This is a genomic window from Agrobacterium sp. InxBP2 (genome assembly GCF_026191755.1).
Classification (GTDB): domain Bacteria; phylum Pseudomonadota; class Alphaproteobacteria; order Rhizobiales; family Rhizobiaceae; genus Agrobacterium; species Agrobacterium pusense.
Window position 1 is genome coordinate 283,105 of the sequence record NZ_JAINDY010000030.1, and the last position, 173,248, is coordinate 456,352.

The 173,248-nt window shown below is 58.6% G+C and carries 161 protein-coding genes, 5 tRNA genes and 1 riboswitch (1 of these 167 cut by a window edge); of the genes, 101 read left to right on the plus strand and 65 right to left on the minus strand.

Annotated features, from left to right (window positions below):
- The 10 genes from K7A42_RS16635 to trmB form a co-directional block, all read left to right on the plus strand.
- A protein-coding gene (locus K7A42_RS16635; RefSeq protein WP_004439602.1) for a Fur family transcriptional regulator crosses the window boundary here: on the plus strand, window positions 1-51 show its 3' end. 378 nt of this gene lie to the left of the window's left edge; the window shows 51 of its 429 coding nt (coding positions 379-429); its start codon lies off the left edge, out of view; its stop codon occupies window positions 49-51.
- Between the two features lie 30 nt (window positions 52-81).
- Window positions 82-879: a lysophospholipid acyltransferase family protein gene (locus K7A42_RS16640; protein ID WP_282455572.1), complete on the plus strand. Its 798-nt coding sequence runs from the start codon at window positions 82-84 to the stop codon at window positions 877-879.
- A 62-nt stretch (window positions 880-941) separates the two neighbouring features.
- On the plus strand, window positions 942-2,381 hold the full coding sequence (miaB, locus tag K7A42_RS16645) for a tRNA (N6-isopentenyl adenosine(37)-C2)-methylthiotransferase MiaB (protein ID WP_022555517.1): 1,440 nt from the start codon (window positions 942-944) through the stop codon (window positions 2,379-2,381).
- Window positions 2,382-2,421: 40 nt separating this feature from the next.
- Window positions 2,422-3,477 carry a PhoH family protein gene (locus K7A42_RS16650; RefSeq protein WP_004439610.1) on the plus strand — a complete coding sequence of 352 codons (1,056 nt, stop codon included), beginning with the start codon at window positions 2,422-2,424 and terminating at the stop codon, window positions 3,475-3,477.
- A gap of 10 nt (window positions 3,478-3,487) precedes the next feature.
- Complete coding sequence (ybeY, locus tag K7A42_RS16655) at window positions 3,488-3,994, plus strand: rRNA maturation RNase YbeY (RefSeq protein ID WP_006698908.1); 507 nt, start codon at window positions 3,488-3,490, stop codon at window positions 3,992-3,994.
- Window positions 3,995-4,009: 15 nt separating this feature from the next.
- Window positions 4,010-5,149, plus strand: a complete 1,140-nt coding sequence (locus K7A42_RS16660) for a hemolysin family protein (protein ID WP_004439615.1) — start codon at window positions 4,010-4,012, stop codon at window positions 5,147-5,149.
- 204 nt (window positions 5,150-5,353) lie between these two features.
- On the plus strand, window positions 5,354-6,943 hold the full coding sequence (lnt, locus tag K7A42_RS16665; RefSeq protein ID WP_282455573.1) for an apolipoprotein N-acyltransferase: 1,590 nt from the start codon (window positions 5,354-5,356) through the stop codon (window positions 6,941-6,943).
- Between the two features lie 132 nt (window positions 6,944-7,075).
- On the plus strand, window positions 7,076-7,495 hold the full coding sequence (locus K7A42_RS16670) for a helix-turn-helix domain-containing protein (protein ID WP_004439621.1): 420 nt from the start codon (window positions 7,076-7,078) through the stop codon (window positions 7,493-7,495).
- A 192-nt stretch (window positions 7,496-7,687) separates the two neighbouring features.
- Window positions 7,688-8,950: a methionine adenosyltransferase gene (gene metK, locus K7A42_RS16675; RefSeq protein ID WP_004439623.1), complete on the plus strand. Its 1,263-nt coding sequence runs from the start codon at window positions 7,688-7,690 to the stop codon at window positions 8,948-8,950.
- 170 nt (window positions 8,951-9,120) lie between these two features.
- Complete coding sequence (gene trmB, locus K7A42_RS16680; protein WP_282455574.1) at window positions 9,121-9,819, plus strand: tRNA (guanosine(46)-N7)-methyltransferase TrmB; 699 nt, start codon at window positions 9,121-9,123, stop codon at window positions 9,817-9,819.
- 63 nt (window positions 9,820-9,882) lie between these two features.
- On the opposite strand, the gene K7A42_RS16685 is transcribed toward trmB, so the two are convergent.
- Together K7A42_RS16685 and K7A42_RS16690 are read right to left on the minus strand one after the other, a co-directional pair.
- A complete protein-coding gene (locus tag K7A42_RS16685) occupies window positions 9,883-10,782 on the minus strand; it encodes a ribokinase (RefSeq protein ID WP_282455575.1) in 900 nt (299 codons plus the stop codon).
- Between the two features lie 54 nt (window positions 10,783-10,836).
- Window positions 10,837-12,030: a DNA recombination protein RmuC gene (locus K7A42_RS16690; protein WP_282455576.1), complete on the minus strand. Its 1,194-nt coding sequence runs from the start codon at window positions 12,028-12,030 to the stop codon at window positions 10,837-10,839.
- Window positions 12,031-12,179: 149 nt separating this feature from the next.
- On the opposite strand from K7A42_RS16690, the gene def reads away from it, so the two are divergent.
- Genes def through truA form a run of 3 tightly spaced genes read left to right on the plus strand, consistent with a single transcriptional unit; the run spans window position 12,180 to window position 14,473 of the window.
- On the plus strand, window positions 12,180-12,692 hold the full coding sequence (gene def, locus K7A42_RS16695; RefSeq protein ID WP_004439632.1) for a peptide deformylase: 513 nt from the start codon (window positions 12,180-12,182) through the stop codon (window positions 12,690-12,692).
- Between the two features lie 45 nt (window positions 12,693-12,737).
- Window positions 12,738-13,673: a methionyl-tRNA formyltransferase gene (gene fmt, locus K7A42_RS16700; protein WP_278067181.1), complete on the plus strand. Its 936-nt coding sequence runs from the start codon at window positions 12,738-12,740 to the stop codon at window positions 13,671-13,673.
- Entirely contained in the window at window positions 13,673-14,473 is an 801-nt protein-coding gene (gene truA / locus K7A42_RS16705; RefSeq protein ID WP_282455577.1) for a tRNA pseudouridine(38-40) synthase TruA, read from the plus strand. Before fmt ends, truA begins: the two co-directional genes overlap by 1 nt.
- A 12-nt stretch (window positions 14,474-14,485) precedes the next feature.
- Here the strand turns inward: truA and K7A42_RS16710 are convergent, their stop codons facing one another.
- The 3 genes from K7A42_RS16710 to dapD are packed head-to-tail and all read right to left on the minus strand — an operon-like array spanning window position 14,486 to window position 17,132.
- Window positions 14,486-15,082, minus strand: a complete 597-nt coding sequence (locus K7A42_RS16710; protein ID WP_004439642.1) for a hypothetical protein — start codon at window positions 15,080-15,082, stop codon at window positions 14,486-14,488.
- Entirely contained in the window at window positions 15,066-16,262 is a 1,197-nt protein-coding gene (gene dapE, locus K7A42_RS16715; RefSeq protein ID WP_004439645.1) for a succinyl-diaminopimelate desuccinylase, read from the minus strand. Before dapE ends, K7A42_RS16710 begins: the two co-directional genes overlap by 17 nt.
- 15 nt (window positions 16,263-16,277) lie before the next feature.
- Window positions 16,278-17,132, minus strand: a complete 855-nt coding sequence (gene dapD / locus K7A42_RS16720) for a 2,3,4,5-tetrahydropyridine-2,6-dicarboxylate N-succinyltransferase (protein ID WP_006698917.1) — start codon at window positions 17,130-17,132, stop codon at window positions 16,278-16,280.
- A 143-nt stretch (window positions 17,133-17,275) separates the two neighbouring features.
- Here dapD and K7A42_RS16725 point away from each other — a divergent pair, with 143 nt between their 5' ends.
- Entirely contained in the window at window positions 17,276-18,136 is an 861-nt protein-coding gene (locus K7A42_RS16725) for a TIGR00730 family Rossman fold protein (protein WP_004439649.1), read from the plus strand.
- A 166-nt stretch (window positions 18,137-18,302) separates the two neighbouring features.
- Window positions 18,303-20,636: a methyl-accepting chemotaxis protein gene (locus tag K7A42_RS16730; RefSeq protein WP_137068246.1), complete on the plus strand. Its 2,334-nt coding sequence runs from the start codon at window positions 18,303-18,305 to the stop codon at window positions 20,634-20,636.
- 69 nt (window positions 20,637-20,705) lie between these two features.
- Here K7A42_RS16730 and K7A42_RS16735 read toward each other — a convergent pair whose 3' ends face one another.
- Entirely contained in the window at window positions 20,706-21,650 is a 945-nt protein-coding gene (locus K7A42_RS16735) for a nucleoside hydrolase (protein ID WP_207588497.1), read from the minus strand.
- 203 nt (window positions 21,651-21,853) lie between these two features.
- Here K7A42_RS16735 and K7A42_RS16740 point away from each other — a divergent pair, with 203 nt between their 5' ends.
- Together K7A42_RS16740 and K7A42_RS16745 are read left to right on the plus strand one after the other, a co-directional pair.
- Window positions 21,854-22,279, plus strand: coding sequence for an Hsp20 family protein (locus tag K7A42_RS16740; RefSeq protein WP_006698921.1), 426 nt, complete (start codon window positions 21,854-21,856; stop codon window positions 22,277-22,279).
- A gap of 56 nt (window positions 22,280-22,335) precedes the next feature.
- Window positions 22,336-22,593 carry a DUF1150 family protein gene (locus K7A42_RS16745; RefSeq protein ID WP_003503706.1) on the plus strand — a complete coding sequence of 86 codons (258 nt, stop codon included), beginning with the start codon at window positions 22,336-22,338 and terminating at the stop codon, window positions 22,591-22,593.
- A gap of 41 nt (window positions 22,594-22,634) precedes the next feature.
- On the opposite strand, the gene K7A42_RS16750 is transcribed toward K7A42_RS16745, so the two are convergent.
- Window positions 22,635-23,231: an EF-hand domain-containing protein gene (locus K7A42_RS16750; RefSeq protein ID WP_045532928.1), complete on the minus strand. Its 597-nt coding sequence runs from the start codon at window positions 23,229-23,231 to the stop codon at window positions 22,635-22,637.
- A gap of 100 nt (window positions 23,232-23,331) precedes the next feature.
- Window positions 23,332-24,045 (minus strand): pyrimidine 5'-nucleotidase, encoded by a 714-nt coding sequence (locus K7A42_RS16755; RefSeq protein WP_004439667.1) that lies wholly within the window; start codon window positions 24,043-24,045, stop codon window positions 23,332-23,334.
- A gap of 106 nt (window positions 24,046-24,151) precedes the next feature.
- Here K7A42_RS16755 and K7A42_RS16760 point away from each other — a divergent pair, with 106 nt between their 5' ends.
- Window positions 24,152-25,069 carry a DMT family transporter gene (locus K7A42_RS16760; RefSeq protein WP_006698923.1) on the plus strand — a complete coding sequence of 306 codons (918 nt, stop codon included), beginning with the start codon at window positions 24,152-24,154 and terminating at the stop codon, window positions 25,067-25,069.
- Between the two features lie 46 nt (window positions 25,070-25,115).
- On the opposite strand, the gene argB is transcribed toward K7A42_RS16760, so the two are convergent.
- Window positions 25,116-26,000 carry an acetylglutamate kinase gene (gene argB, locus K7A42_RS16765; protein ID WP_004439672.1) on the minus strand — a complete coding sequence of 295 codons (885 nt, stop codon included), beginning with the start codon at window positions 25,998-26,000 and terminating at the stop codon, window positions 25,116-25,118.
- A gap of 266 nt (window positions 26,001-26,266) precedes the next feature.
- Here argB and K7A42_RS16770 point away from each other — a divergent pair, with 266 nt between their 5' ends.
- On the plus strand, window positions 26,267-26,644 hold the full coding sequence (locus K7A42_RS16770; RefSeq protein ID WP_045533198.1) for a hypothetical protein: 378 nt from the start codon (window positions 26,267-26,269) through the stop codon (window positions 26,642-26,644).
- Window positions 26,645-26,656: 12 nt separating this feature from the next.
- Here the strand turns inward: K7A42_RS16770 and yihA are convergent, their stop codons facing one another.
- The 4 genes from yihA to rpmH are packed head-to-tail and all read right to left on the minus strand — an operon-like array spanning window position 26,657 to window position 29,665.
- Complete coding sequence (gene yihA / locus K7A42_RS16775) at window positions 26,657-27,310, minus strand: ribosome biogenesis GTP-binding protein YihA/YsxC (protein WP_004439676.1); 654 nt, start codon at window positions 27,308-27,310, stop codon at window positions 26,657-26,659.
- On the minus strand, window positions 27,307-29,109 hold the full coding sequence (yidC, locus tag K7A42_RS16780; RefSeq protein ID WP_004439678.1) for a membrane protein insertase YidC: 1,803 nt from the start codon (window positions 29,107-29,109) through the stop codon (window positions 27,307-27,309). Before yidC ends, yihA begins: the two co-directional genes overlap by 4 nt.
- Window positions 29,109-29,492 (minus strand): ribonuclease P protein component, encoded by a 384-nt coding sequence (gene rnpA / locus K7A42_RS16785; protein WP_004439680.1) that lies wholly within the window; start codon window positions 29,490-29,492, stop codon window positions 29,109-29,111. The genes yidC and rnpA overlap by 1 nt, the downstream gene beginning before the upstream one ends.
- A 35-nt stretch (window positions 29,493-29,527) precedes the next feature.
- A complete protein-coding gene (gene rpmH, locus K7A42_RS16790; protein WP_003493611.1) occupies window positions 29,528-29,665 on the minus strand; it encodes a 50S ribosomal protein L34 in 138 nt (45 codons plus the stop codon).
- 351 nt (window positions 29,666-30,016) lie between these two features.
- Here rpmH and K7A42_RS16795 point away from each other — a divergent pair, with 351 nt between their 5' ends.
- The 17 genes from K7A42_RS16795 (at window position 30,017) to K7A42_RS16875 (ending at window position 49,610) form a co-directional block, all read left to right on the plus strand.
- Window positions 30,017-32,071, plus strand: coding sequence for a methyl-accepting chemotaxis protein (locus K7A42_RS16795; RefSeq protein WP_112555943.1), 2,055 nt, complete (start codon window positions 30,017-30,019; stop codon window positions 32,069-32,071).
- 244 nt (window positions 32,072-32,315) lie between these two features.
- Window positions 32,316-33,734, plus strand: coding sequence for an ATP-binding protein (locus tag K7A42_RS16800; RefSeq protein ID WP_006698926.1), 1,419 nt, complete (start codon window positions 32,316-32,318; stop codon window positions 33,732-33,734).
- Window positions 33,735-33,951: 217 nt separating this feature from the next.
- Window positions 33,952-34,028, plus strand: a tRNA-Arg gene (locus K7A42_RS16805).
- A 183-nt stretch (window positions 34,029-34,211) separates the two neighbouring features.
- Window positions 34,212-35,024: a class I SAM-dependent methyltransferase gene (locus tag K7A42_RS16810; RefSeq protein ID WP_282455578.1), complete on the plus strand. Its 813-nt coding sequence runs from the start codon at window positions 34,212-34,214 to the stop codon at window positions 35,022-35,024.
- A 199-nt stretch (window positions 35,025-35,223) separates the two neighbouring features.
- Window positions 35,224-36,369, plus strand: a complete 1,146-nt coding sequence (locus K7A42_RS16815; protein ID WP_072493935.1) for an ABC transporter ATP-binding protein — start codon at window positions 35,224-35,226, stop codon at window positions 36,367-36,369.
- A complete protein-coding gene (locus tag K7A42_RS16820; protein ID WP_035206712.1) occupies window positions 36,366-37,292 on the plus strand; it encodes a carbohydrate ABC transporter permease in 927 nt (308 codons plus the stop codon). The genes K7A42_RS16815 and K7A42_RS16820 overlap by 4 nt, the downstream gene beginning before the upstream one ends.
- Window positions 37,292-38,113, plus strand: a complete 822-nt coding sequence (locus tag K7A42_RS16825) for a carbohydrate ABC transporter permease (protein ID WP_004439691.1) — start codon at window positions 37,292-37,294, stop codon at window positions 38,111-38,113. Before K7A42_RS16820 ends, K7A42_RS16825 begins: the two co-directional genes overlap by 1 nt.
- A gap of 42 nt (window positions 38,114-38,155) precedes the next feature.
- Window positions 38,156-39,448 carry an ABC transporter substrate-binding protein gene (locus tag K7A42_RS16830; protein WP_004439693.1) on the plus strand — a complete coding sequence of 431 codons (1,293 nt, stop codon included), beginning with the start codon at window positions 38,156-38,158 and terminating at the stop codon, window positions 39,446-39,448.
- A 63-nt stretch (window positions 39,449-39,511) separates the two neighbouring features.
- Window positions 39,512-40,312, plus strand: a complete 801-nt coding sequence (locus K7A42_RS16835; RefSeq protein WP_022555545.1) for a phosphodiesterase — start codon at window positions 39,512-39,514, stop codon at window positions 40,310-40,312.
- Window positions 40,313-40,605: 293 nt separating this feature from the next.
- Window positions 40,606-42,102, plus strand: a complete 1,497-nt coding sequence (locus K7A42_RS16840) for an acetyl-CoA hydrolase/transferase family protein (protein ID WP_282455580.1) — start codon at window positions 40,606-40,608, stop codon at window positions 42,100-42,102.
- A gap of 187 nt (window positions 42,103-42,289) precedes the next feature.
- Window positions 42,290-43,612: an alpha/beta hydrolase gene (locus K7A42_RS16845; protein ID WP_006698933.1), complete on the plus strand. Its 1,323-nt coding sequence runs from the start codon at window positions 42,290-42,292 to the stop codon at window positions 43,610-43,612.
- 123 nt (window positions 43,613-43,735) lie between these two features.
- Window positions 43,736-44,773: a 4-hydroxyproline epimerase gene (locus tag K7A42_RS16850; protein WP_112766106.1), complete on the plus strand. Its 1,038-nt coding sequence runs from the start codon at window positions 43,736-43,738 to the stop codon at window positions 44,771-44,773.
- A gap of 112 nt (window positions 44,774-44,885) precedes the next feature.
- Window positions 44,886-45,923: a dihydroorotase gene (gene pyrC, locus K7A42_RS16855; RefSeq protein ID WP_112766107.1), complete on the plus strand. Its 1,038-nt coding sequence runs from the start codon at window positions 44,886-44,888 to the stop codon at window positions 45,921-45,923.
- Window positions 45,924-46,070: 147 nt separating this feature from the next.
- Window positions 46,071-46,769 carry an orotate phosphoribosyltransferase gene (locus K7A42_RS16860; RefSeq protein ID WP_004439706.1) on the plus strand — a complete coding sequence of 233 codons (699 nt, stop codon included), beginning with the start codon at window positions 46,071-46,073 and terminating at the stop codon, window positions 46,767-46,769.
- Window positions 46,770-46,867: 98 nt separating this feature from the next.
- Window positions 46,868-47,794: a carbohydrate kinase family protein gene (locus tag K7A42_RS16865; RefSeq protein ID WP_037089369.1), complete on the plus strand. Its 927-nt coding sequence runs from the start codon at window positions 46,868-46,870 to the stop codon at window positions 47,792-47,794.
- A gap of 125 nt (window positions 47,795-47,919) precedes the next feature.
- The gene (locus K7A42_RS16870; protein ID WP_282455581.1) at window positions 47,920-48,885 is read left to right on the plus strand and encodes an acetylxylan esterase; all 966 of its coding nucleotides are present in this window, start codon (window positions 47,920-47,922) and stop codon (window positions 48,883-48,885) included.
- On the plus strand, window positions 48,882-49,610 hold the full coding sequence (locus tag K7A42_RS16875; protein WP_282455582.1) for an esterase family protein: 729 nt from the start codon (window positions 48,882-48,884) through the stop codon (window positions 49,608-49,610). Before K7A42_RS16870 ends, K7A42_RS16875 begins: the two co-directional genes overlap by 4 nt.
- 16 nt (window positions 49,611-49,626) lie before the next feature.
- Here the strand turns inward: K7A42_RS16875 and K7A42_RS16880 are convergent, their stop codons facing one another.
- The 3 genes from K7A42_RS16880 to K7A42_RS16890 all read right to left on the minus strand — a co-directional run bounded on the left by K7A42_RS16880 (window position 49,627) and on the right by K7A42_RS16890 (window position 54,032).
- Window positions 49,627-50,496 (minus strand): ornithine carbamoyltransferase, encoded by an 870-nt coding sequence (locus K7A42_RS16880; protein WP_174150635.1) that lies wholly within the window; start codon window positions 50,494-50,496, stop codon window positions 49,627-49,629.
- Between the two features lie 87 nt (window positions 50,497-50,583).
- The gene (gene pgi / locus K7A42_RS16885) at window positions 50,584-52,209 is read right to left on the minus strand and encodes a glucose-6-phosphate isomerase (RefSeq protein WP_022555553.1); all 1,626 of its coding nucleotides are present in this window, start codon (window positions 52,207-52,209) and stop codon (window positions 50,584-50,586) included.
- Window positions 52,210-52,319: 110 nt separating this feature from the next.
- Complete coding sequence (locus K7A42_RS16890; protein ID WP_004439720.1) at window positions 52,320-54,032, minus strand: long-chain fatty acid--CoA ligase; 1,713 nt, start codon at window positions 54,030-54,032, stop codon at window positions 52,320-52,322.
- A 353-nt stretch (window positions 54,033-54,385) separates the two neighbouring features.
- On the opposite strand from K7A42_RS16890, the gene K7A42_RS16895 reads away from it, so the two are divergent.
- The 6 genes from K7A42_RS16895 (at window position 54,386) to K7A42_RS16920 (ending at window position 62,224) form a co-directional block, all read left to right on the plus strand.
- The gene (locus K7A42_RS16895; RefSeq protein ID WP_112766112.1) at window positions 54,386-55,432 is read left to right on the plus strand and encodes an ABC transporter ATP-binding protein; all 1,047 of its coding nucleotides are present in this window, start codon (window positions 54,386-54,388) and stop codon (window positions 55,430-55,432) included.
- 153 nt (window positions 55,433-55,585) lie between these two features.
- Window positions 55,586-56,602 carry a Fe(3+) ABC transporter substrate-binding protein gene (locus tag K7A42_RS16900; protein ID WP_004439728.1) on the plus strand — a complete coding sequence of 339 codons (1,017 nt, stop codon included), beginning with the start codon at window positions 55,586-55,588 and terminating at the stop codon, window positions 56,600-56,602.
- 72 nt (window positions 56,603-56,674) lie between these two features.
- On the plus strand, window positions 56,675-58,351 hold the full coding sequence (locus tag K7A42_RS16905; RefSeq protein WP_112766113.1) for an ABC transporter permease: 1,677 nt from the start codon (window positions 56,675-56,677) through the stop codon (window positions 58,349-58,351).
- Between the two features lie 158 nt (window positions 58,352-58,509).
- Entirely contained in the window at window positions 58,510-60,717 is a 2,208-nt protein-coding gene (locus K7A42_RS16910; RefSeq protein WP_282455630.1) for a TonB-dependent siderophore receptor, read from the plus strand.
- Window positions 60,718-60,826: 109 nt separating this feature from the next.
- Window positions 60,827-61,708 (plus strand): helix-turn-helix domain-containing protein, encoded by an 882-nt coding sequence (locus K7A42_RS16915; RefSeq protein ID WP_278067197.1) that lies wholly within the window; start codon window positions 60,827-60,829, stop codon window positions 61,706-61,708.
- A 123-nt stretch (window positions 61,709-61,831) separates the two neighbouring features.
- Window positions 61,832-62,224, plus strand: coding sequence for a PRC-barrel domain-containing protein (locus K7A42_RS16920; RefSeq protein ID WP_004439734.1), 393 nt, complete (start codon window positions 61,832-61,834; stop codon window positions 62,222-62,224).
- Window positions 62,225-62,323: 99 nt separating this feature from the next.
- Here the strand turns inward: K7A42_RS16920 and K7A42_RS16925 are convergent, their stop codons facing one another.
- The 4 genes from K7A42_RS16925 to K7A42_RS16940 all read right to left on the minus strand — a co-directional run bounded on the left by K7A42_RS16925 (window position 62,324) and on the right by K7A42_RS16940 (window position 64,324).
- Window positions 62,324-62,566: a DUF982 domain-containing protein gene (locus tag K7A42_RS16925; RefSeq protein WP_006698942.1), complete on the minus strand. Its 243-nt coding sequence runs from the start codon at window positions 62,564-62,566 to the stop codon at window positions 62,324-62,326.
- Between the two features lie 317 nt (window positions 62,567-62,883).
- The gene (locus K7A42_RS16930; RefSeq protein WP_004439740.1) at window positions 62,884-63,042 is read right to left on the minus strand and encodes a YqaE/Pmp3 family membrane protein; all 159 of its coding nucleotides are present in this window, start codon (window positions 63,040-63,042) and stop codon (window positions 62,884-62,886) included.
- 108 nt (window positions 63,043-63,150) lie between these two features.
- Window positions 63,151-63,226: transfer RNA gene (locus K7A42_RS16935), tRNA-Thr, on the minus strand.
- A 135-nt stretch (window positions 63,227-63,361) separates the two neighbouring features.
- Window positions 63,362-64,324, minus strand: a complete 963-nt coding sequence (locus tag K7A42_RS16940) for an NAD(P)H-dependent flavin oxidoreductase (RefSeq protein WP_278067198.1) — start codon at window positions 64,322-64,324, stop codon at window positions 63,362-63,364.
- Between the two features lie 253 nt (window positions 64,325-64,577).
- On the opposite strand from K7A42_RS16940, the gene K7A42_RS16945 reads away from it, so the two are divergent.
- Window positions 64,578-65,723, plus strand: coding sequence for a hypothetical protein (locus K7A42_RS16945; RefSeq protein WP_077986614.1), 1,146 nt, complete (start codon window positions 64,578-64,580; stop codon window positions 65,721-65,723).
- Between the two features lie 33 nt (window positions 65,724-65,756).
- On the opposite strand, the gene ppk2 is transcribed toward K7A42_RS16945, so the two are convergent.
- The gene (ppk2, locus tag K7A42_RS16950) at window positions 65,757-66,653 is read right to left on the minus strand and encodes a polyphosphate kinase 2 (protein WP_282455583.1); all 897 of its coding nucleotides are present in this window, start codon (window positions 66,651-66,653) and stop codon (window positions 65,757-65,759) included.
- 230 nt (window positions 66,654-66,883) lie between these two features.
- Between ppk2 and phoR the strand changes: the two genes are divergently transcribed.
- From phoR to phoB, 7 genes are all read left to right on the plus strand, one after another.
- Window positions 66,884-68,152 carry a phosphate regulon sensor histidine kinase PhoR gene (gene phoR, locus K7A42_RS16955; protein ID WP_282455584.1) on the plus strand — a complete coding sequence of 423 codons (1,269 nt, stop codon included), beginning with the start codon at window positions 66,884-66,886 and terminating at the stop codon, window positions 68,150-68,152.
- A gap of 194 nt (window positions 68,153-68,346) precedes the next feature.
- On the plus strand, window positions 68,347-69,381 hold the full coding sequence (locus tag K7A42_RS16960; RefSeq protein WP_004439763.1) for a substrate-binding domain-containing protein: 1,035 nt from the start codon (window positions 68,347-68,349) through the stop codon (window positions 69,379-69,381).
- Between the two features lie 272 nt (window positions 69,382-69,653).
- Window positions 69,654-71,138 carry a phosphate ABC transporter permease subunit PstC gene (gene pstC, locus K7A42_RS16965; RefSeq protein WP_282455585.1) on the plus strand — a complete coding sequence of 495 codons (1,485 nt, stop codon included), beginning with the start codon at window positions 69,654-69,656 and terminating at the stop codon, window positions 71,136-71,138.
- Window positions 71,135-72,454, plus strand: a complete 1,320-nt coding sequence (pstA, locus tag K7A42_RS16970) for a phosphate ABC transporter permease PstA (protein ID WP_282455586.1) — start codon at window positions 71,135-71,137, stop codon at window positions 72,452-72,454. Before pstC ends, pstA begins: the two co-directional genes overlap by 4 nt.
- Window positions 72,455-72,468: 14 nt before the next feature.
- Window positions 72,469-73,284, plus strand: a complete 816-nt coding sequence (pstB, locus tag K7A42_RS16975; protein WP_003519986.1) for a phosphate ABC transporter ATP-binding protein PstB — start codon at window positions 72,469-72,471, stop codon at window positions 73,282-73,284.
- Between the two features lie 95 nt (window positions 73,285-73,379).
- Entirely contained in the window at window positions 73,380-74,105 is a 726-nt protein-coding gene (gene phoU, locus K7A42_RS16980; protein ID WP_004439770.1) for a phosphate signaling complex protein PhoU, read from the plus strand.
- 30 nt (window positions 74,106-74,135) lie between these two features.
- Complete coding sequence (gene phoB, locus K7A42_RS16985) at window positions 74,136-74,819, plus strand: phosphate regulon transcriptional regulator PhoB (protein ID WP_003493692.1); 684 nt, start codon at window positions 74,136-74,138, stop codon at window positions 74,817-74,819.
- A gap of 289 nt (window positions 74,820-75,108) precedes the next feature.
- Here the strand turns inward: phoB and K7A42_RS16990 are convergent, their stop codons facing one another.
- Window positions 75,109-75,642: a GcrA family cell cycle regulator gene (locus K7A42_RS16990; protein WP_004439774.1), complete on the minus strand. Its 534-nt coding sequence runs from the start codon at window positions 75,640-75,642 to the stop codon at window positions 75,109-75,111.
- Window positions 75,643-76,072: 430 nt separating this feature from the next.
- On the opposite strand from K7A42_RS16990, the gene K7A42_RS16995 reads away from it, so the two are divergent.
- The 3 genes from K7A42_RS16995 to K7A42_RS17005 all read left to right on the plus strand — a co-directional run bounded on the left by K7A42_RS16995 (window position 76,073) and on the right by K7A42_RS17005 (window position 79,474).
- A complete protein-coding gene (locus K7A42_RS16995; RefSeq protein ID WP_004439775.1) occupies window positions 76,073-77,272 on the plus strand; it encodes an aspartate aminotransferase family protein in 1,200 nt (399 codons plus the stop codon).
- Between the two features lie 57 nt (window positions 77,273-77,329).
- Window positions 77,330-78,247 carry an ornithine carbamoyltransferase gene (argF, locus tag K7A42_RS17000; RefSeq protein ID WP_004439776.1) on the plus strand — a complete coding sequence of 306 codons (918 nt, stop codon included), beginning with the start codon at window positions 77,330-77,332 and terminating at the stop codon, window positions 78,245-78,247.
- Between the two features lie 237 nt (window positions 78,248-78,484).
- Window positions 78,485-79,474 (plus strand): Hsp33 family molecular chaperone, encoded by a 990-nt coding sequence (locus K7A42_RS17005; RefSeq protein WP_022555566.1) that lies wholly within the window; start codon window positions 78,485-78,487, stop codon window positions 79,472-79,474.
- A 45-nt stretch (window positions 79,475-79,519) separates the two neighbouring features.
- Here the strand turns inward: K7A42_RS17005 and apaG are convergent, their stop codons facing one another.
- Window positions 79,520-79,912 carry a Co2+/Mg2+ efflux protein ApaG gene (gene apaG, locus K7A42_RS17010; protein ID WP_006698948.1) on the minus strand — a complete coding sequence of 131 codons (393 nt, stop codon included), beginning with the start codon at window positions 79,910-79,912 and terminating at the stop codon, window positions 79,520-79,522.
- A 233-nt stretch (window positions 79,913-80,145) separates the two neighbouring features.
- Window positions 80,146-81,330, minus strand: a complete 1,185-nt coding sequence (locus tag K7A42_RS17015) for an O-succinylhomoserine sulfhydrylase (RefSeq protein WP_077986620.1) — start codon at window positions 81,328-81,330, stop codon at window positions 80,146-80,148.
- A 43-nt stretch (window positions 81,331-81,373) separates the two neighbouring features.
- A riboswitch (SAM riboswitch) is annotated at window positions 81,374-81,452 on the minus strand.
- Window positions 81,453-81,525: 73 nt separating this feature from the next.
- Here K7A42_RS17015 and K7A42_RS17020 point away from each other — a divergent pair.
- The 4 genes from K7A42_RS17020 to K7A42_RS17035 all read left to right on the plus strand — a co-directional run bounded on the left by K7A42_RS17020 (window position 81,526) and on the right by K7A42_RS17035 (window position 83,967).
- Entirely contained in the window at window positions 81,526-82,623 is a 1,098-nt protein-coding gene (locus K7A42_RS17020; RefSeq protein WP_045533194.1) for a 2'-deoxycytidine 5'-triphosphate deaminase, read from the plus strand.
- Between the two features lie 58 nt (window positions 82,624-82,681).
- A tRNA-Gly gene (locus tag K7A42_RS17025) sits at window positions 82,682-82,755 on the plus strand.
- 140 nt (window positions 82,756-82,895) lie between these two features.
- Window positions 82,896-83,621 carry an aquaporin Z gene (aqpZ, locus tag K7A42_RS17030; RefSeq protein ID WP_282455587.1) on the plus strand — a complete coding sequence of 242 codons (726 nt, stop codon included), beginning with the start codon at window positions 82,896-82,898 and terminating at the stop codon, window positions 83,619-83,621.
- A 52-nt stretch (window positions 83,622-83,673) separates the two neighbouring features.
- Window positions 83,674-83,967 carry a hypothetical protein gene (locus K7A42_RS17035; protein ID WP_004439782.1) on the plus strand — a complete coding sequence of 98 codons (294 nt, stop codon included), beginning with the start codon at window positions 83,674-83,676 and terminating at the stop codon, window positions 83,965-83,967.
- A 182-nt stretch (window positions 83,968-84,149) separates the two neighbouring features.
- Here the strand turns inward: K7A42_RS17035 and K7A42_RS17040 are convergent, their stop codons facing one another.
- Window positions 84,150-86,087 (minus strand): glycosyltransferase family 2 protein, encoded by a 1,938-nt coding sequence (locus K7A42_RS17040; protein ID WP_282455588.1) that lies wholly within the window; start codon window positions 86,085-86,087, stop codon window positions 84,150-84,152.
- A gap of 170 nt (window positions 86,088-86,257) precedes the next feature.
- Here K7A42_RS17040 and K7A42_RS17045 point away from each other — a divergent pair, with 170 nt between their 5' ends.
- On the plus strand, window positions 86,258-87,019 hold the full coding sequence (locus K7A42_RS17045) for a transporter substrate-binding domain-containing protein (RefSeq protein WP_034496325.1): 762 nt from the start codon (window positions 86,258-86,260) through the stop codon (window positions 87,017-87,019).
- Between the two features lie 42 nt (window positions 87,020-87,061).
- Here the strand turns inward: K7A42_RS17045 and uppX are convergent, their stop codons facing one another.
- Window positions 87,062-88,366 (minus strand): Wzx-type polysaccharide biosynthesis protein UppX, encoded by a 1,305-nt coding sequence (gene uppX, locus K7A42_RS17050; protein ID WP_045532874.1) that lies wholly within the window; start codon window positions 88,364-88,366, stop codon window positions 87,062-87,064.
- A 268-nt stretch (window positions 88,367-88,634) separates the two neighbouring features.
- Here uppX and uppY point away from each other — a divergent pair, with 268 nt between their 5' ends.
- Both uppY and K7A42_RS17060 read left to right on the plus strand, forming a co-directional pair.
- Window positions 88,635-89,933, plus strand: coding sequence for a Wzy-type polysaccharide biosynthesis protein UppY (gene uppY, locus K7A42_RS17055; RefSeq protein WP_035206756.1), 1,299 nt, complete (start codon window positions 88,635-88,637; stop codon window positions 89,931-89,933).
- Between the two features lie 26 nt (window positions 89,934-89,959).
- Window positions 89,960-90,712 carry a polysaccharide deacetylase family protein gene (locus K7A42_RS17060; protein WP_004439791.1) on the plus strand — a complete coding sequence of 251 codons (753 nt, stop codon included), beginning with the start codon at window positions 89,960-89,962 and terminating at the stop codon, window positions 90,710-90,712.
- 68 nt (window positions 90,713-90,780) lie between these two features.
- On the opposite strand, the gene K7A42_RS17065 is transcribed toward K7A42_RS17060, so the two are convergent.
- Entirely contained in the window at window positions 90,781-91,428 is a 648-nt protein-coding gene (locus K7A42_RS17065; protein WP_004439793.1) for a S24 family peptidase, read from the minus strand.
- Window positions 91,429-91,540: 112 nt separating this feature from the next.
- Complete coding sequence (locus tag K7A42_RS17070; protein ID WP_282455589.1) at window positions 91,541-92,191, minus strand: response regulator; 651 nt, start codon at window positions 92,189-92,191, stop codon at window positions 91,541-91,543.
- Between the two features lie 241 nt (window positions 92,192-92,432).
- On the opposite strand from K7A42_RS17070, the gene K7A42_RS17075 reads away from it, so the two are divergent.
- A complete protein-coding gene (locus tag K7A42_RS17075; protein WP_004439797.1) occupies window positions 92,433-92,786 on the plus strand; it encodes a DUF952 domain-containing protein in 354 nt (117 codons plus the stop codon).
- Complete coding sequence (locus tag K7A42_RS17080; protein ID WP_035206757.1) at window positions 92,786-93,877, plus strand: quinone-dependent dihydroorotate dehydrogenase; 1,092 nt, start codon at window positions 92,786-92,788, stop codon at window positions 93,875-93,877. The genes K7A42_RS17075 and K7A42_RS17080 overlap by 1 nt, the downstream gene beginning before the upstream one ends.
- 189 nt (window positions 93,878-94,066) lie before the next feature.
- Here the strand turns inward: K7A42_RS17080 and K7A42_RS17085 are convergent, their stop codons facing one another.
- On the minus strand, window positions 94,067-94,564 hold the full coding sequence (locus tag K7A42_RS17085) for a CAP domain-containing protein (protein ID WP_282455590.1): 498 nt from the start codon (window positions 94,562-94,564) through the stop codon (window positions 94,067-94,069).
- Between the two features lies 1 nt (window position 94,565).
- Window positions 94,566-94,832 carry a DUF6460 domain-containing protein gene (locus K7A42_RS17090; RefSeq protein WP_004439806.1) on the minus strand — a complete coding sequence of 89 codons (267 nt, stop codon included), beginning with the start codon at window positions 94,830-94,832 and terminating at the stop codon, window positions 94,566-94,568.
- A gap of 167 nt (window positions 94,833-94,999) precedes the next feature.
- Here K7A42_RS17090 and K7A42_RS17095 point away from each other — a divergent pair, with 167 nt between their 5' ends.
- From K7A42_RS17095 to K7A42_RS17105, 3 genes are all read left to right on the plus strand, one after another.
- Window positions 95,000-95,941 carry a class I SAM-dependent DNA methyltransferase gene (locus K7A42_RS17095; protein WP_282455591.1) on the plus strand — a complete coding sequence of 314 codons (942 nt, stop codon included), beginning with the start codon at window positions 95,000-95,002 and terminating at the stop codon, window positions 95,939-95,941.
- Between the two features lie 130 nt (window positions 95,942-96,071).
- Window positions 96,072-96,683 (plus strand): YitT family protein, encoded by a 612-nt coding sequence (locus tag K7A42_RS17100; protein ID WP_006698960.1) that lies wholly within the window; start codon window positions 96,072-96,074, stop codon window positions 96,681-96,683.
- Between the two features lie 71 nt (window positions 96,684-96,754).
- A complete protein-coding gene (locus K7A42_RS17105) occupies window positions 96,755-97,396 on the plus strand; it encodes a YitT family protein (RefSeq protein WP_004439810.1) in 642 nt (213 codons plus the stop codon).
- A 26-nt stretch (window positions 97,397-97,422) separates the two neighbouring features.
- On the opposite strand, the gene K7A42_RS17110 is transcribed toward K7A42_RS17105, so the two are convergent.
- Window positions 97,423-97,884, minus strand: coding sequence for a carboxymuconolactone decarboxylase family protein (locus K7A42_RS17110; protein WP_282455592.1), 462 nt, complete (start codon window positions 97,882-97,884; stop codon window positions 97,423-97,425).
- 106 nt (window positions 97,885-97,990) lie between these two features.
- Complete coding sequence (locus K7A42_RS17115; RefSeq protein ID WP_282455593.1) at window positions 97,991-98,494, minus strand: RrF2 family transcriptional regulator; 504 nt, start codon at window positions 98,492-98,494, stop codon at window positions 97,991-97,993.
- A 49-nt stretch (window positions 98,495-98,543) separates the two neighbouring features.
- Here K7A42_RS17115 and K7A42_RS17120 point away from each other — a divergent pair, with 49 nt between their 5' ends.
- Together K7A42_RS17120 and pdeM are read left to right on the plus strand one after the other, a co-directional pair.
- The gene (locus K7A42_RS17120; RefSeq protein ID WP_282455594.1) at window positions 98,544-101,135 is read left to right on the plus strand and encodes a ligase-associated DNA damage response DEXH box helicase; all 2,592 of its coding nucleotides are present in this window, start codon (window positions 98,544-98,546) and stop codon (window positions 101,133-101,135) included.
- A 46-nt stretch (window positions 101,136-101,181) separates the two neighbouring features.
- A complete protein-coding gene (pdeM, locus tag K7A42_RS17125; RefSeq protein WP_035206761.1) occupies window positions 101,182-101,910 on the plus strand; it encodes a ligase-associated DNA damage response endonuclease PdeM in 729 nt (242 codons plus the stop codon).
- Window positions 101,911-101,924: 14 nt separating this feature from the next.
- Here the strand turns inward: pdeM and K7A42_RS17130 are convergent, their stop codons facing one another.
- From K7A42_RS17130 to podJ, 4 genes are all read right to left on the minus strand, one after another.
- Window positions 101,925-102,362, minus strand: a complete 438-nt coding sequence (locus K7A42_RS17130) for a universal stress protein (RefSeq protein WP_006697645.1) — start codon at window positions 102,360-102,362, stop codon at window positions 101,925-101,927.
- Between the two features lie 157 nt (window positions 102,363-102,519).
- A complete protein-coding gene (locus tag K7A42_RS17135; RefSeq protein ID WP_004439826.1) occupies window positions 102,520-103,347 on the minus strand; it encodes a TIGR02186 family protein in 828 nt (275 codons plus the stop codon).
- The gene (locus tag K7A42_RS17140) at window positions 103,344-104,270 is read right to left on the minus strand and encodes a sulfite exporter TauE/SafE family protein (protein ID WP_004439829.1); all 927 of its coding nucleotides are present in this window, start codon (window positions 104,268-104,270) and stop codon (window positions 103,344-103,346) included. The genes K7A42_RS17135 and K7A42_RS17140 overlap by 4 nt, the downstream gene beginning before the upstream one ends.
- A 262-nt stretch (window positions 104,271-104,532) precedes the next feature.
- The gene (podJ, locus tag K7A42_RS17145) at window positions 104,533-108,276 is read right to left on the minus strand and encodes a cell division protein PodJ (protein WP_282455595.1); all 3,744 of its coding nucleotides are present in this window, start codon (window positions 108,274-108,276) and stop codon (window positions 104,533-104,535) included.
- 377 nt (window positions 108,277-108,653) lie between these two features.
- Here podJ and K7A42_RS17150 point away from each other — a divergent pair, with 377 nt between their 5' ends.
- The 6 genes from K7A42_RS17150 (at window position 108,654) to K7A42_RS17175 (ending at window position 116,505) form a co-directional block, all read left to right on the plus strand.
- Entirely contained in the window at window positions 108,654-110,450 is a 1,797-nt protein-coding gene (locus tag K7A42_RS17150) for an acyl-CoA dehydrogenase C-terminal domain-containing protein (protein ID WP_072493959.1), read from the plus strand.
- Between the two features lie 36 nt (window positions 110,451-110,486).
- Window positions 110,487-111,695 carry an acetyl-CoA C-acetyltransferase gene (locus tag K7A42_RS17155; protein ID WP_035206766.1) on the plus strand — a complete coding sequence of 403 codons (1,209 nt, stop codon included), beginning with the start codon at window positions 110,487-110,489 and terminating at the stop codon, window positions 111,693-111,695.
- Between the two features lie 138 nt (window positions 111,696-111,833).
- Window positions 111,834-114,050: a 3-hydroxyacyl-CoA dehydrogenase NAD-binding domain-containing protein gene (locus K7A42_RS17160; RefSeq protein WP_282455596.1), complete on the plus strand. Its 2,217-nt coding sequence runs from the start codon at window positions 111,834-111,836 to the stop codon at window positions 114,048-114,050.
- Window positions 114,051-114,205: 155 nt separating this feature from the next.
- Window positions 114,206-114,637, plus strand: a complete 432-nt coding sequence (locus K7A42_RS17165; RefSeq protein ID WP_045532852.1) for a hypothetical protein — start codon at window positions 114,206-114,208, stop codon at window positions 114,635-114,637.
- A gap of 283 nt (window positions 114,638-114,920) precedes the next feature.
- Window positions 114,921-114,996, plus strand: a tRNA-Phe gene (locus K7A42_RS17170).
- Window positions 114,997-115,260: 264 nt separating this feature from the next.
- A complete protein-coding gene (locus tag K7A42_RS17175) occupies window positions 115,261-116,505 on the plus strand; it encodes a tyrosine-type recombinase/integrase (RefSeq protein WP_282455597.1) in 1,245 nt (414 codons plus the stop codon).
- A gap of 10 nt (window positions 116,506-116,515) precedes the next feature.
- Here K7A42_RS17175 and K7A42_RS17180 read toward each other — a convergent pair whose 3' ends face one another.
- Entirely contained in the window at window positions 116,516-118,150 is a 1,635-nt protein-coding gene (locus tag K7A42_RS17180; protein WP_282455598.1) for a recombinase family protein, read from the minus strand.
- 219 nt (window positions 118,151-118,369) lie between these two features.
- Between K7A42_RS17180 and K7A42_RS17185 the strand changes: the two genes are divergently transcribed.
- From K7A42_RS17185 to K7A42_RS17205, 5 genes are all read left to right on the plus strand, one after another.
- Window positions 118,370-120,067, plus strand: coding sequence for a flagellin (locus K7A42_RS17185; RefSeq protein WP_282455631.1), 1,698 nt, complete (start codon window positions 118,370-118,372; stop codon window positions 120,065-120,067).
- Window positions 120,068-120,182: 115 nt separating this feature from the next.
- Window positions 120,183-120,824 (plus strand): hypothetical protein, encoded by a 642-nt coding sequence (locus K7A42_RS17190; RefSeq protein WP_282455599.1) that lies wholly within the window; start codon window positions 120,183-120,185, stop codon window positions 120,822-120,824.
- Between the two features lie 4 nt (window positions 120,825-120,828).
- The gene (locus K7A42_RS17195; RefSeq protein WP_282455600.1) at window positions 120,829-121,884 is read left to right on the plus strand and encodes a helix-turn-helix domain-containing protein; all 1,056 of its coding nucleotides are present in this window, start codon (window positions 120,829-120,831) and stop codon (window positions 121,882-121,884) included.
- A gap of 90 nt (window positions 121,885-121,974) precedes the next feature.
- Complete coding sequence (locus K7A42_RS17200; RefSeq protein WP_282455601.1) at window positions 121,975-122,421, plus strand: DUF6641 family protein; 447 nt, start codon at window positions 121,975-121,977, stop codon at window positions 122,419-122,421.
- Window positions 122,422-122,733: 312 nt separating this feature from the next.
- Window positions 122,734-123,504, plus strand: a complete 771-nt coding sequence (locus tag K7A42_RS17205; protein ID WP_282455602.1) for a DUF2958 domain-containing protein — start codon at window positions 122,734-122,736, stop codon at window positions 123,502-123,504.
- Here K7A42_RS17205 and K7A42_RS17210 read toward each other — a convergent pair.
- The 5 genes from K7A42_RS17210 to K7A42_RS17230 form a co-directional block, all read right to left on the minus strand.
- The gene (locus tag K7A42_RS17210) at window positions 123,489-123,791 is read right to left on the minus strand and encodes a hypothetical protein (RefSeq protein WP_282455603.1); all 303 of its coding nucleotides are present in this window, start codon (window positions 123,789-123,791) and stop codon (window positions 123,489-123,491) included. The genes K7A42_RS17205 and K7A42_RS17210 overlap by 16 nt on opposite strands.
- Before the next feature lie 82 nt (window positions 123,792-123,873).
- Entirely contained in the window at window positions 123,874-124,524 is a 651-nt protein-coding gene (locus tag K7A42_RS17215; RefSeq protein ID WP_282455604.1) for an AAA family ATPase, read from the minus strand.
- A 64-nt stretch (window positions 124,525-124,588) separates the two neighbouring features.
- Complete coding sequence (locus K7A42_RS17220; RefSeq protein ID WP_282455605.1) at window positions 124,589-125,428, minus strand: hypothetical protein; 840 nt, start codon at window positions 125,426-125,428, stop codon at window positions 124,589-124,591.
- A 55-nt stretch (window positions 125,429-125,483) separates the two neighbouring features.
- Window positions 125,484-126,527, minus strand: coding sequence for a hypothetical protein (locus K7A42_RS17225; protein ID WP_282455606.1), 1,044 nt, complete (start codon window positions 126,525-126,527; stop codon window positions 125,484-125,486).
- A gap of 372 nt (window positions 126,528-126,899) precedes the next feature.
- Window positions 126,900-127,373, minus strand: coding sequence for a hypothetical protein (locus K7A42_RS17230; protein WP_282455607.1), 474 nt, complete (start codon window positions 127,371-127,373; stop codon window positions 126,900-126,902).
- 120 nt (window positions 127,374-127,493) lie between these two features.
- On the opposite strand from K7A42_RS17230, the gene K7A42_RS17235 reads away from it, so the two are divergent.
- Window positions 127,494-127,913 (plus strand): hypothetical protein, encoded by a 420-nt coding sequence (locus tag K7A42_RS17235; protein ID WP_282455608.1) that lies wholly within the window; start codon window positions 127,494-127,496, stop codon window positions 127,911-127,913.
- A gap of 33 nt (window positions 127,914-127,946) precedes the next feature.
- Here K7A42_RS17235 and K7A42_RS17240 read toward each other — a convergent pair whose 3' ends face one another.
- Window positions 127,947-128,516: a tyrosine-type recombinase/integrase gene (locus K7A42_RS17240; RefSeq protein WP_282455609.1), complete on the minus strand. Its 570-nt coding sequence runs from the start codon at window positions 128,514-128,516 to the stop codon at window positions 127,947-127,949.
- A gap of 328 nt (window positions 128,517-128,844) precedes the next feature.
- Here K7A42_RS17240 and K7A42_RS17245 point away from each other — a divergent pair, with 328 nt between their 5' ends.
- The 4 genes from K7A42_RS17245 (at window position 128,845) to K7A42_RS17260 (ending at window position 133,662) form a co-directional block, all read left to right on the plus strand.
- Window positions 128,845-129,549 (plus strand): hypothetical protein, encoded by a 705-nt coding sequence (locus K7A42_RS17245; RefSeq protein WP_282455610.1) that lies wholly within the window; start codon window positions 128,845-128,847, stop codon window positions 129,547-129,549.
- Window positions 129,550-129,716: 167 nt separating this feature from the next.
- Window positions 129,717-131,090, plus strand: a complete 1,374-nt coding sequence (locus K7A42_RS17250) for a protein kinase domain-containing protein (RefSeq protein ID WP_282455611.1) — start codon at window positions 129,717-129,719, stop codon at window positions 131,088-131,090.
- 2 nt (window positions 131,091-131,092) lie between these two features.
- A complete protein-coding gene (locus tag K7A42_RS17255) occupies window positions 131,093-132,262 on the plus strand; it encodes an AAA family ATPase (RefSeq protein ID WP_282455612.1) in 1,170 nt (389 codons plus the stop codon).
- Complete coding sequence (locus tag K7A42_RS17260; RefSeq protein WP_282455613.1) at window positions 132,259-133,662, plus strand: hypothetical protein; 1,404 nt, start codon at window positions 132,259-132,261, stop codon at window positions 133,660-133,662. The genes K7A42_RS17255 and K7A42_RS17260 overlap by 4 nt, the downstream gene beginning before the upstream one ends.
- A 94-nt stretch (window positions 133,663-133,756) precedes the next feature.
- On the opposite strand, the gene K7A42_RS17265 is transcribed toward K7A42_RS17260, so the two are convergent.
- Entirely contained in the window at window positions 133,757-134,569 is an 813-nt protein-coding gene (locus tag K7A42_RS17265; RefSeq protein ID WP_282455614.1) for a putative phage abortive infection protein, read from the minus strand.
- An 859-nt stretch (window positions 134,570-135,428) separates the two neighbouring features.
- Here K7A42_RS17265 and K7A42_RS17270 point away from each other — a divergent pair.
- Window positions 135,429-136,019, plus strand: a complete 591-nt coding sequence (locus tag K7A42_RS17270) for an alpha-ketoglutarate-dependent dioxygenase AlkB (RefSeq protein ID WP_006697650.1) — start codon at window positions 135,429-135,431, stop codon at window positions 136,017-136,019.
- Window positions 136,020-136,023: 4 nt separating this feature from the next.
- On the opposite strand, the gene mnhG is transcribed toward K7A42_RS17270, so the two are convergent.
- From mnhG to K7A42_RS17310, 8 genes are all read right to left on the minus strand, one after another.
- Window positions 136,024-136,368 (minus strand): monovalent cation/H(+) antiporter subunit G, encoded by a 345-nt coding sequence (mnhG, locus tag K7A42_RS17275; RefSeq protein WP_004439848.1) that lies wholly within the window; start codon window positions 136,366-136,368, stop codon window positions 136,024-136,026.
- Entirely contained in the window at window positions 136,365-136,646 is a 282-nt protein-coding gene (locus tag K7A42_RS17280) for a K+/H+ antiporter subunit F (RefSeq protein ID WP_004439850.1), read from the minus strand. Before K7A42_RS17280 ends, mnhG begins: the two co-directional genes overlap by 4 nt.
- Window positions 136,643-137,131, minus strand: coding sequence for a Na+/H+ antiporter subunit E (locus tag K7A42_RS17285; protein WP_004439853.1), 489 nt, complete (start codon window positions 137,129-137,131; stop codon window positions 136,643-136,645). The genes K7A42_RS17280 and K7A42_RS17285 overlap by 4 nt, the downstream gene beginning before the upstream one ends.
- The gene (locus K7A42_RS17290) at window positions 137,128-138,774 is read right to left on the minus strand and encodes a monovalent cation/H+ antiporter subunit D (protein ID WP_282455615.1); all 1,647 of its coding nucleotides are present in this window, start codon (window positions 138,772-138,774) and stop codon (window positions 137,128-137,130) included. The genes K7A42_RS17285 and K7A42_RS17290 overlap by 4 nt, the downstream gene beginning before the upstream one ends.
- Entirely contained in the window at window positions 138,771-139,106 is a 336-nt protein-coding gene (locus K7A42_RS17295) for a Na+/H+ antiporter subunit C (RefSeq protein WP_003514993.1), read from the minus strand. The genes K7A42_RS17290 and K7A42_RS17295 overlap by 4 nt, the downstream gene beginning before the upstream one ends.
- The gene (locus K7A42_RS17300; protein WP_004439862.1) at window positions 139,106-142,024 is read right to left on the minus strand and encodes a monovalent cation/H+ antiporter subunit A; all 2,919 of its coding nucleotides are present in this window, start codon (window positions 142,022-142,024) and stop codon (window positions 139,106-139,108) included. Before K7A42_RS17300 ends, K7A42_RS17295 begins: the two co-directional genes overlap by 1 nt.
- 105 nt (window positions 142,025-142,129) lie before the next feature.
- Window positions 142,130-142,507, minus strand: a complete 378-nt coding sequence (locus tag K7A42_RS17305) for a hypothetical protein (RefSeq protein ID WP_037092349.1) — start codon at window positions 142,505-142,507, stop codon at window positions 142,130-142,132.
- Between the two features lie 79 nt (window positions 142,508-142,586).
- The gene (locus K7A42_RS17310; protein WP_161794457.1) at window positions 142,587-142,982 is read right to left on the minus strand and encodes a hypothetical protein; all 396 of its coding nucleotides are present in this window, start codon (window positions 142,980-142,982) and stop codon (window positions 142,587-142,589) included.
- 39 nt (window positions 142,983-143,021) lie between these two features.
- Between K7A42_RS17310 and K7A42_RS17315 the strand changes: the two genes are divergently transcribed.
- The 13 genes from K7A42_RS17315 to K7A42_RS17375 all read left to right on the plus strand — a co-directional run bounded on the left by K7A42_RS17315 (window position 143,022) and on the right by K7A42_RS17375 (window position 156,473).
- The gene (locus tag K7A42_RS17315) at window positions 143,022-144,617 is read left to right on the plus strand and encodes a globin-coupled sensor protein (protein ID WP_282455616.1); all 1,596 of its coding nucleotides are present in this window, start codon (window positions 143,022-143,024) and stop codon (window positions 144,615-144,617) included.
- Window positions 144,617-144,916 carry an STAS domain-containing protein gene (locus tag K7A42_RS17320; protein ID WP_004439868.1) on the plus strand — a complete coding sequence of 100 codons (300 nt, stop codon included), beginning with the start codon at window positions 144,617-144,619 and terminating at the stop codon, window positions 144,914-144,916. The genes K7A42_RS17315 and K7A42_RS17320 overlap by 1 nt, the downstream gene beginning before the upstream one ends.
- Window positions 144,913-145,278 carry a chemotaxis response regulator CheY1 gene (gene cheY1 / locus K7A42_RS17325; RefSeq protein ID WP_004439870.1) on the plus strand — a complete coding sequence of 122 codons (366 nt, stop codon included), beginning with the start codon at window positions 144,913-144,915 and terminating at the stop codon, window positions 145,276-145,278. Before K7A42_RS17320 ends, cheY1 begins: the two co-directional genes overlap by 4 nt.
- A gap of 16 nt (window positions 145,279-145,294) precedes the next feature.
- Window positions 145,295-147,556, plus strand: a complete 2,262-nt coding sequence (locus tag K7A42_RS17330) for a chemotaxis protein CheA (protein ID WP_035206775.1) — start codon at window positions 145,295-145,297, stop codon at window positions 147,554-147,556.
- Between the two features lie 13 nt (window positions 147,557-147,569).
- Window positions 147,570-148,478 carry a protein-glutamate O-methyltransferase CheR gene (gene cheR, locus K7A42_RS17335; RefSeq protein WP_045532841.1) on the plus strand — a complete coding sequence of 303 codons (909 nt, stop codon included), beginning with the start codon at window positions 147,570-147,572 and terminating at the stop codon, window positions 148,476-148,478.
- Window positions 148,475-149,530 (plus strand): protein-glutamate O-methylesterase CheB, encoded by a 1,056-nt coding sequence (gene cheB / locus K7A42_RS17340; RefSeq protein WP_004439876.1) that lies wholly within the window; start codon window positions 148,475-148,477, stop codon window positions 149,528-149,530. The genes cheR and cheB overlap by 4 nt, the downstream gene beginning before the upstream one ends.
- Complete coding sequence (gene cheY2, locus K7A42_RS17345) at window positions 149,530-149,919, plus strand: chemotaxis response regulator CheY2 (RefSeq protein WP_003503467.1); 390 nt, start codon at window positions 149,530-149,532, stop codon at window positions 149,917-149,919. Before cheB ends, cheY2 begins: the two co-directional genes overlap by 1 nt.
- Window positions 149,916-150,461, plus strand: coding sequence for a chemoreceptor glutamine deamidase CheD (gene cheD / locus K7A42_RS17350; protein WP_004439878.1), 546 nt, complete (start codon window positions 149,916-149,918; stop codon window positions 150,459-150,461). Before cheY2 ends, cheD begins: the two co-directional genes overlap by 4 nt.
- 13 nt (window positions 150,462-150,474) lie before the next feature.
- Entirely contained in the window at window positions 150,475-150,858 is a 384-nt protein-coding gene (cheT, locus tag K7A42_RS17355; protein WP_004439880.1) for a chemotaxis protein CheT, read from the plus strand.
- Between the two features lie 128 nt (window positions 150,859-150,986).
- Complete coding sequence (fliF, locus tag K7A42_RS17360) at window positions 150,987-152,669, plus strand: flagellar basal-body MS-ring/collar protein FliF (protein ID WP_004439882.1); 1,683 nt, start codon at window positions 150,987-150,989, stop codon at window positions 152,667-152,669.
- Between the two features lie 372 nt (window positions 152,670-153,041).
- On the plus strand, window positions 153,042-153,773 hold the full coding sequence (gene visN / locus K7A42_RS17365) for a transcriptional regulator VisN (RefSeq protein ID WP_004439885.1): 732 nt from the start codon (window positions 153,042-153,044) through the stop codon (window positions 153,771-153,773).
- A 53-nt stretch (window positions 153,774-153,826) separates the two neighbouring features.
- On the plus strand, window positions 153,827-154,528 hold the full coding sequence (gene visR / locus K7A42_RS17370; protein WP_034496317.1) for a transcriptional regulator VisR: 702 nt from the start codon (window positions 153,827-153,829) through the stop codon (window positions 154,526-154,528).
- 97 nt (window positions 154,529-154,625) lie between these two features.
- Window positions 154,626-156,473, plus strand: a complete 1,848-nt coding sequence (locus K7A42_RS17375; RefSeq protein WP_006697661.1) for a methyl-accepting chemotaxis protein — start codon at window positions 154,626-154,628, stop codon at window positions 156,471-156,473.
- A 54-nt stretch (window positions 156,474-156,527) separates the two neighbouring features.
- On the opposite strand, the gene K7A42_RS17380 is transcribed toward K7A42_RS17375, so the two are convergent.
- The gene (locus K7A42_RS17380; protein ID WP_137068285.1) at window positions 156,528-160,037 is read right to left on the minus strand and encodes a hybrid sensor histidine kinase/response regulator; all 3,510 of its coding nucleotides are present in this window, start codon (window positions 160,035-160,037) and stop codon (window positions 156,528-156,530) included.
- Window positions 160,038-160,254: 217 nt separating this feature from the next.
- On the opposite strand from K7A42_RS17380, the gene mscL reads away from it, so the two are divergent.
- The 3 genes from mscL (at window position 160,255) to galE (ending at window position 163,364) form a co-directional block, all read left to right on the plus strand.
- The gene (gene mscL, locus K7A42_RS17385) at window positions 160,255-160,683 is read left to right on the plus strand and encodes a large conductance mechanosensitive channel protein MscL (protein WP_004439896.1); all 429 of its coding nucleotides are present in this window, start codon (window positions 160,255-160,257) and stop codon (window positions 160,681-160,683) included.
- A gap of 148 nt (window positions 160,684-160,831) precedes the next feature.
- On the plus strand, window positions 160,832-161,998 hold the full coding sequence (locus K7A42_RS17390) for a pyridoxal phosphate-dependent aminotransferase (protein WP_006697663.1): 1,167 nt from the start codon (window positions 160,832-160,834) through the stop codon (window positions 161,996-161,998).
- 334 nt (window positions 161,999-162,332) lie between these two features.
- Window positions 162,333-163,364, plus strand: a complete 1,032-nt coding sequence (gene galE, locus K7A42_RS17395) for a UDP-glucose 4-epimerase GalE (RefSeq protein ID WP_004439901.1) — start codon at window positions 162,333-162,335, stop codon at window positions 163,362-163,364.
- A gap of 12 nt (window positions 163,365-163,376) precedes the next feature.
- On the opposite strand, the gene K7A42_RS17400 is transcribed toward galE, so the two are convergent.
- From K7A42_RS17400 to K7A42_RS17445, 10 genes are all read right to left on the minus strand, one after another.
- On the minus strand, window positions 163,377-164,213 hold the full coding sequence (locus K7A42_RS17400; protein ID WP_282455632.1) for a DUF6030 family protein: 837 nt from the start codon (window positions 164,211-164,213) through the stop codon (window positions 163,377-163,379).
- A gap of 139 nt (window positions 164,214-164,352) precedes the next feature.
- Window positions 164,353-164,580: a DNA gyrase inhibitor YacG gene (gene yacG, locus K7A42_RS17405; RefSeq protein WP_004439907.1), complete on the minus strand. Its 228-nt coding sequence runs from the start codon at window positions 164,578-164,580 to the stop codon at window positions 164,353-164,355.
- A 3-nt stretch (window positions 164,581-164,583) separates the two neighbouring features.
- A complete protein-coding gene (locus tag K7A42_RS17410) occupies window positions 164,584-165,207 on the minus strand; it encodes a Maf-like protein (protein WP_004439909.1) in 624 nt (207 codons plus the stop codon).
- 31 nt (window positions 165,208-165,238) lie between these two features.
- Window positions 165,239-165,457: a translation initiation factor IF-1 gene (infA, locus tag K7A42_RS17415; protein ID WP_003503453.1), complete on the minus strand. Its 219-nt coding sequence runs from the start codon at window positions 165,455-165,457 to the stop codon at window positions 165,239-165,241.
- A 144-nt stretch (window positions 165,458-165,601) separates the two neighbouring features.
- A complete protein-coding gene (locus K7A42_RS17420) occupies window positions 165,602-166,090 on the minus strand; it encodes a low molecular weight phosphatase family protein (protein WP_282455617.1) in 489 nt (162 codons plus the stop codon).
- Window positions 166,091-166,092: 2 nt separating this feature from the next.
- Window positions 166,093-166,566, minus strand: coding sequence for a UPF0262 family protein (locus K7A42_RS17425; RefSeq protein ID WP_004439916.1), 474 nt, complete (start codon window positions 166,564-166,566; stop codon window positions 166,093-166,095).
- Window positions 166,567-166,569: 3 nt separating this feature from the next.
- Window positions 166,570-167,868: a histidinol dehydrogenase gene (gene hisD, locus K7A42_RS17430; protein ID WP_282455618.1), complete on the minus strand. Its 1,299-nt coding sequence runs from the start codon at window positions 167,866-167,868 to the stop codon at window positions 166,570-166,572.
- Window positions 167,869-167,988: 120 nt separating this feature from the next.
- Window positions 167,989-168,429, minus strand: a complete 441-nt coding sequence (locus tag K7A42_RS17435; protein WP_004439923.1) for a DUF2948 family protein — start codon at window positions 168,427-168,429, stop codon at window positions 167,989-167,991.
- 114 nt (window positions 168,430-168,543) lie between these two features.
- Window positions 168,544-169,836: a UDP-N-acetylglucosamine 1-carboxyvinyltransferase gene (gene murA, locus K7A42_RS17440; RefSeq protein WP_004439925.1), complete on the minus strand. Its 1,293-nt coding sequence runs from the start codon at window positions 169,834-169,836 to the stop codon at window positions 168,544-168,546.
- Between the two features lie 102 nt (window positions 169,837-169,938).
- Window positions 169,939-170,205, minus strand: coding sequence for a hypothetical protein (locus K7A42_RS17445; protein ID WP_112555877.1), 267 nt, complete (start codon window positions 170,203-170,205; stop codon window positions 169,939-169,941).
- A 155-nt stretch (window positions 170,206-170,360) separates the two neighbouring features.
- Between K7A42_RS17445 and K7A42_RS17450 the strand changes: the two genes are divergently transcribed.
- Window positions 170,361-170,435: transfer RNA gene (locus K7A42_RS17450), tRNA-Thr, on the plus strand.
- A gap of 201 nt (window positions 170,436-170,636) precedes the next feature.
- On the opposite strand, the gene K7A42_RS17455 is transcribed toward K7A42_RS17450, so the two are convergent.
- Both K7A42_RS17455 and K7A42_RS17460 read right to left on the minus strand, forming a co-directional pair.
- Entirely contained in the window at window positions 170,637-171,974 is a 1,338-nt protein-coding gene (locus K7A42_RS17455; RefSeq protein ID WP_006697684.1) for a flagellin, read from the minus strand.
- Between the two features lie 257 nt (window positions 171,975-172,231).
- The coding region (locus K7A42_RS17460) for a flagellin (RefSeq protein ID WP_282455619.1) at window positions 172,232-173,248 on the minus strand (1,017 nt) is incomplete at its 5' end.

Here is a 173,248-nt window from a genome sequence, read left to right on the forward strand (position 1 = left end):
GATCACCGGCTGGAACTGTACGGCGTGCCATTGAAGCCTGGCGAACACTGAGACGCCGGTGAACAAGCGGGCGTTCCCATCATGATGTGGCTGCGGACAGCCTATATTGCGGTCGTACTCCTGATCGTCACGCTTGTTTTGCTGCCGCTTCAACTGCTGGGCCTTGCCTTCGACTGGCGGCTCCGCCGCCGCATTCCCCGCGTCTGGCATCGTATCGCCTGCCATGTTCTCGGCATACGCGTGCATGTCCACGGGGAAGTGGAGCGGGCAAAGCCGTTAATGCTCGCGGTCAATCACGCCTCATGGAAAGACATCCTCGTTTTGGGCAGCATTGCCGACGTGGTGTTCATCGCCAAGACCGAGGTGCGCGACTGGCCGGTTTTCGGCTGGCTCGCGCGGCTGCAGAAAAGCATCTTCGTTCAACGCGAGCAGAAACGCAGCACCGGCATGCAGGTGAGCGAGATCGCCAGCCGCATGGCCGATGGCGAGATCGTTGTCCTCTTTCCCGAAGGAACCACCTCGGACGGAAACCGCATGCTGGCCGTCAAATCCTCCCTCTTCGGTGCGGCGTCCACCGCCGCAGAACAGGTACCGGGCAAGCTTGTTTATGTCCAGCCGGTCGCCATCGCCTATACGCGGCTGCATGGCATGGCGATGGGGCGCTACCATCGCGTCATCGCCGCCTGGCCGGGCAGCATCACGCTCGTGCCGCATCTGCTCGGCATCATCAAAGCGGGCGCCATCGATGTCGACGTGACATTTGGTGAAAGCGTCCCGTTCCACAGCACCGACAACCGCAAGCGACTGGCGACCGATATCGCCGCCTCCATCCGCTCAATGCTGGCCTTCAGCCTGCGCGGCGGCTGGCGGAATTCGTGAGATCGTAGCTTTTCCGGCATTTTTCTGTTTAATCTGGCCGTGAAAAACACTAGATAGCCGCCATGACCCAGGAAACGCTTGGCCTTGACGCCCCACCCATGATCGCCCGCGAGGGTTCGAACAGCCAGCCCGCATCCATCGCGCGCGATGGGGCAAACAGCAGAAAGGTCTTCATCAAGACTTATGGCTGTCAGATGAACGTCTACGATTCCGTCCGCATGAGCGATGCGCTGGCGAAGGACGGTTATGTTCAGACGGAGGATATGGGCGAGGCGGACCTGGTTCTGCTGAATACCTGTCACATTCGAGAAAAGGCGGCGGAAAAGGTCTACTCCGCGCTTGGCCGCCTGCGGGACATGAAAAAGTCGCGCGAAGAGCAGGGTCGGGAATTCATGATCGGCGTTGCCGGCTGCGTGGCGCAGGCGGAAGGCGAGGAAATCCTTCGCCGGGCGCCCGCCGTGGATGTCGTCATCGGCCCGCAGACCTATCACCGCCTGCCGGAAGCACTGAAACGGGTACGTGGAGGCGAGCGCGTCATCGAGACCGAATACGCGGTTGAGGACAAGTTCGAACACCTGCCGGTTGCCGAGAAATCCACGCTGCGAACGCGCGGTGTTACGGCTTTTTTGACCGTGCAGGAAGGTTGCGACAAGTTCTGTACCTTCTGTGTCGTGCCCTATACGCGCGGTTCGGAGGTTTCCCGTCCCGTGCGCCAGATTGTTGATGAGGCGATGAAGCTTGTCGATGCCGGCGTGCGTGAGATCACGCTGCTCGGGCAGAACGTCAACGCCTGGCAGGGCGAAGGCCCGAAGGGCGAAAAATGGGGCCTTGCCGAACTGCTTTACCGGCTGGCGGAAATTCCGGGCCTTGCGAGGCTTCGCTACACCACCAGCCATCCGCGCGACATGGACGATCGCCTGATCGGCGCCCATCGCGACCTGCGCATCCTGATGCCCTATCTGCATCTGCCGGTTCAGTCCGGTTCGGATCGAATTCTGAAAGCGATGAACCGTCGTCATACGGGCGAGGAATATATCCAGCTTATTGAAAAAATCCGCGCCGCCCGCCCTGATATTGCCATGTCTGGAGACTTTATTGTCGGTTTCCCCGGCGAGACGGATCGCGATTTCGAAGATACGATGGCGATGGTCGAAACGGTGAAGTACGCGCAGGCCTTCTCGTTCAAATACTCCACCCGTCCCGGCACGCCGGGGGCCGACCTCACGGACCAGGTTGCAGAAGACGTGAAGGCCGAGCGGCTGGAAAGATTGCAGGCTCTCTTGCTGCGGCAACAGAAGGAATTTGCCGAATCGCTGGTCGGAAAGACCATGGATGTGCTGCTGGAAAAGCCCGGCCGCATGACTGAGCAGTTGATAGGTCGTTCTCCGTGGCTGCAATCCGTGAATCTTGATGCAAAGACTTTGAAAATCGGTGACATTGTTAATGTACGAATCACCGCAACGGGTCCAAACAGCTTGTTTGCCGAGGTGGCAGAGAGTTAGAGTGGGGAGCCGACACTGATTGGGACAGGAGCCTGACCGCTTGAACGCACACGAATTGGTATCAAATTCATCGCGCCAGCCACGCCAAGCCGCGACCGACGCCAATCACTTCGTCCTCACGTTCGAGAATAACAGGATAGCAGGAGAGCTATTCGGTCAGTTCGATCAGAACCTGAAGCTTCTGGAGCAGCGCCTCAATATCGACGCTCGTCCGCGTGGAAATTCAGTCGCCATCACCGGCGATGTGGTCTCCACCAATCAGGCCCGCCGCGCGCTTGATTTCCTTTACGAGCGTTTGCTGAAAGGTGGCGCCGTCGAGCTTTCTGATGTCGAGGGGGCGATCCGCATGGCCGTTGCAGCGGACGACCAGCTGACGCTGCCGACCATGGAGCGCAAGGCGAAGATTTCCATGGCGCAGATTTCAACGCGCAAGAAAACCATTTCGGCGCGGACGCCCACGCAGGACGTCTATATGCGCGCCTTGGAACAATCCGAACTCGTATTCGGTGTTGGCCCTGCCGGCACGGGCAAGACCTATCTGGCCGTGGCGCATGCCGCGCAGCTTCTGGAGCGTGGCGCGGTCGATCGCATCATCCTTTCGCGTCCCGCCGTTGAAGCGGGTGAGCGTCTGGGCTTCCTGCCTGGTGACATGAAGGAAAAGGTCGATCCCTATCTCCGCCCGCTTTATGACGCGCTTTATGACATGATGCCCGGAGACAAGGTGGAGCGCGCCATTCAGGCGGGCGTCATCGAAATTGCACCTCTGGCTTTCATGCGCGGCCGCACGCTTGCCAATGCCGCCGTCATTCTGGACGAAGCCCAGAATACGACGACGATGCAGATGAAAATGTTCCTGACGCGCCTCGGCGAAAACGGTCGCATGATTGTGACCGGCGACCCGAGCCAGGTGGACTTGCCGCGCGGCGTGAAGTCCGGCCTCGTGGAAGCCCTGCAGATCCTCACGGATGTGGAAGGCGTGTCCGTTGTGCGGTTCAAGGATGTGGACGTTGTCCGTCACCCGATGGTGGCGCGCATTGTTCGGGCCTATGAATCCCATACGGCTGTGCCGGATGAGAGCCTGCTGAAGGGCGACTGACGAAAAGATAATGACAGCTCTGGATATTCAAATCAGCGTCGAGGCCGAAGGCTGGTCCTCGGAAGAGGACCTGTCTGCCTTTGCGTCAAAGACGCTGGATGCGGCGGTCGATTTTCTGAAGCGGGAAGAGGATCAACCCTTCCCGAAAATGCCGGTCGAGCTCTCGCTGGTCTTCACCGACGATGAAAATATCCGGGAAATCAACGCCGAGTGGCGTGACAAGGACAAGGCGACCAACGTCTTGTCTTTCCCTGCTTTTCCGCTGGAACCGGGCGGAATGCCCGGCCCTATGCTGGGCGATATCGTCGTCGCGAGAGAAACGGTAGAGCGAGAGGCCCTTGAACTTGAGAAGAGTTTCGAGGATCATCTGACCCATCTTCTCGTTCATGGGTTCCTGCATTTGTTTGGTTATGACCACATGGACGAGGAAGAAGCGGAAGAAATGGAGTCGCTTGAGACTCGCATTTTGGCGGTGCTTGGCCTATCTGATCCCTATGCGGGTCAAGAACCGCTTTAAATATTGTCTGGAGCCATGAACGAACATTCTGCACGACCTGCCAATGAGGGCAGAGAAAACGGCGAGCAGTCCTCTTCGGAGGAGGGCAGTAGTCACTTACGTCAGGACTACAATGCCAAACCGAGATCGACCATCTGGTCGCGCATCGCGCGGTTGCTGAAACCGTCTCAGGGTGAGCGCCTGCGCGAGGATCTGACCGATGCGCTGATGGACGACACTGAAATAGGCGCCGCCTTTACGCCCGAAGAACGGGCGATGCTACACAACATCCTCCGTTTCCGTGAGATCAGGGTCGAAGATATCATGATCCCGCGGGTGGATATTGACGGTCTCGATCAGAATATGACGATCGGTGACGCGCTGATCCTGTTTGAGGAAACCGGACGTTCCCGCATGCCGGTTTATGAAGAGACGCTGGACGACCCCAAGGGGATGATCCATATCCGCGATCTGCTTGCCTATGTTGCCAAACAGGCTCGCAACAAGCGCCGGGTGGGATCGCGTGGCGTCGCTTACGGTGAAGTGAAGGCGCCGCGGTCGCCGCGGCCGAATTTCGATCTGGCGCGGGTCGATCTGGAAAAGACGGTTGCCGACGCCGGGCTGGTGCGCAAGATTCTTTTCGCGCCGCCGTCCATGTTGGCCTCCGATCTTCTGAAGACCATGCAGGCCCAGAGAACCCAGCTCGCCGTGGTGATCGATGAATATGGCGGTACCGACGGTCTTGTCAGCCATGAAGACATCGTCGAGATGGTGGTTGGGGACATCGACGACGAGCACGATAAGGACGAGGCGATGTTCTCGCGTCTTTCTGCCGATGTGCTCGTGGCGGATGCCCGCGCGGAACTCACCGAACTTGCCGAGGCTATCGGTCCGGAATTCGACGTGCGCGAACATCTGGAAGAAATCGATACGCTCGGTGGACTCATCTTCTTCGCGCTGGGCCGTATTCCCGCCAAGGGCGAGGTCGTTCGCGCAGTGCCTGGTTTCGAGTTTCAGATCCTCGATGCGGATACGAGGCGTATCAAGGGCGTTCGTATCGTACGCGATCACGGCTCCGAAGGGGAAGACGACCGCGCCCCCGGCGATGCCGGTGAGGTGATTGCATTGCCGCCGCCGGAGACGCGGTTGATCGCCCATCAGCAGAACGTGGACTGAAAGGGTAGACGGGTAGCCCCCGTCGATCCCGCCGTTTGATCTTCCGGATTCTGCGGGTTCGACTACCCGGGCATGAGATCCCGCTCCATCTGCCCTGCCTGATGTGGACGGCGAATCTTTTTTACTTTACGTCGAAACAAAGGGAAATTTCGCGGAATGGCTTGTCTGGAGCGGGTTTCCGGATGTGCATGATACGGAGATGGCATGGAGCGTCTTGCAGGCAGGGTGATGCTGGCCGGCGGCATGAGCCGCGCAGTGATGGCGATTGCTGCAGGCGCGGTCGGAGCGCTCGCCCTGCCTCCATTCGGTTTCTTCGCAGCGCTTTTCCTGTCTTTTACCCTGTTGGTCTGGCTGGTGGATGGCTGCACCGGCAAGCCGGGCGGCGGCCTCTTCAGCCGCATCCTTCCCGCTTTTGGTATGGGCTGGTGTTTCGGTCTCGGTTATTTCGTGGCTGGCCTGTGGTGGCTGGGCAACGCGCTTCTGCTTGAAGCGGATGAATTCGCCTGGGCGCTGCCGCTTGCCATCCTTGGGCTTCCGGCCTTTCTGGCGCTGTTTTACGGTTTCGCGGTTGCTGTGGCCAATCTTGTGTGGTCGAACGGTCTAGGTCGGATCGCCGCCCTTGCCGCCGCATTCGGATTTACGGAATGGCTGCGCAGTTTCCTGGCGACGGGCTTTCCGTGGAACGCCATAGGTTACGGCATCATGCCGATCCCGGTCATGATGCAGTCGGCGCATCTGATCGGTCTTTTCAGTGTGACCACGCTTGCCGTTTTCATCTTCGCGTCCCCCGCGCTCATCGCCACGAGAAAAGGCATGTGGCCCGGCCTTTCCCTGGCGGCGCTGCTGCTGGCCAGCCATGTGGGTTATGGCTTCTACCGCCTCCAGACACCCGCGGAGACACCGGCAGATGCGGTGACAGTCAGAATCGTCCAACCGTCCATCGATCAATCTCGGAAAATGCTGAATGATGACCGCGCCGAGATTTTCGGCGAGCATCTGCGGCTGACAGCCCTGCCTCCGGGCGAAGGCAAAAAGCGCCCCGACATCATCGTCTGGCCCGAAACCTCGGTGCCGTTCATCCTGACGCAAAATCCTGACGCGCTGGCCGAGATCGCAAAGACGCTGCAAGACGGGCAGGTGCTCTTCACCGGAGCCGTCAGGATGGAAGATGCGGGTGCTGGCAGGCCGCCGCGCTATTATAACTCGGTCTACGCCATCGACAGTCAGGGAGAAATCATCGGCGCGACGGACAAGGTCCATCTGACCCCCTTTGGAGAATATGTTCCTTTCGAGGGTATCCTGCGGGAGTTTGGCATTGATAATGTCATCGCCCTGCCCGGGGGCTTTTCAGCAGCCTCTTCGCGCACGCCCCTGACGCTTCCATCCGGAAAGACCTTTTATCCGCTGATCTGTTACGAGATCATTTTTCCCGGTGAGATGACTCCGGCTCTCGCTGGCTCGGCGGCGATCCTCAACGTGACGAATGACGGCTGGTTTGGTGATACGCCTGGGCCGTATCAGCACTTTCTTCAGGCTAGGGTGCGGGCGGTTGAGACGGGTGTGCCGGTGATTCGCGGTGCCAATACGGGTATCTCGGCGGTTATAGACCCTTATGGCCGCATTATTGCCGGATTGGATTACGGTCGGGTGGGCATTGTTGACGCCACTTTGAGTGGTGGGTCAAACGACGCATTTACTTACGACACACATCGGACGTATTTCTGGTTGATTTTTTCCGTGATGATGATCGCTGCGGTATTTCCTGCCTGGAGTTTTGCCCGGCGCCAGAATTGACCGGGAACTCCTGCAATTGCATAGTGAATACGTCAGTCGTAAAACAAGTTTAGCTGCTGTCGAAATACCGGCTCATTTCTTCGAATAGTAATGAAGCGAGATATCAACCCATCCGAGTGTCAGGACCGCATGATGACCGAAAATAAGAAAAAGCCTAACCCCATCGACATTCATGTCGGAAGCCGAATTCGTCTTCGCAGAACCATGCTCGGCATGAGCCAGGAAAAACTGGGTGAAAGTCTCGGAATTACCTTTCAGCAAATTCAGAAGTACGAAAAGGGCACGAACCGTGTTGGCGCCAGCCGCCTGCAGAATATCTCGGCGATCCTCAATGTACCGGTTTCCTTTTTTTTCGAAGACGCACCCGGCGATCAGGCTGGCGGCACATCCGGCATGGCGGAAGCCTCGAGCTCCAATTACGTCGTCGACTTCCTGTCTTCGGCGGAAGGTTTGCAGTTGAATCGCGCCTTCGTGAAGATCGCCGACCCAAAGGTCCGTCGCCGTCTGGTCGATCTCGTCAAGGCGCTCGCCGCCGAGGGCGATGCCGAGTAGGGCCTGGCCCCCTGCGGCGCAGAAAATTTCCGGCACGGGATGCCGGGCACTCAACGGTCCGCAGGGACCGTTTTTTTGTGCCAGATTAGAAAGGAATTCTCACATAAAGATATATTTATGTGGTTGTGTCCTTGTTTTTCGCGGCCGAAATGACTAACAAACTCGAAGACCGTTCTTTGAGGGGAATCCCGCATGCGTGCCAATTATCTGTTCACCAGCGAGTCCGTGGCCGAGGGTCATCCGGACAAGGTTTGTGATCGTATTTCCGATGAAATCGTGGATCTCATTTACCGTGAAGCGGCCAAGACGGGCGTGGACCCGTGGACCGTGCGCATCGCCTGCGAAACGCTTGCAACGACCAACCGCGTCGTGATTGCGGGTGAGGTTCGGGTTCCCGATACGCTGCTGAAGAAGGACAAGGACGGCAAGGTCCTCAAGGACGCAGCCGGCCATCCGGTTATCAATCCCTCGAAGTTCAAATCCGCCGCCCGCAAGGCTATCCGCGATATTGGCTACGAGCAGGATGGTTTCCACTGGAAGACCGCCAAGATCGACGTTCTCCTGCATCCGCAGTCGGCTGATATCGCGCAGGGTGTGGACAACGCTTCCGACAAGCAGGGCGACGAGGGTGCCGGCGACCAGGGCATCATGTTCGGTTACGCCTGCAAGGAAACGCCGGACCTCATGCCGGCGCCGATCTATTATTCCCACCGTATCCTGCAGCTGCTGGCCACCGCCCGTAAAAGCGGCGAAGGCGAGGCGGCGAAGCTCGGCCCCGACGCCAAGAGCCAGGTGACGGTTCGTTACGTCGACGGCAAGGCTTCCGAAGCCGTGTCCATCGTGCTGTCCACGCAGCATCTCGATGCAAGCTGGGATTCGAAAAAGGTTCGCGCCGTTGTCGAACCCTATATCCGCGAAGCTCTCGGTGATCTGAAGATCGCTGACGATTGCCAGTGGTATATCAACCCGACGGGCAAGTTCGTCATCGGTGGCCCTGATGGCGATGCCGGTCTGACCGGCCGTAAGATCATCGTCGACACCTATGGTGGTGCCGCCCCCCATGGCGGTGGCGCATTCTCTGGCAAGGACACGACCAAGGTCGACCGTTCCGCCGCCTATGCCGCGCGCTACCTTGCGAAGAACGTCGTGGCTGCCGGTCTTGCCGAGCGGTGCACCATTCAGATTTCCTATGCAATCGGCATTGCCCAGCCGCTGTCGATCTATGTCGATCTGCATGGCACCGGCAAGGTCAGCGAAGATCAGGTCGAGGCCGCGATCCGCAAGGTCATGGACCTTTCGCCATCGGGCATTCGCCGTCATCTCGATCTCAACAAGCCGATCTACGCCAAGACGTCTTCCTACGGCCACTTCGGCCGCAAGGCTGGCCGTGACGGCTCCTTCTCCTGGGAGAAGCTCGATCTGGTGAAGCCGCTCAAGGAAGCTTTGAGCGCTTAAGCATTTCCAGTAAAAGTGCGTAGCGGTTTTACGTCCGGAAAATGCGTCAACTGGATATCGCGCTTGTTATTTGGCGGCGATTGAGAGATACCGTCACCGAGTTTTGTAACCCGCACAGTGCCTCACGGGGTGCTGTGCGGGTTAAGTCTATTTGGTCTTGAGAGTATGAGATGACGGAAGAACGGCGTTCGCGCGCGACGGAAGCGTTTTTTGGCAGGCGCAAGGGCAAGCCCCTGCGCAATCAGCAGGTCGATACGATCGAAAATCTGCTGCCTTTGCTGAAAATCGATCTGGAAAGCGCGCCCCCGCAAAATCTCGCCGCGCTCTTTCCGGCAGATGTGCGATCGATCCGTCTGGAGATCGGTTTCGGCGGTGGCGAACATCTCGCCCACCGCGCGGTCGAAAATCCCGAGACGGGTTTCATCGGTGTCGAACCCTTCGTCAATTCCATGGCCAAACTGCTTGCCACGGTTCGCGAACGTGAACTGATGAATATCCGCCTTTACGACGATGATGCGACGCAGTTACTCGACTGGCTGCCTGAAGGATCGATCGATCACATCGATCTGCTTTATCCCGATCCCTGGCCGAAGAAGAAGCACTGGAAGCGGCGTTTCGTGTCAGACGTCAATCTCGCCCGTTTCCATCGTGTGTTGAAACCCGGCGGCAGGTTCTGCTTTGCGTCTGACATTGACACTTACGTCAACTGGACGCTGCAGCATTGCGCCCGGCACGGCGGCTTTGAATGGACGGCGACAAGCGCTGATGACTGGCGCACGCCCTATGCCAACTGGCCGGGCACGCGTTACGAGAACAAGGCGAAAAGAGAAGGCCGCAGCTCGGCCTATCTCACCTTCATCCGTCGCTAAAGCATTTCCAGTAAAAGTGCGCAGCGGTTTCACGTCTGGAAAATGCGCTAAAGGCAAGACCCCTTAAAGGGCCGCGTCAACTTCCGCTGCCTGCGGAATGGAAGGCTGCGCGCCGGCACGCGTGCAGGCGAGCGAGCCCGCAACCGCGGCGCGCTTCAGAGCCCTTTCGAAATCCATTCCCTGATCGAGGCTCGCGGCGAGATATCCGCAGAAGGTATCGCCCGCACCAACCGTATCGACCGGCTCGATCTTCAGGCCGGAAGCCCTGTAGAGCTTGCCATTACGAATGGCGATCACGCCATCCGCACCAAGCGTGACGATCAAAGTCTGGCCGGTCCTCTCGTGAAGGGCCTTGAGTTCATTTTCCCGCTCGTCGCTGGAGAGGCCATTCTTGCCGATCAGCAGCTCGAACTCGGTTTCATTGGCGATGACGATATCGGCAAGGCCGGCGAGACGCGGTCCGTCCGCGGTCAGCGGTGCTGTGTTAATGACGGTGGTGACGCGTTTCGCCTTTGCGGCCGTCAGTGCAGCTTCGATGGCGGGTGCCGGTATCTCGAACTGCAGCATGAGAATATCGCTTGCAGCCATTTCGGATATGGTCTTTGCCGCGTCGGATGCCGAGACCTCACCATTCGCAGCGGGAATGACCGAGATCATGTTCTCTCCGCCTTCACCGATCAGGATAACCGCCGTTCCAGTCGGGCCGGGCGCGGTTTTGACCAATGACAGATCGGTTCCCGCGTCGCGTAGCAAGGTCAGCGCTGGTGCGGCAAAGGTGTCATCACCCGCAGCGCCCGCCATCTTGACCGTGGCGCCCGCACGCCGTGCGGCCAGCGCCTGATTGGCGCCCTTGCCGCCGGCGGCCGTGGAGAATGTGTCGCCGGTCACGGTTTCACCGGGCTTGGGCAGACGTTTGGCGGTCGCGACGAGGTCCATGTTGATGGAGCCGAAAACAGTAATCATGGGGCGCTGGGTCCGTATGAAATTTAAGCAAGGCGGCGACTTTGCCCGAGACGATCACTCGTCGTCAACTACCCGCAATTTGGCCGCACCGGCTCGGTTTTCGGCAAAGCGCCGGGCCTGCTCGATTTCTCCGTGCGGCGCGTCCTTTTCCGTTGGTGAGAAATCGAGGCCCTCGATTTTCTGTCCGCGCGCCAGTACCTTGTCGGAGGAGATGAGCATCATGTCGACGTCCTTCTGCGCCAGGCCGAAATGGGCCTGCAGCTTGCGCGTCCGATCGTCCAGCCGCCGCACATCGTCCATGAGCAGCGCCACCTCACCCTGAATGAGATGCGCCTGTTCGCGCATGCGCTGGTCTTTGAGCACGGACTGGATGACCTGCACCGACAGCATCAGCAGCGATGGCGAAACGATGACCACCCGGGCGCGGTGGGCGCGCTGCACCAGATATTCGAAATGCTGGTGGATATCGGCGAAAATCGATTCCGACGGCACGAAGATGAAGGCGGTATCCTGTGTCTCGCCGCGAATGAGATATTTCTCGGCGACATCGCGAATATGCACCTCCATGTCCCGGCGGAACTGCTGCACGGCGGCACGTTTGGTTTCCGGCGTCTCGTCCGCCTTGATGGCGTTCCAGGCTTCCAGCGGAAACTTGGCATCGATGACGAGCGGCGGCGCATTGTTCGGCATCTTGATGGTGCAGTCCGGCCGGTAACCGTTCGAAAGTGTCGGCTGCAGCTGGAAGGAACCCGGCGGCAGGGCGTCGGCGATCAGCGTCTCCATGCGCGCCTGTCCGAAGGCGCCGCGTGTCTGCTTGTTGGAAAGTATCGCCTGAAGCCCGACCACGTCCTTGGCCAGATCCTGAATATTGCCCTGTGCGGCATCGATGACCGCCAGGCGCTCCTGAAGGCGGCTCAGATTTTCATGGGTAGACCGGGTCTGCTCGGTCAGCGTTTCGCCCAGCCGCTGCGACATGCCATCAAGACGCTGATTCAGCGTCTGGCTCATCTCCGTCTGACGCGTGCCGAGCGTTTCCGCCATGGCCGCGATCCGGCCATGCAGTTCGGACTGGGTTTTGAGCAGGTCGGAGATCTCGCCATCGGCCCCAGCTTTCTTCGACCGGTTCGCCGTCACAAGCCATGTAACGACAAGGCCGAAAATCGCGGCAGCGAGAAGCGCGCCGAAGCTGATATCGACTGGGCCGGCCCGCAGCGCGGGTTGAAGGAGAACGGAGAAGTCTATGTTCATGACTAAATCTAGCAGATTTCGATTGATTCGGAAGATCAAAACAAGAACGTTCCTGCGGCGGAAATGAGTCCGGCAGAACGGATGCCGCGAGCCGTTTTCATCGTCGTGTTTTTTATTTCCTCCGCGCGAGAGATACGTTATGGGAAGCCATGACCATCAAACCGCTTATCATTTTGCCCGATCCCGTGCTGCGCCAGCAATCGAAGCCCATCGAAAAGGTGGATGCCGAGGTGCTGCGTTTGGCGGACGACATGCTGGAAACGATGTATGATGCCCCCGGCATCGGCCTTGCCGCAATCCAGATCGGTGTGCCGCGCCGGTTGCTGGTGATCGATGTTGCGCGTGAAGGCGAAGAAAAGACCCCGATCGTCTTCATCAATCCGGAAATCCTCAAGGTTTCCGATGACATTTCCACCTATGAGGAAGGCTGTCTCTCGATTCCCGATTATTATGCCGAGGTGGAGCGCCCTGCGTCGCTCACGGTGCAATATGTCGGTCGCGACGGCAAGCAGCAGACGGTCGAGGCGGATGGTCTGCTGGCAACCTGCCTTCAGCATGAGATCGATCACCTGAATGGTGTTCTGTTCATCGACCATATCTCGCGGTTGAAGCGGGACATGGTCATCAAGAAATTCACGAAAGCAGCCCGCGCAAAAGTCTGATCCGTCGCACAGCTGACGGAGCGGAAGACAGGGCAGGGGGCAATCATGGCTCTTCGCATCATATTCATGGGCACGCCGGATTTTTCCGTTCCGACGTTGCGTGCACTGGTGGAAGCGGGCCACGAGATTGCTGCCGTCTATACCCAGCCACCGCGTCCAGGCGGCCGTCGCGGCCTTGATCTGCAGAAATCGCCGGTGCATCAGGCTGCGGAACTGCTGGGTTTACAGGTACTTACACCCTTGAATTTCAAGGCGGAGGAAGATCGCCAGCAGTTTCGGGATTTCAATGCCGATGTGGCTGTTGTCGTGGCTTATGGGCTGCTTTTGCCAGAGGCCATTCTCTCCGGCACACGGCTTGGCTGTTATAATGGTCACGCTTCGCTGCTGCCGCGCTGGCGCGGCGCGGCTCCCATCCAGCGGGCGATCATGGCGGGTGACACCGAAACCGGCATGATGGTCATGAAAATGGAAAAGGGTCTGGATACCGGCCCTGTTGCACTTACGGCAAAGGTCACGATCGGCGAGAACATGACGGCCGGCGAGCTGCATGACAGCCTGATGCTGACAGGCGCTCGGTTGATGCGTCAGGCGATGGACAAGCTGGAAGCAGATGACCTGCCCCTCGTCACACAGGCGGAAGAGGGTGTGCTCTACGCCGCAAAGATCGACAAGGGTGAAACCCGTATCGATTTTTCAAGGCCGGCGCAGGATGTGCATAATCATATTCGCGGCCTTTCGCCGTTTCCCGGCGCATGGCTGGAGATGGAGATCGGCGGCAAGCCCGAGCGCGTCAAGGTACTGGCGTCCGAGCTCGCCAGCGGAATGGGTGAGGCAGGCAGCGCACTGGATGATGTTCTCACCATTGCCTGCGGCAGCGGCGCCGTGCGGCTTACCCGTTTGCAGAAGGCGGGTGGCAAGCCGATGTCGGCGGCCGATTTCGTGCGCGGTACCCCGGTTCCGGCCACTACGAGGCTCGGCTGATGCCACGCTTCCGCATGACCGTCGAATATGACGGTACGCCCTATTATGGCTGGCAGAGACAGGAAAACGGCCCCTCGGTTCAGGGTGCGCTAGAGGCTGCGGTTCGGTCGCTGACCGGCGAGAGCGTTTCCATTCGCGGCGCCGGCCGCACCGATTCCGGCGTGCATGCCGTTGGGCAGGTTGTCCATGTCGATCTCTCGCGAGACTGGGAGCCCTACAAGCTACGCAATGCCATGAATGCGCATCTCGCCATGGCGGGTGAAGCGGTGGCCGTGCTCGATGCCGCCTCCGTGACTGAGGATTTCGACGCCCGTTTTTCCGCCCTTCGTCGGCACTATCTCTACCGCATCATCTGCCGCAAAGCCCGGCTGGCGCTGGAGCACAAGCGGGCTTGGTGGGTGTCGAAGGACCTCGATCACGAGCGCATGCATGAAGCCGCCCAGATGCTCGTCGGCCGGCATGATTTCACCACCTTCCGCTCCGTGCACTGCCAGGCGAACAGCCCCGTGCGCACGCTCGACCGGCTGGATGTGACGCGCGATGGCGATCTCATCGAGATACGCGCGACGGCGCAGAGCTTCCTTCATAACCAGATCCGCTCTTTCGCCGGCACGCTGAAACTGGCAGGCGAGGGCACGATGACGCCAGAGGACGTGCGTGCCGCACTGGAGGCACGCGATCGAAAAGCCTGTGGCCCGGTCGCACCACCGGACGGTCTTTATTTCATGCAGGTCGATTATCCCGACGTCATTCCGCCGCGCCGCCACCCCGAAGCCGAGGTGATGCAGGATGCGGATTGACGTCTAATTCTCTCAGGCCGGATAGACACCGAGAAAGCGCTGCAACGCTTCCGACAGAAGCATGCCGGGCACCAGTAGCGTCATGACGATGGCGGAGACGAGCAGCGACTGGTCGCGGATAAAAAACCGCACGATCCGTGAAAAGGCAAAGACCAGCGACAGAAGCAGCGCCAGCCACAAAATCGCGATCAGCCCCTGCAACGGTGGCAGGAAGAACGCAATCAGGATCAGAACGGCGTAGGCGTATGAGAAGGGCAGCGACAGCCAGTTCATGGTGGTGACGAGAGGCGTGAATTTTTCACGTGCGCCAAAGGCAAAGAGCAACATGCCGATCAAAAGCAGCGGCACGATCCAGCAAATGGCCTCCACCATCGCCAGGCGAAAGAAGAAGATGAACCCCGTTCCTGTTCCCGGCGGGTAGCTGGCGAGAAACGCTGCCCGCAGCCACAGCCAGGAAACCAGCATGGCGGGCAGGCACCAAAGGACGGAATAGAAGGACCGCCACATGCCGCGTTCGGTCAGGTCCAGATAACGTGCGCCATTATGGTCGCCGAGCAGCAACAGCCACAGGCCCGTCAGATAGAGCCTGACTTCACTTGCCGTCGGCATGGGCGAACCAGCGCTCGATAAAGGTTTCGTAAATGCGCGTCAGCGTCTCAAGATCGGCAATGGCTACCCGCTCATCGACCATGTGCATGGTCTGCCCGACAAGGCCGAACTCCACGACAGGGCAATAGTCCTTGATGAAGCGCGCATCCGACGTGCCGCCGGTGGTCGAAAGCTTTGGCTCCTTGCCGGTGACGGCTTCGACCGCGCCTGAGAGCGATGAGATGAGCGCATTGTTCCGGGTCAAAAAGACATGGGCCGGTCGGTCCGCCCAGACGATCTCGTACTTTACCGGTGTGCGGTCGGGGCGAAGCTCGCCGTCTGCCGCAGCGGCATCGAGGCGGCGGATGATTTCCGCCCGAAGGCTCTCCGCTGTCCATGTGTCGTTGAAACGGATGTTGAAGGAGGCGGTCGCCCGCGCCGGGATCACATTGGTGGCGGCGTTGCCGGTGTCGACGGTAGTTACTTCGAGATTGGAAGGCTGGAAATTATCCGTGCCGTGATCAAAGGGCGGATGCATCAGCGCATGCGTCAACTGCAGCAGACCGCGAATTGGGTTGTCGGCGAGATGCGGATAGGCGGCGTGGCCTTGCACGCCATGGACCGTGATGCGACCGGAGAGCGATCCCCGGCGGCCGATCTTGATCATGTCGCCCAGCTGGTCGGGATTGGTCGGTTCCCCGACGACACAGGCGTCCCACGTCTCGCCCTTTGCAGCAGCCCATTCCAGCAGCTTGGAAGTGCCGTTGATTGATGGGCCTTCCTCGTCACCGGTGATCAGGAAGGAGACGGAGCCCTGCGGCTTGCCGTGTTTTTCAATATGGCGGGCAATGGCGGCAACAAAACAGGCAATACCGCCCTTCATGTCCACCGCACCGCGACCGAACATTTCGCCACCGGCAATCTCTGCGGCAAAAGGCGGGTGACTCCACGCGGCCTCATCCCCAACGGGAACCACATCCGTATGGCCCGCAAACATCAGATGTGGCCCCTCGTTGCCGAGACGGGCATAGAGGTTCTCTACATCGGGTGTTCCCGCCTCGCTCGCCACCATTTTTTCCACCACAAAACCGAGCGGCGAAAGCAGGTTGTCGAGCAGAGTAAGCGCGCCGCCTTCCGCAGGCGTCACCGAAGGGCAACGGATGAGGGCGGCGAGATTGGCAACGGGATCGGTCGTGGTCATGGTATCAGCTTTATATCAGTCGCGCAGAAGCTCGTTGATGCCGGTCTTGGAGCGGGTCTTTTCATCGACGCGCTTGACGATCACGGCGCAATAGAGGCTGGGGCCCGGCTCGCCATTCGGGAACGGTTTGCCCGGCATGGTGCCGGCAACGACGACGGAATAGGGCGGGACTTCGCCATAGGTGATCTCGCCGGTGGCGCGATCAACGATCTTGGTCGATTTGCCGATGAAGACGCCCATGCCGAGAACAGCACCCTCGCGCACGATGCAGCCTTCCACGACTTCCGAACGCGCGCCGATGAAGCAATTGTCTTCGATGATGGTGGGCCCTGCCTGCAGCGGCTCCAGAACGCCGCCGATACCGACGCCGCCGGAGAGATGCACGTTCTTGCCGATCTGCGCGCAGGAGCCGACCGTTGCCCAGGTATCGACCATCGTGCCTTCATCGACATAGGCGCCGAGATTGACGAAGGAAGGCATCAGCACGACGTTCTTGGCCACGTAAGCCGAGCGGCGCACGACGGCGTTTGGCACCGCGCGGAAACCGGCGGCGCGGAACTGGTTTTCACCCCAGTTTTCAAACTTCGACGGAACCTTGTCCCACCAGGTGGCTTCGCCCGGACCACCGGTCACGATTTCCATGTCATTGAGACGGAAGGAGAGAAGCACGGCCTTTTTCAGCCACTGGTTCACCTTCCAGTTTCCATCCGCCTGCTTTTCAGCAACGCGTGCCTCGCCGCTGTCGAGAAGTTGAAGAGATGTGTCCACGGCGTCGCGAACCTCGCCCTTCGTCGATACATTCACGCTGTCGCGGTTGTCGAAGGCGGTTTCGATGATCGTTTCGAGGGAAGAGAGATCCGTGAGGCTCATGGAAAATTCCTTAAAGTCGCGTGTGTTCGTGGTCACGGCGGGTTCCGTGCCGCTGGAAGGCTTTGGCCATTTGATCTAAGGGAGTGTTGGAAAGGCGTCAATGCGATTTGGGTGATTTGGCGCCGCAGATGAAAGGCATGGAAATGACACGACTGAAAAACGGCAAATTGCGGCGCAAGGACGGGGTATGGGACCCGTTGAAGCGCAGCGCTGTGGACAAGCAGCAGGCCGAGGTCGTTGTCAAGACGCCGCAGTCGGACTCCCCGTCCTACCGGCTGGCCTATGTGGATACGGACTTTCTCTGCCGCGAGGAATTGCGACCCGTCAGGCTGCAGTTGGAACTTCTGAAGACGGAAATGGCGCTCACCGAACGCGGGATCAATTCCACCGTCGTCATGTTTGGCGGCGCCCGCATTCCCGAACCGGGAGGAGAGGCCTGGGCCGCGCGCAATGAAACGCAGAAGCGCAATCTCGAGCAGTCCTCGGTTTATTACGACGAAGCGCGCAAGTTCGCCCGCCTTTGCACCGACTACGGCGCGAAATCCGGTCACCTGGAATATGTGGTGGTCACCGGCGGCGGTCCCGGCGTCATGGAGGCGGGTAACCGGGGCGCCATGGATGCCGGCGGCCCTTCCATCGGCCTCAATATCGTCCTGCCGCACGAGCAGGCGCCCAACCCTTATGTAACGCCGGAACTGAGCTTCAATTTCCACTACTTCGCGATCCGGAAAATGCACTTCCTGATGCGGGCAAAGGCCGTGGTGGTTTTCCCCGGTGGTTTTGGCACGCTGGATGAGCTTTTTGAAGCCTTGACGCTGATCCAGACCAAGCGCATGGCCCCGATCCCTCTTATTCTTTTTGGAGAAAAGTTTTGGCGATCCGTCGTCAATTTTGAGTTTTTGGCGGATTTCGGCACCATCGCTCCCGAGGATATGAATCTCCTGCACTTTGCCGAAACGGCGGACGATGCCTGGAAGATCATCTCCGACTACTACGAACACTGAAGATGCACGGCGCGGCGAAGTATTATTAGGGCTTAATTAGCAATCATATTCTAACTTCGCCCTGTCGCGCTGCAGCGCACTGTCCCATGCGGACGGGCCTCCATGACGGAGATTGTCATCCGTTGACGTCAGCTCCTTCGGGTTGACGATTTCCATTGGGGCCTAAATGTTCAATCTCAAAGTGAAGTCGCTTGCGACCAAGCTGATCCTCGTAACCGGCTGTGCCATCACCACGGTTCTCGTTGCATCCAATTCTTTCCTCATCTCCCAGACCAGTGAGCGCGTGCACGCGTTGACCATGGATCAGGCCAATACGGAAGCCCGCGCCATCGCCAACGTCATCGCCGCCGATGTCGGTGAACTCGGCAGCGCTGCCCGCTCGATGGCTGGCGTCATCGGTCGGGCGCATCAGGCGAAGTCGATGGATCGCCCTGGCATCGTCAACATCCTCAAGGCCAATGTCGAGCAGAATACTTTTGCATTCGGCAGCTGGTTCTGCGAACAGCTCGGTCTTTTCGATGGTCAGACGACAGAGATCGCCAACAGGCTCGATCTCGGCACCAACGCGACCGGCGCCTTCGCACCTTACTGGTCCAAGACCCAGAAGGGCGATATCCAGTTCTCGACCTTCAAGAACGATTACGCAGCGGAGTGGTATGCGCTGGCCGCCAAGACCGGCAAGGGAGCGATTACCCAACCTTATCTCGCCGAAGGCACGGAAGTGCCGACCACCATGACCTCGCTTGCCTATCCCGTCATGTCGGATGGCAAGATGATCGGCGTGGCGGGTGTCGATATTTCGCTCGCGTCTCTCACCCAGAAACTGCAGGCTCTGCATCCTTTCGAGACCGGCCGTGTGACGCTCGTCTCCCAGGGTGGCCAGTGGCTGGTGCCGCCGACGCGCGAGCAGAACATGAAAGCCTATGACGGAGAGGGCGCAGCCACTGTCCAGACCGCGATCGCTTCGGGCAAGCAGGGCCTCATCGAAGACCTCGGCCTTGATACCGACGCGCCGTATAACCGTCTCGTTTATCCCTTCGCCGTTCCAGGGCTCAACGCAACCTGGGTCGTCCTTGTTGATATTCCCCATCAGGCTTTGAACGCTCCGGTTCAGGAGCAGACCTATCTGATGATCATCGGTGCGATCGTCATTCTTGCCGCCGTCATTGCAGCGCTTTATTTTGCAGTCCGTTATTTCGTTCGCAACCCGCTTGCATCGCTGGTTACCGACGTCAGGACGCTGAGCGACGGTCGCTACGATGTCCCCGTCTCCGGTCAAGACCGGCAGGATGAGACCGGTTCGGTTGCGACAGCGCTTGAAGGTTTCCGCGCCAAGCTTGCCGGCATCCGTGAGATGGAGGCCGAAGCCGACGCCCAGCGTGGTCACGCCGAGACGGAGCGCCAGCGCTCTGAATTCGAGCGCAATGAAAACAGCCGTATGCAGCAGCACATTGTCAGCGTTCTCGGTTCCGGCCTGAATGCCCTGTCGCAGGGCAATCTGACCTACCGCATTCAGGACGAGTTCCCGGGTGAGTATGCAAAGCTGCGCGAGGACTTCAACTCGGCGCTTGCCAGCCTCGAGGAAACGGTTTCAACCGTCAACGCAACCGTCGTCAGCATCGGCAATGGCACCGGTGAGATCACCCGCGCCGCCAGCGATCTCTCGCATCGCACGGAACAGCAGGCCGCCAGCCTTGAAGAAACTGCCGCTGCGCTTAACGAGCTGACCGCCCAGGTCAATTCCAGCGCCGAAAACGCCGCAGAGGCGGCCGGTGCCGTCAGCCATGCCTGTGAAGACGCCGGCAAGTCTGGCGAGGTCGTGCAGCAGGCCGTGAACTCCATGCAGGGCATTGCGCAATCTTCGGCGGAAATCTCTCGCATCATCGGCGTCATCGACGAGATCGCCTTCCAGACCAATCTTCTGGCGCTGAATGCCGGGGTGGAAGCGGCCCGCGCGGGTGATGCCGGCAAGGGCTTTGCCGTTGTCGCACAGGAAGTGCGCGAACTCGCGCAGCGCTCTGCAACTGCTGCCAAGGAGATCAAGGGTCTGATCAATACCTCGGCCACGCAGGTGGGCGAGGGTGTTCAGCTGGTCGGCAAGGCCGGCGACACGATGAAAAAGATCGCCGATCAGGTTCTGCAGATCAACCAGCTTATACGGCAGATTTCGGCCTCAGCCAGTGAGCAGGCGGTGGGCCTGAAGGAAATCAATTCCGCCGTTACGCAGATGGATCAGGTCACCCAGCAAAATGCGGCGATGGTGGAGGAAACCACTGCGGCCAGCGTGACGCTCAACAGCGAGGCCGAAACGCTCAAATCGCTTGTCGCCGGTTTCGTAGTTTCCGGCGGTCAGCCCAGCCAGCAATTGCGTGCCGCCGCTGCGGCCATGCGCGCTCCCGCTGCTGCTGCCCCGACGTCCGCCCGTCCAGCTGCGCCCCGCGCGCGTCCTAGAACCAGCGGCGCAAATGCGCTGGCTCAGGATGACTGGACGGAATTCTGATGCGGTTTTCCGTTTGAAATATAAAGGGCCGCTGGTATCGCCAGCGGCCTTTTTTATCATCAGCGTCTGTCAAAGACGCGCGAAACGCTCCGTCAGCAACTCGAAGAAACCATCCGCATCCACCTTCCGCATCACGCGGGCATTGGCGGGGCGATCCGTCACGCGCCACCAGTCCACCACGGTCATGCCCATGGTCAGTTCGGAATGGACCTCGATCTCGACATTGCATTCGCGGCCCTCAAACAGTTCGGGCTTGATGAGATAGGCAATAACGCTTGGGTCATGCAGCGGACCGCCATCCGAACCGTACTTCTCGATGTCGAACCGCTCGAAGAATTCCAGCATTTCCGCCATGGCGATCGCCGGCCTCGTGCCGATCTCCCGAATGCGATTGACGCGTGCCTTGGTCGTCAGCAACTGATGCGTGACATCGAGCGGCATCATGACGATGGGCATGCCGGAGCGGAAGACGATGTCGGCAGCCTGCGGATCCACATAGATGTTGAATTCCGCCGCGGGCGTGATGTTGCCGCCCTCGAAGAAGCCGCCGCCCATCATCACCAGTTCTTTGACGCGATCGGCGATCTCCGGCGCCTTCAGGAGCGCTAGCGCCACGTTGGTCAAGGCCCCGAGGGTGCAGAGGGTAACGGTGCCCTCAGGCTCCCGCATCACCGTCTCGATGATGAAGTCGACCGCGTGCTGCTTTTGTGCCTCCATGGTCGGTTCGTCGAGAACCGGGCCGTTGAGACCTGTACTGCCGTGAACATGTTCGGCGGTGATGGGCCTGCGCACCAGCGGCTTTTCGGCGCCCTCGTAAACGGGAATGTCGGTGCGACCGCACAATTCGCAGATGATGCGAATGTTACGGCTTGTCAGCTTCAGGGGAACATTGCCGGCAACTGCGCACAACCCCAGAATTTCGATGTCTTCCGGGCTGCCGAAAGCCAGCATGATCGCGGCTGCGTCGTCCTGTCCCGGATCGGTGTCGATAATGATTTTTCTGCGTTCTGCCATGTCTTGCCCGCCGTTGAGATGAGCGCTTTTTTCGAGCCGCGGGTGCTCACTTGTCAAGCCTCATTCCTGCCGCCGCTCACCGGTCGCTTTGACTTGCGCATCGCGGTTCGGCTTCCCATATTGCAGGGGCCGGTGCGATTGACCGGCGAGGTTGCCGGAAGCGGGGCCGCTAAACGTCGCTTGGTTGCAAGGACAGAACAGATATGAGCCGCATGACGCCATTCACCCACCCGCTTTTGCTGGGTTTCGATGCCATGGAAAAGACGCTGGAGCGCATGGCGAAGGCCAATGACGGCTATCCTCCCTACAATATTGAGCGCCTGCCCGGCAGCGATGACGTACCGGAACGCCTGCGCATCACCATTGCCGTGGCGGGGTTCTCCGAGGATGATCTCGACGTGACGACGGCTGATAATCAGCTCGTCATTCGCGGACGCCAGCAGGAACAGGAGAAGCGCGATTTTCTCTATCGAGGCATCGCGGCACGCCAGTTCCAGCGGGTCTTCGTGCTTGCCGATGGCATGCAAGTCAGGGAGGCGCGCCTGCGCAACGGCCTTCTTTCCATCGATCTGGTCCGGCCCGAAATTTCAAACGTGGTAAAGAAAATTAATATTTCCGTCTCAGAGTAGACCATGAACGCCGGAATCGGACATGAATCGCTCGGCGTGAAGAAGGAGGCTGAAATATGCTTTTGAAAGAAGCGCATGCGCGTCTCACCCAATCCCAGCTCGCCCATATCGGCGAAGGAGAAGTGGGATATATCCGCAAGATCCGAGCGGAAGACGTCAGCCGCTGTTTCCCGGAGGCGCCCGATCTCGATCCGCAATTGGACCTTTGGGCATTGTTCGGCGCGGACGGGACGCCAATTCTCCTGACAGACAATCGTTCGAGCACCTTCTTCAAGGCGGCGGAAGACGATCTTAAAACCGTCAGCCTGCATTAAGAAAAAGCCCGCCGGTTGAGCGGGCTTTCTGCTTTTTTGGCTTAGAGGAACGGCCGGTCCGGCATGTCGTCGATGGAGATGACGCCGTCTTTGTTCTTGTCCAGCCGTTCGAACATCTTTTCTCCGGCGGCGGCGAATTCGGCCTTGCTGACCTGGCCGTTCTCGTCAGTATCGGCCCAGCGGATCAGCGCGAAGCCGCCACCTTTACCGCCGTGCTTGCCCCAGCCCTGATGGCCGAAACGACCACCATGGTCACGCTCGGCACGCTTGCCCTCAGGCGCTTTGGCTTCATCCGCCTTGGCCTCTTCCCGCTCGGGGCGCGGGTGAGCGGCCCGGAAGGCCTCCATCTTTGCCTGACGATATTCGCGCATTTCCTTTGGCGTGATCGAGCCGTCCTTGTCCTTGTCGATCTCAGCGAACAGGGCATCCTGACGGGCGGTGAATTCCTCCTTGGAAATCTTGCCATCCTTGTTCGTGTCGGCCACCTTCAGCAGGTGAACGAAGGCAGCCTCCTGGCGGATCGGCATGCGATCCTTATGGCCTTTACCGGGTGCGGCGAAACTGGCCGTTGCGGCCGTGCTGAGCACAAGGGCTGCGCCAAGAGCAGACAGGGCGATTTTGCGTGTGGTCATCGTCATTACCTTTCTTTGGTGTCCCTGAAGAAAAGATAGTGACGTCCAGCAAGCCCCACCACTTAAACATCCGTAAGGTGCATGAAGCTTCGGTAATGTTCGCTACTCAGCGGGCGATGGTTTTTGTCAGGAACCCAGTCAGATCGTCGGTAACGTAGTCGATATGCTCATCCGTCACATCAGGGATTTCCCATCGTTCCATGATGACGCCCTCAAGATTTGACGGCACGAGTAGCACTGTCTTCATGCCCAGCGCTTTCGGGGCCGCGAGATTGCGCGGCAAATCCTCGAACATCGCAGCCTTTTTCGTATCGAGTTTTGCAAGTGCTGCAAACTTCTCGTAGGTTGCGCTGGCAGGTTTCGGCAAATAACCCGCGGCGACGATATCGAAAATATCCTCGAACTGATCGAGAATGCCGAGCGCTCCGGCGGCAGCCTGCGCATGCTTGACGCTGCCATTGGTGAGGATGAACTTCCGACCCGGCAAAGCCTTGATGGCCTCACCCAGTTCCGGATGCGGTTTCAGCGCCGAGTAGTCGATTGCATGGGCGCGTTCCAGAAACTCGTCCGGGCTGATGCCGTAATGGATCATCAGGCCCTGCAGCGTCGTGCCGTGGTCGTGATAATAACGCTTCTGCAAGGCGCGCGCTTCGTCGGGGTCGAGCTTCAGAAGCTCCGCCACATAGGCCGTCATGTTGCGGTCGATCTGGGAAAACAGATTGACGTGATGCGGATAGAGCGTGTTGTCGAGATCGAAGACCCATTCGCTGACATGGGCGAAATCGGCGGCGTCTGGCAGGTTTTTCGGCTTTGTGTCCATGGGCAGCTTTATGCCTGTTTCGAATGCTGAAGAAAATCGAAAAGAGGACGATTGATCAGAAATTCGGGCTTGGCTGCGGCCTCGCGCGCATGATACCGCCAAAGCCATGGAACTCTGGATAGGCATTACTTTCGCAAGCGCGTTTTTGCAGAACCTGCGCTCGACTTTGCAAAAACACCTCAAGGGCATGATGGGCACCACGGGTGCAACGTTTGTGCGCTTCGTGTTCGGCATGCCCTTCGCTCTCGCTTATCTTGCATTCCTGCATCTTGGGCTTGGCCGTCCGCTGCCGGTGCCGAACATGGCCTTCGCCGTGTGGGCAACGGTCGGGGCCATGGCGCAGATCGCCGCCACATTCCTTCTGGTGCACCTGTTCTCTTTCCGCAATTTCGCTGTCGGCACGGCCTACTCCCGCACGGAGCCGGCACAGGCGGCGCTGTTTGCTCTCATTTTCATAGGCGAGAGCGTCACGGGCGGTACATTGGCGGCGATAGCGATTTCGGTCGCCGGCGTCATGCTGATTTCCGTGGCGCGCACGGAAGTAACGCCCGCTTCCTTCATGACCTCGATCTTCAGCCGAACGGCGGGTATCGGCCTCGCCTCGGGTGCGTTCTTCGGACTGTCGTCTGTTGCCTATCGGTCGGCATCGCTGGCGTTAGCACCAAGCCTGCCTGCCCCGGATGCGATGATGCAGGCGGGCTTCACCCTCGTCATCGTCATCGTCATGCAGACGGTATCGATGTTCCTGTGGATCATCTGGCGGGAGAGGGAAGAACTGCGGCGCATCGTCAGGGTGTGGAAACCGTCGCTTGCGGTCGGTTTCGTGGGTGCCACGGCCTCGTTCGGCTGGTTCACGGCAATGACCCTGCAGCAGGCCGCCGTGGTGAAGGCACTGGCGCAGGTGGAGATGCTGTTCGCCTTCGCCTCGACGGTGCTTTTCTTCAAGGAGAAGATCAACCGGCTTGAACTGTCCGGCTGTCTGCTGATTGTGGTCGGTGTGCTGTCGCTTCTGGCATTCGGCTAATGCCTGATGTGGCGGACAGGTTTGCCGTCCGCCACCCTGAAGCACATCAGGGCACGATGAGCGTGCCGGCGCCTTCGGTGAAGATTTCCAGAAGGACGGAATGCGGCGTCTTGCCGTTGAGGATCACTACGCCCTGAACACCAGCCTTGATGGCGTCGATGCAGGTCTCGACCTTCGGGATCATGCCGCCGGAAATCGTGCCGTCCTTGATGAGGGCGCGTGCCTGCGAGACGGTGAGCTCCTTGATGAGTTCCTTGTTCTTGTCGAGAACGCCGGGAACGTCGGTGAGGAACAGCAGACGCGAAGCGTGAAGTGCACCCGCAATCGCGCCGGCGAAGGTATCGGCATTGATGTTGTATGTCGCGCCATCGCGGCCAGGGGCGACCGGTGCGATGACCGGAATCATTTCCGATTTAGCGAGCAGGTCGAGCAGTGTGCGGTCGACTTCCACGACTTCGCCGACGAAGCCGAGGTCGAGCACGCGCTCGATGTTGCTGTCGGGGTCGATCACGGTCTTTTTCGCCTTCTCGGCGAAGACCATGTTGCCATCCTTGCCGCACAGGCCGATGGCCCATTCGCCCGTCTGGTTTATGAGGGCGACGATTTCCTTGTTGATCGAGCCGGCCAGAACCATTTCAACGATCTCGACCGTCTTGGCGTCGGTGACGCGCAGGCCGCCCTCGAATTTTGACTCAATGCCCATCTTGCTCAGCATGGCGCCGATCTGCGGGCCGCCGCCATGCACGACGATGGGGTTGATTCCCGACTGCTTCAACAAGGCGATGTCTTCCGCGAATGCCTTGCCAAGCGTGGAATCGCCCATGGCGTGGCCGCCATATTTCACCACGATGGTCTTGTTCTCGTATTTCTGCATGAAAGGCAGAGCCTGTGCGAGCAGCCGCGCCTGAGTTTCGCTTTCGGAAGACGTCATCTAAAAACCTCGGTCTGTGGTTGCGGCCGTTGAAGCCTGTCACCGCTCTAAAGCAAGTCTTTGACGGATGAAATAACCTCCTTGCCTTATTGTGTCGGCCGCGGTCAAATTTCTTTTTTTTGCCTGTTCCGGCCCTGTAATGAGATTGACATAAAGGGCCAATGGGACCAGCCTTGCTGATGAAGGGGAGGGGTTAATTCAGGGTGATGGAGATGTCTCGCGCCGTGGAAATGGTGCACCTGAACGACCGAGGAGTGATTGAACACATGACGGCACCCGATCGAGACAAGCAAAGCGGTTTGCGGGACGAAGTGCTCGCCGGCGAATATGTGCTGGGTGCCCTGCCGCCGGAAAGCATGGCGGAGCTTGCCAAGCGCGTAAAACGCGACAGGCAGTTCGCGGCCATGGTCAGGCGCTGGCGTGACAATCTGGCGGAAACCGAATATCGCGAAAATGCGACCGTCGCTGCGTTGCTGGAGCGGGACCCCCGCCGATCCGGTCTGCCATTCAGGAGCCAGCCGTTGCGGAGTGGCAGCATGTTCGCAGCCATGCTCTCGGAGATATGGCATTCCGTGCGCTTCTGGCGCCTTCTGGCTTTGACGGCGATGCTCTGGACCGCCGTTCTGCTTTTCACCGTCGCCTGAGAGGCACGCCTCTCAAAGAGAGATCGTTCTGATGATCTCGGCCCGCAGGTTATCCAGCCCGACTGATTTTTCCGAGGATGTGGCGAGAACTTCCGGATAGGCGGCAGGGCGCTTGCGGATTTTCTCAAGCGTTTCGCCAATCAGCCGCGGCACGCCGGCATCCTTGATCTTGTCCGTCTTCGTCAGCACGATCTGGTAGGACACAGCCGCCTTGTCGAGGAGGGTCAGAACCTCCTCGTCATTCTTTTTCACGCCGTGGCGGGAATCGATCAGCACGTAGACGCGCTTCAGCGTCGCACGGCCGCGGAGGTAATCGAAGACGAGCTTCGTCCAGGCATCGACCTGATCCTTGGGGGCCTGCGCATAACCATAACCCGGCATGTCGACCAACGCCATCGGCGGAAGATCGCCCTCTGCACCGGAGTAACCATCGGGAACGAAATAATTCAGTTCCTGGGTGCGTCCCGGCGTGTTGGAGGTGCGGGCAAGCCCTTTGTGGCCCACCAGCGCATTGATGAGCGAGGACTTGCCGACATTCGAACGACCGGCGAAGGCAATTTCCGGCGGCCCTTCAGGCGGCAGGAATTTCATCGCGGGGACGCCGCGAATGAAAATCCAGGGTCGTCCGAATAGTGGCTTTTCGGTTGCCGCGCCGGTTTCACTCATTTCGATTGCACCGGCTTTCGCTTGAACAGCCCTTTGATGTTATCGAACAGCTCGATCTTGGCGCCCTGGCGCTTCATGATGACCGCCTGCTGGGTGATGGAGAGCGTATTGTTCCATGCCCAGTAGATGACCAGACCGGCCGGGAAGGAGGCCAGCATGAAGGTGAAGATCAGCGGCATCCAGTTGAAGATCATCGCTTGTGTCGGATCGGGCGGCGTCGGGTTCATGCGCATCTGCAGGAACATGGTGATGCCCATGACAAGCGGCCAGACACCGATCATCAGGAAGTGCGGCACATCGTAAGGCAGAAGGCCGAAGAGGTTGAACAGCGATGTCGGGTCCGGCGCGGAAAGGTCGTGGATCCAGCCGAAGAACGGCGCGTGCCGCATTTCGATGGTGACGTAGATGACCTTGTAGAGCGCGAAGAAGACCGGAATCTGCAGCAGCATCGGCCAGCAGCCGGCAACAGGATTGATCTTTTCTTCCTTGTAGAGCTGCATCATCGCCTGCTGCATGGCCATGCGGTCATCGCCATGCTTGGCCTTCAGCTCTTCCATCTTCGGCTGCACGCGCTTCATGTTCGCCATGGAAGCATATTGCTTGCTGGCGAGCGGGAAGAAGAGGGCCTTGACGACGATGGTGGTAAGCAGGATCGCTACGCCGAAGTTACCAAAATAACGGAAGAAGAAATCCATCATTTTGAACATCGGCTTGGTGATGAAGTAGAACCAGCCCCAGTCGATCAGAAGGTCGAACTTCGGAATTGCGTAGGTCGTCTCGTAACGGTCAACCAGCGGCACTTCCTTGGCGCCGGCGAAAACAAGGCTCTTCAGCTCGATTGACTGGCCGGGCTCGACCGTCATCGGGTCGCTCTTGAAATCTGCCTGATAGCTCGGCTGATTGCCGGTGATGTGCGAATAACGGGTTTCGAATGGCGTCGTCTGGGGCGGAACGATGGCCGCAGCCCAATACTTGTCAGTGATGCCGAGCCAGCCGCCGGTCGCCTTTGCAACCGTTACCGGTGCTTCTTCGACGTCCTTGTACTTTTCTTCCGTCAGGCTGCCATCTTTGCCCGAAACGCCGAGAAAACCTTCATGGATGACGAAGACCGGGGGAACTGCGGGCTTGTTGTTACGCGTCACGCGGCCATAGGTGGCGAAGGAGATGGCCGCCTGGCCGGGGTTCTCAACCTTGTCGGCGACCGAGATCATGTAATGCTCGTCGATCGAAACCGTACGGGAGAAAATCACACCCTTGGCATTGGTGTAGGTGAGGGTGACGGGCGTGTTTTCCGTCAGCTTGTCGCCGCTTGCGAGCGTCCAGACGGTGGTCGGACCGGGAACGCCGCCGACTTCCTGCGCTGCAACGTAACCGAGTTCGGTGAAGTAACCGTCCTTGGTGTCAGCGGGCGAGAACAGCGTGATGATCGGGCTCGAGTCATCGACGGTCTCATGGTAGTCCTTGAGCCGGATGTCGTCGAAGCGGGCGCCGGTGAGATTGATCGAGCCGGCGATGGCGTTGGTGTCGATGGCCACACGCTGGGTTCTTGCAATCGACTCTTCGCGGGTCGCCGTTGCGGCAGTCTGCGGTGAGGAGGCGGGCGGTGCGCCTTCAACGGCAGCACCTGGTGCGGCGCCCGGCGCCGGCTGCTGTTGCTGCGTGGTCTGCTGCTGCGCCTGGCGGGCCTCTTCGGCGCGGCGCTGCTGCTCGATACGCGGATTCATGTAAAGGAATTGCCAGGCGAGGACGATGACAACCGAAAGGGCTATCGCGATGAAGTAATTGCGGTTCTTTTCCATCATTCTTTCCTGGAGCGGGTCTCCTGGGACCGTTTCGGTTTCGCCGTTCCTTCAATGCGCTCGGCAAGGAGAGACTGAAGTTTCGGGAAGGCCGTATCAAGCACATCCCTGCGGGCGACAATCACATAGTCATGACCGGGCTTCATTGCGACCCCGGCAGAAAGCCTGACGGCTTCCTTCAGACGGCGGCGCATGCGATTTCGCTCGACCGCGTTGCCTTGTCTTTTTGTTACGGTGAAACCGACGCGAGGCTCGGTTTCCGGGGATTTCCGATCAAGCACTTCCAGAAGAAAGGTGCTTCCCCGCCGTTTTTCACCTGCCTGAACGGCAAGAAACTCCGACCGGTTTTTAAGCCGGCCGGGGCTTTTCTTAGTCTCGCTCATGTGCCCACGACTTTCATCGGGCCACAGATCGGCAATTAAGCCGACAGACGAGCGCGGCCGCGCGCACGGCGGGCTGCGAGAACCTTGCGGCCGCCGGCAGTAGCCATGCGGGCACGGAAACCATGACGACGCTTGCGAACAAGCTTGGACGGTTGGTAGGTACGCTTCGACATTTATTTAATACCGCGGTGTGCGGCCCTTCTTGAATTTGCAATTATTTGCAAGAGCGTTTCGTTTTTTGCACGGCTAAACCCGCCTGGGCGAGCTTTCAATGGCCGAGCGTGCGCGGCTTATAAGGGCATAGGCCAAGCAAAGTCAATTGCCGAAGGGGTTTTCGCCCTTCACCTTTTGCGGAAAACGCACCGCGATTTCTCTCGTCTACGGCCGATGAGGGCCGATTCCCATCCGCAATCGATAAAATCTGAAATTCTTTCTTAAGGCCGCATTGATAAATCTTGTGACGCGAAAAGTTATGCCAGCTTCCCATTTTCATAGCGCAGCTGGTTTTTGTTGGGGGAACGAAATTGAGAATTCGCGGTCGTATCAATCTACTTGTCGGGCTGATGAGCCTTGTTGCCTGTACCATCGGCGGGCTGTCCATCTATGCGATCAACGAATTCTGGGTTCGGTCGCACCATTTCGAGCAAGCGGCCGAACGGGCTTACAAGGGCGAGGCGCTCAACCGTCTGGTAACGGCAGTCGTCATGGAGGCGCGTGGCATCTATGCAGCGGCGGACATTGCTGCGGCCGCACCCTTTGCCGACGGCATGGTCAAGAACCTCGACGCCATGGACAAGCTCATTACCAGCTGGGCACCGCTCGTGCCGGCGGAACAGAAGGCTGGTTTCGACAAGCTTGCCGGCCGCTCGAAGGAATTCCGGACTTTCCGCCTGGAGACCGTCCGGCTGGCTAAGGAAAGCGGGCCGCAGGCGGCGAGCCAGCAGGGCAACAACGAAGCAAACCGTGCCAATCGCAAGGCCTATCAGGCGGAGATCGACAGTATCGTGAAAAACGACATTGCCGAGCTTGAAGTCGTCAAGGCGGGGGTCGACGCTTTCAGCACTGCCATATTCTGGGTAATTGTCGCGGTGACTGTCGCCGGCGTGGGGGCGGGGGCTGCTTTCGGCCTCTATATCGGAACGCGTCAACTGAGTGCGCCGATCCGCCGGGTATCCCAGGTCATGAGCGAGGTGGCCGACGGAAATCTGGATGCGGCAGTTCCCTACCTTGGGCGCAAGGACGAGATCGGCGAAATGGCCGCGGCCGTCGAGGTCTTCAAGACCAATGGCCGCGAAGTGCGCCGCATGAACGCTCAGGAATCCGCCATGCGGGCCAAGAGTGACGACCTGCAGGCCGGCATGGCCGTTGTCGTCGATGCCGCCGCCGCGGGGGATTTCAGCCGCCGTATCAACAAGGATTATGGCGACGACAACCTCAACCGTTTCGCAGCCACGATCAACGCCCTGCTCATCGGCGTGGACAATGGTGTCTCCGAGACCAGCCGCGTCATCGAAGGTCTGGCGCGGGGCGATCTGACGGAGAAGATGGATGGCGAGTTCCGCGGCGTGTTCGCCGAACTCCAGTCGAACGTCAACCAGACGCTGGCCAAGCTGCGGGAAACAATGCGCGAAGTGCGTAGCAGCACGGAGGGTATCAGCGGTAATGCCGGCGAATTGCGCTCGGCCGCCGATGATCTTTCCAGGCGAACGGAACAGCAGGCCGCGGCGCTCGAGGAAACATCCGCCGCTCTGGACGAGATCACTGCCGTCGTCCGAAATTCCACCGACCGCGCCCAGGAAGCCAGCGCCATGGTGGCTGAAACCAAGCAGAAGACCGAAGAATCCGCCAATGTCGTACGCGATGCCGTTTCGGCGATGGACCGTATAGAGCATGCGTCGCGGGAAATCAGCCAGATCATCAATGTTATTGATGAAATCGCCTTCCAGACCAATCTCCTTGCCCTGAATGCGGGCGTGGAAGCGGCCAGGGCCGGCGAGGCAGGCAAGGGTTTTGCAGTCGTCGCTCAGGAAGTGCGCGAGCTCGCACAGCGCTCGGCAACGGCGGCCAAGGACATCAAGGCGCTGATCACCAAGTCCGGTGAGGAAGTCGGGCGCGGGGTATCGCTGGTCCAGAGAACCGGCAGCGCTTTGAGTGAGATCGAAACGCGCGTCCTGGCGATCAACGAGCATATCCACTCCATAGCTACCGCGGCGAAGGAACAGTCCACAGGCCTGCACGAGGTGAATACGGCCATTAACCAGATGGATCAGGTTACACAGCGTAATGCCGCCATGGTGGAGGAAACCTCGGCCGCAACCCATAAGCTCAGCAGCGAGGCGGACCATCTTGTCACGCTGGTGACCCGCTTCAATGTCGGCGCGGATGGTGTTCAGCGGAACCTTCGCGCCGAGACCGTGTCGCGTCCGGCCCGCGCCGCGCAGCCCATGCGGCCCGTTGCAGTGTCAGACAGAACGACGGCGGTGGCTTCTCCGGCGCGCAAATTGATGAACAGCGTCAGCCGGGCACTCAGCGCTCAGCCAGCCGTAGCGCCGGCGCAGGGGGACTGGCAGGAATTCTGACGGGGTTACCTGATAACTAAGCCGCTTCTTGCTTCAGACGCCGCCTTGTGGCGGCGTTTGTTTTATTGCGATGAAAACCTTGCGTCGCAGCGCATTGGAAAAAAATCCGTTAGGTCCTATTATCGTTGGTGCATATAAACCGAGCCGTTCAACCGAAGCGGCGGCGCGCATACAGGATCAGGGCCCGGTGTTTTCTAAAGGCGTAGACAGCTTGGACCGCACGGAAGACAATCCGGCGCACGGCATGCCGGGATTGACTGCCGGTCTTTCCGGGCGGCTGCTGTTGCTCACGGTCATTTTTGTCATGATCGCGGAAGTGCTCATCTTCGTGCCTTCCGTCGCCAATATGCGCCTGTCCTGGTTGCGGGATCGTCTGAATACGGCTGCCGCGGCCGGCGCGGTGATTGACGGACTGCAGGCCGAATTGCCGCGAAGTGTGCAGAACGATACCCTGATGGCGACAGGGGCAAAACTGATAGCCCTGCGCAAGGACGGTACGTCGCGGCTGCTGGCGGCTGCGGAAACCCCGCCCGGCGTCGATGAGCAATATGATCTTTCCGATGTGTCGCAGGTGGCCGCAGTACGCGATGCCTTTTCCACCCTGCTGTTCGGCGGTAACCGCGTCATCCGCGTTTTCGATGTCGTTGGCGACAGCGACACCATCATCGAACTGGTGCTGGGCGAGAACAAGCTCAGGGCTGCCATGCTGGCCTATGCCCGCAATGTGTTCCTCATTTCCATCGTTCTGTCGCTGATCACCGCCGGCCTCATTTTCATCTCCATCAACCGCATCATGATACGGCCGATACGCCGGCTGACGCTCGGCATGCAGAATTTTTCGGAAGATCCTGGCAACCCAGAGCGGATTTTCGTGCCGGAGGAGGGAACGGACGAGCTGGCCGTTGCCGGGCGTCATCTCGCCGATATGCAGACGGAACTCCAGAAAACGCTGCGGCAACAGAAAAACCTCGTGGATCTCGGCCTCGCCGTCTCGAAGATAAACCACGACATGCGCAACATCCTCTCATCCGCGCAGTTGATGTCTGACCGTCTGGTGGATGCAAAGGACCCGATGGTGCGAAGCTTCGCGCCGAAACTGCTGCGTACCATCGACCGTGCCGTTGCCTATACCGGCGAAGTTCTGGCCTATGGCCAGGCGACGGAAGGTGCGCCGAAACGCAAGATGGTGCAGTTGAGCCTTCTGGTGCGGGACGTGCGCGATATCCTGGCGCTGGAGCCTGACAGCGGTATTGAATTCCGCGACAGCGTGCCCGCGGAGCTGACGGTGGATGCGGATTCGGAGCAGCTTTTCCGGGTAATCCACAATCTGTGTCGGAATGCCGTCCAGGCCCTGCAATCCGATGCCGCCAATGCCGCGCCGAGGTATCTTTCCATCTCGGGCCAGAGGGCCGGCAGCGTCGTCAGCATCGTGATCGACGATAACGGTCCGGGTATGCCGCGGAAGGCCAAGGAGAACCTGTTTTCCGCCTTCAGGGGATCGGCCCGTTCCGGCGGCACCGGGCTCGGCCTGGTCATCGCCCGCGAACTGGTGCTGGCCCACGGCGGCACCATCGCGCTTGTCGAGAAGCCGGGCCCCGGCACGCAGTTCCGCATCGAAATCGCCGATCGCGCCACCACGGTGCAGGCGGCCAGAACCGCCTGAAAGACCCCCACCCGGATAGTCCGGCGCAGCCTTCATACCCGCTGGATGATATGCGGCTCACGCGCTCTCGAAAACGCACGTTTAGGAATGTCGTTTATTTTCAATGCGATAATTGAATTGCTGCGGAAAAATGACAATTTCGAAGCAAAATCGCTTGCAATCGGAATGAGGACGTTTTAGAGGATCGCCACGCCACCGGGAACGACCGGAACGGCACGCACCCGTAGCTCAGCTGGATAGAGCACCAGACTACGAATCTGGGGGTCAGGAGTTCGAATCTCTTCGGGTGCGCCATTTCCTTTCTTAAAACAAGCATTGAAACACGCGATATTTCTAGCCTTGTATGCGGCTTGGATGAGCAAGTCCGTTCCGCCAGATTCCTCGGCCCCTCTGGCACGCGGCAGGACCGAACGAATTCCACACATCCCGAATATATGTTAAAATCATCCGATCGTCAGATGGCTCGGGGTGAAAGCCATGTTGGAAGCGGATAAGGTATTTGCGGGGTCGATTCCGGAAAATTACGACCGCTATATGGTGCCGTTGATTTTCGCACCTTTCGCCACTGATCTGGCGCGGCGGGCGGCGGCCTTGATGCCGGTTGATATTCTGGAGGTCGCTGCAGGAACCGGCGCCGTCACGCGCGAATTCACGTCCCGATTATTGCCTGCCGCCAGCTATGTGGTGACCGATCTCAATCAGCCTATGCTCGACTTTGCCGCGTCGCAGCAGGCACCGGATCACCGCATAAAATGGCAACAGGCCGATGCCCAGCTCCTGCCTTTTGCAAGCGCTGTCTTTGATCTTGTCTTCTGTCAGTTCGGCGCAATGTTCTTCGGTGATCGGCCGTCGGCCTATCGTGAGGCAAAGCGGGTGCTGAAGCCCGGCGGGCATTATTTATTCAATGTCTGGGATCGCATCGGGGAAAACCACTTCGCCGATGAAGTGACAAACGCGTTGGCGCGCCTGTTTCCCGATGATCCACCCCGCTTCCTGGCACGCACCCCGCATGGTTATCATGATGTGGCCGCGATCCGTCGCGAACTGGAGGATGCGGGGTTTTCCCGGGTGACGATTGAAACGGTGACGGCGCAAAGTCGGGCCGCTTCGCCCCGTGTTCCGGCGGTCGCTTATTGCCAGGGAACGGTTCTGCGCACGGAAATCGAGGCAAGGGCCCCCGGAACACTGGATGCTGCGACAGATTACGTCACCGCAGCCATTCAAGCCCGCCATGGCAGCGGTGAGGTTACCGGCAAAATTCAGGCGCATGTGATTCTCGCCGCCTTATAAGTCTGCGCCCCCAGCGATTTTCGGTTCACGGACAAGCGCGGAAATACCATCAATATTAGTGGTTTTGAGTAAAGGCCCATTCATCGCGGTTTCCGATTGTCCGAGATTTCCGGGCTTTCGCGTGTCATCGAACTTTCCTCAAACCTTCGTCATATTGTCATACAATATAAGCATATGCGCTTCAGAAAAGGAGCGCAGAATGACGCCACAATCACTTGAACTTTCGGGCATCGGCAAAGGCTTCGGCGCCGACGATGTTCTGAAAGAGATCGATCTTTCCATCCGCCCTGGAGAGTTTTTGTCCCTGGTGGGCATGTCGGGCTGTGGCAAGTCCACGCTGCTGCGCATCATAGCGGGGCTCGAAACGCCGGATCGCGGTTCGGTGTCCATCGGCGGACAGGATGTGACCGAGATCGATCCGAGCGACCGTAATCTCGCGATGGTGTTCCAGTCCTACGCCCTTTATCCGCATATGAGCGTGCGCCAGAACATCGCGACGCCGCTTAGGATGCGCCGTTTGCCCTTTGCCGCGCGGCTACCGCTGATCGGGCGGTTTGCGGCCCCGGCCGAAACGGTGAGAGAGATCGAAGCAGCCGTCGAGCAGGCGGCCGAGACGCTGCAGATCGCGCATCTGCTGGATCGCAAGCCGGCGCAGCTTTCCGGCGGCCAGCGTCAGCGTGTTGCGCTTGCCCGGGCACTGGTGCGTTCGCCGGCCGCCTTCCTCATGGACGAACCGCTCTCCAATCTTGATGCGAAGCTTCGCGCCCACATGCGCGAAGAGCTGGCCGGCCTGCACCGGCGGCTCGGCGCGACTTTCATCTATGTCACCCATGACCAGATCGAAGCCATGACGATGTCCGACCGTATCGCGTTGATGTCTGAAGGTCGTATCGAGCAGCTTGGCACGCCGGATGAACTCTACCGCAAGCCCGCCACGCTCACCGTCGCGCGCTTCATCGGGACGCCCTCCATCAATCTGCTGCCGGTCGAAATCGCCGCCAGCGGCAAGGTGACGGCTTTCGCCCGGGATCTTGGTCTCGAAGCCGCGGGCCGCGACGCCGGTCCCGCAACGCTTGGTCTTCGCGCAGAGGATCTGCGTCCCGGCGCGGAAGGTTTGGCCGTGCGCGTGGTCCGCAGCGAAACCCATGGCGCAGACCGCTTCGTGAGTTGCCGTCTTTTAAGTGATGAGACGGTGGCCATAACCCTGCGACAGGGTGCCGGCGAAACGCTTGGCGCTGATGCGGATGGCGTCATGACCCTCGGTTTTGTGCCGGAGCGCGCGCATCTTTTCGCCGCCGATGGTCTCCGCCGCAAGGTGACCGTTCGCGAGCAGGTGCCGGCATGACGGCGGTTGATTTTTCTGGCGCGGCGCGTGCCAGCGCTCGCCCGAGGCTTTCAAAGGCCGACCGGCGGATGATCCGGCGCGGCCTGATCTTTGCGGCACCCGCAAGCTTGCTGCTTCTGGCGATCTATATCGTGCCGATGCTCGTTCTCGCCGGTTTTTCCGTCACGGATTATCAGCTTGGCGCGCTGTCCACGCGCTTTGTGGGGCTGGGAAATTTCGTCAAGGCGTTTCAGGATCCGGTTTTCCTGCGTGCCTTGACGAATACGGCTATCTACGCTGCCATCGTCATTCCCTTCGGCGTGTTTCTGGCGCTCGGCGTAGCCTTGCTTGTCTATAATCGCAAGCGCAGCCGCGCCTTCTGGGAAGTAGCTTACTTCCTTCCGGTCACCGCAACGCTGGTGGCCATGGCGACCGTTTGGCAATTCCTGCTCCATCCATCGCTCGGCCCGGTGAATGCGGCGATCAAGTGGATGGGCTTCGAGCCCGTCGCTTTCCTCTCCAACCCCGTTCTCCTTATCCCTACCATGGCGCTGATGGGCGTCTGGCAGATACTCGGCTTCAACATGGTGCTGTTCCTTGCCGGTCTCACCGCCATTTCGAAGGATTTGCACGAGGCGGCGCGTCTCGATGGCGCGAAGAACCCGGTGGACCGCTTCCTGACGGTGACATGGCCGATGCTCGGACCGACGACCATGTTCGTTGTGGTCACCACCTCCATCTCGGCCTTCAAGGTGTTCGAGACGGTGGCAGTGCTGACCAAGGGCCGTTTCGGATCGGAGACGTTGCTGTTCGATCTCTATCTCGAAGGTTTTGAGTATTCCAACACCGGTTATGCCGCCGCGCTGACGGTGATCTTCCTCGCAATCGTACTGGTGCTTTCGATCGGCCAGACGCTGCATATGGACCGGAAGGTGCATTATTGATGGCCGCACTCCGCAAATATCTTCCGCATCTTGTGTTGGCGCTCGGCGCTTTCCTGATGCTCCTGCCGTTCTACTGGATGGTGCTGACGTCAATCCGTTCGCCGGCGGAAATATTCAACGTTTCGCTCTGGCCGATCCCGGAGAAATTCGACGCGGCCGATAATTACACCCGCGCAGCCGGGCAAGTGCCCATGGCACGCTTCATGCTCAATGGCGTCATCGTCTGCGTCGGTATTCTTGTCGTCCAGATACTGACATCTGTGCCGGCGGCCTACGCTCTGGCGAAACTGCGGTTCCCGGGCCGCAAGCTGCTTCTTGGCCTGGTCGTCGCCGCGCTCTGCGTTCCCATCCAGGCCCTTGCCCTGCCGCTTTTCGTCGGTCTGGCAAAGACGGAGCTGCTGAACACCTATTTCGCGATGATGATGCCCTTCTTTCTCTCCGTCTTCGCCATCTTCCTGTTCAATCAGTCCTTCCGCAGCTATCCGGATGAAATCATCGAAGCGGCACGCATGGACGGCTTCTCTGAAATGGAGATCTGCTGGGGGCTTGTGCTGCGTGGTTCGCTGCCTTCACTCGCCGCCTTCTCGGTCTTTTCGCTCGTCGCCCACTGGAACGACCTCTATTGGCCGATGATCGTTATCTCTGACACCAATCTCGCGCCACCGCCGCTTGGCATGATGTTTTTCGCCGATGTTGAATCCGGCGCAAATTACGGCGCGCTGATGGCGGGCGCGACACTGATTACCGCGCCGATGGTGCTGTGCTTCCTCCTGGCACGGCGGCATTTCATCGCCGGTATTACCATGACCGGCGTCAAGTGACGCCGTTCAGACTTCCTCCTCCCAACCTCTCTGGAGACTGACATGAAACTAAACCGACGCGCTGTGATGGGCGGTCTGGCCCTTGGCATGGCTTTTGCGGGCCTCGCTCAGCCGGTTTTCGCCAACGAAATCACGCTCAATGTTCTCTACAACCTGCCGGGCTTCACGAAATTCCATCAGCCGCTGGCCGATGAATTCATGAAGAAGAACCCGGACGTGAAGATAAACTTCCTCGCTCCGGCTGCCGGTTATAACGAAGGCCAGCAGCAGGTTCTGCGCTCTGCCGTTACCGGTAATCTGCCCGACGTTTATTTCTCGGGCTACAATCTGACGGCGGAACTGGTGCACACGCTCGCACCGCGCAACCAGATCACCGATCTCGGCCCGTTCATTCAGGCTGAAGGCGGTCAGGCTTTCCTCGACAAGAACTACAGCCCGAAGATGGCGGCACTCGGCCAGATCGACGGCAAGCAGTATGGTCTGCCGGTCAACGCTTCCTCGCCGATCATCTACATCAACTCGGACCTCGTCACCAAGGCCGGCGGCGACCCGGACAAGATGCCGACGACCTTTGCGGAGCTCATCGCTCTTGCCAAGAAGATCAAGGCTCTCGACCCCAAGTTTGCTGGCATGAGCTACGATATCAACGGCTGGCCGGATGACTGGCTGTGGCAGGCGCTCATCGTCGAACAGGGCGGCAAGCTCGTTGACGAGAAGACCAAGACCGTTGCCTTCGACAACGAGATCGGCCTCAACGCCCTGAAGATGACCCGCCAGTTCGTCACCGAAGGTGGCCAGAACCTGCTCGACTGGGACCAGTCCCGCCAGCAGTTCGGTGCAGGCCTCACCGGCTTCATCTTCTCGACGCCCGCTCACGTTCAGACGATCCAGGGTCTGGTTGGCGACCGCTTCAAGCTGAAGACGGCGACTTTCCCGCTGGACAACAAGGAAAAGGGCGGCGTTCCGACCGGCGGTAACTCTGCCGTTATCCTGACGCAGGACAAGGCCAAGCAGGATGCTGCCTGGAAATACCTGAAGTGGATCACCGGTCCGGAAGCGCAGAACACCATCGTTCGCATCACCGGTTACCTGCCGACCAACAAGCTGGCAACCGGCCCGGACTTCCTCGCTCCTTATTACGTCGAGAACCCGAATGTGAAAACCGCTTCGCTTCAGGCTGACCGTTCTCTGCCCTGGGCCGGTTACCCCGGCGGCGATTCCGTCCGCATCTGGCGCACCCAGCGCGATATCATCGGCACCGTCATGCGCGGTGAGGTGACGCCGGAAGCCGGTCTCAAGCAGATCGTCGAGCAGACCAACGCCCTGCTGAAATAATCAGCACCATCGAGAGGCTGCGGGAAATCCGTTCCCGCAGCCATTTTGCGCAGGAAGCCCCAAATGAAGATTATCCAGATCACCGATACCCATCTTCTGCTGCCCGGCGTCGCCATAAATGGCGTCGACCCGGAAAAGCAGCTGCGCGCGGCAATCGCCGATATCGTTGAAAAACACGCCGACGCCGATCTTCTTGTCATGACGGGCGATCTTTGTAATTACGGTGAGCCGGAAGCCTACGGGCTGCTCCGCGGCATCCTCGCGTCGGCCTCCATGTCGGTGCGGCTGATGCTCGGCAATCACGACCGCCGCCCGGAATTCGTGGCCGCCTTTCCCGAACAGCCGCGCGACGATAACGGTTACATCCAGTCCTTCATCGACACCGATTTTGGTCGTTTACTGTTTCTGGACAGCCATGAAGCCGATGTCATAGGCGGCATGTATGGTGAGGATCGTCTGGCATGGCTGGAGAGCGCGCTGGAAAGCGCGGGCGAGTTGCCCGTGACGGTTTTCATTCACCACCCGCCGATGGATTGTGGCATCCGCCATTTTGAACATATCGGCATGCACGATGACGGAGCTGTCATGCGCCGGCTCGCCGCTCACCCGGCCGGTGTGCGTCACATTATCTTTGGCCATATCCATGTGCCAATGGCAGGCACGACGGCCGAAGGCATCGCTTATAGTTCCGGTCAGGCCTGCGCGCATCGCTTTATCACCGATATCGACGTTGTCGATCCCCTGTGGACGGGCGGCAATCCCTGTTACCGGGTCATAAGCCTCGGTGCGTTCGGCCTGCGTGCCTATGATGTGGAAGTGGGGCAGGTCGTGCTTGGGCGGGCGCCTGTCTGCGAAGGCCCCTGACGAGATGCTTTTTCCTCACTGCGATGACGCGAAGTGGGCTCGTCACTCCTCGCCGATCACGGCGTAACGGAAGTCTCCTGCCGATCGCAGGGCCGGCATGGTGTGAGGGCCTGCCAGCCTGTCGCGACGATGCGTCACTTACTGTCGCTGAACGGGATTTGATACGCAGAAGTGATGGTTCCCTTCTTGCCCTTGATCTATGTCAGTTTGATCGATGAAACTGCACGCCATAGTCGCCGCGAGATGGGCGACCGAATGCCGTGCCATCGTGATTGCAGATCATGGAGAAGTGCATGCTTGAAAAGCGTATTCGCAACGCGTCCCTTTTGAACCGGATCGTCAGTGCCGAAGAGGCCGCCAGTCTCATTCGGGATGGCATGACTGTGGGCATGAGTGGCTTCACGCGTGCCGGCGAGGCCAAGGCGGTGCCGCTGGCGCTGGCGGAGCATGCCAAGCTGCATCCCATGAAAATCACCCTGATGACGGGGGCATCGCTGGGCAATGATCTCGACAAGACCATGGTCGAGGCGGGCATGCTGGCGCGTCGCATGCCGTTCCAGTCCGATCCGGCTTTGCGAAAGGCGATCAATGACGGCAAGGTCATGTTCATTGACCAGCATCTCTCCGAGACCGTCGAGCAATTGCGCGGCGGTCAGATTCACGGCGTCGATATCGCCATCGTTGAAGCCGTGGCGATCACGGCTGAAGGTGGCATCGTGCCCACCACCTCCGTTGGCAATTCCGCGAGTTTCGCCATCCTGGCCGATAAGGTGATCGTCGAGATCAACCTGTCCCAGCCCGAGGTGCTGGAGGGGCTGCACGACATCTTCATTCCCGCAAAACGTCCAACCCGCATGCCCATCCCGGTGGTGGCGACGGATAGCCGTGTCGGACTACCCTTCATTCCGGTGCCGCCGGAAAAGATCGCCGCTATTGTCCTGAGTGACAAGAGCGACAGCTTCTCGACAGTGCTGCCGCCGGATGATGAAACCAGGGCCATTGCCGGCCACCTCACTGAATTCCTGCTGAACGAGGTGCGTCAAGGCCGTATGACCCACGAACTTCAGCCGCTTCAGGCCGGCATCGGCACGATCGCCAATGCTGTGATGCACGGTTTCATTGATACGCCGTTTCACGATCTCAAAATGTATTCGGAGGTCCTGCAGGACTCCACATTCGAACTTTTCGATGCGGGCAAGCTGACTTTCGCGTCGGGTTCGTCGATCACCTTGTCCTCCGTCATGAACGAGCGGGTCATGCCGCGTCTGGCCGAATATAAAAGCAGGCTCATTCTGCGCCCGCAGGAGGTCAGCAATCATCCCGAAGTTATCCGTCGCCTCGGTATCATCGGCATCAACACGGCGCTGGAATTCGATATTTACGGAAACGTCAATTCGACCCATGTCGGGGGAACGCATATGATGAACGGCATCGGCGGCTCGGGGGATTTTGCCCGAAATGCCTATATGTCCATCTTTGTCACCAAGTCTATCGCCAAAGGCGGCGCCATATCGAGCGTCGTTCCCATGGTCAGCCATGTCGATCACACCGAACATGATGTCGATATCCTCGTGACCGAGACGGGCCTTGCCGACCTTCGTGGCCTTGCGCCTCGTGAACGCGCGGCGGTCATCATCGAGAACTGCGTGCATCCGGCCTATCGTGATGCGCTAACGGACTATTTCCAGCGGGCAGTCTCGCGGGGAGGGCACACGCCGCATCTCATGGAAGAAGCGCTTTCGTGGCATGGCGCCCTGCGTGAAAGGGGCACCATGCTGCCGCAGAAATAGCGGCGGATCAGGAATCCAGCCTGAGGTATCGGACGCGCCCACGCGAAATTGGGTCCGTTTGGACACACCGGGATGGAAATCATCCGCCACTTCGCTGTGGTTGCTGGCGCGTCAGTTCCGCCTCCGGTAGAAAATCCTCTCTCTCGGCAGCGACCCGGCTGCCTCAGGGTTGCAGGAGAGTGATGTAATGCCCATTCGCTTCGTCGCCATGATCGCGATTGTTGCCCTGCTTGCCGGTTGCGGCGGGCGGCCGATCGGAGTGATGACGCCAACGGGACAAACAGTGGCCGGTACGACGCCGGTGAATCTCCTTGTCGCGACGACACGCGCGCCGTCTGACAATCCTGCGGTTCTTTTCGGCGGCGAGCGGGGTACGGGGCTGAAGGTCGACGCGGTCACCGTCTCGATACCGCCAGACGCCAACCGCAAGGTCGGACAGGTGCAGTGGCCGAAGAAGCTGCCGCCCAATCCGCTGAAGGATTTCACTACCGTTGCGGTCGAGCCCATTCGCTCCGAAGCCGAGACGCGAAGCTGGATCGGCCGGCATATTGAAAAGGACCGCCGCGTGCTGGTCTTCGTGCATGGTTTCAACAACCGCTACGAGGAATCCGTCTATCGATTTGCCCAGATCGTCCATGATTCCAGAACCGATGTCGTGCCCGTCGTCTTCACCTGGCCGTCACGCGCCAGCATCTTCGACTATAATTACGACAAGGAAAGCACCAACTATTCCCGTGACGCGCTGGAAGAGATGCTGACGCGGCTGGCGAAAGACAAATCCATCCGTGAAGTCACGGTCATGGCGCATTCCATGGGCACCTGGCTTGCGGTGGAGGCGTTGCGGCAGATGGCCATCCGCAATGGCCGCGTCGATCCGAAGATCGGCAACGTCATTCTGGCAGCACCTGATCTCGACGTGGATGTCTTCAGCCGCCAGTTCGCAAGCCTCGGCAACACACCACCGAAATTCACGCTCTTCGTTTCGCAGGACGACCGCGCGCTCAGCCTGTCGCGCCGCATTTCCGGCAATGTTGACCGTCTTGGCCAGATCGATCCTTCCGTTGAGCCCTACAGCAGCCAGCTGGAAAAGGCCGGTATCACGGTTCTCGATTTGACGAAGCTGCAATCGGGCGACCGCCTGAACCACGGCAAGTTTGCCGAAAGCCCGGAGGTCGTGCGTCTGATCGGCGACCGCCTCATCGCGGGCCAGACCGTGACGGATTCCGATGTCGGCCTGGGCGAAGCCTTGGGCGCCGTCAGCATCGGTGCCGCGCAGACGGTGGGAACAGCAGCGAGCGTTGTGGTCAGCGCGCCAATTGCTGTGTTCGATCCCCGCACGCGGGAAAACTACGGCAGGCAGGTGGAGCGGCTTGGCCGCTCGGTGGAAAATACCGTGGGATCGGTGGGTGATACGGCCGGCTCCGTGGTGGACGATCAGGCGCTTCAGTCGTCAAGGATCAACTGCGATGCCGCTGCCAATCGAAACCGGGCGGAATGCCGCAATCGCTAAACTGCGATGCGTTAGGGGCAGCGGGAACGTAGGCGCTTTTTGTCACAGAGCGTCGCAGATTTGTATACAGCTTGTATTTTTATCTGTATGGTCGGTCGACAACCCTTTTCGGAGTAAGACCCCATGCGTTGGAAACGCACCCTTCAGCTTCTCGATGTTCATTGCGAAGGCGAAATCGGCCGTGTCGTCACCGGCGGCGCGCCGAAAATTCCCGGCAATACGGTGGCTGAACAGCTTCACTGGATGAATACCGACCCAAAGGGAGAGGCGCTTCGTCGCTTCCTGACGCTGGAGCCGCGCGGCACGCCCATGGGCTCGGTCAATCTGCTTCTGCCGCCGAAGCATCCGGATGCGCACGCCGCCTTCGTCATCCTTCAGCCGGACCAGGCGCATGCCAGCTCCGGATCGAATTCCATATGCGCGACGACTGCGCTTCTGGAAAGCGGCATGGTGGAGATGCACGAACCGGAAACCGTTATCATTCTGGAAACGGCGGCCGGTCTGGTGAAGGCAACGGCCACCTGCCGCGACGGGCGCTGCGAAAAGGTCAAGTTGACCATGGTGCCGTCTTTCGTGCATGCGCTTGATGTCAGCATCGACACACCCCAATGGGGCAAGGTGACGATGGACATCTCCTATGGCGGCATTTTTTATGCGCTGGTGGATGTGCGTCAGATTGGTCTAACGATCGAAAAAGCCAATGCCGCGAAGCTGGTCTCTGCGGGTATGATCCTGAAGGACCTGGTCAACCGCGAAATGACCGTTGTGCATCCCGAAATCCCCGCCATATCGGGCGTGGCCTATGTGATGTTCCGCGATGTGGACGCCGATGGCTCCATCCGCACCTGCACCACCATGTGGCCGGGCCGGGCGGATCGTTCGCCCTGCGGCACCGGTAATTCCGCCAATCTCGCCACGCTTTATGCGCGCGGCAAGGTGAAGGTGGGCGACGAGTATAAATCCCGCTCGATCATCGGTTCGGAATTCGATGTCGGCCTTTCCGCCGTCACCGAAGTTGCGGGCCGTCCGGCTGTCATTCCCACGATTGCCGGGCGCGGCTTTACCTTTGGTCTGCATCAGGTCGGCCTCGACCCATTCGACCCATTGGCCGATGGTTTTGCCATGACCGACGTTTGGGGTCCGGAAGCGGGCAACATCTAAAGCGCGCTTCAAAAAAATGACATTTACGGCTGCCTGATCATGTCGGGCGGCTGTTTTCCCGCGACAAAAGATGCTAAGCGGGCGCAATTCCATCATGCTCCGAGGTATCCCGATGAAGTCGCTCACCCTGCGCCGCCCTGATGACTGGCACCTGCATCTTCGTGATGGCGCCATGCTGGAAGGGGTGATCGGGGATACGAGCCGTCATTTCGCCCGCGCCATCATCATGCCGAACCTGGTGCCGCCGGTTGTCACCACCGCAGATGCCCGCGCCTATCGTGACCGCATCGTCAAGGCCATTCCCGCGGGCGACAGCTTTGAGCCCTTGATGACGCTCTATCTGACCGAGGACACGCAGGCCGACGACGTGGAAGAGGGCAAGAAAAGCGGCCTGATTACCGCTGTAAAGCTTTATCCCGCCGGTGCCACAACCAATTCCCACGGCGGTGTGCGCGATTTTAACAAGGCCATGCCTGTTCTGGAGCGCATGGCGAAGATCGGCCTGCCCCTCTGCGTGCATGGAGAAGTAACAACGCCGGAAGTTGATATTTTTGACCGCGAGAAGGTCTTCATCGAGACGGTTCTGGAACCGCTGCGCCAGCGCCTGCCGGAGCTCAAGGTGACGATGGAGCACATCACCACCCGCGATGGCGTTGACTATATCAAGTCTTCCAAGGCCAATCTGGCCGGCTCGATCACCACGCATCATCTCATCATCAACCGCAACGCCATTCTGGTTGGCGGCATCAAGCCACATTATTACTGTCTGCCCGTCGCCAAGCGTGAGGAGCACAGGCTTGCGCTGCGGGCTGCCGCGACCTCTGGCGATGCGCGCTTTTTCCTTGGCACGGATTCCGCTCCGCACGTGGACCCGCTGAAGGAATGCGCCTGCGGTTGCGCGGGCATTTACACGTCCATCAATACGATGAGCTGCCTTGCCCATGTCTTCGAGGACGAAAACACTCTCGACAAGCTGGAAGCTTTCGCTTCGCTCAGCGGCCCGGCCTGGTATGGTCTGGCGCCGAATGAGGAGACGATCACGCTGGTCAAGCGCGACGAGCCAGTGTCATTCCCCGCCAAGATCGAAACGGGCGCCGGGCCGGTGACCGTATTCGATCCGATGTTCCCGCTTCATTGGGATGTAAACTGATTTTATGACCGCCGGCACTGCCGGCGGTTTTGTTATGGTCCGCCGGCACCTCGGCTGGCGCACGAAATACCGAACAAAGACGCGTGCTTTCCGAACACCGATCCGGGTTTTCGGAGCGAGAAACCAAGGCCTAAAAGGAGAACGCCTATGAACCACTTCACATTCACCGATCGCGCCGTCGTTGCCGAACTGGTTGCGAAAATGTTGTGGGAAATCAAGGCGGTCCATTTTAATTCCGAAAGCCCATATACCTTCGCGTCAGGCATGAAGAGCCCTGTCTATATCGACATGCGCAAGCTCATCTCCTTCCCGCGCATTCGCTCCGCAGCCATGGATTTTGCGGCGGCGGCTGTCCTGCGCGAGGCCGGTTTCGAGAAGTTTGACTGTGTGGCCGGCGGCGAAACTGCGGGCATTCCCTTCGCCGCTTTCCTTGCCGAGCGCCTCGGCCTGCCGATGATCTATTGCCGAAAGAAGCCGAAAGGCCATGGCCGCAATGCCCAGATCGAAGGACATATGCCCGAGGGTGCCCGCGTTCTCGTCATCGAGGATCTGACGACCGCAGGTGGCTCGATGTTTACCTTTATCGACGCCATTCGTGCGGCGGGCGGCATCGTCGATCACGGCATCGCACTCTTCTATTACGGCATCTTCCAGGAGGCGGAAGCACGCTTTGCCAACGGCAATGTTAAGCTGCATTACCTGACGACCTGGCGCGATGTTCTGGCCGTTGCCCGGGCTGAAAAACTGTTCGATGAAAAGACCCTCTCCGAGGTTGAAGCCTTCCTCGATAACCCGCTGCCCTGGTCGGCAAAGCGCGGCGGTGTCAGCGAATTGCCGCAATCCTAATTTCGGATGCGGGTGGCCAGCTTGTGGCTGGCCTTCCGATCAATCTTCGTCTAAATCGATTTAAGTCCATTTGATTTGCTGTTTTGAGGAGGACCGTAATGATCCTGTGTTGTGGTGAAGCCCTGATCGACATGCTGCCCCGGCAGACAACGCTGGGAGAGGCGGGTTTTGCCCCTTATGCAGGCGGTGCGGTCTTCAACACGGCCATTGCGCTGGGACGTCTCGGCGTTCCCTCCGCTTTTTTCACCGGTCTTTCCGATGACATGATGGGCGATATCCTGCGGGAAACCCTGAGGGCGAGCCATGTCGATTTCAGCTATTGCGCCACTCTTTCGCGCCCCACCACCATCGCCTTCGTAAAGCTGGTCGACGGCCACGCGACCTATGCCTTCTATGACGAGAACACCGCCGGCCGGATGATTACCGAAGCCGAGCTTCCGGCGCTGGGCGCCGATTGCGAAGCGCTGCATTTCGGAGCCATCAGCCTCATCCCCGAACCCTGCGGCAGCACCTATGAAGCGCTGATGACGCGCGAGCAAGAAAGCCGTGTCATCTCGCTCGATCCCAATATCCGCCCCGGCTTCATCAAGGACAAGCAGTCGCATATGGCCCGCATCCGCCGCATGGCCGCCATGTCCGATATCGTTAAGTTCTCGGATGAGGACCTTGCCTGGTTCGGTCTTGAAGGCGATGAGGACACGCTTGCCCGCCACTGGCTCCACCATGGCGCAAAGCTGGTCGTCGTCACCCGCGGTGCGAAAGGTGCCGTTGGCTATACGACCGGCCTGAAGGTCGAAGTTGCTTCTGAACGCGTGGAGGTGGTGGACACCGTCGGTGCGGGCGACACCTTTGATGCCGGCATTCTTGCGTCGCTAAAAATGCAGGGCCTGCTGACCAAGGCGCAGGTGGCGTCACTGACGGAAGAGCAGATCAGAAAGGCGCTTGCGCTCGGTGCAAAGGCGGCGGCAGTCACCGTTTCGCGCGCTGGCGCCAATCCGCCTTTTGCGCACGAAATCGGCTTGTGATGGGTTAGGGTTGAACCATTTTGAAAAGATGGTTCAACACGCATCACGCCGCCAAAATCGTGAAAAACCGTTATTTCGGTATTATCAAGCTTGTGTCTGCTGTTTTTTCGAGAAACAAGCGTCGCATGAGTGTTTCAACAGCCCATCCCTTTGATTTCGACCCGACCTACGGCATGCAACGCGAACAGTTGCTTGCCATCACGCCCCCGGAAGCGCCACCCGGTTTCGATGACTTCTGGGAGAAGCGCTATCGCCGCGCGCTTGCCACTGATCCGCGCCCGGTGCTGCGCCGGAGCAAGCTGAGCGATCCCCGTTGGCAGGTCCTCGATCTGACCTACACCTCCACCGACGGTTTCCGTATCGGTGCATGGCTGCTGTTGCCGCGCGAAGGACAGGTCCGCCGCGGCCTGGTCGTCGGCCACGGTTATGGCGGGCGCGGCGAGCCTGATTTCGATGTGCCGGTGGAAGAGACAGCCGTGCTGTTTCCCTGCTTTCGTGGACTGTCGCTGAGTGCCTGTCCGCCGATTTCATCCGATCCGGCCCTTCACGTTCTCTATAATATCGAGCGGAAAGACGATTATATTATCGGAGGCTGTGTCGATGACCTTTGGATCGCGGTCTCGACGCTTCTCAGCCTTTATCCCTGGCTGGAAGGGCAGGTGGGTTATAGCGGCATCAGCTTCGGGGGTGGTATCGGCGCTCTTGCTATCCCTTATGATAAGCGTATCGACCGCGGCCATCTCGTTGTGCCGACCTTCGGCCACCGACCGTTCTGGCTGACGCTGCCAACACTCGGCAGCGCGGACGCCGTCCAGACCTATGCGAAGACGCACGCCCATGTTCTTGAAACGTTGCGCCTCTTCGATGCGGCCTGCGCGGCCGCCCGCATAAGCGTGCCCATGCTGATTGCGCCTGCGCTTTTTGATCCAGCTGTGGCGCCGCCCTGCCAGTTCGCGGTGGCCAACGCTTTGCCGCCGTCAAAATTTAATGAAATCTTCATCCTCGACGCCGGGCATTTCGATTACCCTGACAGCGCATCGCAAGATGCGGTCCATAAGGACAAGGTCAGACGGTTTTTCAAGGTGCCATGAAACGCGAATATCTCCGCTGGTATAATCACAGGCTCCATCGCGATATGGAACTCCTGATATTCGGTCATGCCGGCGCGAAAGTGCTGATGTTCCCGACACGCGACGGGCGCTTCTTCGAATATGAGGAGTTGGGCGTCGTCGAAAGTCTTTCCCACAAGTTGGAGGCCGGCCACCTCCAGCTTTATTGTATCGAGGGTCTGGCACGGGAAAGTTTCTACGCGGGCCACAACCATCCCGCCGACCGTCTCCGACGTCACGCCGCACTCGAGGCCTATATTCTGGGCGAAGTGCTGCCGCTGATGGCGGAGAAAAATCCGCATGATAGCACCATCGTGCAGGGCTGCAGCCTCGGTGCCTTTCAGGCCGCCAGCCTCGTCTTCCGTCACCCGCATCTCTTCACCAAGCTCGTCGCTTTTTCCGGCCGCTATGACCTGACGATGGAGGTGGAGTCTTTCGGTGATCTGTTCGACGGCTATTATGACGATGACGTCTATTTCCACATGCCGAGCCACTTTCTTCCCGGGTTAAACTGCCCATGGCGGCTCGATCACCTGCGCCGCATCGACATGGTCTTCACCATTGGCGATGCAGACCCCTTTCTGGACAACAATCACCACTTAAGCCGCGTGCTTTCAGGCAAGCAGGTGGGGCACCAGATGCATGTCTGGGAAGGCCGCGCGCATCGGGCGGGTGCGTGGCGCAAGATGGCGGCGCTTTATATTTGAGGCTGGAGCCCGCGCCTCAGGCGAGAAGAAATTCCATCAGGGCATTCTGGGCATGTAGAAGAAAAGCTTTTGCCGACCGGCTCTTACAGGCCGGATGGACCATTGCGTCCGCGGTCACCTCTTGGCCACGCGAGACTGGCGGACAGGGCAAAAAAATCACATCAGGCGGCATCCTGTCGAGAAGGGAGGCGGATATGCGATAATCGGCCAGATGATGATTGGCGTCGGACGGCCAGGAATCGGTAATGACCACATCCGCATCCAATAGCTCATCCATGTCCGTGCTTGCCCGGAAGTTCGGATTGATGAGCGCGGCATCCGTGACGTGCCATTGATCCGGGTAAACCTGCGTGACCTGAATGGGCAGGGAAATCGAGGCTTCGACCCAAGAGCGTAAAATATTGGCGTCCGGTGCTACACCGACGATTTTGAGGCCGGCTTTCTGGCCCCTCAGGCTTTTCACATAGGCTAAATCACCAAGCGTTTCACATGGATGATTGAATTTTGTCCGCGCGTTGATGACCGGTGCGCGCATGTCGGCTGCAAGTGCCCGGAGTGTCGAGAGTTCCTTCGTGCGGATAATCAAAAGATCGAACCAATTGTCGAGATAACCAGCCAGATCGGCAATCTCTTCTCGGCCGTTAAAGTTGATCGGAACGGTAACGCAGGTGCCGCCCATCGCCTGGATACCGAGATCAAAGGCGGCGGTATTGCGCCAGCCGGTGTCGTCAACGATCAGCCCTACACGTTTTCCCTTGAGCGTCTGTGGCATCGTGCCTTGTAACCAGTCCTCGGCCAGAGCGCACGCGCGGTCGATGATCGAGAAGATCGCGTCCGCACTCAGGTTGTGAAACTCCAGAAAGTCCCTGCCCGGCCGGAACGACATATGCACCTCCAAATGACATTCGATCAACGCTGCATTGAAAAAAGCCGGAAGTCGCCCTCCGGCTTTCGTAAATTGCAGTGCCTGGATTTACCCCGCCAGACCCGCCAGCGCCTTCACCAGGCCCTGCGTAGAGCTGTCATGGCCAGCGGCGCTTTCCTTTCCTTCGACGACCGGAAGCAGGCCGGTCGCCAGTTCCTTGCCAAGCTCCACGCCCCATTGGTCGAAGGAGTTGATGCGGAACAGCACGCCTTCAACGAAGACGCGATGTTCGTAAAGCGCGATCAGGCGGCCAAGCGCGAATGGCGTCAGCTTGTCGTAGACGAAGGTGATGGACGGACGATTGCCGGTGAAGACACGGTGCGGCGCAATGAAATCCGCATGTCTGTCATCCACGCCCTTGGAGGTGAGCTGGGCTTTTGCCTCAGCCAGCGTCCGCCCCTTCATCAGCGCTTCCGACTGCGCCAGGCAATTGGCGATGAGAAGCTGGTGCTGGTGGCGCAGTTCGGGCTCGAAACCGTTGGCTGCGATCATGAATTCCGCCGGGATGACGCTCGTGCCCTGGTGGATCAGCTGATAGAAGGCGTGCTGACCATTCGTGCCGGGCTCGCCCCAGACAACCGGGCCAGACTGGCCTTCGACCGGCGTGCCGTCGATGGTCACACCCTTGCCGTTCGATTCCATGTCCAGCTGCTGCAGATAAGCCGGGAAACGCGAGAGCCGCTGGTCATAGGGCAGGATCGCCCGCGTCGGGTAATTCAGTACGTTGCGGTGATAAAAACCGATCAGGCCGAGCAACATCGGCAGATTTTCACGGACCGGCGCCTCGCGGAAGTGGCGATCCATGGCGTGGGCGCCATCCAGGAACTTGCCGAAATTATCCGGCCCGATGGCGATCATCAGCGGCAGCCCGATGGCAGACCAGATCGAGTAACGGCCGCCAACCCAGTCCCAGAAACCGAAGATGCGGTCGCTTTCGATGCCGAAGGCGGTAACCTTGTCCAGCGCTGTGGAAACCGCGGCAAAGTGATGTTTGACGGCGTCTTCGCCCAGCTTTTCGGCGATGAAGCGGCGCGCCGTGGCGGCGTTCGTCATCGTCTCGATGGTGGTGAAGGTCTTCGACGCCACGATGAAGAGCGACGTCTCGGGGTCGATGAGCTTCAGCGTATCGGCAATATGCGCGCCATCAATGTTCGAGACGAAATGCGCCCGCGGGCCGTCATGGAAAGGTGCCAGTGCCAGCGTTGCCATGACCGGGCCGAGGTCGGAACCGCCAATGCCGATATTGATGACATCGGTAATCTTTTTACCGGTCGCGCCCTTCAGCGAACCGGAACGGATGGCATCGGCAAACTTGCCCATGGCAGACAGAACCGCGTTCACATCGGGCATCACGTCCTTGCCGTCAACGAGAACCGGCGTGTTGGCGCGATTGCGCAACGCGGTATGCAGGACGGCACGGTCTTCGGTGAAATTGATCGCCTTGCCGGAGAACATCTCCTCGCGCTTGGCCTCGACGCCGCCTTCTTGTGCAAGCTGTTCGAGAAGCGTGACGATCTCTTCATTCACGGCGCACTTGGAATAATCCATCAGCAGGTCATCGAACTTGGCGCTGAAACGGCTGAATCTCTTGTCATCGGCCGCAAAGGCGGCGCGAAGATCGGTTGCGGCTGTGCTGCTCGCCGTTGCTTTCAGTTTTTCGATGGTGGCCTGCATCTCGTGCTCCTCGGCTTCCGTGGAAGGATGAGGAAACTATTCTTTTTCAGGCGGCCAAATCAAGGCGGCTTCGATAAAAGAAAAGAGCCGGTCACCCGGCTCGATTTCGTTCAGTTCAGATTGCGCAATTCGCGCCGCAGGATCTTGCCGACATTCGATTTCGGCAGCTCGGTACGGAACTCGATGATCTTCGGCCGCTTGTAGTTTGTCAGGTTCTTGGCGCAGAATGCCTTGAGTTCCGCTTCCGTGAGCGACTGGTCCTTCTTGACCACAAAAAGCTTGACGGTTTCGCCGGAGTGCTCGTCCGGAACGCCGATGGCGGCGCATTCCAGGACGCCTGGATGGCTGGCGGCCACTTCCTCCACCTCGTTCGGATAGACGTTGAAACCGGAGACGAGGATCATGTCCTTCTTGCGGTCGACGATCTTGGTATAACCGCGTTCATCCATGAAGCCCATGTCGCCGGAACGGAAGAAGCCGTCTGATGTCATCGCCTTTGCCGTCTCGTCCGGCCGCTGCCAATAACCCGCCATCACCTGCGGCCCACGGATGCAGATTTCTCCGACCTCTCCGGTGGGGAGGCTGTTGCCGTCCTCGTCGCGAATATCGATTTCGGTGGAAGAGATCGGCAGGCCGATGGTTCCGCTGAACTCCGTGGAATCGAGGCGGTTGACGGTGGCAACCGGCGATGTCTCGGAGAGGCCGTAACCCTCCGCAATGGGGCAGCCGACGATGGAAAGCCAGCGTTCCGCGACAGGCCTTTGCACCGCCATGCCGCCGCCGAGAACCAGAATGAGCGACGACAGATCGAGCTTGCGGAAATCCTCGTTGTTCATCAGCGCGTTGAAAAGCGTATTGATGCCGGGGAAAATATGCGGCTGATAATGCGACAATTCTTTCACAAAACCGGGAATATCGCGCGGATTGGCAATCAGCAGATTGTGGCCGCCAAGCGCAATGCCCATCAGCGAATTCACCGTCAAGGCGAAGATGTGGCAGAGCGGCAGCGCGCAGATGAAGTTGAGAACTTCCGGGCGATCCTTTTGGCCGTTGAAGGCGGCGTCCAGCCACAGGCTGATCTGAAGCTTGTTGGCCAGAAGGTTGGCATGCGTGAGAACCGCACCCTTGGATACACCCGTCGTGCCCCCGGTATATTGCAGGAAAGCAATGTCCTGCGCCGTGAGGCTGACCGGCTTCAGCGAAAATCCCTGACCTTCCTTCAGCATCGCCTTGAAGCTGATGGAGCCGGGAATGGTATAGGCGGGCACCAGTTTCTTGACCTTGCGGACCACCAGATTGACGATATGTCCCTTGAGGCCGAGAAGATCGCCCATCGCCGCGACGACCACGTGCCGCACCGCGGTTTTCGGCACCGCCTGCTGCGCCACATGTGCAAAGTTCTCCAGCACGAAAAGCGCCTTCGCGCCGGAATCCTTCAGCTGATGTTCCAGCTCGCGCGGTGTGTAAAGCGGATTGACATTGACCACCACCATGCCTGCCCGCAGGATTCCATAAACCGCAACCGGATTTTGGAGGATGTTCGGCATCATCACGGCAACCCGGTCGCCCTTTTCCAGTCCTCTGGACTGCAGCCAGGCGGCGACGGCTCGGGTTTCAGCGTCCAGTTCCCGGTAGGTCAGCGACTTTCCCATGCTGGAAAAGGCCTTCCGGTCGGCAAACTGCACACAGCTCTTTTCGAGAAGATCGACGAGGGAGGCATTGGTCGATACGGGAATTTCGGAAGGAACGCCCGGCGGATAGGAAGACAGCCAGCGCTTCCCAATGACGGCGTTCTGCGGGTGTCCCAGGGACAATTCACTCATGCTGCTCCTCCCAGAGTCTCTTCGCGCCGCGCATTCTGTGGAACGCGTGAACAGCGCTTTCGGCTGCCTGATGTTCAAGAGGCTCCCGCACCTGCCGCATCTGCCGGCGTGAGGGAACCACTTGTGACGTCACCGGATCGACTGCTCCTCCCGCTCCCCGGTGACGAATGATAGACGCGTAATCCCTTGACGTCCATCTTATCGGCGAAACCTATTTAACTCTAACGTAAACGTCAATATTGCTGCCGCACATCTCGCCAACTCGTGATGGAAAATGCATTTTCCCGGTCTTTTTTGACTTTAATCCTGATTTGAGCGATCAACATAATTCGCAAAGCAGGGCAGGATTGGAAATGGCAGGCAGCGCAGCGCTAGAACTGAAATCGGTGGGCAAGAAATTCGGTGATACGGATGTATTGTCCGACATCGATCTGTCCGTCGAAAGCGGTGAGATCATTTGTCTTGTAGGGCGCTCCGGCTGCGGAAAATCAACCTTGCTGCGTATCATCGCAGGCGTGGAGACACCCGATAAAGGCAGCGTTTCCCTGAACGGCGCTGTCGTGGCCGGGTCTGGAGTTTTCATCGAGCCCGAAAAGCGCAATATCGGTTTCGTATTTCAGGATTATGCGCTCTTCCCGCATCTTACCGTCGAGCAGAACGTCATGTTCGGCCTCCGCTCGCTGCCGAAAGCGCAGGCCCGGGCGCGCACTGCCGAGATGATCGAACACGTGCATCTCAAGGAACTTGCGAAACGTTATCCGCATACGCTGTCGGGCGGTGAGCAGCAGCGCGTCGCGCTTGCCCGTGCACTCGCCCCGCAGCCTGGGCTTCTGCTGATGGACGAGCCCTTTTCCAATCTGGACAGGGGATTGCGTGACGATGTGCGCGAAGAGACGCTCGGTCTTCTACGCCAGCTGGGCACGACGGCAATCATGGTTACCCACGATCCCGAAGAAGCGCTTTCGGCGGGCGATCGCGTGGTTCTGATGCAGCGCGGACGGATCGTGCAAAGCGGCACGGGTTATGAAATCCACGACAATCCCAAGACCCGCTATGCCGCTGATTTTTTCTGCGCCTTCAACAAGATTGAAGGACGGGTAAGGCAGGGTCGCGTGGAAACGCCGCTTGGCCTGCTGGGGGATGCCTCCGATCTGCCCGATGGCCTCCCGGCGGTTGCCTATGTTCGGCCCAATGCGATTTCGATTATCGAAGACGCCGCGAAAGAAGGTATTGCTGGCGAAATATCGAGCCGGGTCTTCCTGGGGGAGATCGAACAGCTCGGCATCGCCGTGCCCGGATTACCAGCTGATCTTCGCGTCAGAACAATGCAGCGTACAGCCGCCAAGACGCGGGCGATACGCTTCGGAATTGATCCGAAGGGTGTGCTGATATTTACCTGAAGTTGAATGAGCGCATTTGCATGTTCGTTTTCTGCCCGTTTTCAACTCTTGGTGATCAAAAGGCGGCGGAAAATGGCGAAATAAAACTTGATTTGTATCATCATGTATGATGTCTGCTCCCCCTATTGCCGTTATCGGAGAGGGAGACAAAACATGAAGAAATTTACCGGGTTCGCCCTGCTTGCCAGCACGGTTGCCTTTGCAGCCGGCGCAGCCAATGCCGCTGAACTCAATATCTATACCACCCGCGAGCCGGGCCTCATTCAGCCCCTCCTGGACTCCTTCACCGCTTCGAGCGGCGTGAAGGTCAATACCGTGTTTTTGAAGGACGGCCTTGCGGAGCGTGTTCTGAGCGAAGGCGCGAGTTCGCCGGCTGACGTTCTGATGACGGTGGACGCCGGCAATCTTGTCGATCTCGCTGAAAAGGGCGTAACGCAGGCGGTCGAATCCGAGACCCTGAGCAAGGCCATCCCCGCTGAACTGCGCGATGCCAAGGGTCACTGGTTCGCGCTTTCCATGCGAGCCCGCGTTCTGTATGCAGCTAAGGACCTCGATCTCGCTTCCTTCAATTATGAAGATCTCGCTGATGCGAAGTGGAAGGGCAAGGTCTGCATTCGCGCCGGACAGCATCCCTACAATACGGCGCTGTTTGCGGACTACATCGCCCATTATGGCGCTGAAGACACCGAGAAGTGGCTTGCCGGAGTCAAGGAAAACCTCGCCCGCAAGGCAGGTGGCGGTGACCGCGATGTCGCCAAGGACATCCTCGGCGGCATTTGCGATATCGGTATCGCCAACTCCTATTATGTCGGCCTGATGCGCTCGGGCAAGGGCGGCGAGGAGCAGGTGAAGTGGGGCGACGCCATCAAGGTGGTTCTGCCGACCTTCAAGAATGGCGGCACGCAGGTCAATATCAGCGGCGCAGCCGTGGCGAAGAATGCGCCGAACAAGGCGGAAGCTGTCAAGCTTCTGGAATATCTCGTTTCCGACGAAGCCCAGAAGATCTATGCCGAGGCCAACTACGAATATCCGGTCAAGCAGGGCGCGGCTCTCAACGAGATCGTCGCTTCGTTCGGCACGCTGAAGATCGATAACAAGCCGCTGACGGAAATCGTATCGCATCGCAAGCAGGCGAGCGAGCTGGTCGACAAGGTCGGTTTCGACAAGTAAAGGCCAATCAGCGATAACATGTGAAAGGCGTTCGCAATTGCGGGCGCCTTTCCGCGTATTTTCCAGAAGCACATGAACCCAGACGCCACCCAGCCATTGTCACCTCGTGCCCGAGCCAGATTTTCATCCTCCTTCTGGTGGCTGTGCCTTTCAGTGCTGGCGGTTTGCGGCGCCATGGTTCCGGTTCTGGCGCTTGTCTCGCAGGCGTTGCAGGGTTCTGATGGCCTTTGGTCGCATCTGGGCTCAACCGTGCTCTGGACGGCGCTTCCGGATACGGCGATCCTTCTTGCCGGTGTCGGGCTGCTGGCAGGTATCCTCGGAACCTGTGCCGCTTGGCTGGTCACCGCCTATGATTTTCCCGGCCGCAAAATATTGGAATGGGCGCTGCTGCTGCCGCTGGCCATGCCCACCTATATCGTCGCTTACGCCTATCTGGATATTCTGCATCCCATCGGGCCTGTGCAGGGCGCGATCCGCTGGCTGCTCGGCTATTCCAGCCCGCGTGAATTCCGTCTTCCGGACATAAGGTCCATGACCGGATGCATCGTCCTTCTCGGCTTCGTGCTGTTTCCCTATGTCTATATTCCCGTGCGTGCCATGTTCCTCACGCAGGCAGGCAACCTGCTGGAAGCGGCGCGCACGCTCGGAGTCTCCAGACGTGCGGCTTTCTTCAAGGTAGCGGTGCCGCTGGCGCGCCCGGCGATTGCGGTCGGCGTCAGCCTTGCCTTGATGGAAGCGCTGAACGATATCGGCGCGTCCGAATTTCTTGGCGTCCGCACACTCACCGTCTCCGTCTACACCACCTGGGTCACGAAATCCGACCTGCCGGGTGCGGCGCAGATTGCGCTTTCCATGCTGTTCATCGTTGTCGCCCTCGTGGCGCTTGAGCGCTGGGCGCGACGCAAGCAGCGCTACGCGGTCTCTGCGCAGAAAAGCAGGCAACTGGAGCCGCTGCGGCTCAATGGCCTGAAGGGTTGGGCCGCTTTCTTGTTGGGCAGCTTGCCGGTCCTGATCGGTTTTATGGCGCCAGCCAGCTATCTCGTCACAGAGGCATGGAAACGGTTTCGTTTCAACGGATTGTCCCCCCGTTTTGCCGATGAGGCCCTGAACACCATCGTCTTTGCCGGGGTGGCGACGGTGATCACCCTCATCCTCGGCCTTGTCGTCGCTTACGCCATGCGCCTTGCGCCGGGCCGCCTGTCGCTCTGGTCCTATCGTCTTTCGACGGTGGGATATGCCGCCCCCGGAACGGTCATCGCCATCGGCGTCCTGATCGCGCTCGGCGGCTTTGACCGCTTTGTCGACGCGACCATGCGCGACTGGTTCGGCATATCGACAGGCCTCATCTTCATCGGCAGTGGCGCCGCGCTGATCTACGCCTATTCCGCACGTTTCCTTACCATTGCCGCCGGTGGGGTGGATGCTGGCCTCAGCCGCATCCCGCAGTCCTTCGATCACGCCTCGCGAACGCTCGGGCGATCCGCAACGCAGACATTCCGACACGTCCATCTTCCGCTTTCCAAGGCCTCACTTGCGGCTGCGGCACTGCTGATCTTCGTGGATTGCGTCAAGGAGCTTCCCGCTACGCTCCTGTTGCGGCCGCTCAATTTCGAAACCTTTGCCACCCATCTTTATGGCGAAGCGGCGCGTGGCACCTACGAGGAGGCGGCCATCGCAGCGCTGGCAATCGTCGTCATCGGCATGCTTCCGGTCATGCAACTTGCAAGGATCGGCCGGCGCAAGAACTGACATCGAAGCTCCGCCGGATAAATTGCGGGCGAAAAATTGTGCAAGAGGCCAATAAGCTTCAAATCCACCCAGAAAACGACAAGCATCGGGCCTTAATCCTGTGTAAATACTCAGCTTAATTGAGGTGCTGCGACCCTTGGGATATCAATATGGTCGCGATGTTTTCGGGGCATATCTTGAAAAATTTGCATGGGATGTTTTTGCGCCATCTGGCTTTGGGAACGGCTGCCGTAGTTTTGCTGGCGCCTGCGATGGTGCACGCGCAGGACACAACCGTCCTTCAGCAGATTACCGTTGACGGGCAGGGCGCGGAAAATGCAACCGGTCCCGTCCGGGGCTACGTCGCGAAGAAAAGCGCGACGGGTTCAAAAACCGAGACGGAAACCAGAGATATTCCGCAATCCGTATCGGTCGTCGGCCGCCAGGAAATGAACGACCGCGGCGCGGTGACGAAGATCGACGAGGTGCTGCGGTATACCCCAGGCGTGACGGCGGAGCCCTTTGGCACGGATCCGGATACGGACTGGTTTTATATTCGCGGTTTTCAGGCCACCCAGACTGGGGTGTTTTTGGATGGGCTGAACCTGTTCAGTTACGGTTTCGGCGGTTTCCAGATGGATGCCTATGGTCTGGAGCGGGTTGAAGTCCTGAAGGGGCCTGCGTCGGTGCTCTACGGCGGCGCCAATCCCGGTGGCATCGTTGAGATGATCCGCAAGCGCACCCAGGAGGAACCCGTTCGCGAAACGGAAATCGGCATCAATAATTTCGGCAACGCTTTCTTCGGTTTCGATCTCGGCGACAAGGTGGATGATGAGGGCGTATGGAAATACCGCGTCACCGGCAAGGTCTCGGGCGGCGACAACTATACGAATTACTCCGAGGATTTGCGCGGCTTCATCATGCCGCAAGTCACTTTCGAGCCGGATGCGCAGACAAGCGCCACGCTCTATGGGTATTTTTCGGCGCTTGACCAGGTGCATGTGGGCAACGGTTTCCTGCCTTATGTCGGCACCGTGGCCGACGCGCCCTTCGGCAAGCTCAACCGTGAAGCCTTTTATGGTGAGCCGGGCCTTGATAACGGCCGCGTCTATCAATCGATGGTGGGCTACGAGGTCAGCCATGAATTCGACAATGGCTGGAAGATCAGTCAGAACGCCCGCTATGGGCATCTGTACAAGCACGAGACCGGGCCCTATCCCGGCGGCTGGGCAAATGCCGATGCCAACGGCCAGCCGAGACTCGATCCGATCACCAAGGACTATATGCTGACCCGCTTCGGTTACGACGGCGTGTCGAAGGTCGATAGCTTCGGTGTGGATAACCGAGTGGAAGGCCAGTTCGATACCGGCGATGTCAGCCATTCACTGCTCTTTGGTCTGGACTATAAATATTACCGGCTGGATCAGGTGCAGGCCTGCTGCGGGTCGAATGCGATCGGCGCGCTCAATCCGGTTTACGGTTCGGCGCAGGGAACGAATTTCGTTTATGCCGATAACATCGTGACCCAACAGCAGATCGGCATTTATGCGCAGGACCAGCTGCGGTTCGGAGATGGCTGGCTTGTGACGCTGAATGGCCGTTACGACTATGTCGATACGGAGCTGAACAACAGATTGCCGACGGGCCTGTCCCGCCGCTCCAGTGACGACGCGCTGAGCGGCCGCGCCGGCCTTGCCTACGAATTCGACAATGGCCTGACGCCCTACGTCTCCGCCGCCACCTTCTTTAATCCGCTTATCGATACGCTTGCAGACGGCACACCCGCCGTGCCGGAAGAAGGCCACCAGTTCGAAGCCGGCATCAAATACGAGCCGACGTTCTTCGATGGCAGCATCACCGCCTCGGTCTTCAAACTGGTCAAGGATAATGCTATCGTGTCGTATACGGCGGGTGGGGTGACCACCAGCGGCCAGTTCGGACAGGTCGAATCCACCGGCTTCGAGCTGGAGGCCAAAGCCAATCTCAATGAAAACTGGAAGGCACTCGCCTCCTATTCCTACACCGATATCGACATTACCCGCGATGCCAATCCAAATCTCATTGGCAAATCGCCATGGATCGTGCCCGCCCATACCGCTTCGCTGTGGCTGGACTATGCTTTCACCACGGATACACTTGACGGACTGAGCATCGGCGGTGGTGTGCGGTATCAGGGCAAATCCTGGGCGGATGCGGCGAATACATTGCGCGTTCCTGACGCCGCTGTTTTCGATGCCGCGGTCCGTTACCAGAAGGACGACTGGACCGCATCCATCAACGTCGCCAATGTCTTCGACAAGGAATACGTCAAGGGCTGCGCCGGTGTCTCCGTCTGCGGCTGGGGTGACAGCCGAACCATCACCTTCAAGCTTTCCAAGAAGTGGTAAGGCCTGGTCAAAGGCCGCAGTTGCGGGAAAATTGGTTTGCCACTATAAACATGAATAAACTTATCATGTTATAGTGGCGCCATGGCGCGCCCTGCGGGATCGAGAAGCCATGGCTTTCCGCGTGCGGATGGAAAATGAGATCGACGGTTTTGCCGTTATAGGCGGCCCGCGCTCAAGGGTCTGGAACGGCATCGTTGCCGATCTCTGGGACGTGCGTTGTGCACCGAAAGCAGGTGGACGTTATGTCGGCAAGGACCCGCGTTTTGTTTTTCTGCTGGAGATGGATGGAAAGGATGATGGCAGGTTCGTCATGAACGGCTGCCGCCGCGACAAGTATATTGCCTCCGAGGTGAACCGTATTTCCTTCGTGCCTGCCGATCTGGATGTGCATGCGGAGTTGAGCAACGTTTCCTTCCTCCGCCACCTCGATCTGCACTTCGACGCTGGACTGCTGGGGGCTCGGTTGGTGCAGGGTTTCGATCCGCACGGTTTGCTCGACCCGCATCTGATGTTCGAGGATGAGCGCCTGCTGGCGCTGGCGCGGTTGATCGCAGCCGAATGCGACAATCCCGATCCGCTGCACGATCTCTATGGCGAGAGCCTCGTGCTGGCGCTGCTGACGGATTTTCTGAAAGTGAGGCGGGAGCCGGTCAAAAAGCGCAGCAAGCTCGCCGCCTGGCAATTGAGGGCGGCGACGGATTATATTCGCGAACATTGCCTTCGGTCGATCCGGCTTGAGGAACTTGCGGAACTTACAAACCTGTCGCAATCCCATTTCAGCCATGCCTTCAAGGCCTCCACCGGCGTCCCGCCGCACCAGTGGCAGATGCAGGCGCGTATTGATCGGGTCAAGGATCTGATGATGCGAACCGAGATGGGGCTTACCGACATCGCCATCGCAGCCGGATTTTCCGATCAGGCGCACTTCTCCCGCGTCTTTCGAAAGATGGTCGGGGTGTCCCCCTCGGTCTGGCAGAGGAGCCGCCAGTAGCTGCCCTTTGTTCCGTTCTTTCTCCAAAAAATTCCCTGACGGCATCCGAAACGCACCGGAACGATTTCTCCGGCGACGGGTTTACAGACGTGACCCATTGCGGAAATCAAGGAGGAAACTATCATGTTGCATCAGGAACCCCGCGCCGGCCAGGACCCCTATGTGAAGGACACGCCCAGCCTCATCGCCAGCGACAAGGTGGAGGGCACCCGCGTTTACGGCGCCGACGGCAAGCATATCGGCTCGATCCAGCGCATCATTCTTGAGAAGCGCGGCGGCCGCGTGGCCTATGCGGTATTGAGCTTCGGCGGTTTTCTCGGCATTGGCGACGATTATTATCCGTTGCCATGGGAAAAGCTGCATTACGACGAAGAGCTCGACGGCTACCGCATCGACCTGACAAAGGAACAGATCGAAAATGCCCCGCATTTCGCCAATCTCGATGATGACGAATTGCTGAACGCAAGGGATCGTAAGGTCTACGACTATTACGGCGTCGCCCCTTACTGGATGTAAGGCGAATAATCTTGCCAACGGGCATTGTGGCGTTTTCAGCTGATTTTCAGCCGGAAACGCCTGACAAAAACGGCTCCTGAAGGAGCCGTTTTTTCTGCATTAATGTGGGTTCTTCTGCATGTCGGAAACCGCATCTGTGAAGCACTTACGCGCTTCCTCCGGCGATTTTCGCCCGTCAAGTGCAGCGCGGCACGCACTTCTGGCTCTCACGAAACTCAATCCGCGCCGATTTGGCCAGCCTTCGGTCAACAATGTCAGTGCTTCGAATGGGCCGGCGACGACACTCTTGCCGTTCGCATCCAGATTGACCTCAACAGGCTCTGTCCATCTCTCGTTCTTCATCGTGCACCTCCCAGAGCAACGCGATCCCGAAACAAACCCGACAGCGGAGCAACCCATGAACGCTGTCCTGTGTCACTACCGCCTAGGATAAGCGCAAGCAATGGAATTGACAACGGTGATCAGCGGAAGCCGAAAAACGAAAGGATCGCCAGGACGATAACGACGAGGCCGACGATGTAGATGATCTGGTTCATGATTTTCTCCTTGTCTATGTCATCACCATAACGTGAAGGAGAAGATGCGGTTCCAGAAGCACATGATAATTTAATCACGTGCTAAAAAATTGCGGACATTCCATCGTCACGCGATGCGGAACGTCACCTCCGCACGATCACCCAGATCGCGTGTATGATGCCGGGCACATAACCGCACAGCGTCAGAAGAATGTTGAGCCAGAAGTGCAGCCCCAGTCCGACCTGGAGAAATACACCAACCGGCGGCAGGATGATGGCGATGAGAATACGAATGACGTCCACGATGACAGGCTTTCCGGTTGACTGTTGACCAGCCGGAGAACGTGTGTGGGGCGGTTTGGTTTCACTTAAGCACGGACGTGCTTTTTGGGATGGATTTTTGTTTGAAAATGGTGCCGCTTACGTGACTCGAACACGTGACCCCATCATTACGAATGATGTGCTCTACCGACTGAGCTAAAGCGGCCCGGTTGTGATCCGTCTGTCACGGATCAGCTTCATGGCGGGCTGATACAGGCAATGCCGACGGATTTCAAGCCTTGAATGCGTGGCTTTTGAAATTTCCGCAAAAAGCTTTGCCTGTCCAAGGTTTAAGGGCGTATCAGGCTCCGGCGCAGATGCGGCCCCTCGCAACCTCGTATTCCTGGACCAGCCGATCAACCAGAGCCGCTACCGGCTCCACCGCCTTGACCGCGCCAATACCCTGGCCCGCGCCCCATATGTCCTTCCAGGCTTTTGCGCCGCCGGAAGCCGATTCGAAATCCATCTTTGAGGGATCCGCTTCCGGCAGCTTGTCGGGGTCGAGGCCGGAGGCGACGATCGAACTTTTCAGATAATTGCCGTGAACACCGGTGAAATAGTTCGAATAGACGATGTCTTTGGCATGCGCATCGACGATTGCCTGCTTGTAGGCGTCGGAGGCGCGGGCCTCCCGCGTGGCGATGAAAGGGGAGCCGATATAGGCCATGTCCGCGCCCATCGCCTGTGCCGCGAGGATGGAGCCGCCATTGGCAATGGCGCCGGCAAGCAGCAGCGGGCCATCGAACCACTCGCGGATTTCCTGCACGAGGGCGAAGGGAGAAAGTGTGCCCGCATGGCCGCCGGCGCCCGTCGCGACGGCGATCAGCCCATCCGCGCCCTTGCGGATGGCCGACCTTGCATGGCGATCGTTGATGACATCGTGCAGGACGATGCCGCCATAGGAATGCACGGCCGCATTGACTTCCGGCACGGCACCGAGCGAGGAAATAACCACCGGGACCTTATATTTCACGCAAAGGCCGAGATCATGTTCCAGTCGCCGGTTGGACATATGCACGATCTGATTGACCGCGAAAGGCGCGGCCGGACGATCCGGGTTGGCCCGGTTGTGCGCGTCAAGCTCTTCGGTGATCATCGCCAGCCACTCATCGAGCTGGCTTTCCGGCCGCGCATTCAGCGCCGGGAAAGCGCCGATGACGCCCGCCTTGCATTGCGCCAGCGTCAGTTGCGGGTGCGAAATGATGAATAATGGTGACGCTATGACCGGAAGACGCAGATTGTCTTTCAGCACGGACGGTAGCATGGCTCCTCCCCCAGATTACGTTTACGCGCACGTAAGTCATTATCGCGTTCGGTGTTGGATTGGAAGCGAAAACAGTACCGCGAGGCGTCGCCGGACCTGCGTTCGTAGCGCCACAATAGATCGATTTTCCCCAAGACAATCCGGTCTTTATCACAAACGATGCTTGCGGAGGGGCGGCATAGCCGTTACCGAATCGTGAACCCATGGCGCAGCGCCGCATATTTTGCAAAGCGCATTAGAACAAGGATCGGTCGTGAGCGGACTGGAAACGGCAATCAGAAATGCTCTGGAAAAATCGGACAGATCGAACGCCGAAGTTCGTGCACGTATTTATCAATCGTCCCGTCAGGCACTGGAAGCGGGCCTGCGCAAGCAGGGCATCGACGACCCGCAGATTGTTGCCCAGCAGCGCCAGCGGCTTGAAAGCCTGATCCACCTCATCGAGAACGAGGAACGCAACCGGCTTCTGGACAGGGTGGAGCAGCAATTGCGGCCGCCCGTGCAGGAAAGCGCGGCGCAGGATGATGGTTCCGTCGATCCCGTTTCGCAGCCGCCCCATCGGGATGAAGTGTCTGTCGAGCCGGAACTGCGCGGTGAAACGCGCGATGCGCGACCCGGTGCCGCCACGGCTCCGGAATCCCCCCGACCAGGCCGGCGCGGCGGAAAACCATCGAGAAGAGGTTCCAGCGCGGCTGACGCATCGCTTGCCTTCCGCCCCGAAGGTGCTGTTGGTCGCCGCAAGCGCCGCGGGCTTTTTGCCCGGCTTTTCATCTATGTCACGCTTCTGGCCTTTGTCGGTTTCGGCGCCTGGTGGGCCTATTCCTCGGGCGTCCTGCTCTCTCCGGAACAGCGGGATACCAGCGTGCCCAATCCGCCGGCGCAGGTGCAGGCAGAGGACTTTAATGGCGCCGAACCCGCCCCGAGCCTATCGGCCGGGCGTGGCTTTTCGGACGACTGGGTCGAGGTTTTTAATGCCGAGCGCGGTAATTCCGGAGTTTCGGCAGGTCCACGCGCCAATGTCGAAAATATCGCAACGCCCGCCGGCAAGGCAATTCGGGTGACGTCGAGAAGCGTGGCGCAGGATGGCGCCGTCAGCATCGAGGTTCCAGTCGAAGTGATGCGGGATATGGCCGGGAAATCCTCGACCATATCCATTACCCTGCAATCCTCCAGTGACCGGCAGACACAGGTGTCCGTCGCATGCGATTTCGCTACCTTGGGCGATTGTTCGCGCCACCGCTTTACGGCCACGGCCGAGCGCGCCGACATGCTGCTGAACGCGACATTCGAGCGTTCGCTGGCCCCCAACGCGCCGGGCAGGATTTTCATCAACAGCGATATCGATGGCAGCGGCCGCCCGGTCAACCTTTATTCCGTGCGCATCCTGCCGGGTCAGTAAAAGGGTACGAGCAGCCGCCAAAGGCGGCTCTCCTCATGTCTCTTCGGCTTTTCCGAGAAAATTCGGGCCCGCCCCCAATATCTTATTGTCGATCTCGCCGATCGCCTTCTTGTCCTTGCCTTCATAGTCCAGCGAATTGAGAATGTGGCGGATGAGATTGACCCGGGCCCGGCGCTTGTCATTGGCGCGTACCACCGTCCAGGGCGCGACATCGGTATGGGTCTTTTCCAGCATCTCGTCGCGCTTTTGCGTGTAGTCGTCCCACTTCGTCAGCGCGGCTATGTCCATGTCCGAAAGTTTCCAGCACTTCAGCGGGCTATGGCGGCGATCGTGGAAACGGTCGATCTGCGTTTCCCGTCCGATATCGAGCCAGAACTTGAAAAAGTGGATGTCCTCATGGGCGAGCATCTTTTCCAGGCGCGGCGTTTCCTTGAGGAAGCGCTTATGTTCCTCGGGGGTGCAGAAACCCATCACCGGTTCCACTCCGGCCCGATTGTACCAGGAGCGATCGAACAGAACCAGTTCGCCTGCCGTGGGAAAATGCGAGATATAGCGCTGGAAATACCATTGCCCACGCTCGGTTTCCGTTGGCTTGGTCAGCGCCACGACGCGGGCATAGCGTGGGTTGAGATAAGACCGGATCGCGAAGATGGCGCCGCCCTTGCCGGCCGCATCGCGGCCCTCGAAAACTGCCATGACCCGCTTGCCTGTGGCCTGGAGCCAAAACTGGACCTTCACGAGCTCGATCTGCAGCGCCTCCAGCGCGGCGTCGTATTCCTCGCGCTTCATTTTCTTGTCATAGGGAAAATTGCCGGCCGAGAGCTTGTTCTCCTCCACCCAGTCGGGAAGAACCGGATCGTCGATGTCAAAGCTGCGCAGCTTTCCGCCAACGGTAATCTCAACTGTCCGCTTCTTCGTTTCATCGGCCATGGTTTCCTCCGGCTGTTGTTGTGTAAAGGCAACTCGCCGCCAATGAGTTCACATCGCCCGGCAGAATTCAAGCGAAAGAGGATTGCTTGAGAAAGCTGTGGCGGTGTGACGATTGCAGCGTGGAATTTGCACATATACGCTGTGGAAAATATGCGGTGATGAATCTCTGTCATGAAGCTGGCCTATGAGATTTCGATGCGCTGTCGAGCGAGAGTGGAAAGCAGGCTGAAATGGCAGTCATGGAAGGCGATGGTGGATTAAGGCTTTTGGCAAAGAAGCTTGGCCGGAACTGGCTGCCCGTGCTCGTCGTCAGCATGCTCGCCATCGTGGCAGTTTCCGAGTTGCACACGCCCTATATGCCGGCCGTCCTCTGGCTCTGCGCGGTCATCGCCATTCTGGCCGTTCGCGAAAAACCGGCCTTTTCCGAAAAGGCCAAAAATGCGGCCGGACAGGTGGATGAGCCTGATGTTCCAGCTGAAAATGTCATTTCCGGCGTCAGGGCAGGTCTTGCCGTGCTGGATACGCCCGTTTTCATTCTCGATAAGAATGCCAGCGTGCTGTTTCAGAACGGCGCGGCCGAACGGGCGTTTGGTCAGCTTCCCGCCGGGGCGCATATTTCCGCAAGGCTGCGCTCGCCGGGCCTGCTGGATGTCATTCGCGAAACTATCACCACCGGGGAGCCCAATCAGGTCGAACATTCCGAGCGTTTCCCCTCAGAACGGGTCTTCATCGTCCGTATCGCCCGTGCGGATATGGGCGAGGGGGCGGGCCCGCTTTTCTACATCCTGTCATTCCGCGATGTCTCGGAACTTCGCCGCATCGACCGCATGCGCAGCGATTTCGTCGCCAATGCCAGCCATGAACTGCGCACTCCACTGGCTTCCCTGCGCGGTTTCATCGAAACCATGCAGGGGCCGGCGCGCAACGATCCCAAGGCGCAGGAGCGTTTCCTCGCCATCATGCTCGATCAGGCAACCCGCATGAGCAGGCTCGTGGATGACCTCATGTCCCTTTCGAGGCTGGAGCTGCGCGCCAATATCGCGCCGGATCAGAAGGTCGATCTCGTTCCCGTCATAGGCCATGTGCGCGATACGCTTCTGCCGCTTGCCAACGAACTCGATGTCGATATCACCCTGCATCTGCCCGATGGTCCTGCGGAGGTGCAGGGAGATCGCGACGAACTGGTGCAGGTATTCCAGAACCTCGTGGAAAATGCATGCAAGTACGGCCAGGAAGGCAAGATTGTTGATGTCTGGCTGCGGGCTGAGCCCGGCAAACCGGTAGAGGTGAGCGTCGTCGACCGGGGGCCGGGCATACCGGCCGAACATGTGCCGCGGCTGACGGAACGGTTTTATCGCGTCAGCGTCGCCGACAGCCGCTCCAAAAAGGGAACGGGGCTTGGTCTTGCCATCGTCAAGCACATTCTCACCCGCCACCGCGCTCGGCTCATCATTAAATCTGAACTGGGCAGCGGCACGGATTTTACCGTCAGATTCTGACATGAACACCCGTACATACAAAATATCACGTAAATTTGCATTTTAAATCAATTATTTAGCTTGTCACAAATCTTTCATCGAAGTGACATAAAAGGATGGGGCTACGGTGGTTAAGAAGAGGTCGCCGAGCGCATGCTAAGAGCGAGTGCCGCTATCGGCTGCGTCCACAAACAAGCCCACGACGGGAGAGACAAATGAACTTCGTTAAATTTTCCGCAGCAGCTCTGGTGGCTTCTGTCGCCTTCGCTGGCGCCGCCGCTGCTCGCGACCAGATCCAGGTTGCCGGTTCCTCCACGGTTCTGCCTTATGCCAAGATCGTTGCCGAGACTTTTGCCGAAACCTTCCCGAACTTCAAGGCTCCGGTCGTCGAGTCGGGCGGCACGGGTGGTGGTCTGAAGGCGTTCTGCTCGGGCGTGGGCGAAGGCACCATCGACGTCGCCAACGCATCGCGCAAGATCAAGAGCGACGAACTGGCCGCCTGTAAGGCTGCTGGCGTTACCGACGTTCAGGAAGTGAAGATCGGTTACGACGGTATCGTCTTCGCAATGGATTCTTCCAACAAGGACATCAAGCTTGAGCCGAAGGACCTTTACCTCGCTCTCGCCGCTGAAATCGTCAAGGACGGCAAGCTCGTTGCCAACCCCTATAAGAAGTGGTCGGAAATCAACAAGGAACTGCCGGATGTAGCGATCGCCGCTTACATCCCGGGTTCCAAGCACGGCACCCGCGAAGTCTTCGAAGAGAAGATCATGGCTGACGGCTGCAAGGAAGCCAAGGCGACCGACGTCATCAAGACGCTGATCACCGACGCCAAGCAGGCTGCTGCCAAGTGCGTAGCAGTCCGTAAGGACGGCGCTGCAGTCGACATCGACGGCGACTACACCGAGACGCTCGCTCGCATCGACGCCAACAAGACCGGCCTCGGCGTCTTCGGCCTCGCTTTCTATGAAAACAACGCCGACCGCCTGAAGGTCGCAACCGTTTCGGGCGTCGTTCCGTCCACTGAAACCGTTGCCAGCGGCAAGTACCCGGTTTCCCGCCCGCTGTTCTTCTACGTGAAGAAGGCTCACCTGGGCGTTATCCCGGGCCTTAAGGAATATGTCGAGTTCTTCGTTTCCGACGAAATGATCGGCCCGGATTCCCCGCTCGCAAATTACGGCCTGGTTGCCGCTCCGGACGCAGAGCGCGAAGAAATCCGTGCCAAGTTCTCGGCCGGTTCCACGATGTAATGAAGAAGGAGGGGTGCGGCCTGCCGCGCCCCTCATACCATCCGGTGCCTCTCCGCTTGGGCGAATGTCTTCGGTTGACAGTTCCTATTCATCGTCGTCCACATGATTGTCTATGGATTACAGATGGATAGGATGTATCAACCTTGACGCTTGCCGGACTTTGATACAGTCACTTGGCAGGCATTCCGGGATGGTCCAGCGGTCTCGTTTTGATGACTTTTTGATTTGCCCTATATCGCACCGTGCTCCTGCGGCACGCCGAGGGAACTCTAATGAACACATCGATCCTTTTGCTGATACTGGCGCTGATCGGCATCGGCAGTTATCTGCTCGGCAGCCGCCGTGCCGTTGCCCTGTCTGGTGGGCGTCCTTCCAGCATGCATTCCCGAGCCGGTTATCACGGTTCATACGCGGTCGTCTGGGCGGTACTGCCCGCGGCGTTCATTCTCAGCGTCTGGCTGATTATCAGCCCGCTCATCGTGACGTCAGCGGTCCGCGGCGATTTCCCGGAAGACATCCGGGCGCAATCCGAGGCGCAGCAGAGCCTGACCTACGGCATGGTAACCTCCATCGCCCGCGGCCTTCAGCGGCTGACACCGGAAGAAACGGCGCAGGTCGATGCGGACACAAGCGCGGTGAGGCCTCTGCTTGCATCCAAGGGCGTGGCGATTGCCGGTGATCCGGAACGGTTCATGGTTGACGCCGCCCAAACGCTGAACACCATGACCGCCACGAGCCGTCTTGCGATGATCGCTGTCGTGCTGCTGGCCGCGCTTGGCGGCGCCACCTATGCGCTGCGGGCGATTGCACCGCGCTTCCGGGCACGCAACAAGGTCGAAAAGGTCATTCTCGGCGCTCTTCTTGTCGCATCTTCCATCGCTATCCTGACAACGATCGGCATCGTTCTGTCGATGCTGACGGAAGCGATCCAGTTCTTCAACATGGTTCCGGCTCACCAGTTCTTCTTCGGCACGGTGTGGGATCCGCGTTTTGCGGCTGCCGGTGCGACCGATTCATCGGGACAGTTCGGCCTGATCCCGCTGCTTGCCGGCACACTTTATATCGGCTTCGTCGCCATGCTGGTTGCCGTTCCCGTCGGACTGTTTTCGGCGATCTATATGTCGGAATATGCTTCACCCCGCCTGCGCTCGGTGGCAAAACCGCTGCTCGAGGTGCTCGCCGGCATCCCCACCATCGTCTACGGCTTTTTCGCGCTGACGACGGTCGGTCCTTTCCTCAGAGACATTTCTGCGCAGATCAACGGGCTGGCGACGGGTAACTACGCCAACTTCGTCCAGGCGCAGAGTGTCATCACCGCCGGCTTCGTCATGGGTATCATGTTGATCCCCTATGTGTCGTCGCTGTCGGATGACATCATCACCGCCGTGCCGCGTTCGCTGCGCGATGGTTCGCTCGGACTTGGCGCCACGCGCTCCGAAACCATCAAGAGGGTCATTCTTCCGGCTGCTCTTCCCGGCATCGTCGGCGCCGTGCTGATGACGGCGTCGCGCGCCATCGGCGAAACCATGATCGTGGTTCTGGCGGCAGGTGTCGCTGCCCGACTGCAGCTTAATCCCTTCGAGCCCATGACCACGGTGACGGTCAAGATCGTCAGCCAGTTGACGGGCGACCTTGAATTCACCTCACCGCAGACGCTGGTTGCCTTTGCGCTTGGCATCACGCTTTTCGCCATCACGCTTTGCCTGAATATCTACGCGCTTTACATCGTGCGCAAATACCGGGAGCAATATGAATGACCGACATCGCCTCTCCCGCAGCTAGTGCGAACGCCGTCAAGGCGACGCGTCGTGATATCGGCATCAAGCGCCGTTATGCCGCCGAACGCCGTTTCCGTGCTTATGGCATGGCAGCGATTTCCTTCGGCCTCATCTTTCTCTTCCTTCTGCTTTTCTCGGTTGTCTCCAAGGGTTACACCGCGTTCCAGCAGACGATGATCACCGTTCCGGTCGAGTTCTCCGAACAGATCATCGATCCCAAGAACGAGCGTGCCACCAATCCGGCCAAGCTTATGACGGCCAATTATCCCGTTCTTGCCCGTGATGCGGTTGCCAAGGTTCTGGGCGTCGCGCCAACGGACCGCACCGGTCTTCGCGCCGTCAACCTTCTGATCTCCGATAGCGTACGTACGCAGCTTCGCGATATCGTCGTTGCCGACCCCGCCGTTATCGGCACCACCCGCACGGTGACGCTGCTGGCCTCGGGCGACGTCGACAGCGCCTTCAAGGGCCAGGTCGATCTGACGGCGGATGAAGCCAATCGCCGTATCTCGAACCAGCAGCTCGGCTGGATGAACCAGCTCGCCGAAAGCGGGCAGCTTGGCAAGCATTTCAATACCGGCATCTTCATCAACGGCGCCTCGAGCCGTCCGGAAGCGGCGGGTGTCGGCGTGGCGCTGATCGGCTCCTTCTACATGATGCTGATCGTGCTGGTGCTGTCGCTGCCGATCGGTGTTGCAGCTTCGATCTACCTTGAGGAGTTTGCTCCGAAGAACCGTCTGACTGATCTCATCGAGGTAAACATCAACAATCTCGCGGCTGTTCCCTCGATCGTTTATGGTCTGCTCGGCCTCTCCGTCTTCATCAACTTCATGGGCTTTCCGCGCTCGGCCTCGCTGGTCGGCGGCCTCGTCCTGACGCTGATGACCCTGCCGACGATCATCATTGCGACCCGCGCTGCCCTGAAAGCCGTGCCGCCGTCAATCCGCGCCGCCGCCCTGGGCCTCGGCGCTTCCAAGATGCAGACGATCTTCCACCACGTGCTGCCGCTCGCCATGCCCGGCATCCTCACCGGCACCATCATCGGCCTCGCCCACGCGCTGGGCGAAACTGCGCCGCTGCTGCTGATCGGCATGGTGGCATTCGTAGCAAATTACCCGACAACGCCGATGGACCCGTCCACGGCCCTGCCGGTGCAGATTTACATGTGGGCGAATGAAGCGGAGCGCGCCTTTGTTGAAAGGACTTCAGGCGCTATCATCATCCTGCTTTTGTTCCTCATCGTCATGAATGTTGGCGCAATCCTGTTGCGTCGCCGCTTCGAACGGCGCTGGTAAAGGGAGATTGAGCAATGAACATGTTGTCGGAAGCAGCAGTTGAAAAGGCGCTGGACAAGAAAATGAATGAAGTCTCATACAAGATGATCGGCAAGGACGTTTCGGTTTATTACGGCGAAAAGCGCGCGCTTTACGACGTGAACCTCAACGTTCGCGAAAATACGGTGACCGCTCTTATCGGCCCGTCCGGCTGCGGTAAATCCACCTTCCTGCGTACCCTGAACCGTATGAACGACACGATCGACGGTTGCCGGGTCACGGGCAAGATCACGCTCGACACCGACGATATCTATGATCAGGCGATTGACGTCGTGGAGTTGCGCGCCCGCGTAGGCATGGTGTTCCAGAAGCCAAACCCTTTTCCGAAGTCGATCTACGAAAACATTTCCTACGGTCCACGCATTCACGGTCTCGCCCGCAACAAGGCGGATATGGACCAGATCGTTGAGCAGAGCCTTCAGAAGGCGGGTCTCTGGAACGAGGTTAAGGATCGCCTGCACGAATCCGGCACCGGTCTTTCCGGCGGTCAGCAGCAGCGCCTGTGCATTGCACGCGCCGTTGCCGTCAGCCCGGAAGTGATCCTGATGGACGAGCCCTGCTCGGCGCTGGATCCGATCGCCACTGCCAAGGTCGAGGAACTGATCCACGAACTGCGCACCAATTACACGATTGTTATCGTCACGCACTCCATGCAGCAGGCGGCACGTGTTTCCCAGCGTACGGCCATGTTCCATCTCGGTCACCTTGTCGAGGAAAATGAAACCGACAAGATGTTCACCAATCCGGATGACCAGCGCACGCAGGATTACATCATGGGCCGCTTCGGCTGATCGCGGCCGGCGCTTTATCGCAACCCAACAAGACTGGTGCCGCTGCGGGCCCGCTTCGGGCGGTCGCATGCAAGGCCAAGCCGGAGGAATAGACCGTGAACCAGACAACGACCCATTCGCATATCCTGTCTGCTTATGATGACGAACTGAAGTTCCTGACGCGACGCATCGCCGAGATGGGCGGTCTCGCCGAGCAGATGTGTGCTGACGCCGTGCGTGCGCTCGTCAATTCCGACGCCGCGCTTGCCCAGAAGGTCATTTCCGATGACGCTATCCTCGATCATTCCGAGCGGGAGATCGGCGACAAGGCCATCGTCACCATCGCCAAGCGCCAGCCGATGGCGGCAGACCTTCGCGAGATCATCGGCACGCTGCGTATTGCAGCGGACCTCGAACGCGTTGGCGACCTCGGCAAGAATACTGCCAAGCGTGTTATCGCAGTGGCCGGAACGGGCGTGCCGCGCAAACTCGCCCGCGGCATAGAGCACCTGTCGGAGCTGGCGCTGGTACAGCTCAAAGAAGTCCTTGACGTCTATTCGACACGTTCCGCCGAAAAGGCCAATGCCATTCGCGAGCGCGACGAGGAAATCGACGCCATGTATACCTCGCTCTTCCGCGAGCTTCTGACCTACATGATGGAAGATCCGCGTAACATCACCACCTGCACGCATCTTCTGTTCTGCGCCAAGAATATCGAGCGCATCGGTGACCATGCCACCAACATCGCCGAGACGATCTATTACATGACCACCGGCAGCCAGCCGGAAGGCGAGCGTCCGAAGGACGACAGTTCCAACACGCTCGGTTCGGTGACCGAGTAACAGACAAGCAGCGGCTTGCGGAGTTAGCATATGGTGCCCAAGATTGCAGTTGTGGAAGATGAGGAAGCGCTGAGCGTCCTGCTTCGTTACAATCTCGAGGCTGAGGGATATGACGTCGACACCATACCCCGTGGAGACGAGGCAGAGATCAGGCTGCAGGAACGTATTCCGGATCTGCTCATCCTGGATTGGATGCTTCCCGGCGTTTCCGGTATCGAGCTGTGCCGTAGGCTCAGGATGCGGCCGGAAACCGAGCGCCTTCCCATCATCATGCTGACGGCGCGCGGCGAGGAAAGCGAACGGGTTCGCGGCCTCGCCACCGGCGCGGACGATTATGTGGTCAAGCCGTTTTCCACGCCGGAACTGATGGCCCGCGTCAAGGCCATGCTGCGCCGGGCCCGTCCGGAGGTTCTGTCTTCGGTGCTGAAGTGCGGCGATATCGAGCTGGATCGCGAGACGCATCGCGTTCACCGCAAAAGCCGCGAGGTGCGTCTCGGTCCGACGGAGTTCCGCCTGCTGGAATTCCTGATGACCTCTCCGGGCCGCGTGTTCTCCCGTTCGCAATTGCTGGACGGCGTCTGGGGTCACGATATCTATGTGGATGAGCGGACGGTTGACGTGCATGTCGGACGTCTGCGCAAGGCGCTCAATTTTTCCCATATGCAGGATGTCATCCGCACCGTGCGCGGTGCCGGATATTCGATGGAAGCCTGATCGGAACCGAACTGAGGGTTCCCCTCAGCATGACGTTCCGCCAAAATAAAAAGGCCCGAAACCGGTCTGGTGTCGGGCCTTTTTATTTTGAACCTTCCGCAAGCACGATAATTTCATCTCTTTGACGAGCGGTTGAGAGTCCACCGAAATTCGATTGAGGGGCGAAACCCGACGACGATGAATAAGCCTTGATGTTCTGCTGTCGCTGTCCGGGAAGCGCGGTATTTTGTCACAAAAAAACGGGCCCGAAGGCCCGTAGTTTTTGAGTGTCAAATGTGTGCCGCAACACTCAAGCCTTGCGGCGCTCGCTGACCGGTTGGTAGGCGAGTTTCGCATGGAATTTGCAATAAGGTGACGATTCCAGCGCTTCACAGCCGCAGAAATGGAAATCGTCTTTCAGGGGGTCGCCGACCGGCCACTTGCAGGTGCGCTCCGTCAGTTCCGTCAGCGTCAGCCGGCGGGAGATCGGAGTAACGACGTTTCTGGACGGAACGTAATCGAGAATTTCAGCGGTTTCGATGCCGACCTCTTCCTGAAGAGCGGTCGCCGCGTTGGAGCGGGTCAGGATCCGAGCAGGTGCAGCGTTGACGCGGCCAGCGAAATTCGCCGTGCGCGGGGCAGGTGCAGCAGTCCGCTTGGGCGCAGAACGCGCCGACGTCACCGGGCCGCCAGCCTTGACGCGTCCGGGCAGATTAAGACGATGGACCTTGCCGATCACGGCATTGCGGCTGACGCCGCCCAGCTGAGCTGCTATCTGGCTGGCGCTCAGTCCTTCGGCCCACAATTTCTTGAGTTTCTCGACCCGCTCGTCTGTCCAGTTCATGCCGCTTCTCCGCTTTTCGCGTGTATTTCGACAGAATCCTTCTCCGTCTCGCGGGCATGCCGCGAGCGTGGTTTCTGCCTGATTTTTGGTGACTAGTTCCGCCGCAATGCAGTCTAGTAATTAGCGATTAACCTAGTGCCACGCAGACTCCGTGGCAAGAGTCGCGGGAATCATCTCGAATCGATTTTCCGGTTTTCCCCAACTTGCTGGCGAGTTGAGTCAGAAAGGCAACACCTTGGGCCTTGCGACCTGCCACCTACTAGGGCTTGAGAAGCCTAGGAAATACGGACTTTTGTTGACATCGGCAAGCGAAGTGACAATAGTGCCCCTGCCGCCGCGAGGCGGCATTTTTGATTTTCAGGCGAGGGATAACCCTCGAAGCCTATTGACAACCGTCTGACAGCGCATCCGCGCAAGGAGTGATACAGCCATGGCCGAAGCCGCCGCGCCATTGTTCGATACATTTGCAAGAGCCCCCCTCCGCTTCGAGCGAGGCGAGGGCGTCTGGCTGTACACGGAAAGCGGCGAGCGATATCTCGATTTTGCGGCCGGCGTTGCCGTCAATTCGCTGGGCCATGCCCACCCGCATCTTGTCGACGCGATCAAGACGCAGGCCGAAAAGGTCTGGCATGTCTCGAACCTTTATGAAGTTCCGGGCCAGGAAAAGCTTGCCAAGCGCCTGACGGAGGAAACGTTCGCAGACAAGGTCTTCTTCACCAACTCCGGCGCGGAAGCACTGGAATGTGCAATCAAGACCGCGCGTCGTTATCATTATTCCAAGGGCCACCCGGAAAAGTTCCGGATTATCACCTTCGAAGGCGCCTTCCATGGTCGTACGCTTGCAACGATCGCAGCCGGCGGCCAGCAGAAATATCTCGAAGGTTTCGGTCCCAAGGTCGAAGGCTTTGACCAGGTACCTTTCGGTGATGTCGATGCGCTGAAAGCCGCCATCACGGCCGAGACGGCAGCGCTTCTGATCGAGCCCATTCAGGGTGAGGGCGGTATTCGCGCACCCAGCAAGGAATTCCTGCAGTTACTGCGGTCGCTTTGCGACGAACACGGTCTGCTGCTGATTTTCGATGAGGTGCAGACGGGCGTTGGCCGCACGGGTAAGCTCTTTGCCTATGAACACACTGGTGTCGCCCCTGATATCATGGCGGTTGCCAAGGGCATCGGCGGTGGTTTTCCGCTGGGCGCATGCCTTGCAACGGCTGACGCCGCTTCCGGCATGACGGCAGGCGTGCATGGCACCACCTATGGCGGCAATCCGCTGGCCATGGCAGTCGGTAATGCCGTGCTTGATGTCGTCCTCTCTGACGGCTTTCTGGAAAAGGTTCGTGATGTCGCGCTGGTTTTCCGCCAGGGCCTTGCTTCGCTGAAGGACCGTTATCCTGACGTTATCGAGGAAATCCGTGGCGAAGGCCTGCTTCTCGGCATCAAGGCCAAGGTGCCGTCGGGCGAGCTCTTGCAGGCCATGCGCGCCGAGCATCTGCTGGGCGTACCAGCGGGCGATAATGTCATTCGTCTCCTGCCGCCGCTCGTCACCACGGCGGAGGAAGCCCGTGAGGGGCTGGCACGCGTGGAAGCGGCCGCCGCTTCTCTCACAGCGAAACAGGCAAAAATCGCCTGAGGAAACACTCAAGGGCGGGCCTCTTTCCTGGGGCTCCCAAGCATGGGACAGTTTGAAATGGCTTCACCTAAACATTTTCTCGACCTGTCGGCCGTCAGCTCGCAGGACCTGCGGGTAATTCTCGACGATGCCCGCGAACGCAAGGCGGCCACCAAGGCCGGAACGGCGGAAAAGCCGCTTGCCGGCAAGATGCTGGCCATGATCTTCGAAAAGCCATCCACGCGAACCCGCGTCTCTTTCGATGTGGGGATGCGTCAGCTTGGCGGCGAGACGCTTTTCCTCTCTGGCACGGAAATGCAGCTCGGCCGCGCGGAAACGATCGGTGATACGGCAAAGGTGCTGTCGCGTTACGTTGACGCCATCATGATCCGCACGACAGATCATTCGCGCCTGCTCGAGCTTGCCGAACATGCGACAGTGCCTGTCATCAACGCCCTGACGGATGACACGCATCCATGCCAGATCATGGCTGACATCATGACTTTCGAAGAACATCGCGGTCCGGTCAAAGGCAAGACGATTGCGTGGACAGGGGACGGCAATAATGTCCTGCATTCTTTCGTGGAGGGCTCGGCCCGTTTCGGCTACCGCATGACGATGGCAGTGCCGATGGGCTCCGAACCGCATGACAAGTTCCTGAACTGGGCCCGCAACAATGGCGGCGAGATAATGTTGTGCCACGATGCCGACAAGGCGGTGGCGGGCGCCGATTGCGTCGTCACCGATACCTGGGTCTCCATGAATCAGGAACACAAGGCGCGCGGCCACAACATCTTCCAGCCCTATCAGGTCAATGAAGCCCTGATGGCCAAGGCGGAAAAAGACGCGCTGTTCATGCATTGCCTGCCGGCTCACCGCGGCGAAGAGGTGACGGATGCGGTGATCGACGGCCCGCAATCGGTGGTCTTCGACGAGGCGGAAAACCGCCTCCACGCGCAGAAATCCATCATCGCCTGGTGCATGGGCGTCATCTGAAAATATCACCCGTTTGATCAACGTCGGTCGGGTGCTTGAACTTCTCGGCAGCGATTACCATCTGTTGGACTTCGAAGAGGCTCGTCGGTTTTCTGGCGGGCCATCGTCACGATTTGCACGTTTTTCCCCGGAAGCGGTTTCTCTTCCCGGGTCTCTGTGCGACAAGCGGAAAAAGCACATTTCGAAAGCCGGACTTTTGGACGGTAGCGGCGCCACGGCTGCGCCAGGGAGTATGACATGGCAGATGTAACGGTTGAACTGGACGATCTCGATTTTGCTGGCGACGACAAGGTCGTGCCCTTTCAGGTCGAAGGTCTGGATGTGCGCGGCCGCGCCGTGCAGGTGGGTCCGCTGCTGAATGCCATTCTCGAGCGCCACGATTACCCGGCTGCGGTCGCCCGCCTGCTGGCGGAAGCGACCGTTCTGACGGCGTTGATCGGCACATCGCTCAAATTTTCCGGCAAGCTGACGGTACAGACCAAGGGCGACGGTCCGGTGGACCTGCTGGTGGCGGATTTCACCGCGCCGGAAAGCATGCGCGCTTATGCCCGTTTTGATGAGGAGCGGCTGGCGGAGGCGCTCGCGGCAGGGGCGACTTCGCCGGAACAATTGTTGGGCAACGGTATTCTGGCCTTCACGATCGATCAGGGCGTGGGCATGCAGCCCTATCAGGGCATCGTGCCACTCGATGGCTCGTCGCTGGAAGACATTGCCGGGGTTTATTTCCGTCAGTCGGAGCAGCTTCCAACCCGTGTGCGCCTCGGTGTGGCCGAATTCTTCGATCGCGACGGGGAAGGCAAGCCGCGTCATGGCTGGCGTGCGGGCGGCGTTATCGCCCAGTTCCTGCCGCAGGCGCCGGAGCGGCTGCGTATGCGTGACCTGCACGGCGGCGATGGCGATGAAGGCGGTCACGATGTGCAGGAGGACGATGCCTGGACGGAAGCCGTGACGCTTTTGAACACCGTGGATACGGACGAACTGACGGATCCGCAGGTGCCGGTGGAACGACTCCTCTTCAGGCTGTTCCATGAAAGCGGCGTGCGCATCTATGATCCGCAGTCCATTTTCGATCGCTGCAGCTGCTCGCGGGATAAGATCAAGGGCGTGCTCTCGGGTTTTACCGCCGAAGAGATCAAGGCAAGCGAGGAAGACGGCGCGATTGCCGTGACCTGTGAGTTCTGCTCGACCACTTATCGCTACGATGTCAGCGAATTTGAAAACGCCTGAATAAGGGCCGCGCCTGTAAAGGCGCGGTTTTTCATGGCCTGCGGGTCAGTTCAAGACCCGCATCAGCCCCGGAGAATCCAGCGAAAAAGCGGGTATGGTGACGTTGAACACTTCTCCGCTTTCCGTTTCCATCTCGTAATGTCCGAACATAAGGCCGGACGGCGTGTCCAACGGGCAGCCGGAGGAATATTCGTAGGTGTCGCCGGGCTTGAGATGCGGTTGTTCTCCCACGACACCCGGTCCGTAGACTTCGTCGACCTGACCGTTCTGGTCAGTGATATGCCAATAGCGATTGACGAGAGTAACGGGAACATCCGAGTTATTCGCGATCACGACCTTGTAGCCCCAGACGTAGCGGTCGTCATCCGGGTCGGATTGTTCTTCGAGATAATACGGATCAACCGTCACCTCGATATCCCTTGTCAGAGCACGATACATACGCGCCACACCTCGATATTTTCCCTGCCCGCTTATCCTACACTATAGGCTCTGGCTATCGTCAAGAAAATGAATGACTTGAGGGGCAGGAGCTGTCTCCCGTTGCGCTGTTTTTTACCGTTAGGGATAACGGAAAAGGTAAATAATGGTTGCCTGATACTGGCTTTCGAGGCCATCAAACGCGACATGGCCCGGCGTTCCGGCCGGGCCATGTCGATTATTGAATATGAATGTCAGGCCGAAACGGCTGCCAGACCCTTTGCCAGATCTTCCAGCAGATCGTCCGTATCCTCGATGCCGCAGGAGAGGCGCAAAGTGCCGCCGGAGATACCGAGTTCCGCCCGTGCCTCGTCTGTGAGGTTCTTGTGCGTCGTGGTGCCGGGATGGGTGATGAGGCTCTTGGCGTCGCCCAGATTGTTGGAAATCTTCACGATCTCAAGCGCGTTCTGCAGCTTGAAGGCCGCTTCCTTGCCGCCCTTCAATTCGAAAGCCACCAGCGTCGAACCACCGGACATCTGCCGTGCAATGATGTCGGCCTGCGGGTGATCGGCGCGCCCGGGATAGATGACCTTGGCGACCTTGCCGCTATCGGCAAGGAAGTCCGCGATCTTCGAGGCATTGGCCGTCTGCTGCTTCACGCGCAGCGGCAGCGTCTCGATGCCCTTCAGAAGCGTCCAGGCATTGAACGGCGACATGGCCGGGCCGGTGTGGCGGAAATAATCCTGCAGCTCTTCCTCAATCCATTTCTTGTCGGAAAGGATCACGCCGCCGAGGCAGCGACCCTGGCCGTCAATATGTTTGGTGGCCGAATAAACGACGATATGGGCGCCGAGTGCGAGCGGCTTCTGGAAAAGCGGTGTGGCGAAGACATTGTCAACGACCACTTTCGCACCGATCTGGTTGGCAAGCTTCGCTACGCCGGCGATATCCACCACTTCGAGTGTCGGATTGGTCGGGCTTTCGAGGAAAAACAGCTTGGTGTTTGGCTGGATTGCCTTTTCCCAGTTGCCGAGATCACGTCCGTCGATCAGCGTGCATTCGATGCCATATTTCGGCGCGAGCGTTTCAACCACCCAGCGGCAGGAGCCGAAGAGGGCACGGGCGGCAACGATATGGTCGCCGGCGCGCAGCTGACACATGATGGCGGCGGTGACGGCGGCCATGCCCGAAGCAAGTGCGCGGGCGTCTTCAGCGCCTTCCAGCAGGCACATGCGCTTTTCGAACATGTCATTGGTCGGGCTGGCGTATCGGGCGTAGATAAAGCCGTCGGTTTCACCCTTGAAGCGCGCTTCGGCTGCTTCAGAGTTTTCGTAGACGAAACCCTGGGTCAGATAAATCGCTTCCGACGTTTCACCGTAAGGGGAGCGTAGCGTACCGCCGTGAACGAGCTGGGTTGCCGGGCGCCATTTATTGCTCATGTGATCACCTTCAAAACAAAAAAACCGGCCGCAAAAGCAGACCGGTTCCTAGCACCCGGTCTTTTTAGCCACTTGTTTAACGTGGCTGCAAGCCGACCGGCCAAATCACCACGGGATAAGCTTGCCATACTGCCGTTACCGGCTTGCGTCAATGCTTTCCTTTTGGTTTTGTCGCCGTAAAAAGGAATGACGACCATGATGAGAACCACGGGCATTTTGGCGGATGGCGCAATCCGCGCGCTGTTTGCAGGCGGCAAGCTGAAAAGCGAGGCCGATCTCGATGTCGATCAGGTGCAGCCCGCCAGCCTCGACCTCAGGCTTGGCTCCAGGGCCTATCGTGTTCGCGCAAGTTTCATGCCCGGCCCCGGAACCAAGGTCATCGACAAGCTCAATCGTCTCAGCCTGCACGAGGTGGATCTCAGCCAGGGCGCGGTGCTGGAAACCGGCTGTGTCTATATCGTTCCGCTGATGGAAAGCCTTGCGCTGCCGGCGGACATGTCGGCCTCGGCCAATCCTAAGAGTTCGACCGGTCGCCTCGATATCTTCACCCGCGTCATGACCGACAATGCGCAGGAATTCGACAAGATACCGGCGGGATACACGGGTCCGCTCTATCTGGAAATCAGCCCGCGCACCTTCCCCGTTGTGGTTCGCCGTGGCTCGCGCCTGTCGCAGATCCGTTTCCGCATTGGCCATTCGCTGCTGAATGAAAGCGAGCTTCTGAAACTGCACGAGACGGAAACGCTGGTCGCCAGCGAAAGCCCGAACGTGACGGGCGGTGGTATCGCACTCTCGATCGACCTCAAGGGATTTGGCGAAAACGGGCTGATCGGTTATCGCGGCAAACACCATACGGCGGTGGTGGATGTCGACAAGAAGGCCCAGCACGATGTTCTCGATTTCTGGGAACCGCTCTATGCGCGCGGCCGCGCCGAACTGATCCTCGACCCGGACGAGTTCTATATTCTCGTTTCGCGCGAAGCCGTCCACGTGCCGCCGCTTTATGCGGCCGAAATGACGCCCTTCGATCCGCTGGTAGGCGAATTCCGTGTGCACTATGCCGGTTTCTTTGACCCCGGCTTCGGCCACGCGCAGGCGGGGGGCACCGGCAGCCGCGCCGTGCTGGAAGTGCGCAGCCACGAGGTGCCCTTTATCCTCGAGCATGGCCAGATCGTCGGCCGGTTGGTTTATGAGCATATGCTGCAGAAACCGGAAGGCCTTTATGGCACCGGTCTCGGCTCCAACTATCAGGCGCAGGGGCTGAAGCTCTCCAAGCACTTTCGCGCCGCATAATGAGCTGCGGCGGGCGCTTGACACCCGCCGCGAACTATCCGATGTCTTGTTTGTGGGTGCGGGTGTAGCTCAATGGTAGAGCAGCAGCTTCCCAAGCTGAATACGAGGGTTCGATTCCCTTCACCCGCTCCAGTCTCCCCTTGATCCCCTCGCCAAAAATATTGGCCCCTGTCTGCTGCCACGTCGGTGGCCGCGGGACTATGTGATTTTGCTTGACTACGATTAAATTGCACGTAATAGTTGATCCAGTCGTAACATGATGGGGAAATGTTATGAGTCGCAAACTTCTTTCTGAATTTTTGGGAACCTTCTGGCTGGTCTTTGGTGGCTGTGGCAGCGCGGTTTTTGCTGCTGCTTTTCCTGAACTCGGCATTGGCTTCCTGGGTGTCGCGTTCGCCTTCGGCCTGACGGTGCTGACCATGGCCTACGCGGTTGGCGGTATTTCCGGCGGGCATTTCAATCCAGCTGTTTCGGTCGGCCTGTCCGTTGCCGGTAAATTTCCGGCAGCAAACCTACTGCCCTATATCGTTGCGCAGGTCTTGGGGGCGGTCGTTGCCGCGGCGGCTCTTTACGTGATCGTCACCGGCAAGGCGGGGGCTGACATTGGCGGTTTTGCTGCCAATGGCTATGGGGAGCATTCGCCGGGGGGATATTCGCTCCTGTCGGCGTTGCTGATCGAGGTTATTCTGACGGCGTTTTTCCTGATCATCATTCTGGGGTCGACGCATGGCAGGGTGCCGGTCGGTTTCGCGCCGATCGCCATCGGTCTTGCACTTACTCTCATTCATCTGATCTCCATTCCGGTCACCAACACGTCGGTCAACCCGGCCCGCTCCACGGGGCAGGCCCTGTTTGTCGGTGGATGGGCTCTGCAGCAGCTGTGGCTGTTCTGGCTTGCCCCGATCGTCGGTGCGGCGATTGGCGCTGTAATCTGGAAAATTTTCGGTGAGGAAGAGAAGGTCGGCCATGCCGGCTCCATCCAGCCCGCACAGACGTGATTAGGAGGCTTTGTTTTTCCGAATGGTCGGGAAAACAAGTGAGGAGGATGACATGGATCTTGCTTCGATATTGGCCCAGATCATCGGCGGTGCGGCTGGTGGGACAGCCGGTGGAAAGATACTGAAGGACTCTGACCTTGGCGCGCTCGGCAACCTGATTGCCGGCGCCATTGGCGGTATTGGCGGTGGAACCGTGCTCGGATCGCTGCTTGGGGCGGCGGGAGACGCGGCGGCTGGCGGTGTGGATATCGGCGTCCTTGCTGGCCAGCTCGTTGGCGGCGGTGTCGGCGGTTTGATCGTCCAGGTCATCGTCGGCCTGATCAAGAACAAGCTTGTTGCACGATAATCGCCCGCGCTTGAAATGAAACGGGACGTCTGCCGGACGAAGCGCTCCGGCAGACGTCGATTATATGCGCATCGGTGGGCGAGTTGCGTAAGGCCGGCTTCGGTTTTGCAAATCGCGACGATATCGGCAGAAAATAGAAGCCGCCTTCTGCGATCAGGTAAAGGATCGAAGCGGCAACCGTTTCAGGTAGTGTTGCTAACGCTTGGTACGTGAGGCGTCTTGTTCCAGACGAAAGGCTTGGTTTTTAACTCAAGCACGGCACGCCAGGCCGCCAGAGACAATATCAGCCAATAAAGCGGAATTGCCAGCCAGCGTTTTCCCACCTGCCTCCTCTCGTAATCGATCATCCTGTTCCTGCCCATCAGCACGAATATGGCGTAACTGCCGGCGATGTTCAGCGTATCGGTAAGAAACAGAACGCCCTGCCACGAAAACAGCATGTCTGCACCGCTGTCCCCGATAGCCGTGGCCATCCACGCCACGGAAACGAAGAGCAGGGGATGAGCCATCGACGACACCAGCATGCCGCCGATCAACAGTTGGAAGACGATATAGGAGAGCCATCCCATGCGGCGCGCCGTCGCAACAGGCGCGCGGGTCATCACCAGCCAGCTCTGCAGCCAACCCTTGTACCAGCGCGCCCGCTGGTTGAGCCACACGGGAAGCGTGGTGGGCGCATCCTCCAGCGTCTGACGGTATATGACGCCGCATCGATAGCCGAGTTGGTGCAGCCTGAGACCAATATCGGCATCCTCAGTCACATTGTAAGGATCCCAGGCGCCGACGCGACGCAATACGGCGGTGCGGAAATGGTTGGACGTGCCGCCAAGCGGCAGCGGTAGCCGGTGCGCCGCAAGCACGGGCAACATTGAACGGAACAGACCGGCATATTCCAGGGCGAAACAGGCACTGATCCAGGAAGAGCGCGCATTGCTGATGATAAGCGGCGCCTGCAGGCAGGCCACCTTCTCCGGCTGATCGCGGAAGGTCGCATAGGCTTCGCGCAATTGCAGGGGATGTGGCCGATCTTCCGCGTCATAGATGGCAACGAACGCCCCACGCGCGCCGGAGAGCGCATAGGTAAGCGCCTTGGGCTTGGTCCTCGGCAGGGAAGGCGGCACTCTCACGATCTCAATATGCTGTCCGGGATTTAATCTAAGGATGGCGTCGATTGTGGCCCCGTCATCTGCCTCGCAGACGAGCTTGATATCCAGTCGGGATTTCGGCCAGTCGAGCCGCTCCAGCGCGCCGATGAGCTGGCTGACGATGGCGTCCTCACGATAGAGCGCCACCAGAATGGTATAGACCGGCAGATTTCCGTCGGGTTCGAGCGCAGCTGCGGTCGTCGTGTCTTTCTCTCCTGAAGTCTGCATCAGCACAAACAGCCTGAACAGCAGTGTGAAGAAATAAAGCATCGTCAGGGCGACGTGGATGACGGCCATGGCCGTCTGCGTGTGAAACAGCAGCGAGAGCGTAAGCAGGGTGACGACGATACCGCTATAAAAGCCCTGATGACCTTGAAGCGTGATCCTGGCAGAGTACTGCGGCGCGGTGTTGAAGAGTTGCTGGCGAGCCTCACGACAGCGGCGTGTTTCACCCGCCTTCCAGATCGCATCGCGCATGGCATGCGGCGTCGTCACCACGAGTTCGTCCAGAAGATGCGGATGTCGATCCAGCAGGCTTTTCAGTAATTCCATCCGCGCCAGCTCGGGCACGATCAGAAGTGCTGGTTTACCGTTCGCAGGCGTCAGCCGTAGCAAGCGCGGCTCGGCTAGCTGTGTATCGAGACGATGGACATCTGCGACCCGGTCCGGATCGATCTCCGCGACAAAGGGTAACCGCAAAAACCTCGCGAAAGCGCCAAAATAGGCATCCGTCGCGACAAGGCCGCCGGCCAGCAGTTCCGCTTCCAGCGTCGAGCCGTTTTCTAGCGCCAGCCGTTCGCACTCGCTGATATACGGCTTGCCAAATCCCAGCGCCCGAAGGAAGCGCATGTGTCCGGCTTCACCCCGATCAGGAACCGTCTGGGGTGGATTATCGCCTATGCGGGAAAATACAATTTTTCGCCCGGCAGGCGTCGTGCGAAACGATTCTCGTGTATAGTGTCGCAAATAATCCATGCACTGCCGCCACCGTCATGGTAACGCCCCACTTCCTGCTGCGGATAGTATAGATGAGAATGACGATTGTAACGCGAAATATAATTCTTGTTTTTACTTTAGTGTTCGCTTTGCAAGTTGTCGGTATTTTCGAAAAGCCTCATGCGGAGGGCCTGTCGGATGGGAACCGCATGCCAGTGCTTTTCGACGCTCAGGAGCGGTTTCCCGGTGGCGACCTTTCCTCCGTCCCCCGCATCAGGTTTTTGATGTCGGTGGATTTTCCGCCCTTCAATTTTACCGATCAGGAAGGCCGGCTTGCGGGTTTCCATGTCGATCTCGTCCGCGAGGTGTGCGCGCAGCTCAAGGTGGAGAGCAAATGTCAGGTACAGGCCTTACCCTTTGACGAGCTGGAGGCGGCTCTGGAGATGGGAGAGGGCGAAGCGGTGATTTCCGGTCTCGCCGTCACGGCCGAGCTGCGCAAGAGCTTCACCTTTTCGCGCCCCTATCTTCTGTTGCCGGCCCGGCTGGCTGTCAACAAGGCGACGAAATTTGCCGGCTCCGGCGCCGACGCACTGTCCGGCAAGAAAGTGGGCGTGGTGACCGGTTCCCGGCACGAACAGATGCTCAAGGCATTTTTTCCCAAGGCGGCGGTTGAGGGTTTTGACGGCTACGAACCCATGTACGGTGCTCTGAAGGCCGGTAAGGTCGACGCCATCTTTGCCGATGCCCTGCGCTTACCGTTCTGGGTTTCAGGAAGCGCATCCGAAGACTGCTGCGCTCTTTTTGGGGGGCCTTATATGTCGGACAGGTTCCTCGGCGAGGGCCTTTCCATCATGACGGTCGATCCGGATAATGTGCTGGTGCCGGCCTTCGATCAGGCGCTTGCCGCTCTTTCCCGCAACGGCCGGCTCGAAGAGATCTATCGTCGTTATTTTCCCTACGGGCTCTATTAGGAGAGACCCGGACCGACTCGATTCAACTGAATGAGGCGCGCTCTATTTAACCGCAGCGAAAGCCTCTTCGCTCCGCCGCAGCCGTAGAAGCGCCACCCACACAGCTGCCGCTATGGCGGTTTCGACGATGAAATAGCTGCCGATCGTTCCCGAAATGCTGAAAGACCAGGTGAAGAAGGCAACGACGACGGAGCCTATGAGATTGCCGCTGTTCCATATCTTGGCGCGGATATCCTGGCGCCCGGAGGCGCCCAGCGCCTCCAGCGCGGTAGCCGCCACGGCCATCGGCAGTACGGCCCAGCAAAGCACGCGGGTGATGGTGGGAAGCGAAACATATTCGTCGCCAAATAAAAGCGGCAGGAAGGGCGCGATGATGAAGATTGCCAGCGCACTGCCGGTCGCGATGAACAGCGCCGCTTTCAGCACATTATAGGCGCGTTCGATGGTTTTGCTGATACCCTGCAGCGCTGCAGAGGCGGATCCGGGATAGATGAGCCGGTTCAGAGCCTCGACGGAAAGATAGGAGCTGTCGAGAATCCGCCGGGCGATGGAATAGCTGCCCAGTACCTCCGCACTGGCGATGGCTCCAAGGACGAGAATATCGGCATTGCCGCGTACCGCCTTGAACAGGAACTGGGTGGAAAACAGGATGCCGATGCGAATTTCCTCCCGGACGATCCGAAAGACCGGTCGGCCGAGCCTTCCTATTGCCTTGACGGAAATCACGGCTGCAATCGTGTGGGCGGCGAGGTTCCAGAGTGCCCAGGCCTCGACCGTTTCCACCTTGAAGACGAGGCAGGCAACCACGGCGGCAATGGTGCGGGCGATGGCAAACATCACCTCCAGCTTGTTGGCCGAGGCAAAGTCGGAATGGGCGATGAAGCTTTGCGTGGAAAGCGAAATAACCTTCAGGAGAACGAGGTTGGTGAACAGGATCAGGAAAGTGGTGATCAGCGTGTGCAGCAACGTTTCCGACGTCGGGAAAAACACCGGGATCGTCACCATGCCGATGAGCGTCAGGACCACACCCGTCGCCGCGCTGAGGAGATAACTGTGGCCAAGCATGACGGGGAACATGCCGCGATCCTGCGCCACGCGACGAATGAGCGATTCCTGTGAGCCGATACCGCAAATCTGAACGCCCAGATTGGTCACGGCCGTGATCGAGGCGTAAAGCGCGAATTGTTCGACACCCAGATGGCGGGCTAGCAGCGCGAAGGTCAAGAGCTGGGCGGCGCTGGACATCAGCAGCGCGCCTCCGGATGCCATATAGGCCAATCCAAGTCTGACAAGATGGCCGAGCCGCGGCGTGTTCAACGACACCTCATTCTCCGTTTTTTCCGGCATTGCCGGGCGAATTCAAAAGGACTGTCCTTTTTAAAGTCTTACGAACTGAAAGGGCGGCAACCGGGCGGTATTCGACACCGACGACCTGAATGAATGACAGTTTCTCCTGTCTTAGCCCTGTTGAGGTAAGAGAGGGTTAAAGCAATTACACAATAATGATGATAATGACTGTTTATGGTTATTAGGACATCGCCCGGTTCAGAAGGGTTTCGTTGTTCGTTGCAGGGCAGGTCCATGATCCGATTTTCCGTTCCCGAAGCAGGCTACCATGCCGCGTTTTGCTGATACGCGGTCCATTTCTGCGGAAAACAGCAGTGCCATGTCCCTGTCAGGCGGCCGTCGCGACGCGATTTTTTTTGTCGCCACGATGCTTTACATCTGGATTTCTGTCGCGCCCTTTGAAAATCTTGCGGCGCCGCCCGTGCCGCGCGCCGCCGCCAATCAGCTGACCGGTCTGGTGATCGCGCTGATCCTCGGTGTCTTCGCACTGCGCCATCGTCTGACGGGGCTTTTGCTGAGGCCCCGCTTGCCAATCCTGCTGCTCTTTTCCTGGCTCGCGCTTTGTTCGGTCCTTGGTGCGGAGCCCGGCACGTCGTTGCAGCGCCTGATTTTCACGGCGCTCCTGTGTTTTATCACCAGCGTGCTGGTCGTCATGCCGCGCGACAGGCGGCAATTCGACCGGATGATGGCCGTTTTCGCCATTCTCCTGCTGGCGCTTTGTTATCTCGGGGTTATCTTCCTGAGTTCGCGCGCAATCCATCAGCCTTACGATCTCGATGAGAAGGCGCTTGCAGGCGATTGGCGCGGAATATTCAATCATAAGAACGCCGCCGCGCCGGCAATGATCATTCTTTTCATGGTGGGCCTTTATCTGCGCAATGCCTGGTCCACGCTGGGCGGAATAGCGATCACGCTGCTGGCCGGCTTTTTTCTCTGGAAGACCAACGGGAAAACTGCAGCGATGCTTTTGCCCGTCACCATCGCCCTGGTCTGGGTCATGGAGCGGCATGCCGGGCGGACATTGCTGATGATCGGTGGCCTTCTGGCGTTTCTCAATATCGTTGCAATCGGCTCCACCTATTTCCCGAGCATACAGAGCCTCGTCGAAAGCCTGGGCATCGATTCCACGTTCACCGGACGGACGGATATATGGCGCCTGTCTTTCGACACCTTTGCGCAATCGCCGATCTTCGGGCAGGGATTTCAGGCCTTTTGGACAAGCGACCGGCTTCTGTCACAGGCCGATATTGCCGAGACTTGGGCGGTCACGGCCTTTCACGCGCATAATGGCTATGTCGAGAGCCTTTTGAATGGCGGACTGCCCGCCTTCGTCCTCACTCTCATATGGCTCGTGATCATCCCCGCAAATGATTTCCGAACAGCGGTGGACAGAGGCACGGATCCCGGCCTGACGCGGCTTTTTGGGCGAATTTGGGTATATGCGCTGCTTTCTTCCTGTCTTGAGAGTAATTTCTTTACCGGAACCGGGCCTATCTGGTCTTCTCTTCTTATTGCGATCTATTGTTTGAGACATCAGGCTTACGACATACTGGAACAGGGACAGTAATTTGCACGGCGGGCCGGGGGGCTAGTATGACGCAGAAAATCGGAACGATCGCAGACCGGGTCAATAACCGGCTCGTGCGGTATTTCCCTGGACCGACGGCGCGGATCGAGACATCCGAACCGATTGTCTCCTTCACATTCGACGATGTTCCGGCGAGCGCCTGGACCAGCGGTGCCCGCATTCTGGAAAACGAGAATGTTCGCGGGACCTTTTATATTTCCGGGGTCTTCATCGACAGGCATGACGAACCGCAGGACATGATTTCCGCTAGGGGCTGTTCGGAACTGGCTACGGCCGGTCATGAGCTCGCCTGCCATACCTATTCCCATCGCAAACTCTCAAGCTTTTCACGGCGAGGGCTGGAAGAGGATCTCGATCGTAATGAAAAGGTGCTGGCCTCGTTCGATGAGAACGGGCACAGGCGGAATTTCTCCACCCCCTTCGGCATGGCTTCGCCACTCATGCAGCCCATGCTGCGGCGCAGGTTCAGGACCGCCCGCGGGATCATGCCCGGCATCAACCGCGGCAGCATCGATCCGCATAATCTTGCTGCCGTCGAATTGCGGCCCGATCCGAACTATCTCGATGCCGCTGATCGCTGGCTTGACGACGTCCTGCAAAACGGCGGCTGGCTCGTCATTTTTACCCATGATGTGTCGTCTGCGCCAAGCTTTTACGGTTGCCCGGAAGACAGGTTTCAGGGTTTCGTGCGTAAGGCGGCATCCGGTGGCGCAAAAGTCATGACGGTTGACGCGGCCGTGACGGCACTCGGCCTCTAAGGCACGGCACAGTGCTGCGCGCTTTTAGCCGTCGCGGTGAAAGCGATTATGACGTGTAGGCTATCGGCCTACTGGCTGGCCCATATGATGCGGGCGATCCATTCCACATCGGCCATCTCGAAGCTCCGATTGGGATGCTCAGGATTGAGCGAAAGAAGTTCGATGCTCTTGGGGCTTTGCCGCGCCAGCACCTTGGCCATCACTTCACCGTCACGGCTCTTCAACACAACGCGGTCGCCGCGCCGTACCTGCGCGCCAGGCTCCACGATGAGGATGTCGCCGTCGCGGTAAAGCGGCATCATGCTCTCTCCCTGCACTTCCAGCGCGTAGACTCCCTGTTTGCGTTCGGGAGACGAGGGAAACTCAACCACGTCCCAGCCCTGACCTGCCGGAAAGCCGCCGTCGTCAAAAAAACCGCCGGAACCGGCCTGAGCGAAACCGAGCAGGGGGATGGCACTTTCCGCACCGGCAGGTCGCGTCTGCGCCTTTCCGAAAGCATAACCGAAAAACTGATCCACGCTCGCTCCCGTTGCTTCGAGCACCTTGGAAACGGACTCCGTCGAGGGCCAGCGTTTGCGGCCGTCCGGCCCGAAACGCTTCGACTTATTGAATGAAGTAGGGTCGAGACCGGCACGCTTCGCCAATGCCGAAGGCGTCAGCTGATGGCGTTCGGCAAGCGTATCGATGGCGCTCCAGATCGTCTCATGTGAAAGCATGGTAGAAAGCCCGCAAACGGAGCCGATAGCGGAAAAGCTCCTGTCGTTAACACCTCGAAATCTAGACCATATCCGGTCCGGAGTAAAGGAAGGAAAGGAATAAAATCCTTGCTTACGCCACAAGAGCCGATGTGTTGATCTTGGCGAGCTGGATGACCGCCTGCGTGCGGCTGTCCACCTTGAGCTTCAACAGGATCGCGGAGACATGTGCCTTGATCGTCGCCTCCGAGACATTGAGTTCATAGGCGATCTGCTTGTTCAGCAGGCCTTCTGCCAGCATGCCGAGAACACGGCTCTGCTGCGGCGTCAGCGTTCGCAGCCTGCCGATGAGATCGGCGACATCCGGATCGTGCTCCGTTTCGCCGTGATGGCCGGCCGGTACCCACAGGTCGCCTTCCAGAACCGCGCGGATGCCATCACGGATGTCATCGATGCCGGAGGATTTTGAAATGAAACCGGAAGCGCCGAGTTCGATTGAGCGGCGGACGGTCGTCGCGTCATCCGTCGCCGATACGATGACGATCGGCAGGCTGGAAAACTCTGCGCGTAGCGCCATGAGGCCCGAAAACCCGCTGACCCCTGGCATGGCAAGGTCAAGCAGCATCAGATCCGCATCGTTACGGGCTGCGGCTGCGCGTCTGGCAGCCTCGAAATCACCGGCTTCAACGATGGTCTGGTGTCCGTCGAGGCCGGATACGGCCTGTTTCAGGGCACCGCGAAAAAGTGGATGATCATCTGCAATGATAATGACAAGTTCCGACATTCTGGCCCCCTCCCAAGGGCATTATGCGGTTCTTTTCCAGTTATTGACTCACTCCCTTTGCCGGTGGTCGAAACACGCCCGGCTCCTCCGCCAAAGGTTGCGCCAATCGGTTCCTCTTTACAAGGAAAAGCTTGTGGACAGGCGGTCTTTCAGGCTTTCAGCAATAAAAATACCGTGGAAACTGTGGACAATCCCCTAGCTTTACGGCAAACCGCGATGGTTGGAAAGCCTTGGAGAGCGCATGCAGGAAACGCCCGCGATCATCTATAAAATCGTGCCGGAGACGTTGTGGAACGAGGCCAGGGCAAAGGGTGTCTTCGACGGCGCCGCCATCGACCTGACCGATGGCTTCATCCATTTTTCCACGGCCAGGCAGGTGGCGGAAACAGCCGCGCGGCATTTTTCCGGCCAGGCCGATCTGCTGCTGATCGCAGTCGACGGCGCGGCCCTCGGCGACAAGCTGGTCTATGAACCCTCAAGAGGCGGCGATCTTTTCCCTCACCTTTATGGGCCTCTTCCCTTGACCGCCGTGCTCTGGGAGACGCCGCTTGCACTCGATCACGACGGCCAGCACCAGTTTCCGGAGATTTTGTGATGAGCGGATTATTTTCCTCGATCGGCCGCAAGGGCCTGTTCCTGGTCGATCCGGAAAAGGCCCATGGGCTGTCCATTGCGGCCCTGAAAAGCGGCTTCCTGCCCACCTGCATGGTGCCGCACGATCCGCGACTGCAGCAGACCGTGGCGGGCCTTGTCTTCCCCAATCCGCTCGGCATGGCGGCGGGTTACGACAAGAATGCGGAAGTACCGGGACCGCTTCTGAAGCTCGGTTTCGGCTTCACTGAAATCGGCACCGTCACGCCGCGGGCGCAGGCCGGCAATCCGAAGCCGCGTATCTTTCGCCTTGTGGAAGATGAGGGCGTCATCAATCGCCTCGGTTTCAACAATGAAGGCCATGCCGCTGCGCTGGAGCGTCTGAAGCAGGCGCATCTGCGTGGCATTGTCGGCGTCAATATCGGCGCCAACAAGGACAGTGAAGACCGTATCGCCGATTATGTGCAGGGCATCGAGGCGTTTTATTCGGTCGCATCCTATTTCACCGTCAATATTTCGTCCCCCAACACACCTGGTCTCCGCGACCTGCAGGCGCGCGAAAGCCTTGCCGCCCTTCTCTCGGCCGTGCTGGAACGCCGCAAGGCGGAAGCTGAACGTTTCGGCAGACGCATCCCCGTCTTCCTCAAGATCGCTCCCGATCTGACCGAAGAGGGACTGGACGACGTTGCTGAAGAAGCGCTTGCCCATGATCTGGACGGCCTGATCGTTTCCAATACCACCCTCTCACGCGACGGCCTGCGAGCCAGCCCGCACAAGGGTGAGGCGGGTGGCCTTTCCGGCAAGCCTCTCTTCGAACTCTCCACCACGGTTCTGGCCAAGGTGCGCCGTCGCGTCGGCGTCAATTTGCCGATCATCGGTGTCGGCGGCGTTTCGTCCCCGGAAACGGCCTTGGAAAAGGTAAGGGCAGGTGCGGATCTGGTACAGCTGTACTCCTGCATGGTCTATGAAGGCCCCGGTCTGCCATCTGCCATCGTCAAGGGCCTGTCGAAGCTGGTTGCCCGTGAGGGCGTGGAATCGATCCGTGATCTGCGCGACAGCGCGGTTGACCGCTGGGCGGATCGTAAGCTGGGCTGACAGCGAGCCTGAAAGGTCGAGGCAGCGCTTCCTCAGGGGCTCTCCCTCCTCATCCCTGTGCTTGTCACAGGGATCCAGCCAGCCCAAGTCCTTGGGCTGGAAGAACTCTCTCCGCCGCGCAGGCGCGTCGGCTGGATTCCTGTAACAAGCACAGAAATGAGGGAAGAGGGTGGTTCCCACCGCTTTACCTCAGGCGCAGAGCACCATGGCCCAATAGGGCCTGTTGCGGCTAGTGGCATCGTAGGCGACCCCCACGCCGAGGCCGTTATAAGGCCCAAGCATGTTTTCCAGGTGGTGTTTGGAGCCGATCCAGGCCTTCACCACCCGCTCCACGCTATCCTGACCGGCGGCCACATTCTCCGCCGCAGGAAGCGGCACATTCCCCTCCTTCATTCGGATCAGGAAACTGTCGGTCAGTCCGATCAGATGCGCCATCTTCTGCGCCTTGACCATGCGTCCGGCCTGATAGGCGGCGGCGCTGCTGGCTGCACCATTGATGGAAAGCGGCGAAAGTCCTTTCGAGCGTCGCAGGTCGTTGACCATTGGAAGCGCCGCTGCGGTCTCATCGCGGGTGCCTGAAGGTACGCCCTTGTTGGTTGGAACGGAAACGCAGGCTGAAAGAACCGAACCGGCGGAAAGCAGCACGAAACCGCGCCGTGTAAGCGTCTGGAGAGAAGTGTCGGTCATGTCAGCGGCGATAGCTCAGAAGGCGCAGGATGATGAAGACGGGAATGACGATCGTGGCGCCCAGGATCAGATAGTCGCCGATCGCCCCCAGCGCATGGAAACCGCTGCGCCACAGGTCGACGACGAAGTCGCGCGCGCCGTAAATGATGTTCCACGGCGTCAAGCCGAAGATCGCCATCAGAAAGCCGACGAGCAGTGAAACCACGAGCAGCTTCACCACCGTTCGGGCCACTGTGTCGCCCAGCAATTTGTTGACCTCACCGGCCATCAGCAAGTCTCCTGTTTTGTCCTGACATATGAAACGGACCACATCGATGCAAGTTTTTGCGCACTATATCGCGCATATCAGCAAATTCCACGAGTGCGCCATGAAATAGGACTTGAGTTTTTTTATGGCTTGAGAAATGACAGCGCGCATCTTCTCAGGAATCTTGAATGGCCCCAAACCAGTTTTCTTCCGGTGACGTCATTGCCGACCGCCGGGCGGACTATGCCCGCATGTTGGCGGAGGGCGGTGATTATCCCGCCGCCGCCGAACTCATGGAACAGGCGCTGGAACTAGCGCCACGGTGGACGGCGGGCTGGTTTCGCTTCGGGGAATATCACGAAAAGGCGGGGGAAACGGAAAAGGCCGTGGCGGCTTACGAAAAGGTCGCCGAGATGGATGAGGAAGGGCTGTTTGCAGCCGAACTGAAGCTCGCGGTTCTCGGCGCCGCAGAAACACCGGAACAGCCGCCGAGCCGTTATGTGGAAGGGCTGTTCGACGATTATGCCGATCGTTTCGAAACTTCGCTGGTCGAAAAGCTCGATTACAGCGTGCCGCAGAAACTGGCCGAACTGATCGAGAAGGCGGCGGATGGCGGGGTGTTCGACACTGTCGTCGACATCGGCTGCGGCACGGGACTCCTCGGCGTTGAAATCAGAGCCTTCGCAAAACGGCTGGAAGGTTTCGATATTTCACAGAACATGCTTGCCAAGGCGGAGGAAAAAGATCTCTACGATCACCTCGGCCAGGCCGATCTTTCCCTCGAAGCGGAAACTTCGGGGCTCTTCACCACGACCCTGGCGCCGAAGCGCGCCAATCTCGTCGCCGCCGCCGATGTAATGATGTATCTCGGCAGTCTCGAAACCGTCATGCCCCTCGTTTCCGCCCTGTTGGCGCCCTCCGGCTTCTTTGCCTTTTCGGTTGAGGATGCGGCAGGGGAGGATGGTTTCGTTCTGCGGGAATCCCTTCGTTACGCCCATTCGAAAACCTATGTCAGCGGTCTTCTGGAACGGGCGGGTTTTGATCTCATGGAAATTCGCAAGACCACCATTCGCAAGGATGCCGGAAAACCCCTTTCCGGCATTCTTTTTCTTGCCCGGGCCAAGGTCTGAACATCTCATTTCTTTCCATTTTCTCGATAGGTCAGCCTTCCTTACGTATCCATCTTGATCGGGTTCGTTTTGCAGTGCAAAATATGAAAGAAACCGAGGGCAAAGCTTGAGAACGAGAAGCGTTTACGGCATGTGGAGTTCCGATCCGGCCAGACACGCGCCGGTGGAAGACGTGCAGGGCATCGTCACCGGCGCCATTGTCTCGGCGCTCGGCTTTTATCTGCTGAACAAGGTCGGCCTTTTGACGGGCGGGACCGCCGGTGTCGCCTTTCTCCTGCATTATGCCTTCGGCATCAGCTTCGGGCTGCTGTTCTTCCTCGTCAATCTGCCATTCTATTACCTGTCCTTCCGTCGGCTCGGCCTTGCCTTTTCCTTCAAGACATTCATCGCCATCGGCCTTGTTTCGGTGCTGACGGAAGTGGAAGCGCGCTGGATGGTGATCGACAGCATCAATCCGCTGTGGGCGGCGCTGCTCGGCGGTCTGCTGCTGGGTTACGGATTGCTGGCGCTTTATCGCCACCGCGCCAGCCTTGGCGGCATCGGCATTCTGGCCATCTATATTCAGGATCGCTTTGGCATCCGCGCCGGCCTGATCCAGCTCGCCTTCGATGCCTTCGTCATGCTCTGTGCTTTCCTCGTCATCGATCCGGTCACGGTTGTCTATTCGATCGTCGGCGCCTTTGTCCTCAACATGTTTCTGGCCATCAATCACCGTTCGGACAGATATATCGTCGTGCGCTGAGCGAGGGTGGTTGAAATCTCCCGCACTTCAGCGCAATAGCTCGGCAGGGCTTGGTATTCAGGGGACAAGGCATGGACGATACGAGCGCGCGCAGGCGTCTTAATCTTTGGGCCTCCGCGCCGGATCGTCATTCGCTGCTGGAAGACGCGCAGGGCGTTCTTGCGGGCAGCATGCTGGTATCGCTCGGCGTCACGCTGTTTTCCGCAGCCGGTCTTTTGACGGGTGGCACGGTTGGTCTGGCGTTCCTCGTGCATTACGGCACCGACCTCAGCTTCGGTACGGTCTTCTTCCTCGTCAATCTGCCGTTTTATTATCTCGCCTTCCGCCGCCTCGGCCTCGCCTTCACGGTCAAGACCTTCTGCGCCATCGCTCTGACAGCGCTGCTGTCGGAATATATGCCCGGCTTTTTCGCCTTTCAGAGCATCAATCCGGTTGCCGCAGCACTTTTCGGCGGATTGACGGTTGCGGCGGGCATGCTGGCGCTGTTTCGTCATCGCACCAGCCTCGGCGGTTTCGGCATTCTGGCACTTTATCTGCAGGATCGTTTCGGCTGGCGCGCCGGCCTCGTGCAGCTCGCCTTTGACGGCATGGTGCTGGCCTGCTCATTCTTCGTTGCCACACCCTTTGTCATTATCTGCTCCGTTCTCGGAGCACTGGTTATGAACCTCACGCTTGCTATCAATCACAGGAACGACCGCTACATTGCCATGTAGCGGCCGCCGGTCGCGGGTTTGCGAGGTCAGGCCGCCTTCGCAGCCGCATCAACCGGATGCTGCGAGCGGAAACCGACGGCAATACGGTTCCAGGTGTTGATGGCGCCGATGGCCACCGTAATCTTCACGATTTCCTCATCGGAGAAATGCGCTTTCAGCGTTTCGAAGGCATCGTCCGGAGCCCCGGTCTCAGCAATCTTCGTCACCGCATCCACCCAGCCGAGCAATGCGCGTTCCTGCTGTGTATAAACGGGAGATTCCCGCCACACGCTCATCAGGTTGATCCATTGTTCGGAAAGCCCGTCATGGCGGCTTTCCTTTACATGCATATCCACGCAGAAGGCACAGCCATTGATGATCGAGGCACGCAGCTTGATGAGGTGAACGAAACAGCGTTCAAGTCCGCTGCCCTGAACGTAATTTTCAAGCGCCATGACGGCCTTGAAGGCTTCGGGGGATGCTTTGGCATAGTTGATACGGGTTTTCATGGGTCTCTCCGTTGGTTGGGTCAGTTTGAAGTCATGCGTCATCAGTCCGGAAAGCGACGAAGCCCTCCAGCATAGATCGGTTTTCTTCGGAGCCTGTTTTCCAGTCTCAGCGCGCTGCTTTCTTGCGCTCGTTCAACTCCAGGAAGGCACAGCCACGCGCAGCAATTCCACCATCGTCAGTGGCGGCAAGATCGCCCCGAATATCGGCAATGGTGGTTTTGGCGAGTTCGGCCCTATAGACCTTCTCTGCCTTCAACATCGCTGCATTGATACCACAGGGCTTGGTGAAATACCGGCCCGGCAATGGGTTTGGACCGCGTTGCCGGATTTCCGCGCAACGGAAAGCCGGCTGCGGCCCTTCAACGGCCAGAACGATGTCCAGCAGGGTGATCTTGTCAGTCGGTCGCGCCAGACGATAGCCGCCCTTCGGCCCCGGCACCGTGGCAACTATTCCCGCGCTGGACAATGATTGCAGGTGCTTCAGAAGATAGCTGGTGGAAACGCCGTGGAATTCCGCGAGTGCGGCCGCGGACAACACGCCGCCTTCGGAAAGGCCCGCCAGCATTCCCACGCTGTGAATGGCCTGTTCAACGCCGTCCCCGAGTTTCATCGGTCTTTTCCATGTCTTGTTGTTGCGCTATCATGGATATTATTTATCCATGATTCTGTTTTCCTGTCAAGCGGCCCTGTTCCGCCCTTCTTTTTCTCAGGTTTTTCACTACGTTAAAGGCGTGAAACACACCGAGTCCCCCATTTCCGGCATAGATGTCGGCACCTTGCCCCTTTCATTCCAGAAATGGTTTGTCGAAAAAGGGTGGTCTCCGCGCGCCCATCAGCTGGAGCTTATGGCGCGGGCACGGGGCGGCGAGAACATGTTGCTGATCGCGCCCACCGGTGCTGGCAAGACGTTGGGCGGCTTCATGGCCTCGCTCACCGATCTGACAGAGCGGGGCAAGATACCGTCTGGCTCCGGCTTTGTCGGCGTGCACACCCTCTACATCTCACCGCTGAAGGCGCTTGCAGTCGATATCGAGCGTAATCTCACCAAGCCCGTTTCCGAAATGGGTCTGCCGATTGTCATCGAAACCCGCACCGGCGATACGCCCCAGGCGAAACGCCAGCGCCAGAAGGTGCGCCCGCCGGATATCCTGCTGACCACACCGGAACAGGTCTCGCTGCTGCTCGCCAACAAGGAGGCCGAGCGCTTTTTCCGTGACCTGAAATATGTGGTGCTGGATGAGCTGCATTCGCTCGTCACCTCCAAACGCGGCCATCTGCTGTCGCTGGCGCTCGCCCGCGTGCGCCGGCATGCGCCCGATGTCCGTTTCATCGGCCTTTCGGCCACGGTGGCGGAGCCGATGGATTTGCGCCGTTATCTTGCACCGCAGGGGCAGGGGAAGCCGCCCGCCGGCTTGATAACCGTCGAAGGCGGTGCAAAGCCGGATATTTCCATCTTGCACACGGAAGAACGCATCCCATGGTCCGGCCATTCAGCGCGTTATGCCGGAAAGGACTTATACGAAGCGTTGAAGCAGCATCAGACGACGCTGGTGTTTGTCAACACACGCTCGCAGGCGGAAAGGGTCTTTCAGGAGCTCTGGACGATCAATGACGACAATTTGCCGATTGCACTGCATCACGGCTCGCTGGATGCCGGGCAGCGCCGCAGGGTGGAAGCGGCCATGGCGGAAAACAGGTTACGTGCCGTTGTTGCCACCTCCACCCTCGATCTCGGCATAGACTGGGGTGACGTTGACCTTGTCGTGCATGTCGGCGCGCCGAAGGGCGCAAGCCGCCTCGCTCAGCGTATCGGCCGTGCCAACCACCGCATGGATGAGCCGTCAAAGGCGATCCTCGTTCCCGCCAACCGCTTCGAGGTGATGGAATGCCGGGCAGCGCTGGATGCCAACTATATCGGCGCGCAGGATACGCCGCCGATCGCCGAAGGCGCGCTTGATGTTCTCGCCCAGCACGTACTCGGCATGGCCTGTGCCGAGCCTTTCGATGCGGATGAACTTTATCGCGAAGTCACCAGCGCCTCGCCCTATGCCGACCTGCCGCGTGCCACCTTCGATCGGGTGGTGGATTTTACTGCCACCGGCGGCTACGCGCTGCGCACCTATGAACGTTATGCCCGCATCCGCCAGATGAAGGACGGTCGCTGGCGCGTGTCCAATCCGGCGGTAGCGCAGCAATATCGCCTCAACCTCGGCACCATCGTCGAGGCGGCGGAACTCAATGTCCGCATGGTCAAGCGCAATGCCAAGGGCACGGTCGGTCGCGGTGGCATGTCGCTCGGCAAGGTCGAGGAATATTTCCTAGAGCAGCTGGTGCAGGGCGATACTTTTCTCTTTGCCGGCAAGGTGCTGCGGTTCGAGGGCATCAGGGAGAATGAATGCCTGGTCTCACAGGCCTTTTCCATGGATCCGAAGATACCCTCCTATGCCGGTGGCAAATTTCCGCTTTCCACCTACCTGGCAGATCAAGTGCGCTCCATGCTGGCAGACCCGACACGGTGGCATGCCCTGCCAGATCAGGTTCGCGACTGGCTGGCAATCCAGAAGGAGAAGTCGATCATTCCCAAGCGCGACGAGCTATTGGTGGAGACCTTCCCCTTCCGTAAGCGCTTCTTCATGGTCATGTATCCCTTTGAGGGACGGCTGGCGCATCAGACACTCGGCATGCTTCTGACGCGGCGGCTGGAGCGGGCCGGGGCAAAACCGATGGGTTTCGTCGCCACCGATTATTCGCTGGCCATCTGGGCCATGGAGGATATCGGCATGCGGCTGAAGTCTCGCCGCCTGTCGCTGGCCGACCTTCTCGATGAGGACATGCTTGGCGACGATCTGGAAGCATGGCTTGACGAATCCTTCATGCTGAAACGCACCTTCCGCAATTGCGCAGTCATTTCCGGGCTGATCGAACGCCGCCATCCCGGCAAGGAAAAGACCGGCCGGCAGGTCACGGTGTCCGCCGATCTTATTTATGACGTTCTTCGCAGCCATGAGCCGGATCATATCCTGCTGGAAGCGACGCGACGCGATGCCGCAGCAGGACTTTTGGATATTGGCCGTCTTGGCGATATGCTGAAGCGAATCAAGGGACACACCACGCATCGCGCGCTGGAGCACGTCTCGCCCCTCGCCGTTCCGGTCATGCTGGAAATCGGCCGGGAGACGGTGGCGGGCGAAGCGATGGACGATGTGCTGGCGGAAGCTGCTGATGAGCTGATCGCCGAGGCCATGTCCTGAAATATGCCCATGTGCTGAAGTATGCATTGAAGGAACAACGATAAAAGTGCTGAGCCGGCTGACATTGAGCGACAGGTTTTCCAACGGCTTCGAATGCCTGGGCAGCGAGACCGCCATCAACGGCGTTTCCGCCTGGTGCGACCCTTTGGGTGGGCTCTACCTGCCCGACCTGTCGCTGCTCGTCGTTTCCGACCTGCATCTGGAAAAGGGTGCGGCTTTTGCAAGGCGTGGACGCATGCTGCCGCCCTACGACACCATCGCCACCCTCAAGATACTGTCTTCCCTCATCAGCCGCTACGATCCGAAGATCGTCGTCAGCCTCGGCGACAATTTTCATGATCGCGTCGGCTCCCAGCACCTGCCGCTGCCGTTGCGCGAACTCATCCGCGAGATGGCCCGCGGTCGCGAATGGATATGGATCAACGGCAACCACGACCCCGATGGCACGGTCGATCTGCCGGGTTCTTCGGTGGATGAGATGTTTTACGGCAATCTCGTTTTCCGCCACGAGCCTAAGCCGGGCGATGCGGCCGGTGAAATCGCCGGTCACCTGCACCCCTCCGCCACTGTGCGACGCCGCGAGAAGACGGTGCGGCGGCCCTGTTTCGCCACCGATGGTTCGCGTCTGTTGATGCCGGCATTCGGGGTGTTGAGCGGCGGGCTGGATTTACGCCACAAGGCAATGCGCGGCCTGTTCGATCATGCCGCTCTCGTCGCGCATCTGATGGGGAGAGATCGCATCTACTCGGTGCGGTTTTCCAGTCTGCTCGGCTGAGATTTTAGCGCAGCCTATTGGCGGTAGACCAATACCGGTATCTTCGAATTCTTCAGCACCTTGGCGGTGACACTGCCGAGCAGCATCTCAACGAAACTCCTGCGCCGGTGCGAGGCCATGGCGATGAGGTCGCAGCCGGTCTTGTCGGCTATTTCAATGATCGCCTCGTCCGGCCGCCCCGCCCGCGCCAGCAGGGCCTCGCAATCCAGCCCCATGGCGGTGGCATGCGCCTGCGTATCGCGAAGCAGATGCTCCGCCTCTTCGCAACGGTGGAATTCCTCTTCGGCAATGGCGGCAATGTCCTCGACATCGCTGGCAATCACATGAAAGGGTTCCGATACCGTCACCACGGTCACCTTTGCGCCTGCCTCCTTGGCGAGAGCGAACCCTTGGTCGATTGCGATCTGCGCCAGCGGCGAACCATCGGTGGGAATGAGAATGTGCTTGAACATGACATTTCTCCTTTTCATCCCCGTTACAACCGCACTTGCCGCCATCAGCTGCGTGCGTTTGTAACGCCTTGAATTTTACAGCAAACCCCGGAAGGAAGCGAATGCTATCTTTGCCCGTGCGGGTGGCAGACGCTCTCTTTTGCGCGATTGAAAACGCTCAGTCCTTGCGGAAGATGATGCTGGCGCCCCAGCCGGTGACGACGGCGAGCAGAACGCAAAGCGCGCCGTAAGCAAGCGGCGTCTGATGCGCGGCATCGGTGATCGCCTGTTCCATGCCGGTCTTGACGACGCGCAGTTTTAATTCACGCTGGGCGATGAATTTGCCGCTCTTGAAGAGATAGGCGCGTGCCGTGTGCACCCCGTTTGGGACGTTGGCGGGCAGGCGCAAGGTCGCCCAAAACAGGCCCGTGCGTTCCAGCCGCACCCCTGTCGTATCATTGCGGTAGATGCCGCTCGAAAGCTTGAGCCGACGATAGGCCTCCTGAAAATCGAAGACATTGTCGGGCACGCCCGAAAAGACAGCGCTTTTGAGCGATAGATGGTCGACGCCGAGCCCCATGGCGCGCAGCGTTCCGGGGGAGGCGACATCGCTGATATTGCGGGTGCTGGCCATGGAGTAGGATTCCGGCAGCGGCGTGAAGGTGATGGCGCTGGTATTGATCCAGATGCCTGCCACACGCTCCTTCTTGCGCACGGTCATGTAGTCGCTCGGTCCCTCCAGCGTCACCACGATGTCATATTGCCCGATGGCCAGCAGCAGCTGGTCGGTATTGTTGAGCGCCCCGAAGAGCGTGAAATCCGCCCCGCGAAAATCCGAGGCTATCGGAATTTCCGTCGTCGAAGCGCCGATTTCGATGTTTTCCTGCAGGGGGCGCTGCTGCGGACCCGGCGGCAGCGCAAGCGGCGGCGTCTGGGCGGAAGCAGTTTGCCCGAAGGCAAGACAGGAGAGCAGGGCAAGGGCGGCAAGCAACAAATGGCGGGTCAATAACCTAACCCCCCGACGGCGACCGAAAACAGATCTTCCGGCCGAACCACCAGCGATACCGCAAGGCGAAGGGCGACGGCGAGGACAAGAAGCGCCAGCAGCGCACGCAGCTGTTCGCCGCGCAGTTTCTGGCCGACGCGTACACCATATTGCGCGCCGATGACGCCAGCCACCATCAGGATGAAAGCCAGCACCACATCGACGGAGTAGTTGGTCGCTGCCTGTACGACGGTCGTGTATGCGGTGACGAAAATGATCTGGAACAGTGAGGTGCCGACAACCACACTGGTGGGAATGCGTAACAGATAGATCATCGCCGGCACCATGATGAAACCGCCGCCCACACCCATGATAGAGGTGAGTATGCCGATGCCGAAACCGAGCGTGACGACTGGAATGATGCTGAGATAGATCTTCGATTTCTTGAACCGCATTTTCAGCGGCAGGCGGTGTACCCAGTTGTGGTGTCCCGGCCGGCGCAGCGTCACCGTCTCGTTGCGGGCGGCACGTCTCAGCGCCGAGATGCTTTCTTTCAGCATCAACCCGCCAACGGTGCCAAGCAGGATGACGTAGAGCAGCGAAACGATGAGGTCGAGCTGGCCGATGCTGCGAAGGAACGAGAATATCCACACGCCGACTGTGGCGCCCAGGAGGCCGCCGACGAGCAGAACGCTGCCGAGCTTGACGTCGAGGGTTCCACGCCGGAAATGGGTGATCGAGCCTGAAACGGAGGAGGCCACCACCTGGTTGGCGCCCGTCGCCACGGCCACGACTGGCGGAATATTGTAGAAAATCAGCAGCGGGGTGATCAGAAAGCCACCGCCGACACCGAACATGCCGGACAAAAAACCGACGGCCGCGCCCATGCCGAGAATGATGAAAATATTCACCGACAGTTCTGCGATCGGCAGATAGACAGTCACGGCTCGGACCTCGGGCAAATGGTTCCGGGCGGCATGGCTTGTCCGGTCAGGGGGCCTTGCCGCGATTTACACTTTCTGTCTGAAAAGACCGGGCATGCCCAGCCTTCATCCGTCATGCCCGCGAGGGCCTAACCTGTCAACATTCAACGGTAAATACGTTGATAATTTGGAAAGATAGAGGTCTGGCGAAGGCAGCCGCCCACATTCCTGTCAGGCGTTGCAAAAAAGCGGCCGGGGGGCCGCTTTTTGGGTTTCAGAACCATTATTTATTGCGGGCGAGAAGCGCTGTCACCAGTTCGTTGGTAATGCGCCCGTCCGGGGTCTGGCCCACGGATTTCTGAAAGTCCTTGATGGCCGTCACGGTGTTCTTGCCGAGCTTGCCGTCCGGCTGCCCGGCATCGAAGCCGTTCTTGTTGAGGATCGCCTGAATGTTGCGGATCGCCTTTTCCATGTCCACGGAGGCGGTTTTCACGCCTTCCTTGCCAGCCCACTCTTCCGGCGGGTTGACGTTGTTGGCATCTTCCGAAAGCGGCTTGACCTTCCACGCCTCCACCTTGGCCTTGGCGCTCTGGAGCTGCTGCGGGTTCAAGGCCCCCGCCACTTCGTCGCGCTTCTGGGCGGCATCGGCATCGCCATCCTTGGCGGCAATGGCGAACCACTTGTAAGATTCCTCGATGTCCTGCTTAACCCCGCTGCCGCGGGCATAAAGAATGGCGAGGTTGAACTGGCTGTCGCGGACGCCGAGTTCGGAGGCCTTGATGAACCACTGCGCGGCGGCAGCAAAATCCGGCTGGCCAGCCGCGTCGGAAGCGAGCAGGACGGCGAGATTGTGCATGGCCCCCGCATTGCCCTGTTCGGCGGCCAGCGTGTAATAGCGCTTCGCTTCCGGAAGGTTGCGTTCGACGCCGTTCGCCTTCTCGTAGAGATTGGCGAGACGATATTGCGCGGGCGCAAGACCGCGATCGGCAGCCAGCTTGTACCACTTCGCGGCTTCGGCACGGTCGGCGGCAACGCCGCGACCGTCGGTGTAGCGGGCTGCGATTTCGAAAAGCGCCTGCGTGTCGCCCTTGGCGGCGGCTTCAGCAAGTGATGCGGGCTCTATCCCGGCGGGAACGACGATGGCGCCGTCGGCGGGAGCGGCCGTGACGACGGCCTCAGCCGGTTTCGGCGGTTCCGCCTGCGCGACGGTGCCGGATTTTGCGGGATCCACGGCGGGAACATCGGCGACCGGCGGCTCCTCGGGTAGCGGCGCACCGCCAATGGTCCGGTGGTCAATGGTATTCTGTGCCGGAGCGGAGTTCTCGATGCTGTCGGCCGGGGCTGCCTGCTCGGATCCGATCGCGAGGTCAGACGGTATGGTGACGGCCTTGTCGCCGGTTTCGGGAAGGGCGGAAACCGGTGCATTGTCCATCTTCTGTTCAATCACCGGCGCCGGGGCTTCCGTGCCGCTGATCAGTGTCTTGACGAGGGGCATGGCCATCATCGCCAGAAGGATCGCGCCGATACCGAGCAGCAGCGGCCGGCGATAACGCGAAAGAGCCGAAGTTTCGGTCTTTCTTTTCTTTTTGCCGGTTTCAAGCTTTTCCGGCGCTGTTTCCATCGCGGCGGCCTGCGCGGCACGGCGGGCGGCGGCGATAAAGTCCGTCCGTCCTTCCGCGTCCACGGCCTTGCCGGTGGCGGCCACCTGGCTGGCGCGCACGCGTTCCAGGATTTTCTTGATATCAGGCGCGCCCGAACCGGGCTCCAGGAGTTCGTTCTCCTGACCGGCTGGCAGAACGTCGATCGGATCAAGCGACGGGGCAGGCTCAACCTGGGTGCGGGCGGAAGAGGCCGATACGGGTTCTTCCTTGGTCTTTGCGGGCTTCGCCGTGCTTGTTTTGAAGCGCTTCGTCAGCCCGGCGAGCAGGCTCGTTTTCTCTGCTTTTGCGGGCTTGACGGCAGCGGGCGGCACGATGGCGGTCGCGTCGTTGTCGCTGACATCCTCGAGAATGGCCTGCTCTTCGGCTATATAGCCCTCTTCCGGGAATATGGCGGCCGGCATCGCGACGTCGTCGCGGCCTGCGGCAACAGCCTGCTGTGCAACGTGACGGGTGGGCTCTTCGCGGTAGGACGTTCCGTTGTCGAGATTATCCAGGCGGCCGGCAATCTGCACCAGCGTTTCGTGCAGTGCTTCGAAGGTGCGGTGCGTGCGCTCTTCGGTGTTGCGGCTCAGCGCTTCAAGGTTGCGCAAATCGGCCGCGAGATCGGTCAGCATCGACATGTCGGCGATGTTCGCGCCGGCCGAGAGGTTGTTGCGGGTATAGGCGTCGAGAACGGCCTCGGCTGCCTGCCGGGCCGCTTCGATGATATATTCGTCGTTCGAAGCCATATAGTCTTCGATCGCCGCCATGCGCGCATCGAGTTCAGGCGACATGCCTGCGGCCTGCATCTGTACCGGCTGGCTGATCAGCGTCGAGAGATGGGCGATCTGGTTTTCAAGGCTCGCCAGCGCATGGCTGTCAGCGGGGGCGGCATGGGCGGTCTCATCCAGTCGCGCGGCGATAGTGCCAAGCCGCTCTTCCAGGCGCGAAAAGGCGCTTTCACTGAGGCCCGATGCCAGCTGCGGCTGGCTATAGCGATAATCGAGCTCCTCGATCTGCCGAGAGAGCGTGTCGAGCCGTTCGGCCAGACCCTCATTCACGGTGCCGTGGTCGAGCGCATCGATCTTGCGGGAAATGTCGCTGAGGAAAGACGTCAGCTCCGCCTGTTGCGAAGGGCGCTGCGACCGTTCCAGAAGCAGTGAAAGCTGGTCCAGTCGCTCATGCAGTTGCGCTGCATCGCGCGTGGTGCTCAGCTCATCGATCTTGCCGGCCAGCGCTTCAAGGCGCGCGGTAAGATCAAGGGAGGGTTCCGGTTTTGCAGCGGCGAGGCGGTTGATATCACCGAGCTGTTCGGCGAGGCCGTTCAGGCGGTTTTCCAGTCGCTGGGCGAGCGCATTGTCGGTTGCCTGCGCATTGGCGCGTGTGCCGGTCGCCGCAATGGCGCGGCTGATTTCGTCCAGCCGCTGATCGAGACCGGAAAACTGTTCGCTAAAGACCGCTTCATTCGGCTGCATGTGCTTGCCGAGCTGCTCGACCGCGCTGGCGATCGCGATCAGCTTCTCCTCGAGCACGCGAACGGCCGGATTGTTGCTCATGCCGCCGAGCTGCGTCTTGATGTCATCGAGACGATAGGCGAGGGAGACGATTTCATCCTGAAGGGCGCCGGCATCGAAACCACGCAGCGTGTCTTCCACAGTGTTCCAGCGGCTTTCGATCCGATGGACGCTGTCTTCGCGTGCGAGCTGGTCAATGGTGAGGCGTAGGTCCTCGAATTCGTTGCGCAGCGCATAGACATCCGGAGATGCCAGATTGCCGAGCTGGTCGATGCTTCCGGCAAGCCGTGCGATGTCATCGCGCAGATCGCCGATGAATTGCTGGTCTTCCGCCGCGGCGCGGATATTGCGGATTTCCGCGCGCAGTCCCTGCGCTTCCCGCGCAACGCCCTCGGCAATATCGTGCTTCAATTCGTGGCGGAGGTTGACGAGTGCCTGCGCGATTTCCTGCAGGGCCGCGTCATTGCGTGGCTCCTGATAGGGCGGGATGGCGCGTGCGCGTGGTGCGGCCTGAGGAGCCGGCTGGGGCTCCCTCTGCCGATATTCCGGCGCGAGCGGCCGTGTTATCGTGCGTTCCGGGCGGGCGGCAGGTTCCTGCGGGCGCTGGAAGCTGGCCTCCAGCAGACGCTGGCGCTGGCGTATTTCGTTGACGGGATCAAGTTGCGGTGGCGTCACGCTTGTGCGTGGCTCGCGTGGTGCGGCATAGGTTTCGCTCTTTGTTTCCGGCGGGGCGCCAGCGGCCCGCTGGTCGCGCGGAAACTTCTGGCTCATCAACCCTTCGATGCGGGCTTCAAGGCCTTCAATGGTGCGATTGAGAGCATCAAGCGACGACCTGTCGCTTGGCTGTTGGGTTTTCGATCGCAATCCGTTCATCTTTTCGCTCGCTTCGCTTCCGCCCGCCGTGCCCGGTTATCTGTCGCGACGTTGCCTGTTTGGACACGCCGTCGCCGCAACATGCAGCAATTCTAGAGCCGGTATTTGCCCCCGTGGAGGAAAATGCGCCGATGAACGAAGCAGTTACCTCCATCGGGAGAATTCACGAAACGTGGTAAAGAAGTGGTTAACCAAGGTCGGAATTTTTTAACTTTTGCGGTGCAGGCCGAGCTCCGCGGTGGTGCGGAGGCCAATTACGCAAAAAGGGATAGCGATAACCCCATGGAATTTATTTGACGTTTACGCGCACGTCAAATATTGTCACGTCATATCGGCCGGATTATCTCCGGCGCCCACGATGCGGAGGAACATCGGTAATGCCTGTTTACAAGGCCCCAGTTAAGGACACGCTTTTTATCCTGAATGACGTTCTCGGCCTGGAGCGGTATAACAACCTGCCCGGCTTCGAGGATGCGACGCCCGACATGATCGAGGCAATCACCGGCGAAGCGGCAAAGCTTGCCGAGGAACGGCTTTTCCCACTCAATCTTTCCGGGGACCAGCAGGGTTGCAAGCGCGCCGATGACGGTTCTGTCTCCGTGCCCGATGGTTTCAAGGAAGCCTATGACGCCTATTGCGAAGGCGGCTGGATCGGCCTTGCCGTTCCCCAGGAATTTGGCGGGCAGGGCCTGCCCTATACGCTGCATGCGGCGATCGGCGAATATATGTCTTCCGCCAACCTGTCCTTGATGATGTATCCCGGCCTGACACAGGGCGCTATTGCCGCCATCCTCGTGCATGGCACGCAGGAACAGAAGCAAACCTATCTGCCGAATATGGTTGAAGGTACCTGGTCCGGCACCATGAACCTCACCGAACCCCATTGCGGCACCGATCTCGGTCTCCTGCGCACCAAGGCGGTGCCGCAGGGAGATGGCACTTACAAGATTTCCGGCCAGAAGATCTTCATCTCGGCTGGTGAACATTCCATGACCGATAATATCGTCCATCTGGTGCTCGCCCGCATCGAGGGCGCACCTGAAGGCACGAAGGGTATTTCGCTTTTCATCGTGCCGAAATTCCTGGTCAGCCAAGACGGCACGCCCGGTGAGCGCAACGGCGTCACCTGTGGTGCGATCGAGCACAAGATGGGTATTCACGGCAACGCCACCTGCGTCATGAATTACGATGATGCGACGGGTTATCTGCTCGGTGCGGAAAACAAGGGCCTTTCGGCCATGTTCGTGATGATGAACGAGGCGCGCCTCGGCGTCGGCCTGCAGGGGCTTTCCGTGGGCGAAATCGCCTATCAGAATGCGGTGGAATATGCCCGTGAGCGCATTCAGGGTCGCTCTCTGTCCGGTGCCAAGTTCCCGGACAAGAAGGCCGATCCGATCATCGTGCACCCGGATATCCGCCGCACGCTGATGACCATCAAGGCCTATAACGAGGCTGGCCGCGCTTTCCTTTTGTGGACAGCGCTGCAATCGGACATCGCCCACCGCTCGACCGATGAGAAGGAGCGGCAGGCGGCAGACGACCTGCTCGGTCTCGTCACGCCGATCCTCAAGGGTGTTCTGACTGACAAGGGCTTCGACCACGCCGTGATGGCGCAGCAGGTGTTTGGCGGTCATGGCTACATCGAAGAACATGGTATGAGCCAATATGTCCGCGATGCGCGCATCACCATGATCTATGAGGGTGCGAACGGTATCCAGGCGCTCGATCTGGTCGGCCGCAAGCTCGGCATGAATGGCGGCCGCGCCGTCATGGCGCTGTTCAAGGAAATCGGCGATTTCTGCGAGGAAAACCGCGGCGATGAAAAGCTCAGCCTCTACACCAAGGGTTTGAAGAAGGGCTTGAACGATCTTCAGGCCGCAACCATGTGGTTCATGCAGAACGCCATGGCAAAGCCCGACAATGCCGGTGCCGGCTCGACCGACTACATGCATCTCTTCGGCATCGTGGTGCTGGGTTACATGCAGGCGCGCATGGCGAAAGCCGCCAGCGAAGCGCTTGCGGCAGGCAGCGCCTCGGATGAGGATTACCTCAAGACCAAGCTTGTCACGGCGAAGTTTTACATGGAGCGCATCATGCCGGAAACGGCGCTGCGCAAGGCCCGCATCGAAACCGGTGCGGACACCATGATGGAACTGGCCGCGGAAGCATTCTGAGACATCTGGCGTTTCTGACGCCACAGGGAGAGAGTTATGACCGACGTATTTATCTACGACCATGTCCGCACCCCGCGCGGACGCGGCAAGAAGGATGGCAGCCTGCATGAGGTGCCATCCGTTCGCCTTGCCGCCAAGACGCTGGAAGCCATCCGCGACCGCAACGGGCTTGATACCTCTGCTGTCGATGACATCATCATGGGCTGCGTCGATCCTGTCATGGATGCCGGTGCGGTGATCCCGAAAGCCGCCGCCTTCGAGGCCGGTTATTCCAACAAGGCGCCGGGCATGCAGATCTCGCGCTTCTGCGCCTCGGGTCTGGACGCCATCAACTTCGCGGCCGGCAAGGTGAAGGCCGGGTCTGACGATATCGTCATCGCCGGCGGCGTGGAAAGCATGTCGCGCGTCGGTATGGGCATGTCGGGCGGCGCCTGGTACATGGACCCCTCGGTCAACTTTCCGGCCTTCTTCATGCCGCAGGGCGTGTCGGCCGATCTGATCGCCACGAAATACGGCTTCTCCCGGGACGATGTCGACGCCTATGCCGTCGAAAGCCAGAAGCGCGCCGCGCAAGCCTGGGAAAAGGGCTATTTCAACAAATCGGTCATTCCGGTGAAAGACCAGAACGGCCTGACGATCCTTGATCGCGACGAGCACATGCGCCCCGGCACGGACATGCAGGCGCTGGCCTCGCTCAACCCGTCCTTCCAGATGCCTGGTGAAATGGGCGGCTTCGAAGCTGTCGGCATCATGGCGCATCCGGAAGTGGAGCGGATTAACTACGTACATCACGCCGGCAACTCATCCGGCATCGTTGATGGTGCTGCCGCCGTGCTAGTTGGTTCGAAAGCGGGCGGCGAGGCAATGGGCGTGAAGCCGCGTGCCCGTATCAAGGCTTTCGCCAATATCGGCTCCGACCCGGCGCTGATGCTGACCGGCCCGGTTGACGTAACCGAAAAGCTGCTGAAAAAGACCGGCATGTCGCTTGCCGATATCGATCTCTTCGAACTCAACGAAGCCTTCGCCGCCGTGGTCCTGCGCTACATGCAGGCTTTCGACATTGATCACGACCGGATGAACGTCAATGGCGGCGCAATCGCCATGGGTCATCCGCTGGGTGCAACCGGCGCGATGATCCTCGGGACGGTGCTGGATGAGCTGGAACGGCGCGATCTGAACACCGCGCTCGTCACGCTTTGCATCGGTGCAGGCATGGGTACAGCAACCGTCATCGAGCGGGTTTAAGGCAGCGGCTACGGCCCGCTTCCGTCATCCTCGGGCTTGACCCGAGGATCTATCCCTGGTGCTTGGATCCTCGGGTCAAGCCCGAGGATGACGAGGAAAGCGAAGCGGCCATTACGATTCAGGGAAGAGGAATCCCAAATGAGCACTTACACCAATTTCACCATCGAGACGGACGCAGACGGCATTGCCCTCGTCACCTGGGACATGCCGGAAAAGTCCATGAACGTCTTCACGTCAGAGGTGATGGACGAGCTGAACGCCATTCTCGACGCCACCGTCGCCGATAGCGCCGTCAAGGGCGTCGTCTTCACGTCGGGCAAAAGTACCTTTTCCGGCGGCGCCGATCTGTCGATGATCAAGTCGATGTTCTCCTTCTACAATGACGAGAAGACGAAGAACCCGGATCAGGCGGCAGCAAAGCTGTTCGAGCTGGTGGGCCGCATGACCGGCCTGTTCCGCAAGATCGAGACCAACGGCAAGCCCTGGGTCTCCGCCATCAACGGCACCTGCATGGGGGGCGCTTTCGAACTGTCACTCGCCTGCCACGGCCGCGTGGCCTCCAGCGCCAAGAACCTCAAGATCGCACTGCCGGAAGTCAAGGTCGGCATCTTCCCGGGCGCTGGCGGCACCCAGCGCGTCTCGCGCCTGACCGATGCACAATCTGCCTTGCAGATGATGACGACAGGCCAGTCGCTGACCGGCGCACGCGCCAAGGCCATGGGGCTGGTGCACCAGGTAGTCGAGCCGGATCAGCTGGTCGCAACTGCAAAGCAGATGATCAAGGACGGCCTGAAGCCGGTAGCACCCTGGGATGAGAAGGGCTTCAAGGCCCCCGGCGGCGGCATCTGGACGCCTGCGGCTGCCCAGCTGTGGCCCGCCGCTCCGGCGATCCTGCGCCGCGAAAGCGCCGGCAACTATCCGGCCGCACTCGCCATCCTCAAATGCGTTTATGAAGGGCTGCAATTGCCTTTCGATACGGCGCTGAAGGTGGAGCAGCGTTATTTCACCGAAATCCTTCGCTCGAAGGAAGCCTTCGGCATGATCCGCTCGCTGTTCATTTCCATGCAGGAGCTGGGCAAGGGCGCGCGCCGTCCGGCCGGCCAGCCGAAGACGGAGTTCAAAAAGGTTGGCGTCGTCGGCGCGGGCTTCATGGGGGCGGCGGTCGCTTACGTCACCGCCGCAGCGGGTATTCCCGTCACGCTGGTGGATCGCGATCAGGAAGCCGCAGACAAGGGCAAGGGCCATTGCGAGGAAAGCGTCAAGGCCGCCATCGGCAAGGGTAGGCTGACGCAGGATGAAGGCAAGGCCTTGCTTGATCTCGTCACTCCCACGGCGGATTACACTGCATTGTCTGATGTCGATCTCGTTATCGAGGCCGTCTTTGAAGACCGCGACGTGAAGAAAGCCGTCATCGAAGCCGTGGAAGCCGTTTTGCCCGAAGGCGCAATCTTTGCCTCCAACACGTCCACCTTGCCAATCACGGGGCTGGCAAAGAACTCCAGGCGTCCGACCGATTTCATCGGCATCCACTTCTTCTCGCCGGTCGAGAAGATGATGCTGACGGAAGTTATATTGGGCAAGGAAACCGGCGATAAGGCGCTTGCCGTCGCGCTGGATTATGTGGCCAAGATCAAGAAGACCCCGATCGTCGTCAACGATACGCGCGGCTTCTTCGTCAATCGCTGCGTGCTGCGTTACATGGCCGAAAGCTACGACATGCTGATCGAAGGCGTGCCGCCCGCAATGATCGAAAATGCCGCGAAATTCGCCGGCATGCCGGTGGGCCCGCTGGCGTTGAACGACGAAGTGGCCATCGATCTTTCCTACAAGATCCTGAAAGCCACCGTCGCCGATCTCGGCGAAAAGGCGGTCGATCCGCGCCATATGGAGTTGGTGAAGAAGCTGGTGGAAGGCGAGGGCCGCTTTGGCCGTAAGAACGCCAAGGGCTTTTACGACTACCCGCCAAAGCCCGCCAAGAAGTCCCTCTGGCCTGGCCTGAAGGACCTCTATCCGCAGCAGAAGCCTGAAGACGTGGATATGGAGGTGCTGAAGCAGCGCTTCCTCGTCACCGTGGCGCTGGAAGCCGCCCGCACGGTGGAAGAAGGCATCGTCACCGATCCGCGTGAGGCGGATGTCGGTTCCATCCTCGGTTTCGGCTTCGCGCCCTATACCGGAGGCGCGCTGTCCTACATTGACGGCATGGGCGTGAAGAGCTTCGTGGCGCTCGCCGAAAAGCTCAGCGAGACATACGGACCGCGCTTCCAGCCAACGCCGCTGCTGAAGGATATGGCCGCCAAGGGCGAGACCTTCTACGGTCGCTTCGATCCCTATGCCAGCGCCGCGAAGGCGGCCTGAGGCTCCAGCGAGATGATTGAACAGGCCCTTCGGGGCCTGTTTTATTATGCCTGTCTACCCGCTTTCCATGCATCCTTTGCTGGGCTGAGGCGTTGAAAAGTCTGACCGGGCAAAAGCGCCCGCCGCCGCAATTCAGCACGCCTCAGGAGACAGCGATGAAAGCACCACTGCGATCCCACGGTTTCGATAAGCCATCAGACCTGGACGACGAGTTGGCCGAACTGGACGAAGAGGCGGAAGCTGTAGCTGCCGAAGAGACGGTGGAAAAAACCGCAGCCAGGAGGACACCTGCCGCCAATACCATCGACCCGGCGCTGCGTGCCGAACTGGACGAGCTTCGCCAACAGGTCGAAAAGATCCGGCGCGATGTCAAGCGGCTTGAGGCGGCCGAGATGTCCCGCCACAGGCCCGCACAGCCCCACCATGAGCGCGACCGCGAGAACTCCCGCCTGATGACGGTCGTGCGCTCCGTAGCCGTCACCTCGCTTGCAAGCCGCATCTTTGCGTCTTCGCCCGTCATGGCGGCGCTGGTAGCCGTGGTGCCTTTCGCGCTTGGTTTCGCAGCACGGCGCCGCGAAGGGGCATAGCCCCACCTGCCATGCTGCGCCCGCCACCGGCCGGGATAGGTCCCTCGCAAACATGACGCGGGCAAATGCGCTCTGGCATCAGGGGGCCACACAATGAGTTTTCCTGCGTGAACCGGCCTTCGCCCTGCGCTCTTTCCAGCCATCCACAGGCGCCGTGAAAAAACTGTCAAAAAACTTCGGAAGGGCGCTTGCCATGTTCGAACAAGATGTTATAACCCCGCTCACTTTCGGGGCGCAAACGACCCCGACCGCGAAAAGCGAAGGTTCTTCAAGGACCTGAAGTGCCCGGATAGCTCAGTTGGTAGAGCAGCGGATTGAAAATCCGCGTGTCGGTGGTTCAAATCCGCCTCCGGGCACCATTAACTTGCTGAAAATGCTAAGTTTTTGGAAAGCTCTTTGATCCCGCTTGTGTTGGAAATACGCTAGCGCATGTCTAGCACAGCCCGCAAAATTGCTCTTTTCCCTCAAGGCCCGCCGTGTCCGCTACGGTTGCAGGTTAGCGCAGCTTTAACGCAGGCGTGCTAGCAACGTAACTGATTTCGGAGAGCATCATGTTACAGCGTGCGAAGCAGCCCACACAGCCCTTTACCCTCTTTCAGCGTCCCGGCGGCTCCATATGGTCGGTGCGGTTTTCCGCTGGTGGCAAGCAGGTCAGGAAAAGCCTCGAAACCGACAACTACGACGAGGCGCATCATCGAGCCTACCAGATATGGAGCGAGGCAAACTACCGGGTGAAGAATGGCTTCACCGCTGTCGTTCGCCCCTTCGGGGAAGTGGCCGAGGAATTTATCAAGCTCGTGATTGCGGAAAGCGAACGCAACGACCGCAGCGAATACCACCCGCGCGATTGGCCACCTGTCATTCGTCGTTACCTTGTCGGCTTTTTCGGCAACAAGCCCATCGACACGATCCGCGAGCCGGATATTGAACGCTATATGGAATGGCGGCGCAATTATTGGGTCACTGGTCCTGGCAAGGATATCGAATTCATTCGCTATGAGCGCAAGGACAAAATCCTGCGCCGCTCAGCACGCCATGAAGTACCTTCGATCAGCCGTCAGCGGGGTGAGCTAACCATTGTGCGGGCTCTGTTTCAGCAAGCTGTAAAGTGGGGTTATTGCGGCAAGCTCGATATTCCTGACGTCAAGGTTCGCAAGCGCGTCGATAACAGCCGACCGAGCTTCACGCCGGAGGAATTCGAAACCCTCATCAGCACAAGTCTGCAACGCATCTATCCTGACCATAGCGGGCAGGGAAAAGTGATCCGCGGGAAAGACGGCAGGGTGTGGCGGCAGTTCCGCCAGAACATGCACGTCATTTCCGACAGGCTGAAACTCCATGCGCATATTGAAATCGCGTCCGGTGCGGGAATGCGACCCACAGAGCTTAAAAATCTTGATTGGGGCCACGTCGTCGGCTTTCGCGCTGCACGCAAAGCAAAGCTTGAAGATCAAGACGTTCGCTTTCAGGTTCAAGGCAAAGGCAAACATGGTGCTGTTGTGCCACAACTCTCAGTCATCCCATGGCTTCATACGCTGTGGGACGCTTTCGAGCGTGAAGTCGGGCGAGAACCGAATGATGCCGATCCGGTCTTCTCCGATCAGAGTGGCGAGCGCATACAGAGCTTCAAGAAAGGATTTGCAGAGTTGCTGAAGGTTTGCAACTTACAGACTGACTTTCGCGGCGTTGCCCGGACCACCTATTCATTGCGGCACTATTACATCTCAGAGATGATTGCTCGCGGCGTCGATGTCTACGATATCGCACGGAACACCCGCACTTCCATTGCGATGATCGATAAGCACTATGGTCAGGTCAGCACCGAGCGGCGCAAGGATCAGTTGAGGCCGGATCACAAGGAATGGTAAGTGCCAATAGTTACGCCGCGAAAGCATGGAACCGCCCATTAATCAGGCCATCTTGAAGCCTGTACGCGGATATTCCATTCGCGACGATGACGATTGCCGAATGGCTGCCGCTATCGAAGCTGATTTCCGTGATAAGTTCCCTTATCGCGGCATGAGCTTCCGAGCGTAGGCCATAGCGAGTTGCTTCGTCGGCTTGCTCCCACGCGGTTCGCAGTTGGCCGATGCGATCGCAGGTCTGTGCAGGATCATTATGCCGAACTGTAAGCCGGTGTCGTTCCTGCTGTTGGTACTGAAGCTCGGCTTCGATTGCCTGCCGTTCCTGCTGTCTTTGCCGTAACAGATCGATAATGCTGTCCATTGGCTGATTGTCATCTTCCAGCGCCATCGCAAGCCGTTGCTCCTTCCGGCGCAGCTCGTCAAGTTGCAGCGTCAGCGCCGCGATGGTTTCGTTGATGCCGGTGATGGCCTCATTCGTCATTGTCGTTGCTATGGCTTCGGCAAGGTTGAGTTCGTGGACGTGATCGAGAATTGCAGTCTCGAACGGTTCGTATCGGAAATGCCGATTGCCTTCGGTGCAGCGATGGCCGCGTACATAGTTGCTGCACACGAGATAGCGCCCGTTCTCGTTACCTTTCACGCGGCTGAGCTTCATCGTCATCGGTCCGCCGCAATGGGAGCAATGGCAAAGCCCGGTGAAAAGATTGGCGAAGATATCGCCTTTACGTCCCGGTCTGGCCGAATTATTTCGGATCGCCTGCACGCGCACGAACAAATCCTTGTCGATGGCCGCGGGGAAATAGTTCTCAATTGCATCGCCATCTGGCACTCGCCTGCCGTCCTCCATGCGGTGTGGCTGAAATATGCCGATGACATCGCGCCGAATAAGAAGTGCCTTGATGATGCTCTGATACCAGCCGTCCTTGCTTTTGAAGGCTGGAACGCCGTCCGCATTGAGCCTGCGCGCAATCACCGTCACGCCGAGGCCACGAGCCGCCATCTCGTAGATGGCCCTTACCGTCTCGGCGTGATGGTTCAGCGTGAACGTGTAGCGGTTGGCGCCGATACGCTCGGCATCTATCCATGCGGGCGTCAGTCCCGTGATCTGGCCTTTGCCTTCGCGGGCATTCTCGCGCTTCTTTCTGTTGGCGGCTCTAACACGTTCGCTCTTCGTCTGGCTTTCCTCATGGCCTCGCGACATCACCGCAAGCCCGATGATGAGTTTGGTCCAATCCCCGTTGAGGATATCGCGGCTGTAAATCTGCCGGTCGTCGCCAAGTGTCGCAATCGTAATGCCCGCATTAATGATCGCCATGAACAGCGTCAGCGCATCCGGTACTGCCTCCCGCGATAGCCGGTCTAGACTTTCGATTAGCAGATAGCTGCCCTTGGGGATCTCACCACTTTCTACCATGGACAGAAATCGACCGAGTGCACCGGTCTTAAAGTTCTTGCCCTTCCACGCGCTGATGCCGATGTCGCGCAGGCTGTCGTCCAGAAGCAGAGAGTGTTCGTCTGCAAAGGCTTTCGACCGCTCAAGCTGCCGACGTAAGCTATCACCGCGAAGCTGCTTGTGGGTGCTCATACGCACATAAGAATAAGCCCGAACCGGACCCGATAAATGATTGCTTGGGGAATGCTCCTGCATGGCGTCTCCTTCGCTTGCGACCGCTAACACCAGAGGCGTTGAGGTTCGAGCGGGGGATGCCGGGTGCAAACGGTTGTAGCAGCGTAAGGCTGTGGCTTGCGGGCGTGAGTTGCAAAAGCGCGGCGCAAATCACCGCTGGATTCATTGAGATTACTGCGATCTTTACAGTTAACAAGGCGTTAATTTTTGCCGAGCGCAAAGGTATTTGCTGGGACGCTGGTGCGGCTTGCGGACACGACAGGTCCGAGGCCGACATTGACCAGCATCCTGACGAATGGTTCCGCGATGGCAGCTCTGCAAACGCTGCGGATGATCGGCTCAAACATGGCCGACACGCAGCGGCAGGTGAGTTCGGGGCTTCGCGTGCAAACGGCTTCCGACAATGCCGCATACTGGTCGATCTCCACGACGATGCGCTCCGACAATATGGCAGTGTCTGCCGTAGCCGATGCGCTTGGGTTGGGTGCGGCGAAGGCCGATGTCGCCTATGCGGGTCTCGACAGTACTATAGACGTTCTCAGCGAGTTCCGTGCAAAGCTTGTCGCGGCAAAAGAGACCGGCGTGGACAAGTCGAAAATTCAAAAGGAGCTTGACCAGTTCAAGGGGCAATTCGTCTCCATCGCTACATCGGCCAGCTTCAATGGGGTCAACTGGCTCAACACGGACGCACCGGAAGACCTGTGGGAGTTGTCGTCGCTGCCAACGAGCATCACGTCGTCTTTCATCCGATCGGCCGATGGCTCCGTGCGTGTTGGTACAACGGATATCGATCTCGCCGACATCAGCCTATTTAATGTGGGCGGTGGTGGTTCGCTTCAAAAAGATATTCGTTCGCTCGGGGATATCGGCGGGTTCAGGGGCAGCAATGCCACCACCTATGGCGATCCTGGCTTTCAGGACTTCGACTTTACCGGTGCTTTCACGTTGTCGGGAACCGACACCATCAGTTTCGATCTGTTGGTGGATGGCAACAACGGTTACACCATCTCCATCGACGCAAACACGATCAATTCCGCTCTCTCGAAATCAGACGGAACCGTTTCCAACGACGCTGAGTTTGCCGACGTGCTGCGATACGCCTTCGGCACGGTCAACGATGTGGCGCGGATCATCTTGCGTTTCAACGGCGTGCGCATCCAGAGTGTCGAAGCGACCGGTTCACCCAATTCCAGCATCGAGATTTCCGGGGTGACATCAAACTTCGGATCGGGAAGTTTCGGGGCTGGACTGGAAAATGGCGCAACATCGGAACTTGCCGACGATTACCCGCAATGGAGCTTCGGCTTCACCTCACCCTTCACGGTCTACCGCGATGTCGAATTCAGCTTCGACATTCAGGTGGGTAGCGATCCGACCACAACTATTACTGTCACGCGGGACATGGTAGATACGGCGCTCGGCACGTCCGACGGGAAAATCGGTTCCGCTGCCGATATGGCAACGCTGCTCAATTACGCGCTTGTCGGCAAGGGGCTCGACGTGACGGCGAACGGTTCATCCATCGTCTTCGATATCGACAAGACCCTTTATCCCGATGCCGGTCGGCGGGCATTCATCCAGATCGGGAACGTCGCCGACAACATCGGCCCTGCGCCGGATTTCGATATTCTCGACGTGGATATCACCGATCCCGTCAATGACCTCGACAACTACCTTTCCGGCGTCGATACGATGCTGCAAAAGGTCATTTCCGGCGCATCAACGCTCGGCGCGGTCAAGACGCGGATCGACATGCAGCAGGATTTTGCGCAGACCCTTATCGATAGCGTCGAAAAGGGTATTGGCCGTCTGGTCGATGCCAACATGGACGAAGCCTCAACCCGGCTCAAGGCACTGCAAACGCAGGAGCAGCTTGCCATCCAATCCTTGCAGATCGCGAATAGCAATGCCGAAAATATGATGACATTATTCCGATGATCACCACATGCGCTCATTGCGGATTATCTCAAAATCCTTGCATCCCCCTGATTATCTATTGACGGCGATAATTTTTTCGAGCACAAATGAGGTCGAAAAAATTATCGAGGCTCACATGGTCGCTACCCATCTTTACGTCAACGAAATTGAAATCAACACGCGCCTTTCGGCATTTGATGTAACCCGCGAAGAGTTGATCAATGTCGTCAGGGAAGTTGTTGGTGCTCGAGCAGACGCCGTCGATGATGATCCGATAACCGCCGCTGGTTTGTTTGCCTACATTCATGGCACCCGCAATGCTCGCGCGCTTTTTCGCTCCAAAGGCTGGCGGCATGAGCGCAAGGAGAACATCGAAGCGGTTCGGCACTTTGAGCGCAACCTCAAGGTAATCTATCAAAGCGTCGACGTGGCGTGCGACGAAAAACATGTTCCGCAGGCAATTTCCGGGAAAGGCAGCGGGGCAGAGCGGGCGATTGATCAGGCTCAGGGGAGCCTTTTCGCAGACGGCGAGCTTGACGCGGTGACGTTCCAGCCTGTAACGGCTCCCCCGTCCGGTGTTTGGTTTTTCTGCGTGTCCGTCAATGGTGAAGATGTGCGTGCAGAACTTTCAAAGGCTGCTGGGGTTTCGAACGGAAACTTCCGGCAGTTTGAAGAACGTATTTTCATCATCCGCAAGGGTGAATGGGAAAATGTTCGCGTGAAGGGAGACATTGAACCGGACGGTACTGAGTTCGAACCCGTAGTCCGCCGCAAGTAGGAAAATGTTCAATTTTACAAGGTTGGAACTTGCTAGACAGAGAAGGCGAGTGACAGCGAAGGCGTTGGCAGAGTTGGCTAGCATCGCGCCTGTCACCTTGTCTCGTATTGTCAATGCTCAGCAAACTCCTGACGACAGCACCGTAGATGCGTTAGCGAGGGCCTTGAAATACCCTCGTGATTTCTTCTTTCTCGATGACGTGAACCCTATTGATGTTCAGGCTGCCAGTTTTCGGAGCCTGACGTCAATGAGTGCGAGGGAGCGGGATGCTGCGCTTTCGGCAGGTGTGTTGGCGTTTGCCGTACTGGAATGGGTTAAGCAAAGATACGATTTGCCGCCCATTGATCTCATCGATCTCAGCCATGAGCGAGACCCCAGTAAAGCTGCACGTCTTCTAAGGCAGCACTGGGCGATCGGTGAAAAGCCAATCAGCAATATGATCAAGTTGCTTGAGACGAAAGGCATCAGGGTTTTTTCGCTCGCTGAAGAAACAAAAAAAGTTGATGCGTTTTCCTGCTGGCGGGACAACGAGGCCTTCGTGTTCTTGAACACATTCAAATCGGCAGAACGAAGCCGTTTTGACGCGGCCCATGAACTTGGACACCTCGTAATGCATAAGCATGGAGGCCCACAGGGGCGTGAGGCTGAAAATGAGGCGAACGCCTTTGCGTCAGCCTTTCTCATGCCTCATGACGATCTGGTGTCTCATATTCCCTACGTGAGCAGTGTCGAACAGATAATAAAGGCTAAGAAGCGTTGGGGTGTTGCAGCGGTTGCTCTTGCTTATCGGCTCAACAAGTTGGGGCGGTTGACAGAGTGGCAGTACGTACAAATCAATCGCCGCTATCGTTCAACTGAGCCAGATGGCTTACCCCATGAAAAGTCTGCTGTATGGGAGATGGTGCTCAAGGATCTCTGGAAACAAGGCGTATCGAAAAATCATATCGCGCGTGATCTTTTCATACCGCCAGAGGAAATTGAGGATTTGTTGTTCGGCCTAACTGTTGATCCATCACCGCCGTTGCGAAACGAGAGCAAGGAGCGATTGCGCTTACTTTAACCACGCGCCGTTCGCGAACTCTTCGCTCGCCCTTTTGGCAGACGGCTGTATCCGGGAAGCGCGTTCAACGGTTTCGGAAAGGATCACAGCATGTCTCACCTCAAGGCTCTCAAGCTTACCTCCGCGGTCCCGGTTCGCGCGACCGTCGATCCGGTGCAGCGGGCACGGGAAAAGATGATTGCGGCGCTGGCCGAGCAGAAGCAGATGGCCGAGGCGAAGATCGCCGGGCAGGCGTTCACGCCGACGCATATCGTGCGCAAGAAGAATGCTGAAGGTGTTCGTGTCGAGGTCGAAGCTCCCAAGCGCGTGCGTCAGGGCTGGTTCACCGATGGCAACGGCAAGGTATTCTTCGCGATCCGCTATGCCGGCAAGCCCATCGAATTCGCCAAGGACAAGAACGCCATCGAGGCCGGGGAGCTTTCGGCACTGCCGAAGGTCATCGATACGCTGGTCGAGGCAGTGCGTGCTGGTGAGCTTGACGCACAGTTGGCTGCTGCCGCCGCCGAGCGCGGCCAGATGTTGCGCAAGCCGAAATAAACTGCGCACATTTCGCGGGAGATGCATCCGAAGGCCATGGGATCATTCATGATCCCATGGCCTTCGTGCGTTCCGGCGGGGCCCAAACGTTGTCAAAGAGCGCCACGGACGCGCGTCTGGGTCTCCGCGCTGTCGCAATGCATATTTGTCCTCCGCCGCGTTCTCTGACGCCCCTGTGCGTCTGCGCGATGCGCGTTGCCGCCGGATGTAACACCGGCGCGCGTCCCGCCAACACCCTGACCGGCAGCATTCTTCACTCGACCTTTGTGCCATCTGGAACTTTGTTCCCGCCGAGACCGAAGCGGGGACCGAATGCACAGCCAGCAACATGACGGAGATACCGACAATCGCGAATGGATCGAGCAAGCGCAAATCGATCTCGCCATGTTGTTCGCGACGGACCTGCATGTGGGGTCCGAACGGCTCTACAAGATCAAGCGCAAGGGCACGTCGCTGAACCTGCTTTACGAAGTCGACGGCGAACTGCACCAGCGCAACTATCTGTCGGCGCTCTCATGGCGGGCAATTCTGCTTTTTGCGCTGACCGAAGGGAAGTCCGTAACCGTTCATGAGATGGATCAGCCCGGCCGATATCGGCGGCTGTTCCCGAAAACCCTGCTGCGCCGCCTTGCGTGGCATGCCAGGCCGAACGCAAATTTCCTGCCGTTCGCTCGCCTCTACGATCCAAACGGGAAGGCCGTCATGCTGCTGACCCGGAGCCGCTTTTGTGGCCATGCCGTCGATGCGCTCCACAATCTCACTGATGGCTTGCCTATGTTTCAACCCCTTTGGGTTTCCGACATCATAGCGTTGCGGCCCATGCTCGGCATCGAGCTTGTCCGCGACGAAGCATTCATGGCAACGCTGCCGATCAGCGCGTATCTGGAAGCTGCCGCGATGACGGACCGGATTGTTGAGGAGCCAGAGCTGTCCGCGCTATCGCTTACCGGCAATGTGCCTCGGCTCGTAGCCCCACCGTCATCGAAGGCAGTCCGCAGTATCTACGATCAGGCGTGCCGGGAAAACCCGGCACTGGTAAAGCTGCGAGATTGCTCAATATACGGGGACTACTCCTTCGGCTGACCGGCGATATAGGCGGCGTATTCGAGCCGATAGTTATCGAGCACGCTGTCGTCTTCATCGTGCATGTAGGCATCATGCGGACCGATATTTCCGGCCTTAGCAGCCGCGTAGATCGGATTTTTCTCAAACCATTCATCCGGCACGGTCTGATCTAGTCGCATCTGCAGAACGACCATCCGGCACCGGATCGCATTGATTTCGTGCCGAATGGGCTCATACAGATCTGGCATTCGGGTCTGGTAGCCGTGGATAGCCTTGTCGGCCTCATAGAGAGCATCGCTCAACATAGGGTAAATTCCTCAATTTCTGAATTTTTGTCGTGTTACACGACGTTTAAGAAGGGAGCCGGCTGTTCCGGCTCCCAATCGGTCAGAGCGCGATCAACCGCTCCAGCCGCTTGTAAAACTCGCGGTAACTCACGGTGCCGTCACGCGATGTATTCGTACGAAGGATCGCGAGAATGAGCGCGCGATCGTATCTCCGGCCCTCCGTGTCGAGAATAGTCATGGCGAAGTCCAGCAGCGCCTCCGGTGTCGGTTGCGGCACCTGCATCCGATGGCACCGATCCTGTACCGGCGCTGGTACGCGGTTGACGTGATTGGTGGTGAGAATGAACTGCACGCGCATTCCGGGCTTGCCCTGATACGCGGGCAGCAGATGCTTGAGCGCATCCATGGCATCACCGCTTAGCCGGTCACATTCATCAATGATGACCGCCGTAAAGTTGTCGTTGTTCGCCTTGTACATTTCGCAGAACGTTTTGGCCGCGCGGATTTTGTTGATGCCGGTGTCAAGGCCCGCATCAATGGTCATCTGCGCGTTCGCAGGAACGAAGCCAGCGCAAAGTGCCGGAGGCAGCAATTCCGCAAGCTGCGTCTTGCCGGTTCCGGGCGGGCCGAACAGCAGCAAGGGCATTTCCGTCTTTCCTTCCGCATACATGCGGATGAGGTCAGCAAGAGGCTGATAATGGGTCCGATAATCGGCGAGCGTCTTCGGCCCGTACTTTTGTGCGAGGTTCATGATATTCTCCATATTGTCTGGGAAAGGCGCTGGCAGCCACATCAGGCAGCTACCAGCGGTTCGACTATTCGGCGTTCGTTGCTTCGCGCGCGGCTTGGATCGCCGCTTCAAGCTCGGCTTCCTTGCGGTCGATGATGTCGGACAGGATCAGCGAGTTCGCGTCGGCTTGTTCGCGATCGAGCTCGCGGCCCAATGTGACTAGCAGGGGGCGAACCGCAGATTGCGCGTTCGTGACGAACGTCACTTTGTACGCGCCTGTCGCGGTGGGCTCGACCAGCATCGCCAGTACACTGCCCATGGGCATTTCCGCCGGGAAAAAACTGGCGTCGAGTTCAACGCCGCCGTGGCCCTGCGCAAGGAAATCCTTGGCCCGCTGTTCGGGCTTTGCATCGTCCTCCTGCGGCACTTCCTCAGAAACCCGAAGCGACGGATTCGAAGCTGCAATCGTGCTTGCCTGAGCATTGGACGCGTTGGTCGTGCCGTTCGAGCTGTTGGGCGAATTGTTCGTCCGCTGACCACCAGTACGGATTGCTTCGATGCCGTTGCTGGCGGCAATCCACTTTGCGACGACAGCAGCAGACGTCAGCTTAGCTTCTTCTGCCTTCTTGAGAACGGCCGCATATGCGCTCACCTTCTGTCGGGTGATGTCCGAGAAGACAATATAGAGGACGAGCGAATAGACGTGCGTGTTGTTCTTGACCTCGATGCCACGGTCCTTGCATGCCTGCTTCAGGACATTCTTGTCCGTCGCATCGGCAAGTACCTTGCACTCGCCAAGCACCAGATAAAGTGCTGAGTTTGCCTTGGCGAACAATGCGGCGGCGGCGGCGCGCTGCTTGATCAGCTGGTCGAGAGACTGATTGACCGCCTGCGGAACGGACACTGTATTTGCGTTATTAGCCATTCGATTTCTCCTTGTTGGCCGTTTGTGAACGAGGAGAAATCTACGGCTGGCTACCCTAAATAGCCCCCGCGTAGAAACGCTGAAAATTATTGAAAATCAAATCCTTAGAATGTGGCGAAAACTTCGTCGCGGCACGCTTCGCCTTTTCGAAGAGCCCATAGTGGCGCATGGCCTTGATGGCGAGGTCATCGTTCGGGACATAATCGTCCGTGCCGCTTGTACGATGCTCGGCGCTGGCAATTGCTGCAGCCAATTCGGCATAGAACGATGACGAAATGCGGCTGCTGTTCGATGCAAAAAGATCAGGGAACCGATACCGCTGGCTCAGTTCGTCTATCGTTGGGTCACTTGAATAGTTCGGGATCGATTTACCGAGATGGACGATCAGATCGTCCATGACTTCACAGGCCTTGAAAATATGCCGAACGCGCCAGTGTTTCCGACCGCGCATCACGCCTTGTATGTTCTTTTTCACGTCGGACCTCGGCCTCTTCGTATCCGGCGGATTTGCGGCCACGATCTCCATTCGATTGACGTGATTGTTCCGGTGCTGGACCGGATTTAGGCTCTTGTTGAAGGCAATGGTTTCGTGACCGACGTTGGGGTTCGCCTTGAAGCTAAATCCGGGATCGACAAGCTGAATTATCCGCCGCTCACGAGCCGTATAGCCGTCTTCAAACAGCATTTCGGCACCTCGCTGGTGGAGCATCCGAAGCCGGATATTCTCCTCTTCGGACAATGTGCCCGTTCCCTTTCTGCGTTCCTCACCTAAGTCCCGCAGCCTCGCCATATCGAAGTCGTCGTATTCCAGGCGGTACAGTAGGATCTCGGTTATTTCCCGCCGTTTCTCGGCCGCTCGGTCGGTCGCATCAATCTTCGCCGGATCAGCTTTGAAAAGGCCGGGGTAGAATTTATCCGGGTCACCCAAGCCGAACTGTATCTGATGAATTGGATCGATCCGCGAGTGGAACTCGATCTCCTGCTGCAAAGCGTCAAAAGGCGGGTCAATACGAAAACGGTCCCGGTATGCGCGAAGGGTTTTTATCTTGTCCGTCAGAACGTCTTCTTTTGTGTCGCCTGCGGCCTTGATCTTGTTCATGACATGCTCCGAGTTCGCGGCAGGATGGACGCGAACCTCTAAAGAAATATCCAACGATGTCGTGTTACACGACGTTTCGCTGGCCGATAGCAATGCAATCTGCGTGTAGATGGGGGTATTGGAAAATTCGATCCGGACGGACCAATGGTGGGGATTTTTTGATAACCTTGATACTTGAGTATCTGTCGTCTTCGACAGTGTGAATGCCAATGTGCATTCATTTCGAGGAGTTCTTTGGTTCTCTTGAACCTTATTATCTGCTGGTAGAATTCAATTACCGCTCTGTAGGGAAAGCGGTCCTTGAGAAGTCAGCCATATCGCGTGGGGCTGCTCGATACTCAGCGATGCCAAGCTGTCACAGCATGCGATAGGTTAGTTGGAGATTTCCTTCATGAAATCCCGGGTGAAGGCGATCTGATCCGGGTTAAAGCCGTAACGGGTCATTTCCTTGGTGCAGTAGCTGGCAACACCTGCGCAGTCATAGACCTCTTGCAGATCGTATTTGCCGTCGCGGCAGACACGATGCCATTGCATTTTTGTCAGCGCCTCAAATTCATCAAGCGACATTTTCGGCACCCGCAATAGTCCGTGAGCATGAATGTTGCTGCCGACATGTTCGATGAAGAATATGCCATCGGTACGTTGCTCTGGCAGATGGCGAGCGAATTTCTTGCCCAGTATGGCGCGGTCGACACGCCCGCAGAGCCGTCCAAGCTTCTCCTTCATCGTCGCAAGGTGTGGTTCAGTCGGATCGGTCAGCGTGACATAGAAATTCGGCTCGAAGGTTTTCGCGAAGTCGACCCATGCCTGCTGAAGTTTTCTGCTCTCCGTGTAAATGAATTCCATATGTTTCTCCTGCTGCTCCACTAGCAGCACCATTCTTATAAATATTTCAGTTATTTAGCGGTCAGCAGCAGAACCCCGCATCAAATGGGTCGGAACCGCGCGTCTTGAAGGAGGGCAACAATGGGCAGCGATATCGAACTTTTGGAAGCGGTCTGCGAACGAATGCAGCAGGTCGGGCTTGTGCAGAGCAAGGCCGAGTTCTCCACGCGGATGCTCGGCAAGGGTCCAAGCTATTTGACATCGATGAGCGCCCGAGACCGGCAAGTGCCGGAAGAGGTCATGATGTTCCTGATCGGGCAGGTGACGGCAGACATAGAGGCCGACGATGTGGCAATCTTCATCCTATCCGAACAATGCAACCAGCGCTGCCGTGATCAGGATCACCGCAACGACCTGCTCGGCTGGATCGCGCACCACCGGGCATTGCCGATGGATGACACGAGCAAGGTATATGCGGAGCCGAAAAGCACCGTGACGGCTTCCTCAATTCGGCAGAAGCTCACCGGCTGGCTGTCACGCCGCCGCGTGGCAATGCCGTGACCGTTGAACTTGTCGTGTTTCACGACAACTCGGCTACAGCAAATCGACGGCAGCTTTCATCATCTCGTCGCGCACGTCGATATAGCGTTGGGTGGTCGTCAGGTTCCGGTGGCCGGCCAGCGTCATGATGACCTTCGGGCTGACACCGGAATGTGCGAGCCGGGTGATAAACCAGCGGCGACCGCTATGTGAGGTCGCCCCGTCGAGGCCGGCACTCTTATATAATTGCCCCATCAACTGGCAGAGTGTGTTTGCGGAAAACGCCGTCCGCTTCTGTGTCAGCAGCAGAGGTGCACCAGCCTCGCGCTCTTCGGACCATTCGTTTCTGTGCCTTTCGATCTCCCGGCGCAGTTTGTCGTTCAGGAACACGATACGCGCATGCCCACCCTTGGTGATTTCCGCGCTCAAGCGCAATTGCTCGCGCACCCTGCCCTCGCTGTCGATCACGTCGTGCACGGTCAGGGCTGCGATTTCACCCACACGCAATCCCGCGAATTGCGAGAGCATCAGCGCCAGCCGGTTGCGCCCTGCGTGTTTCATCTGCGCCACCACGGCCAGCAGCCGCTTGAATTCAACATCGGTCAGTACGCGTGCTTGCTTCACCAGAACCTCACGAAAGGTAGGACTTCCATGCCGTTGGTTATGTTACCGATGATCGAAAAGGGCGAGCGTCCCTTGCACGCGAAAAATTGCTCTGCGGGTGCAATGCATTAGGGCCTGTCCGGGCCGAAATCTAAGAAAATGTGCATTTTATGATGTTCCGTTCGAGCCGCTCTGCATAGATGGATATGAGCGAGAGTAAGATCGACGGTAGGTCCGACATTATCGAAAGTGACTGGAAAATCATTCATTCACTGGCTGCTATCCGGTAATATGTGGATTATCGAATGAACGGTGATAATATAATTGACTTCAAACAAAAGCGGTATTCATGTTGATTGCGTTATCTCCCGAGGTTTTTATGTCAGTTTTAGATATTCCACTGCGAAAAATCCTTCAGCTGTTCTATGCGCCGCAGACGTTGCGGATATCGATATTGAAAGAGGATATTCGGCTCGACCGTAAAAAGGCGGAAGGTGGCAATAGAAGTCAGGGCGGTGACTTCTATCTGCCTTTCTGGTCCGATGTGAAAAGGCACCTTGCAGGCGACGGTGATCTTTCGGAGCTTACAGCTGATCGTATACGCTCAAATAGAAACTTCACACGCTTATACCCGCTCTTGAAAGATGGAGTTATCGAGTTGATCGGCGCTAAACTGCGATGGTCAAATGAGCCTGTCGAAATAGTACCAAAGAGCATCCATGGGTATCTGCACTTTGAAGACGTCTCCGGTACTGTTCGAATACGTGATGCCCTGAACGCACGTGTTAGGGGGGAGTATACTCGTGTCGTCTATCCGTACTTCAGCGAGGAGCCGTCACTTTCCGAAGAGGGTGGCCGTCTAGGATTGTGGGCGATGCGGCAGGCTTTGTCCCAAGTTGACCCTGATGATGTGCGCATCATTGATATCCTTCGTAGAACGTTCTTCTCTCCACAAACAACTCCTTTGAAAGGTGATGAGGAAATCGTATTTCGAGAGAAATATGTATCGCTGGTCACTGAATGGGAGAATTTGAAGCTAGAGAGCAAACCTTAGCTCTTGCGAATATGGGGCTTTCGGTTCCTGGCGCCTTGCTTTGTCCTGATGTCGGACGATAGTAGACATCTAGCCTAACTTGGCTCTTTGGGTGGGGCACATGCGTCGAGCTATTGCCTTAGCTCGGAATTCTACTATTAATTGCACACAGATACATCACCTTGCGCATGGCAGTTATTATTTTGGAAGAAAAAGAAAATTTAGAAATTGCCGGTCGTTGGTGCATGATGAAGGGGCCAGGCTGGGAACTGCTGGATACAGCAGGACGAGGAGGCACCGCTCCGGTGTTTACTGTCAAGTCACCAGGTGGCCTTTTTGCGCTGAAGCTGCTCGACAGAGATTTCTCTGCCGGTGATCTTGGCATTGAGACTGAGAAACGGATCGCGAAGCAAGTCGAAAAAATTGGCGATCACGACTGCTCATATCTTGTGAAAGTTTACGAGGGCGGGCGGTTTGAGGATCGTCTGTATATTCTAATGAATAAGGCTGAGGGTCGTGAGCTTGCTGGCTGCTTATCACTAGTGCCTCGAAACAAAATAGCAGCAATAGTTGATCAGGTTGCTCAGGCTTGCATTTTTCTGCGTGAGAAAGGGCTTTGCCACCGCGACGTCAAATCTGCCAACATATTCGTTTCCAGCGACTACTCTCACGCCACGTTGCTTGATGTCTCGGTAGCCCGAGAAATTCATGACCCTATGGGGCTCGGTACTGATCATGGCAATCAGTTACCTGTTGTCGCTACATCCCGCTATTCGCCTCCTGAGTACTTATTCCGACTTTTGCCTGCAAGCCCCGAATTATGGCACGCTGTAGATATCTATCAGCTTGGAGGATTGATACACGACCTAGTCATGAGGTCGGAGATGTTCGAAGCTGAATATCAGGCATCCAGTACCAATCGCTACCGTTTCGCTTGGGTCGTGGCTACGCAAACTCCGGCAATTTCAAGTGAAGACGTTGAGCCCAGCCTACTCTTACTGGGACGGAGAGCCCTCGATAAAGATTGGAAGCGCAGATCGGCACTGACATTAGAGGATTTTCAGAGCAGCCGTGAAAATAGAAGGAAAATCGGCCTCGCGGCGATAGGTTTTATGCCGAAGCGTGCAGCAGCGGAAAGCATGATAGAGCAGCCAGCCCAATTGAGGCAGCAGGTCCTTGGCTATGCTCAAAGCCTTGATGAACAAATTAGAGCCCATCAACGCGACTTAGGCATCATCTCAGTTCACCGGATATCTGCTGGGCAAAGGGAGCATGAGCAGGTGCTTGATTTTGAGTGGGACTTGCCAGCAGGTGGGGAAAGCGAGTTCCAGCATTTGCACCTTCGATACAAAATTGTACCCGTCGAACTACCCGACGGTTGGGCAGTGGCCGTCAATGCAAGCTTAGTTGGTGAAATGGGTTGCTCCAAGCGAGTTGTTGAGCTTGATCTTCCTGAAATTGCTTTTGGAGAAAATACTGCAGACCTGTTGTACAGCACGTGTGTTGGGGCGGTTGGCGACTTAGCTGGAATGCTTGTGAGCGCAGACATCGAAGGGGAGTAGAAATGTCGTTGTGGTGGGCGAAACGAGAGCAACTCGATCCAGATCAAGTTCGCTTGATTGAGAGTTTGGGATTGGAGGGGAATTACTTTGTGCTGGGCCCACCCGGGTCGGGGAAAACAAACGTTCTGCTACGTCGCGCTCAATTCGTTCGTATGCAGGGAAAACCCAATATACAGGTTCTCACATTTACTCGGGCCTTGGCTGAGTTCCTGAGGACCGGATGCCTCGACGCAAACGGAGCGGAAATATTTCCTCCTTCCCTTGTGAATACGCTCGAAAGTTGGGTGAGAGACATCTATCGGAGCGAAAAGGTCGATATCCCCGATCACAGGGACTTCGCTGAACGAAAACTGCTTCTTGCACGGGGGGCCTTGGATTTGGTTACGCGTATCCGACGACCGAAATTGGATGTTTTGTTTGTTGACGAAGTACAAGATTTGATCCCCGAAGAAGTCGAGCTTCTGGCCGCAAGAGCAGATAAGCTCTTCTTCGTTGGCGATGACCGCCAGAAAATTTATGAAGGCGCTGATGGGTTACAAACCGTCCGATCTCTCACTCCGGCACCAGAAGAACAAAGCTTGTCGTTTCATTACAGACTTGCTCCTGAAATCTGCTCGATGGCAGATCGCATATTGAGTACCGGCACAGGCCGAACCCTTTCAGAGACGTGTCACTATGATGGGCCTCGCCCGGCTCGTATCTTGCCACATCAAAATGATCGATCCGGGCTCGTAGCTCAATTGATGCAGACTTTAAAAACACAACTTCGAGCCTACGGAGATCGGATATCAGAAGGCGATCGGTTAGGTGTGGTGGTGCCGCGGCGAGACGACCGAGACGAGATTGCAAACTCTTTAGAGGCTGATCCTGACCTCCAAGGGCGCTGGCAGATTGTCAGATCCCGGACGGGTGACGCATCGGACCGAGACTATAATCCGGCTCTGGATGCTGATCGCCCAATTTTAATTATGACGGAGCAGGCTTGCAAAGGTCTTGAATTCAGGGCGCTTCATTGGATGTTTGTTGATGATCTTGCTCATCACCGAACTGACGAGCGCTATTACACCATCGTGACGCGTGCTAAGACGAGCCTCGATATTTATCACATCGGAGCGTTGCCGAGCCAGATCGCTCGTTCCTATGCCCCTCCGGCGAGGAGCCTATGGTCATGAGTATGGATGAAATACTTTTTTTGGTGGCGCAAGAAAGCCAAGTCAATGATATTGTAACGGGCGTTTATTCCGGCTCATCGCAACCTTGGTCCTACTATCAGTATTCGAAGATAGGACGCGACGAAGTCGGCGTTGTGGCCAAAGCGAGCCGTCATTCTGACCATATACAGCCCCTAGTTTTTGTGGTGCCAGACGAGGCTCAGAAGCGGCTTTTCACAAGATTTGCCAGCTTACGGAGCGAATTTTCGCCCTTGACCTCTTGGGGCCACATCGTAAATCGGCGCCTGTTTGAGCACCTAGAAGAAACTAAGCGGGTTCCATCTTTTTCCAACCTAGTTGCTAGCTGGAGTGGGCTGGTCGTCGCAGAAGCTGTTTTGTTGGCTGGGCGCTCGCCAGATAAGCTGAAAATCGCAAGTTGCTTTGCAACTGCCACATTTGCGGTTGCTCGTGCTGTTGCTCTTTGGCCTAGTTTGTCGGTAGCTGACATTCGGGAAAAATATTACGATTGCAATCGCCTTATCCGCGGCGGGGCGACGCCAAATTTGCAGGTAACAAAACGCCTTGAACCTATATGGATGTCCCTTCTAGAGGCTGGCGAAGGTGCGGCCTATCCATCCAGCAAAACTACCAGCGCAATCCTGGCGCTTCAACAAGCGAGAGAAAATCGATCGGAAAGTGAGCATCTTGCTCTTCATGAAGTGTTGAGCGCCTGGCCGGAATTTAGCTTTTTAAAAGAGCTTGACACGCTCGGACCCGAAGACCGTGTTCATCTGTTCGACCATCTTATGAACGAGTTGAGATCAAGCCGGAAGGTAGGGGAACGTCAAGAGCTTCTCGCATTCGCGGCGGCTTATGTCACAACCATCGCAGCCGGCGGCACACCGAGTTTAGGTCTCGCCGAGCAAGTTGCTAACGACTGGCCTGAGGTATTGGCTTGGGCCTATGTTATTGGCGGCGTCGGCGAGCGCGTACTATGGACGTCTAGCTTTGTTGGGCTCGGCCGCCTGATTTGGCGGGAACTTTCGCGGCCTCTTTATCTTGATGAGCCGCCCACATGTGATTTCGCTTTTGACGAAGCAATGTACCTCGTTGATCGTCAACTTTCAGACCCCCTCGTTCACTTGAAGGTTAAGCAGCAGCGGCTCCTTTCGGTTGCCCTTTATCCTGGGGTCAACATTTCTGTTCCGTTGCCAGATGCCGTTGAGCAGACGTCGAATCCGAATAGAGCGAACACTCCTCCAAGAGCGTCGCGCGAATTGGATCAGCTAGTTAATGCTCTTTGGCCCTTGATTGAAGATAGGCTTAGCGAGGAGGGCTACACCAGCGCCGTTCGATCTGGACGTGCAGGCGCCTCCTCTCGAAAAAAGGCGGGTCAAGCTCGACTGCCACTCGACAAATGAGCGCAAGGAAATGATCCATTGCCGAAGCTGAAAGCCACGAGATCGTGTCACGAACCTCTGTAGATTTCAGCCAGGGGGCGTTTGGGGCGGCTATTTACTGTGGCGTTGGGGCTTCATCCCTTCCTTCGAAAGTGGATGCTGGATAATAGGCGACAAGAATATCTCTGCCAAATGTTGCCGGGAGATATTTTGCTATCCGGAATTCAATAAGTAGCTTTTGAAAGCTCCCTGAAACGGCTGCGAGGCCGTTATAGCAGCAAAGAGCAACTTCATGACTTGTCAATTGGCTCCGCAGCAAATTGCCAAAACGATGTTTTTCATCAGGCGTGAGCTTTGTGTCAGTCTTGATCCTGATAAGGATGGTGTAAAGTAAACGGTAATATGGCGCAAAGGTACTCTCGTATCGGTTGTGAACGCACCGAAGATAAATGTCTGCAACCGATCCGGCGGTGAGTTGTTCCCTTCTCGAAAGGCTGCTTGTTACCCAATAATTTATTTCGAATTGGGCTCGCTTGAATGCTTCGGTACCCGTTACCCGATCGCGGTGATTAGGCTCTATTTCGAGAGGACGTCCTTCGTAATTATCGCTGTAACGAAATTCTACGTCGTCCCGCGCTTCTCGAAGGAGCCTCAGCAACTCGTAAAACGTGCGTTCAAACCGCTGCAAATGCTGGTCGGTGGCTGCGTCGTCGATCTGCTTCTGCTGTTGCCGTAAAGTATAAAGTACGGCTACAAATGCGAAAGCTGAGAAAAGAGCATTAAGTGCACCGAATGCGTCGCCCCACTGTCCAAATACATCTGACTTCCAAGCAATGCCGACTAGCGGTGCAATATAAGGCAGCATCGCCCAAGCGAACCAAACGGTTAGAGCAGTGGCGCCAACCCCGATCACCAACGATTTTTTCATCTAAATCCCGATCTTCCGAAAATTCTATATCGCCTCGAATGCGCTAAGTTTAAATCTGCCCGCTCAATTTATGTAGCGCAAAATAGATCAAGCTGGCAGCATCGCCATAACATCCAGATCAACAGATCACTCTACAACTGGGATTAGGACGTGATCAATAAGCGCCGTGCGGGCGGTGAAGGTTGGCATAGCCCTATGAACGAGGTGCTGGTAAAATTAGAAGAGTATAGCGCGACTAAGAATTAGCGCAGTTTTAGCGCGTTCAACTTTGAGGTAAAATAAATCAAATGCTTATGATGTAATATTCCAATTGAAAATCCGCGTGTCGGTGGTTCAAATCCGCCTCCGGGCACCATTAAATCTCCAGACTGATAAATTTATATAGGTGCGTGTTCGGACCGATCCGACCTAATCTTATGGGATTCAACGATAGCCATAATGGCAATAAGCATTTGCCTCGTGGGCGGGTAGGCGAAACTCCTCGTTAAGATGTTTTTTGGGTGAGTGTATTTCGTCCGCTAACATTATCCCAAAAATATCAGATGCTTGGCAGATTCTTAACCCCTGCTTAATGGATTTTTTGCCCAGCTTGGCGATTTGCCATTCCCGTGACCGTTCGGCGTGAAATGCTCGTGACAACAAAATTGATCGCCGTTTTCTTGGGAGTGCCGCAGCCCATCTTTTGAGCTCCGGCAAAGTTGCAATTGTGGTTTTGCTAGACCGGTTGCGTACCCGTTTCAGTTTTCCGACTATCCGGGATACGCACACATAAAACGAAAGATGACGGCACCTCTGCGCTAGATGAGAATGACGAGGTTGTAACATACGTTTTTCATCGTAAAGGGAGGCCAGCCCGCAAATGGATCATACTGTAATTCCATCTTCTTTACCGCCCGGCGTCATATATTTCGGTGACTTCCTTTCGCCGCAAGAGGAAGCTGCCACCGCAACCATATTGGATGCCGGTGGGTGGAGCACGGAACTGAAGCGTCGTGTGCAGCATTTCGGTTATCGGTATGACTATAAAGCCCGCGCAGTTGCGCCGGATGCCTATCTCGGGCCTTTGCCGCCATGGCTGGGCGTGTTCGCCAGAAGATTAGTGAGGAACGGCCACTGCGAGAACTTGCCTGATCAGGTTATCGCGAACGAATACTTTCCAGGGCAGGGGATCAGCGCGCATGTCGATTGTGTCCCCTGTTTCGACGATACAATCGTGTCGATAAGCCTTCTATCCGCTTGCGAGATGGTTTTCCGCGATTTGCGCGGATCCGGCACATGTGGCGTTGTGCTTCAGCCCCGCTCAGGTGTCCTGCTCATGGACTCCGGGCGTTATCATTGGACTCACGAAATTCCGGCTCGCAAATCGGATATTGTGAACGGGGTGAAGACCGTTCGAAGCAGGAGGATTTCCCTGACTTTTCGTAAAGTCATTGCTTCAACGCACACCTAAGCAATCACAAATGCTCCCGGTTATCAGAATTCTGCTCCGCCCGGTCCCGATAAAGTGCAGCGCGGCCGAGAAGCATCAGGGAAACCGGCGTCGTCACCGTCATGAAAATGCCGATGAAGATTTCGTGGAAAGCGAAGCGGCCGCCGGAGACGGAGAAATAGATGATGGAGGCCATGACGATGCCGCCGGTCCCCCAGCTGGTGCCGAGTGTGGGCGCATGCAGGCGTTCATAAAAGCTGTTGAGCTTGGCAAAGCCGATAGTGCCGATCAGCGTCAGGGAGGCGCCGAGGAGGACGAAGAAAGCCACGGCGATGGCGGCCCAGAGCGGAAATTCTGCGGCGTTGCTCATTCTATGACCTCCCCGCGCATCAGGAATTTGGAAAGGGCGACGGTTGACACGAAGCCCAGGATGGCGATCAGCAGCGATGCCTCGAAATAGATGTCGTTGCCGGTGCGTAGGCCGAAGGTCAGCAGCAGCAGCATGGCGTTGACATAGAGCGTATCCATGCCGAGCACCCGGTCCTGCGCGCGCGGGCCAATGGCGATGCGATAGACCGAAATCGTCATGGCAATGGCCAGCATCAGCTGCGCCAGCGAAAAGGACCAGAAAAGGATAATCGAACTCATTCGAATATCTCCATCAGCAGTTTTTCATATCGGTTCTTGATGAGGCTTATCCACGCGGCCTCGTCCACGTCGTCGAGGACGTGGAGCAGGAGCGTGCCCTGACTGGAATTATATTCAAGCCAGGCGCTTCCCGGCGTCGAGGTGAGGATTGTCGCCAGAACGGCCAGCGCCATGGGATCGCGTATATCGAGCGGCACGGCCAGAAAACCCGATTTGCGGTCCCTTTCGCGCCTGAACAGAATGATCTTCGCGACCGAGAGATTGGACCTGACGATATCGTAAAGCACGATAAGGATCAGCTGCACCAGCCGATGCCAGTTGCGGATGCGGGGTTTTGCCGGCCTCAGCGACGCCATCGCCCAGGAAGCGATGAGCGCCACCGCAGTTCCGAGCAGCAGATGCCCCGGCGAGAAACTGTTGATCGTCATCCAGAAGAAGATCAGGGAAACGGTCAGTAGCGGGTAGGGCAGGACACGGTTCATCATGGCTCTGCCTCCGGATTGCCGCCCGCCCGTGGCGCGGAAATGACGCCCTGGATATAGCTCGCGGGCAGATCGAGGATGCGCGCTGTTTCCTGCATGTAACGCATCACCGGCCCCGCCTGAACGGTCATGGCGAGTGTCAGGCCGAGAAGCAGCATGATGGGTGCGATTTCGATGACGAGCACGCGCGGCACGGTGCCTTCGATGGAGGCCCAGAAAGTACGGATGCCGGCACGGGTCATCGAGATCAGTGAAGCGAAGCCGGAAAAGACGATCAGGAAGACGATCCACCATGACAGGGTGGAGATGCTGTCATTGGCGCCGAGACCGGACGGATTGAGAATGGCCGATAGCATCGAGAATTTGGCAATGAAGCCGGAAAGCGGCGGCAGGCCGGCGAGCAGGATGCCGCAGGCGGCAAAGCATGCGCCCAGCACGGCCATGGTGGCAGGCATGGTCACGCCGATTTCCTCTTCCTCGTCTTCTTCCTCGCCTTCGCCATAAGCCTCCATGGTTACGGCAAGAACGTTTGCGCCCGCATCCTGCCCGCGCTCGACAAGTTCGATGAGCATGAAGAAGGCACTGATGGTGAGGGTGGAGCTGACAAGGTAATAAAGTGCGCCGGCGGCCACCGTGGGATTGCCGGTACCCATGGCTGCAAGCAGCGTTCCCGATGAGACCAGAACCGAAAAGCCGGCAAGCCGTCCCAGCGCCTGCGACGCCAGAACCCCGATGGCACCGAAGATAATGGTGGCGATGCCGCCGACCAGCAGCGCATCGTGGCCGAAACCGGCCGATTCCCCGGCCGTCTGCCCGAACAGCAGGAAGGAGAGGCGGGCAATGACATAAATGCCGACCTTGCTCATGATCGCGAATAGCCCGCCGACCGGTGCAGATGCCGCACCATAGGCCGAGGGCAGCCAGAAATTCAGCGGCCACATGCCGGCCTTGACCAGAAACGCGATGCCGAGGATGGCCGAGCCGGTTTCCAGCAGCATGCGCTGGTCGGGGTTCAGCCCCTCGATCCGGTGGGCGAGATCACCCATGTTCAGCGTGCCCGTCACCCCATAGATCAGACTGACGCCAATCAGGAAAAACAAGGCGGCAACGAGGTTGATGGCGATATAGTGCAGCCCCGCCTTGACGCGTTGCTGGCCGGAGCCATGCAGCAGCAGCCCGTAAGATGCCGCCAGCATCACTTCGAAGAATACGAAGAGGTTGAAGAGGTCGCCGGTCAGGAACGCGCCGTTGACGCCCATCAGCATCATCTGGAACAGCGAATGGAAATGGGCGCCCGCCTTGTGCCATTTCGCCATCGAATAGATGGGCGAGGGAATGGCGAGCAATGCGGTCAACAGGACCATCAGGCCCGACAGGCGGTCGGCGACGAGCACGATGCCGAAGGGTGCCGGCCAGTTGCCGAGCAGATAGACGCCGCTCGAAACCACAGCAGCGATCTCGGTATTAACGGTTGAGTTCACCTCGCGAAACAGCAGAATCGCAACCACCAGCAGCAGCACCGTGGAGGTGAAGCTGATCGCGGCTTTGGCCACACGCTGGCGCTCGTCAAAGAACAGCAGCAGCGCGGCGGTAATGAGCGGCAGCAGGATGGGTGCGATGACGATGTGGAAGGGGAACGACATCATTTCGACTCCCTCCCGTCCACATGGTCAGTGCCGGTGAGGCCGCGCGCTGCGAGCAGCACGACGAGGAAAAGCGCTGTCGTGGCAAAGCCGATCACGATTGCGGTCAGCACCAGCGCCTGCGGCACCGGGTCGGCAAGCGTCGAACTGTCGACGCCGTTCACCAGCACCGGGGGTGCGTTGGTCTTGATGCCGCCGACGCCGAAGATGAACAGGTTCACGGCATAGGACAAAAGCGAAAGCCCGACGATGACCTGATAGGTGCGCGGGCGCAGGATGAGCCATACGCCGGAGCCAGTCATGATGCCGATGCCGATTGAAAGAATGAGTTCCATTACACGTCCTCCGCTTTTGCGGCGTCAGGCGTGCGAACGCGGTAGTTGCGCAACGATTGGTGTGCCAGTGCTATCAGGATAAGAACGGTGGAGCCGACGACCAGCGAAAAGACGCCGAGATCGAACAGCAGGGCGGAAGCCGTCGGCATTTTGCCGATATAGGGTATCTCCGTATACTGGAAATAAGAGGTCAGGAACGGGTAGCCGAAGTACCACGAGCCGATACCCGTCGCCGCCGCCATCAAGAGGCCAAAGCCCATCCAGCGCAGCGGCAGGATGCGGATGCGGTCCTCGGCCCAGCGCGCCCCGCCGGCGAGATATTGCAGAAGGAAGGCGATCGCCATGGTGATACCGGCCGCAAAACCACCGCCCGGCATATCGTGGCCGCGCATGAAGAGGAAAATGGAAAAGGTGATGATGACGGGGAACATCCACTGCATCACGATGGATGGCACGTAGAGATAATCGCGAACGGTATCGCCCTTGCTGCGATCCGGGCGCTCCGCATCGAAGGCGTTCTGCATCTGCTGCTGTTCCGGAAGTCCGATGCTTTCATGGGCGGGACGGAAACGGCGAAGCAGCGCGAAGACGGTGAGCGCCACGATGGCCAGAACCGCGATTTCGCCGAAGGTGTCGAAGCCACGGAAATCGACCAGGATGACGTTGACCACATTGGTGCCGCCGCCTTCGCTGTAAGCGCGTTCGAGGAAATAGGTCGCAATGGCATTCGGCACTGGCAGCGTCATCACCGCATAGGCGATGACGGACATTCCAATGCCGCTGGCGGCTGCCAGCAGAAAGTCGCGGGCACGGCGAAGCTGCGCCGGCAACTCATCGCTGCTGTCCACTTTTTCGAAGCGTTTCGGCAACCACCTGAGGCCGAGCAGGATGAGAACGGTGGTGACGATTTCCACCAAAAGCTGGGTAATCGCCAGATCCGGTGCGGAAAGCCAGATGAAGGTGAGGCAGGTGACGAGCCCCGAAACGCCAAGCATGACAAGGGCTGCGAGGCGATGATATTTCGCCTGCCAGGCAGCACCCATGGCCGCAATCATACCGATCAGCCACAGAATGGCGAAGATCGGATCGAAGGTTGTTACCCGCGGCAGCGACAGGGAGAATTCCGAAAGGAAGAGCGGCGAGAAACCGGCAAGAAGCGCCACGAGGATAAGAAGCCTCAGCTGCGGCTGCAGGCGCCGGGTGCCGAGCGTGCTTTCCAGCCACCGCGCCCACTTCCAGGACACGGTGACGAGAATGCGCTCGAAGATGCGCTGACCCCGCAAATGCCGGAAGATCGGCGGACCGTCATCGCAGCGCGAGAAATAACCGCCGAGCAGGACGTAGATCGTTACCCCGCCGATCAGCGCCGCGATACTCATGATCAGCGGCAGATTGAAACCGTGCCAGATCGACAGGCTGTAGACGGGTGTCTGTGCGCCGAGAACGGAAAGCACGGCCGTATGCAGGAACGGGCCGATGGAAAGGCTCGGAACGATGCCGACGATCAGGCAGGCGAAGACGAGGAATTCGATCGGAAACCGCATCCAGCGCGGCGGCTCGTGCGGATTGGGGTTTGGCAGATCGACTGGCTTGGGGCCGAAGAACACCGTGTGAATGAAGCGCAGCGAATAGGCGACGGCAAATGCGCCGGATAATGTTGCCACATAGGGCAGCGCCCGGTCGAGAAGCGAGTCGGCATGGGTTTCGACGGCCTCGGCAAAGAACATTTCCTTGGAGAGGAACCCGTTGAACAGAGGAACCCCGGCCATGGCCGCACTTGCCGCCATGGCGAGTGTCGCCGTTGCCGGCATATAGGTATAGAGCCCGCTCAGCCGCCGCATGTCACGTGTTCCGGTCTCATGGTCGATGATGCCGGCCGCCATGAAGAGCGAGGCCTTGAAGGTGGCATGGTTGACCATGTGAAAGATGGCCGCCACCGCAGCGAGCGGGCTGCCAAGGCTTAACAGCGTGGTGATGAGCCCGAGATGGCTGATGGTGGAATAGGCCAGCAATCCCTTCAGATCCTGCTGGAACATGGCAAAGTAGGCACCGAGCAGCAGAGTTATGACGCCGGCCGCGCCGACCAGCCAGAACCATTCCGGCGTGCCCGCAAGCACCGGCCAGAACCTTGCCAGCAGGAAAACACCCGCTTTCACCATGGTAGCCGAGTGGAGATAGGCGGAAACGGGTGTTGGTGCCGCCATGGCATTGGGCAGCCAGAAGTGAAAGGGAAACTGCGCGCTCTTTGTCAGAGCGCCGCCGAGAATAAGAATGAGCGCAGGCACATAAAGCGGATGCGCGCGAATGGCGGCGCCGGCCTCGATGATCCTGTCGAGATCGTAGCTGCCGGCCATGTGACCGAGGATCAGCAGACCCGCCAGCAAGCTGAAGCCACCAATCCCCGTCACTGTCAGCGCCATGCGAGCGCCGTCGCGGGCGCCGGCATTCTGGTGCCAGTAGCCGATCAGGAGGAATGAGAAGATGCTCGTCATTTCCCAGAAGATGGACAGCAGAATGACGTTGCCGGATAGAACGACGCCGAGCATCGAACCCATGAAGGCGAGAAGAAAGGCGAAGAAGCGCGGTATGGGGTCTTCAGTCGACATGTAGTAGCGGGCGTAAAGCACCACCAGCAGGCCGATGCCGGTAATCAGCATCGAGAAGATCCAGGCAAATCCGTCGAGCCGCAGTGTGAAGTTCAAACCGAGCTGCGGCAGCCATTCCACATCGTATTTAAGAACGGCGCCCCCGCTGACGCTGGTATAAAGGAAAATACTGCTGACCAGCCCGAAAAGGGCAACTGCCCCTGCAACGGAAGCGGGAGCTGCAGCAGCACCCTCGCGCGGCATGAACGCCGTCAGGAGTGCGCCGACGAAGGGCAATGCGACAATAAAAGGAAGAATGGTTGCAAGTGTCATATGCGGCGGCGGTTTTCTCTCTGGAATGGGAGCTTGCGGCGGATTTCCGACGACTCCAATCCCTCAGGATTCCAATGAATCCAATGATGATGACCGCCGGAATGACTAGTACATAAGATGCGGAGGCGCGCGTGGTACCACGCTGGCAAAGTCTCGGGACGCTTGTGGCGCGACGGCAACAGCAACGAGCCGCGCCTTTGCCTCAAGGTCAACACTGACGGCGGTTAAGGAAAACGCGTCCTGACCAATACCCGGGGCCGCATTGCCTGACCGGCAACCGACATCACCGCCGTTGTCGCAATCCTTGTCGCGAAGCGAAAGGGAGCGGCCAAGATCGACGGTCTGCATGCGTTCGAGGCGGCTGGTCTTGGAAAGCGGCTTGATACCCGAAGGCGCCTGGAAGCCGATCATGAGAAGAAGGCTGGCGACCACGAGACCGATCAGCACTTGCGGATGGCGCCTTGAACTGCGGCCTTTCTCCATCCATTGCAAGTTGGCATCTCCTTGATCGAAAACGTCTCTTTAAAGCATCACCGCTGCGCGAATATCCCGTTGATTTGTTTTAGGGGAAGCCACCCGCGCTTGTCCAGCACACAGGCCGGAAAAACCGCCCGAAGCGCTCGATTCCTTTTTGTTTTTGCTCATTTGCGGCAAAGTCGGGGCAGGGGCCGTTAAAAGACTTTACAAATTTTACCGTTTGACCCGCAACGCCGCGTTTCTTAACTTTCAAGCAAGGAATTAACCATAAAGATTGGTGGTATTTCCACGGCGGAATGGGGTCTCTCCCCTTCCAGGCATGACGCCGCACTGCCGTACCGGTGCCGATCCGGTATTTCGTTTCTTGGTTCAAGAAGGTCTGGCAAGCGTCGATGCCGCATCGTCCGCGATGGGTGTGTTCGTTCAAAAATCCCCTCAGGGTGCTGGCGTTCTGAACCTTGGCAAATTGGCCGGGTTTCACCGGCCGTCATGTTGTTGGGGACGTCGGTTGGGGCAGGACTTGCCATCAGATCAAGCGCGCAGATCGGCAGGCGGAAGCCTGGCGGGGCGGTTGCGTTTTGCCGGCCTCGATGAGACGCAATCCGACTTCCTGCGCAGCTATCGTGGCATGCTGGAGCCTTACGTCAAGGCCGGCCTGCGCGATGTGATGACCCGTTTCCAGTCCATGCCGGACTGTTCCCCGTCCTTCGACAGCGAAAACCAGCTCGAACGCCTGCACGATCTGCAATCGTCGCACTGGAGCGTTTTGACGGATGCACGTTTCGATGCGCTCTATGCCGAGCGGGTGAAGGTGCTTTCCGACAATGCCAGCCGCATGGGTCTCGATCCGCGCTGGCAAATCGCCAGCCACGCCGTCGTTCTGGAGCACCTCGTTGGTGGACTGGTGGCGGAACACGCGCCCCGATCCATCCTGCCGGGTAGCCGCAAGAAGAGCCGTGAGCTCGCCGAAGCGGTAAAGAATGTCGTCCGCCTTGTGATGGTCGATACCGAGATAGCGGTCTCGCTGCGCTTTAATGAACTACGCCTGCGTCATGGCCGCGAACTTCAGGAACAACGCGACAATGACCGGGCTGAAGCGGCAAACCTCTTCGGCGTCGCGTTGAAAGCTTTTGCGGCAGGCGATTTGCACGCACGGATAGACGGTGACGTTCCAGACGCCTATCGGGATGTCGCGACAACATTCAACACGGCCCTTGAAACCATAGGCGCGTCGTTGACGGCGGCCCATAACAGCGTCGGCGAGGCCGAGGCCTTGAGCGGACGTTTTGCCGATATCGGCCGTTCCATTGCCGAGCGTTCACGCCAGCAGGCCGAAGCCCTTGCCGAAACCTCGCATGCGATTCAGGCCCTGATCGGGAACGTTGCCGAAAACGGCGCTCGCATTGCGGCGACGGAAAAGGCGGTTTCGAGCGCCCGCGACGCGGCGGTCGAAAGCGGCCGTGCGATCGGCGAGGCGATCGACGCCATGTCGGACATCGAACAATCCGCCGAACAGATCGGCAGGATCATCGGCACGATTGACGAGATCGCTTTTCAGACCAACCTTCTCGCGCTCAATGCCGGCATCGAGGCGGCGCGTGCGGGTGAAAGCGGTCGTGGGTTCGCTGTCGTCGCGCAGGAAGTCCGGGCGCTCGCCCAGCGGTCTGCAGATGCCGCAAGGGAGATCAAGAGCCTTGTCGGAACCACGAAGACCCAGGTCGAGGGCGGCGTCCGCATGGTCAACCGCACACAGGACGCGATCGGCGGCGTCGTCCGGCAGGTCTCGGGCATCAACGAGATGATCGCTGAAGTCTCGCGGCTTACGGCCGAGCAGGCCGGTGAACTGCAGTCTGTTGCCACCGATATTGGCGGGCAGCAACGGCAGGCGGACCGCAATGCCGTCGATATCAGCGCGAGCGCCTCCGAGGCCGACACACTTCAAACCGTCATTCTGGAACTCGGCCGCACCGTGCGCGAATTTCGTATTGCCCGCCAGGAACATTTCGCTGCCGCCACCGGTGCGGATCGGCAGCAATCATCATTTATGGCCCGTGAGGATAGCCGAACGGATTACCGCCAGGATTACCAACAATTCAGACGTCAGGGAGTCATGTAATGGCAGCCAGAAAAGCAGCTGAGGCGACGCTGAAACTGTCACCGGTGCTGGACCTCAACGAAGCATCGGCCCTGCACGGCAAGCTGATGACGTTGCGGGGAGCACCGCTGTCGGTGGATGCGTCAGAGGTGGAACGTATCGGCGCCCTTTGTGCGCAGGTCCTCATGGCCGGCGCCAAATCCTGGGAAGAGGACGGCAAACGCTTCGGCTTTGCCAGCGTGTCCGATGCATTCGACAAGACCATGAAACTGATAGGCGTCGATATCGATCATTTGCTCCTGAAGGAGATGCAAAAGTGAAGAAAAAAGTTCTTACCGTGGATGATTCCCGGACGATCAGGAACATGCTCCTGGTCACGCTCAACAATGCCGGTTTCGAAACCATTCAGGCCGAAGACGGCGTCGAGGGCCTCGAAGTGCTCGAGCAGAGCAACCCCGACGTCATCGTGACTGACATCAACATGCCCCGTCTCGACGGTTTCGGTTTCATAGAGGGTGTTCGTCGCAACGAAAAGTACCGGGCGATCCCTATCCTCGTTCTGACGACCGAAAGCGATGCAGAGAAGAAGAACCGCGCCCGCCAGGCCGGTGCGACGGGCTGGATCGTCAAGCCGTTCGACCCTGCCAAACTCATCGATGCCATTGAGCGCGTAACCGCCTGATACGGGACATTTCACGATGGATATGAACGAAATCAAGGAAATCTTTTTCCAGGAATGCGAGGAGCAGCTCGCCGAACTGGAATCGGGGCTTCTTAAATTGAATGACGGCGACCGTGATCCGGAAACCGTCAACGCCGTTTTCCGTGCCGTTCATTCTATCAAGGGCGGGGCAGGTGCCTTCGGTCTCGATGATCTCGTGGCCTTTGCGCACGTCTTTGAAACGACCCTCGACTGCGTGCGTTCCAACAAGCTGGAACCGACGCAGGATGTTCTCAAAGTCATGCTGCGCTCTGCCGACGTGCTGGCAGACCTCACCAATGCCGCAAGAGACGGTGGCAGCGTCGATGAAAGCCGCACCCGTGGCCTCGTGAAGGAACTGGAGGCGCTGGCAAACGGCGAAGCCGTTCCGGCATCCGCGCCCGCTCCCGTCGCAGTAAAGGCACCGGAACCCGTGAAGGCCAAACCGACGGATGAGAGCGGCTTCGAGCCGATCCCCTTCTCCTTCACGGACTTTGCCGACGAAACCACGCCGCTGATGGAAGCGCCATCCTTCCAGATCACCTTCAAGCCGCATGCATCGCTTTATTCAAAGGGCAACGAGGCGGCACTTCTGCTGCGCGATCTTTCCCGCATTGGGGAGATGAGCATCAATTGCGACATGTCCGAGCTGCCTTCGCTCGACAAACTCGATCCTGAAGCATCCTATCTCTCCTGGACGGTTTCGATCACGACCGACAAGGGTGAAGAAGGTATCCGCAGCGTCTTCGAATTTGCCGAATGGGATTGCGATCTCGAAATCACGCCAGTTCTTTCGGAGGCCGCTGCCGACGAGGAAGAACTCCCGATGATCCCCGTGCCGTTCGACCTCTCGGCGCTTGATAGCGGCGCGGAAGAGCAGCCCGTTGTTGAAGTCGCCACGGCGGAAGCGTCTTATGTTGCAGCAGCTGTCGAAACGGCCGTCGCAACGACGCAGATCGCCCAGAGCGTCAATGCCGCCATCGAAAAGCGTGAAGCTGCGGCAGCACCTGCCGCAGCGCAGGCAAACGCCAATGCCGCTGCCAATGCAAGTGCCGGCCAGACCATCCGCGTCGATCTCGACCGTGTCGATCGCCTGATCAATCTCGTCGGCGAGCTCGTCATCAATCAGGCGATGCTGTCGCAGAGCGTCATCGAAAACGATGCGAGCGGTACGTCAGCCGTCAATATGGGTCTCGACGAGCTGCAGCAGCTGACGCGCGAAATCCAGGACAGCGTCATGGCGATCCGTGCGCAGCCGGTAAAACCGGTGTTCCAGCGCATGTCGCGTATCGTTCGCGAAGTCGCCGACATGATCGGCAAGCAGATCCGTCTTGTCACCGAAGGTGAGAACACCGAAGTCGACAAGACGGTCATCGACAAGCTGGCCGAACCGCTGACGCATATGATCCGCAATGCCGTTGATCATGGCATCGAAACGCCCGAAAAGCGCGAAGCCGCTGGAAAAAACCCGGAAGGCACTATCAAGCTTTCGGCCAAACACCGCTCCGGCCGCATCCTTATCGAGCTTCAGGACGACGGTGCCGGCATCAATCGCGAGCGCGTGCGCCAGAAGGCGATCGACAACGATCTCATCGCTGCCGATGCGAACCTGACGGATGAAGAGATCGACAATCTCATCTTCGCCCCCGGCTTCTCGACCGCCGACAAGATTTCCGACATTTCCGGCCGCGGTGTGGGCATGGACGTGGTCAAGCGCTCCATTCAGGCGCTCGGCGGTCGCATCAACATCTCCTCGCGCCCCGGCCAAGGCTCCACCTTCACCATGAGCCTGCCGCTGACGCTTGCCGTTCTCGACGGCATGGTGGTGACGGTTGCCGGCCAGACACTGGTGGTGCCGTTGACCGCGATCGTGGAAACCCTGCAGCCGGAAGCGAAGAACATTCACTCCTTCGGTGCGAACCAGCGGCTGATCTCCATCCGCAACTCCTTCTGCCCGCTGGTGGATGTCGGCCGCGTGCTGAATTTCCGCCCGACGCAGGCCGATCCGGTCGAAGGCGTCGCTCTTTTGGTGGAATCGGAAGGCGGCGGCCAGCGTGCCCTGATGGTCGATGCGATCCAGGGTCAGCGCCAGGTTGTCATCAAGTCGTTGGAGGCCAACTATACCCATGTTCCGGGCATTGCCGCCGCAACGATTCTCGGCGACGGGCGCGTCGCTCTCATTCTGGATGTCGATGCCATCGTCAGCGCCTCGCGCGGACAGCCCTTGAAGCAGGAAATGTCGCTCGCGGCGGCGGGTTGAAAGCGGATCATTCATGGCAGCACTTAATTTCAACGACCAGCGCCAGTCTCCGGATGACGTTCTTGCCAGCGGTGAATACCCGCTGACGAGACGTGACCTCTCGGAAATCGCGGCGATGATCTATGCCGATGCGGGCATCTATCTCAACGACACCAAGGCGTCGCTGGTTTACTCCCGCCTGTCGAAACACATCCGCAATCTCGGCCTTTCGGGCTTTCGTGAATATTGCGTTCTGGTGTCATCTCCAGATGGCGCGCAGGCGCGGCGCGAAATGCTGTCGCACCTGACCACGAATTTCACCCGCTTCTTCCGCGAAAACCATCATTTCGAACATTTGCGTGATGAGGTACTTCCTGGCCTCGTTGCAAGGGCTAAGAGCGGCGGGCGTGTTCGCATCTGGTCCGCCGCTTGCTCCGACGGACAGGAGCCCTATTCCATAGCGCTCACCGTGCTCGCCATGTTTCCGAATGCAGCCGATTACGACTTCAAAATCCTGGCAACGGATATCGACCCGAAAATATTGGCGCAGGCCCGTGCCGGGGTCTATGACGATAATGCGCTCGAAACCGTGTCTCCCGCCATGCGCAAGCAATGGTTCACGGAAGTGGATGCTGGCGGCCGCCGCAAGTTCCAGATCGACGACAAGGTCAAGCGCCTCATCACCTTCAATGAATTGAACCTGATGACGCAATGGCCCTTCAAGGGCAATTTCGACGTCATCTTCTGCCGCAACGTCGTCATCTATTTCGACGAGCCGACGCAGATGCGCATCTGGTCGCGTTTTGCAGGCCTGCTGCCGGAAGGTGGTCATCTTTATATCGGTCATTCCGAACGTGTCTCCGGTGACGCCAAGAACCTGTTCGATAATACGGGTATCACCACCTATCGCTACATCGGTCACGCTTCGGGGAGGAAGGCATGAGCGCACTCGCACGGGTACTCGTCGTCGATGATAGTCCGACCATGCGCGGCCTGATTTCGGCTGTTCTCAAGGCCGATCCGGAGGTCGAGGTCGTCGGGCAGGCCGGCAACGCCATGGAAGCGCGTGCAGCCATCAAGCAGCTCAATCCCGATGTCGTGACACTCGACATCGAGATGCCGGAAATGAACGGGCTGGAGTTTCTCGAAAAGATCATGCGCCTGCGGCCCATGCCGGTCATCATGGTCTCGTCGCTGACACATCGCGGGGCGGACGCCTCGCTCGCGGCACTCGAAATCGGCGCCTTCGACTGTGTCGGCAAGCCGGCACCAGGCGATGCGCGCCCCTTCGGCGATCTGGCTGACAAGGTGAAGGCTGCCGCGCGCTCCCAACACGCTGCTTACCGTGCGGCGCGGCCGGAAGCCGCAGCCGCGCCGCAGCCGGTTCCGGTCAGCGAATATCGGGCGGGGCGCAAGGTCGTGGCCATCGGTTCGTCCACGGGGGGTGTCGAAGCGTTGATCGCGGTGCTGCAGAAATTCCCGGCCAATTGCCCGCCGACCGTAATTACCCAGCATATGCCGCCCACCTTCACGAAGAGCTTCGCAGAACGGCTGAACCGCATCTGCGCTCCCGTGGTGGAAGAGGCGACGGATGGCGCCCGCCTGCAGACCGGCAAGATCTACCTCGCGCCGGGCGGCGAGCGTCACCTGCAGATCGCCAATCGTTCGGCGCCCTGCTGCCGGCTCGTGGAGCGCGATCCCGTCAACGGCCATCGGCCCTCCGTCGATGTGTTGTTCGATTCTGTAGCCGAACTTGCCGGACGCAACGCCGTTGGCGTCATCCTGACCGGCATGGGGCGCGATGGTGCCGCTGGACTTCTGAAAATGCGCCATGCCGGTGCGCGTACCGTCGGCCAGAACGAAAAAACCTGTGTCGTCTATGGTATGCCCCGTGTGGCCTACGAGTTAGGCGCGGTTGAACAGCAATTGCCGCTGGGCTCCATCGGCGAAGAAATCCTCAAACTAACCACTGCCCGCAAAGAAGGTGCTGACTAATGTCTCTCGCAGAAAAGATCAAAGTTCTGATCGTTGACGATCAGGTGACCAGCCGGCTGCTCCTCAGCGATGCGCTGACACAGCTCGGCTTCAAGCAGATCACCGCCGCAGGTGACGGCGAGCAGGGAATGAAGATCATGGAGCAGCAGCCCCATCATCTCGTCATCTCCGATTTCAACATGCCGAAGATGGATGGCCTCGGTTTCCTGCACGCCGTGCGGGCCAATCCGACCACCAAGAAGGCCGCCTTCATCATTCTCACCGCGCAGGGCGACCGCGCGCTGGTGCAGAAGGCTGCCCAGCTCGGCGCCAACAACGTGCTGGCCAAGCCCTTCACCATCGACAAGATGCGTGCTGCCATCGAAGCGGTTTTCGGATCGCTGAAATGATTGAAGCTGCAGCCAAGCGCGTACATATCATTCAGGGCGAGTATAAGGTCGTCAGCGATCCCGATGTGGTGCTGACGACGATACTCGGTTCGTGCGTGGCTGCCTGTCTGAGAGACCCCGTTTCCGGCGTTGGAGGAATGAACCACTTCCTGCTGCCGGGAACCGGTAGCGTGACCGGCGGAGATGCGACGCGTTATGGCGTGCATCTCATGGAACTTCTGATCAACGGCCTGCTGAAGCAGGGCGCCCGTCGTGACCGGCTGGAGGCCAAGATTTTCGGCGGCGCGAAGACGATCGCCAGCTTCTCCAATGTCGGTGAGCAGAATGCCATATTCGCCATGAAGTTTCTCAAGGATGAAGGCATTCCAGTCATAAGCTCCTCCACGGGCGGCGAACATGGCCGCAAGATCGAATTCTGGCCGGTCTCGGGCCGCGCCCGCCAGCATCCGCTCAGCGGCGCGGAAACACAGAAGACGGTGGCCATGGAAACGCGTCCGGTGCCGGCGCCCAAACCCGTCGCCAACGATATCGAATTTTTCTAGTACGGAGTTTCCAATGCAGCTTGCAGAGCACACCGCCACCACTCCGTTCGAAGAAGCCCTGCCGGATGTTCTGATGCGTGTGGTATCGGAACTGCACGATGTCGCCTATCTCATCGAGCGCATCGAGCCGCAATTGCTTGAAGTGACCAGCGGCCAATTGTCGAGCGAAGGCGTCAAGCTGCTGCAGGGCATCGACCTTGCGGTCCAGAAGACGCGTGGTCTGGCCGAGTTCATAGACACCATCACCGGCTCCATCCCGGGTGACTGGATCGTGGATGTCTCCACCGCGCTCAGCCTCGTCAAGCTTGCTGAAATGCAGAAGGCGCTCGGCGCGGCCTTCCGCCACGGCCATTCCCAGCCGCTCGACAAGGCCTCTGGCGACTTCGACCTCTTCTAGCGCTGTTTCCAGCGGCGCCTGCCTCTTCGCAGAATGCGGAGAAAGGTAACGCTCGCGCAAGCTTCGCACCCTATTGTCATCACGGGGCCAAAAGGTCTCGGACTCTATGAATGACGGTGCGGAACAGAATGAATCTGTTAAATCAAATCCCTCAGGTCTTGAAGAATGTCGCGGCGCTGGGGCAGACGCGGCTGCTGATGTTGGGCGGCGTGGGCGTTGTGTCCATGGCCATTATCCTCGCTGCAGCGCTTTATGTGAACCGTCCCGCTTACGAGACCCTTTATGTGGGGCTTGAAAAGAGCGACCTCAACAAGATCAGCATTGCGCTCGCCGAGTCGGGTCTGGACTTTCAGGTGGGGACCGATGGTTCCAGCCTTCAGGTCCCGGTCGGGCTTACCAGCAAGGCGCGGCTGCTTCTGGCTGAACGTGGCCTGCCCGACAGCGCCAATGCCGGTTATGAACTTTTCGACAATGTCGGTTCTCTCGGCCTGACCTCCTTCATGCAGGAAGTGACGCGCGTTCGCGCCCTTGAGGGTGAGATCGGCCGCTCCATCCAGCAGATCGATGGCATCGCAGCCGCACGCGTGCATATCGTCATGCCCGACGTCGGCAATTTCCGCCGCGGCGAACAGAAGCCCACCGCATCTGTCATGATCCGTGCGAGCGCCTCCGCCGGCCGCAAGGCCTCCGCTTCCATTCGTCACCTCGTTGCCTCGGCCGTTCCCGGCCTTGAAGTCGATGATGTGACCCTGCTCGATTCCACGGGCCAGCTTCTGGCGTCCGGTGACGACGTCACCAATGCCGCCATGAACCGTTCGCTGACGCTGGCGCAGAACGTTCAGCAGGAAATCGAGACCAATATCGACAAGGCGCTGGCGCCTTTCCTCGGCATGGACAATTTCCGCTCGAGCGTGACGGCGCAGCTCAATACCGACAGCCGCCAGATTCAGGAAACCGTCTACGATCCGGAATCGCGTGTCGAACGGTCGGTGCGGACCGTGAAAGAAGACCAGAAGTCGCAGGAAACGCAGCCCGACACGGCCGCGACGGTGGAGCAGAATGTTCCGCAGGCCGCACCTCAGGGCGGCGGCAGCACGCCGCAATCGTCGGACGAATCGGCGAAGAAAGAAGAACAGACCAACTACGAGATCAACTCGAAGACGGTCGCCACGGTGAAAAACGGCTATACGGTCGAAAAGATTTCCGTCGCGGTGGTCGTCAACAAGGGGCGTATCGCAAAGATGGTCGGTGAACCCGCCGATCAGGCCAAGATCGACGCCTACCTCGCCGAAATGCAGAAGATCGTCACCTCCGCCGCCGGCATTTCGTCCGACCGTGGCGATATGGTCACCCTGACTGCAATGGATTTCCTCGAAACCCAATTGCTTGATGAGGCCGCCAGCGGACCGGGTGTCATGGAAGTGCTGAGCCGCAATTCCGCTGGCATTATCAATTCCCTCGCCTTTGTCGCCGTCGCCTTCCTTGTCGTCTGGCTCGGTGTACGCCCGCTGGTCCGCACGGTTACCGGCAACGGCGCGGCCGCAGGCCAGCTCAGCCAGGAAGCCGCCGGTCTCGAACTGCCGGACTTCTCTCCGGGCATGGATGCGGGCGCGGGCGGCCTCATGGAAGGGTTCGGGGCGGATTTCGGCTTCGACAGCACCGACGATCTTCTGGCGGGCGGCGATGGCGAAGGCACCTTCAACCGCCGGGTACGCGAAGGGCCCGAACGCAGGCTCTCTCGCATGGTGGAAATCAGCGAGGAAAGAGCCGCCAAGATTCTGCGCAAGTGGGCAGTGGAAAAAGCAGCATAATATCGAAAAGGCCGGAGTTTTACCCGGCCTTTTTTCCGTTTTTGGGCTTTTCGCTATCCTTGGCGGACGCATCGTGGCAATCTCGTTTTAGGACAGTGTTTACAAAAAATTCAGCAACGATACAGTTTGCTGGGAATTGGCTGAGAATGCCGTTTATGGATTGAACAGCTTTTCAGTATGTTTTTTTAGCAATAGACGAACGGTGAAATACGTGGAAAGGCTGGTGTCAGGTAATGGCAAATCCCAGTCCGTTCCATAAAATGAAATGATTCGGTCTCCGGGGGCTTGCCGTCCCATTTTGGTAAGCTTCTCGAATGGAATGATTCCATCCCGAGGTATAATCTCCCACTGGGAGCAAGAGGGCGTAGGCGATTGAAAGTCGATGTTGATATCCGCAGGCTGTCTGCCAAGCCTATGGAGGGCATGGGTAAGCCCCTGCCGCGTGATCAGCTTGCCAAGAACGTCGCAGCCACGGCTGCTGCCGGTAACGTTGCAGGCGCGCTTGATTTGCTCGTGACTTACGCTGGCGCCTCGCACTACCTACTGGCGCGGGATGACCTTCTCGAAGAAACCGGGCTTAAATTCATCGTCACATCCGATTGGCCTTTCGATCTGGTGCGCCGGTTGGGCGTCGAGCTTGCCAATAGCCAGAACCGTTCGAGCGAAATGGAAAAATGCCTTTCGCTTCTGCAGCCGCGGCTGCTATTGCTTCCAGAGGACGTTTCGGTTCCCTATGGCATAGACCGGCAGTATTCTGCGCTCTCTTTCTGCGTGGGGCGCATTCGCCTTTCTCTCCTGCTGCTGTTCCCCGAGGAAGCGGTTCCGTCGCCGGAACGCCTGCGTGAAATCGCGCTTCTGACGGGCTATTGCGTCAGTTTCGGCATTGCCAGCGAGGCAAAAGCCGTGCGCGATATCGACCTCACCGAGCGCGAGCTGGAGTGCCTTTTCTGGATCGCGGAAGGCAAGACGAGTGACGAAATTGCGATGATCCTTGGCATTTCACGCAATACGATCAATAATTACATCACAAGCGTGATGCGTAAAACTGCGACAAAAACCCGCTCGGAGGCAATTGCCTATGCCGTGCGCAACAACCTCGTATAATGGTCGGACGGATGGTACAGACGAAAGACAATGAGGGTACTGGTCAAACGGGCATGTTTTACCGCAGCCCTGTCGTGACGAGCCGGTCGGATCTGTTTCCGAAGCTTGTCGCCATGCAGAAGCTGGTCGGCGCGCGCAATTTCGTGGTGACGAAGGCGGCCGCTTCCGGTTTCCCTAACAAGAAGAAGCTGACCTGCGAGCTGGAAAACTGGGGCATGAATGCCGCGGAGCAGAGCACGCAGTTCATTCGCGCTGTCGGCGATATTCTTCTCGATCACATCGAGACGTCGCTTCTGCCGGTCATCTGGCGCAACAAGAATGCCGGCGGTTTTGCTGATCTCCCCGACGTGCCTGCGCTTCTGCGCCGGATCGAGAACGATACGTTGCCCTATGCGGGTCTGGCGCTACCGGTGCGCCTCGGCACCATCGGTAACGGCTATATCGTCTTCTGCGGCACCAATCTCGTTCTCGATAATGAAGTGGTGATCGAACAGCACATCAAGTGCTGCGAGATCATGGTCGATATGCTGGCGCTGGACGAGCGCAAGGCGGCGCCCTCGGAAGCGTTGAGCGAGAGGGAAATCGCCTGCCTGCAACTGGCGGGCGATGGCCGTATCAGCGAAGAAATCGCGGTCAAGCTCGGGCTGTCGGTACACACCGTCAACGCCTATCTTGGTTCGGCGACGATCAAGCTTGATTCCGTCAACCGTATCCAGGCGATCGCGAAAGCCATCCGGCTCGGCTACATCCATTAACGGCGGGCGGGTCTACCGCCCCCTTCGCCGGCACTTCGCGTTTTTTTAACAGTTGCCCATTAGAACTTTTATAAGTTTGGCTTTGGGGAACTGTTTCATGCACAACCGGCTCTTTAAGTCCGTTGCTGGCAAGGTCGTGGCTTTGACGATCGGCCTGATCGCGCTCAGCGTGGCGGCGGTTGGTTTTTCGACTTACATTCGCTTGAAGGACAATATCATCACCACCGCGCTGCGTGACACGCACAGCGCAATGCGCAGCATGGCGATCCTTTACGAACTGAAAGTTGGCGGTGTTGCCCTCGAATTGGTGGATGGCGACCTCAAGAGCGTGGGCCGCGCCAGCATCGGAACGATGCGCGATAATGATCTCGTCGACCGCACCGCAGCCGGAAACGGTGGCATCTCCACTGTTTTTGAAGCCAGAGGCGGCGAATTCATTCGCATGACCACCAATCTGAAGAACGAAAAGGGCGAGAGAGCAGCAGGAACCAAGCTTGCGACCGATCATCCCGCTTTCGAAAAAGTCTCCAAGGGTGAATCCTATTTTGGCACCGCGACGCTGTTCGGCACCAGCTACATGACGGGTTATATGCCCGTTACGAACAAAACCGGCGCAACCGTCGGCATTCTGTTCGTGGGTGTTCCCATGGATGTCTACGATGCGCAGATATACAGCCTGCGCGACATGATGCTGATCTGTGGCGGGCTCGCCATGCTTGGCGTCGGCTTGCTCGCCTATTTCGTCATCAAGCGTACGCTTCAGCCCCTGGGCAAGCTGACCGATGCAGTGAAGTCCCTTTCGGACGGCAATCTCGATACACCGATCCCCTATGCCACCAACACCAATGAGTTTGGCAACATTGCCCGCGCTTTGGTGATTTTCCGCGAAAATGCACTTGAGAAACTGGCGATTGAGGGCAAGAGCGCCGAGGAACGTGCTGCGGCCGAGTCCGAACGTTACCGCAATGACGCCGAGAAACGGGAGCTGGACGGCCAGATCGAATTCGCGGTCGACGAGATTGCGTCCGGTCTCGGCAGGCTATCGCGTGGCGATCTCAGCCGTACGATTGATACGCCCTTCTCAGGTCGCCTCGACCGGCTGCGCACGGACTTCAACAGTTCCCTGCTCAACCTGCGGGATGCGCTGGGTCAGATCCGGGAGCGCACGCTCATCATTCAGCACAGCGGTATCGAAATCGAGCAATCTTCGGTCGATCTGTCGAAGCGGACCGAAAACCAAGCCGCCTCGCTGGAGGAGACCGCTGCCGCTGTCGAGGAAATCACCGCCACCGTCAAGTCATCGGCTGAAAGGGCGCGCGAGGCCAATGAGGCCGTTCGCATTACCAAGCAGAGCGCCGACAGCTCCGGTTCGGTCGTCAGCAATGCCGTCGACGCCATGGGCCGCATTGAAGACGCCTCGCGCAAGATCGAACAGATCATCGAGGTCATTGACGACATTGCTTTTCAGACCAACCTTCTGGCGCTCAATGCCGGTATCGAGGCCGCACGTGCTGGTGAGGCCGGCAAGGGCTTCGCCGTCGTGGCGCAGGAAGTGCGCGAGCTTGCACAGCGCTCCGCCGACGCAGCCCGCGAGATCAAGCAGCTCATCAACCAGTCGACGCATGAGGTCAGTTCCGGGTCGAAGCTGGTGCAGGAGGCGGGCACGGTTCTTTCCGCCATCAGCCAGCAGATCGTTACCGTCAGCCAGCATGTCGAAACCATTGCGACGGCAACGCAGGATCAGTCTTCCGCACTTCACAACGTCAACAGTTCCGTCAACCAGATGGACCAGATGACCCAGCAGAACGCAGCGCTTGCCGAACAGTCAAGCGCGGCCAGCATGATACTGTCCGGTGAAGTAAAAGCGCTTCTCGAACTCGTGCAGCGGTTCCAGATGGAGCAGGGTTCGGCGACAGGCCGAGACCGGTACAATCAAGCGGCCTGATACGCCGGTTTTTGAAGATAGATACCGCTCCCGGATCGCAAGGTCCGGGAGTTTTTACTCGGCCGCTGCCCGCACGGTACTGGATATCTGGTTGATATAGGCGCGCAGCGCCGCCGGTTTCACCGGTTTGTGCTGGACGGCAATTCCGTATTTTTCGGCATCGCTGCGCACTTCCGGGCTACGATCTGCCGTTACCAGCAGAGCCGGGATCGTTTTGCCATAAAATGTCCTGATGAGGCGGATGGCGCTGATGCCATCGCCATCATCAAGATGATAATCAGCGACGATGACGTCGGGTGCTGCGGTCAGAGAAAGAAACGGTTCTTCCAGCGCCGCCACGGATCCCGCTGGTAAAACGTCGCAGCCCCATCCCGTCAGCAACAGCGTCATGCCCTCAAGGATTTTCGGCTCGTTGTCGATGCACAGCACCCGCACGCCCTGGAGGCGATCGCTGGCAGCAGGATTGGCGATGGGGCCGCCCGACTTCGCGGGTGCGACACGATCTTCCTCACGCGTGAGGTGAATACGGAAGGTCGTGCCCTTGCCCGGCGTGGAAATCAGTTGAACCGGATGGTGCAGCATGCGCGACAACCGGTCGACGATGGAAAGACCAAGGCCGAGCCCCGAGGCCGTTTTTGCACCTTCGTCCAGCCGGGCGAATTCCTTGAAGACCGTGCGGAATTTGGAGGCGGGTATGCCGATGCCGGAATCCGTCACCTGAATGACCACTTCGCCGCCCCGGCGGCGCGCGCCGACAACCACTTTGCCCTTCAACGTGTATTTGATGGCGTTGGAAACCAGGTTCTGTATCAGACGCCGCAGGAGGTTGGGATCAGACCGTACCGTCAGCGAAGTCGGCATGACCACGAGGTCGAGGTTCTTCTCCTGCGCCATCGGCGCAAAATCGGTCTCGATCCGCTTCAGCAAGTCGTTCAGCGGAACGGATGTCATGCGCGCCTTCATCGAGCCGGTGTCCAGACGGGAAATATCGAGCACCGCGCCAAGGATGGTCTCGACCGATTCCAGCGCTGAGTCGATATTCTGCACGAGTTCGCTTTCTCCCGATTCTCCGAGCCGTTCGACCAGCGAGGATGAATAGAGACGGGCGGCATTCAGTGGCTGGAGAATATCGTGGCCGGCGGCGGCGAAAAACCGCGTCTTGCCGATGTTCGCTTCGTCGGCTGCCGCTCTCGCCTCAGCCAGCGCGCGGTTGACGCGGGTCAGTTCGGCGGTCCGCTCCACCACGCGCTGTTCCAGCGTTTCATTCGCCTGTTTCAGCGCCTGATCGCTTGCCACCCTCTGGGTAATGTCGGTGAAGGTTGCGACAATGCCCTTGTCCGGCATCGTGTTGGAGCGCACCTCGATGATGCGTTCGCCGCCCGCCAGCACCAGAGGGAATGGCAGGTCCATGGTCAGAAAGCTGGTGATCAACTGTTCCGTATCACCGGCCGGCATGTCGCCTCGTTCCTGCAGCATGGAGACGATGTCGGTTAGTGGTACGCCCACCTGGCCGAACTGCTCGGGCAGGTCCAGAAGAGTGCGAAAGCGCCGGTTCCAGATCGTCAGCTGCTGGGAGCTATCGAAAACGGCGATACCCTGGTCCATCTGCGCCAGCGCCGTCTGCAACATGTCCTGATTATACTGCAGCGCTTCGCTTGCCTGGTCGAGCAGCCACGCCGTGTCTGCGCTGGTGTCTTCCGCCTTCTGCAGAATGATCGAGAGCACCAGGCGGGCGGAGGAAGAGCCGATGGCGCTGCCGAGTAACTGTTCGGAGAAGTGGATCAGCGCCATGTCCGCCGGCTGGTCGTCATTCAGCTTTCTGCCGGCCGTTTTTTCATAGGTGGCCAATGAACGGAGCATGCGCTCTTCGCCGAGATAGCGGGCGATCGCGCTTTTCAGATCGCCGACGCTGACACGGGTTTTCCAGCCGCGGGTGGCGAATTGCGATTTTGAATGACGCTTGACGAAGATGCCGGACTGAATGCGTTCTACCGGTCTTGGATTGCGCGAAAGCGAGCCGAGTACAAACGCCATGCTGTTGACGAGAAGACTGAGAATGACTGCATTCACGAATGGATCGGCTTCAGGCCCGTTGAACACGGTGCTGCCGGAAAACAGGAAACCGAGAATATTCGCCGCAACCTCGGAATTGTCAGGCCCGCCGAAGCTCGGCAGGAAAAGCAGATAGGCCCAGACGAAGAAGCCGGAACTCAACCCCGCGATTGCGCCGCGCGCATTGGCCCGCCGCCAGAAGAGGCCGCCGAAAAGGGCAGGGGCCATCTGGGCAATTGCAGCGAAGGCCAGCAGGCCGATGGAGGCGAGACCCGTGGCGCTGTCGGCGGCGCGATAATAACCATAACCCAGCAGCATAACGGCAAAGATCGCCGTTCTGCGGATGTTGAGCAGGGTCTTGGCGAAGTTGTCCCGGTGCGGTGAGCGATTCAACAGCTTCTGTCGCAGGAAGATCGGCATGACAATGTCATTGGAAATCATGATCGACAGCGCGACCGACGCGACGATCACCATCGCGGTCGCGGCCGAAAAACCGCCGATGAAGGTGATCAGGGACACGACCGGCATCTGATGGTTGAGCGGTAATTGCAGCACGTAGAGATCGGCGTCGCCATTGGCGCCGAGCGTCAGAATGCCGGCAAGAGCGATCGGCAGTACGAAGATGTTGATGGCGATGAGATAGAGCGGTAGCAGGAACCCCGCCATGCGCAACTCTTCTGGCGTCCGGTTTTCCACGACTGTGACATGGAACTGACGCGGCAGCAGGATGATGGCGAAGCCGGAAAGCAGGGTCATGACGATCCAGCGGCTGACGGGCGTGTGATAGGAGATGGCCTGCATCGCCTGTTCATTGGCGGAGGCGAGCTGCCATAGATGCACGGGACCATCGAAGAGCACGAAGAGCACATAGAAGCCGACGGTGCACATGGCGACGAGCTTGACCAGCGATTCCATCGAGATCGCCAGTATGAGCCCGTCCTGATGTTCGGTTGCATCCGTGTGGCGGGTGCCGAACATGACGGCGAAGCCCGCCATGACAATGGTGACAACAAGCGGCAGATCGAGGAAATAGAGGTTGCCGCTGCCGATGCCGTAATCACCGGGGTCGACCATCGTCGCCACCGAGCTGGAAACCGCTTTCAGCTGCAGCGCGATATAGGGAATGGCGCCGACGAGCGCGATGATGGCGACAATCATCGCCACGGTGGAATTCTTGCCATAACGGGCGGCAATGAAGTCTGCAACCGAGGTCAGTTTTTCCGTTTTGGCAAGCTCAACGATGCGTCGGATGATTGGCATGCCAAGGGTGAAGGCAAGGATAGGCCCGGTATAGATGCCAAGAAATTCCAGTCCCTTGTCGGCTGCAAGCCCAACACCACCGAAATAGGTCCAGGAGGTGCAATAGATCGCAAGGCTGAGCGCATAGACGAACGGACGCCCCTTTTTCGGCGCGTTTCTCTTACGGCTCTTCCTGTCCCCGTAGCTCGCAACAGCAAAGAGCAGCAGGATATAGGCGAAAGCCGAACCGAATATGATCCACCCAGGAAGCACGCATCCTCCCATGCAAGAGTTTCCTGATATCAAGCATAGGCGAAATCCGCGCCATTGAGAATGAGCGCGGTCTGATCATAAAGTTCAAGATCAGCGCGCAAAAAACCCGATAAATGCAATCTTGACGAATTCCAAAAGTGTAAGGGAATCTGTATGGTTGAAGGTGTAGGGACAGTCACATAGCTTCAGCTCGCAAAGCACGAGAGGGACAATCTGAATGCTTAACGAATTTAAAACCTTCATTGCCCGCGGCAATGTCATGGACCTTGCCGTGGGTGTTATTATCGGTGCCGCTTTCAGCAAGATCGTCGACTCGGTCGTCAACGATCTTATCATGCCTATCGTCGGCGCAATCTTCGGCGGGTTCGACTTCTCGAACTACTTCCTGCCACTGAGCTCTAACGTCAATGCCACCTCGCTCGCCGCAGCCCGCGAGCAGGGCGCAGTTTTCGCTTACGGTAACTTTCTGACCGTTCTCATCAACTTCCTCATCCTCGCCTGGATCATTTTCTTGATGGTGAAGGGCGTCAATAAGCTTCGCGATTCCGTCGAACGCAAGAAGGTCGAGGAAAAGCCGGCAGCTGCCCCGCCGCCGGAGGACGTGAGGCTGCTTACCGAAATTCGCGATCTGCTGAAGACGCGCTGAGCCAGATATATCTGGTTTAACCGCCGGCCCATGCGGCCGGCGATCTCCTGCCGGGATGATCCATAAAGAAAATCCATGGCCGCCTCACGGATTATCATGCACATGGCGGGTGCGATGCGATAAGAAGGCACCAAACGGAGTGTCTTTAATGTCCATTTTGAACAGTCTGAGTGCACGCTCTCTGGCGGCTCCCGAGAGCGGTATTGTCGAAGTCGTGAATTATGCCCGGGGGCGGGACAACCTCCTGCCGCTGTGGGTTGGCGAAGGTGATCTGCCAAGCCCCGACTTCATCAATCAGGCCGCCATCGATGGTCTGAACAATGGCGAGACCTTCTATACCTGGCAGCGCGGTATTCCAGAACTGCGCCAGGCGCTGAGCCGTTATTACGAACGCCATTTCGCGGCATCGCTGCCGCCGGAGCATTTTTATGCGACCGGTTCAGGTATGCAGGCGATTGTGCTTGCCGTTCAGGCATTGACGTCACCGGGCGACGAGATGGTGTATCTTTCACCCACATGGCCGAATATCGTTGCCGCCATCGGTGTGGCAGGGGCGAAGGCGGTTCCGGTCGGCATCGATTTTCGTGATGGCCGCTGGGATCTCGATATCGACAGGCTGGAAAGCGCGATTACCCGCAAGACGAAGGCGCTTTTCATCAATACGCCTTCCAACCCGACTGGATGGACAGCGACGGCAGACAATCTCCGTGATGTTCTGGCGCTTGCCCGCAAACATGATCTTTGGATCGTCGCCGACGAGATTTATGCGCTTTATCATTATTCCGGCAGCCGTGCGCCGTCCTTCCTCGATGTGATGGAGCCGGACGACAAGATCGTCTTCGCCAATTCCTTCTCGAAGAACTGGTCGATGACCGGCTGGCGGGTCGGCTGGCTTGTCGCTCCGCCAGTCATCGGCCAGGTGATCGAAAACCTTATCCAATATTCCACGTCAGGCGTGGCGCAATTCATGCAGCGCGGCGCGGTCGCGGCCCTCGACAAGGGCGATGGTTTCATTCGCGAGAATTACGAGCGCGCTTTGACCTCACGCGATATTCTCTGTGACGCCTTGATTGCAACGAACCGTGTCGAAACTCTGAAACCGGATGGCGCTCTTTATGCCTTCCTCAAGATCGATGGAGTGACGGACAGCCGCGCAACCGCGATTGATATCGTCGATAAGACCGGCGTCGGCCTTGCGCCCGGAACTGCCTTCGGCCCAGGGGGAGAATTGTTCCTCCGCGCCTGCTTCCTGCGCAACCCCAGGCAGATAGAAGACGCGGCCGACAGGCTGGCCTCTTACATCCTTAGTCGGTAAGCCTCGCTCGCCGGCATCTCTGCCCTTTCGCGGCGCCTACATAGCATCGGCACGCCTCTGTCCGGCTCGCCTTTGGGCATCACGCCGAAGCGCGAAAATTACAACCCCACGGCGTAGCCATCGACGTGCGGGTTTTTTTGTGCTAATGCGCCCTCGTTCCGTCTATGAGAACATTTTCATACAATAAATAAAATGCCTTGCATCGCACTAACCAATCGTAAGCCACCTTTTCACAGAGGCGGAGGATTGGTTGGGTATTCGCTGTGCAAGTAATCAATGATGAAGAATTATTGGCTTTGATGAGCTCAAGAAAAGCAAACAGGGAAGTAGTGTCATGGCTGTTCTGGTCACGGGTGGGGCCGGTTATATAGGAAGCCACATGGTGTGGGCTTTGCTCGATGCCGGGGAAGAAGTCGTCGTTGTCGATCGGCTTTCGACCGGATCGCGCTGGGCCGTCGCGCCAGCGGCGCGTTTTTATCTCGGCGATGCGGCGGATCCCGCGTTGCTCGACCAGATTTTCGAAGAAAATCAGATCGAGACCATTTTCCATTTCGCCGGCTCCGTCAGCGTTCCCGAATCCATCAGCCGGCCGCTCGAATATTACGAAAACAACACCGGCACCACCCGCGCGCTTGTCGCTGCCGCGGTGCGGAATGATATCCGCAATTTCATCTTCTCCTCCACAGCCGCTGTGTATGGAAACCAGCCTTTCGAAGGCCCGGTGCCGGAAACGGCGGTCCTCAGCCCCGAAAATCCCTACGGTCTGTCGAAACTCGCTTCTGAAATCATGCTGCGCGATGTCGTGCGCGCACATGACTTCAACTACGTGGCGTTGCGTTACTTCAATGTGGCCGGAGCCGACCCCCAGGGTCGCGCCGGACCTTCGCCAACAGGCGTCGCTAATCTCATAAAGGTGGCATGCGAAGCTGCAACCGGGCGCCGGGATCACGTGGAGGTTTACGGGACGGATTATCCTACAGCCGATGGCACCGGCGTTCGCGACTATATCCATGTCAGCGACCTCATCGAAGCGCACATGCTGGCCATGGCCCATTTGCGCGCCGGCGGCGGCACAAGAACGCTCAACTGCGGTTATGGCGTCGGTTATTCGGTGCTTGACGTCCTGCATGCCGTGCAGCGGGAATCCGGACATGATTTTCCGGTCATCCACTGTCCGCGCCGGGCCGGCGACATCGCCACCATGGTGGCGGATTCGGGACGCATCCAGTCGGAATTTGGTTGGCGTCCGCGCTTCAACGATCTTTCGACCATCGTCCGCACCGCGTTGCAATGGGAGGCCAAGCGCCAGGCCCAGAAAAACGAGATGATTCCTCCAATACGGCGTAAACTGGCGGCGATAGGATGAACCGGCTGCGCATCACCTTGCCCTGTTTTTCTTGACGGAACGATAGTCAGTCGGGCGGTCTGACGCGCTGGCGGGGCGAAGCCATCGATCACGATCGAAGAAGCTGCGTGTCAGCTTCAGTCCGGCCGAAGTTTCGGTCGCGAGCAAAATCACATTCACGCTGTGCGGCGCGGTGGGTTCCGGCTTCACGGAGGCCGAAATGCCGAAGTGTCGCGCCTGATACGGTTGCATCTTCTGCGCCGGTTCAAGCACCGAGCCAATATCTCTCCAACGGGTCTGCTCGATAATCATGGCAAGTGCTGCCGCAAGCTTCGCGTTGACAGCGCGTCCGGCCGATGTCTGCGGCGCAACTGCCTTCAGCCTGACGGACCGGATTTCCCCGGAAACCTCACCGCGGATTTCCAGGAAAAGCGATGCCGCGTCAGCCGGGTCCGCCGTCGTTGCCTCGCCCAGATCGGCCATACATTCGAAGCTGCGGTTATTCACCGGACTAGGGTGCCAGCCTCGCGGGCTGGTGAAGCCTTCGGCCGTGAACCGGTCGCAAAGGTCTTTGCCGGAGATGATGAAATCGCGGGCGAAAGACGCTCTGGCGCCATTGCGCTCGAATTTCAGCAGGTGAGATGGCAGATAAATGGTTCTCGCGGCAGGCTTCTGCCGTTTGACGGGTTTTGCCCTGGCAGATGGTACGGCGGAAAGAGGAGCGGGCGCCAGATTGAGATAGGTGAGCAGGCTTCTCAGATGCTTTTTGTCATTGGCGAGCAGAACCGTGGCCGATATGGCGAAACAGACGACGAGCACCGCAACAAGCAGCGCGCGGAGACTGACTCTCTTTTGCGGGCCTGCGTCCATCATGGGACCTTGTTGGCTGTCTGTTATAGGCATCAGCCGGTTTGGAGCGAATTATCGGACCATTGGCGGTCCGGCGAATATCAATTGCGAGTAAAAGTTCTAAAATATCTGGTTCCGCCGGAATGTCCGGCGGATGTCCTCAGTCGGAGGAATTCTTGTCACCATCCCGTCCGCCGGCGCTGCTCTCATCATCCGCTACGGGAATGGCGTAGGAACCGTTCAGCCAGCGGGCCAGATCGAGCGAGCGGCAGCGATCCGAGCAGAACGGGTAGTCTTCCCGCGTCGATGGTCGGCCGCATTCCGGGCACGGTTGGGATTTGCGGAGCGGCGTAACGTTTCCAGCGCCTTCGGTGGAGGATTTTGCCACAGCCTATCCCTCCAGCCAGCCAGACGTCACCTCGAACCCTTCACCGGCAAGAAGCGACATGGTCTCATAGAGCGGCAGACCGACGACATTGGTGTAAGAGCCCGTCAATTTCTGCACGAACGCGCCGGCGATGCCCTGAATGCCATAAGCGCCCGCTTTGCCGCGCCATTGCCCGGAGGCGATATAGGCATCTATCTCACGGGTCGACAGGCGTTTGAAGCGTACCTTGGTCTCCGCCACTTTCTGCCGGATCTTGCCGCCCGGGGTTACGAGGCAGATGCCGGTATAGACCCAATGGCTGCGTCCGGAAAGAAGATGCAGGGCCGCTGAAGCCTCTTCCGTATATTCGGCCTTGCCCACGATACGTCGACCGACAGCAACGACCGTGTCGGACCCCAGGACATAGGCGTCCTTCCAGGCCTGCTCGTTTTTCAGCGCCGCCTGCGCCGCTTCCGCTTTCTGCAAGGAAAGACGGCGGCAGAGCGTTCGCGGATGCTCGAGCTTGACGGGCGTCTCGTCAATATCCATCGGCATCAGGCGAGCCGGCTCAATGCCGATCTGATGCAGCAGCTCCAGACGCCGCGGCGATCCAGAAGCCAGAACAAGCTTTTGTTTTGAATTCGTCATTGCGCTGCCGGGCGTAGGATGCGGAAACGGATTACTTGAAGCGATAGGTGATGCGGCCCTTGGTCAGGTCGTAAGGCGTCATTTCGACCAGAACCTTGTCGCCTGCGAGAACGCGGATGCGGTTCTTGCGCATGCGGCCCGCCGTATGGGCGATGATTTCATGGTCGTTCTCAAGCTTCACGCGGAATGTTGCGTTCGGCAGCAATTCGGTTACGATGCCCGGGAATTCAAGGACTTCTTCTTTTGTCATGTAAGGGTTTTCTTCCTGTTGATAGTGCCGGACCGTGTCCTGTCCGGGAAAATTGCGCGGAAACTACACAATCCCGGCACATTTGTGAACCTCTAAAGCATCGGCTTGAAAATCGCGATCGATTTTAACAGGCCGAGGCAGTTTTCAGTCTTTTGAAAGCGTATCCGCCACCGGCTGTTGCCGCTTCGGCAGGCGTTCGGCAATCAGTTTTGCAAGATGGTCCCGCACCTCACGATAGGCGTCGAGTATTTGCTCCCGAGTGCCAGTGACCACCGTCGGATCCATGGTGGGCCAATAGACCACATGGAGAGAGTTCGAGCGCGTCAGTTCCAGTGCGGCGTGATGAGCTTCTGGTGTTAATGTAATGATCAGATCGAAAAAATCATCCTCGATCTCTTCCAGAGTACGCGGTTTGTGCTTGCCGAGCGAAAAACCCTGCTCCTCCAGCACCGCATCCACGAAGGGGTCGCGCTCGCCCGCCCGCACACCTGCCGACTGGATGTAGATGCCGGGCGCGACCAATCGTTTGGCGATCACCTCGGCCATGGGGGAGCGGATGGAATTCATGCCGCACATGAACAGAACCGATTTCGGCGCTCGTCCCTCGTTTGGCGCTGCGGCAGGATCGCTCATCTCTAACCCCGCCAATAAAGCACACAGACAAGGGTGAAGAGCCGGCGCGCCGTATCGAAATCCACCTTTATCTTACCGGAAAGCCGGTCCATCAGTGTCTGCGAGCCGTCATTGTGAATACCGCGCCTGCCCATGTCGATCGCCTCGATCTGGCTCGGCGTAGACGAGCGGATCGCCTCGTAATAGCTTTCGCAGATCAGGAAATAATCCTTGATGATGCGGCGGAACGGCGTCAGCGACAGGATATGGGTGGAGACATCCCTGTCGTCCTCGGTCTTGATGGAGAAAACCAGTTTGGAATCGACGAGCGATATATAAAGCCGGTACGGCCCGCCGTCATGTCCGGCAGGCTCAAAGGTATTTTCTTCGATCAGGTCGAAAATAGCGACGGCGCGTTCATGCTCCACGTCGGGCGTGGACCGGCCGATGCTGTCGTCCAGTACCACGTCGCAGAGCCGGAAGTCGCCTGACGCCATCGTTTAACTTTCCGGGTTGAGGCGGATGGACACGGAGCGCGCATGCGCGTCCAGCCCCTCGGAACGGGCAAGGGTGATGGCTGCCGGCGCAAGCTGGCGCAGCTGCTCGGCACCAAGGCGCAGGATGGACGTGCGCTTGACGAAATCCAGCACCGAAAGGCCTGAGGAGAAACGGGCCGAGCGCGCTGTCGGCAGAACATGGTTGGAACCGCCCACATAATCGCCGATCACTTCGGGGGTATGACGCCCGACAAAAATCGCCCCGGCATTGCGGATGTGGGCCATTAGCGCATCCGGGTCATCGGTGGCAAGTTCCAGGTGTTCGGCGGCGATCCGATTGGCCAACGGAATGGCATCGGTGAGCTTTTCGACCAGAATGATCGCGCCGAAATCCGCCCAGCTCGCCGCTGCTGTTTCGGAACGCGAGAGACGCTTCAGCTGCCGCTCGACGGCTGCTCCCACCGCCTTGCCGAGCTCGGCATCATCGGTGATCAGGATGGATTGCGCACCACGATCATGCTCCGCCTGCGCCAGAAGATCGGCAGCAAGCCAGTCGGGGTCGTTATCCCTGTCGGCGATGACAAGCACTTCGGAAGGGCCGGCGATCATGTCGATGCCGACAGTGCCGAAGACCTGACGCTTGGCAGCCGCCACATAAGCATTGCCCGGGCCGACGATCTTGGCGACCGACGCGATGGTTTCAGTGCCATAAGCCAGTGCCGCCACGGCCTGCGCGCCACCGATGCGATAGATTTCCTCGACGCCCGCAATACGCGCGGCAGCCAGAACGGCCGGATTGACCGCGCCGCCATTCGCGGGCACGACCATGACGATGCGCTCCACACCGGCAACCTTGGCGGGCACGGCATTCATCAGCACTGAGCTTGGATAGCTGGCCGTGCCGCCTGGCACATAAAGGCCCACGGCCTCGATTGCGGTCCAGCGCGAGCCGAGGCCGACGCCGATATCGTCCTCGTAGATATCGTCCTTCGGCATCTGTCGCGCATGGTGTTTTTCGATACGCCGGGCTGCGAGTTCAAGCGCTTCGATCACGCTCGTGTCGACGGTGGCAATCGCCGCATCGATTTCATCAGTCGTTACCCGCATCGGCACCGCGGCAAAATCGATGCCGTCGAATTTCCGGGAATAATGGGCAAGGGCCGCATCGCCGCGATGTCGGACATCATTGATGATGTCGCGAACGGTCGCATTGACGTCTTCGGAAACTTCTCTCTTGGTTGTCAGGAAGGCAGCGAATTTCTGTTCGAAATCAGCCGATGCCTGCTCCAGCCAGATTGCCACGCCATTACCCTTTCATTGTCCCCACGGGGTGCACGACTTACCGCAGAACGATTGCGGCTCTGGTATGTGGCATAAATCGAAACGGGACGGAAAGGCAACCGTCCCGACAGTCCGGAAAGCTTATTCGCTGTCGGGATGATGCGGTTTGGTGGCGGTTTCCCACGCACCGCTCACATCAGTCAACTGCGCCTCGATGCATTCGACATCAAGCGCGATGGTGCCGCCGCCGGAAAGGGCCAGTTCCACAAGGCCATCCGGGCCTTCGCCATTCGGTGTGAAACGTATCGCCAGAAGCGAAAGAACCTGCTCCCTGTCGGCCAGGTTGATGGACTGCGAACGAACGGCGGAGACACGCTTCAGGAAAACAACTGTGCGGCAGCGTTCCGGCGGCAGGTGCTTTTTATCGGCGCTTTCCCAGACAAAACGGTTGGCGGAAAAGGTGAACTGGCCGTGTTTCGGCTCGAAGGCAACATCCTTCAGCTTGAAGACACTGTCCTGCATATGGGTCGAGATGACGGAGAGATCTTCAGTATCCAGCGCGAGCAATTTCAGGCCGCTCATCTTTTTCTTCCTTCTTGTGCGGTGCGGACCGCTATTTCCATGACTTACAATGGAAATAGGCAGTCCCGGCCCGCTGTGCAACGGGTAGAAAACGGATGAGCGGCGATGAATGGATCAATCGCTGACGCGCTCGACCAACGCGCCGCAGCGGGTGAGCTTTTCCTCGAGGCGTTCGAAGCCGCGGTCTAGATGATAGACGCGCGACACCATGGTCTCGCCCTCGGCCACGAGGCCGGCAATGACCAGCGACACGGAAGCGCGCAGATCGGTCGCCATCACAGGCGCACCCTTGAGGCGGGAAACGCCTTCGATGCGGGCCATCTGACCGGAAAGCGAAATCTTCGCACCGAGCCGGGCAAGCTCCTGCACATGCATGAAGCGGTTTTCGAAGATCGTTTCCGTAATGTGGGAAACGCCCTGGGAACGGGTCATCAGCGCCATGAACTGCGCCTGCAGGTCTGTCGGGAAGCCCGGGAACGGTTCAGTGACGACATCGACCGGCTGAATGCCATTGCCGTTGCGCACCACGCGCAGGCCGGTTTCCGTCTCGCTGATCGTGGCGCCTGCGAGCCGGAGCGTATCGAGTGCATTGTCGAGCAGCGATGCGCGCGTGCCTTCCAGCACCACATCACCGCCGGTCATCGCCACTGCCATGGCGTAGGTGCCGGTTTCAATACGGTCGGGCAAAACCCGGTGGCGCGCGCCGGAAAGCGAGGTGACGCCTTCGATGGTGATGGTGGAGGTGCCGGCGCCTTCGATCTTCGCGCCCATTGCGATCAGGCAGTGCGCCAGATCGACAACCTCGGGCTCGCGGGCGGCGTTGTGGATGACGGTTGTGCCGCGGGCAAGGCTTGCAGCCATCAGCATCACATGCGTCGCGCCAACCGAAACCTTGGGGAAGGTATAGACCGCGCCGATGAGGCCGCCCTTGGGGGCCGAGGCATTGATGTAGCCGCCATCGATCTCCATCGTCGCGCCGAGCGCCTGCAGGCCCTCGATGAACAGGTCAACGGGACGCGTGCCGATGGCGCAGCCGCCAGGCAGGGAGACGCGGGCGCGGCCCTCACGCGCCAGAAGCGGGCCGATGACCCAGAAGCTTGCACGCATCTTGGAGACCAGCTCGTACGGAGCGGTGGTATCGACAATGGTGCGGCAGGTGAAATGCACGGTACGGGAATAAGCTTCGCCCTGACTTTCGCGGCGGCCATTCACGGAAATATCCACGCCGTGATTGCCGAGGATACGGATCAGCTGCTCCACGTCAGCCAGATGCGGAACGTTTTCGAGCGTCAGCGTATCGCTGGTCAGCAGCGATGCGATCATCAGCGGCAAGGCGGCGTTTTTGGCGCCGGAGATGGGGATGATGCCGTTGAGCTTGTTGCCACCCGTAATTCTGATGCGATCCATGCGTCCCTACGGGCCTGTGCCCGCCTTTCTTTATCGTGCCTTGCGGAAAGGCGCGTCCTTAGACGAATTTCCGCGGCGTTTCAATTTTATGCTGTGAATTCTCTATGAGGATGATTCGTCCGTTTTTGCGGCAGGCAGGCCAATGGTGTCGTCTGCGTCGCCGGCACGGCGCGCGCGAACCTGTTGTTTGCGCTTCAAAAGATTTTCGCGAAGTTTCTTCGCGGCACGCGCCTTCCGTTCCGCTTCGCGCTGGCGCGCCTTTTCGCCGGGCCCCGCCTGCGGCTTGCCGCTGGCCGCCGTGTCGGATGCGCCCGTGGAAAAGTCCCCGCAGAACGCTGTCTTCACCTGTTTGTCGTGATGTTCGGTCATAGATTCAGCAATATCTGAAAAATGCTGTTTTCAACAGGGGGGGCGCTTTTTTGCGCCGCTTGATGAAGAATATCGTTTTGCGACTTGCGCTCGTCAAAAACCTGTGGCAATAGGCCGCCACGCTTGATGCTGAAGCGATCGCTTCGGCACCGGATGCTGCTATAGCTCAGGGGTAGAGCACTCCCTTGGTAAGGGAGAGGCCGAGAGTTCAAATCTCTCTAGCAGCACCATTTTACCTCGACAATTCAAGAAGTTGCGCGCTTACTCAAGCCCTACACCCTGCATGTTGCTCACCGCATTCCGGAGTGTTGCCGCTTCGTAAAAGCTTGGCAAACGGGAAAACCGCGCCCCTTGCGAAGCGCGGTTTCCACATCCGAATATTCTGTTGCTGCCAGAGCGGGACGAAACCGCCCGTAGCCAACGGGCGCCGCTTACTGACGGAATAGCGACAGGATATTTTCGGAACTGGTATTGGCGATGGAGAGCGACTGGATCGCCAGCTGCTGCTGCGTCTGGAGAGCCTTGAGCTTGGTGGATTCCTCGTTCATGTCCGCATCGACGAGGCGGCCGATGCCCTTGTCGATGGAGTCTGTCAGCTTGGAAACGAAGTCTTCCTGCAGATCGAGGCGCATCTTGATCGAGCCGAGATCGGCGCTTGCGCTGATGAGCGATTCCAGCTGGGTGTTGACGAACTGGATCATGTTATCGAGACCTTCGTTTTCGGTCAGCGGCTGTCCCTTTGAATTGGTCAGGCCGGCCAGGTCCTTCGTGATGTCGAGGTCGATCAGCGAGTAGTCGAGCTTCTGCGCCATCTGCGAATCCGCTGCGGCGGTTTCCAGATAAATATTGTTGCCGGACGTTCCGCCGGTGCCGATCGCGGTTACCGTGGTGCCGGCAGGTGTCGGCGCCGTGTTGTTGGCCTTCACGTAAAGCGCTTCGCCGGCGGCGTTTTCACCGATCTTGAAGTAGGTGCCGTTGTTTCGTGCAGTGGTGGCGGCAGCGACTGTAACGAGGCCGGTTGCCGGGTCTGCGGCGGAAACCGTGGTTGTCGTGCCCGAGGGGAAACCGAGAAGCTGCGCTTCGGTAAACACCTTTGCGGTATAGGGTGTGGTTGTGGGGACACCTGCGGGCGTCGTTGTCGTGATCTCGAAATCGCGAAGAGCGCCGGTATCGGAGTAATAGGCGGCGCTGTCGAGAATGCCGTTTTTCGTCGCGCCGGTGGTCGTATCGAAAAGCGCGGTCTTGTTGTCGACCTGGATGTTGATGGTCTTGACGGCGACATTGCCTGCACCGTCACGGATGAAGGAGCCGACGACCTGCTTGGTGATGGGCGTCAGATTGCCGGAGGCGTCGCTGATCTTGCCCTTCAGCCAGTTTTCACCGGAGAAGGAGGCGGATTCGCCAATGCTCTTCAACTGGTCCTGAAGCTGGCGGATTTCTTCCTGGATCTTGGCCTTGTCAACGCCTGCTTCGCGGGCGGCAACCAGCTTCTTGCTGATTTCCTTGACGACATCGACGGTGGTTTCCATGGCGGAATAGGCGGTATCAACCTTTGCGGCGCCGAGGCCGAGAGCGTCCTGTACGGCGGAGAGGGCGCCATTATCAGAACGCATGGTGGTCGCGATCGACCAGTAGGCGGCATTGTCGGATGCGGTCTTGACGCGCATGCCGGAGGAAACGCGCGACTGGGTTTCTTCCATGTTGCTGCCGATGGCGCGAAGAGTCTGGAGGGCGGCCATGGCCGCAACGTTGGTCAAAATGCTGGTCATAATGATTTGCCCCTTGATTGGCTGAAATGAAAAGGGACATTCCGGATTGCCGCCGGGAACGATCGAGCGGCTTGATGCCTGTTAACCTCTTTTTCGTCTTGGTTAACCAATCGTTTCGATGACCAGTTTTTAGGGCGCGAATGGTTAACAAAGCCTAAACCTGTATTAATAAAATTAGGAAATAATAATTTCTATTAACGATAACGAAAAACCGCGCCCTTTCGGGCGCGGTTCGCATTTGACGATCGGTGTCGGAATTAACGGAAGAGCGAGAGAATGCTCTGGGAGTCGTTGTTGGCGATCGACAGGGCCTGAACAGCGAGCTGCTGCTGGGTCTGAAGGGCCTTCAGCTTGGTGGATTCTTCGTTCATTTCCGCGTCGACGAGGCGGCCGATGCCCTTGTCGAGCGAGTCAGTCAGCTTGTTGACGAAGTGTTCCTGCAGTTCGATGCGCATCTTGACCGAGCCGAGGTCGGCGGCGGCGGATGTCATGCTCTGGAGCTGCTTGTCGACGAAGGAAACCATGGCGTCGAGCGCCTGCTCGGGCGTCAGGGTCACGGTGGCGGGGCCGACGAGATCCTTGGTGATGTCCAGCGAGGTCAGGGAGTAGGACAGTGACTTTGCGAGCTGACCGTTGGCATCCGTTCTCAGGTAGACGTTTTGGCCATCTTTCGTGGTGCCGATTGCGGAGGTGCCGAGCGCTTTCTGAGCGGTGTCGATGGCGGCGGTACCCGTCGAGGCAGTCGCTGCGGTGCCGTCGCCCATGACCTTGACATACTGATCGTCACCGATTTTCAGGTATGCGCCGTTCTCTGCGGCCGAAGCGTTGGCGACAACGACCAAGCCGGTAGTCGCATCCGCAATCGCAGTGACCGGGGTTGCAGCCGCGGCAGAGGTCAAGCCCTTAAGCTGTGCTTCGGTGAAAACGACGGCTGCCTTAACCGTGGTGGCCTTTGCGGCGCCGACGCCTGTCGTGATTTCGAAGTTCTTGTATGAACCCGTCGAGGAATAGACGGCGTAGGCATCGAGAATACCCTGCTTGTCTTTTGCCGCGCCGGACGAGGTGTCGAACAGAACCGTCTCGTTGCTCAATGCGACATTGATGGTCTTGACGGAAACGTTGCCGCTGTTATCGCGGATGAAGGAGCCGACGACCGCCTTGGTGATGTCGGAGAGGTTGCCCGTGCCATCGCTGATCTTGGCCTGCAGCCAGTTCTCACCGGAGAAGGAGGAGGAGCTGGAGATGGACTTCAGCTGGTCCTGCAGCTGGGAGAT

Excerpts from the sequence above, each read along its gene's own strand:
- K7A42_RS16640 (WP_282455572.1), top strand. The coding sequence starts at position 82 with ATGATGTGGCTGCGGACAGCCTATATTGCGGTCGTACTCCTGATCGTC.
- miaB (WP_022555517.1), top strand. The coding sequence starts at position 942 with ATGACCCAGGAAACGCTTGGCCTTGACGCCCCACCCATGATCGCCCGC.
- ybeY (WP_006698908.1), top strand. The coding sequence starts at position 3,488 with ATGACAGCTCTGGATATTCAAATCAGCGTCGAGGCCGAAGGCTGGTCC.
- K7A42_RS16660 (WP_004439615.1), top strand. The coding sequence starts at position 4,010 with ATGAACGAACATTCTGCACGACCTGCCAATGAGGGCAGAGAAAACGGC.
- lnt (WP_282455573.1), top strand. The coding sequence starts at position 5,354 with ATGGAGCGTCTTGCAGGCAGGGTGATGCTGGCCGGCGGCATGAGCCGC.
- K7A42_RS16670 (WP_004439621.1), top strand. The coding sequence starts at position 7,076 with ATGACCGAAAATAAGAAAAAGCCTAACCCCATCGACATTCATGTCGGA.
- metK (WP_004439623.1), top strand. The coding sequence starts at position 7,688 with ATGCGTGCCAATTATCTGTTCACCAGCGAGTCCGTGGCCGAGGGTCAT.
- trmB (WP_282455574.1), top strand. The coding sequence starts at position 9,121 with ATGACGGAAGAACGGCGTTCGCGCGCGACGGAAGCGTTTTTTGGCAGG.
- K7A42_RS16685 (WP_282455575.1), bottom strand. The coding sequence starts at position 10,782 with ATGATTACTGTTTTCGGCTCCATCAACATGGACCTCGTCGCGACCGCC.
- K7A42_RS16690 (WP_282455576.1), bottom strand. The coding sequence starts at position 12,030 with ATGAACATAGACTTCTCCGTTCTCCTTCAACCCGCGCTGCGGGCCGGC.
- def (WP_004439632.1), top strand. The coding sequence starts at position 12,180 with ATGACCATCAAACCGCTTATCATTTTGCCCGATCCCGTGCTGCGCCAG.
- fmt (WP_278067181.1), top strand. The coding sequence starts at position 12,738 with ATGGCTCTTCGCATCATATTCATGGGCACGCCGGATTTTTCCGTTCCG.
- truA (WP_282455577.1), top strand. The coding sequence starts at position 13,673 with ATGCCACGCTTCCGCATGACCGTCGAATATGACGGTACGCCCTATTAT.
- K7A42_RS16710 (WP_004439642.1), bottom strand. The coding sequence starts at position 15,082 with ATGCCGACGGCAAGTGAAGTCAGGCTCTATCTGACGGGCCTGTGGCTG.
- dapE (WP_004439645.1), bottom strand. The coding sequence starts at position 16,262 with ATGACCACGACCGATCCCGTTGCCAATCTCGCCGCCCTCATCCGTTGC.
- dapD (WP_006698917.1), bottom strand. The coding sequence starts at position 17,132 with ATGAGCCTCACGGATCTCTCTTCCCTCGAAACGATCATCGAAACCGCC.
- K7A42_RS16725 (WP_004439649.1), top strand. The coding sequence starts at position 17,276 with ATGACACGACTGAAAAACGGCAAATTGCGGCGCAAGGACGGGGTATGG.
- K7A42_RS16730 (WP_137068246.1), top strand. The coding sequence starts at position 18,303 with ATGTTCAATCTCAAAGTGAAGTCGCTTGCGACCAAGCTGATCCTCGTA.
- K7A42_RS16735 (WP_207588497.1), bottom strand. The coding sequence starts at position 21,650 with ATGGCAGAACGCAGAAAAATCATTATCGACACCGATCCGGGACAGGAC.
- K7A42_RS16740 (WP_006698921.1), top strand. The coding sequence starts at position 21,854 with ATGAGCCGCATGACGCCATTCACCCACCCGCTTTTGCTGGGTTTCGAT.
- K7A42_RS16745 (WP_003503706.1), top strand. The coding sequence starts at position 22,336 with ATGCTTTTGAAAGAAGCGCATGCGCGTCTCACCCAATCCCAGCTCGCC.
- K7A42_RS16750 (WP_045532928.1), bottom strand. The coding sequence starts at position 23,231 with ATGACGATGACCACACGCAAAATCGCCCTGTCTGCTCTTGGCGCAGCC.
- K7A42_RS16755 (WP_004439667.1), bottom strand. The coding sequence starts at position 24,045 with ATGGACACAAAGCCGAAAAACCTGCCAGACGCCGCCGATTTCGCCCAT.
- K7A42_RS16760 (WP_006698923.1), top strand. The coding sequence starts at position 24,152 with ATGGAACTCTGGATAGGCATTACTTTCGCAAGCGCGTTTTTGCAGAAC.
- argB (WP_004439672.1), bottom strand. The coding sequence starts at position 26,000 with ATGACGTCTTCCGAAAGCGAAACTCAGGCGCGGCTGCTCGCACAGGCT.
- K7A42_RS16770 (WP_045533198.1), top strand. The coding sequence starts at position 26,267 with ATGACGGCACCCGATCGAGACAAGCAAAGCGGTTTGCGGGACGAAGTG.
- yihA (WP_004439676.1), bottom strand. The coding sequence starts at position 27,310 with ATGAGTGAAACCGGCGCGGCAACCGAAAAGCCACTATTCGGACGACCC.
- yidC (WP_004439678.1), bottom strand. The coding sequence starts at position 29,109 with ATGGAAAAGAACCGCAATTACTTCATCGCGATAGCCCTTTCGGTTGTC.
- rnpA (WP_004439680.1), bottom strand. The coding sequence starts at position 29,492 with ATGAGCGAGACTAAGAAAAGCCCCGGCCGGCTTAAAAACCGGTCGGAG.
- rpmH (WP_003493611.1), bottom strand. The coding sequence starts at position 29,665 with ATGTCGAAGCGTACCTACCAACCGTCCAAGCTTGTTCGCAAGCGTCGT.
- K7A42_RS16800 (WP_006698926.1), top strand. The coding sequence starts at position 32,316 with ATGCCGGGATTGACTGCCGGTCTTTCCGGGCGGCTGCTGTTGCTCACG.
- K7A42_RS16810 (WP_282455578.1), top strand. The coding sequence starts at position 34,212 with ATGTTGGAAGCGGATAAGGTATTTGCGGGGTCGATTCCGGAAAATTAC.
- K7A42_RS16815 (WP_072493935.1), top strand. The coding sequence starts at position 35,224 with ATGACGCCACAATCACTTGAACTTTCGGGCATCGGCAAAGGCTTCGGC.
- K7A42_RS16820 (WP_035206712.1), top strand. The coding sequence starts at position 36,366 with ATGACGGCGGTTGATTTTTCTGGCGCGGCGCGTGCCAGCGCTCGCCCG.
- K7A42_RS16825 (WP_004439691.1), top strand. The coding sequence starts at position 37,292 with ATGGCCGCACTCCGCAAATATCTTCCGCATCTTGTGTTGGCGCTCGGC.
- K7A42_RS16830 (WP_004439693.1), top strand. The coding sequence starts at position 38,156 with ATGAAACTAAACCGACGCGCTGTGATGGGCGGTCTGGCCCTTGGCATG.
- K7A42_RS16835 (WP_022555545.1), top strand. The coding sequence starts at position 39,512 with ATGAAGATTATCCAGATCACCGATACCCATCTTCTGCTGCCCGGCGTC.
- K7A42_RS16840 (WP_282455580.1), top strand. The coding sequence starts at position 40,606 with ATGCTTGAAAAGCGTATTCGCAACGCGTCCCTTTTGAACCGGATCGTC.
- K7A42_RS16845 (WP_006698933.1), top strand. The coding sequence starts at position 42,290 with ATGCCCATTCGCTTCGTCGCCATGATCGCGATTGTTGCCCTGCTTGCC.
- K7A42_RS16850 (WP_112766106.1), top strand. The coding sequence starts at position 43,736 with ATGCGTTGGAAACGCACCCTTCAGCTTCTCGATGTTCATTGCGAAGGC.
- pyrC (WP_112766107.1), top strand. The coding sequence starts at position 44,886 with ATGAAGTCGCTCACCCTGCGCCGCCCTGATGACTGGCACCTGCATCTT.
- K7A42_RS16860 (WP_004439706.1), top strand. The coding sequence starts at position 46,071 with ATGAACCACTTCACATTCACCGATCGCGCCGTCGTTGCCGAACTGGTT.
- K7A42_RS16865 (WP_037089369.1), top strand. The coding sequence starts at position 46,868 with ATGATCCTGTGTTGTGGTGAAGCCCTGATCGACATGCTGCCCCGGCAG.
- K7A42_RS16870 (WP_282455581.1), top strand. The coding sequence starts at position 47,920 with ATGAGTGTTTCAACAGCCCATCCCTTTGATTTCGACCCGACCTACGGC.
- K7A42_RS16875 (WP_282455582.1), top strand. The coding sequence starts at position 48,882 with ATGAAACGCGAATATCTCCGCTGGTATAATCACAGGCTCCATCGCGAT.
- K7A42_RS16880 (WP_174150635.1), bottom strand. The coding sequence starts at position 50,496 with ATGTCGTTCCGGCCGGGCAGGGACTTTCTGGAGTTTCACAACCTGAGT.
- pgi (WP_022555553.1), bottom strand. The coding sequence starts at position 52,209 with ATGCAGGCCACCATCGAAAAACTGAAAGCAACGGCGAGCAGCACAGCC.
- K7A42_RS16890 (WP_004439720.1), bottom strand. The coding sequence starts at position 54,032 with ATGAGTGAATTGTCCCTGGGACACCCGCAGAACGCCGTCATTGGGAAG.
- K7A42_RS16895 (WP_112766112.1), top strand. The coding sequence starts at position 54,386 with ATGGCAGGCAGCGCAGCGCTAGAACTGAAATCGGTGGGCAAGAAATTC.
- K7A42_RS16900 (WP_004439728.1), top strand. The coding sequence starts at position 55,586 with ATGAAGAAATTTACCGGGTTCGCCCTGCTTGCCAGCACGGTTGCCTTT.
- K7A42_RS16905 (WP_112766113.1), top strand. The coding sequence starts at position 56,675 with ATGAACCCAGACGCCACCCAGCCATTGTCACCTCGTGCCCGAGCCAGA.
- K7A42_RS16910 (WP_282455630.1), top strand. The coding sequence starts at position 58,510 with ATGTTTTCGGGGCATATCTTGAAAAATTTGCATGGGATGTTTTTGCGC.
- K7A42_RS16915 (WP_278067197.1), top strand. The coding sequence starts at position 60,827 with ATGGCTTTCCGCGTGCGGATGGAAAATGAGATCGACGGTTTTGCCGTT.
- K7A42_RS16920 (WP_004439734.1), top strand. The coding sequence starts at position 61,832 with ATGTTGCATCAGGAACCCCGCGCCGGCCAGGACCCCTATGTGAAGGAC.
- K7A42_RS16925 (WP_006698942.1), bottom strand. The coding sequence starts at position 62,566 with ATGAAGAACGAGAGATGGACAGAGCCTGTTGAGGTCAATCTGGATGCG.
- K7A42_RS16940 (WP_278067198.1), bottom strand. The coding sequence starts at position 64,324 with ATGCTACCGTCCGTGCTGAAAGACAATCTGCGTCTTCCGGTCATAGCG.
- ppk2 (WP_282455583.1), bottom strand. The coding sequence starts at position 66,653 with ATGGCCGATGAAACGAAGAAGCGGACAGTTGAGATTACCGTTGGCGGA.
- phoR (WP_282455584.1), top strand. The coding sequence starts at position 66,884 with ATGGCAGTCATGGAAGGCGATGGTGGATTAAGGCTTTTGGCAAAGAAG.
- K7A42_RS16960 (WP_004439763.1), top strand. The coding sequence starts at position 68,347 with ATGAACTTCGTTAAATTTTCCGCAGCAGCTCTGGTGGCTTCTGTCGCC.
- pstC (WP_282455585.1), top strand. The coding sequence starts at position 69,654 with ATGAACACATCGATCCTTTTGCTGATACTGGCGCTGATCGGCATCGGC.
- pstA (WP_282455586.1), top strand. The coding sequence starts at position 71,135 with ATGACCGACATCGCCTCTCCCGCAGCTAGTGCGAACGCCGTCAAGGCG.
- pstB (WP_003519986.1), top strand. The coding sequence starts at position 72,469 with ATGAACATGTTGTCGGAAGCAGCAGTTGAAAAGGCGCTGGACAAGAAA.
- phoB (WP_003493692.1), top strand. The coding sequence starts at position 74,136 with ATGGTGCCCAAGATTGCAGTTGTGGAAGATGAGGAAGCGCTGAGCGTC.
- K7A42_RS16990 (WP_004439774.1), bottom strand. The coding sequence starts at position 75,642 with ATGAACTGGACAGACGAGCGGGTCGAGAAACTCAAGAAATTGTGGGCC.
- K7A42_RS16995 (WP_004439775.1), top strand. The coding sequence starts at position 76,073 with ATGGCCGAAGCCGCCGCGCCATTGTTCGATACATTTGCAAGAGCCCCC.
- argF (WP_004439776.1), top strand. The coding sequence starts at position 77,330 with ATGGCTTCACCTAAACATTTTCTCGACCTGTCGGCCGTCAGCTCGCAG.
- K7A42_RS17005 (WP_022555566.1), top strand. The coding sequence starts at position 78,485 with ATGGCAGATGTAACGGTTGAACTGGACGATCTCGATTTTGCTGGCGAC.
- apaG (WP_006698948.1), bottom strand. The coding sequence starts at position 79,912 with ATGTATCGTGCTCTGACAAGGGATATCGAGGTGACGGTTGATCCGTAT.
- K7A42_RS17015 (WP_077986620.1), bottom strand. The coding sequence starts at position 81,330 with ATGAGCAATAAATGGCGCCCGGCAACCCAGCTCGTTCACGGCGGTACG.
- K7A42_RS17020 (WP_045533194.1), top strand. The coding sequence starts at position 81,526 with ATGATGAGAACCACGGGCATTTTGGCGGATGGCGCAATCCGCGCGCTG.
- aqpZ (WP_282455587.1), top strand. The coding sequence starts at position 82,896 with ATGAGTCGCAAACTTCTTTCTGAATTTTTGGGAACCTTCTGGCTGGTC.
- K7A42_RS17035 (WP_004439782.1), top strand. The coding sequence starts at position 83,674 with ATGGATCTTGCTTCGATATTGGCCCAGATCATCGGCGGTGCGGCTGGT.
- K7A42_RS17040 (WP_282455588.1), bottom strand. The coding sequence starts at position 86,087 with ATGGATTATTTGCGACACTATACACGAGAATCGTTTCGCACGACGCCT.
- K7A42_RS17045 (WP_034496325.1), top strand. The coding sequence starts at position 86,258 with ATGCCAGTGCTTTTCGACGCTCAGGAGCGGTTTCCCGGTGGCGACCTT.
- uppX (WP_045532874.1), bottom strand. The coding sequence starts at position 88,366 with ATGCCGGAAAAAACGGAGAATGAGGTGTCGTTGAACACGCCGCGGCTC.
- uppY (WP_035206756.1), top strand. The coding sequence starts at position 88,635 with ATGCCGCGTTTTGCTGATACGCGGTCCATTTCTGCGGAAAACAGCAGT.
- K7A42_RS17060 (WP_004439791.1), top strand. The coding sequence starts at position 89,960 with ATGACGCAGAAAATCGGAACGATCGCAGACCGGGTCAATAACCGGCTC.
- K7A42_RS17065 (WP_004439793.1), bottom strand. The coding sequence starts at position 91,428 with ATGCTTTCACATGAGACGATCTGGAGCGCCATCGATACGCTTGCCGAA.
- K7A42_RS17070 (WP_282455589.1), bottom strand. The coding sequence starts at position 92,191 with ATGTCGGAACTTGTCATTATCATTGCAGATGATCATCCACTTTTTCGC.
- K7A42_RS17075 (WP_004439797.1), top strand. The coding sequence starts at position 92,433 with ATGCAGGAAACGCCCGCGATCATCTATAAAATCGTGCCGGAGACGTTG.
- K7A42_RS17080 (WP_035206757.1), top strand. The coding sequence starts at position 92,786 with ATGAGCGGATTATTTTCCTCGATCGGCCGCAAGGGCCTGTTCCTGGTC.
- K7A42_RS17085 (WP_282455590.1), bottom strand. The coding sequence starts at position 94,564 with ATGACCGACACTTCTCTCCAGACGCTTACACGGCGCGGTTTCGTGCTG.
- K7A42_RS17090 (WP_004439806.1), bottom strand. The coding sequence starts at position 94,832 with ATGGCCGGTGAGGTCAACAAATTGCTGGGCGACACAGTGGCCCGAACG.
- K7A42_RS17095 (WP_282455591.1), top strand. The coding sequence starts at position 95,000 with ATGGCCCCAAACCAGTTTTCTTCCGGTGACGTCATTGCCGACCGCCGG.
- K7A42_RS17100 (WP_006698960.1), top strand. The coding sequence starts at position 96,072 with ATGTGGAGTTCCGATCCGGCCAGACACGCGCCGGTGGAAGACGTGCAG.
- K7A42_RS17105 (WP_004439810.1), top strand. The coding sequence starts at position 96,755 with ATGGACGATACGAGCGCGCGCAGGCGTCTTAATCTTTGGGCCTCCGCG.
- K7A42_RS17110 (WP_282455592.1), bottom strand. The coding sequence starts at position 97,884 with ATGAAAACCCGTATCAACTATGCCAAAGCATCCCCCGAAGCCTTCAAG.
- K7A42_RS17115 (WP_282455593.1), bottom strand. The coding sequence starts at position 98,494 with ATGAAACTCGGGGACGGCGTTGAACAGGCCATTCACAGCGTGGGAATG.
- K7A42_RS17120 (WP_282455594.1), top strand. The coding sequence starts at position 98,544 with ATGATTCTGTTTTCCTGTCAAGCGGCCCTGTTCCGCCCTTCTTTTTCT.
- K7A42_RS17130 (WP_006697645.1), bottom strand. The coding sequence starts at position 102,362 with ATGTTCAAGCACATTCTCATTCCCACCGATGGTTCGCCGCTGGCGCAG.
- podJ (WP_282455595.1), bottom strand. The coding sequence starts at position 108,276 with ATGAACGGATTGCGATCGAAAACCCAACAGCCAAGCGACAGGTCGTCG.
- K7A42_RS17150 (WP_072493959.1), top strand. The coding sequence starts at position 108,654 with ATGCCTGTTTACAAGGCCCCAGTTAAGGACACGCTTTTTATCCTGAAT.
- K7A42_RS17155 (WP_035206766.1), top strand. The coding sequence starts at position 110,487 with ATGACCGACGTATTTATCTACGACCATGTCCGCACCCCGCGCGGACGC.
- K7A42_RS17160 (WP_282455596.1), top strand. The coding sequence starts at position 111,834 with ATGAGCACTTACACCAATTTCACCATCGAGACGGACGCAGACGGCATT.
- K7A42_RS17165 (WP_045532852.1), top strand. The coding sequence starts at position 114,206 with ATGAAAGCACCACTGCGATCCCACGGTTTCGATAAGCCATCAGACCTG.
- K7A42_RS17180 (WP_282455598.1), bottom strand. The coding sequence starts at position 118,150 with ATGCAGGAGCATTCCCCAAGCAATCATTTATCGGGTCCGGTTCGGGCT.
- K7A42_RS17190 (WP_282455599.1), top strand. The coding sequence starts at position 120,183 with ATGGTCGCTACCCATCTTTACGTCAACGAAATTGAAATCAACACGCGC.
- K7A42_RS17195 (WP_282455600.1), top strand. The coding sequence starts at position 120,829 with ATGTTCAATTTTACAAGGTTGGAACTTGCTAGACAGAGAAGGCGAGTG.
- K7A42_RS17200 (WP_282455601.1), top strand. The coding sequence starts at position 121,975 with ATGTCTCACCTCAAGGCTCTCAAGCTTACCTCCGCGGTCCCGGTTCGC.
- K7A42_RS17205 (WP_282455602.1), top strand. The coding sequence starts at position 122,734 with ATGCACAGCCAGCAACATGACGGAGATACCGACAATCGCGAATGGATC.
- K7A42_RS17210 (WP_282455603.1), bottom strand. The coding sequence starts at position 123,791 with ATGTTGAGCGATGCTCTCTATGAGGCCGACAAGGCTATCCACGGCTAC.
- K7A42_RS17215 (WP_282455604.1), bottom strand. The coding sequence starts at position 124,524 with ATGAACCTCGCACAAAAGTACGGGCCGAAGACGCTCGCCGATTATCGG.
- K7A42_RS17220 (WP_282455605.1), bottom strand. The coding sequence starts at position 125,428 with ATGGCTAATAACGCAAATACAGTGTCCGTTCCGCAGGCGGTCAATCAG.
- K7A42_RS17225 (WP_282455606.1), bottom strand. The coding sequence starts at position 126,527 with ATGAACAAGATCAAGGCCGCAGGCGACACAAAAGAAGACGTTCTGACG.
- K7A42_RS17230 (WP_282455607.1), bottom strand. The coding sequence starts at position 127,373 with ATGGAATTCATTTACACGGAGAGCAGAAAACTTCAGCAGGCATGGGTC.
- K7A42_RS17235 (WP_282455608.1), top strand. The coding sequence starts at position 127,494 with ATGGGCAGCGATATCGAACTTTTGGAAGCGGTCTGCGAACGAATGCAG.
- K7A42_RS17245 (WP_282455610.1), top strand. The coding sequence starts at position 128,845 with ATGTTGATTGCGTTATCTCCCGAGGTTTTTATGTCAGTTTTAGATATT.
- K7A42_RS17250 (WP_282455611.1), top strand. The coding sequence starts at position 129,717 with ATGGCAGTTATTATTTTGGAAGAAAAAGAAAATTTAGAAATTGCCGGT.
- K7A42_RS17255 (WP_282455612.1), top strand. The coding sequence starts at position 131,093 with ATGTCGTTGTGGTGGGCGAAACGAGAGCAACTCGATCCAGATCAAGTT.
- K7A42_RS17260 (WP_282455613.1), top strand. The coding sequence starts at position 132,259 with ATGAGTATGGATGAAATACTTTTTTTGGTGGCGCAAGAAAGCCAAGTC.
- K7A42_RS17265 (WP_282455614.1), bottom strand. The coding sequence starts at position 134,569 with ATGAAAAAATCGTTGGTGATCGGGGTTGGCGCCACTGCTCTAACCGTT.
- K7A42_RS17270 (WP_006697650.1), top strand. The coding sequence starts at position 135,429 with ATGGATCATACTGTAATTCCATCTTCTTTACCGCCCGGCGTCATATAT.
- mnhG (WP_004439848.1), bottom strand. The coding sequence starts at position 136,368 with ATGAGCAACGCCGCAGAATTTCCGCTCTGGGCCGCCATCGCCGTGGCT.
- K7A42_RS17280 (WP_004439850.1), bottom strand. The coding sequence starts at position 136,646 with ATGAGTTCGATTATCCTTTTCTGGTCCTTTTCGCTGGCGCAGCTGATG.
- K7A42_RS17285 (WP_004439853.1), bottom strand. The coding sequence starts at position 137,131 with ATGATGAACCGTGTCCTGCCCTACCCGCTACTGACCGTTTCCCTGATC.
- K7A42_RS17290 (WP_282455615.1), bottom strand. The coding sequence starts at position 138,774 with ATGATGTCGTTCCCCTTCCACATCGTCATCGCACCCATCCTGCTGCCG.
- K7A42_RS17295 (WP_003514993.1), bottom strand. The coding sequence starts at position 139,106 with ATGGAACTCATTCTTTCAATCGGCATCGGCATCATGACTGGCTCCGGC.
- K7A42_RS17300 (WP_004439862.1), bottom strand. The coding sequence starts at position 142,024 with ATGACACTTGCAACCATTCTTCCTTTTATTGTCGCATTGCCCTTCGTC.
- K7A42_RS17305 (WP_037092349.1), bottom strand. The coding sequence starts at position 142,507 with ATGGAGAAAGGCCGCAGTTCAAGGCGCCATCCGCAAGTGCTGATCGGT.
- K7A42_RS17320 (WP_004439868.1), top strand. The coding sequence starts at position 144,617 with ATGGCAGCCAGAAAAGCAGCTGAGGCGACGCTGAAACTGTCACCGGTG.
- K7A42_RS17330 (WP_035206775.1), top strand. The coding sequence starts at position 145,295 with ATGGATATGAACGAAATCAAGGAAATCTTTTTCCAGGAATGCGAGGAG.
- cheR (WP_045532841.1), top strand. The coding sequence starts at position 147,570 with ATGGCAGCACTTAATTTCAACGACCAGCGCCAGTCTCCGGATGACGTT.
- cheB (WP_004439876.1), top strand. The coding sequence starts at position 148,475 with ATGAGCGCACTCGCACGGGTACTCGTCGTCGATGATAGTCCGACCATG.
- cheY2 (WP_003503467.1), top strand. The coding sequence starts at position 149,530 with ATGTCTCTCGCAGAAAAGATCAAAGTTCTGATCGTTGACGATCAGGTG.
- cheD (WP_004439878.1), top strand. The coding sequence starts at position 149,916 with ATGATTGAAGCTGCAGCCAAGCGCGTACATATCATTCAGGGCGAGTAT.
- cheT (WP_004439880.1), top strand. The coding sequence starts at position 150,475 with ATGCAGCTTGCAGAGCACACCGCCACCACTCCGTTCGAAGAAGCCCTG.
- fliF (WP_004439882.1), top strand. The coding sequence starts at position 150,987 with ATGAATCTGTTAAATCAAATCCCTCAGGTCTTGAAGAATGTCGCGGCG.
- visR (WP_034496317.1), top strand. The coding sequence starts at position 153,827 with ATGTTTTACCGCAGCCCTGTCGTGACGAGCCGGTCGGATCTGTTTCCG.
- K7A42_RS17375 (WP_006697661.1), top strand. The coding sequence starts at position 154,626 with ATGCACAACCGGCTCTTTAAGTCCGTTGCTGGCAAGGTCGTGGCTTTG.
- mscL (WP_004439896.1), top strand. The coding sequence starts at position 160,255 with ATGCTTAACGAATTTAAAACCTTCATTGCCCGCGGCAATGTCATGGAC.
- K7A42_RS17390 (WP_006697663.1), top strand. The coding sequence starts at position 160,832 with ATGTCCATTTTGAACAGTCTGAGTGCACGCTCTCTGGCGGCTCCCGAG.
- galE (WP_004439901.1), top strand. The coding sequence starts at position 162,333 with ATGGCTGTTCTGGTCACGGGTGGGGCCGGTTATATAGGAAGCCACATG.
- K7A42_RS17400 (WP_282455632.1), bottom strand. The coding sequence starts at position 164,213 with ATGGACGCAGGCCCGCAAAAGAGAGTCAGTCTCCGCGCGCTGCTTGTT.
- K7A42_RS17410 (WP_004439909.1), bottom strand. The coding sequence starts at position 165,207 with ATGACGAATTCAAAACAAAAGCTTGTTCTGGCTTCTGGATCGCCGCGG.
- infA (WP_003503453.1), bottom strand. The coding sequence starts at position 165,457 with ATGACAAAAGAAGAAGTCCTTGAATTCCCGGGCATCGTAACCGAATTG.
- K7A42_RS17420 (WP_282455617.1), bottom strand. The coding sequence starts at position 166,090 with ATGAGCGATCCTGCCGCAGCGCCAAACGAGGGACGAGCGCCGAAATCG.
- K7A42_RS17425 (WP_004439916.1), bottom strand. The coding sequence starts at position 166,566 with ATGGCGTCAGGCGACTTCCGGCTCTGCGACGTGGTACTGGACGACAGC.
- K7A42_RS17435 (WP_004439923.1), bottom strand. The coding sequence starts at position 168,429 with ATGAGCGGCCTGAAATTGCTCGCGCTGGATACTGAAGATCTCTCCGTC.
- murA (WP_004439925.1), bottom strand. The coding sequence starts at position 169,836 with ATGGATCGCATCAGAATTACGGGTGGCAACAAGCTCAACGGCATCATC.
- K7A42_RS17445 (WP_112555877.1), bottom strand. The coding sequence starts at position 170,205 with ATGACCGAACATCACGACAAACAGGTGAAGACAGCGTTCTGCGGGGAC.
- K7A42_RS17455 (WP_006697684.1), bottom strand. The coding sequence starts at position 171,974 with ATGACCAGCATTTTGACCAACGTTGCGGCCATGGCCGCCCTCCAGACT.